We start from the raw sequence: 205,160 nt of genomic DNA on the forward strand, positions 1-205,160 counted from the left end.
TGCCTATCCTATTCAATAACTCTCCATTATTTTATCTGATTTATCCACCTGAAATGTGCTTTACGTCAATCAAATTTAGTATGTAAATACGTAATACGTAATTCACCACGAAATTGAAGGAGCAAACCATGGCCCGTGGCGGCATCAACAAGGCGTTGGTTCAGAAGGCGCGACAGGCAATCCTGGCGCGGGGCGAGAATCCCAGCATCGACGCGGTAAGAGGCGAACTTGGCAATACCGGCTCGAAGACCACCATTCACCGCTACCTGAAAGAACTCGAAAGTGTAGAGTGCGGCCGGAATGTAGCCTCGATCCCGCTCAGCGAACAGCTGGCCAATCTGGTCGGCCAACTGGCAGATCAGTTAGGGGAAGATGCGCAGGCGGCTGTGGCCCTGGAGCGCGAACAACTGGCACGCGAGCGGCTTGATTACCAGAACCAGGCTCGGCTGGCCGAAAGCCGAATCCAGCAGCTGGAAAGTCAGTGCAGCGGCCTCGCAGAACAGTTCCAGGCTGTCCAGCAAGCGCTACAGCAGGAGCAGCAGCAACGCCAACAGGCCGAGGTCGAGAATGCGCGCCTATTGCAGGCGAATCGCGATATGGGGGAGCGCCTACAGGATCGCGACGGGCAAATTCGCTCGCTGGAAGGGGAGCCCGCAGAATTCGGAAAAAATCGTACGCTAAGGTTTTTCGGGCAGGCATAGCACTCGAAACTTCAGTCCTCCAGCCTGCTTGCATGCGGCCAGAAGCCGTTGCGCAACGGTTCAGCCGAACCTCTTGGCGTAGGTAAGTAGCTGCTTGTTGAGGTCATCGGCGTATGGCGCATAATGCGCTTCGCGGTGACAGCACGGGCACAGGGCCACACAGTTGTATACACGGTCTGACTTCTCGGCCCCTAAGATGTGATGAACATCCAGGAAGCCAGGGAAGTCCCGGCGCTTGCCACAATCCTCACGTTCGCACGCAAACCCAGCCCTTTCGAGTACAGCTCGGCGTACATGCGGGTCGCGACGAACCTCCGAGCGAAGCACGGACACGCGCTCACCTTCATCCCGACCCAGAGACGAGTAGTCCGGTGCCGGGCAGTCGTCGTAGGTATCGTCAACCAGTTCCGACTCCCTCGTATGGGGAGTGAGCTTGGCTAAATCGATCACACCCGGCCACTGCCACAGTGCATCGGCCACCTCGTGTCCGTCAGGTGTCCGGTCATCCTGTAACCACAGAGTCGGGCTGGTGCCGTTCTGAGCGTGATTCTTCTTGGCTCGTCCCTTCAATTCACGGCGTTGCAGGTCATTGCTGACCTCGCGCTGGCGGTTCCAGATGGCATGAAGGCTTTCGATAGGAATGAGCGCGGCAAAGATGATGGCGCCTTCGTCACGCTGCACGAGCAAATTGTGAGTGAGCCCGCGCTTCGTGTCTCGCGATGTGATGTGCTCCAGCGTCGCATCCCATCCACCTTGGCGCAGGTGCGCCGCCAACTGAGCCGCTGCGTATTTCTTCTCGTTGGGATTTCGTCCATCGCGCCGCCAGCACAGTCGGACGCGCATGCTCAGTACCTGGCCATCAGGAGTGCGGATACTGATGAACTGCTGAGTGGCCACGCCCGTTTGAATTCGCTTGTCGGCAATGACAACGTAGCCTCGATCATTCAGGAATGGCGCTAGTGCATCCCTGGATAGTTTTTCCGCAGCATGACTTTCAGGCCCCCGGAAAAGGCGATCTCCTTTCGACATTTTGACACCCCTGCTGTTGGTCTATGACGAAGCCATGCCGAGATAAAGGGAAATTTCACTCATTTGGTTCGTAACTAGCTGTTTTTAGAGTAGTTATTACTTATAGCTTTCGCAGTGGTCGGTACTTCCCGTCTTCCAACCGGCGACTCTGCCGCCAGACGTAATCGCCAGTCAGGTTGATGTGCTCCCAGCCCAGCGGCGACAGGTACTGATACTGGTCGGTATTCACCGGCTTTCCGGCGTCAGCCAGCCCCTGGGTGGCCCGTTCCAGGTAGACCGTGTTCCACAGTACGATAGCAGCTGTAACTAGGTTGAGGCCGCTGGCCCGGTAGCGCTGCTGCTCGAAGCTCCGATCCCTGATTTCACCGAGGCGGTTGAAGAACACCGCCCTGGCCAAGGCGTTGCGCGCCTCGCCCTTGTTCAGCCCAGCATGCACACGACGGCGCAGCTCGACGCTTTGCAGCCAGTCGAGGATAAACAGCGTGCGCTCAATCCGGCCCAGCTCCCGCAGGGCCACGGCCAGACCGTTCTGGCGAGGATAGCTGCCCAGTTTGCGCAACATCAACGAGGCGGTGACGGTGCCCTGTTTGATCGACGCGGCCAGACGCAGGATCTCGTCCCAGTGAGCGCGGACGTGCTTGATGTTCAGCGTGCCGCCGATCATTGGGCGCAGTGTCGGGTAGTCCTGGACACTCTGCGGGACGTACAACTTGGTTTCGCCCAGGTCGCGGATGCGCGGCGCAAAACGAAAGCCCAGCAGGTGCATCAGGGCGAAGACGTGATCGGTGAAGCCCGCCGTGTCGGTGTAGTGCTCCTCGATCCGCAGATCTGACTCGTGATACAGCAGTCCATCGAGCACATAGGTCGAATCCCGCACACCGACATTCACCACGCGGGTGCTGAACGGCGCGTACTGGTCGGAGATGTGGGTATAGAACAGCCGCCCCGGTTCGTTTCCGTATTTCGGGTTGACGTGCCCGGTGCTCTCGCCTCGACCGCCTGCGCGGAAGCGCTGGCCGTCGGAGGATGAGGTGGTGCCGTCTCCCCAGTTGGCAGCAAAGGCATGGTTGAACTGGTTGTTGACCAGTTCAGCCAGTGCCGCCGAGTAGGTTTCGTCGCGGATGTGCCAGGCTTGCAGCCAAGACAACTTGGCGTAGGTCATGCCCGGACTCGACTCGGCCATTTTGGTCAATCCGATGTTGATGGCATCACCAAGGATTGCGGACAGCAGCAGCGTCCGATCCTTGGCCTGAGCACCATCCTTCAGGTGGGTAAAGTGACGGGTGAAGCCTGTCCACTCATCCACGTCCATCAGCAGTTCGGTGATCTTGATGCGGGGCAGTAGCCGACTGGTCTTGTCGATCAGCGCCTGAGCCGTGTCCGGTACCGCCGCATCCAGCGGCGTGATTTTCAGTCCGGACTCGGTGAGGATGGCGTCGGGCAGTTCGTTGTCCTTGGCCAGCTTGGCGACGGTCGCCAGTTGCTGCTCCAGCAGCTGCAAGCGTTCTTCCAGATACTGGTCGCTGTTGGGGTTGATCGCCAATGGCAGCGCCTGTTCCTTCTTGAGCGCGGCAAACTTCGCGGGTGGCAACAGGTAATCTTCAAAGTCACGGAACTGCCGTGAGCCCTTGACCCAGATGTCGCCGGAGCGCAGCGAGTTTTTCAGTTCAGACAAGGCGCAGATTTCGTAGAAGCGCCGATCAATACCTTCCGGCGTGATCACCAGCGGTTTCCAGCGCGGCTTGATGAACGCAGTCGGTGCGTCCGAGGGCACCTTGCGCAGGTTGTCTGCGTTCATCTCGCGCAGCTGCTGGATGGCATCCAGCACACGTTGCGCTGCCGGTGCTGCCCTCAGTTGAAGCACTTCCAGAAAGGCCGGGGTGTAGCGGCGCAGCGTATTGAAGTTCTCGCTGACCAGGTGCAGATGGTCGAATGCCTCTGGACGGGCCAGCAGCTCGGCATCGGTGACGCTCTGGGCGAATTCGTCCCAGGGGATGACCGCCTCGATGGCGGCGAAGGGATCGTCACCCGACGCTTTCGCGTCCAGCAAGGCCTGACCTATTTTCGAGTACAGGCGCACCTTGTCGTTGATCGCCTTGCCCTGTTTCTGGAACTGCTGCTGATGCTTGTTCTTGGCGCTGCTGAACAGCTTGATCAGAATCCGGTCGTGCAGATCTACCAGTTCATCGGTCACCGTCGCGGTGCTTTCCAGCACCACGGCCACCAGGGTTGCGTAGCGCCGTTCGTTCTCGAACTTGCCCAGATCCTGAGGGGTCATCTGCCCACCTTCACGGGCCAGCTTCAGCAGCCGGTTCTGGTGGATGCTCCGGTCGAGACCTTCAGGCAGGGCCACCAGCTGAAAGATCTTCAGCCGCTCGATGTGTTCCATCATGTGCCGCGAATTCGGTTTCAGCGGTGACTGCCGCAGCCAGGTCAACCAAGTGCTGTTGCTGCCTGCTTTGAGGGTCAACAGTTCGTCGAGCTTGTTGCGATGCTGCTGGCTCAGCGGCTCGATCAAGGCACGGTAGACCCTCCGATTGGCTCGTGCCACGGCTTCGGAACAAGCCCGATCGATCACCGTCAGCGTGGGCAAGATCCGTCGTTGCTGACGCAGGCTCTCCAGAGCCTGACCGGCCAGTAACAGGCCTTTGTCGGTTTGCTGGGCCAGGTCGGTCAGCTCGCGTACCAGGGCACGAAAGTCCGACAGCCCAAACGGCAACAGACCGAGGTAGGTACGCAGCTCCTGGGCGTGCTCACGGCGGGTGACATCGCGCTCACCGTACTTCGCCCAGCTTTCGGGAGCCGCCTGAACCTGTCGGGCCACCCACTCAATGACCGGATCGGGCAAGACGCTGTCGCTGGCCAGCGCGTAACCGGGGTAGCGCAGCAGACAGAGTTGCACGGCAAAGCCGAGGCGATTGGCATCACCCCGGCGCTGACGGATCAACGACAGGTCGGACTCGTTAAAGGTGTAATAGCGGATCAGATCGTCCTGGCTTTCCGGCAGCGCAAGCAGAGTGTCGCGCTCAGTGGCCGAGAGTATCGAGCGACGCGGCATGTATCAGTCATCCGTGCGAAGGTACTGGTAGAGGGTTTCCCTACTTATACCGAACTCACGGGCTAACTGGGCTTTTGGCTCGCCGGCAGCGGCCCGTTGTCGGACTGCGGCGGTCTGTTCGTCGGACAGGGCTTTCTTGCGGCCCCGGTAAGCGCCACGTTGCTTGGCCAGGGCAATGCCCTCGCGCTGTCGCTCGCGAATGAGCGCTCGCTCGAACTCGGCGAAGGCCCCCATTACCGACAACATCAGGTTGGCCATGGGCGAGTCGTCACCGGTGAATACCAGGCCTTCCTTCAGGAACTCGATACGCACGCCGCGCTTGGTCAGCTTTTGTACCAGGCGCCGCAGGTCATCCAGGTTGCGCGCCAAGCGATCCATGCTGTGAACTACAACGGTGTCACCCTCGCGGACGAAGCCGAGCATGGCCTCCAGTTGCGGACGCTGGGTATCCTTGCCAGAGGCCTTGTCGGTGAACAGTTTGTTCACCTCGGTTTGTTCCAGCTGGCGTTCCGGGTTTTGGTCGTAGCTGCTGACCCGGACATAGCCGATACGTTGTCCCTGCAAGGTGCCTCCCTAGGCTGGCCGCTGGTTACGGGTTTGGGGAGCAACGGAACAGAAAGTGCTTTTAAGCCCTTTGGCGACCCGCAAACCCTTGTGCCGTCTGCTCTGTTCGAGAGAGCGACCGTTATATGATTTAGCGGTTAGATAAGAGGTCCTTTGCTTGCGCCAAGAACTCTTTCGCCGAGCTCGTGTTCAGCTTCAATAGCATTGAATGAGCGTGGCTGACGCCTTGTTCAACGCCACATTTCGCATAGACAAGACCAAGATTTTTGATGCTATTCGTATTTGTTGGATCAGCATCGACAGCTTTCTTGAATGCTTCAAACGCACCTTTGTAATCATTATTGTTTGCATAGGCAACGCCAAGATCATTCCATATATCGGTAGCCATAGGGTCAATGCGTGCTGCTTCTTTAAAGGCCTCGATGGAAAGCTCGAATTTCCCCGACTCACTGTAAGCGTGTGCGAGCCGATACCATAAGGGCGCAGCGGATAATACTTTACCCATAAAGTCCACAGGGTGAGGTGGAGCAAATTCTATGCCTTTACATAATATTGCTATTGCCTCTGCCGGCCTCCCCAATTTTCTAAGTGCATCTCCCATCGCCTGCCATGCGAAGACATTTTCTGGCTCCTCGACTACCCATTGATTTGAGAAGTTAAGCAATTCGCGCCACTGGTTGTTCTTCTCAAATTTTGCTGCAAGTTCAAGGTTTTCAAGTTTTGCTGTCATCAGAGTCATCCTATATCGATAAAATACGTTTTGATTCTCGTTTCCTATCACTCGTTGACGATCAGCGGTTGTAAGTCCCTCTCCAACCCTTGTGCCATTTCTTCTGCTTCGACCAGAAAACAGCGCAAGCTGAATTGCGCCGCTTGGGCGAATGTCATGGCGCCACTGGTCCACTCCTCCAAACCCATCGGCTCCGTGGCGGTGCGGTTTTGAAAATCATTGAACCAGGAGCGCTGCTGAAAAGCCTTGGAACTACGACATTTTTTGCAGGTGACACGATCATTGAGGGAAGTGCTAACCAGGTCGTGGTTGTTACGACCACAAGCAATTTCCTTGGACCTGTTGGTGTAGTGCAAAACCATCATAAGCTCCTATGTTTTTCTGAGGCCCAGCAAAGTGTCAGGCTGAAATCTAAGATCTACGCTAGCACACGTCAATAAAATAAATTAACGGCTCTAATCTGACACTTTGTTCTATGGCCTCCTGACATCAGGTTAGGGTATAGCCCAACCTGACGGCACGCTTGACGGCGCATAATTATTCATTATGATTAATTATGAATCGAATTGACGCAGATCTACGCTGAACAAATCACCAAGGATAGACCGATGAACCATTTCAGCCCATTGACTCTCCAGGATGCTACCCATCGCGACTCCGCGTGGGAACGCGCCGCCAGCTATGAGAAGGAAGAGCGCCCCATCCGCCCGGTGCGCAAAATTGTGGTCAAGGGCGCGGTGGATGTAGTGTTCTTCCGCTCGCCTTCGGCGCACTTGGTCGTGGCCGGGGAAAACCAGGAGGCAATTCGTAACATCAAGACCCGCTTCGAGGGTGACAAGCTGGTCATCGAGCAGGAAGGTGTTTCCATCAGCGGGGGTGGGGGCAATATTCATGTTTCTGGCACCGGCAACATTTTTGTGGGTGGTACGATCAATGTCGGTGGGCGCCAGGGCGGTGTCACGATGCAGTTCAAAGGTCGTTGTATTGTTGGGGTCGCACTGCCTGAAGCACCAAGCATCCGTATCAAGGGCAGTGGCGACGTGACTTTGTACGACCTTCAGCAGGCCGTCCTCGATCTCGGCGTCCAGGGCTCGGGGGACATCACGGCTTTTGGCCAAGTGGATCTTCTTGACGCCGAGGTGGCCGGATCGGGTGATGTGGATGCCAGTGAGCTGGTGGCAACATCCGCCAAGCTGTCGGTGGCCGGCTCCGGCGACATCGACGCTTATGTCAGCGACTCCGTGAAGGCTCGCGTGGCAGGATCTGGCGACATTGTGATCCGTGGTAACCCACCGATCCGCGATCATTCCGTTGCCGGTTCAGGCGACATCAAGTTCAAGAAGAAGTAACGCTCCATGAAGAATGACCAAGAACGAACCGAGCTGTTGCAGCAGATCAACAAGCTGCTGATGGCAGTGAATTCGATGCAAACCTGCCTCGAAGCGCCCGAGGCCACGAGCGCCGATGGCCGCTTCGACATTGCCCGCACCAACTTGCGTATCACGGCCAACGAGGCCGCGCAGGTTGTCGAACTTCAGCGAGGCGCGCAGGAGCAGCGTCAAAAGTCTCGCCAAAAGGTGACGCTGGCCACGTCGTTGCTTGCCGGCGCTGAAGCGTCGGAATGGCAGGCCAACAAGCTCAAAACTATTGGTGATGAGGCCGGAGCACGCCAGTCCAGCGAACATGCCGTTACTCTGCGCCGGATGGCATCGGATGCGGCGGTTACTGAACGCCGGCAGAGCATCCACCTTGTACCGACCATTGATCAGGAGTAACCCCATCATGGCAACTACCGCGAAAACCCGATCCGTCACGGCTCACGTCCCTGTGCAACTGGCCGAAAAGGTCGATTTGATGGCTGAGCGCCTGGAGCGCTCCAAGAACTGGATCGTCAAGCAGGCTCTGTCCGCCTGGATAGACCAGGAAGAAGAACGTAGTCGTCTGACCCGTGAGGCCTTGGCCGATGTGGATGCTGGTCGCGTGATTGATCACCAAGCTGTCCAGGCCTGGGCTGATAGCCTCAGCACCGACACTCCATTGCCGGTACCGCGCTGATGGAGTTGAAGTGGACAAGCAAGGCGCTTTCCGACATTGCCCGGCTGTATGAGTTTCTGGCGGCAGTGAATCAGCCTGCCGCCGCACGAACAGTGCAGCAACTCACAGCCGCACCTTCCACGTTGCTGGCCAACCCGCGCATCGGCGAACGCCTGGAAGAGTTCGAACCACGGGATGTGCGCCGAATTCAGATCGGCCATTACGAGATGCGTTACGAGATAGTGGATTCCACTATCTACCTGCTGCGCCTGTGGCACACCCGTGAGGATCGGTAGCGGGATGACAGTAGTCGCGATTGGTGGTTGGGTAGTGCCGGAAAACATCAACCTAACTGGACAGTGACCGCTCGGAAAATCTTAGTGGCGATTAGCGCGCAGTAGACTGATGTTTGATCCAAGGGGGGCTTTGACGAAAAACCATTCTGAAACAACTACCTACAGCGCCAATGTCCTAAATTTCCTTTATCTCGGCATAGCCGGTAGTCCGCTCAGTCATACCCAGCACGCGCATCGGCGATGTATTGCAGTGCGTCGGCTTTGCGCTCAGCCGAGCAGTCGGCGTGCTTTACCAGCGTCTCACATAAGCCATAGTCTGCATTGACCAGGGCGCGCAGCAAACCCGTGCACAAAAGAACTTCATCGTCGTAATCGTCCTGCAACTGCTGATACTGCGCGCTCAACTCGGTAATACGTGCTTCAAGCTGTTCAGAGGGGTTCTCGATATCGGCCATGTCGGGTGGATTCCTTTCAGTACTGCACGCTGGTTGCGAACACATTGACCGATTCAGTATAGGCCACGGCCCGTGGGTCTTCGGGAGCCATGCGGGTGGAAGTGGCCAGCCGCACCTGGCACACATAAAAATATATTTAATTTCATAGCGTTACAGAACGAATGTCCTAATTTTTGCCTTATCTCGGCAACCCCACCTCATCTGGCCGGCACTAGAGCCCGACACCTTAGCGTACGATTTTTTCCGAATTCTGCGGGCGCCCCTGGAAGAAAAGCACCAGCACGCACGCGACGCCTTGGAGCACTATCGCCAGGCCCGCAAGGAACAGCGTGAGCAGGAACAACGTCGACACGAGTCGCAGGTACAGCAGATGCAACTTGAGCTAAAGCAACTGCAACAGACCTTGATAATTAAACAGGACGAGCTGACACAGCTAAACCGCGACAATGCACGCCTGCTCACCGAGGCGTGGCAGTTGCAAAAAGAGCAACATGCGCAGCAACAGCTACTGGCACAGAAAGTTCAGGCCCTTGAGGCCTTGCAGATCTCGCTGGCCGGTGCCGAGCGCTTGAATGAAACCCTTGAGCAGCGTTGTCGCACTTTGCAGGATGAGGTGTCCCGACTGGGCGAGATTTCCGCGACCCAGGCGCAGCAAGCGCAGAACCTGGAGGCACGCTTGGTCGAAGCGACTGAACGGCTGAAGCTACTAGCACCGCTTGCGAACAGCGATGGTGCATGTGGCGCATGAACCGGCACACATGCCAGAGCCATCTGACCAGCTATTACAAGGTAAGTAAAAAAGCTTCGCCTTGACTCTTCGTGGAGCCGACAGGTCATAAAAATCAATATATATCAGTCCATTATAGAACAAATGTCCTAATTTTCCCTTATCTCGGCATCACCCCATATAACCTCTCAAAGCCAATACAACTCTACAGAAGACCAGCTCTTCCCTCATGTGGATTGTTTGTAAAGACCGTCAAATGCACACTTGGCAAAGCTTCTTGTGGCGGATGCTGGTTTTCAATGATTACTATCTGGCTACCGCTACCATGGTGACGAATTAGGTATTCATAAAAATTTTCTTTTAAATTGCTTCCTCTCAAAAGCAAATCGTCGTCACCTTCCGGCGCAAAATAGGCAAGAAGCGGAGAATCTAGAACAAGGAACCCAGGGTGGGGCAGCGAATTCTCCTGCGCATACTCGAGCAATCCTAGGCTAACCGCTGCATGCGTGATGGATCGCAACCCCTTTCCGCGGCTGCCCCTAGGTTTACCGTCGATAATAAAATCGCTGGAACCCTTATCAAATACAACCTTACATTCACCAGGAAAATTCCAATCATTCAAAATGGAGGAAATTTTGTCTGATAAAGAATTTCCTATAGTGTCAGGAATGCTGACAACCGCAGTTGTCTTGCCACCAGACGAAGACCCTTCTTTCTCCAATGCCAGTTTACGTTGAGTCAGTTGCTCGATGCGCTCAAAGCCGTTAATATTCTTTGAAATATCTTGCCGCAACTCAACGAGCTTTTCAAAGTCAATTTTATCTTCATCTTTACGCGGAGAAAGCGCGTCTTTTAAAGAGACTTCGATTTCACCATATTCTTTCTGCCGACTTGAATAACCTCTTGAAAGCTCTTCAGCTTCAATCTTTAGTTCATCAATGGTTAGAACTAGATCTCTCCTGAGCTGTTCAATTTTGGCGATTTCAGCTGACGCTGCCAGCACAGCAGATCGCAGATCTGCTTCATCGTAATCTTCGAGATGCTGATTACAAGGTGCAGCACCGCACATAGGGCAATCCACTTCATCTACATAGACGAGCATGGAGCCACTCTCTTTTATGGCCTCTAAGCGCTCAAGATCCACATCATAATGGTCACGCAAGAGATCAAATCTTGTGAAAAGGTCAGCGATTTCGTCAAGTCGCTCCGACACCAACTGGCATTGAAATACATTATTTTGCCGGCGTTCCAAAAGTTCGGAAATTAATTCCTCATTAAGGGCAATTGATTTCCGATGTCGCTCCAGCGTAGCTCCGAGCTTCTCGAGCTGGATTTCAAGCTCTTCGCGCTTGCTATCACCTAAGTCAACGGACAGCTCAGCAATCAAGTCATCAAGCAATGAAATCTTGCCTGAATTATCAATAACTTTAACCACCGGGGTATTGATTGCGGAGTCATCCATTCCGGTCACGAGCAACTTAACGGTTGATAACTCAGAGGTCTTAGTAGTGAACTGACCACTCCAAAATGGCGATCCCTTAGTAGCAATCTCTTCTTCTTGGACAATTACCAGCCTCGCAATGTTTCGGAATCCGAGGCTCTGCAATGTGGATTTCGCGGCACTTTTCAGAACCTTCTTGCCGAGCAGCCCAAGCTTGTCAAGCAGGAACCCCGAAAGGTTGTCGGTAGCGCCGTGAGAGTGAGTAGCCTTTAGAACCGTAGATCCCTCCTGATCGCTCTCAATCAGCTTGAAGCCCCCACCATTCAGCGAGCGCTCTAAATCCCACTGTCTACCAGAGCCTGACTCTAACGACAAGGTGATACGATCATATCCAACCAACTCATCAATTTTTCTGAGTTCGGAGCCGCCCAACATGTAATCTATTGTCTCAGCCAGATAGGATTTACCTGTATCCGACGAACCACAAATTACGTTCACACCGTCAAAAAAATCTACATGTCGTTCATCGGTCGGGCCGGAAAACTGAACACGTCGTAATTGGAAACTGCACTCACTCATTATTCAGAGCCCCTCTGCTCAAAAGCCTGGAACTCACTCGTCCACCTGAAGATGCGATGAGTAACTTTTCGAACCTCTTCCGTGGGTGTATTCCCATACCTTTCATAGGCCCATTTGGCCCTGTCTAATAACTTTAGCGAGTAGCTAGATCTAAGTGAAGAAATGAAAGGCTGAGCGGAATCGGTAGCGATGTAGCTGAAGCCTTCATATGACGCAATCCGACTTAATAACCCACGTCTCACCATCAGCTTCAAACCTGACTCTATTAATCCTCTACGCACAAGAAGCTCACCGGCTCGCAACGGCAATGGTGCATGTAAGCTTCTTGGGCCCCTCGCATCCTCAGAGTGCACTACCAAATAGTCCATCTCTACCAAACGCTGTAGGTCCATTGCCATCGGAAAGGCAGCCGTGAGGATAGCTAGTGACCGTACCCCGGTTTCCAGAGGGCCATTGAAAGGGCTCTTTACTGTGGGCTCATTCATTTAAGGCACCCACGTTAAACGATCGTCATTTGCCAACTGATGGCATATACCCTGGCGATCCTGAGTTTTGAACGCCGAGGCAAGAGCATTTGCTGAAGCAGCAATGGTTGTAGAATGGGTGATAGTGGCCTTCATTCGTGCAAGTCCGTCTGCGTAATCGCCTTCACAAACATCCACAACCCCATAATATATCTCTTCCTGAAGGGCTGCGAAGGTACCTTCAGGGACTGTATCTCTCGCGAAATTCCTTAAAGACTCGGCGTGATAAAACCGCTCTCTCTGTCGTAAGTAATCTCTTTTGAGTACACCATGAGGCTCTAGGTCAGCCTCATCGGATATAGTCTTACTCAGATAATGTCCATAAGCATCGAATATTTGGCGAATATAGCGGCTTTCACTCCCAGCCGGTACCACTGGAGGCTTCAATGAGTCAGGCCTAAATGGAAGTCCGCCACCAAACCTCACGGCATGGAACTGGGTTCGACTATGGCCATCAATTAATTCGACAACAGATTTTGAAGAGAAAATGGAAAAATCAAATGATTGAAAGTGATCGAAAAGATCGCCCGACAGAGAAATCTCCATGGTCGAAGTTATCCCACTCTTACAATACTGCACCCAATTCTCTTCCGCCTTGAATTTCAGTTCATCTGGGTCATTCAAAAGCTGTTCTAAGGTAGTGCCAATATCTTGAGAGCCAGCAAAAAAATGCTTACGTGGAGGGATATAATATCCCTTGAACGAATAATAAATTACCTTACCGATCTCGACCCAGATATCACTCGGTCTCAGCGGGTGAGCGTACCGCTTGCACTGATAATTGTCCCACGTACCTTTAAAACCTTCGGGAGAACAAAAACCAGCAATATCCACACCCAAATCCCCCGATCCGCCGAAGCGGCGGACTTTTGGGTATTCGGTCTTCAGGCTACTCCCCCACTCTTCTACGAACTCCTCCCATTCGTCTGGGCTGAAGCTTCGAACACGAAGAGGCTTAGGTAGTGGGATACCGCTTATCACATGCGTCGCGGATGCGGAGGACGTCTGTTCCCTCGGGGTAATTTCTTGTAGATCGATTTCCGAAATCACAATGCTCGCCTGCCATGTTAGAGCAGTGGCCCTTGGGTGTCCGAGGAGCCAATGGTTTCACTCCCGGATCCAAAAACGTCCGTGCTGGGGGTGGGGCGACGCTAGCAGAATGCCACTGATTCGTCCATTGCCATGCGTCCGCAGCACACTCAAGGAGGAATACCGTTGGAGCAATTCGTGGTAGATGCCACGGTGAATGCGACTGATGGAACAATCGCCCGCTGATGAGAGGGTCACTCAGCCCATTAGGCCCGAGAGTTATAGTGTTGGAGAAGGCGTATACATGCTCAGCAGTCCGCCCGGTGAGCACTCTAACTCTCAGGCGTCGCGGTTGCCGAACCACTCGGGCTTTACCGCACCTGGATGCTCTGCCATCTGATAAGCGTCAATTGAGGACCTGGACGTAAGCCCTGACAGCAAATTTCGGCTTCGCATTGACCTGAAACTCATACATGGGACCTGTGTACGAAAAAATATTCAGCAACAGCCGATAGAACAATGTAAGCGAGGTGCTGATACGCTCACGCACTCGTCGTTCGCCTGCCTCACTGTTCTCTTTATAGGTAGGGTGGGCAGCTGAATTGCGAAGATCACTCCATGCTCGCTTTTCCTCCTTCATGACCAGCCCCATATCAACCAACATGCTAAGTGCTTTAGCTGCATGGATATTGCCCCACCGCTCAACGCTCGATATCAGCGTGTTCCTATGATCATCCCGGCCATCAAGCCTGAGAAGCTGCTCAATTAACGCGGCTTTGGCGGCCACCAGCTCCTGATCAACGCTATTATGCTTAAGCGCCGGGATGAAGACATCGTTAAGCAACCCTTCAACAGCCACGCTGAGGGTCAGGATCGCAATATTGTTCTCAGACTGAAACGCATGCCAGATTCGCTGCCACTGGCTATATGCGCTATTGAAGCGCAATGGGTTATCCCGCTTCACTACCAGCATCGACGTAAGAATTGCAAAATGAGAGGAGGGAACCCCCTCCCCATAAGCGGCCTCAGTGATCGGAGCAGGAATCGTCTTTCCGTGCAAATCTTTGCGTATAGATTTGAAGTACATGGCGCCATCACCGCCTTTATATTTTATCAAGCAATATGGCTGCGGAAGAATCCCCGAAGACAACCCGATATAAAAAAGAAGGGACTGATAAAGGTCATCTGGATCAAAATCACCTCTGGCACGAACCTCAACCCGATCCTTCTTGTTAATTATGTTGACTTTTACTCCGTCAATCTGAATCTCAGTTTCATTCCAAGAGCTTGATTCACTCCCATAACTATTTGACTCAGTATTCATCTTGTTTGCGGGCGTCCGAGCCTTGCCTTGCATCTCAAAATACATGTAGTTATTCGAGCGCTGCGTGTGCGAATCATTGTCAACGAAATAAATCTCATTGAAATGAATGTGCATCCGGTAAGGTGCTTGCCGATTGAATACGCTAATCCGAATAGAAAAACCTTGGGCGAATACTTTGTCGCCGTGAAGTGATAGCGCCTCAAGGTAAAGCTTTTGGCTGTGATCGAACGAATCATCTGGGAATACAGTGTGAAATCCAGTCGTCACCTGAGTATTTACGTTATCAGCTTCAAGGCATATGAATTCAAGGTAGATAGTTCCTACTTGGTTAACCTTGAAGAGGCCATACCCATTTAGCTTCACCCCACCTTCACGCTTCTGGCTAATGCATACATCTACACAATGCAGCTCTAATTGACCGCCATGCATACTATCGATGAGTTTTTCAGAAGCTAACATCTCTACCCTGACTCCTTTTCCAATCCGGCTTCAGCGTTCAACGCCTCAACGAGCCCCATATCTAAAGCCCCATCACCCCCTGGTCACGTCCAGCCGAAAGGGCTGGTCGTCAGCGTGAGAGCCATATCATGAAGGGCATGCACGCAGCGTGTCGACCACCTATCAGGTCAAGACGCCCAACAAGTGTGTTTGAACGGGTACCAGATCACCGATTGTTACTATCACTTTGAGGCCTTCGAGATTGTTGGGTACGATGCCTATCCGAGTATCAAAGCCTCGGTAGCCGTTTAATCCCTAGCTGGGTCAGTGATCAACTGCAGATGCATTCAGAGCGCCGTGATCGTGCGGCGCAAGCGCTACCTTCGTCCACACAAGAGGTTTCCAAGGAATGAACCGATCAGAGCGCCGCAGGTACGAGAAAGAGTTTCCAAAAGCCCTCAAAAAGGCTGGTGATAATTGCGGGATCTGCCGCAAGCCACTGCAACACAACTCCCGTACCTTTGGCGGGGTGCTGGCGGATGGGAGGGCTGCGCTGGCAGGTGAATGCTGCCAGAACCAACTCGATATCGTCATGGGGTCTGGGATTTACATTAACCAGAATACTGACGCCATCATGGATGCCCTAGGCCAGATGAAAGGTAGATCAGGTGGGGAGCGAGTCTCTGACGCACTGGACGCATCCAGACGCATCCAGGCGGGTATTGGAGGCTTGGAAGATTTTGTCGAGCGCGCAAAGCAGCGGGCGGGAGTTACAGGGCCTGTCCAACGGATTTCACTGACTGACACACCATGGAAAACCGATGACGCTCAATGGTTCGAGAGCCATCCCGGTCGGTCTCACCGGTTGCGGCCAATGCATCCTGGAGAGGAGGAGACTCTGCCAACCGAGATGAAGGAGGCTGGCATCCCTGACGGGCACCGCTGGGAGATCCTTGTGCGGCAAATCAAGCAAGGTCAGCGTGTTCGCTCAGCCTTTTGCCGCGACACCCGCACCGAGATTCCCGATGTAGAGGCGGTCATTCACGCAATCTTTGACACTGTAGCTCATGCCCAGCACGCAGGCACAATCACTGTTGAGGAGATTGCCGCAATGGCCAAGCGATATCAAATTTCCGAGGGATCAGCACCTAACTGATCAATGGCACCGCTGGCCATTTAGCATTCTGTGTGATCACACTTTACTTGGTCACCTATTTTCATTGGACTTGGCCTTCACACCAGGTGGCCCTGCTAGGCAGAAGCTGATTGCAGCCCATCACGAGAGGTAGCCAAGGGTTGGCCGGTGACAGTCGTGCGTTAGAGTGAGCGTCATGCATAAGCGTGGATTTCGCTATTGGCTTGATTATTTAACAAATTATTGAAATTTACAGGGAAGCTGTATGAGTGACTTAGCTAGCTACTCACACGAGAACAGATACAAGATATCAGGGAATATTCTTAATAGGCTGCAGGCAGTAATTTTCGAACTAAGCAGTAGAATTGTTAGCTCTAGATCCGAAAACACTCATGATGGTTCTGGTAAAAGTATTGAATTCTTAATTGAGTGTGCGGTAGATGAGGTGCCAGCAAAGCTCCTAGTGACAGTTAATATTGATACCGAATATCTCGGTCCAATTAATATTGTTTTGCAGGAGGCGCAACAAACTTTAGGAGTTATAAGCCTTAAGTATTTTTCATTGACGCTGGTAGATCGAATCATTGGTGGTGAATTTAATGGTGAACTTAAGCGTTATACGATCAGAACTTACAGTAGGTATTTTTGCTCTCACCCTATACAAGATGAAATTCTAATAAAATCTGATTTTAAGTTTTTGTTCAAACCTTTTTTCTGGACTAGTAAGGAGGAGCCACTTACAGAGCAAATATTGATGCTTGACGTAGAGGTTGATGCGGTCAATGTAGAGCATGCAAGGAGCTTGGCATACAATTACACTTCTGATGTGAATTCGTATCTTTCGATTTTGCTTGATGTAGGCTTTGAGATGGTGAATTCAGAGTTCCGGATAATAAAGATCAAGGATGGCAGCGGCGGCTTAAATTTAGGCAGATGGCGAACCGGGTTTATAGATTATGAACTAGGGCTTTTGGTGAAAGATAATCACTATGGCCTTAAGGAACTTGCGAATGTCGAGCATGTAAACTCTTTTCAATCCGGGAAGTTGGCTGTTAATTTTTCTAGCGAGCGACCGGATGGCGGTCTTGAATATGTCTCTACCGCAGTGATTGATGTGTTTTCAAACAATGATTTTCTTGAGAATTTGTATTCTAATCATACAATCAAGAGAGCGCGCGCAAGCGGAATTAGAAAAGACGATGTCCCCATAAGCAAACTTCCACACTACCCAGACTTTGAAATAAAAATGCCATCGCTTACACGCAGGTTTTTTAAGTCAATCTCTTTATTGGAGCATAAAAAAAAGGCTGCTTTTTTGGCATGCTCTCGTATGTATAACTTAGCTCATACTGCGGGTGGCCAGCAGCCGACGCTAGGTCAATCATATAAAGTTTGTGCTGTCGAAGCGCTTGCCAAGTGCGAGGGCTTATCATTCTCACAATTTATGGTTAAGTACTCGTGCGGTGATTTTGATAAAAACATTTCTGACTATTTTTACGACCTAAGATCAGGGCATTTTCATGCGGGAAAATTCTATTTCGAAGAATTTTCGGTGAATTTTCAGCGCGAAATCGCTCTGGAGTTTTCTGCTAAGGTAGAAGATCTTCAGAATTTTAATCGATATTTACGATCGGCCATTATAAGTTGGGTGGAAATAGAGTTAACTTCCGATTAGTGATAGGCTCTATACGAGATCCCGAGAAACCCAATCGCCGCCCCTCGGGAGCTGAACCATTGATATCAGCTACACCCAGCCTCTGCTGGACGAAGTTAGCATTCCTTCAAGCCAGCGTGGTCGCCCGCGCAAACGCTGTAAATGGCTGCTGGCCGACAAGGGCTACGACGCCGAAGCGCTACGCCGTTACTGCGATCAATATCGAGTGCAGCCTGTCATCCCGCTGCGATCAATGAAACGTAAACCCAAGTCAGGCTTACCCAGGCTGTCTGATCGCCCCAAGTACCGGCAGCGCAACATCATCGAGCGCATTTTTGGCTGGCTGAAAGACAATCGCAGGATCGTGACCCGCTTCGACAAGCTTGCGATAAGCTATGCCGCAATGGTCTCACTAGCTGGTTCCATGCGGTGTTTGCGACATCTCTTTTCGTACGGAGCCTGGCGCACCGAATCCTTTCTATTTCAAGCGGCCAAGGCCTTTGGCGGCTTGGAAGGTTGGGCTTATAAACAACACCTAACGGTACTTACGGAAAGAAGGGGAATTGCTCGTGTCATTCAAGTGGGCGACAGAATGGACTCGATCTGACGCGATCGCGGGGCTTGCCCTCATATTTGCGGCGGCAGCGGCCGGTATCGCATACCAGGCTGAAAATCGCGCGAACAAAGCGGAACGGCGTGAGGCTGAGGCCGTTGCGATCGCTGTTGGTGGCAAGGTACGATCGATCGCCAATAACAACGAATTCTCAGCTCAGTTCATGCATAGATTTCTGGACCACAAGGCGGCTAGCCCGAAAGACCATCTCCAAATGGATGCGTACATCATAGAGTTTGCTGCAGACCTTGATCTTCCAGAATTAGTACTCACACCCGAACAGATCACCGCGTTGGCTCATACCGACACTAACGTGGCTACATTACTCACTGCCTGCTCCGACCGACGCATGGGGGTACAGGCGAATACTAAAAAACTCGCCGATGCGCGCCCTGGCCAATTGACAAATACACAGCTAGCGGCCGCTCAGATACTGCCCTACCGCTTGCGCGAAATGGGGAAGGCCTGCAAGGCATCGCTGGAGGCGCTCATAGTCCTTGTGCCAGATCTGCCCAAAATCTTGGGCCCCATTCCTAACACTGTAGGTGAGATGATGGAGGCTGAAACGACCGCACTTGGCGCGAGGGAGTACGGCTCCTACATAAAGTTTCTCACTCAGGAAGCCAAAACCTCCGGCCAAGACTAGAACGCTGACGGTTCAAATACCGGAAATAAGGTGTTGCCGATATGGATCGCCAGGATTTACCCGAATCTGGTGTTTGAGGAGCAAAGGCTCTTGATTCATTGCTATTGCCCGCCTCATTCTCGCGTATTCATAACTGCTAGCCCGTTTTCCATACATCTACAAATCTACAATCCCCTAGCTCCATCACTAGGAGGGAGATCGCATCGTAAAGGCTTTGCACAGGTCTTGATCAGGTTAATTGATGAGCATGAGTATTGTAGACTCATTCTCGACGACTGCTTTTGGCCAATTTCTGCCGGTGCCGAGAGGTCGCAATGGGTCGCATGCGGAATGACAGTTCTTGGTACCGGCAAAAATAGTTGTGGTTTACCAACGAATTCATAGACAATTCTAGGCGTTAACGACAAGCGTTAAAAATATAATAGAGGATGCAAATCGTGGCCATACTTAGCGAGCAATCGCTGGACTTCGCACGCGAGCACATTAGCAAATATTACGACTCAGATTTTTTCCCTAAGCCAATAGAGTACGAAGCTCTCTGGTACCACTGGGAAGACGTAAAAAAAGAGCTAATGTCAAAGAATATTGCCAAGTTGTGGGTAACACAACCGCGAGCCATGACCATCGCAAAGCCTAAAGGTGGCTTTCGAATTGTCCATCAACTTGAACCTATCGACTCAGTAATTTACACCGCCTTGGCTTGCGAAGTCACCGAGGCAGTCGAAAAAGCGCGCATACCCAGCGAAGAGCATATTGCTTGCTCGTATCGTCTTCAAATTTCAGACGGGAATTTTTTTGGTGCAGGATCTGGATGGGTAGACTTTACCCAAAAGACGGAAGAACTAGCCGACCAGTATAGTACCGTGCTAATTACCGACATCACTGACTTTTACAATCAGATTTACCTACACCGCCTGAATAACGCTATTGAAATCGCTGACTCGACGCTCAAGCCGCTTGGTGACGACATAGAGACTTTTCTTTCAACGCAAAATAGCAAGTCTTCCCAAGGAATTCCGGTTGGGCCTGCTGCCAGTATAATTATGGCCGAGGCGGTATTCATAGACATTGACCGTTTTTTGAAAGACCAAGGAGTACACCACACGCGGTATGTCGATGATATTCGAATTTTTTCAAATTCTACCAGAGAATTATCCAGGGTACTTGAAAGCCTCACATTGTACTTATATGAAAATCACCGCCTAACCGTTTCCACTGAAAAAACCTTCATAATGAACTCTAAAGAGTTCATCGAAAAACATCTTCACAATCACTATGCCGAAGAGAAGATTCAGCTCCTTGAAACCCTAGAGATCTTTAACGCATACACTAATGAAATGGAAGAAGTTGAAATTGAAATAGAAGATGAAGAATTAATTTTAGAAATTAGATTGTTGGCGGCGATAGAAAAAATTGTCACCTACGATCACCTTGATCTAGGCCTTGCAAGAAGCATTATCAGATCTGCTCGCCGAAACAAACACCAAAATATTGCCGCCACCATTCTTTCGAACTTTGACTTTTTTGCCCCCGTAATAAACGACGTTGCATTATATCTTCATGAGGTCACGGACGATTATTTTTCGAAACACTTCCTGTCCGCCATTGAAGAAGTGATTGAAAAACCAGCTGTCGACAGTCAAATATGCCGCTTCTGGCTAGAATGGTACATCGCCCAAAATCCTAATCTATTGAAGTCTCCGGCACTACATTCGTTTATTTTCAATGGGCCCAATATTGAAAACCAAGCTCTAGCTGCAATTACTAACAAAAACGTGGCCTGGGTGCGAAATCACAAAGCGACCGTTTATAATCTTGGCGGAAAGGCTCGCAGAGCCGTTCTAAATTCTTCAAGAGTATTGCCAAGTGATGAGCGCACACACTGGCTTAAATTATTTATCAGCAACTCCCCGGTTTTGTTGGATCGGCTAGTGGCACAATGGGTGCAAAAAACAGCTTGAATTGAAAGGACTTAATTACCACTAATCACTGAAACCTATTTTGCTAAAGAACTTACCCAAAGGCGCCAAAGCCAAATGAACATTGTGCTAGGGCGCTTTTTGCCTACCAGTGATGCGCTCACATTAGCCATCACCATAGGCGTCGCTACTTTGGCCAAGGCAGCTTTGGGTCGTTCTCTGCCGGTCAGGGCTACGAAGCATGCTGGTCAAATCCGATGCAGATGACCGGTCCGGTCGGATGCAAATGGATGGGCAAGTCTCTGCAATTACCCACCTGACTTACGCAAGGTGGGATGGGCTAACACTTGCAGTGGAAAAGCCGGTTTCTCAGCTGTAAGCAACGTGCTTGGCGGCGTCTCCGACTATTGCTCCCCCCTTAGTACGGGGCTGAATACGGGCCCTACGAAATCTACTTCTAATCCTTCTGCACGCGCCTCAATCCTCCCTGCCCGATCTATGTCATCCTCTGTAGGAAAATGCCGTAGCAAAAATTTAGCATCCCGCCGTACCTGGTCAGGTAAAATGTCATTTTTCGCAAGTTCGATAAGAAACTCACGCGTCGCAACGACGGCGCGAGAACGTTCGCGGGGCATGGTCATATCGGCTTATTTCGAGGGTATAGGTTCATCAGTATCTTCCTTCGCACACTTTAAACCAAGATGGACGACTTGGGCTTTTAAAGGGTTTGCGATACGAGGTTCTTTGGCGCATGGCAATCCTGACCATCAGGGCGATAGTGTCCACGAACAATGATTCCCCCTTCTATTATACGGTAGGGACGGGCCTCCACTGTTTGGCACTGCCCCGAATCACACCGAAAGGTCTGCACGTCTGCTCTGACCTTTACACCCTTGGTAGTATGGACATGAATTGATTCCAGATTCAGTTTCAAACTAGGCCAACGTTGAGTGGCCACAGATCCGCCGCCCTCGAAAATTTCATCGCTGGCTCATTGAATAGGGTTGTTTTCATCTGGCTGGCTCGCTTGGTCCACCATTACCAAGCAACACGAATACCGTCAGCAATAGACACCATATTCGAGCTGTGCCAGGAAGTCCTTGACCTGCGGGTAACCTTGAGCACTCGACAAAAGGTAGCAGGGAGCTACATGGCCAAGTCCGAAAGCTCTCTGGGCGAGCCAAAGATCGGCAAGCTTTCGAGTACCAAGCACATTCTACGCCAACGTCAGAATCCGCTCACGCCTTTTCCTGAAGCAACGCTGCTCTTGGCTCCAGCAGCCGTCGGAAGATGAAGGGAAAGCCTCTACATGCATATATATCGCCACCGAAGTACTTTCCGTCATTGAAATGCTACAGCGCTCGTCAACACTGATGCTCTCATCATCGTTGACGACGTAAACGGTCCGATTTTTCAGGCTGTGATGCATTTGGCCGATGCTCTCCAAAGCGGCTGCGGATTGCGTTTTTCAAGTAGACTACGTAGCTCTCAGCATTTCTCTACAAAGCATAACGCTGATTCGTCAAGTTTTCGGGCTCAGTAAACGGAGAGAATTTCTGTTCTGAATCCCGATGACAACTCCATTCGAAACAGGCTATCCACCTCCAAAGCACCTACCACGGTTTCTTCCGCAGGAGTCGAGAACTGATCAACGTGAAGATCGAATGAAGTAACTGCCTTCTCGATAGCAGCTTCTTGTTCGGAAGCAGAGCAAAAATCATCCAAGCGCAAAAGCTGGGTGTAGTCCAGCACTGCTAGGTCATCAGGCAAGTCGTCTGCAACACGCTGCGAGAACTCAAGCAACGAAGGTTCGGCGAGCACGTAAAACCATGCCTGGCAATCTTCGCTCCCGGTGCGTCTCAGCACTCGCCCCAGCACTTGGCGGTAATGCAGCTCAGTACGTATACGGCTCAAATAGCAGCACACCTGCAAACGAGGAATATCAGTCCCCTCGCTGATCATTCCGACAGCAACGATCCATTTCCCCCGCCCTTCTCGAAAGTCATTTATCAGATGCTGAGCCCCTGGTGTCCGTGTGGTGACCACTAAACACTCTTCACCCTGCGATCTGAGCACCTCTGCGATTTGATGGGCATGACGAATATTTGTCGCAACTACTAAACCACCTGCATCAGGAATTTTGCAGCGGATTTCGTCCAAACGGCTGCGCCCCAGATCAACGACTTTCTCAACCATGTCGTGGTGAATGAGAAGGTCCTCAAAAGTCACAGGGGATTCGTTCAATAGCTGAGCGATGCTTGGATAAACGGTAACGATTGGCGCATCATCGACATGCTCAGTGAGCCTGACTGCGCTGTTGTCGATGATCACAATGCGCGGTGAACGGCATACCTTGTCAGCAATAGCCTCTTTTAGACCATAGCGAAAGTCACAGATGAGTCGCCCTTCTGGATCTGAATATCGAGCCAAAGCAATTGCTCTATCATCGGATCGCCAGGGAGTACCTGAAAGCGCTAAAGTAAAGGCAGCCTGGTCTTGCAAACGTTGAAGTATTACCTGGCCCCAAGCATTGCTCAAAAGCGGATCGTGACCGGCACAATGGTGTATTTCATCGAAAACCGCAAACACTCTGTAGTCTTCAACCAACTGCCAAAATGAAGCCTCTCGATAATCCATTGCTTGGTAAGTGGACGCGATACCAAGCGATCCAAGGCGCCCGTCGAATCGGCGGCCTAGTACTGTTGAAAAAGTCCTCTGCAAGCCGTCCACAACCTGACACGAAGGAGCAAAGCAGAGAACAAGGTCGATAAGGTCAGCCTGCAACAAACGGCTTGCAACCGCTGCAGCCATCCTGCTTTTGCCGGCCCCAGGTGTAGCCTGGCAAAAAAAATGCGAGGAAACCTGGTAATGCTCCAACGCAGCTGATACACAGGCATCTTGCCAAACTCGTAAATCCGTCATGCAGCCACCAACATCTTCAGAGTGTTCTCAATCGCCCGAAGATGCCCCAGCAATCGCGAGCTGCGATCTCGCGCCTCAATGTAATCATCTTCAACTCTAGCCCTGAGCACCGGCATTTCGGTGAACAGCTGCTTGTAACGCTCAGCCTCACCCAGGGCAGAAAGCATGTCCAAGCGAATTTCTTTCGCGAGCAATTCTAGCCGCCGCGTCGGACAAGTCTCCGAGCGCGCACGCGATTGAGCCACCCCAGCTCCATCCTCGCTCAACGCATTATGGCAAGCGTTGGAAAAACGGCGGTGGACGAGAGAAAGGCTGATGGCAGCGGGTTTGTCCAGTACGTGAAAAATCTGGCCGCGCCTACGACGTACGGGGTCTTGCTGGACCCAACCTACGCGCTTCAACCGTAGAACCTGATCATAGATGTAGCGCCACAGATCTGTGTCGTTAACCGCCCCGCCTAGCAGAAGGGCATAGGCATCCCTCAGCGAACGAATCGTGAATTGCTGAAAGTCTCCATCCTTGAGCAGCTCGAAGACACGCCTGTCTAGCTTGAATATAGCTGGTTTCATACAGGCACCCAATGCAGCCGGAAACAGACAAAATGCGGATTATAATCCGTCGCCTGGAGTTCAGTAAACGACGGATAGTTCCGCCTTGGTCAATCGAGGCGGTTATGCAGGTGCTGGCAAAGGATCTCGGGCAGAAAATCCGCGAAAGAAGGATATCGATTGGGTTGTCGCAAGACGCTCTGGCTTACGCCTGTGGGATAGATCGAAGCTATATGGGCCGGGTGGAGAGAGGTGAGGTGAACCTCACCGTAGAGAAGCTCTACCGAATTGCCTTTCAACTCAAATGCCAGCCACATACTCTTCTACCCCGTTTGCCGAAATAGACTGAGCATATGCGTCCATACACAGGCAGCAGGCTCTTACTCTCAGTGCCCCCTCAGCTGGGATGAAACAGCAGCGCTCAACGACGCAGGTTTTGCGACCAGAGCGGTTGCCGCGAAGGTTTGAATCGAAACGGCCCCAAACACGACAGCCCTGGTCGAGCTGCCACGCTAGCGGCCGTGGATAGTAACGACTTTTTAACGGTACGTCTTAGCTTCATCTCAGGACCTGACGTTTCCATTCATTGCCTTTGAGGCCCAGAGCTCATGACTTCTTCGGGGTGGTGCTCACACCACACAACACGCACTGTTTGTAAGATTTTTCACAATCAGAACTCTCAACAGACGGACAAATAAGAGCTTGCACATCAATGGAATTCGCCAGCAGAGACTCGATCATGTCAACATATCGCACACGGATAGCTTCATACATCGCCTGAGACTCCGCTAGATCACACTGCAGTTTAAAAACCTTACTCTCAAGATTATTAACCCTAGCATCCTTATCAAAGCTTCTCTTTGGGATATTGTCTGCGGCCAGAAACGCATCAATTTCTTTCTGATACTTTCTCACTGTCTCTCTTGAGACAGAAGCATATGAAGCAAACTCTTTTTGACTATAAATATAGACTTTAGACCGACTAGAGTAAGATGCCACAAGCTCATCCAGCTTACCTTCAAGGTACTCTTTTAGCCGCGCACCCCTGAGTTGCATATTACATTACCCCAACCCTAAGAATTCTTTTTCGAGACTTCTTCAAGCAAATAATTAGCGGACTTCTCTACAGAATCGAAGTGCTGATATTGATGACTAGCTCCTCCACCAGCATTCAATATGTGAACCTTTATAGCTCGAGCATTCTGACTTACCAACTCTATCTCACGCCGCTGAACTGAATCTTGAGAGTCAACGATCAGTGCTTCACATGGCTTTCCGTTGGATCCTTTAGCGAAACAAGAAAGATTATATTCACATGGTTTCAAGGCTAAATTATGTGCACACCCCCCATGAGGCATAGGATTTATTACACGAACTGCAGAATTAAGATATGCTTCAGCTGACTCACGATCTTCTATCTTCAGCTTGTTGAATGTAACTTGAATCAGGCCTACCGCTTTATTATCTCGTACACGCTGCATCATTTGCTGCAGAACACGTGACCTACTAAGCGCAGAAGTGTGATCATATACTTGCGCCTGATTTAATTCAGTGCGACCTAAAATAATATTAACTTGCACATCTGAAAGACCACCCTGCTTATAAATAGTATTTAGCCAATGACGTATATCATGCCATACGAAATTAGCCACGCGACCTGTACGCGGGTCCAGCACATTAAACTTATTAAATACCGACTGCTCATTTCTAGAAGCCTTAACCAACCAACCCTCGAACATACTTTCAGACACCATAGTAAATTCAGAAGTCCGCGTGCATTGATGCTCGGACAGCAGATTGCGTGGCACAACAAATAGTGAGTCTTCAGGTTCAAGGAGAACATCACTACCATTTCGAACAGTTGGCAAGATTTTTCGGGTGTACTCCCGCTCAAGTTCCGGATTGTAAACAAACAAAAAAGGGCTTTCCTCCAATTGGCACTCAAGCGCCTCATCCAATATTTTTCCAACAGCAACTCGTGTTTCACACGTATCTGAAAGCTCGACCTCACAAAGTTCTTCCATTAATGATATCTGGACCGCATGAGGGTGAAACCTTAGTTTTGCCTTCCAGTTCGAAACAGCGCTAGTAAGAGGCACCCATGAGTTTTTAGATTGCAAATACAGAAATACTTTCTTATGAAGCGCCTTTTGAAATCCAAGCAATTTCTTAAATGTTACATAACTCGCACCTAGAAAAGCAGATGCCTTGCAAATACTCCCAAACCTGTCAAACAACTGTATCGCGTCAACGAACTGCCCAGTAGTGCGATACCAAGCACCTTTAGGTGTGTACAAGCTGTAATTTGCCAACCACCCAGCAGCAAACTTCCGCACATAGTATTCGAGCGCAACTGCAGAATTTCGCACCCTAGGCCAGTCAACACCCGGGCTAACTCTCAATCGCCGTACAATTTCTCTGCCCTCGGACGTGTGCTCAGTTATGAAGTCCACAGCTGCCTTAACCGACGGATACATATCTTGAGGGAAGGGCCTGTAAAAGAGTCGCCCCCCCTTCTCTGGAAACAACTTTACGACCCATTTCCCCTCCCGATTTTCTAAACAGTCAAGTGGTAAGCATGCTAGCTCATTGATTCTGCAACCTACAGCGGCATTCAAGACAAGAGCATGAATAAAAAATCTGTCCCTAAATTTAAGCTCAGGATTGTTAGCCAACTTAAATAACTGATTAAGAACTTCAATGGGTAATAATTTTTTCTCTCTTCCCATTTCAGAACCATGCCTCCCGTAGTCAGCGCGCCCTTTTGGTGCGCTATACGAAAGTCTCACTCCTGTTCGCTTATGAAGCCATCTGGAAAAAGCTTGGAGATTTGTCAGTACTGCTACTTTCCCAACGACACCTTTATCTCTATAGGTCCTCTCTACAGCATCAAAATCCGAATTAGTCAGTTGGTTAGTTGTTTTCCCGCCAATAACTGCATCCAATTTTAGTAGCGAGCTGAGTATTGTGTGAGCCCCTCCACTCCCGATGTCCCCTTTAACTCGCTTTGCCGCAATGTATATTTTCGCGATTGTCCGAAGCTCATCATTTTTAAAACGCCCAAAGTCCAGGGATACGCTAGTGCGATTTCCTGGTCTAGCCATCCAACTAATAATCTGCCATGTATCGCAAAAAAAATCTATATTGGGAGACATCGCTTCAACCAACGTCTGGGCAAGCTCGATCAATTTATCAGCCACCCCCAAAGCTGCTAACCTAGTCGCCACATTCATATCATTCTCCATTTTCAATTCTATGAATAACATCCTTCACAGCTTGATAAACCCGTTCCAGGTCCTTTAATACCTTGCTCCTGTCCTTCCCACCTTCCGCAGCCCCCCATCTTGCAAACTCATTCTCTAAATACTTTAGAGACTTCTCATGATCGGCGTCTCTCCAAGCAATGAAATATCGACAGCCGTTGTAGCAATTAAAGAAAGGGTGCTGTCCACACATACCATTTTTCGAGCAAGAACCCACGGCCGCGGGGGCGTTAATTGTAGGAATCAAAACCGGATAGCCAACGCTCTTATCACCGATTCCCCCTGAAAAAAATATTCCATTTAACTCTGTAAATACGCCACCCAACTTCCTGTTAACTCGCTCCAGCAATGGACAAAACTCAGAAGCCAGACAATCGATATAAGCCTTCGCCGCAGTGATTGAGTCATGCTCTAAGATATATTGGAGTTCGTCGCTAGAGGCCCCCTGCGCCGCCATTTGAGTCGCGCCGCTATGACGTATTCTATAAGGTGTCAACACAAGCAGATCATTAGTACGAGGACTGATAATACCCTGTCTGACACACCATCTTGTCATCATCCTCCCGAGAGAAAATTTTTTTCCCTTTCTTAAGGTAACTAATAGTCTTTCAGAATTTTGTTGAGCCTCCACTATTTTGGGGACTGAGGAATAATTCTTAATTTCTTTCGCGAGACGTTCAGTAATAGGCCATAGCTCAGGTTCCTGTCCGATCTGTGCTTTCGCTTTTGGAATTCTGAGAAAGTATTCAATATTCTCTGCATTGGGATCCGGCACCCATAATGAGTCAGCCGTCATCTCAGAAATTTGACCCGGTCGCTTGAGCGTTTCGAACGAAATCCATGTAAATAATCGAGAGGTGTAGTCTGATATCGACTCGGCATCTTTTCCCACAACCATAGCTCGTCTAACTAACTCCTGCTCTGCACTCGTCATGGCACCACGTGTTTGATCCCACTCCAATATGACCCTGGAATCTTTTGATAACTGTATCTTTATTGAGCTTATTTCCAACGCATGTATTTCATCCGCGCCGGCCAAACCATTAGCAGCACAATACTTGTAAATCCTTCTAAACTCATCTACCTCCCCAACACGCCCCCCAATAATTAACTTAAATAGCATACCCAGCGATAGGTCTGAAAAATCCACCCAATCATCACACCACACACTTTCCAAGTAGCGCATATTATTTCTCACTATAAGCAGCAACCTTGGCGTGCCGACCCCCAATTTAAATACTACATACTCCTTAACAGCACTCAATAATGAAACAGGAAGTCTAAAAATCGACAAATCCACCCAATATTTCTGACGTTTCCACTCAGCCTCTATACGGAATGTACTGACATCTATAAAAAATGGATTACGCTTGTCCGCCATACATCTTACATATCTCCTACCACATTCATCTCGATAAACCCCATCCGAATCAATTTCAATAGTCATTTTTAATGGCCCCAGCATTTCGGTCAATCAAGCTACCTCTACTCATGTCCCGAATCGCCCGCCGAGCGTAATGTTTTAAGGACAGAGGACTTGACCAGCCACCTATATAAACAATGTGATCTATTTCGGTGGAGTTATTCGGAGTTAAACTAGCAGCTTCGTACCGCCTGTTAAAATAAGCGTGCCTCAGAATATGCCAGTGAAAACCACCCAGACATAATCTTCCAATTTTCTGTGCCACTTTGCTTGCTGCCGAGGAAGAAAGAGCGCTTCCCTGTGTACCTGCGCCGTGAGCGACAAATAGAAAATCATGATCTAGAAAAAAAGAAGGGCTCACGCCATGTTCAGACTTTTTGAATCGACAAGATGAAATATACTCTTCAATCAAATCAATTAAGCCCTCATCTTCTGGTGCAAAGTACAGCAAGCGACCGAACGTTTTCACCTTAGGACTATTCGGGGTTCTCGGATCTTCATAATCAACTCCACGCTCGTCAATACGTACAACTTCCAACGAGGGATCGGCACCAGTAAATTTTAGGTCCTGAAGGCGCAAAGCCAAGGCTTCGCCAATGCGTAAGCCGAACCCATTAATTAAACGCCATAAAATATAGTTCCTAAGACACACAGCATAGTTGTTATTTAAGTCATACAACTGCCTTTTTAAGAACTGCTCCACTGAATCTAACTCGGCATCAGTTAAATCTGGTGCTACAGAATTTTTCGTTTCGCCAACCATAACCCCAGACCAGCATGCTCTGTGACTATCAATCAGTGCGATATAACTAACATTACTTTCTGCGTCAGCGCTGACAAGCGGGGTATAGTTTCGGACGAACCAGAGAGAAAATGAGCTGCAGCTAGTAAGCACCTTAGTTACATACTGATTCAATATCGCCCCATCGCGAGGTGGCGCAATGACGTGGCCTAACCAATCTGCAAATTTTTTTATGGTTCTAAAGTCAACCCCCTCACCAGAAATCAGCATACGCTCAATATCTACTGCAAAAATTTCACCCCACGTAAAGAGAAATGCGACGTGATACATAATTGTTTGTATACTCGCCTTATACCTTCGGCTTCCTTTGGCGTAACTGGCTTCATAGATACTTGCAGCCACACATGGGTTATAGGTTTTTTTATTAATTAACATATACCTACCTATCCCGCCCCTCCTAAATTTCACAAGTCGAAACTCAAGCTCTACGCATCTCGTAGAAACTTTCATAAGCCCAAGTTCAGACATAGCCAAGCACACTCGACAAGACAATACTTACCCTATTAACAAAGAGCCGTGGCATATATTTAAAAAGCCAAACTATTGCAACCAAATGTGAACAGGGACGAAAGGGAGACACACTGACGCTGTACAACACCATCAGTAAGTTGGTCGTTATGAGATCATTAGATAGGTAGGGATAGTACTTTATTACACTCATAGTTCTGTACCTGACAATGACTAGGTCTTGAGGTACAGATGCGGGCCGCGGATTCTTCCGACGTCCTTCAGCTATCTATGGGCTCTGGGCGCTACGATGGCACCTTCAATGACGATAGCTGAGCTTTGCCCAGTAATAAAGAATTTCTCGCACGCGTGATTCTTCTACTTCGAGATGCTCTGCCCCCGTACAACTGGGCACCCGATGCTCAGCTAAATCATGGATAAAGCCGAAGCAGACCGTCACGACAAGATGCTCGAACTGGCTGAACTGCTGGCCGAGGTCCTGAAGAAAGCCGTGCCGTCGCTGAGCGAGCAGCAGGTCGAGGATGCCGGTATTTACATGGCGAAGAACCGCGACGTCTTCGCCAAGGCCTTCAAGAGCCAGCCTGACGCCTTGTCCGAGCTGCTTGGAGACAGCGCTGCCGAGTAAGCGCAGCTCAACGGTAGATCAGCCCTTCGGCGAGCATTTGCGCCACCCGCGCCGGCGATCGCTTCTCGGCCTGGGCATGGGCAAAGACTTCGGTCAGGCGCGAGGGGATGCGCGCCAGGTGTGCGGTGATAGTGCCCAGGTCTTCCCCACGATGCTTGAGCGCCACGTAGATCAGCCCTCCCGCGTTGATCACGTAATCCGGTGCATAGAGTATCCCGCGGCTTTCCAACTGGTCGGCGACCTGCAAGGTGGTCAACTGGTTGTTAGCCGCCCCCGCCACCGCGGCACAGCGCAGTTGCATCACGCTCTGGCCATTGAGCACCGGCCCTACCCCGCACGGGGCAAAAATGTCACAGGGCGTACTGATCAACATTTCATTGGCCACTGGCCGGGCATTGAACTGCTCGATCGCCAGTTGCACCCGGCCCGGATCATGATCACTGACCAGCAACTCGGCGCCCGCCGCATGCAGTTGCTCGGCCAGCGCATAGCCGACATTGCCCAGTCCCTGCACGGCGATGCGCAAGCCTTCGAGGTTGTCGCTACCCAGGCGCGCCATCGAGGTGGCGCGAATGCCGGCGAACACGCCCATGGCCGCATGCGGTGATGGGTCGCCTGCAGCAGTCGTGCTGGTGACGTGCTGGGTGGTCTGGGCGATGCAATCCATGTCCAGGGTCGAGGTGCCGCTGTCTACCGCAGTAATGAAGCGCCCCTGCAAGGTTTCGATAAAGCGTCCGAACGCTTCAAACAAGGCCGCGCGGTTTTCCACGTGCGGGTTGCGGATGATCACCGCCTTGCCACCGCCAAGGGGCAACCCCGCCAGCGCAGCCTTGTAGCTCATGCCCTGAGCCAAGCGAATAGCGTCGATCATCGCGCTGTCGTCGTCCGGATAGGCCAGGTAGCGGCAGCCGCCCATGGCCGGCCCCAGGTGTTCGCTATGAATCGCGACCACCGCCTTGAGGCCGGTCGGCGGGTCGATGCACAGGTGCAGCGACTGCGTACGGGTGCTTTGCATAAGTGCAAACATCGACGGGCTCCTCGATGAGGTGCTGATCCCAGTATAGGCCGCGCTTCCCCCCCCTGATGACAACACTCGGACCACTGGACGAAAGGCCCCGCCAGCGCTACAACAGAAGCTTGAGCGGAGATTGCCATGAACCCACGTAATGCCTGTCTGGCTTGCCTTGAGCGTGACCCGGTCGCCCTGCTGGAAGCAGCGCTATGGATCGCCGCCGAGCACGACAACAACGTGGTGCCTGCCCAAGTATTGGCCGAAGTTCAGGCCTTGCAACAGGAAGTCAGCGCCGGGCTGCCGATGTTGCCGCTCAGCGAGCTGGCCCAGCCGTTGTTGCGCCGCCTCAATGCCCTGGGCTTCCAGCAGGACGAGTACCATCCCCTGCGCCCCCAAGCTGCGTTACTCGACAAGGTCATGCAACGTCGTCGCGGCCAGCCCCTGGCGCTGGCGCTGCTGACCCTGGAACTGGCCCGTGGCCTGTCGATCCCTCTAGAAGGCGTAAATTTCCCCGGGCATTTCCTCTTGCGCGTTCCCGGCGCCGACCACCTGCTCGACCCCTGCGGCGGACGGCGCCTGTACCCGGCCGATTGCCGCGAACTACTGGGTCGTCAGTTCGGCCCGCAACTGGCGCTCAGTGCCGATCATCTGTTGAGCGCAAGCCCGGCACAGATGCTTCAGCGCCTGTCACGCAACCTGCGCCAACTGCACGCCAGCCATGATGATGACCTGGAAGCCCTCAAGGACGCCGAACGGGTGTTGCAACTGGGCCCTGGTACCGCCGCTGACTACGTGGCACGCGCCACCCTGTATCAACACCTGGAGTGCCCACAGGCCGAGCGCTTCGACCTGGAGCACGCCTTGCTGCTCAGTGACGATCCAATCCAGCGCTTGCGCCTGACCGAGCGCCTGAACCATCTTCCGCCTGCCTCGCCTTTGGTGCACTGACCGCCTCGTCCGGGCTGCGTACCTGGATGATCAGCAATGCAGCCAGCACCGCCGGAATCGCGCAGAAGAAAAATATCTGCTCGACCGGCAAATGCATGGCCAGCAACAGGCTGCCGAACAGCGGCCCGAGGATCGAGCCAAAACGCCCCACCCCCAACGCCCACCCCGTGCCGGTGGCACGCACCTGGGCCGGGTAGAAGTTGCTGGTAAAGGCATTGAGGGTCAACTGACCGCCAATGATGCAAAAGCCTGCGGCAAATACACAGACCACCAGCCAGCGCGGGTTGTCATGGTTCAGGCCGAGCAGCACGGTAAACACCGCTGCCGCCAGCAGCACGGCGCCGAGCAAACGCACCTTGCGCTTGAGGCGGTCGGCGATCCAGGCCATGAACACCGCGCCCAGTGTGCCGGCAAACAGGAACATCGAGGTGACCAGATTGGCCTGGTTCAGGGCCAGGCCGCTTTCCAGCAACAGGGAAGGCAGCCAGCTGATCATGAAGTACAAGAGGATCAGGCTGACAAAGAACGTCGACCAGATCAGCAGGGTCGACCTGGCATAGCCGTCGCGAAACAACGCCAGCACGGTGAGCTTGTTGTGGTTTTCTGCCTGGGCCTGCGTATTGGCCGCAGGCGGCTGCCAGCCCGGGAGCATCTTTGCCGTGACCTTGAGCAAACGCACATAGGGTGGCGCATCGCGCAGTAGTCGCGGCAACGACTCGGGCAGGTACACAAGCAGGAATGGAAACAGCAGCAACGGCGCAACACCGCCAGCGAGGAATACCGCCTGCCAGCCGAAGCTGTCGATAAACCCGGCAGCAACAAAACCTCCCGCTGCGCCACCCAACGAAAAGCCGCAAGCAGCCAGGGTGACCATCAAGGTGCGCAAGCGCGGCGGTGCATACTCGGACATTAGCGCCATGGCGCTGGGCATCGCCCCACCCATGCCGATGCCGCAGACAAACCGCGCCAGCATCAGGCTGTTGAGCGAGTTGGCAAACACCATCAGCAGGGTCAGGCTGGAGTAAAGCAGCACACAACACAGCAGCACCCGGCGCACACCAAAGCGATCTGCCAGCGGCGTCACCGCCAGCGAGCCCAGGGTCAGGCCCAGAAGATTGGCGCTGAACACCGGCCCGAACGCGGCCTTCTCCAGGCCCCAATCCTGGGCCAGGGAAGGAATGACATAACCCAGCACCTGAGCATCATAACCATCGGTAACCAACAACAAAGCGAGTAACAACAGCAATAACCACTGATAACGCGACACGGGCCGGGCATCCAGCGCCGTGCGAAAGCTGGCAATCTGATTGTGCATCGCAAGGTACCTTTTATTGTTATGGGTATCAGGTGCAGGCAGCGCGATTTATGGGGTGTCGGGCTGCCTCGAAGGGTGGGCCTTAACAAACGCCGGGTGCTGCTCGGCCAAGGCGGCGACCCGGCGAATGCGCGGGAAGCCACTGAGGTCGATAGTGAAGCGCTCGGCGGCGTACAGTTGCGGGATCAGGTAGACATCGGCCAGCCCTGGCGTATCGCCGAAGCAGAAGCCTTCGTCACCAATCAACTGCTCGACCGCAGCCAGGCCCTGGCTGATCCAGTGGCCAATCCACTGGTTGACCTGGGCGTCGTCATGGCCCAGCCCGCGCAATTGATTGAGCACGCTGACGTTGTGCAGCGGATGGATATCGCAACCAATCAGCGCTGCCACACCACGGGCCTGGGCCCGGCGAACCGGGTTCTGAGGCAGCAGCGCTGGCTGTGGATAAACCTCTTCCAGGTATTCGATGATCGCTGGCGACTGCACCAGGATCTCGCCCGAGTCGATCTTCAGCGCCGGCACCCGCCCTTGCGGGTTGCGGGACACGAAGGGCTCTTCGCGCTGTTCGCCCTTGAGCAGGTTGACCGGCAGCGACTGGTAATCCAGCCCCTTGAGCGCCAGGGCAATCCGCACCCGGTAGGATGAAGTCGAGCGGTAGTAGGTAAAGAGTTCCATGACCCCGCCTCCTCAGTGCGCCGCAAGGATCTTGCCGCGGCATTCGCCGAAACCGATCGAGGCCACGCCATCGCGCTTGCAACGGGCGCGCAGGATGATCTCGTCGCCGTCTTCGAGGAACTTGCGTACCTCGCCCGACGCAAGCTCAACCGGCTCCTTGCCGCCCTGGGTGATTTCCAGCAGGCTGCCGAACTGACCAGGCTGGGCGCCGGAGAGCGTGCCGGAGCCGAACAGGTCGCCTGGCTGCAACTGGCAACCGTTGACACTGTGGTGGGCAACCATCTGCGCCACGGTCCAGTACATGCTCAAGGTGTTGCTCAGGGTCAGGCGATGGGCTGGCAGGTTCTGCTCACACATGCGCTCGGTCAGCAGTAGCACTTCCAATTCGATATCGAAGGCGCCGCCGGCCTGGTCTCGTTTGTCGAGCAGGTACGCCAGTGGCTGCGGGTCGCCTTCCGGCCGTGCTGGCTGGGCGCAACGGAACGGCTCCAGAGCTTCGGCGGTAACCACCCAAGGGGAGATGGTGGAGATGAAACTCTTGGACAGGAACGGGCCAAGCGGCTGGTATTCCCAGGCCTGGATATCACGCGCGGACCAGTCGTTGAGCAAGCAGAAGCCTGCGATGTGTTCAGCGGCTTCGGCCACCGGGATCGAATCACCCATGTCATTGCCCTGGCCGATCCAGATACCCAACTCCAGCTCGTAGTCCAGGCGCGCGCTCGGGCCGAAGCTCGGCTCATTCTGGCCGGCAGGCAGGGTCTGGCCCTTTGGCCGGCGCACGTCGGTGCCCGAGGGACGAATGGTCGAGGCGCGGCCGTGGTAACCGATTGGCACGTATTTGTAGTTGGGCAGCAGAGGGTTGTCGGGGCGGAACAGCTTGCCGACGTTCTTGGCGTGCTCGATGCCGACATAGAAGTCGGTGTAGTCGCCGATGCGCGCCGGCAGGTGCAACTGGCACTCACTGGCCGCATGCAGCAGCGGCTTGAGCGCCGCCTGGTGTTCGCTGTGCTCGCCGAGCAGTTCCAGCAGGCGCTCGCGCAGGGCTACCCGGGCACCACGGCCCAGGGCGAAGAAGGCGTTCAACGTACCACCACGGGTGGCCTCGACTGCAGCGCGGACCTGACCGTCGAACAGGCCGGCGGCCAGCACCGCTTCCAGGTCGAGAATGGCATCACCGATGGCCACGCCACAGCGCGGTGCCTGGTCCTTGCGGCTGAAGATCCCCAGCGGCAGGTTCTGCAGCGGGAAGTCGCCGTGGCCATTGGCGTGTTCTACCCAACTGCGGGCAAGGGCGGACTGATTCATGGGTTATCTCCGATTCGGGGTGAAGGTGCTCGGCAACGAGGCCCAGCAACTATCGTAGTCGGCCTGCAATTGCGGGCATTCAAGCGCATGGCGGCTCGGACGCAGCACCTGGCTGGTCTCGAACATGAAGGCCATGGTGTTGTCGATCTTGTTCGGCGCAAGCTCCACGGCAATGGCCTTGCCGCAGGTCTCGGCATCGGGGCCATGAGCACTCATGCAACTGTGCAACGAGGCGCCACCGGGGAGAAAGCCATCGGCCTTGGCGTCGTACTCGCCCTTGATCAGGCCCATGAACTCGTTCATCAGGTTGCGGTGGAACCATGGTGGACGGAAGGTGTTCTCGGCCACCATCCAGCGCGGCGGGAAGATCACGAAGTCGAGGTTGGCCATGCCCGGCACGCTGGTCGGCGAAGTCAGCACGGTGAAGATCGACGGGTCCGGGTGGTCGAAGCTGACCGTGCCGATGGTGTTGAAGCGGCGCAGGTCATATTTGTACGGCACGTTGTTGCCGTGCCAGGCGACCACGTCCAGCGGCGAATGCTTGAGCTCGCAGCCCCACAGCTCGCCGAGGAACTTTTGCACCAACTGCACCGGGCCATCGACTTCTTCGTAATGGGCCACCGGGGCCAGGAAGTCGCGCGGGTTGGCCAGGCCATTACTGCCGATCGGCCCCAGGTCCGGGATACGCAGCGGCGCGCCGTGGTTTTCCGCCAGGTAGCCACGGGCCTGGCCGTCGAGCAATTCGACGCGAAACTTCAGGCCGCGGGGCAACACCGCGATTTCCAGCGGCTCGACCTCCAGCCCCCCCAGCTCGGTGACAATGCGCAGGCGGCCCTGCTCGGGCACCAACAACAATTCACCGTCGGCGCTGAAGAACACCCGCTCCATGGAGCGATTGGCGCAATAGGTATGAATGCTGATGCCGGCAGGTTTCTCGCCAGCCGAGTTGGCCGCCATGGCCACCCAGCCGTCAATGAAATCGGTTGGTTCACTCGGAATTGGCTGCGGGCTCCAGCGCAAGCGGTTGGGCGTTACCGAACCCAGTGGGCCGCCGGCCAGTTGACGCTCCAGGCGCTCGAAGCGCGGGTGCAGGGCCGAAGGGCGAATGCGGTACAGCCAGGTGCGCCGTTGTTCGCTGCGCGCCATGGTGAAGGCGGTGCCAGAAAACAGTTCGGCATACAGGCCGTAGGGCGCTTTTTGCGGCGAGTTCTGCCCGACCGGCAAAGCGCCGGGCAAGGCTTCGCTGGCGAATTCGTTGCCGAAGCCGCTCTGGTAATCGAGGACGGGGGTGTTATCGAGGTTCATCGAGCCTCCGGGCCCACTGCAGGCCGGTGATGGCAGTTGGCTGCAGGCCTTGAAGGGAGGCAGCGCTTCTGCGTTATTTTTATCGTAATTACATTACGCATAACGTAATTTGATTGGTGAACAGCGTCAAGTTATAAAGACGCCCACTTGCACTCCCCGGATCAACTGCACCATGGCCAAAGCCAGCTCCCCCGCCGACAGCTCCAGCAAACAGAAGGTCCGCTCGGCCGAGGTCGGTACCGACATCCTCAAGGCCCTGGCGCAGTTGTCGCCCTCCACGTCGCTGTCGCGCCTGGCCGAGCATGTGGACATGCCGGCCAGCAAGGTGCACCGCTACTTGCAGGCACTGATTGCCAGCGGTTTTGCCGAGCAGAACCCGGCCACCAACCATTACGGGCTGGGGCGCGAAGCGTTGCGTGTCGGCTTGGCGGCACTGGGCGGGATGGATGTATTGAAAGAAGCGGCACTGCCGCTGTCGCAGCTGCGCGATGAACTCAACGAAAGCTGCTTTATCGCCGTGTGGGGCAACCAGGGTGCGACCGTGGTCAACATCGAGCCAGCGGTGCGCGCGGTTACCGTGGTCACCCAGATCGGTTCGGTACTGCCCTTGCTGAGCTCATCGACTGGCCTGGTGTTTGGCGCCTACTTGCCAGAGCGCGAAACCATCGACCTGCGCGAGCAGGAACTGGCAGCCTCGAGCCAACGCTTCAGCGACTACGAAGCCTTGTTCACAACAATCCGCCAGCGCGGCCTGCACCATGTTCATGGCTTGCTGATGCCGGGAGTTGATGCTCTGTCGGCACCGGTATTCAATGCGGTGGGCAAGATTGCAGCGGTGCTGACCGTGGTTGGCCCGACATCCATCTTCCATGCCGACGAGCAGGGGCCGGCAGCGCAACGACTGTTGTCAGCGGCCAGGTTGATCAGTTGGCGCATGGGCTACGAAGAAACTCCCGCTGGTTGAACTGCCTGACAGACAATCCCGGCATTTCATCAGGCCTGCGCCTGATCTAACCAATGGCACTGTTACTAGACCTGTAACAGTAAATGTCACAAACGGCTATTTTTCCTCACTGATCAGCGGCTTATCCTGAACTCACTTACCCAGTAACGGCCGATCCCCAAAGGCCAGGTGTCTAGCCCGGACATCTTGGGCCTGAACGCAACGCGCCCGCCAACGGTATGACCGAGTTCACCGACGTTGATTTTGAAGCTCCTTGATCTGCGTCTTACTTGGCCGCTGCACTGCAGCGGCCTTTTTTATGCCTGCGGATCAATCGTCATCGCCGTCGTCAAAATGAAAACGGTGCAACAATCGGTGGGCGATGGGGGCCAGGATCAGGCCGATAGTGGCGACAAACACCAGCCCGACATACAAACCGTAGCCTGCGAAAAACAACTTGCCGCCAATCGACTCGGGGAGAATCACCGGCCCCACCCCACCCAGCAGCAGGGTGGCGTTGAACACCGCGTCGTGCCAGGGCACCTGCGGCTCGAAATACAGATGGCCGACCACCCCGAACAGGATCGAGCCGATTAACAGCAGGCAGGCGGCGATGCCGTGCCACATCAAGCGGTAGCCAAACTGTCGAGTAGAGATGACAGCGTCCGTTCTGGATTCGTACATTCACTGTGCTCCTGCAACCTGGGTGACCGTCCAGCATAGGCAACTTCAGCCGGTGGCCACAACCTTCGCCAGGCTCAGCCCTGTGGGTACTTCTGCAGGTTGGCCATCATCTGCTGCAAGGCTTGCAGGCTGTCTTGCGGATGCACGGCGTTGTCGAAATTGCCAATCTGCTCCCAGTTGGCGGCAACATCTTGTGCGGAAAAACCCTCACGCGGGTCAAAACCGACGCCCAGGCTACGTTCCCAGCGGACCTTGCCGACCCAGCCACCGCCCACTTCATACAAACCACCGCTGTCCTGGCAATCAGCGCTGCCCAGGTACACCACCAGCGGGCTGACCAACTCTGGCTTGAGCTGCTCGAACACCTGCGGCGGAATCAGCCCTTCAGTCATACGCGTGCCACCGGTGGGGGCAATGGCGTTGACCAGGATGCCGTGCTTGCGCCCTTCGATGGCCAGTGTCCGGGTCAGGCCGTAGAGGCCGAGCTTGGCCGCGCCGTAGTTGGCCTGGCCGAAATTGCCGTAGATACCCGAGGTTGAGGCAGTAAAGATCACCCGCCCCCAGTTCTGCTCGCGCAAGTAGGGCCAGGCGGCGCGGGTGACCTTGTAGGCACCCTCAAGGTGAACCTGGTAGACCTGCTCCCAGTCGCTGTCGTCCATCTTGTGAAAGGTCTTGTCGCGCAGGATCCCGGCGTTATTGATCACCACGTCGACCCTACCGAAGCTGTCCAGGGCCTGCTCGACAATGCGCTGGCCATCGCTGACCGAGTCGTGGTTGGCCACCGCCGTGCCACCTTCTTCACGGATCTGCGCCACCACCCGGTCGGCGGCCGAGGCACTGGCGCCTTCACCATGGGTCGAGCCGCCCAGGTCATTGACCAGCACGTTGGCGCCATGCCGGGCAAACAACAGGGCATGGGCGCGGCCCAGGCCGCCACCGGCTCCAGTGACAATCACCACTTTATCGTCCAGGCGAATCGACATGCGCATTTCTCCAGCAAAACCAGGCAGGGGTGGGCCGAGTGTCAGCCAGCAGGGGCCTGCACACAATCAAGCAGGCAGGCGCTGAATGGCAGACGATAAAGACAGGCGATGATGGCGCAAGCCTGGCACTTCAGAACCAGGCGACCTTTTGCGGCACATGCACCAGCGGTCGCTCGCGAAACGCCAGGTAATGGCGCAGCACCTGCACCGGTGCTTCGGTGTGAGGATAATGACCGATGCCCTGGAGCATCACGGTATCGGCGTTGGGCACCAGTTCCTGGTAGCGCTCAACCATGTGCGCGCCGGAAATCGGATCGACCGCACCATTGATCAGCCGCAACGGCACACTGTCAGTTTGTAGCGCAGCGACCCAACGCTCACGGTGTGCAACCCGCTCTGGCAGGTAGGCGATCAGCTTGTGCAGGATCCGCGTGCCACGGTTGGAGGCAATCAGGCTCCAGTAGTCGTCCAGCGCGCTTTCGCTGGGATGGGTACAAGGGCCGTAGATCTGCGTCACGCTGCGAACCAGGTCATCGCGCCCGAACGAGCAACCCACCAGCCAGCCCAGGCGGCTGAGCAGCAATTTCTGGATCAACAACGGGCGATGCCGCTCAGGGAACAGGCCGCCATTGAGGAACACGCAACAGGCAATCTGCGCTCGTCCCTCGTGATGGCGGGCGAGCAATTCCTGGGCGACGCTACCGCCGTAGTCATGTCCGAGCAAATGCACAGGCTGATCGACCTGCAAGTGCGCAAGCAGCGCCTGTTGCAAATCGGCCTGTTCCAGCAGGCTATAGTCATGGCGCAGCGGTTTGGCTGAGTCGCCGAAGCCGAGCATGTCACAGGCGATGACTCGAAAACGCTGGGTCAGGGGCGTCCAGAGGTAATGCCAATCCCAGCTGGCGGTGGGAAAACCATGAATGAGCAGCAGCGGCTCGCCCTGCCCTGCGGTCCAGTAACGGATGCTCTGGCCACGGAACGAGAAATTCAGGCCCCGGGTCCGCCAGACGCACAATGGAATCTCGGCCAAAGGCATCACAGTGGTCCCGTCAGGTGGTAGGTCGTGGTGTTGGGCAAGGCTGCGATCATTGCAATCACCTCGGCACATGCGTGTGCTCTACTGATCGACAGTCTAGTCAGACCCGCCACGGCCGAGAGTTGCATTGGCAGCCAGCTTATTGACCCTGTGAGTCAGCGGGCAAAATAGCGCAGTGCATCACAGCAGCATTGTCAGCAATGGCGCGGCAAACAGATTGAGCAGACCGGTCAGGACCATGACCAGGCCGGCCACCGAGCCCTCTTCACCGCCCACTTCATGGGCGCGGCTGACCCCCGCGCCATGGGCGCCGACGCCAAACAGCGCGCCACGGGCCAGGGGTGTGCGCAGCGGCAGGTACTTGAGCAGCACGCCACCGAACATCGCCCCGAGTACGCCGGTGAACATCACAAACACTGCCGTCAGTTCCGGCACCCCGCCCAAGTCCCTGGCCAGGGGCATGGCAAAGGGCGTGGTGATCGAGCGCGGCACCAGCGACAGGCTGACCGCGCTGTCCAGCGCCAGCACATGCGCCAGCCCCCAGGAACTGCCGATCGAGGCCGCGCTGCCGACCAGCATGCCCAGGCTCAGGGCCGGCCAATGGCGAGCCAGCAAGGCGCGCTGCTGCCAGATTGGCACGGCAAACGCCACGGTCACCGGGCCCAGCACCGACATCAGCCAATGGGTGTTGCGGGCATATTCGGCATAAGCAGTGTGCAGGGGCACGGCGATCGCCAGCAGCACTGCCGGCACCAGGATCAGCGGCGAGAACAGGTAGCGCCCGCTGCGTCGATACAACCAGCGGCTCCCCAGGTAAGCCAGCAGGGTCAGGGCCAGCCAGAACAGCGGCATCGGCTCAAGCGTCATGGCGCAGCCTCCAGCGGCAGATCCACTCCACCGTCAGTGCCGTCACGACCATCACCAGCAAGGTGCTCACAGCAATCACCAGCAAGATACGCCAGCCTTCATCACGCAGCAGGCTGCCGTAGTCGAGTAGGCTCATCAGCGCTGGAATGAAGAAAAGCAGCATCTCGGCCATCAGCACCCCGGCGCCCAACTGCAGCATGGCCGGCTTGAGCACGCCACCGGCGAACAGCAGCAGCAACAGCGCCAGGCCAATAACCCCGCCCGGAATCGGCCAGGCTAACCAGGCGGCCAGCACGCCACCCAATTTATAAAGAGCAAGCAACACCGCAAGCTCGGCGAGCAGGCGGACAAATCGGTTAAACGCAGGGGGTTTCATCGCGGGGTCCTCTGAGGCGTTCATTCTAGAAGCCCGCTCCCCACGCCAAAAGCGAATTGTTAGACTGCCAAGTATTCCATATTGGAATTCAGCTAATGGAATTCAAACAGCTACGCAGTTTTCTTGAAGTGGTGCACCGTGGCGGCTTCACTCAGGCCGCGCAGACCTTGCACATCAGCCAATCAGCCGTGAGCAAGCAGGTCGCGCAACTGGAACAGGACCTTGGCGTACCGCTGCTTGAACGCCAGGGCTCGCAGCTACACCTGACCTCCGCTGGCAAGGTCGTGCTCGAGCGCGGCGAAGCCATGTTGCGCCTGCGCCAGGAACTGCTCAGCGAGCTCGATGACCTCAGCCAGTTGTCACGCGGCGAATTGCGCCTGGGCCTGCCGTTGCTCGGCAGCGACGCACTGTTTGCCCGGCTGTTCGCCGAATACCGGCGGCGCTACCCGAACATCAGCATTCAACTGCTCGAAGGCGGCAGCCGCAGTGTCGAACAGGCGGTACTCAGTGGTGAGCTGGAACTGGGCGGCAGCCTGACTCCTAGCGACCCGGCCTTCGCCTACCAGCCCTTTTGCAACGAGCCCCTCGATGCCCTGCTGCCCAGCGATCACCCGTTGGCCGCCACCAGCCGGGTCAGCCTGGCACAACTGGCCGATACGCCATTTCTGCTCTATCAGCGCAGCTTCGTGCTCAATGACCGGTTACTCAGCGCTTGCCAACAGCTGGGCTTCACCCCCAAAGAAGGCGGGCGCAGTGGTCAGGCCGACTTTCTCGCAGCGTTAGTGGCGGCGGGCCAAGGGGTTGTGTTGCTGCCCCGGGTGGTCGCCCGTGGCCTGGAGCGGCCTGGGGTAGTGCGCCTGGCCTTGAGCGAGGCGACGGACTTGCGCTGGGACATTGCCTTTATCTGGCGCCGCGGCGCCTACCTTTCCCGCGCCGCCCAGGCCTGGCTGCAGCTGCTGCGCGAGCAACCACAGCCGCAGTGATCAGCCGCGCAGTTTGCCGGCCAGTTCAGCCAGCCAAGGTTCGGCATCGGTTTCCGGAGTGACGGTTTCGCTGGCATCCAGGCGCAGCATCGGCTGCACCTCCACCAGGCCCATCTCGGCGAACAGTTCACGCAGCTGCTCACCGCCGCCACAGAAAGTGTCGCCATAGCAGGAATCGCCCAGGCCGATCACCGCGCCAGGCAGTCCGCGCCACTCGGCGGGCAGTTGATCACGCAGGGCGCTGAACAGCGGCATGATGTTGTCCGGAAGCTCGCCCATGCCAGTGGTCGAGGTAACCGCGAGAAACGCCTGCGGGGCAAAGCCCTGGACGTCTTGCAGGGTAGCCCGGTTAGCGTGCCAGGCTTCAAAACCTGCGGCGTTGAGTAATTTTGCGGCGTGCCGAGCAACTTCGTCGGCGGTACCGTAGACCGAACCGCAAAGGATGGCGACTTTCATAGAGGTTTCCGAAACTGAGTAAAAGCGTAGGATACTAGCATCAGGCACTGGCAAAAGGCCTCAATCTGCAGCTGTACAGCGACGGCCAATCCACTAGAATCAGCCAGCATGCCCGATCTACAGCCCTTGCGGACCTAACAAGATGATCAATGCCACACTGCTGCAGCGCATGATTGATGCCTCCAACGACGGGATCGTGGTGGCCGAACAGGAAGGCGACGATGACACCATCCTGCTCTACGTGAACCCGGCCTTTGAACGTCTGACCGGCTATGACGCCAACGACATCCTCTACCGCGACTGCCGCTTCCTGCAGAACGATGATCGCGAGCAGAGTGCCCGCGCCTTGATCCGCCAGGCGATCAAGGATGGCCTGCCAAGCCGGGAAATCCTGCGCAACTACCGCAAGGACGGCAGCGCGTTCTGGAATGAACTGTCGATCACCCCGGTGCTTAATGAAGCCGACAAGCGCAAGTACTTCATTGGCATCCAGAAAGACGTCAGCCGCCAGGTCGAAGCCGAACAGCGAGTGATCGAGCTAGAACGCCAATTGGCCGAGGCGCAGGAACGCATCGCCGCACTGCAAGCCGACCAACGGTCTTAACAAACCCGCCGTTTGGATGTCCATGACGGTGAAGAAACGCATTCACGAGTGTAATTTCGAGTTCGACCATGCAAGCAGATGCCCTTCTGACCCAGGATGAGCTGGATTTCATCCGGTCCATGCAGCACGCGCCTCAGCCCATTGCGGCTGAACCGGTGTCGCGCCTGATGGTCAATGGCGGCAGCGAAATCAAGAACCTGCTGACCCGGCTGATAGCCTACGACCAGGTGACCCTGCAGGCACAGTTCGACAACCAGCAAATGACCTTCCCGCTGCAATTGGTCGAAGACGAGTTCCATGCCCTGCACCTGCAACTGGGTGCGCCGAACATCTACGAAGAAGGCGCCGTGGTTCGCCCCTGGCGCCTGACTCTGGAGCAACCGCTGGCCCTGGAAGACGAGCTCGGGCTGAGCACCGGTCTTTGGGTACGGGAGATTTCCTTCAAGGGTGTGCTGCTGGAGGTCCGCGATCAACCCGAGCCTCCCCGGCACTTCGACCTGTGGTTCAGCCCAGACGGCGATGCCCCTATTGCCCTGCACGGTACCCTGCAGCGACGTACCGGCGAACGCCTGGCCGCCTACAACCTGGGCCAGAGCCTGCCCGGTGAAATCGAGCGGCTACGCGAGTACATCCTCCAGGCCCACCGCCGCGCCCATCCTGAATTGCACCCTTAAGAATCCAGGTGACCGTCCAGGTATTGCTGCAGCCGTTGGCGCATCAAGTGCCCTTCGCTGCCCAGGCACGCCACCTGCGATCCGATCAGACTGTCCTGAGCCAGATCCGCCGCCTCACCCGCCAGCAACAATGGACACTCCAGACTTAACGCCAGGCGCGCCAGACGCTTGGGCAAGTCGCTGGCCGGGGGATGGTTGGAAAACAGCACCAGGGCCTGGGGCATCATGCGCTCACAAACCAGGCTCAGTTCTTCCAGCGGCTGGCCCAGGCCAAGCACGCTGATGGCAATCTCGCTGGTGCCGAGCAACAGCGCCGCCACCAGCAGCTCCAGCTCGTGGCACTGGCCGGGAATGGCCGCCAGCACCACGCGCAGCTCCTGTTGTTCGTGCGCCAGCTGCAGACGCTGCAACACCCGCCCGCGCAGGAAACTGTCAAGGAACAACCATTCACTGGCCTGGCCGAAGGCTTCATGGGTGCAGCGCAGGTCCTGCCAAACCGGCATGAGGATGTCCTGGAACACCACCAGCTGTGGATAACTGCTGAACACCTGGCCGTAGACCTGCTCCAGGCGCCGCTCGTCGAACCCACGCAGGGCCTGGCGCAACTGTGCCTGCCATTGCTTGAAGTCCGCGAGGGATTCGTCGCTGCGCGATGTCAGGTTCTGCTCTTTGCTGTTCAGGCTCTTGGCCAGGATACGCCCAACCTTGCTTACCGCCACGCCCCGCTCGATCCAGCCGAGGATACTGCGTACCTCGTCGATATCGGCTTGTGAGTACAAACGGTGCCCACTTTCGGTGCGCGTGGGCTGAATCAGCCCATAACGGCGCTCCCAGGCACGCAGGGTGACCGGGTTGATGCCGGTAAGACGGGACACCTCGCGGATCGGGAACAGTTCTTCGTGGTCGAGTGCACGCGTACTCATTGACGGCTGGTCTGGTTCGATCATTGCCGGGAAACCGCGAGTTTGTGGGCCTGCGCCCATTCTACTCCGGCCGTGCTCAACGCGACCATTAGCATTTCTATCAGGTCGGCAAACGCCAGCACTGACGGGTCAGCTTATTTAAGGAATAATCCGCGCCCGCTTCTTGCATCGATTCTTGCAAAGAAGCGAATGCCACCCACCACCCCGGGTGGCGTTCAAGCGGCAGGCCTATCCGCCACGCCCAGTTGCCAGGAGATATACCATGTCTACCCCACCCGTAACCTTGATGGTTACCCGCCGCGTCGCCGAGGGTCGCTACCAGGACCTGATGGCCTGGCTGCACGAAGGCGAACAGCTGGCCACCGACTTTCCCGGCTACCTGGGTTCAGGTGTACTCGCCCCGCCCCCACAAGGCGACGAATTCCAGATCATCTTTCGCTTCACCAACGAACAGACCATGCACGCCTGGGAACACTCGGCCTCGCGCAAGGCCTGGCTAGGGCGCGGCAACGGCCTGTTTGCCGAGCCATTGGAACAGCGGGTCAGTGGCCTGGAGGGCTGGTTCGGCAACAACCCGGTGCAGCGCCCGCCGCGCTGGAAGCAGGCGGTCGCCATCTGGCTGGCGTTCTTTCCCGTTTCTCTGCTGTTCAATCTGTTGTTCGGCCACTGGCTGGGCGCACTCGACCTGGTACCGCGCATCCTGCTCAGTACCCTGGGCCTGACGCCGTTGATGGTGTATCTGTTCATTCCACTGTCGACCCGCCTGCTGGCCAATTGGCTGAACGCCAGCCCTGCCCGCCCTGGGCCCCAGGGCGCGCGCAATCCCGCCTAGTTCGGGTATGCTGGGGGTTATCCAAGCGAACCGATAAAAGTTGACCGCCCCCCACCATGAACAGCCCAATTCTTGTCACCGGAGCCAGCCAGCGAGTCGGGCTGGCGCTGGCCCTGAACCTGGCGCAGGCCGGCCATACCGTGGTCAGCGCCAGCCGCAGCATCAGCCCCGAGGCTGCGCACCCGAACATCCACCAGTTCCAGGCCGACCTGTGCCAGGAAGACCAGCGACTGGCCCTGATCGAGCATCTGCAAGGCAACTACGACGGTTTGCGCGCCATCGTGCACAACGCCTCATTGTGGCTCGACGATGACCTGGCCAACCTCAACACCATGTTCAAGCTGCACGTCGAGGCGCCCTACCACCTGAACCTGGCCCTGGGCACGCAACTGGCCAAAGTGGACAAGGCCGACATCATTCACATCTGCGACGAGACCTCCTCACGTGGCAGCGGCAGCCATATCGGCTACGCCGCCACCAAGGCCGCCCTGCAGAACATGGTGCTGTCGTTCGCCGCCAAGTACGCACCGAACATCCGCGTCAACGCGATCTTGCCGGGCTTGCTGATCCTCAAGGAAAACAGCGACGAGGCCTACCGCCAGCAAACCCTGAAAAAGGCCCTGCTGGAGTTCGAACCCGGCGCCCAGCCACTGATCGATGCCGTGCTCTTTTTGCTCGACAGCCAGTACAGCACCGGCAGCAGCCTGGTCATCAACGGTGGCCGCCACTTGAAAAACCGCATCGCGGTAGACTGACCTACCGCTGTCACGAGAACGTCCATGAACGATCAACAGAAACTTGAACTCGAAGCTGCTGCCTTCCGCCGCCTGGTTGCCCATCTGGACAGCCGCAAGGACGTGCAGAACATCGACCTGATGAACCTCGCCGGCTTCTGCCGCAACTGCCTGTCCAAATGGTACAAGGCCGCCGCCGACGAAAAGCAGATCGAGCTGAGCATGGATGAGGCCCGCGAAGTGGTCTACGGCATGCCTTACGCCGAATGGAAATCCCTTTACCAGCAAGAAGCCAGCGCCGAACAGCAAGCGGCGTTCGCCAAAGGAAAGCCCAATGACTGATCTGAACATCCTGCGAGCCAGCCTGAAATCCGGCGAGCATGTCTTCGCCGACACCCTGGCCTTCATCAGCGCGAACTACAGCTACCAGCCACAAGCCTTCAACATCGGCGGCGTGGAAAACGCAGCCGGGCAGAACGAAGGTTCGTGCAAGACCCTGGGCCTGGGCCTGCTCGAAGGCCTGAGCGATGAAGAAGCACTGCTGGCGTTCGGCGAGCACTACCGCTCGGTGCTGGCCACCCCGCAGGGCAGTGACCACGGCAATATCCGCGCACTGATCGCCCGTGGCCTGGCCGGGGTCAAGTTCGCCGAGCAGCCGCTCAAGCGCCTGGGCTGATCAAACGTCCTGGCGTGCCTTCGGCCAGTTGCCCGTGCTGCAACCAGTGCAGGGCAACGGGCCAAAGCCTAGGCTCAAAGCGGCTATGGAAAAAGGCGAAGTGACCGATCCGACTCTCGTCGATATCAGCCGGGGCAATGCGCAGATGACTGCGCTCACTGGCCTGGAAATACGCCAGCAATCGTTCGATGGCAACGACCGTACCGAACGGATCGTCGGTCAGGCTGATGGCCAGGGTCTTGGCCCGAACCCGGGCGAAGGGCCGCTCCCCCAGCGCCTTGCCACTTGGACGCTGCTCGTAGCCTGAGGAGCGCGTGCTCCAGTCCCGCACCACCCCGGCCGGGGTGTCCTCCAGCCAGCCCAGGCGCTTGCCGGGAAAGTAACCAAACACCTGCGTCAACAACGGCATCAGCACATGCCACTTGCCGAACAGTTGCCAGCGACTGTCAGCGGCGTAATCGCGCCAGTAGGCGAACTGCGCACCGACCGTTACCAGCCGGCGCAACTGACCGGCCGAAGGCGCAAGCCCCGCGGCGCACCCACCAAAACTGTGGCCGACCACATCGATGGGTTGGCCGGGAAACTCGCGCCGGGCGCGTTGCAGCATGGCTTCGAAATCCAGCGCGCCCCAGTCGGTCCAGGACGCCTTGAAGTGACGCATGGAGGCCGGGCGCGACTCACCGATGCCGCGATAGTCATAGGTGATGACCTCAAAGCCATGGGCGAACAGGTACTGGGCAAAGCGTGCGTAATAGCTGCAACGCACCGAGGTGGCGGCGTTGATGATCACCAGCGGGCGCGTGGTGTCCGGCTCCTGGTGGCGCCAACAGAAACCGCCGAGGGAGTACCCGTCGGCGGTCGTCTCACGAAAGGCCTGCCCGCTGTTGCTGGCAACGGGCAAAGCCGGGAACGTTTCAAGACTGCTCATCGACCTGTGTCACGCCGAAGCCGCTACCCGCGGTGCAGGGACCTTGCGCAAGCCGCTCAGTCGCGAGCCATCGTAGCGGGTTTCGCGGAACAGGCGCCAGCGTCCGAACAACCCATACACGTGCATGACCCGGCCCTGCTCGTGATAGCCCATGCGCAGGTGCAACTTGAGTGCCGGGATATTGTGGGTTTCACAGACATCCACCACCTTGTGACAGCCCTTGGCACGCATGGCCTCCCACAGGTTGACCTGAGCATCCACCGACAAGCGGGTACCAAAGAAGGCAGGGGTCATCTCGCCGCCGAATTCAAAGAATTCACCAGGTTTGACCGGGAAATTGCAGCCGTAATAATGACGGTCGTGATAGTCGCGCATGCTGGCGAAGATAAAAGCGACAGCGTCGCCCTGCTCGTCCAGGTACATGTGACCGGTATGGCCTTCAGCAGCCAGCTCGCGCATGGTCTGCACGCGGTCGCCAAAGTAGCGGGCAAAGGCGTGGGCATTTTCTTCGGTGATTTCGACCAGACGTACCGGCGCATGGTCACGCAGGTTATGCGCAGGCACCGGGCTGATGAGGTCGCGCTCCATCCACAGCAACTCCCAGTGGAAGAAGATGTAACGCTCACAGAGGGTTTTGAGGACTTTCTGCAGTCCCTTTTGCCTGATCCGCTCTTGTAGCTTTTGTATTCCACTCATGGTGCCTCCTGTCGAAACCTTGGCGGTTTTATAGGGCATGTAGAGAGTGGTATAGAACAGCGCAGCGAGGGAGTAGCAAAGGGCCAGTTATGGACTTGTTTCAAATTGTGTTTCGAGTCTGAAACGGTTGCCGCACCTGGCTAAAAACAGGTGCGGCAACAAGCACTTAGTTAGTGCTGGTTACAGCTCGATGCAGTCGAACCGTACGTCGGTGGCGACATCGGCTTCATAGTCAACATCCTGACGCTCGAAACCGAACAGGTTGAGGAACTGGTGTTTGTAGTCCGCGTAGTCAGTCAGCTCGAACAGGTTCTCGCTGGTCACCTGAGGCCACATCGCCTTGCAGGCATCCTGTACGTCATCACGCAGTTCCCAGTCGTCCAGACGCAGGCGACCCTTTTCGTCCAGCTCTGCAGGCGCACCGTCTGCACGGTACAGACGATCACGGAACAGGCGGTCGAGTTGCTCCTGAGTACCTTCGTGCACGCCCTTCTCTTTCATGATCTTGAAGACCATCGACAGGTACAGCGGCATTACCGGGATGGCGGAGCTTGCCTGGGTTACGACCGACTTGAGCACAGCCACGTTGGCGCCGCCACCGACCTTGCTCGCCAGGCGCTGGGCAGTGTCGTCCAGGTCTTGCTTGGCCTTGCCCAACGCACCATGCCAGTAGATCGGCCAAGTGATTTCGGTGCCGATGTAGCTGAAAGCCACGGTGCGCGCTTGTGGCGCCAGAACACCGGCGGTGTTCAGTGCATCGATCCACAGTTCCCAGTCCTGGCCACCCATGACGGTGACGGTGTCGGCGATTTCCTGCTCGCTGGCAGGCTCGATCGACGCTTCGATGATGGTGTCTTTGTTGGTGTCGATGGCGGTCGACTTGTACGGCTGGCCGATCGGCTTAAGCGCCGAGCGAACCAGTTCGCCAGCGCGCTCGCCGGCAGAAGCAGGCAGCTTGCGCACCGGCGAGGCCAACGAGTAGATCACCAGATCAACCTGGCCACCCATCTCGTTCTTGATCAGCTCGATGACCTTGGCCCGCGCTTCGTCAGAGAAGGCGTCACCATTGATCGACTTGCTGTACAAGCCTTCGGCCTTGGCGAACTTGTCGAAAGCTGCAGCGTTGTGCCAGCCGGCGGTGCCTGGCTTGGACTCTGAACCCGGCTTTTCGAAGAACACACCCAGGGTATCGGCCTTGAAACCGAACGCTGCGGTGATGCGCGCTGCCAAGCCGTAGCCGCTGGATGCACCGATCACCAGGACCTTTTTCGGACCATCCTCGCGCACGCCCTGCTTGCGGGTGGCTTCGATCTGATCACGAACGTTCAGTTCGCAACCTTGCGGGTGCGTAGTGGTGCAGATAAAACCGCGAACTTTAGGTTTGATGATGGCCAATGTCTGTACCTCGTCAGAGAATGTGCTGAGGGAGCCGAATCGCGAGGACTCGAGGTTCCGTTGCTGTGAGGGTGAGACTACCCCCGCAGCGTTGCCGACACATCCGGCCCCCTGGAATCCGTCAGGGCGCTACTTTGTCACAGCGCGGAAAACTTCAGCAACCGCTGATCTCAGACCCGGAATGCACCGATCAGGCGCTTGAGCTCCAGCACCTGGGTCGACAGTTGGCGGCTGGCGTCCTCGGTCTGGTGCGCGCCCTGGGTGGTGTTCTCCGCCGCCCGGTTGATCTCGACGATGTTCTGGTCAATGTCGTGGGCCACCGCTGTCTGCTGCTCCACTGCTGCGGCGATTTGCTGGTTCTGATCGACGATGCTGCCGATGGCGCCGAGGATGTTCTCCAGCGCCTGCTGCACCTGCTGCGACTCGCCGACCGTGCCTGCGGCCATCTGATGGCTGCTGTCCATGGCCTTGACGGCCGCGCCAACCCCGCCCTGCAGACGCAAAATCATCTGCGCGATTTCTTCGGTGGACTGCTGGGTCCGCTTGGCCAGGGTCCGCACCTCGTCGGCAACCACGGCAAAGCCACGGCCCTGCTCACCCGCCCGGGCGGCCTCGATTGCCGCATTGAGGGCCAGCAGGTTGGTCTGCTCGGCGATGCTCTTGATCACCTCAAGCACCTGGCTGATGGCCTGGCTGTCATTGGCCAACTGATTGATCACCGCCACCGACTGATCGATCTCGCCAGCCAGGCGGGCGATGTTGCCTTGCTGGGTTTGCACCAGGCCGCGCCCGCTGACGGTCTCCTGATTGACGCCATGGGCGCTGCTGACCGCCGCCGCCGCGCTGCGCGCCACCTCCTGCGCGGTGGCCGACATCTGGTTCATCGCCGTGGCAACCTGCTCGATCTGCCCGCGCTGGCCGCTGACCGCCTGGTTGCTACGGGCCGACACCGCGTGTACCTGCTCGGCCTGGCGCTCGACTTCGGCGACGGTATGGCCGACTTGCTCGATCAGATCATGGATGCGCCGCACAGTACTGTTGAACACCTGGCCCAACTCGCCCAGTTCATCGCGGCTACTGGCCTGGAAGTTGACCGTCATGTCGCCGGCGGCAACCTTGTCCATCACCGCACCCAGGCTTTTCAGCGTGTTGCGGGTCGAGGCGTAGAAACCGCTGTAGAGGTAGACAATCAGCAGGAACACCGCCGCCAGCGCCGATACCAGCAGAATCATGTGCAAACGGTGTTCGGCCAGGCGCTGCTCCAACTGCTGGCCGAGGAATTCACCAATGCCGGTGTTGAGTTTATAGGTCTGTGCCATCAGATCACTGAGCTGCTTGTAGAACGCAGGCCATGGCGCGTTGAGGGTCTCGGCCACCACAACTTGCTCTTCGATCAGTTCGCTGGCCTGCTTGAGCGACGCCTGGCTGCTGCTGGCCAGGCTGCCAAGCCGCGCTTTCGCGAAAGGTTCAGTGGCCAGCGCATCCTCCAGGCGGATGGCGTAGTCGGCGCCGAGCTTTTCCAGCTTCAGCAACAAGTCGTCAAAACGCGCGCTGGAGGCCGAGTTGACGAAACCCTGGCCCAGTGAATAGGCACCGATGGCCCGCCCTTCGCCGAGAATCTGGGTCACTTGCGGGGTGATGGTGGTCATCAGTTCGCTGAGCTGGCGAATTGCCGAATCACTGTCCTGGCTGAGCCCTGCCTGGCTGGCGATGACCTTGCTCAACACCTGGGCCTGACCCAGCAATTTGTCCAGCAACGCCACTTTGTTGGACAACGACGACTCACCCTGAGCGCTCCTGAGGGTGTCGAGCATTTCGCTGCGCTTGTCGTCGAAGGCTTTGGCCTGGGCCTCATCGGCGACCATCAAGGTCAAGCCGGACAGGCGGCTCTGCACCTGTTGCTCGATGCTGGCGATCTGCACCTCGACATCTTCGGCCTTGCCCGACTGGCCGAGCACGGCGTTGATCTGCACGAGATTGCCCAGGGTTTCCACATCGCCACGCAAGGCCAGGCTGTTGTCCAGCAGCTCCAGGCTCTGCAGTTCGGTGCGGGTGGCATGGAACTGCGCATAGGAATCACGGACCAGGTAGTAGTTGGTCACCAGCATGGGCAGAAAAAACAGAATACTGATCAGGCTGAACTTCATGCCGAAGCTCAGTCGGTTCATCAGCGCGACGGCCGGATACAACAGGCTCTTCACAGGTGGTGCCCTCCGATTCTTATTGTTTTTACGCTTCCTGCCTCTGCACCCTTCCCTGTAGGAGCGGCAATGCAGCACTTCCACAGTGGCACAAGGCCACCGAATGAATTCAGCAACACTTGTATAGCGCATATCGGATCGGGGGTTTGTAACTTAAGGTTAACCGGCAGCGGAGCGACCAGTGGCCGCTCCGCCCAAGGCCTCAGCCGAGCACGGTCCAGAGGGCGAAACAGGCGTACCAGAGCACTGCCGAGCGCAGCAGCAACTCCCACAGGTTATCCAGGCTGAGCAGGCCTTCACTGCCAGCCGGCAGATCCCCGGCGACGCGCCCGACGGCTTCGATCAGGCCGGCAGCACTGATGTGCCAATTCAGCAACTCATGCAACATCACCCGGCTGACCACAACGAAGTTGCCGACCAGGGCAAAACTTGCACCCAGCACGCGCACCGGTGCCCAGTCAAAGGCATGACGCAATTGCAGGGCATGGTCACGCAGCACCGGTGTGCGTGCGTGCTCGGCCGTCAGCGCCAACAACCGATAGGCCAGAGCTGCGGCCGGACCGAGCAGGAAGTACCAGAAGATCACCGCGAAAAAGCTCTGGTAGGCCTGCCACAACAGGTTGGCCTGCACCCGCTCCAGCAAGGCCTGGGCATTGTCGGCGCTCAAGCCCAGGTCGCGTTCGGCCACGTGCACCGCCGCTTGCTCGTCGCCCCGCCGCCAGGCGTCGCGAAACGGCCCTTGCGCAGCCTTGATGTCGCCACGGCCAAGGCAGTAGATCAGCACCAGCAGGTGCACCGGCAAGGCCAGCAAGCCATAGGCCACCGGCTCCAGCACGTGCAGCAGCAAGGCCAGCAGGGCCACCGGCAACACCACCAGGATGGTCAATACCCACCACGGGTGCCGCCTGCCATCTCGCTCCAGGCGCACAAGCTCGGTGACGAAAAAGCCGTCGCGTTGCAAACGCTGGCGCAAGGCGGAAAACTTCTCGAACCACAGCACCAGCAATAACACCAGAAAACTCATGCTCGATCCTCCTTGTCCTTGAGGCCGGCACGGTAGCGCGGCCAGTCAAAAGCGCCGCCGGGGTCGGTCTTGCGCCCCGGAGCTATGTCGCTGTGGCCCTGAATCCGTTCAGTGCCAATGGCCGGCCAGGCAGCCTGGATCTGCCGGGTCAATGTTTGCAACGCCTGGTACTGGGCATCGGTGAAAGGCAGCTCATCGGTGCCTTCAAGCTCAATGCCAATGGAAAAGTCATTGCACGCCTCGCGCCCCTCGAAACTGGACACCCCGGCATGCCAGGCGCGGTCCAGGCAGGAGACAAACTGAGTGACCTTGCCGTCACGCTCGATGAAAAAGTGCGCCGACACGCGCAGGTGCTTGATGCCTACGAAATAGGGATGTTCGGTGGCATCCAGGCGGTTCTGGAAGAACTCCTGGACTTTGCCGGTGCCAAATTGCGCCGGCGGCAGGCTGATATTGTGGATGACCAGCAGGGAGATGACTTCGCCTTCGGCGCGGGCATTGCAGTTGGGCGAAGGACAATGGCGGACGCCGGCGAACCAGCCAGTAGCGCGGTCCAGTTGCATAGAAAATCCTGAGACACGGGGGCACTGGCTCAGTATGCCCCGTGGTGGTTCGGGATGCATCGTTTAAACGCGTAGGAGTTTAGCGGGCTTGAGTCTGGCGCAGTTGGCTAAGCACCGAATCCAGCGCCCGGTCGAACAACAGGGTGTCGTCCAACTGGCGCACATGCCCGCGACGCAGGGCCACGGCCAGGGCCATGCGCGACCATTCACGGACTTTAAGGCCGGTGCGGTTGACGAAGATGAAGCGGTCGCTGCTTTCAATCCGGGCGATCAGCTTGCAACGCTGCACGTCTTCTTCATCGAGCAACTCGACCCAGGCACCGATCCGCAGGCGCTCGACCTGTAGCAGCGCCGGGTCATCATCGGCCAGGCGTACCTGGGGTGCTTGCGGCCTGCAGACCTCGGGGGCGGGCAAGACGATCTCATCAACTACCAGCACCCGCTCGCTGGCATCGTTGTGCCGCGTGCGCCCGCCCACTCTCGGTGAATCGAACATTTGCACATGCAGGGTTTCAAGCTGGGCAAAGAATTCGCTGGTGGCAAACGGATCGAAGGCAGCGCTGGCCAATCCATCACGCAACGCCTTGAGCAGCCCCGGCACCAGCTCCAGCAGGCGCAGGCGTGCCTGCTCTTCAGGGTGCGGTTGCGCACTCCAGATCAGTTCGTCCATGGTTTGCAGGGCGGCGAGCCACTGGCCGGAGGTGTCGCCATGCTTGAGGCACGCCAACAACAGTACCTGGCTCCAGGCCTCTTCGAGCAGGCGCACCACCACCCGTGGCATCGAGCGTCCAAGCAGGCGCCGGTTGAGTTCCTGCTGCACCCGCTGACGAGCCAGCGCGGTGCGCGCACGGCCCTCTTCGGCATCGCGGGTACGCTGTTCGAGCAACTCATTGCGGCGCCGCTCATCAGTGCTGAAGGCGAGAAACTCGGCAAGCAGCTCAGAGAATATCGCCGGGTCATCGCCAAAGTCGCTGAGCAGGCGCTGGACGATTTTTTCAACCCGCAGGTACAGGCTGTCTCGCTGGCAATCATCGCTGGTGCCCCAGCCCATGGCTGCGGTGGCGATCTCGTTGAGCAGGCGCCGGGCCGGGTGGCTGCTGCGGCTGAAGAAGCTCTTGTCGAGTACCGCAACCTTGAGCATCGGGATCTGCATTCGGCCGATCAGCACGCGCAACGAGCGGGGCAGGTTACGGTCGGCGAGAATGAATTCGAACAGCATGGCAATGAGGTTGATGACATCCTCGTCGATCACCTCGATCTTGCGGTAGGTGCCACTTTTGACGCTGACCCGGGTGAGCAGTTGCTCCAACTGCTGATGCAGGTCGAAATCATCGATTTGGGCCGTGGAAGGCACGTAATGCTGCAGGTGCGAGAGCAGGCGCAACAGATCACGGGTGCTGATCGCCTGGGCGTGCTCGCACGCCTCCAGGCGCGGCGCAACTCGCCCGCGTACCGGCGAAAGCAGGGTCTGCAGTGAGGCAAAAACCGCCTGGCCGTTGGCATCCAGCGCGTCATGGTACGAGTCGCTGCCGGCTTCGCTGGCCGCAGCCTCGCGCTCAGCCTGCTGGCGGTCCTGGGCGCGGCGCCGGGGCACGGCCATGAGCCCAGGCAGCACGCCGGTGGCGATCAGCAACTGGTTGGCTTCGCCATACAACTGGTCGGTGTCGTGCAACACGTAGCGTTCGAACAGCTTGAGAATGATCAGCTTGACCTTGATTCCCACGCCCAGGCTGCGTCCGGCGCGCAAAAAGTAATCACACAGCATCGCCGGGCCCAACGGGTTACGCGGATCGTCCAGCGCCTGGCCAACCAGGGCGCCGAAACGCAGGGTCAGCTGATTAAGGGCGATGCCGTCACGGGCCAGCACCCGCGCGACCATGGCATCCAGCGCCACCGTTCGCTCCAGTTCATCATTGGCCATCAGCGCCAGGCGATCAGAGGCATGGCTGTGCAGGGCCGGTAGTAAATCACGCCGGCCGATTTGCACAAAGGCTTCATAGAAGTGGTCCAGATAGCCACGCTCGATATGCTTGCGCTTGAGCCGCAGGTCACGCATGGCTTCGAACAGGATGTTCTGTTCAACGTTGTTGGCGGCCTTGTCGGCCATCTCGAACAGGGTGTCGTCGGCGTTGTCGAACAACGCCTGCAGGCCTTGGCGCAGTTGCAGCGCGGCCTTGTCACGAACCTGCAGAAGCACCACCGGCAGACGAGCGAGGGGCGCATTGTGCGCCTGATCGGTGATGGCCTTGATCGGCACCACCTTCGCGTCGTTGTGCATCCTGGTCTCCTTGCAGGTTCGAATTTGAGCTTCAATAGCGGTCGTCAATGCTATGACGCCAAATACAAGGCGCATTATCGAGCAAAAACCTTTCAGTCGCCAGTGCGCACGTGCTGCTGATAGACCAGTACCTGGGCAAAAAGCTCATTCGGCCTGACCAAAGGTCAAGCTTTGGCCGGCCCTGCAGTGATTGCTGCAAGCACGGGCTGGCCTGCCCTATAATCGCCAGCACTTAGCTTGTGGAGCCCGCCATGCCGAATTTACGCCTCGCCGACCTGACCGCCGAAATCGAAGCCAACGTGCGCCGTGCGTTACTCGAAGACATCGGCAGCGGCGACATCACCGCCCAGTTGATCCCGGCCGAGCGCCTGGCCAAGGCCACCATCATTACCCGCGACGACTGCGTGGTTGCCGGTACTGCCTGGGTCGATGCGGTGTTCCGCCAGCTCGACCCGCGGGTTGCGGTGCACTGGCAGGTCAAGGATGGCGAGCGCGCCAAGGCCAATCAGGCCCTGTTCCACCTTGAAGGGCCGGCACGTTCGCTGCTCAGCGGCGAGCGCTCGGCGCTGAACTTTCTACAGATGCTCTCGGGAGTGGCAACCCACGCGCAGTTCCTCGCCGACCAGGTTGCCGACACCCGGGTCAAGCTGCTCGACACCCGTAAAACCCTGCCCGGGTTGCGCCTTGCACAGAAGTACGCGGTCACCTGCGGTGGCTGTCACAACCACCGCATCGGCCTGTACGACGCCTTCCTGATCAAGGAAAACCACATCGCCGCCAGTGGTGGCATTGCTCAAGCAATTACTGCTGCGCACCGCATCGCCCCGGGCAAGCCGGTAGAGATCGAGGTGGAAAGCCTGGATGAACTCAAAGAAGCGCTGGACGCGGGCGCCGATATCATCATGCTCGATGAACTGAGCCTGGACGATATGCGCGAAGCGGTGCGTTTGAATGCCGGCAAGGCCAAACTTGAGGCCAGCGGCGGAGTGACCCAAAGCACCCTGCGGGTGATCGCTGAAACGGGTGTGGATTACATCTCGATCGGGGCGATGACCAAGGATGTCAAAGCGGTGGACCTTTCCATGCGCCTTAGTCTCTAACAACATCGCGGGGCAAGCCCGCTCCCACGAGAACTGTGGGAGCGGCGGTGCGGCGATCCGACTTGCCCCGCGATAGGCCCTATCAGTGCGCTGCGTTCTGCAGCCCATCCAGATAACGCTCGACGTCCAGCGCCGCCATGCAACCGGCACCGGCCGAGGTGATGGCCTGGCGGTAAACGTGGTCAGCCACGTCACCGGCAGCGAACACGCCTTCAACGTTGGTAGCAGTGGCATTGCCATCGCGACCGCCATTGACCACCAGGTAACCGTCTTTCAACGTCAGTTGGCCTTCGAACAGCGAAGTGTTCGGGGTGTGGCCGATGGCGATGAACACACCATCAACCTTGATTTCGTCGAAGCTGCCATCGTTGTTCTTCAGGCGTGCACCGGTAACGCCCATGTTATCGCCCAGCACTTCGTCCAGGGTGGCGTTGAGTTTCAGTTCGATCTTGCCTTCGGCCACGCGGGCGTTGAGCTTGTCGACCAGAATCTTCTCGGCGCGGAAGGTCTCGCGGCGGTGAACCAGGGTGACCTTGCTGGCGATGTTGGCCAGGTACAGGGCTTCCTCGACGGCGGTGTTACCACCGCCGACCACAGCGACCGGCTTGTTGCGATAGAAGAAGCCGTCACAGGTCGCGCAGGCAGAAACGCCCTTGCCCATGAACGCTTCTTCCGAAGGCAGGCCCAGGTAGCGAGCGCTGGCGCCGGTGGCGATGATCAGTGCGTCGCAGGTGTAGGTGGCACTGTCGCCCTTGAGGGTGAACGGCTTGCTGGCCAGGTCAACGGCGTTGATGTGGTCGAACACCACTTCGGTCTCGAAGCGCTCGGCGTGTTCCTGCATACGTTGCATCAGCGCAGGGCCAGTCAGGCCGTGGGCGTCGCCCGGCCAGTTGTCGACTTCGGTGGTAGTGGTCAGCTGGCCGCCGGCCTGCATGCCGGTGATCAGCAGCGGCTTGAGGTTGGCGCGCGCAGCATAGACGGCGGCGCTGTAACCGGCAGGGCCGGAACCGAGGATAATCACTCGCGAATGGCGTACTTCAGACATGTCACACTCCTGTCGCCGGGATCGCCGGCTGGAATAAAAAAGAACCTGCGAAGCACTTGGGGAAGGCTTTTGGCCGCAGGTCCTGAAAAGCGTTGATGCTTGGCCTTACAGGCTGGCAGCGTTCTCAGCCAGGTAGTCGGCAACGCCCTTGGCGTCAGCCTTCATGCCTTTCTGACCTTTGCGCCAGCCGGCCGGGCAGACTTCACCGTGCTGTTCGGTGAACTGCAGGGCTTCGACCAGACGGATCATCTCGTCGACTTCACGGCCCAGCGGCAGGTTGTTGACCACCTGATGCTGGACAACGCCTTGCTGGTCGATCAGGAACGAGGCACGCAGGGCCACGCCATCTTCGTGTTCGATACCATAGGCACGGGTAATCTCGTGCTTGACGTCGGCGACCATGGTGAACTCGACGGCGCCGATGCCACCCTTCTCTACCGGGGTGCTGCGCCAGGCGTGGTGGGTGAACTGCGAATCGATGGAAACGCCAACCACTTCCACACCCAACTCGCGGAATTTGTCCATGCGGTTGTTGTGAGCGATGATTTCCGACGGGCAGACAAAGGTGAAGTCCAGCGGCCAGAAAAACAGCACGACGTATTTGCCGCGCAGGGAAGACAGGGTGAAGCTGTCGACGATCGAACCGTCGCCCAACACGGCCGCGGCGTCGAAATCCGGGGCTTGCTTGTTGACCAGAATGCTCATGGAAACTCCTTGAAAGTCAGTATTCGAAGGGGTTGAAAAGATGTGCGCACTTTAGCGAGGTGGCAGAGATTAAGGAAATATCCTTAGACAATCCACCTTATAGGCCGGCTCTATTCATACCCCGAGTGCCGGGCTGTTTCTCTATGAAGCCCTGCCAGGAGGCCTGCCGAGGTTTTGTTACAGCCCGTTTCTCGCTCTGCGCCGCGCTTTCGCCTGCCGCGCAAACTCGGTAAGGTCAGCGCGTTTGCCTTTACCCGGAGCCTTCCCTTTTATGCAAGCCCCTGTCCTTTCTGGCCCACAGTACCTGCGTGAAGGACTGAAACTGGTCCTGAGCCCCAGCCTGCGCCTGTTCGTGTTGCTGCCGCTGGTGGTCAACCTGGTGCTGTTTGTCGGCCTGATTTACTTTGCAGGGCATCAGTTCAGCCTCTGGGTCGACTCACTGATGCCCAGCCTGCCAAGCTGGTTGAGCTTTCTCAACTATGTGCTGTGGCCGCTGTTCGTGGTGCTGGTGGGGTTCATGGTGTTCTTCAGCTTCACCATGCTGGCCAACATCATCGCTGCGCCATTCAATGGCTTTCTTGCGGAGAAAGTCGAAGTGGTGGTGCGCGGCACCGATGACTTCCCCGACTTCAGCTGGGCTGAACTGGCTGCCATGGTGCCACGCACCCTGGGCCGCGAGATGCGCAAGCTGGGCTACTTCCTGCCGCGGGCCATCGGCCTGTTCATTCTCTCGTTCATTCCGGTGCTGAACATCATCGCCGCGCCGCTGTGGCTGCTGTTCGGTATCTGGATGATGGCCATCCAGTACATCGACTACCCGGCGGACAACCACAAGCTGAGCTGGCAGGACATGATTGCCTGGCTGCGGGAAAAGCGCTGGCAGAGCCTGGGCTTTGGCGGCTCGGTGTACTTGGTGCTGCTGGTGCCCTTCCTCAACATCCTGATGATGCCGGCAGCGGTGGCGGGCGCCACGCTGTTCTGGGTACGCGAACGCAACTGAGGGATCGCCGCGTAGCCGCCCGGCTACGCGGCCCGACCATCAGGTCGACAGCTGGTTGGAGAACTGCCCGACCGCGTTGACCACCTTCTGTGCGCCGTCCTGAATCTCGACGATCACCGTGCCGGTCTGCCCGGCCAGTGACAGGCCCTGTTCGGCCTGGCGCTTGCTGCTGTCGATGATGTCCACCGCAGCCTTGGCCAGTTGTTCGTTCTGCTGCACCACCCGGGCGATTTCCTCGGTAGCGGTGCTGGTACGCGAGGCCAGTTGCCGGACCTCGTCGGCAACCACGGCAAAGCCCCGCCCCTGCTCCCCGGCCCGTGCTGCCTCGATGGCGGCGTTGAGGGCCAGCAGGTTGGTCTGCCCGGCGATGTCGCTGATGGTCTTGATGATCGAGCCGATTACCTGCGACTGCTTGTCCAGCGCCTCGATGCCTTCAGCAGCTTCCTGCATGAAGGTTTCCAGGCCGCGCATGACATCCACGGTCTGGGTCACCACTTCACTGGCCTTGCGCGCGCAGGCATCGGTTTCCAGCGAGGTGTTGTAAGCGATGTCTGCGGCCTGGGCCACGGCCTCTTCTTGGTTGACCTGATCGGTGATCACCGTGGCGAACTTGACCACTTTGTAGAGCACGTCGTGGGCATCGATGATCGGGTTGTACGAAGCTTCCAGCCAGACGACGCGGCCATGGGCATCGATGCGCTTGAAGCGCTCGGCGACGAACTCACCGCGGCGCAACTTGTCCCAGAAGCCCTGGTAGGCCACCGAGTTGTATTCTTCTGGCTCACAGAACAGCCGGTGATGCTTGCCCACGACCTGATCGAGCTTGTAGCCCATGGTCTGCAGGAAGCGATCGTTGGCGGCCAGCACTTCGCCTTTGAGGTTGAACTCGATCACGGCCGTGGAACGCATCAGCGCCTTGATCAGGCTTTCATGCTCGCGGGAGGTTTCGATGGTACGGGTCAGGTCGCTGGAGTGCAGCGAGAAGTACTTGATCCGTCCTTCATTGTTTTTGACTGGCTGCAGGATCGAGCGCAGCCAGGCCTCCTCACCGTTGCCGCGCAGCAGGCGGAAGGCACCATTGAGGTGCTCACCACGGGCGATGGCATGCTTCATGCGCTGGTAAAAGTCGAGCTGCTTGACGTGCGCCGGAACGATTTCTTCGATGTTGCGGCCAATCAACTGATGGCTGCTGTAGAGCATCTCTCGTTCAAAGTTGTTGTTGACTGATTCGATTCGCCCCTGCGGGTCGAGCTGCAGTACCAGCATCTCACTGTCGAGGCTGCACTTTACTTGTTCCACGGATTGCAGTTCTTCACGCAGCCGGAGGATTTCTTGCTTGAGTTTGCTGTTGAACATGACGCTCTCCCGGAGCGAATTCAGTCATTCGAATGCTTCTGCATCGGCTGATTGCCAGACAATCTTGAGTCGCTTGCCAGGAAAATTTTGGCGACTAAAAACGCCGGTAATCAGGCGTCACCGATCTGTCATTTACCGGTCACAGAGCGGCAATCCGGGCGGTCGACACTGGCGTCATGAGCACACAGTCCTTGCACGTCACCCTGATCAGCGAAACCTTCCCACCGGAGATCAACGGCGTGGCCAATACCCTTGGCCGCCTCAGCGATGGCCTGCGTTTGCGCGGCCATCGGGTCGAGCTGGTGCGCCCCCGGCAAGGCGACGAACTGCCCACTGCCTGCGATGATAACCTGCTGCTGTGCCGCGGCTGGCCACTGCCGGGCTACCCGGGCTTGCAGTGGGGCCAGGTATCCATGCACAAGTTGATTCGCCGCTGGCGCCGGCAACGCCCGGATGTGCTGTACATCGCCACCGAAGGCCCGCTGGGCCTGAGCGCCCTGCGTGCCGCGCAGCGCCTGGGGATTGTCGTGGTCAGTGGCTTTCATACCAACTTCCAGCAGTACTCCAGCGAATATGGCCTTGGCCTGCTGGCGCGCCTGCTGACTCATTACCTACGCTGGTTCCATCGCTGCACCCATACCACCCTGGTACCCAGTGCAAGCCAGCGCCTGGAGCTGGAACGCCGCGGCTTCGATAACCTCAACCTGATGGCACGCGGCGTCGACAGCCAGCTGTTCACCCCGGCCAGGCGCAGCCAGGCGCTGCGCGAGCAATGGGGCCTGGGCGCCGACGATATCGCCTTGCTGCATGTCGGGCGTCTGGCCGCCGAGAAGAACCTCGGCTTGCTGGCCCCCTGCCTGGAAGCTCTGCAGCGGCAATACCCCCAGCGGCGCATCCAGTTGATCGTGGTCGGTGACGGGCCGCAGCGCAGCGTGCTTGAGCAGTGCCTGCCGGGTGCAGTGTTCTGCGGCGCCCAGCGCGGCGAGCGCCTGGCCGAACACTATGCCTCTGGGGATATCTTTTTGTTCCCCAGCCTGACCGAAACCTTCGGCAATGTGGTGCTCGAAGCCCTTGCCTCAGGCCTGGGTGTGGTCGCCTATGACCAGGCCGCCGCCGCCCAGCATATCCGCCATGGGCACAGCGGCGCGCTGGCGATGCCGGGGGATACAGCAGCGTTTATCGATGCCGCCAGCTGGTTGCTGGAAGGGCCGGAAACCTTGCGTCGGGTGCGTCTGAACGCCCGTCAGCACGCCAGCCGCCAAGGTTGGCCGGCCATAGTCGAGCAATTCGAAACCCATCTGCAGGCAGCCTGCCGCCAGGGTCAGGGCAGCGTTGTGCTGCCCCGCCCGGCAACACTTGCGATCAAACCAGGGTCGTCAACGCCTCACGGCTGAACGGCAGGATGTCCTGTTCACGGCCATCGCGCACCTTGGCGGCCCACTCCGGGTCCACCAGCAACGCCCGGCCGACGGCCACCAGATCGAACTCGTCGTTGTTCAGGCGTTGGAGCAGATTCTCAAGGCTCGCAGGCTGGGCCACCTTGTCGGTCGCCACCATAAACTGCAGGAACTCGCCATCCAGGCCGACACTGCCGACGGTGATGGTCGGCTTGCCAGTGAGTTGGCGGGTCCAGCCGGCCAGGTTGAGGTCCGAGCCCGGGAACTCGGGCTCCCAGAAGCGTCGGGTCGAGCAGTGGAAGATATCCACACCGGCTTCAACCAGCGGCTGCAGGAACGCACCGAGAGCTTCAGGGCTTTGAACCAGGCGCGCGTTGTAGTCCTGCTGCTTCCACTGGGAGAAACGGAAAATGATCGGAAAGTCCGGGCCGACCGCCGCGCGAACGGCCTGGACCAATTCGATGGCAAAGCGCGAACGGCCGGCCAGGTCGCCACCGTACTCGTCGCTGCGCTGGTTGCTCGCCTCCCAGAAGAACTGATCGATCAGGTAACCGTGAGCGCCGTGGATCTCGACACCATCCATGCCAATGGCCTGGGCGTCGCGAGCGGCCTGGGCAAACGCCTCGATCACTTCATGAATATCAGCCTGGGTCATGCCGTGCACCACGACCTGGCCATCCTTTAGCCTTTCGCTCGGGCCATAGCCCGGCACGCTGGCATCCGGCTCGGTGCCCAGGCGGCGCACACTGCCCACGTGCCAGAGCTGCGGAACGATGCGTCCACCCTCCGCATGCACGGCGTCGACCACCTGCTTCCAGCCGGCCAGGGCATCTTCGCCATGAAAGCGCGGTACATTCGGGTAACCGTTAGCGGCTTGGTGACCGACAGTGGTGCCTTCACTGATGATCAGCCCCACCCCTGCGGCAGCGCGGCGGCGGTAATACTCGACCACTTGCGCATGGGGCACGCCACCTGGGCAGAAGGTCCGGGTCATCGGCGCCATGACCACACGGCTGGGCAGTTCGAGGGTACCCAATTGGAAAGGCGTGAACAGTGCAGTGGCGGACATGCGGCGCTCCTGGGAAAAGGGGAATGCGCCTGAGGATAGGGTGAGCCGTTCGGGTGGCCCAGTACTATTGATTTGAGTGATTGAACAGCATCGCGGGGCAAGCCCGCTCCCACAGACCGTGTAGGAGCGGGCTTGCCCCGCGATGGGGCCGATCAGGCCAGCGCCTTCTCGATCGCCTGCACCACCGTCGGATCATCCGGAGCGGTACGTGGCGAGAAGCGCGCCAGCACCCGGCCGTCTTTACCGACCAGAAACTTCTCGAAGTTCCACGTGATATCGCCAGGGAACTCGGCACCCTCACCTGCCAGCAGCCGGTACAGCTGATGACGGTCATGGCCGTTGACTTCCAGCTTGCTGCTCAGGGGAAAACTCACCCCGTAGTTGAGGCTGCAAAACTGCTGGATCTCTTGCTCAGTGCCCGGCTCCTGCCCGGCAAACTGATTACACGGCAGGCCCAGCACACTGAAGCCTTGGCCCTTGTACTGCTGATAGAGGTTTTCCAGCGCCGCATACTGCGGGGTCAGGCCACACTTGGAGGCGACATTGACCACCAGCACCACCTGGCCCTTGAATGGCGACAGAGGCAAATCCTGGCCATCCAATGCCTGCAACTTCAGGTCGTGAAATGCACTCATGACGTACTCCCTTTTCCAGATCCCGGTTGCCACTGCGGGCTGCAAGCGTAAAACCAGCCCACTAAAAAGGCGCCCTGCCAAGCCGTCTTCCCCTGCTGGAGTGCGACGGACTTGCCCGGGCGCCTTCGCAACTCTCTGAGCTTAGCGCAGAAAATCAGTGCTGATGGCCACCTTCGCCATGGACATGGCCATGGGCTACTTCTTCTTCGCTAGCGTCACGAATATCGATGACCTTAACCTTGAAGTTCAGGCGCTGACCGGCCAGCGGGTGGTTGCCGTCGACAGTGACGTCGTCGCCGTCCAGGTCACGGATGGTGACGATCTGCATCTGGCCATCCGGCGCCGAAGCGTGGAACTGCATGCCCACTTCCAGCTCGTCGACACCTTCGAACATGCTGCGGTTCAGGGTGCTGACCAGTTCAGCCAGGTATTCGCCGTAGGCGTCTTCCGGCTCAACGGCGACTTCCAGCTCGTCACCGGTGGTTTTGCCTTCCAGGGCTTTTTCCAGGCCCGAGATGATATTGCCTGCGCCATGCAGGTAAACCAGCGGAGCGCCGCCGGCGGAGCTGTCGATGACCTCACCAGCGTCGTTGGTCAGGGTATAGTCGATGGAGACAGCCTTTTTGGCGGCGATCAGCATGGGGCGAGACCTTTTGCATAAGAATGTAGAACGAACAAGTGTAACCAAGGCATCGCCTGAAAGCGAACGCAACCCGGACAAACGGATTGCCCGATGGTTACCGCGGGTGCACTCAAGGGGTCGATAGCGATACCCTTGGCAATTGTTTCTTTTGCACAGCTCATTTCGAGAAGCTCGCATGCAGACATTTTTTATCGCGCCGACTGACTTTGGCGTCGGCCTGACTTCCATCAGCCTTGGCCTGGTGCGCACCCTGGAGCGCGCCGGGCTCAAGGTCGGCTTCTTCAAGCCGATCGCCCAGCCGCACCCAGGCGACACCGGCCCGGAGCGCTCCACCGAACTGGTCGCCCGCACCCACGGCCTGAAGCCGCCACAACCGCTGAGCCTTGCGCATGTCGAACGCATGCTTGGCGATGGCCAGCTCGATGAACTGCTCGAAGAAATCATCACCCTCTATCAGCAGGCCTGCATCGGCAAGGACGTGGTGGTGGTCGAAGGCATGGTCCCAACCCGCCACGCCAGCTACGCCGCACGAGTCAACCTGCACCTGGCCAAGAGCCTGGATGCCGAGGTGATCCTGGTATCGGCGCCGGAAAACGAAGTGCTCACCGAGCTGTCCGGGCGGGTCGAGTTGCAGGCCCAGTTGTTCGGCGGCCCGCGCGATCCGAAAGTGCTCGGGGTGATCCTCAACAAGGTGCGCACCGACGAAGACATGAGTGCCTTCGCCGCCCGCCTGGTCGAGCATTCGCCGCTGCTGCGCGGCGGTGACTTCCGCCTGCTCGGTTGCATTCCGTTCCAGGCGGGCCTGAACGACCCGCGCACTCGCGACGTGGCCGATCTGCTCGGCGCCCAGGTGCTCAACGCCGGCGACTATGAAAGCCGGCGGATGAACAAGATCATCATCTGCGCCCGCACCGTGGCCAACACCGTGCCGCTGCTCAAGCCGGGCACGCTGGTGGTGACCCCGGGCGACCGCGACGACATCATCCTCGCCGTGAGCCTGGCGGCGATCAACGGCGTGCCGCTGGCCGGCCTGCTGCTGACCAGCGACAGCAAGCCCGACCCGCGCATCCTTGAGTTGTGCCAGGGCGCCCTGCTTGCCGGTTTGCCGATCCTCTCGGTGAGCACCGGCTCTTACGACACGGCCAACCAGCTCAACGGCCTGAACAAGGAAATCCCGGTAGACGACCGCGAACGCGCGGAGATCATCACCGATTTCGTTGCCAGCCACCTGGATGCCGACTGGCTGCACCAGCGCTGCGGTACTCCGCGTGAGTTGCGCCTGTCGCCGGCGGTGTTCCGCTACCAGTTGATCCAGCGCGCCCAGCAGGCCAATAAACGCATCGTCCTGCCCGAAGGCGCAGAACCGATGACCGTGCAGGCTGCCGCCATCTGCCAGGCCCGTGGCATTGCCCGCTGCGTGTTGCTGGCCAAGCCTGACGACGTCCAGGCCGTAGCCCGCGCCCAAGGCATCACATTGCCAGAGGGCCTGGAAATTCTTGACCCGGACCTGATCCGCGAGCGCTACGTCGAAGCGATGGTCAGCCTGCGCAAGAGCAAGAGCCTCAACGCGCCGATGGCCGAACAGCAACTGGAAGACCCGGTGGTGATCGGCACCATGATGCTGGCCCTGGACGAAGTCGACGGCCTGGTCTCGGGCCTGGTGCACTCCACTGCCAACACCATCCGCCCGGCCCTGCAACTGATCAAGACCGCGCCGGGCTGCAGTTTGGTGTCTTCGGTGTTCTTCATGCTGTTCCCCGAAGAGGTGCTGGTGTACGGCGATTGCGTGATGAATCCGCATCCGACGGCCAATGAATTGGCGGAAATCGCCCTGCAGAGCGCCGACTCCGCCGAAGCCTTCGGCATTGCCCCGCGGGTTGCGATGATCAGCTACTCCAGTGGTGACTCGGCCAGCGGCGAAGAGGTCGAGAAGGTCCGCGAAGCCACCCTGCTGGCCCAGGAGTCCCAGCGCGGCCTGCTGATCGACGGCCCATTGCAGTACGACGCGGCGGCCAACCTGGACATCGCCCGGCAACTGGCGCCCAACAGCCAGGTGGCCGGCCGCGCCACGGTATTCGTGTTCCCTGACCTGAACACCGGCAACACCACCCACAAGGCGGTACAACGCAGCGCCGATTGCGTAAGCCTTGGGCCGATGCTGCAAGGCCTGCGCAAGCCGGTCAACGACCTGCCTCGCGGCGCCCAGGTCGATGACATCGTCTACACCATTGCCCTGACTGCCATTCAGGCCAACCGCTCACTGGAAAGCTGAACATGCTCGGATTGCTACCCGCGCCGCTGCGCGGGGTTATCGCCTCGCTGCTGCTGGGGCTCAACACCATCGTCTGCTGCACCCCGTTGTTCATTGTCAGCCTGTTCAAGCTGTGCCTGCCGTTCGCGGCGGCGCAGCGGGTCACCGATGAACTGATGCGCCAGATCCACGAAGCCTGGATCAGCAACAACAATGCCTGGATCAATCTGCTGGGCAAGGCCCACTGGCAAGTCGAAGGCCTGGAAGGGCTGGACTACCAGCACAGCTACCTGGTGACCAGCAACCACCAGAGCTGGGTCGATATCCTGGTGCTGCAATACGTGCTCAATCGGCGTATCCGCCCGCTGAAGTTCTTCCTCAAACAGGTGCTGATCTGGGTGCCGGTGATCGGCCTGGCCTGGTGGGCGCTGGGCTTCCCGTTCATGAAGCGCTACTCCAAGGCGTACCTGGCCAAGCACCCGGAAAAGGCCGGCAAAGACCTGGAGACCACTCGCCGCACCTGCGCCAAGTTTCGCGGCAAGCCCACGGCGATCTTCAACTTTGCCGAAGGTACGCGCTTCACCGAGGCCAAGCATCGTCAGCAACAGTCACCGTTCAAACACCTGCTCAAGCCCAAGGCCGGCGGCATTGCCTTTGTGCTGGATGCCATGGGCGAGCAACTGCAGTCGATCGTCAACGTCACCCTTCATTATCCGAACGGTGCGCCGGGCTTCTGGGACTTGTTGTGTGGGCGGGTGAAGCACATCGTCGTGCACCTGGAAGAGCTGGCAATCCCGGCTGAGTTCCTGGGCAAGAACTACGACCAGGATGAGGCTTATCGCCTGGCCTTTCAGCAGTGGATCAATCAGCTGTGGCACGACAAGGATGTTTTGCTGGAACGACTGCGACAAAACAACCCCGCCTGAGTTGGCCAAGAGCATCTATGCTCTTTGCTTCATCAGCCATCACACGGAATGTAAGCCTATGAAACTGCGCCCCCTGACCCAGGCCATCGTCCTTGCTTCGCTTATGACTGCAGCCAGTTTCTCAGCGCAAGCCGAAGATATTCTGATCAACGCTGTTGCTAGTGAAAGCATTGTCGATACCAAGGTCCTGGCCGTTGATGTTGATAAGCGTCTAGTGACCGTTGCTGACCCTAATGACGCTCAGGTGCCGATTCAGTTGAGCGAGAACGCCAAGGACCTGCACAACCTCAAGGTTGGTGACTCGGTTAACATCAAGGTCAACCGCTCGGTGGCGACGGTGTTGGATACGGCGGAGGACGGTGCGCCGGGTGTCAGCAAGGAGGCCGGAGTAATCCGCGCCACCAAGGACAATCCGAATCCGGGTGGCGAGGCGTTCCGTCAGGTCAAGGTCACGTCGAAGATCACCAAAATCGACTTGAAAGCGCACGAAGTCACCCTGCTGCCGCCTGAAGGCCCGCAGAAGGTGGTCAAGGTTGAAGATCCTGAGCTGCAGGAACGGATGAAGAACCTCAAGGTTGGTCAGACCGTCGACATGGTCTTTACCGATATGCTGAAGATCACCACCCAACACTGAAGCTCAATAGCTCTGCCGGCCTCATCGCTGGCAAGAACAGCTCCCACAGGTCTTGTGGGAGCCGGCCTTGCCGGCGATGGCATCACTGCGGTGTCAGTTGAGTAGCACTGCCCGTCCCCCGGCTCTCAAGCCCATCGAGCAACGAATCAATCAGCCCCTTGGCCATCTCTATCGAGTGCAAGGACGACTGGATAAACCCGCGCCCTGGCTCACGGCTGTATTCGACCGCCAATGGGGCCGTCAGGCTCGCGCACTTCAAATACAGCGCCGCATGCACCAAAGCATCTTCGACATTGACCCCGCCACGCACCGCAAATAATGGGGGATGACCGACATCGCAGAGACCGAATGGAGTTTCTGTGGTTTCAAGAAGGTGGAATTCAGGTGGGTCTGGAACGATTTTTTTCATGATGAAGCTCCTTTTGAAATGGAGCGGCCACCGAATCGTCGCCAAACGAATGGGTGGCAGCTGTACGCGGGTTGGCGAACCGAGACAAAAGGAAAACCCGGCAGGGCCAAAGCCCTCCCGCGCACAGCCACCATAAAAACTATGGTGAGATCTTTTGTTCACTCCGAGTCGCCAAACCCGATCGCTGATGTTTCAGCGACCTGGTGAGCCTAGTGGCGTACTTCCCCCGGAGCAATCATCTGCAGGGCGACAGAATTCGTAGGATAGGTCCTAGGACGATCCAGGCACCAGTCCAGAGCTGTTGCAGGATACTTAAAGCCTAGGGACTGTGGGAGCGGGCTTGCCCCGCGATTGCGTCTGCTCAGGCACAAAAAAGAGGAGCCAGGCTCCCCTTTTTCACATCTGCAACTTACTGATACTGCTGCCCGGGAATCGGCTTGAGATTGACCTCTACCCGACGGTTCTGTGCACGACCATTGGCGTCGGCGTTGCTGGCGATCGGCTGGTCCGGGCCCAGGCCACGGGCGCTGACACGGCTGCCATCGACACCTTGGGACGTCAGGTAGGTAACCACCGATTGCGCACGACGCTGGGACAGGTCCATGTTGTGCTGGCGGCTGCCGGTGCTGTCGGTGTAGCCGACCACTTCAATGGTGTTCTGGTTGAACTGCTTGAACGAGTTGGCCAGGTTGTTCAGCGGCGAGTAGAAGCTTGGGGCGATGTTGGCCGAGTCGGTGGCGAAGGTGATGTTGCCCGGCATGATCAGTTTGATCTGATCGCCCTGGCGCTGAACCTCGACACCGGTGTTGGCCATGCTTGCACGCAAGGCGGCTTCCTGTTTGTCGGCGTAGTAGCCGTAACCTGCGGCGGCGGCGCCCACCGCGGCAGCGCCGATCAGCGCACCCTTGCCACGGTTGTTATGGTCGATGGCGGCGCCGGCAATGGCCCCGGCCAGCGCGCCCAGGCCGCCGTACTTGGCGGTTTTACTCATCCCTGTGGAACCCTGCTGCGCCTGACCCTGGCTGTCATACGGGTTGGGGCTGGCACAACCGGACATCAGCGCGGCAGCGGTAGCGACGATAATCAAACGACGCATGGTGAACATGGACAAGCTCCTACTGTAATTCGAAAGTGCAGCGGATCTGATTCGGATCTATGCCAGCCTTGGATTGCAGCAAAGCAAAAAAATTCCCTGATCGCTCAGGCCCGCACAAACGGGTTCTGGCGCATTTCATCGCCCAGGCGCGTATCCGGTCCATGCCCGGTCACCACCGTGGCCTCTTCATCCAGGCTGTACAGGCGCTGCTTGATGGATCGAACGATAGTCGCCTGATCGCCACCCCACAAATCTGTGCGACCAATCCCACGACGAAAAAGCGTATCGCCTGCAATCAGCAGCTTGGCGTCAGCGAACCAGAAACTCATCGAACCCGGCGTATGCCCAGGGGTGTGCAAGGCCACCCCGCAGCCGCAGGCCAGTTCTTCATCGTCGGCCAGCCAGCGGTCCGGCGCCGGTACCGGCGTGTAGGGCACGCCGAACATCTGGCACTGCATTTCCAGATTGTCCCAGAGGAACTGGTCATCCTTGTGCAGGTGCAAGGTGGCGCCGGTCTTTTCCTTCAACTGCCCGGAAGCGAGGAAATGGTCCAGATGCGCGTGGGTATGGATGATGCTCACCACCTTCAAGCCATGGGCATCGAGACGGGCAAGGATCTGCTCGGGGTTGCCGCCCGGGTCGACGACGATGGCCTTTTTGCTGATCGGGTCACCGATGATGGTGCAGTTGCACTGCAACGGGCCGACGGGGAAGGTTTCGCGGATCAGGGCGGGTTTAGCCGGGTTCATCGGAGCAATCCTGTGGCGCAAATGACGGAGTGTCGCACAGGCGGTTAAAGCCTGCGACGACGCTCGTCACCTCAGTTCAAGCACCTGCCCGGTAAGCGTCACGGCAGGTAGAGCCTGAACAGCCCCCCGCCCAGAACACCGCCATTGGCGATTTCGATCCGCCCCTTCACGCCGTTGCGCTCGTGCAGGCCGGCAATTCGCGCCGCGAAGTACAAGCCAAGGCCAGTGCTGCCGCTCTGGCCATCGATACCCTGCACGTACACCTGCTGACGCTCGAGCATGCGCGCCGGGAAGCCCGGGCCGTCATCGTTGATGCTCAGCACCAGTTGTTCACCTTCGTCGCAGACGCTGATCAGCAAGGTATGCCCGGCATAGCGAATGGCGTTGTTGATGATGTTGGCTACCACCGAGCCCACCAGTTCACGATCGAAAAAGCCCAACGGGCTGGCGGTTTCGATTCGGCAACTGGCGAGGATATCGCGGTGTTGCAGCAGGTTCTGCTGGGCTGCCAGTTGCGCTTCGAGAAAGTCATCGAGCTCATGGTAATCGGGGCACATGGGCAACTGGTTGACGCCCAGTTTGTACAGCCCCAGCAACTGCACCAGCATGCCGTTGAGGTGGCTGAACTCATGCTCCATCACCCCCTGCTCACTGCCGCTGCGCAGGGCTTCGGGCAGGCGCGCCAGCCACTGGCTGTGGGCCTGGGTCAGGGCCGCCAGGGAGTTTTTCATATCGTGTACGGTGGAGGCGATCACCGTGGAGAAATCCAGCCCCTGGTTGTCCTGGTTCATGCGCCAAAAGCCCGGAGGTGCAGTTTGCGGTAGCGATCGTAGCGGTTGTCGCTTTTCGGGATGCCGGTGACACTGCCCAGGCAGGCGCGGCATTCGTCCATGATCGCTGCGGGAGGGGTCTCGCCACCGATGCGCAGCAGCGCCTGAGCGGTGTTGAGGGCGATACTGATGTTTTTCGGTTGCAGCGTCAGGGCCCGACGGAATTGCGCCAAGGCTTCGCTGAGCTGGCCGGCCTGGTAGCTGCGCACGCCCTGGCGGTTGAGGTCGACCGCTTCGGTCACCGCCCCCAGCACGTTCGGATCATCGGTCAGTTGTGCCACGCTCTGCATCACCTTGGGGTCGTCACCGTAGGTTTCCACACAGCTTTTCAGGATCGAGGTACCTGCGGATTCCTGCCCGAGCTTCTGCAATTGCGTGGCGACCACCAGCGCCGCTTCCACCGAGAAGAACTGGTCCATTTTCTCCAGCCGGGCCATGGCCTGCTCGGTCAGTTTGGCGGCGGTTTCAGCATCGCCGGCCTGCTGCAGGCTGGCGGCTTTCATCAACCGCGCACGTACCTGCAGGCCCTGGTCCTCGACGTTCTCTTTGGCCACTTCGCTGAGCACGGTGTTGATCTCGACCCGGGTTCGCGCATCCAGGCCGTTGCCAGCGTTCTTGTTCATCAAGGCCTGCACCAGCCCCAGGTTGCTCTCCGGGTCTTTGTAGCGCGAGCTCTGGCCCTGGTTGACCGCATGCCGATAGGCTTTGGACGAGGTGTCGTAGTCGTCGTTGCTCAGGGCCAGCTTGCCCAGCATCATCTGCCGCCGCACGGCCAGCGGCGAGAGGCGCACGGCCTCTTCCAGCACGCCCTGGGCACGCTTGCCTTCACCCAGGGCCACCAGTACTTCGGCGAGGCCGTCGTAAAGCCCGGGCATCATCGGGAAGGCCTTGAGCGCTTGTTCGTAAACGCCCTGGGCCTGGGCCAGTTGGTTGCGCTTGAACAACAAGCCGCCGAGGGCGGCGTAGGCCCAAGGCGTGGCGCGACTGGCGATGATGGTGGTGAGGAATTTCTCCAGCTCATCGAAACGGTTGAGGTCGCGCAGGGCATCGGCGCGGTAGCGCAGGCACAAGGGGGCGAAACGTGGGTCTTTCTTGCACAGCTCGGCGCAGGCTGCCAGCACTTCAGCCGGGCGGCTGCGGTCCAGGGCCTGGAGAATCGGCTTGAGCAAGGTCTTGCGCTGCACCAGCTTTTCCAGGCGCTGTGCCAGGCCGATGCGGTTGAACGGCTTGGTCAGGTAGGCGTCGGGTTCGTGCTCCAGGGCACTGAGGACAATGGCCTGGCTGCTTTCGGCAGTGACCATGAGGAAGACACACTCATGGCTGATCAGTTTGTCGAGGATCAGGTCTTCGAGCACTTGCTGGCCGTTCTTCTTGCCATCGCCCAGGTGAAAATCCTGGAGGACGAAGTCGTAGCGCTTCTGCGCGCACATGCGCAGGGCCTGCTCGCCACTGTCGGCGGTGTCGACATCACGGACACCCAGCTCGCGCAGCATCGAACGGGCCGAGCTGCGAAAATCAGAAAAGTCATCGACAATCAGAAAGCTTTTTTGGCTGTAGACCTGCATCCACGAAACCTGTCATGGCAAATAAAAAAAAGGACGCAGAGACACTTTCACGGACAGGCTCGGCTTCGCGGGTAAAATCGCGGCGACGATGAATCGGGCCGCACTCGCAGAGTATCGGCCGCACACGGCGATAGCTTGAGGCGCGCGCAGCGCCTATTAGCGGGACGTACGTACCAGATTACCGCAGTCTGCCTGGCGCTTAGCTCAGCAGCCCCAAGGCTTGGGCCCGGGCCACTGCCTGGGTGCGGCGCTCGACGCCAAGCTTGCTGTTGATATGGCTGGCGTGGGTTTTCACCGTGTGCAACGAGATAAACAACCGCTCGCTGATTTCCTGGTTCGAGCAACCTTGGGCAATCAGCTCCAGCACGGCCATTTCCCGGGCGCTCAAGGCCTCGCTACCGCCAGCGGGTGGTTCCGTCTCAAGCAGCGGAAGCAGGCCCAATAGGCTACTTTGTGCCGGGCCCTGGGGCTGCAGGCACAGTTGCTCACGCAGCCACTGCGGATGGTCCTGCAGCAAGCGCTGGAAAGGTTGCAGCGCGCCACCGCGGGCCGACTCCAAGGCCAGCACCAGCAAATCGCGGGCCTGGGCTTGGTGATTGCTGGCCAGTAACAGACTTATCCACTGGCACAGCGCGGTGACACAAAGCATCTGCCCACCGTTGCCCTGACCACGCTCGTACAATGCCTGCAAGCGCCTCCCAGCCTGCTCCAGACGGCCCTGGGTACGCTCCAGCAAGGCCTGCTGCAGTTCGATATGCAGAGGCAGCAGCGGATGGAACTCAGGCGCCGCGGCCGCCTGCTCGCCGCCGTAGGTCTGGCCCAGGCGCAGCAACCAGGATTCGGCCAGGTCAGTACGGCCCTGCGCCAGCCACAGTTCGCATTTGACCAGGGTGATCATCGCCAGATAGAAAATCGGCGGCACGTCCCAGATATGCATCAACCGTTCGGCTTCTGCCAGTTCCGCAAACGCTTCGGCAAAGCGCCCCTCGCGCCCCTCCAGCGAAGCGATCACGCAATGGCCGATCAGTACGCTGATATCGCGGCAGGCACGCGCCTCGATCAACCCGGCGCGCAGGCGGCTGCGCCCGGCCTCCGGTTGCAGGCGCGCCACCAGCAGGAACCCTTCGTACAAGGTCAGCCGCGCCCGCGCCGCATACAGCCGTTGCGCCGATAAACCCTGCAAGCGCTGCAGCCCCTGGCGCACTTCGTCCAGGGCGCGCAGTACCTCGCCACGGGCATGCAGCACCCGCGCCCGGTCGTAGTGGGCCAGGGCTTCGAACAACGGATTGCCTACCCGCTGAGCCAACTCCAGAGCCTCGCGGTTCCAGCCACGGGCACGCCAGAAATCGGCATCGGCAATCGCCAGGTTGGACAAGGTCGAGAGGCACACCAGGCGCTGCCCGTAGCGTTTGAACGGCAGGCTTTGAATGGCTTGGGAACAGTATTCGAACGTGCGCCGGCGATCACCGCGACCGCGGGCGATGACACCGCTCAAGGCCAGCCACTGGGCCAGCATGGATTTTTGCGCGGTCGCCGAAGGCGCTGGCAGGAAGCGGCTCAAATGGCTGGCGAGGTCTTCGGCGGCATCCAGTTGCCCAGCCAGGCCCAACGCCCAGCTGTACAGCACGATCAGCCGTGGCGTACTGATCAGCAGGCTGTCGGGCAGGTCCATCTTCCAGCGCAACAACATGCCGACGTTCTGCTCGGCCAGCAGTTGCTCTTCGGACAAGTTCTGCACCAGGTTGGCCGCCACGTCCAGGTGCCCGGCGCGCAAAGCCTGTTCGACTGCTTCATCGAGCAGGCCCTGGCCATGGAACCAGCGACAGGCGCGCAGATGCAGGCTCGACAGCGGCAGGCTGGCCTGGCGCGTGCGCAGCAGGTCGGAGAACAGATGATGGTAGCGGAACCAGCGCCCGTGTTCGTCCAGCGGCACCAGGAACACCTGGTGGGCCTGCAGGTAGCGCAGGATCTCGGCGCCGTCATGGCTTTCGCGCAAGGCATCGCAGAGCTCGGCGCAAAAACGCTCCTGGCAGGCCGTGTCGTAAAGAAAGCCCTGCACTTCGGCCGGCAGCATGTCGATCACCTCTTCAAGCAGGTAATCGCGAATCAGCCCCTCGCCGCCGTGCAAGGCCTGGGGCAAGGCGCTGTCGACGCCCGCTTCATGGGCCGCCAGCAACCAGAATCGCAAACCGGCGACCCAGCCATCACTGCGCTGGATCAGGTTGTCCAGCGCCTGGCCACGCAACACCGTGGGATGCCGGCCAAGCACGGCCAGGGATTCATCCGTGGTCAGGCGCAGATCCTGCTCACTGAGTTCGAGCAACTGGTGTGACAGGCGTAAACGCGCAAGGTGCCAGTCCGGCCGTTGACGGCTGGTGACCAGCAGCACCAGGCCCGGCGGCAGATGATTGAGGAAGAACTGCAGGCAACGATCGAGTACCGGGCCTTGGGCCAGATGGTAGTCATCGAGCACCAGCAGCAAGGGATTATGCGGTTGCAGGTGGCGAGCCAGCTCGTCGAGCAGGCCGTCGAGCCACTCTTCGAAAGCGAAGGGCTGGTGCCGTTGGCGCATTTTCAGCAGGCCCAGGGCCTGGCCGCCAAGCGCCGGGCAATACTGCTGCATGCCTTCAAGCAGGCGCTCAAGGAAACGTCCGGGATCGTTGTCGCGCCGACTCAGCCCCAGCCACAGGCTGCTCCAGTGGCTGGGTAAGCCCTGGCAGAACTCCACCGCCAACGAACTCTTGCCGAACCCCGCCGGTGCGTTGACCAGCAACAGGCGGCCACCGAGCCCCGCGTGCAAACGCTGGCACAACCGCGCCCGTGGCACATGGCCTTCGGGCAATGGCGGGCGAAAGAAGCGACCCTCCAGGATGCTCATGGCCTGGCTGGCGAACCCTTGCGTACGGGACAGATCAGTCATGGCCGGCTCGTTTTAGTTAGAGAATCGTCGGCAGTACGGATCAGGGCAGACTAGCGGGTTAACCCGCACATTTGAAGATGATTGCTTCGCTTTGCAGAAAAAAGACTACAACAAAAAAAGACAACCCTGAGCCGATCAGGGCAGGCAAACAGAAACGCCCCGGCAAGCCGGGGCGTTCTGGGAGATCACACGGAGGGTTGAAACTTAGCGCACACCTGCCTGGCGAAGCGCTGCAGGCTGGAACTCAGCCTTGGAGGCAGTGAAGCCGAAGTCGTAGGCTTTCTTTTCCTCGTTCTTCATGCCCAGGGCCAGGTAACGACCCGACTGCAGGTCATAGATGGCTTCCAGGGTGTACCACGGCACCTGGACGTTGTAGTAGTCCTGGGAGTGGGCCTCGGAAACGCGCCACAGTTGGTTGCGACCATCGTACTGGTCGATCACCGCAGCCTGCCAGGTGTCTTCGTCAATGTAGAAGTCACGCTTGGCGTAGATATGACGCTGACCAGGCTTGAGAGTCGCGACCACGTGCCAGACCCGGCGCAGTTCATAACGGCTCAGGTCCTGGTTGATGTGCCCAGCCTTGATGATGTCGCTGTACTTGAGCTTGGGGTCGTCGAGCTTGTAGCTGTTGGAGGCAATGTACATCTCTTTCTTGCCTTCCAGCTTCCAGTCGTAACGGTCCGGCGCACCGTTGAACATGTCCAGGTTGTCGGACGTGCGCAGGCCATCGGCAGCGGTACCCGGACCATCGTAGGACACCTGCGGTGCCTGGCGCACCCGGCGCTGACCGGCGTTGTAGACCCACGCCTTGCGCGGTTCCTTGACCTGGTCGAGGGTCTCGTGGACCAACAGCACGGTACCGGCCAGACGCGCCGGCGCGGTGACCTCCTGCTTGAAGTAGAACAGCACGTTGCCCGGGTTGGCCGGATCGAAGTCCTTCATTTTGTCACGAAAGACGAACTGGTCCTGGAAGTACACCAGGCTGTAGGAGCCGTTGGTTTGCGGCGTAGCCTGGGTCACCAGGCGGGTCACACTACCGCCGCGATAGCGGGTGATGTGGTTCCAGATGACTTCGACACCGCTCTTGGGAATCGGGAACGGTACTGCAGTGGTAAAGTTTTCCAGTCCGTTGCCGCCGGCAACCAGGTTGGTCTTGGTGGCGTTTTGCTTGATCGCGGCAAATACATCATCCGGCACAGTGGCCCCGCGGTGGGTCGGGTACACCGGGATCTTGAAGGTGTCCGGGTAGCGCTTGAACATGGCGACCTGACCTGGGGTCAGTTTGTCCTTGTACTGGTCGACGTTCTGCGCAGTGATGGTGAACTTGGGCTGCTCACTACCGTAAGGGTTGGAGAGGAAACCCTTGGCGTCGACAGTGCCGGCAGTCTTGCTGAGCGGCTGCCAGGCGCTGATCGAGCCATCAGCGTTGCCGGCCTTTTCCGCGCCCATGGGGGTGAGGCTTGCGCCCAGCTTGGCTGCCTCGTCGGCGGACACCGCCGCCATGACGCCGGTTGCCAACAACGACAGGCCCAACAAACCGGCTTGCAACAGAGTCTTGGTGGTTTTCATCTTTATGGTCGTCCTGAATCCGTGTTCTTAGAAGTTCACGCCGAAGCTGAGTGCGATGAAATCGCGGTCATCCACGGTGGTGTACTTGCCGTCGAAGAAGTTGGTGTACGACAGGCTGGTGGTGTAGGTGTTCTGGTACTCGGCATCCACGCCCAGGCTGATCGCCTTGCGCCCTTCTTCGAAGTTGGCGCCAGGGCCAGGCGAGTAACCGGAGACGTCATGAGACCAGGCGATGTTCGGCTTGAGGTTGACCCCGGCGAACACGTCGTTGTAGTCCCAGATCGCTCGGCCACGGTAGCCCCAGGCGGTGCTGGTGGTGTAACCGTCGTTTTCGCACTTGCGGTTGAGGTTGGCCGTCGAGGTGCCAGGCCCGGCACCGGCAATGGTCCCGGCATTGAGAATCTGCGAACAGGTGTTGGCACCACCGGTAGCCGGCAGCGGGCCAGGGCCGTAGACCGGGTCGCGGCCGTAGCGCATCTTGCTCGAGCTTTCCAGGCCGCCGACATGGGTCACGCCCACTTCACCGACCAGGGTCAGACGGCTGGCGCCCATGACCTGATCGAAGAAGTGCGTGAAGGTGGTCTGGAACTGGGTGATTTCCTTGCGGGTATAACCGTGCAGGTCCTGGCCCGGCACGCCATTGAGCAGCGAAGCGTTGGCCAGCGTCCCACCGATCGGACGCACACCGGCAAACAGGATGTCGGTGGTGTTCAACTGCACCGGCGCGTTCGGCCGGTAGCTGATTTCACCGCTCCAGGCCGTGCCGGTGGGCAAGGTGGTGGAGAAGCTCAAGCCGTACAGGCGGATGTCTTCGGGGTACTCGACGAAGTACTTCGAGTTACCGGCAACAATCAGCGGCGCCAGTGGCCGCAGGTTGGCTGGTAGCCCGGCCAGGCCGGCATACACCGACGGTGCGGCGCCCGTGGCGCTGAAGATCGGCGCACGGCTGTGGTAGTTCATGAAGTAGGCACCGAACTCGGTGTCCAGCGGCTCGAACATGTAGCGCATGGCAACACCGAACTGACCACTGTCGCGGGCATCACGGTCCGGACCGCGACGGACCATCACGCCTTCTTCGTTGATGTCCACCCCGCGGGTAGCGAGGAACTGTCGGGCAGCACCCGGTACCGTACGGCTGCTGTTGAGCACGCGCAGGTTGTCGGTACAGCCGTCGGCAATGATGTCCGGCTGGGAGAAGAAGGTGCCGCAGTTGTCGACGACGGTCTGGTCCCACTCGATCTGGTAGAAGGCTTCGGCCGAGAGGTTGTCGGTCAGGCTCTGCGAGACGTAGAACATGTTGACCGGGATCAGGCCTTCCTTGACCTCGGCGCCAGGCCGGCGGAACGCGGCCACGTCGATCGGGTTGATCGAGTTGATGCCGCCACCGATAAAGGTACTTTCACCCCAGCTGACCACCTGCTTGCCCAGGCGCACCGAACCCGGATGATCAGCGATCGAGTAGTTGTGGTAAACGAAGGCGTCGAGAATTTGCCCGCCGGACGACTTGGCACCCTCTTTGCGGTTGGTGTCGCTGATGTCCTTGAACTCGCGATGCTCATCCTTGAGTTCAAAGTCATACCAGTACTTGCCACGGACGAATACCCCGGTATCGCCGTACTTGAGCTCCAGGTCATGGATGCCCTTGAAGATCTTCGAGAAGGTCTCACCGCGCTTGAAGTTCAGGTGGCCGTCATCGGAGGTTTGCGACAGGCCCTTGCCGCCGTTGTTGACACCGATCAGGTCCCTGTTCGGCTTGGCTGTCGACCAGCTCGCCCCCACCGACAGCGACGAGTCGAACGAGCCTTCGATCTCCCCGATATTGAAACTGACGCCGAATGCAGGACCGGCGAGCGTAGAAGCGAGGCTGACGGCCAGCGGCAGTTTTGCCCGGCGCCAGAACAGATTTGCTGATGTCATCGACGCTACTCCATGTACTTTATTTTTATGGCAGTGAGTCCTTTGCAGAAACGCATCGTCAACCGGTGTGAGCGCACCTGATGGTCGAGCGAGTGGCTGGGCACATGCATGTGCGATCCCCCGTTCCTGAAAATCCCCTGAACCGACTATAGCCAGCAGGTTGAACTGCTTGATCCCTCTAAAGTGTGATTTGCATCCCAACCTCTCTGCGGTGGGCTATAACGACAGGCCACTTCGCTGGCTGGGGAAGAATGGCTGAATTTGGCAAATTGACAAGGCGGCCAAGCGTCTGGCGTGCGGGTCGCGCCCGATTGGACACGACCCGTGAGGTATTACAGGGTCGACAGGAAGGTGCTGTTACTGGCTTGCCACTGGCTGATGTCCAGGCGGATGCGCTTCTTGTCGAGCTTGCCGACACTGGTCTTGGGAATTTCAGTAACAAGGGCGATCTGGGTGGGGATCGCCCACTTGTTGATGTGCCCCAGCTCCACAAACGGCTTGAGGTGTTCCTTGAGGCCCTTGGCATCGATGCTCTGACCGTCATGGATCACCAGCAGGGCAAACGGCCGCTCGCCCCACTGTGGATCGGCGACGCCGACCACGGCCACTTCACGGATTGCCGGATGGCGGCTGATCAGGTCTTCGAGCTCCAGTGACGAAATCCATTCGCCACCGGTCTTGATCACGTCCTTGATGCGGTCGCGAATGTCGATTATGCCCATGCTGTCGAGGGTCGCCACGTCACCGGTGTGCAGCCAGCCTCCCTGCCAGAGCTCGGCGCCCTTCTCGGGCTCGCGGAAGTAGCCCATGCTCAGCCAGGGTGCGCGCAACACCAGCTCGCCCTGGGTCTCGCCATCGGCGGGAAGGAAGTTGCCATTACCGTCGACGGTTGCCGCTTCCACCAGTGGCACCGGCACACCGGCCTTGATCCGGTAGGTGATGCATTCGTCTTCGCTGCCGGCCAGCAGCTCGTCGTTGAGGTGAGCGCAGGCCACCAGCGGGCAGGTTTCGGACATACCATAGGCGGCGGTCAACTGAATGCCGCGAGCCTTGGCCGCCTCATACAAAGCACGGTTCAGCGAACTGCCACCAATGATGATCTTCCAGCCACCGAAGTCCTGCTGCTGGGCGCCTTTGGCGTTGAGCAGCATCTGCAGGATGGTCGGCACGCAGTGCGAGAAGGTCACTTTTTCCTTGCGCCACAGCTCACAGAGCATCTCCGGCTCGTAACGCCCCGGGTAGACCTGCTTGATCCCGAGCATGGTCGCCACGTAGGGGATACCCCAGGCGTGAACGTGGAACATCGGGGTGATGGGCATGTACACATCATTGCTGCCAAGCAGGCGGACGCTGTCGATACTGCCGATGACCGAGGTCGTCGCCAGGGTGTGCAGCACCAGTTGCCGATGGGTGAAATACACGCCCTTGGGGTTGCCGGTGGTACCGGTGGTGTAGAAGGTGGTGGCCACCGAGTTCTCATCGAAATCGGGGAAGTCATACACTGGGCTTGCCGCCGCCAGCAGTTGCTCGTATTCACCGACCAGGTTAGGCAGATCGGCGGTTTTCTCCTCGCCATCGGTCAGCAGCAGGGTTTTCTCCACCGTGGTCAATTGCCCGGCGATAGCCTGGTAAAGGCCGACAAAATCGCTGTTGACCAGCACGAAGCGGTCGTCAGCGTGGTTCATGGTGTAGAGGATCTGCTCCGGCGACAGGCGCACGTTGATGGTGTGCACCACCGCACCAATCATCGGGATCGCGAACATGCATTCGAGGTAGCGATGGCTGTCCCAGTCCATCACCGCCACGGTATCACCGGCCTTGACCCCTGCCGCAGTGAGCACATTGGCCAGCCGCGCGATACGCTCGTTGAGGGTCAGGTAGCTGTAGCGCAACTGGTCGCGGTAGACGATTTCGCGGGTTTTCTCGTAGCGGCTGCCCGACATCAGCAGGCGCTTGATCAACAACGGAAACTGATAGGCGCCCTCGGCGGGAGGAATGACGCGAGTCTGCAACATAGGAGTCCCTTTTCTAGAGTGCACAGGCTGGGCAAGACATGCCTTACTCTAGAACGCCACCGCAGCGGCCAAATCAGCCAAAGGAATGATTTGCCCGGCGCAGGGACAAGTGGCTTTAAAGCTTCAATGCATTTCGGTGAAAGCGATCTTCACTCCCAGGGCAATCAGCACCGCGCCCATGGTGCGGTCAAACCAGTGGCCCATGCGGGCGAAGGCTGCGCGCACCCGTTGCTGGCTGAACAGCATTGCCACCAGGCAGAACCACAGGCCGGTCGCCACGGCCAGGTACGCACCGTAACCGGCCTGGACTGCCAGAGGCGTGTGCGGGTTGATGACCACGGTGAACAACGACAGGAAGAACAACGTCGCCTTGGGGTTCAGGCCGTTGGTCATGAAGCCTGCGACGAACGCCGCCCGTGGCGTACGCTCGACCGTCGAAGCCTGCACGGCCTCACTGCCGGGCGCCGCAGGGCCGGCACGCAGGGCCTTGAAGCCGATGTACAGCAGGTAGGCGGCCGCCAGCCATTTCAGCGCATTGAACAGCATGATCGACTGCGACACGATCAGGCCGATCCCCAGCAGCGAATAACCGACATGCAGGAAAATCGCCGTACCGACGCCAAACGCGGTCCAGGTACCAGCGCGTCGGCCATGGGTAACACTTTCGCGCACCACCACGGCAAAGTCGGGGCCGGGGCTGGCCACCGCCAGCAGGTGAATCAACGCCACAGTCAGAAATTCGGCCCAGTACATGGGGGCTCCTTGCGCCAAAAGGTCAAAACGGGGGCAACACACTACGCCCTCGCAGACCTTTGAAACAATACCTGTGGGAGCTGGCTTGCCAGCGATCGAGCGCGAAGCGCTCGCAACGCCGACACCACCTTTTGTGTTGCCAATACTGGCCCCATCGCTGGCAAGCCAGCTCCCACAGGTGCTTCCGGCAGCCCAAAAAAAGCGCCTTGACTCTCCTCCTAGGGGCAAGCATTAGCCTGCGCACATTTGACCATGGACCTGCCTTCAATGAGCACGCGAATCCTGGTGGTGCTCGGCCACCCCTCCAGCAGCAGCTTCTGCGCTGCATTAAGCAACAGCTACATCGCCAGCGCCCGCGAGCAGGGGCACGACGTCTGCCTGCTGGAACTGGGCACGCTGGCTTTCGACCCGATCCTGCGCGACGGCTACCAACAGGTCCAAGCCCTGGAGCCAGACCTGCTGCACGCCCAGCAGTTGATCCATTGGGCCGAGCACCTGGTACTGGTTTTTCCGGTCTGGTGGGGCGGCATTCCGGCATTGCTCAAGGGCTTTCTCGACCGCATCCTGCTGCCCGGCTTCGCCTTCCAGTACCGCACAGGTTCGCCCTTTCCCGCGCAGTTGCTCAAGGGCCGCAGCGCCGACCTGCTGGTGAGCATGGACACGCCGCCCTGGTACTACCGCTGGGTCTATCGCATGCCGGCCCTGCAGCAGATACGCCGCACAACCCTGGGCTTCTGTGGAATCAAGGCGAAAAAGACGTTAACGTTTGGCCCCATCATCAGCTCGACCCAGCAGCAACGCGATGCCTGGCTGCAACAGGCGCGCATGCTCGCTCGGCGGTATTAACAGGACGTTCGATGTACATCGGCAAAGCCGCGCAGTTGTCCGGGGCAACCATCAAGAGCATTCGCCACTACGAGCGCATCGGCCTGTTGCCGGCGCCCAGGCGCCAGGGCAGCTATCGCCTGTATGACCAGCAGAGCATCGCCCTGCTGAGCCTGATCAAGTGCGCGCAAAAGCTCGGCTTCAGCCTCAAGGAGATGCAAACCCTGGTCGCTGAGGAGCAGGCCGGATTGCCGATAGAAAAGGTCCGCCAGGCCATTGCTGGCAAGAAAGCCCAGGTGCAGGCGCAGATCCAGGCACTGCAACTGCAACATCAAGGCCTGCTCGAACTGGAGATCAGCCTCGAGCACAGCCAGTACGACTGCTTTGCCTACAACGCTTGAGCCCTCACTGGAGCCGCCCCATGCCCACACCCCGTCGCGCCGTGTTTCTCGACCATAGTTCCCTGGACCTGGGTGACCTGGCGCTGGGCCGCCTCAAGGCCTGTTTCGATGAGCTGCAACTCTACCCGACGACCGCCCCCGGGCAGGTCGCCGAGCGCCTGCAGGGCGCAACCGTGGCGATCAGCAACAAGGTCATGATCGACGCCGCCACCTTGGCAGCCTGCCCCTCGCTGAAGCTGATTCTGGTGGCCGCCACCGGCACCAACAATGTCGACCTGCAGGCGGCCCGCGCCCAGGGCGTGCTGGTCAGCAACTGCCAGGGCTACGGCACCCCGTCAGTGGCGCAGCACACCCTGACCCTGCTGCTGGCACTGGCTACGCGCCTGAGCGATTACCAAAAGGCCGTCGCCGAGGGGCAATGGGCCAACGCCAAGCAGTTCTGCCTGTTGGACTTCCCCATCGTTGAGCTGGAGGGCAAGACCCTCGGCCTGCTCGGACACGGTGAATTGGGCGGCGCGGTTGCGCGCCTGGCTGAAGCCTTCGGCATGCGCGTGCTGCTCGGCCAGTTGCCCGGCCGGCCGCCTCGCGAAGACCGCCTGGCCCTGGACGAATTACTGCCGCAGGTCGACGCCCTGACCCTACACTGCCCGCTCAACGAACACACCCGCAACCTGCTGGGTGCCCGTGAACTGGCCCTGCTCAAGCCTGGCGCGTTCGTGGTCAACACCGCCCGCGGCGGGCTGATCGACGAGCAGGCACTGGCTGATGCCCTGCGCGCCGGTCATCTGGGAGGCGCCGCCACCGATGTGTTGAGTGTCGAACCACCGGTCAACGGCAACCCGCTGCTGGCGGCGGACATTCCGCGGCTGATCGTCACCCCGCACAGCGCCTGGGGCGCGGTCGAGTCGCGGCAGCGCATCGTCGAGCAGTTGAGCGAGAACGCCGAAGCGTTTTTCGCCGGCAGCCCGCGCCGCCAGGTCTAAGCCTGGCCCGGCTCTGGTAAACTGCGCCCCTTTTTTCAGGAGTCGCCGTCCATGGACCCGCGCAGTGAAGTGTTGCTTCGTCAGGCTGATCTTTTCCAGGGCTCGCTGTTGCTGGCCGGCTTGCCTGCCGACGACCTGCTCGGCAAGCTTGCGGCAGCCCATGGCTGGAGCTGGCACGCGGGCGACCAGGCGGCGCTCCAGGCACGTTTTGCCGGACGCAGCCACTACGGGGTAGAGGCACCGACCCAGGCCTTTGAGGGCGCCGTGCTGTTCTTGCCCAAGTCCCGTGACCTTACCAACTACCTGCTCAACGCGCTGGCCTCACGCCTGGCGGGCCGCGAGCTGTATCTGGTCGGCGAGAAGCGCGGCGGGATTGAAGGCGCCGCCAAACAGCTGCATGCCTTCGGCAAACCGCGCAAGCTCGACAGCGCCCGCCACTGCCAGCTGTGGCAAGTCACGGTAGAGCACACGCCTGAGGCCAAGCCACTGGAAAGCCTGGCCGAGCATTTCGAACTGCAACTGGCTGACGGCCCACTGCAGATCGTCAGCCTGCCGGGTGTATTCAGCCATGGCCGCCTGGACCGTGGCAGCGCGCTGCTGCTGGAAAACCTCGACCAGTTGCCGGTTGGCCATGTGCTTGATTTTGGTTGCGGTGCTGGTGTGCTCGGGGCTGCTATCAAGCGGCGTTATCCGCAAAGCCGCATCACCCTGCTCGATGTCGATGCCTTCGCCGTGGCCAGCAGCCGTCTGACCCTGGCGGCCAATGGCCTTGAGGGTGAAGTGATCAGCGGCGACGGTATCGATGCCGCGCCGCGCGAGCTGGATGTGATCCTGAGCAACCCGCCGTTTCATATCGGGGTGCACACCAACTACCAGGCGTCGGAAAATCTGCTGAGAAAATCAGCTGATCATCTGAAAAAAGGTGGCGAAATGCGCCTGGTGGCCAACAGCTTCCTGCGCTATCAGCCGCTGATCGAAGAGGCGCTGGGCAATTGCCGGATCCGCGACGAAGGGCAAGGCTTTCGCATCTACCAGGCAACACGCGGTTAAAAAAGAGCGCTTGCCGAAACGGATTTGCCTAGGCAGAATCCGCTCCGTCCTAGGGGAGTAGTCTCCCGCGAGCACCCAGCTCGCCCGGTACGCGTCAACATACTTGGTCCACAGACCATGGCGCGTGCGACCCACGGTCCGCACAGACGGACCCAGGGTTTGACAAGACCTATGACACGCACACCTTACCCGGGGCGGGAAGGTTGTACGTGTCATAGCCGTGTCGACCCGCCCCCGTAGGAATCCTGATGCTGGAATCATTGCTCGTCCCCACCGCGATCGTGGCCCTCGCCGAAATTGGCGACAAGACCCAACTGCTCGCGCTGATCCTTGCCGCCCGCTTTCGCAAACCCTGGCCGATCATTGCCGGCATCATCGCCGCGACCCTGGCCAACCATGCGGCTGCAGGCGCTGTCGGGGCCTGGGTCAGCACCTTCTTCAGCGCCGTCACCCTGCACTGGATTCTCGCCGCAAGCTTTGCCGCCACGGCGCTGTGGACGCTGATTCCGGACAAGATGGATGACGACGACGCCAGCACCGCGCGGCGCTTCGGCCCGTTCCTGACCACCCTGATTGCGTTCTTCATCGCCGAAATCGGCGACAAGACCCAGGTCGCCACGGTGATGCTGGCGGCGCAGTACCCACACCTGATCATGGTGATTATCGGCACCACCCTGGGCATGTTGATTGCCAACGTGCCGGTGGTGCTGGCGGGCAACTTCGCCGCCGAGAAACTGCCGTTGACCCTGATTCGCCGCCTGGCATCGGCGGCGTTCTTCGTCCTGGCTGCGGTGGCGGTGTACTCGGCGATGCAGGTCAGCGGCTGGATCGGCTAATGCAATCGCGGGGCAAGTCCGCTCCCACTGAGGCCTCTGTGGGAGCGGGCTTGCCCCGCGATTCTTACTTGCGAGCCTGCTCGTACAACGGCATCACCTTGGGAATCGCCGCCTGCAACGAAGCCTGGCGGCTGGCCGACGCCGGGTGAGTACTCATGAACTCCGGCTGCGAGCCGCCCGAGGCCTGGGCCATCTTGTCCCACAGGCTGATCGCGGCATTCGGGTTGTAGCCGGCGCGTGCCGCCAGTTCCAGGCCGATCAGGTCGGCTTCGTTTTCATTGGCGCGGCTGTTGGGCAGGGTCAGGCTGTACTGCACCACGGTGTCGGCAATGGCCAGGCTGTCCTGGCCCAGGCCCAGCAAGGCCCCGGCGCCCTGGCGAGCCATCTGCACGCCATAAGCCTTGGACATCGCTTCACGACCATGCTCGCGCAGGGCATGGGCGATTTCATGGCCCATCACCGCGGCGAGTTCGTCGTCAGTCAGCTTGAGCTGCTCGATCAGGCCGCTGTAGACGAAGATCTTGCCACCCGGCCCGCAGTTGGCATTGAGCTCGTCGCTCTTGATCAGGTTCACTTCCCAGTTCCACTGCGCCGAATCCGGGCGGAACTGCGGCGCCTGGGCGATCAGGCGGTTGGCAATGGCTTGCACACGCTTGGCGTTGGCGCTGGTCTTGTCGAGTACACCCTTGCTCGAAGCCTCGCCCAAGGTTTGCTGGTACGACTGGGCGTACATCTGGTTGACCTCATCGGTCGACAGCATGCTGAACATATATTGCTTACGCTCGACACCCACGGCGCCGCCGCTGGTGGTGTTCACCGCCTGGCAACCAGCGAGCAGGACGCTGGCGCTCAATGCACCGATTACAAATGACTTACGCATGAAAACACTCCCTTCGAACATGCCGCGTATCCTAGGCCGACTCGCTTGAGCCCGCCATATCCCTGACGAAGATTTCTCCAGACGGTGCTCATGCTTTCGCAGCAGCAGGCCGATAAGGCAAGGCAGACGCCTTTCCTTGCGCTTGGAGCCCCCTCATGAAGTTCCGGTCGATCCAGTTTTCCGTCGCAGCCCTTGCTGGCGCCATTGTCCTGAGCATTGTTGCCGCCCTGGTGCTCTACGCCGTGTACGCCGGCGAACGTACCCAGGAGCTGGTGCAGACCCGCACCCAGCAACAGTTCGAGGCTGTGATCGAGCAGCGCCTGAGCGCCCTGGCGCAGACCCAGGTCAGCGAGATCCAGCGCGGCCTGGAAGCACCGTTACTGATTGCCCGGGGCCTTGCCACCAACAACGCCATGCTCGGCATGCAGGACGCCAGCGGCAATGCCCTGCTCAAGATCGAACGGCAACAACTGATCGCCCTGCTCAAGCAGACCGCACTGACCAACCCGCTGATCCTCGGCGCTTACCTGGGCTGGGAAAGCAATGCCCTGGACCACGATGATGCGCGCTTCGTCGGTACCTCGGTCACCGGTATCGACAGCGCCACCGGGCGCTTTCTGCCCTGGTGGTTCCGCAACGAAGACGGCAGCCTGGGCCTGGACAAGCTGGCCGACGTCAATGACCAGACCCTTCTCGCCACTGGCGTGCGCGCCAGTGAGTACTACCTGTGCCCGCGGGAGTCGAAGAAAGCCTGCGTGATCGACCCGGCACCCTACAAGGTGGGCAACAAGGTGGTAATGCTCGCCTCGTTCGTCGAACCGATCATGATCGATGGCACGTTCCAGGGCATTGCCGGCGCCGACCTCTCGGTCAACTTCATCCAGGACATGCTCATCAACGCCGACCGCCAGCTGTATAACGGTGCCGGCGAACTGGCGCTGGTGTCCGGCAATGGCCGCCTGGTGGCCTTCACCAAAGACCCGGGCAAGTTCGGCGAGAAAGCCAGCGACGTCCTCGACGCCAATGCCGCCGGCACCCTGGCGCAACTCAAAGGTGAGAACCTGCATTACGAAGTCGATCAGGCCGCTGGCCGCATCGAACTGTACCTGCCATTCAAGATCGCCAATACCGATGCCCGCTGGACCCTGCTGCTGGAACTGCCGATCAGCGCGGTGATGGCGGATGTGGAAAAACTGCAGAACGACCTCGGCGCCCAGCGCCGCGCCGACATCACCGGCATGACTCTGGTCGGCCTGGGCATCGCCGCCCTGGGCCTGCTGGTGATCTGGTTGCTGGCCAAAGGTATCGCCCGGCCTCTGCGGCAGATGGTGGCAATGCTCGATGATATCGCCCAGGGCGAAGGCGACCTGACCCGGCGCCTGAGCAGCGACCGCGCCGACGAGCTGGGATCGATCGCCAAGGGCTTCAACACCTTCCTGAGCAAGCTGCAGGCCATGATCAGCCAGGTGGTGGCCTCGGTACAGAAGGTCAGCGACTCATCGGAGCACACCGCCGACATCGCCATCCGCACCAACCAGGGCGTGCACAAGCAGATGGCCGAAATCGACCTGGTGGCCACCGCCGTGCACGAAATGACCGCCACCGCCCAGGACGTCGCACGCAACGCCACCCATGCCGCCCAGGCTGCCAGCAACGCCGACCAGGCCGCACACAAGGGCCTGGCCATCGTGCGCGATACATCCCATTCGATCAGCGCCCTGGCCGAGGAGATCGGCCGTGCCGTTGGTGTGGTACAGAACCTGGCCCGCGACAGCGAGAACATCAACGCCATTCTGATTGCCATTCGCGCGATTGCCGAGCAGACCAACCTGCTGGCGCTCAACGCCGCCATCGAGGCGGCCCGTGCCGGTGAACAGGGCCGTGGTTTCGCCGTGGTTGCCGACGAGGTGCGCAACCTTGCGCAGAAAACCCAGCAAGCCACCGAAGAAATCCAGCAGATGATCCAGCAACTGCAGCAGGGTACTCGCGACGTGGTGCGGGTGATGGAAGACAGCCAGGGCAAGACCGACGACAGCGTGCAGCAAGCAGCGCGCGCCGCCGAGGCGCTGGAGAGCATCACCCAGGCGGTATCGGTGATCAATGACATGAACACGCAGATTGCCAGCGCCGCCGAAGAGCAGAGCGCGGTGGCCGAGGACATCAACCGTAATGTGATCAACATCGGCCAGGTGGCCAACGAAGTGGCGGGCGGCGCGGACGAGTCGAGTACCGCCAGTGCCGAGCTGACCAAGCTGGCCGAGCAGCAGCGGCGGCTGATCAATCAGTTCAGGGTGTAAGGCCTATCGCGGGTCAAGCCGGGGTCAAGCACTCCGGCCCATTGAGCTTCGGATCATTGACCATATTCGCCAGCACCCGCTCACGCAGCGGTGCCTGGCTGCTCGCCAGCAGCTCGTACAAGCGCGCCGGCGGGGTCTCGGGGTCAAGCCACGCCGCCTGCCCGGCAGCATCGAGAATCAGCGGCCTGCGCTGGTTCATCGCCGCCTGGGTCACCACGGCGGTGCTCAACCAGACCTGATCCTGCACCGGATACGCTTCCCAGATCGCTGCAAAGAACAGCGAAGAACCCTCCCCCGGCGTCAGCCAGTACGGCCGCTTGCGCTGGGTACCGCGCCATTCGTAAAAACCGTTGGCCGGCAACAGGCAGCGGCGCAGGCGAAAGGCTTCGCGAAACATCGGCTGTTCGGCCAGGGTCTCGGCCCGAGCATGGGCCGGGGTGCGTGAAAGGTCAGTGAGCCAGGCCGGGGTCAGCCCCCAGCGCGCCCGTGCCAGCTCCATCTGGCCATCGTCGAGGCGGCGCTGGATCAGCACCGAAGCGCCGGGGGAGATATTCCATTGCGCCTGCTGGTCACTGGGAAATCCCGGCAGGGCAGCAAAGGCGGGAGACCAGCGAAACAGCGCATAACGTCCACACATGAGGGCAAAAACCTAGCAAATCAGGGTTCCGGGAATGTTCTCCGGTTCGTCGCCGGCAAGGGGCTGGGCGCTATTGTACGCGGCGATCAGCTGGCGTGCGCGGCCGGCCTGCTCATCAGCCACCGCCAGGCCCAGCAGGCCGTGCATCGGCAAGTCGCCCATGGCGCCCATGAGGTCGCGGCCGACCAGGTGCACGGTGATGCCTTCACTGGCCAGCATGCCGATGAGCATTTCAGCTTCCAGCAGGCTTTCAGGCTCGTAGATTCGCTGCATCAGTCATTCTCACCATAGATGTCCAGCATCCATTCCTCGCCATGCACCTGCAGCACGAACCTGATCGGCTTGCAGCAAACCTGGCAGTCCTCGATGTACTCCTGATCACCACCGGACAGGTCCACCGTCGTCTCGACTTCTTCACCACAATAAGGACAATCGTAGATCGCTGTCTCCAGCATCGCGGCCTCCTGAGTGACTTGTGCGTATAATTGTCGGTCTATTTACAGGTCCTGAGTGTGTCTGAGCCGTTTTTCAGACCCCGGCCCTACCTATTACCCTAGACGTTTCCAACAAGAGAGCATGATGGGCGAATTCGATGCCATCCGACCGTACGACGACGCTGAAGTCCCTGCCGTTCTGGCACGGCTGCTCAGCGACCCGGCATTCCTCGATATCCTCACCCACTATCGCTTCCCGCGCATGGCCGGGGCTTTTGGCTGGCTGCTCAAGCCACTGATCGCCCGGCGCCTGCGCAAAGAGTTTGCCGGTGTCAGCTGCGTCTCGACCCTGCAGGACAAGGTCGAGTACTACGTCGACCATACCATCGAGCGGGCGACCGACGGCGTGACCTACACCGGTGTCGAGCAGCTCAAGGCCGGTACCGCCTATCTGTTCCTGGCCAACCACCGCGATATCGTCATGGACCCGGCGTTCGTCAACTATGCCGTGTACCACGCCGGCCTGCCGACGCCGCGCATCGCCATCGGTGACAACCTGCTGCAAAAGCCGTTCGTCAGCGACATGATGCGCCTGAACAAGAGCTTCATCGTGCACCGCTCGATCACCGGCCGCCGGGAAAAGCTCGCCGCTTACCAACTGTTGTCGGCTTACATCAACCATTCGATCCGCAACGACGGCCAATCGATCTGGATTGCCCAGGCCGAAGGCCGGGCCAAGGATGGTGATGACCGTACCGATTCGGCGATCCTGAAGATGTTCCACATGAGCCGCAAGGACGAACCGTTCGGCGCGGTCATCCAGTCGCTGAACCTGAGCCCGGTGTCGATCAGCTACGAATATGACCCGTGCGACCAGGCCAAGGCCCGCGAGCTGTACATCCGCGCCACCACCGGCAGCTACAGCAAAGCGCCGGGCGAAGACGACGTCAGCATCGCCCAGGGCATCACCGGCTATAAGGGCCGTGTGCACATCAACTTCGCGCCACCGGTGAGCGCGTTCGTCGAAGACGCCAAGCAGTTGGCAGCGGAAATCGACCGCCAGATTCTCGCCGGTTACCGGTTGTTCCCAGTGCATTACCTGGCGTACGCGCAGTGGGCCGATGCCGACCCGGCGCTGGATGTACCGGCAGCGGCCAAGGTCTTCCCAGCAGATGAACTGGCCCGCGCCCAGGCTGAATGGCAGCGCCGCCTGGATGCGTGCCCGGCCGAGCAGCAGCCGTACCTGGTGCAGCAGTATGCGACGCCGGTACGCAATCAGTACCGGGTCAAGGCCGGGGTGGCGTTGTAAATTTATCGCGGGGCAAGCCCGCTCCCACAGATCCTGTGGGAGCGGCGATGCGGCGACCCGACTTGCCCCGCGATCGGCTTCACACCCAGGTGCTGAACCAGGACAGCAACAGGGCCAGCGCCAAAAAGGCAAAACCGAGAATGTAGTAGAAGCGGTTGATGCGCAGGCTCATGCCCTCGACGACCGCCTCATCGGCGGCCATACCCGCCAGGGTTTGCGCCGCACGACGGCGGGCGCTGTGCAGCAGCAGACCGCCCGGGCAGGTCAGCAGCAGGGCCAGCAGGTTGATCAGCTTGGCCGGATGGGCGGCGAATAGCCCCCAGATCACTTGCAACGACATCACAAAACCTCAAAAAGAAGTACATCGATACATTCAACTCGGCCGGCATTCTACCCAAGCGTCGTGCCCCTGCCTGTGCTTTGCGACAAACGACGATTAATTCCCACCGTCATACGCTCGTCATCAAGACACGCCACTCTATCGGCCGTTATCACGCACCGGAGCTTGTCATGCTGCACGCCGAAAACCAGGACCGCCTCTATCTGATTGCCCAGAGCGACGAGCAGCAGGCGCTGATCGATGGCCTGGCGTTCAACGTCCAGGACCGCCAATGGCTGGTGTACTGCGCCCTGGGCGGGCACGCCCATGACGACCTGCCCGAGGTCGACGGCCCCACCGGCATCAGTATTCTGGATTTCTACGTAGAAGCTGCCTGAGCCCCACAAATGCAAAAGCCCGATGCCTGCCCTGCAGACATCGGGCTTTTTACTGAGCGGGTTTACTCGCCGAGGATCTGGCCGACAGCCTGATCCTTGAACAGGCGGGTCAGTGCGTCGCTGAGCACGTCGCTCACCAGCTTGGTGTTGGTTTCCTGGTTGGGCGCCATGCCGAAGCGCTGGTCAAGCGAGGCGCCATAGCGGCCGCTGTAACGACGGTTGGCATTGGCCACGTCAGCCTTGAAGGTCGCACCAATGGTGGCTTCGGTGACGTACATGCCCTCTTTGGGTGACTGGTACTTGAGTTCGGTCAGGGTCACGGTCAGCTGTGGCGCGTTGTAGGCGTTCGGTGTCGGGGTGAAACCCAGCAGACGCACGGCGGCTTCAGCCTGGGCCTGCAGTTTTGGCAGGATGTCGTTACCGGTGACGGTGATGGCGCTGGTTTCCGGGTACAGGCCGCCACGAGTGCCCAGGGTTTGCGAAGCACGGCCATCGACCACCTTGACCACCACTGGCTGGCCATGACCGACCGGCGCCAGTTGGGCGGTGAGTTTCGGTTGCGGGCTGAGTTGTTGCGGGCTGTGGGCACAACCGGCCAGGGTCAGACTGGTCACCGCGATCAAACCGAACAACAAACGTTGCAACATGCTCATCTCTCCAGAATAGGCAGCAAAGAGCGCCAGTATAACCAGCACGGGGCAGCCCAGCTATCGGCCTGCCATTATCGAATAAGACAGGCGACCCCGGCCCCAGTTCGCTGTCATGAACCTTTCATCACGGCCTGGTTATCCTTGCACCAGTTTCTTCCTACGGGATACCTGCCATGCCCTCGCTTCTGACCCTGCTGTTCAAACGCAACCCGCAACGCTGCTTCGCCCGCCTCGACTCCCTGGGCCATTGCCAGGCTTTCAAACAGTGCGCACAGGCCCCCGCGACCAGCGGCTGGGTGGAAATCAACGAAATTCGTCTGGCCTGGCTCAACCGGCCGCTGCCCGCCAGCGCCCGTGTTTCAAAGCGTGTCAGTGGAAACTGGCTGCAACGTAGCCTCGCCGCCTGAGTTTTGCCTCAATAAAAGTCGCTAATTTAGAGCTTTTCTGCCCGCGACATCGCTATAATCTCCCCCCGATTATAAGGACGTCTCCTGATCGGGCCTCGCAGTACCGCCAATGCACAACATTGCGCATCCCCCGCACCGCCCACAGAGAGCCTTCCACACAGGTCTTGCACCAGCCAGTGTGCCTGCGTCATTCGGCCCCCTGCCCTGCCTGAACCTGCCGGATTTGCCATCGCGCAGTCCATTTTGAGGTTCACGACTCCAAAAGAGCGTGAAAAAACAGGTTTTCACAACTTCACAAGAGTGTGGCGAGCAATGAACAGTCTGGCATGTGCAAAAGCACCTAAAGTGTCCCGAACAGCCCTGAACAGCTGGCAACAGCGCTCATCTCAAATGGGTGCCTGAAGCCGGTCCATAACGCACGACGGATACCTTGACCATAAGTCGAATTGCCGCACCGGCTGTAAAATGCGTTCATAGGCAACGCAAAGCCCGGTTGGTGGTGTCCGCTGAAGTTGCAAAAACTGCGAAGAATCGGACATGGCGATCCTGGCAAGCCAGGGATCCTATGCTGTCAATTTGGTGCTGAAGATTTTGGAGACGCGTTAATGGCGCAGAACGAAGCAGTCGATGTAGTACTGGTAGGGGCAGGCATCATGAGTGCCACCCTGGCCGTACTGCTCAAGGAACTCGACCCGACAATCAAGCTGGAAGTCGTCGAGTTGATGGATTCGGGTGCCGCGGAAAGTTCCAACCCGTGGAACAACGCCGGGACCGGCCATGCCGGGCTGTGTGAACTGAACTACACGCCACAGGCCGCCGACGGCAGCATCGACATCAAGAAAGCGGTGCACATCAATACCCAGTTCGAGGTGTCCCGGCAGTTCTGGGCCTACCTGAGCAAGAAAGGCGCGTTCAGCTCGCCACGGGCGTTCATCAACCCCGTGCCGCACCTGAGCTACGTCGAAGGTGAAAAGGGCATCAGCTTCCTCAAGAAGCGTTTTGAAATGCTCAAGCAGCACCACGCCTTCAGCGAGATGGAATACACCGAAGACAAGGCGGTGATGAACGAGTGGATGCCGCTGATGATGCCGGGGCGCCCTGCCGACCAGCAAATTGCCGCCACCCGCGTCATGAAAGGCACCGACGTCAACTTCGGCGCGCTGACCAACAAGCTGCTCAAGCACCTGGCCAACGCCCCCGAGGCCCATGTCAAGTACTGCAAGAAGGTCACCGGCCTGCGCCGTAACGGCAGCGGCTGGACCGTCAGCATCAAAGACGTCAACAGCGGCAGCAACCGCGAAGTAGACGCCCGTTTCGTATTCCTCGGCGCGGGTGGCGCGGCCCTGCCGCTGCTGCAATTGTCGGGTATCGAAGAGAGCAAGGGCTTCGGCGGCTTCCCGGTCAGCGGCCAGTGGCTGCGTTGCGACAACCCCGAAGTGGTCAAGCATCACCAGGCCAAGGTCTACAGCCAGGCCGCGGTAGGTTCGCCACCGATGTCGGTGCCGCACCTGGACACGCGGGTTGTCGACGGCAAGACTTCGCTGCTGTTCGGCCCCTATGCCGGCTTCACCACCAAGTTCCTCAAGCACGGCTCGTTCCTCGACCTGCCGCTGTCGGTACGCATGGGCAACATCGGCCCGATGCTGGCCGTGGCCCGCGACAACATGGACCTGACCAAGTACCTGGTCAGCGAAGTGATGCAGTCGATGGAACAGCGCCTGGACTCGCTGCGTCGCTTCTACCCCGAGGCCAAAGCCGAGGACTGGCGTCTGGAAGTGGCAGGCCAGCGTGTGCAGATCATCAAGAAAGACCCGAAAAAAGGCGGCATCCTGCAGTTCGGTACCGAACTGGTCGCGGCCAAGGACGGCTCCCTGGCCGCCCTGCTCGGTGCCTCGCCAGGTGCATCGGTGACCGTGTCGATCATGCTGGAACTGATCGAGCGCTGCTTCCCCGAGCAGGCCAAGGGCGCCTGGGCTGCCAAGCTCAAGGAAATTTTCCCGGCCCGGGAAAAGGTCCTGGCCAGCGACGCGGCCCTGTACCACAAGATCAGTGCGTACAACGACGAGGCCCTGGGCCTGGTCGAAAGCAGCCCGGCACAGAGCTACGCGTAACCTGCCGGCATAAAAAAACGCCCTTCGGGGCGTTTTTTTATGGGCGCAGGTTTAGCCGCGCGCCTTGTCGATGATCTCGATGTACTCGGCACTGTTGCGCTGGTCCGCGATGGCTTCGACAAAAGTCTTGCCGTGCTCGTCCTTGCCGTCCAGGTCATGACCTGCTTCGACGAAGAAACCGACATAACGCTCGAAGTCATCGATGCGCAGGCCACGGTAGCCCTTGATCAGCTTGTGATGCGACGGCGAAGTGAGGTTATCGGCCGGCTCGTATTGCAGGAACGACTTGATGTAGTCGTCGCTGATCTCATCACCAATCACTTGCTTCTTGTCTTTACGCATTGCCGACTCCAACTGAACCATCACGGACATTTTCACGGGCCGGCAGTTTACTCCCGGGCAGCACCGGCACTCAACGCGCGCGTACGCTGCCGGTGTGCAGATCAGCCCAGATGTGACCATTGGGGTAACTGAGGAACTGCACATAGACAGTATCGTTGCGCAGCAGGTCGAGCATCACCCGGTATTGAGCCAGCGGGTAGTTCAGCGTCAGGGTCTTGCTCTTGTCGTCGAACACCGGCTTCTTCAGGCTTTTACTTTCGGCATCGAAGCTGATCAGCACCTGATTGATGGTCGCCCCCTTGCTCAACGGCTTGCCTTTGAGGCGCAGGATCAACGGCGAAGTGACAGGAATAGGTTGCTGGTTGGACTGGCGCTGATTGCCGATCACCACCGAGTAACTGGTAACTTGCAATAGCTGCTGGGAATCAGCAGCCTCCTTGCGCACCCCGAGATCATCGGGCGGCAGGAACTGACCGTGCAGGGGCGCCGCGGCAAGCGGCATGCTCAGCAACAACAACAGGGGGAGGATCGCACGCATGTCAGGCTCCTTGGGGGCAGCCTGGCACTCTAGCATGGGATGGCATCTTCGCGGGGCAAGCCCGCTCCTACCTGGTAGGAGCGGCGATGCAGCGACCCGATTGACGCCGTCAGAGACCTTTGACGGCGTAGATACCGTTAGCATTGCGCCAGTAGCCCTTGTAGTCCATGCCATAACCGAACACATAACGGTCGATACAGCTCAGGCCACAGAAATCAGCCTTGAGGTCGGCGCTGGCCTTGCGGTCATGGTCCTTGTCGATCAGTACTGCAGTATGCACGGCACGGGCGCCAGCGTGCTTGCAGAAATCGATAATTGCGCTGAGGGTATGACCCTCATCAAGGATGTCGTCGATAATCAACACATCGCGATCAATGAACGACACTTCCGGCTTGGCCTTCCAGAACAGGTCGCCGCCGCTGGTCTGGTTGCGGTAGCGGGTAGCGTGCAGGTAGGAGGATTCCAGCGGAAACTGCAGGTGGGTGAGCAGTTTGCCAGCGAAGATCAGGCCACCGTTCATTACGCAGAACACTACCGGGTTGCTGTCGGCCAGTACCTCAGTGATTTGCGCGCCCACACGGGCAATGGCGGCCTCGACTTCAGCTTCAGTGTGCAGGCAGTCAGCCTCGCGCATGACTTGACGGATGTGCTCGAGATCGGCGGACATGGCGCTCTCCAAAGGGCGGCAATTGAGAAAAGCGGGCAAAGGTACGCACCCAATCGCATCAGATCAAGTATTTCTGGACTAACGTCCAGTAAGTCTGAGGACATGCATGGCTGAATAGATTAATCTAGCGCGGTTTTTTTGCCCGCCCCCCGGAGCTTTTCCCTATGCCTACCCGTGAGATCCGCCATCCGCTGATCCGCCACAAGCTCGGCCTGATGCGCCGCGCTGACATCAGCACGAAGAATTTTCGCGAACTCGCTCAGGAAGTCGGCACGCTCCTGACCTACGAAGCCACCAAAGACCTGCCCCTGGAAAGCTATGAAATCGATGGCTGGTGCGGCAAGGTCCAGGTCGAGAAAATCGCCGGCAAGAAGATTACTGTAGTACCAATCCTGCGGGCCGGCATCGGCATGCTCGACGGCGTGCTCAGCCTGATTCCGGGCGCCAAGGTCAGCGCCGTGGGCGTAGCCCGTAACGAGGAAACCCTCGAAGCGCACACCTACCTGGAAAAACTGGCACCGGAAATCAACGAACGCCTGGCCCTGATCATCGACCCGATGCTGGCCACCGGCGCCTCGATGGTTGCCACCATCGACCTGCTGAAAAAAGCGGGCTGCAAGGACATCCGCGCCATGGTCCTGGTTGCCGCTCCCGAAGGCATCGCGGTGGTGGAAAAAGCCCACCCGGACGTGCAGATCTACACCGCCTCGATCGACGAGCGCCTGAACGAGCACGGCTACATCATCCCTGGCCTGGGCGATGCCGGTGACAAGATCTTCGGTACCAAGCAGAAGGACGCCTGAACATGCAGGATGAGTTCAACGACCCGCTCTGGCGCCAGGTCGTTTCCGGCGCGCAAATGCTCTTCGTCGCCTTCGGCGCGCTGGTACTGATGCCGCTGATCACCGGTCTGGACCCTAACGTCGCGCTGTTCACGGCGGGTCTGGGAACTCTGCTGTTTCAGTTGGTTACCGGCCGTCAGGTGCCAGTGTTCCTGGCCTCGAGCTTCGCCTTCATTACCCCGATCATTCTCGCCAAGGGCCAGTTCGGCCTGGCCGAGACCATGGGCGGGATCATGGCCGCCGGCTTCGTCTACACCTTCCTGGGCCTTGCCGTGAAGATCAAGGGCACCGGTTTCATCGACCGTCTGCTGCCGCCGGTCGTGATTGGCCCGGTGATCATCTCCATCGGCCTGGCCATGGCCCCGATTGCCGCCAATATGGCCATGGGCAAGGCTGCCGATGGCGCTGAGCTACTGCCATACAGCACCGCCATGATGATCTCGATGCCAGCACTGCTGACCACTCTGATTGTCGCCGTGTTCGGCAAGGGCATCTTCCGCCTGGTACCAATCATCGCCGGCGTACTGGTGGGCTTTGGCCTGTCGTTCTACTTCGGTGTGGTCGACACCGCCAAGATCGCCGCCGCGCCATGGCTGGCCCTGCCGCACTTCACTGCACCCGCCTTCAACTGGCAGGCGATCCTGTTCATCGTACCGGTAGCCCTGGCGCCGGCGATCGAACACATCGGTGGGGTAATTGCGGTGGGCAGCGTGACTGGCCGTGACTACCTGAAAAAGCCTGGCCTGCACCGCACCCTGCTCGGTGACGGTATCGCCACGACCACTGCGGGCCTGTTCGGCGGGCCGCCCAATACCACCTACGCCGAAGTAACCGGCGCAGTGATGCTGACCAAGAACTACAACCCGAAGATCATGACCTGGGCGGCAGTCTTTGCCATCACCCTGGCCTTCATCGGCAAGTTCGGTGCGCTGCTGCAGAGTATTCCGGTACCGGTGATGGGCGGCATCCTCTGCCTGCTGTTCGGCTCGATTGCAGCGGTGGGCATGAACACCATGATCCGCCACAAGATCGACCTGAGCGAGGCACGCAATCTGGTGATCGTTTCAGTAACCCTGGTGTTCGGTATCGGCGGCGTGCTGATCGGCACTGGCACCGGTCCGGATGACTGGGGCCTGAAGGGCATCGCCCTGTGCGCTGTGGTCGCCATTGCCCTGAACCTGCTGCTGCCAGGCAATGATGGCTGGAAGAACAAAGCACTGGACGATCAGTTGCCTTGATCTGAAATCCATCGTGGGGCAAGTCGACTTGCCCCGCGATGAGGCCCTCAAGCCTTTTCGCACATCCCCTTCAACGCCTGCACCCACTGCGGGTGATCATTCAGGCACGGCACCAGCACCAGCTCTTCGCCACCCGCCTCGACAAACTGCTCACGCCCACGATCGCCGATCTCCTCCAGGGTTTCGATGCAATCGGCGACGAACGCCGGGCACATCACCAGCAGTTTTTTCACCCCGGACTTGCCCAACTCGTCCAGACGCGTCTCGGTGTAAGGCTCGATCCACTTCGCCCGCCCCAGGCGTGACTGGAACGACACCGACCACTTGCCGTCGGGGATACCCATCTTCTTCGCAAACGCCTGAGCGGTGCGCAAGCACTGGCCGCGGTAACAGACCGCAAGCATTTCAGGTGAGGCATCGCGACAGCAATCGGCGTCCTGAAAACGGTGATTGCCCGTCGGGTCGAGTTTTTTCAGGTGCCGCTCGGGCAGGCCATGGAAGCTCAGCAGCAGGTGATCGTAATCCTGCTGCAGATAGGGCTGGGCACTGGCCACCAAGGCCTCGATGTATTCAGGCTTGTCATAGAACGGCTGCAGTATCGCCATTTCAAGCGCCAGCTTCTGCTCGGCAATCACCTGTTTGGCTTGCTCCACCACCGTGGTGACGGTGCTGTCGGCAAACTGCGGATACAGCGGCGCAAGGGTGACTTTCTTTACCCCCTGGGCTGCCAGGCGCGCCAGCACGGTGGGCAGCGAAGGCTCGCCGTAGCGCATGGCGATCTCGACCGGGCCGTGGCTCCATTGGTCGCCCATGGCCGCCTGCAAGCGGCGGGTCAGCACCACCAAGGGTGACCCCTCGTCCCACCAGATCGAGGCATAGGCATGGGCCGATTGCTCAGGACGCTTGACCAGGATCAGCGATACCAGCAGGCGCCGCACCGGCCATGGCAGGTCGATGACGTAGGGGTCCATGAGAAACTGATTGAGGTAGCGGCGCACGTCGGCGACGGAGGTGGAGGCCGGTGAACCCAGGTTGACCAGCAGCAAAGCGTGATCGGTCATGCAACGTCCTATTTCAGAGGCGGCTGGACAGTTCATCCAGGGCCGATTGCAGATCATTGAAGCGGAAGGTGAAACCGGCAGCCAGCAAACGTACCGGCCGCGCCCGTTGCCCACCGAGCAACAGGGTCGACAGCTCGCCCAGACCGGCCTTGAGCACCAGCGCCGGCAGCGGCATGAACGCCGGGCGGTGCAAGGCCCGGCCCAGGCGCCTGGCAAATTCGCGGTTGCGCACCGGCTCCGGGGCGCAGGCATTATAAGGACCGCTGGCATCCTTGTGCTGCAAGAGAAAATCAATCAGGGCGATCTGGTCGTCTACATGTATCCACGGCATCCATTGCCGACCATCGCCGATAGGCCCGCCCAGCCCCAATTTGAACGGCAGGCGCAGGCGCGACAAAAAGCCGCCCTCGCTCGACAGCACCAGGCCCGTGCGCACCAGTACCACCCGCACTCCCAGAGGCTGGGCAGCCATGGCGGTTTCCTCCCAGGCGATGCACAGCTGGCTGGCAAAGTCCTCCTTGACCGGCTGCGTGGCTTCGGTGAGCTCACGTTCGCCGCCATCGCCATACCAACCTACCGCCGAACCCGAGATCAGTACCTCGGGACGCTGTTGACGCGCCTCCAGCCAGGCCAGCAGATGCTCGGTCAGGGTGATGCGGCTGGCCCACAACACCGCCCGTCGACTGGAGCTCCAGGGCCGATCGGCGATCGGTGCACCGGCAAGGTTGATGATCGCATCCAGGTTGTCATCATCGCTCAGTTCCTCCAGCCTGGCGATGCCGCGCACCCCAGCACCACACAGCCTGCCCACCTGTTCAGGGCGTCGACTCCAGACCGTCAACCGATGCCCCTGGGCCAGCCAGTGCTGACACAGGTGTTGGCCGATCAACCCAGTACCGCCGGTCAGCAATATATGCATGGCTGTGTCCTCACATGGCGCGCCAGTGGTCTATTTTTAACAACAAGGCACTTTTTTGACCGATCGCTCTCGGATAAACATAGGCCAACCTGTGGTAACGAGCGGAATCATCTTATACACGATTCATGCATTGTACAGGTTTGCCGCGCAGCCCAGTCTGCAACCACAAGGTTCGAAGAGGCCATCATGACTGTACCTATTGCCATCATCGGGGCCGGTATCGCCGGTCTGTCTGCCGCCCAGGCCTTGCAAAAAGTCGGGCAGACCGTTCATTTGTTCGACAAGGGCCACGGCAGCGGCGGCCGGATGGCCAGCAAGCGCAGCGATGCTGGCGCCCTCGATCTTGGCGCCCAGTACTTCACTGCCCGAGACCGACGCTTTGTCGATCAGCTCCAGCAATGGGTAGCGGCAGGTTGGGCTGCAGAGTGGAAGCCACAGTTGTACCACTACCAGAATGGCGTACTCAGCCCTTCCCCCGACGAACAGACACGCTGGGTTGGTGTACCGCGCATGAGTGCCATCACCCGCGGCCTGCTCAAGGACGTCACGGTGAACTTTAGTTGCCGCATCGCCGAGGTTTATCGCGGTCAGAAGTACTGGCACCTGCAAGACACCGACGGTTGCAGCCACGGCCCTTTCAGCCGGGTAGTGGTAGCCGTGCCCGCGCCCCAGGCAACGCCCCTGCTGGCGGCTGCGCCCAAGCTCGCCGCTGCGGCCGCAGGCGTTCAGATGGACCCGACCTGGGCGATTGCCCTGGCTTTCGACACCCCGCTCGACACGCCGATGCAAGGCTGCTTCGTGCAGGACAGTGCCCTCGACTGGCTGGCACGCAACCGTAGCAAGCCCGGCCGCGATGAACACATGGACACCTGGGTACTGCATGCCACCTCAAGCTGGAGCAAAGACCACATCGACTTGCCCAAGGAGGCCGTGATCGAGCAGCTGTGGGGCGACTTCGCCGAACTGGTCGGCTGCGTTGTGCCTGCTCCCAACTTCTCCCTCGCCCACCGCTGGCTGTATGCACGCCCGGCCAGCAACCACGAGTGGGGGGCCCTGGCCGACGCCGACCTGGGCTTGTATGCCTGTGGCGACTGGTGCTTGTCCGGCCGCGTCGAAGGTGCCTGGCTCAGTGGCCAGGAAGCCGCCCGCCGCTTGCTTGAACATCTGGAATGACCACTGCGCGGGGCTGTTTTTGAGCACCCCTACCACTTGCGAGTAACCTGAACGAAAGTTGTACAGCACATTTGACTTGCACAGCTTTATCTCTATGATGAGATTTATCTGTACAGTTTTGTTTGCTTGTACAATATTTCCAGGATCCGCCCCATGGATGCTCTTGAACTGCCGCGTAAGCCCCGTATTGCCGTCAGCGCCTGCCTGCTGGGCCAGGCGGTGCGCTTCAATGGCGGTCACAAGGCTTCGCGGTGGTGCACCCAGGTACTCGGCGAACACTTCGATTTGCTCCCAGTGTGTCCGGAAGTCGCCATCGGTCTGGGCGTGCCTCGCCCACCCATCCGCCTGGTCGGCGACCCTGCCGACCCGCAAGCAGTGTGCAGTCGCGATCCCGGCCTGGACCTGAGCGGCCCGCTGCGCGCCTACGGGCAACAGATGGCCCAGGACCTGGATGACATCTGCGGCTATATCTTCATGCACAAGTCACCGTCGTGCGGCCTAGAGCGGGTCAAGGTCTACCAGGCCAATGGTTATCCAGCACCCGAGGGTGGCCGCGGGCTGTTCGCCGACGCATTCTGCACACTGCGCCCGGACCTGCCGGTGGAGGAAGACGGTCGACTCTTTGATCCGGTGCTGCGAGAGAATTTCATCACCCGCGTGTACGCCTATGCCGATTGGCAACAGCTGCTCGCCAGGGGCCTCAGCCGCGGCGCGCTGATCGCATTTCACGCCCGTTACAAGTATCAGCTGATGGCTCACAACCCACAGCAATACAAAGTGTTGGGCAAGCTGCTCGGCAGCATGACCCGTGATGACGACCCCAAAACCCTCGCCCCGCGCTACTTCAGCCAGTTGATGCAAGCCCTGACCCGTTGCGCCAGCCGTGGCACCCACAGCAATGTGCTGCTGCACCTGAGCGGCTACCTGCGCGACGCCCTGAGCGATGCCGATAAACAGGAGATCCGCCAGCTGATCAGCCAGTACCATGCCGGCGTGGTGCCACTGGTGGTGCCGCTGACCCTGCTCAAACATCACCTGCGCAACCATCCGGATCATTACCTGGCCCAGCAGGTCTACTTGCAGCCACACCCGGAAAGCCTGAGCCTGCGCAATGCCATCTGAAGCGCTGCTGCCGATCCGCGAAGTGACGCGCCTGACCGGCATCAACCCGGTCACCCTGCGCGCCTGGGAGCGGCGCTACGGGTTGATCGTGCCGCAGCGAACCGACAAAGGGCACCGTCTGTACAGCCAGGAAGACGTCCAGCGCATTCAGCAGATTCTTGCCTGGCTCAACCGCGGCGTCGCCGTCAGCCAGGTCAAAAACCTGCTCGAGGCTGCGCCGAGCACACCTCAGACAACGGCAGGAAACACCTGGCACACCCTGCGCGAGCAATTGATCGAAGCCATCGCCAGCCTCGCAGAACGCCGCCTCGATCAGCAACTGAACCAGGTCATGGCCCTCTACCCTGCGGCGACGCTGTGCCAACAGCTGTTGTTGCCACTGCTCGAGGAACTGGAGCGGCGTTGGCAGGGACAGTTCGCCGCAAGCCTTGAGCGGGTGTTCTTCTACTCCTGGCTGCGCAGCAAGCTGGGCGCACGGATTTATCACAACAATCACCAACTTGGCGGCGCCCCGTTGCTGCTGGTCAACGGCTCCGACCTGGCCTTCGACCCGCGCTTGTGGCTGAGCGCCTGGCTGGCGAGCAACGCCGGGCACCCAGTGCAGGTCTTCGACTGGGCGCTACCCGGCAACGAGCTGCCCCTGGCCGTAGGCCGCCTGCGGCCATGGGCGCTGCTGCTGAGTATCGACAAGGCGCTCGATGTGCCGCGCCTGCAACGAAGCCTGGCCAACATCGACATTGCGAAACTCCTGTGCGGGCGCGCAGTCAGCATTCATAAGCAGGCGCTGCAAGCATGGAACGACGAAACGGTATTTGCCCTCGAAACGCCCCAAGCGGCGCTCGAGTGCCTGCACACGCTATCAGGACACACGACATGCAATTGATCTGGTTGCGCAGCGATCTGCGCGTACTCGACAACACCGCCCTGGCAGCGGCCTGCGAACGCGGCCCGACCCTGGCAGTATGGGTGCTGAGCCCAGGCCAATGGCTGGCCCATGACGATGCGCCGTGCAAGGTCGATTTCTGGTTGCGCAACCTGCAAAGCCTGAGTACGGCACTGGCGCAGTTGAACATCCCCTTGCTCATCCGGCATACCGATACCTGGCAACAGGCGCCCCAGGTACTGCTTGAACTGTGCCGGGAGCATCAGGTGCAGGCGGTGCACTTCAACGAAGAATACGGCGCCAATGAAAGCGCTCGCGACCACGCTGTCAGCGCCCGCCTGGAGCAGGCCGGCATCACCACCCACGCCTATCTGGATCAATTACTGTTGCGCCCGGGCAGCATCCTCACCCGTAGCGGCGGCTACTTTCAGGTGTTCAGCCAGTTTCGCAAGGCCTGTCATGAGCGCCTGCACCTGGGCCTGCCACGCCTTGGCCATCCGCCCAAGGCGCAGGCGCCAATGACCATTGCCAGCGACCCGCTGCCCAATGAAGTGACCGGCTTTGAGTTGCCGCCCCAGTCATTGCGAGACCTCTGGCCTGCTGGCGAACAGGAGGCGCAACGCCGACTGCAGCATTTCGTCGAAGAATGCGCCGCCGACTACCAGACACAACGCGACTTTCCCGCTGTCGCCGGTACCAGCCAGCTCTCGGCGTACCTGGCTGCCGGGGTGATTTCGCCACGCCAGTGCCTGCACGCGGCATTGAGCAACAACTATGGCGAGTTCGACAGTGGCAACCAGGGCCTGGTGACCTGGATCAACGAGCTGCTCTGGCGCGAATTCTACAAGCACATCCTGGTTGGCTACCCGCGCGTCAGCAAGCACCGTGCCTTTCGCGTGCACACCGAAGCCCTGCCCTGGCGCCATGCACCAGACGATCTCAAGGCCTGGCAGCAGGGGCAAACCGGCATCCCGATCATCGATGCGGCCATGCGCCAACTGCTCGCCACTGGCTGGATGCACAACCGCCTGCGCATGGTTGTCGCCATGTTCCTGAGCAAGAACCTGCTGATCGACTGGCGCGAAGGCGAACGTTTTTTCATGCGCCACCTGATCGACGGCGACCTCGCTGCCAACAACGGTGGCTGGCAGTGGAGCGCATCGACCGGCACCGATGCCGCGCCTTACTTCCGCATTTTCAATCCGCTCAGCCAGTCGCAACGCTTCGACGCTGACGGACGCTTCATTCGGCAATGGTTACCGGAGCTGGCTGATCTGGATGCAAAAAAAATCCACAATCCAGTGATTACTGGCGATCTTTTTGCTTCTAAACTTTATCCACAGCCCATTGTGGACCTCGGTAGCAGTCGCCAACGTGCGTTGGATGCTTTTCAGAATTTACCCACGCGGCAGGAACAGAGGGCAGCATCGTGATCAATCCCGTCTCGCGCAGAGTGTGGGTCACCGGCGCCGCCAGTGGCCTGGGCCTGGCATTGGTGCAACAGTTGCTTGAGCACGGCTGGAAGGTTGCCGCCAGCGGTCGTGCCTCCCCCGAGCTCCGGGGATTGTCGCTGCAAAATCCCGAGCAGTTGTTACTGCTCGACGGTAACTTGACGGATGCCACGCAAGCAGCGGCGGCCAGCAAGCAGCTCAGCGAAAGCTGGGGGGCGCTGGACTGCCTGCTGGTGAATGCTGGCACTTGTGATTACCTGGACGCCAGCATCGCACCCACCTTGATTTTTGAAGCCATCACCAGCACCAACCTGAGCGCTTCGGTACATTGCCTGCAGGCGGCAACCCCCTTGCTGGAGAAAGGCCAGGCACCGCAGGTCATGGCGATCCTCAGCCGCTACTCCTCACTGCAATTGTTCGAACCGAGCCAGCCAGCGACGCCGAGCAACAATGTCGCGCAGGTGTTTCGCAGCGCCCGGGAAGCCTTGAAAAACCAGGGCATCGACTTGACCCTGATCGCCCCGCAGGCGCTGAAAGTACCCGTGGTGGCGATTCAGGTCATGCCCGAGCAGTGGACACCAGAAAGTGCTGCCGATGTCATCATCAAGCGCCTGCCTGAACGCGCGCCGGAGTTACTATTCGAAGCACTTGACCTCAACAGCCTCTGGCCATTGCCCGAGCAACCGGCAAGCCCTGTGTAAAACACAGGGCGCTGCACCAGGTCAGAGCGGCATGCGGTAGTGTAATGAGTAGCTCTCGACACCATCGTTGGGTGTTTGCAACCCGGCGTTAGAGTAATGAATGGCGCGTACGCCCACTTCATGTCCACCGGCAAAGCGCAAACCGAAGCCAATGCGGTCTTCGAATTGAAAGGAAGAGCCGATTTCGTTGCTCTCGAGTTCAGTACTGGAAAACGCTGCTACACCGATACCAGCTTCGATGTAGGGTTTGACCGACTCGCCGGCGAACTCGTAAACAAACACGGGTGAAAACGACAGGCTGTGATTGCTGGCGGTCTCATCACCCTCCCAGTAGGTGTAAGCACCATCCCAGTAGCCAGTAAGGCGTCCTACGCTAGTTTGCCACCAACTGACATCCCAGTTCGACTGCAGCCCCAGCCGATAGGTCATGGTTGAGTCGCTGGTCTGCCCGACCGAGAACGATACGTCCGCTGCTTGAGTTGTAAGAGATTGCCCCAGGGTGAAGGCTGCAAGTGCAGCCAAGCAAAGCAGTTTCTTCATGAGAAACGTCCTTTTTCCTAATGCTGTTGTTGGTTTTTTGTCTCACCAGACAATAAATAGAAATCGGTAGCGTTGCGTTAGTTCAGCCAATGTTGAGTGCTTTTCACACTTTTCTTACACTGGAAAGCTTTGCACACTGTCAGATTTATTCCACAGAATTGGAAGGATGTTTCTCAAATGTTCGGGGCTGGCACTGGTCCAGAATTGCGTCTCGCGCGCCGGCCTCGCAGCCAGCAACTGACGCTCCCCCAGCAGACGCTGTAGTTGCCGGGCAACGGCGGCCCCGGTATCGATAATTGCCACCGACTCCGGGATCATTTGCGCCAGCAGGGGCTTGAGGAAGGGGTAGTGGGTGCAGCCCAGGATCAGGGTGTCGCAGCCAGCGTCGAGCAAGGGTTTTACATAGCCTTGCAGCAGTTCGCGCACCACCGGACTGCTCAGGTCACCCGCCTCGATGCACTCAACAAGCCCCGGACAAGGCTGGGTGACGACCTGCACATCACTGGCAAAACGATCGAGCAAGGCCGCGAACTTGGCACTTTGCAGGGTACCCGTAGTGGCCAGCACACCGACAACACCACTGCGGGTAGCGGCGGCGGCAGGCTTTACCGCCGGCTCCATGCCCACCAGCGGCCATTGCCGATAGTGCTCGCGCAAGTCAGCCACTGCCGCCACTGTCGCAGTATTACAAGCCAGGACCATGGCCTTGGCACCCTGCTCGCGAAAAAACTCGGCAACCACGCGACAGCGCTGGCGGATGAATTCCGGCGACTTCTCGCCATAGGGGATATGCCCGCAATCGCCGACATACAGCAGCGATTCATTGGGCAGCAGGCGCTGGATCTCGGCCAGCACCGACAGGCCGCCGACCCCGGAGTCGAAGACGCCGACCGGCGCCGCTACACCTTCAGTCATGCTGCCCGCCACAGACACTGCAACCCGGGTCACGCTTGACCCGTAGCTCACGGAAGCGGCTACCCAGGGCATCGATCAATAGCAGGCGCCCTACCAGCGGCTCACCAAAACCGGCCAGCAGCTTGAGCGCCTCCAGTGCTTGCAGGCTGCCAACCAGTCCTACCAGCGGGCCGAGTACGCCGGCTTCGCTGCAGGTCAGTTCGGCTTCGCTGCCATGGCCGTATAAGCAGTGGTAGCACGGGCTGTGGGCAAGACGTGGGTCGAACACCGACAATTGCCCTTCCAGACGAATCGCCGCGCCACTGACCAGTGGCTTGCCCTGGGCGACGCAGGCGGCATTGACCGCTTCGCGGGTGGCGAAGTTATCCGAGCAATCGAGTACCAGGTCCACGGCCTTGACTACAGTGGCCAGGGAGTCTTCATCAAGGGCCGTGCGATGAGCCCGCAGGGTGATTTCAGGGTTGATCGCCGTGAGTCGGGCAATCGCTGAATCGACCTTGCTCAGGCCGACCGAAGCGCTGTCGTGCAATACCTGGCGCTGCAGGTTGGTGACATCCACGGTGTCGAAATCGGCCAGGTGCAACTCGCCGACGCCGGCCGCCGCCAGGTACAGCGCAACCGGTGAACCGAGGCCGCCAAGGCCGACGATCAGCGCCCGGCTGTTTTTCAGACGCAACTGACCGTCGATATCTACCTGCGCCAGGAGGATCTGCCGGCTGTAGCGCAACAGCTCCTGATCGCTCAGCACGACAGCCGTCCCAGAGTGATGCGCTCGTGGCCGTTAAGATCAAGGCGGCTTTCGATCTGCTCGAAATCATGCTTGGCCAGCAGTTCACGCACGGCAGCAGCTTGGTCATAACCGTGCTCAAGCAGCAACCAGCCACCCGGCAGCAGGTGCTCCGGCGCCTGGCTGACAATGCTGCGCAAATCGTCCAGGCCGTCTGCACCGGAAACCAGCGCGCTGCTTGGCTCAAAGCGTACGTCACCGGCCACCAGGTGCGGGTCGGCGGCGGCGATGTACGGCGGGTTGCTGATGATCAGGTCGTAGCGCTCGCCAGCCAGGGCATCGAACCAGTGGCTGCTGCGTACGTTGACGTTGTTCAGTTGCAGGCGCTGGCGGTTGCGTTCGGCCAGGGCTACGGCTTCGAGCACGCGGTCGACGGCGCTGACCTGCCACTGCGGACGCTCACTGGCCAGGGCCAGGGCAATCGCCCCGGTGCCAGTGCCCAGGTCAAGCAGCCTGACCGCACCAGCCGGCAGCAACTGCAGGGCGGTTTCGACCAGCAGCTCGGTTTCCGGACGTGGGATCAAGGTATGCGGGGCTACTTCCAGGTCGAGTTTCCAGAAACCCTGCTGACCGAGAATGTAGGCCACCGGCTCGCCGGCACGCCGGCGCTGCAAGTAGTCGGCGAAAGTCAGCGCAGCTTCGCTGCTGACAATCCGCTCCGGCCAGGTGTGCAGGTAGCTGCGCGACTTGCCGATGGCCGCAGCCAACAGCAGTTCGATATCCAGACGCGCCGTCGGCGAATCCGGCAACTCCGCACCGCGGAGCAAGCTGGCAATAATCGTCATTTACTCACCCAGTGCAGCCAGTTGATCGGCCTGGTACTCGGCCAGCAACGGCTCGATTACCGCGTCGACTCCCCCGGCCAGAACGTCATCCAGGGAATACAGGGTCAGGTTGATGCGGTGATCGGTCACCCGCCCCTGTGGATAGTTGTAGGTTCGAATACGCTCGGAACGATCGCCCGAGCCGACCAGCAGCTTGCGCTCACTGGCCATGGCGTTCTGCGCGGCGCTGGTCTGGATGTCATTGAGTTTGGCCGACAGCCAGGACATCGCCCGCGCCCGGTTCTTGTGCTGGGAACGCTCTTCCTGGCACTCGACGACGATGCCGGTGGGCAAGTGCGTGATACGGATCGCCGAGTCGGTCTTGTTGATGTGCTGACCACCGGCCCCGGAGGCGCGGTAGGTGTCGACCCGCAAGTCCGCCGGGTTGATCTCGATCGCCACCTGCTCGTCCGGCTCCGGCAGCACCGCCACGGTACAGGCCGAGGTGTGGATACGGCCCTGGGATTCGGTTTCAGGTACCCGCTGGACGCGATGGGCACCGGACTCGAACTTCAGCTTGCTATAAACGCTGTCGCCTTCGACCCGGGCGATGATTTCCTTGTAGCCGCCGTGCTCGCCTTCGTTCTCCGAAAGAATCTCCAGGCGCCAGCCGCGCTTTTCAGCGTAGCGCGAGTACATGCGGAACAGATCGCCAGAGAAGATCGCCGCTTCGTCACCGCCGGTACCGGCGCGGATTTCCAGGAACACGTTGCGCCCGTCGTTGGGGTCCTTGGGCAGCAACATGCGCTGCAGCTGGTTTTCCAGCTGCGCCAATTGATCCTTGGCCTCGCGCACTTCTTCCACGGCCATTTCGCGCAGGTCCGGATCGCTGTCCTTGAGCAGCGCCTGAGCGCCGGCCAGGTCATCCTGAACCTTGCGCCACTGGGCATAGGCAACGGCTACCGGCTCGACTTCGGCATATTCACGGGAATAGGCGCGAAAGCGGGTCTGGTCGGAAATGACTTCGGCATCGCCCAGCAGGGCAGTCAATTCCTCGAAACGGTCCTGGAGAATGTCCAGTTTATTGAGCAGCGACGCTTTCATTGCGGGGTTTTATCCGTCGAACCCTCGGAGAGGGCAAAGAGTTCCTGGGCCATGGCCAGCGCATCGAGGCGGCCTTCGGCAGAGAGCTTTTTCAGTTGCACGCTGGGCGCATGCAACAGCTTGTTGGTCAGGCCACGGGCCAGTTGCACCAGCACTTCGTCGGCACTGGCGCCGTTGGCCAGCAAACGTTGGGCCTTTTGCAGCTCCTCATCACGCAGGCGTTCGCTCTGCTGACGGTAAGCCTTGAGTACATCCACTGCGGCCAGCTCGCGCAGGCGCAGCATGAAATCTTCGGCGCCTACCGAGACCAGCTCTTCGGCAGCCTGGGCAGCACCCTGGCGGCTCTTGAGGTTCTCGGCGACCACCTCGTGCAAATCATCGACGGAGTACAGGTAGACGTCATCGAGCTCGCCAACCTGTGGCTCAATATCCCGCGGCACAGCGATGTCGACCATGAAGATCGGCTTGTGCCGACGCTGCTTCAGGGCGCTCTCCACCGCACCCTTGCCCAGAATCGGCAACTGGCTGGCGGTGGAACTGATGACGATATCGCTGTTCACCAGCTCCTGAGGAATGTCAGCCAACAGCACCGCATGGGCACCGAACTGTTCGGCCAGGATACTGGCGCGTTCCAGGGTCCGGTTGGCCACGACGATGCGTCGTACGCCCTGCTCGTGCAAGTGACGGGCAACCAGGGTGATGGTTTCGCCCGCGCCGATCAACAGCGCCTGGCTACGCCCCAGGTCACTGAAGATCTGCTTGGCCAGGCTGACGGCAGCGAACGCCACCGACACCGGGTTTTCGCCGATGGCGGTATCGGTGCGCACCTGTTTGGCGGCACTGAAGGTGGCCTGGAACAGCCGCCCGAGCAACGGGCCGATGGTGCCGGCTTCGCGGGCCACGGCATAGGCCGACTTCATCTGCCCGAGGATCTGCGGCTCGCCCAGCACCAGCGAGTCGAGGCCCGAGGCCACCCGCATCATGTGCCGCACGGCGTCGTGATCTTCATGGATGTAAGCGCTGGCGCGCAGCTCATCCAGGCTCAGCTGATGATATTCGGCAAGCCAGCGCAGCACACTCTCTGCTGCCAGGTGGTCCTGCTCTATATAGAGCTCACTGCGGTTACAGGTCGAAAGGATCGCGGCTTCGCGGCTGGCGGTCAGTCGGCAGAGCTGCTGCAAGGCGTCCACCAGCTGCTCGGGGGTAAACGCCACGCGCTCGCGTACGTCTACCGAGGCAGTCTTATGGTTGATACCGAGGGCAAGAAAGGCCATGCAAGGTCGCTGATTGTGACGAGAAGCCGATAATTGTCCTACTTCGCAGAGCGCAGAACAACCACCGCTCGCTATTGTCTCTATAGTCTACCTCTACCGAGACCTTCGCTTATGGGTTTGCCCTGGCGCTTGTGTCATGATGAGCCGACCGCTGGTAAGCCGCCCAAATCCCGATTATGAATAGATCCTACGCGTTGCTCCTTGCCCTTGCCTTGCTTCAGGGCTGCCAGACCCTGGCTCCGAATTCGACGGATGCCAAGGCGCCTGCAGATGCCGTCCCGGTGCAACCGGCCAAGCCCACCGTCTACGGGTCGTTCAGCCAGGACACCATCTACAGCCTGCTCAGTGCTGAGCTTGCCGGCCAGCGCGACCGTTTCGACATTGCCCTGGACAACTATGTCAGCCAGGCGATCAAGACCCAGGACCCAGGCATCTCCGAACGTGCCTACCGCATTGCCGAATACCTGGGCGCCGACCAGGCCGCCCTCGACACCTCGCTGATCTGGGCCAAAAACGATCCGGACAACCTTGACGCCCAGCGCGCCGCCGCCATCCAGCTGGCCCGCAGCGGTCGCTATGACGAGTCGATGGTGTTCATGGAGAAAGTCCTCCAGGGCCAGGGCGACACCCACTTCGATTTCCTCGCCCTGTCGGCGCTGGAAACCGACGCCGACACCCGCGCCGGCCTGCAGAACAGTTTCGATCGCCTGCTGGTGAAATATCCCGACAACAGTCAGTTGGTGTTCGGCAAAGCCCTGTTGCTGCAACAGGACGGCAAGGCCCAGGCGGCCCTCGACCTGCTCGAACAACACCCGCCCGAAGCTGGCGAGATTGCCCCGGTGCTTTTGCGCGCCCGCCTGCTGCAAGGCCTGGACCGCGGCAAGGAAGCCCTGCCGCTGTTGCAAAAAACCATTCGCCAGTACCCGGACGACAAGCGTCTGCGCCTGACCTACGCACGCATGCTGGTCGAACAGGATCGGCTGGCCGATGCCAAGGCCGAGTTCGTCAGCCTGGTCCAGCAGTATCCGGATGACGACGAGCTGCGTTACTCGCTGGCCCTGGTCAGCCTGGAAACCAAGGACTGGGACGAAGGCGCCAGCTACCTCGAAGAGCTGATCGCCCGCGACAGCCATGTCGATGCCGCGCACCTGAACCTAGGCCGCATCCTCGAGGAGCGCAACGACCCGCAAGGCGCCCTGAACGAATACGCCCTGGTCGGCCCCGGCAACGATTACCTGCCGGCGCAACTGCGCCAGGCCGATATCCTCATCGGCAACGGCCGTAGCGCTGAAGCGTCACGGCGCCTTGCCGCAGCCCGCGAGGCCCAGCCCGACTACGCCATCCAGCTGTACCTGATCGAAGCCGAAGCGCTGGGCAACAACGACAAGGACGCCCAGGCCCTGCAAGTACTGCAGCAGGCCATCAAACAGTATCCGGACGACCTCAACCTGCTGTACACCCGGGCGATGCTTGCGGAAAAACGCAACGACCTGGCCCAGATGGAAAAGGACCTGCGCAGCATCATCAGCCGCGAGCCGGAAAACGCCATGGCCCTCAACGCCCTGGGCTACACCCTGGCTGACCGCACCAGCCGCTATGCCGAAGCCAAGACCCTGATCGACAAGGCGCACCAGATCACCCCGGATGATCCGGCGGTGCTCGACAGCCTCGGCTGGGTCAATTACCGCCTGGGCAACCTAGACGAAGCCGAGCGCCTGCTGCGCCAAGCGCTGGAGCGCTTCCCCGACCACGAAGTGGCCGCTCACCTAGGTGAAGTGCTCTGGGCCAATGGCAAACGCCGCGAAGCCCGCCAGGTCTGGACCAAGGGCTTCGAAGCCCAGCCCGACAGCCCTATCCTGCGCAAGACCGTCCTGCGCCTGACCGGATCCGAGACCCTATAAGCCTATGTTTTTGCGCCACTGCATTACCTTCTGCCTCATCGCCCTGCTTGCCGGCTGTGCTGGCTTCGGCTCCCGTGAGGCCCTGCGGGGCGAGGGTAGCCCGCAGCTGTGGCGCGAACACAAGCAACAACTGAGCACCCTTGATGGCTGGCAGATCAACGGCAAGGTCGGGATCCGCGCACCGAAAGACTCCGGCAGCGGCACCCTGTTCTGGCTGCAACGCCAGGACTACTACGATATTCGCCTGTCCGGCCCGCTGGGCCGCGGCGCCGCGCGCCTGACCGGACGCCCCGGCGGCGTTACCCTGGAAGTCGCCAACCAGGGGCGCTTCGAAGCACAAAGCCCCGAAGCCCTGCTCGAAGAACAACTGGGCTGGGAACTGCCGGTATCGCACCTGGTCTGGTGGATTCGCGGCCTGCCTGCCCCTGACAGCAAGAGCCAGCTGACTCTCGACAGCGACAGCCGCCTGGCCAGCCTCAAGCAAGATGGCTGGGACGTGCAGTACCTGAGCTACGCCGAACAGAACGGCTACTGGTTGCCCGAGCGCATCAAGCTGCACGGGCAAAACCTCGACGTGACCCTGGTGGTCAAGGACTGGCAACCTCGGCAACTGGGCCACTGATTTATGAACACTGCAACCCTGACCCTGCCAGCACCGGCCAAGCTCAACCTGATGTTGCACATTCTGGGCCGCCGTGCTGATGGCTACCATGAGCTGGAAACCCTGTTCCAGTTTCTCGACCATGCGGACGAGCTGTCCTTTGCCCTGCGTGAAGACGGTGAAGTTCGCCTGCACAGCGATATCGACAACGTTCCCCATGACAGCAACCTGATCGTCAAGGCCGCGCGCAAGCTCAAAGCCCTGACCGGCTGCGACAAGGGCGTGGATATCTGGTTGAAAAAGATCCTGCCCATGGGCGGCGGCATTGGCGGCGGCAGCTCCGACGCCGCCACTACCCTACTGGGCCTCAACCATTTATGGCAACTGGGCTTGAGCGAAGACCAGCTGGCCGAACTAGGCCTGACCCTGGGCGCGGACGTGCCGGTTTTCGTCCGTGGCCACGCGGCATTCGCCGAGGGCGTGGGCGAGAAGCTCACCAAGGATTACCCCGAGGAACCCTGGTATGTTGTGCTGGTCCCGCAAGTATCTGTTAGCACAGCAGAAATTTTTTCCGATCCGCTGTTGACACGTGATTCCTTGCCCCTTAAGATGCGCCCCGTTCCCAAGGGAAACAGTCGAAATGACTGCCAACCGGTGGTAGAGCAGCGTTACCCAGAGGTACGCAATTCATTGTATCTGTTAAACAAATACACTGAAGCCCGACTGACCGGAACTGGAAGTTGTGTGTTTGGGGCCTTCCCAAGCAAAGCTGAAGCTGATAAAGTTTTGGCCCTTCTTGCAGAGACCCAAACAGGGTTTGTAGCCAAAGGAAGCAACGTTTCGATGTTGCACCGCAAGCTACAGAGTCTGCTCTAGGAATCGAGTACCAGGTACTCGCAGCAACAGATACAGGGGCGTCGCCAAGCGGTAAGGCAGCAGGTTTTGATCCTGCCATGCGTTGGTTCGAATCCAGCCGCCCCTGCCATTTTCCTATACTCATCCAGGTATACCCTCAGCCTTCAGGTACTGCGCGTGTCCAAGATGATGGTCTTTACGGGGAACGCTAACCCCGATCTGGCTCGGCGTGTCGTACGTCAGCTGCATATCCCACTCGGTGATGTTTCTGTCGGCAAATTCTCCGACGGCGAAATCAGCACTGAGATTAATGAAAATGTTCGTGGTAAGGACGTTTTCATCATTCAGCCGACTTGCGCGCCAACCAACGATAACCTGATGGAACTGGTAGTGATGGCCGATGCCTTCCGCCGCTCCTCAGCTTCCCGAATCACTGCCGTGATTCCTTACTTCGGATATGCCCGCCAGGATCGCCGTCCGCGTTCGGCGCGTGTAGCTATCAGCGCCAAAGTCGTCGCTGACATGCTCACCGTCGTAGGTATCGACCGTGTTCTCACCGTCGACCTGCACGCTGACCAAATCCAGGGTTTCTTCGATATTCCGGTAGATAACATCTACGGCTCCCCCGTTCTGGTGGATGACATCGAAGACCAGCGTTTCGAGAATCTCATGATTGTGTCCCCGGACATCGGCGGCGTCGTGCGTGCACGTGCTGTTGCCAAGTCCCTGGGCGTTGATCTGGGTATCATCGATAAACGCCGCGAGAAGGCCAATCACTCCGAAGTGATGCATATCATCGGCGACGTCGAAGGACGTACCTGTATTCTCGTCGACGACATGGTCGACACCGCCGGCACCCTGTGCCACGCGGCCAAGGCCCTGAAAGAACACGGCGCTGCCAAGGTTTACGCCTACTGCACGCACCCTGTCCTGTCGGGTCGGGCGATCGAGAATATCGAGAACTCCGTGCTGGACGCACTGGTGGTGACCAACACCATCCCGCTGTCCGCTGCAGCACAAGCCTGTGACCGTATCCGTCAACTGGATATTGCACCGGTTGTTGCCGAGGCGGTTCGCCGCATCAGCAATGAAGAATCGATCAGCGCGATGTTCCGCTGAGGGTTTTCCCTCGCGAACCTCTCGTTGACGAAAAGCGCCCCGCCCCAACACTGGTTGTTGGGGCGGGGCTTTTTTGCCCACCCCGTTTGGCGCTGGTCGCAAACGCCTGCGGGAGATGGCTATTTTGGAGATACAAAATGACTGATTTCATCCTGAACGCCCAAGCGCGTACCGACCTGGGGAAAGGTGCGAGCCGCCGCCTGCGTCGTCTCGCCGCCCAGATCCCTGCCGTTGTTTACGGTGGTGACAAAGAAGCTCAATCCCTGACCATCGTGGCCAAGGAAATCGCCAAACTGTTCGAAAACGAAGCGGCCTACAGCCACGTTATCGAACTGAACATCGACGGCAAGAAAGAAAACGTCGTTGTCAAAGCGATGCAGCGTCACCCGTCCAAGCAGTTCATCATGCACGCTGACTTCGTCCGCGTTGTTGCTGGCCAGAAACTGACCGCCAAAGTACCTGTGCACTTCATCAACGAAGAAGCCCCGGTCAAGAAAGGCGGCGAAATCTCCCACGTAGTGGCTGATATCGAAGTTTCCTGCGAAGCCAAAGATCTGCCTGAGTTCATCGAAGTTGACCTGGCCAACGCTGAAGTCGGCGCGATCATCCACCTGTCGGACCTCAAAGCTCCGAAAGGCGTTGAGTTCGTCGCTCTGGCTCACGGCAACGACCTGGCAGTTGCCAACGTCCACGCTCCAAAAGTAGCACCAGAAGCAGCCGCAGAGTAATTCGTTACTCCGCAGGTGTTGCTCGGGCCCCTGATGCGTCAAGCACAGGGGCCTCACAACTCCAAGGAAGAGCCCCTGACGTGACCGCCATCCAACTGATCGTCGGCCTGGGAAACCCCGGCCCCGAATACGAACAGACCCGGCATAACGCAGGGGCTCTTTTCGTAGAACGCATTGCCAGCGCCCAGCGCGTCAACCTGACCGCTGACCGCAAGTATTTCGGCCTGACAGCTAAATTCAGCCATCAGGGCAACGACGTTCGTCTACTGATTCCGACCACCTACATGAACCGCAGCGGCCAGGCCGTTGCTGCACTGGCGAATTTTTTCCGCATCCCGCCAGATGCCATCCTGGTGGCCCACGACGAACTCGACCTGCCTCCGGGCGTCGCCAAGCTCAAGAAGGGCGGCGGCCACGGTGGGCACAACGGGCTGCGCGACATCATCGCCCAGCTCGGTAACCAGAACGACTTTCACCGTCTGCGGCTTGGCATCGGCCACCCCGGTGACAGCAGCAGGGTCTCCGGTTTCGTCCTCGGCAAGGCGCCCCGCGCCGAGCAGGAGAAGCTGGACGCCAGTATCGATTTTGCCCTCGGCGTGCTGCCGGACATCCTCGCCGGCGACTGGACGCGTGCGATGAGAGAGCTGCACAGCCAAAAGGCCTGACTCTTTGAAGAGGGATTCACCATGGGTTTCAATTGCGGCATCGTCGGCCTGCCCAACGTCGGCAAGTCCACTCTGTTCAACGCCTTGACCAAATCCGGCATCGCTGCTGAGAACTTCCCGTTCTGCACCATCGAGCCGAACAGCGGCATCGTACCGATGCCCGATGCACGCCTGGATGCCCTGGCGGCCATCGTCAAGCCGAACCGCGTACTGCCGACCACCATGGAATTCGTCGACATCGCCGGCCTGGTTGCTGGCGCCTCGAAAGGTGAAGGCCTGGGCAACAAGTTCCTCGCCAACATCCGCGAGACCGACGCCATCGCCCACGTGGTGCGCTGCTTCGAAGACGAGAACGTAATTCACGTCTCCAACAGCGTCGACCCCAAGCGCGACATCGAAATCATCGACCTGGAACTGATCTTCGCCGACCTCGACAGCTGCGAGAAGCAACTGCAGAAGGTTGCGCGCAACGCCAAGGGCGGTGACAAGGATGCTCTGGCGCAGAAAGCCATCCTCGAAAAACTCATCCCGCACTTCACCGAAGGCAAGCCTGCGCGCAGCCTGATGAAGAGCATGGCCGACGATGAGAAGGCTGTGATTCGTGGCTTCCACCTGCTGACCAGCAAGCCGGTGATGTACATCGCCAACGTTGCCGAAGACGGCTTCGACAACAACCCGCACCTGGACACCGTGCGCGCCATCGCTGAAGAAGAAGGCGCGGTCGTGGTGCCGGTGTGCAACAAGATCGAAGCGGAAATCGCCGAACTCGACGAAGGCGAAGAGAAGGACATGTTCCTCGAGGCCCTGGGCCTGGAAGAGCCAGGCCTGAACCGCGTGATCCGCGCAGGCTACGGCTTGCTCAACCTGCAGACCTACTTCACTGCCGGCGTGCAGGAAGTCCGTGCCTGGACCGTTCGCGTCGGTGCCACCGCACCACAGGCTGCTGGCGTGATCCACACCGACTTCGAAAAAGGCTTCATCCGCGCCGAAGTCGTCGCCTATGACGACTTCATTCAGTACAAGGGTGAAAGCGGCGCGAAAGAAGCCGGCAAATGGCGTCTGGAAGGCAAGGACTACATCGTCAAGGACGGTGACGTGATGCACTTCCGCTTCAACGTCTGATCCGCCTTCTGGGTCCTGCCGGATCCGGATGAGCCCGAAACCCCTTGAGGCTATGCTTCAAGGGGTTTTTCTTTGCCTGCGCTGCGCCCAAACGCTGGCCAATACCCAGATCTATACTCAAGGCCGCATTCACACGGCTCTCGCCCACAGATCAGGTATCGGTCCATGGCTAAAAAGAAGGAAAAGCAAAGCAGCAGCGAACGCCTCCCCCGCAAAGAGTACGAGCAAGCACTCAAGGCCCTGCACGTCGAACTGGTCAAACTGCAGCAGTGGGTGGTGGCCAAGGGTTTGAAAGTCTGCATCGTCTTCGAAGGTCGCGACGGTGCCGGCAAGGGCGGCACCATCAAGGCCATCACTGAACGCGTCAGCCCGCGGGTGTTTCGCGTGGTGGCACTGCCCGCACCGACCGAGCGGGAAAAAAGCCAGATGTACGCCCAGCGCTATGTACAACACATGCCCTCGGCAGGGGAAGTGGTGATCTTCGATCGCAGTTGGTACAACCGAGCTGGCGTGGAACGGGTGATGGGTTTCTGCACCGAGGAGCAGGCCAGCAAGTTCCTCTCGGTGGCGCCATCGTTCGAGAAGATGTTGGTCGAATCTGGCATCGTGCTCGTCAAGTACTGGCTGGAAGTCAGCCCTCAGGAGCAGGAACGGCGCCTGAAAGAACGCATCACAGACGGGCGCAAGATCTGGAAACTGACGCCGATGGACCTCAAGTCCTTCACCCGCTGGGACGACTACACCCGCGCGCGCGATGACATGTTCGCCGCCTCCGACACTTCCTGGGCGCCTTGGTATGTGGCCGTTTCCGAAGACAAGCGGCGGGTGCGCCTGAACATCATCAGCCACCTGCTCAAACAGGTGCCTTACCAGGACATCACCCACAAACAGAAGATCGAGCTACCCAAGCGCGGCAAGATCGGGCGCTACAAAAGCACCCGCTACACTTCACGTATGGTTCCCGAGCGCTTCTGAAGCGGCAACTGAGCTACGCCGCGCCTTGATCGACACCCTGCGCACGGAAGGCTCGGCGCCGGGCACTACGGGCGAACACCACGAACAGTGCAGCCATGGCCGTCAGTGCCATTGGCAGGCCATGGGGCGCCACCTCCATGGCCGCGCCGCTGATCAGCGGCCCGAGCAGGCTGCCGACGCCCCAGAGCAAACCGACACTGGCATTGGCGGTGACCAGGTCCTGGCCCTTGAACTGTTGGCCGATCAGCACCAGCGCCAGGGTATAGACCCCACCCGCGACCGCGCCGAGTACTACCAGAGCAGGCCACAGCAACCATTGCAGGCCAATCAGCCACGGCAGCGCCAGACCGATCAGCATCGCCACCACGCCGCATACCAGGTGCACGGTGGTGCGTTCGTAGCGGTCGGCCAGCCAGCCAATCGGCAACTGGAACAGCATGTCGCCAGTGAGGATCACCGTCACCATCAACGCAGCCACGCCCACCGCGTAGGCATGATTGGTGGCATACACCGGCAGCAGTGAGAGAATCACCGCATCGAAGAACGAGAAGAACAATACGCCCATGCACAAGGCCGGCGCGACGCGGAAAAAGCCTGCCAGGGAAAAGCTCTTGCCGCCCTCCTCGCCATGCTCGACATGGTCATTGGGTACCGTCAGCACGATGCACAGCAGCGCCAGGCCGTAGCAGCCGGTCACCACCGTGGTCACCCAGGTGCTCTGCGCCCCGAGCAGCGCCAGCATCGCCGGGCCGAGCATCTGGAAACCGGTGAAGGCCGTGGCGTACAGGGCCATGATCTTGCCACGGTTGTGCTCCGGGCTCAGCTCGTTGACCCACGACTCACCGAGGATGATCGCGATGCCCATGCCGATGCCCAGGCACAGGCGCAGCACGCCGAGCCAATAGATCGAAGAGAAGCCCCATTCGAGCAAGCCGATGCTCAGGGTGCACAAACCAAAGCTCAGCAGGTAGATGGTGCGCCGGGTCAGGTGCCGGCAACAGGCATCGACCATGAACGCCGAGAGCATCATCCCCGCCGCCGGAATCGCCGAGACGATGCCGATCTGCAAGGTACTGGCACCGGCGTCGAGCAAGCGCAGCGAGACCAGCGGCAAGCTCGCCCCGAGGCTGAAACCGACTACCGACACCGCAAACAACAAGCCCAGCAACAAACGCGTATTCATCACAACTCCAGACTCACCGGCGCAAGCACGACATCGCACCTGCGCAGGCGCATACATGACCGTAAAGGGATTCGGTTACTGGCATGCCAGCCACGGCAGAACGCCGGGCATGCAGCCGCCAGGTCAGGAGGCGTGACGGTGAGGCGAGAAGGTAAAGGCGAACAAGACGCTGCGCCGACGCTTGAGCACCGTGTCACACGGCCAGTCGCACACAACGGCTGGTAAAACGGCCGGCTGGATTGCGCATGGACGGGAAAAGCACTTCATGGGTCGACTACAGGTAAAAAGGAAGGTCGGCACTCTAGGGGAAGCCCGGGCCAGACGTCAATCTCGCCGTGCTACTCTCGCGCCATCATGGAAGAGGATCAGCGCATGTCCGAGCATCATCAGTTCATATTCCTGCGCTATCGCCACCTGCCCGCGCCGGACTGGAAAGCCCTGGAGCGACAACTGCTGGTGCTTGGCTGGCTTGAGCCCGCTGCGGCCAATGCCCTGGATGAAACGGGTGACTGTGATGACAGCCTCTGGTGCAGCCCGCTGTACCGGCCGAGTGCCGAGCTGTTTCGCCTTCTTGGGGTTGAGGTGGACCTTGCGCAGGTCGTGCGCCTGTTCGAGTTCGAGCCCGGCCAGCCGTTTGTCTGCGCGGGCGAGAACTTCACCCTGCCCGCGCAGTGCCAGCAAGCCCTGATGGACGAAGAAACCTTGATGCAGTTCATGGGCGACGCCATTGAAGCGCCGCACACGACCTGGTGCAGCCCGCTTGACGGTACCGCGCACTACCTGATGGACCTGGACTGGGACTTCAGCTTCGGCGCCGGCGAGCAGGTATTGCGCAGCGACCGCCTCAACCGCGCACAAACCGAACGCCTGGCCGCGCTAATCGGCGAACTGGTCGACCAGCCGATGAGCTGCGCCCATCGGCATCGCTGAGCGGTCTCAACGCTTGCCGGTAGACGGCAGCAGGATCGCCAGCAGGCCAAACAGCGGCAAGTACGAACACAGGCTGTATACGTACTCGATACCCTTGAGGTCAGCCAGGTAGCCCAGCGCCGCTGCGCCAATACCGCCAAAGCCAAACATCAGGCCAAAGAAGATCCCGGCGATCATGCCGACATTGCCCGGCACCAGTTCCTGGGCGTAGACGACAATGGCCGAGAACGCCGAGGCGAGGATAAAGCCGATGATCACACTGAGCACGCTGGTCCAGAACAGGTCGACATAGGGCAGCAACAGGGTGAACGGCGCGACACCCAGTATCGAGAACCAGATCACCGCCTTGCGCCCGATACGGTCACCGATCGGCCCGCCAAAGAAGGTCCCGGCGGCCACCGCGCCGAGAAACAGAAACAGGTGCAACTGCGAGCTAGCCACCGACAGGTCGAATTTCTCGATCAGGTAGAAGGTGAAATAGCTGGTGAAGCTGGCCATGTAGAAATACTTGGAGAACACCAGCAGGCCCAGCACCACCAGGGCACCGATCACCCGCTGGCGGGAAAGGCCGTGGGTGGCACGCTGGCCCTGCTTGGCCTTGAACAGGCTCAGGTGCTCCTTGTACCAACGGCTCAAGCCATAGGTGACCAGTACGGCGCAGACCGCGAACAGGCCGAACCACACCACGTTGCCCTGGCCGAAGGGAATGATGATCGCCGCCGCCAGCAACGGTCCGAAGGCCGAGCCGGCATTGCCACCGACCTGGAAGGTCGACTGTGCCAGGCCAAAACGCCCGCCCGAGGCCAGCCGGGCGATACGCGAGGTTTCCGGGTGGAAAGTCGACGAGCCGATGCCCACCAGCGCCGCCGCCAGCAAAATCATCGGGAAGCTACCGACATAAGCGAGCATGACGATACCCACCAGGGTGCACAGCGTGCCCAGCGGCAGCAGGTTCGGCATCGGTTTGCGGTCGGTGTAGAAGCCCACCCAGGGCTGCAGCAGCGAGGCAGTGACCTGGAAGGTCAGGGTAATCAGCCCGACCTGGGTGAAGGTCAGGCCATAGTTGGCCTTGAGCAGCGGATAGATCGACGGCAGCACCGCCTGGATCAGGTCGTTGATCAGGTGCGCCAGGGCGCAGGCAGCGATGATGCGCATCACCAGCGGGCTGCTCTGGGCAGTCGCGGTGCTGGCAGATGACGTTGACGAGGCAGTGCTCACAGCCATGACAAAAGCTTCCATCCGGTAGGCGGGATCCAATTATCCAGAAATCGTTAGCAAGCGCACTATTCTTTTCGACCAACGTACTTTTGACGTACTTGTTAATAATTCTCAATAACGCTAGCATCGCCTGCGTTTCAATGACTCCACTGCCTGCCTATTCGAGACCCGCATCCGCCATGTCCGACGATCAGGACAATCGCAGCCTGTCGCTGCTCTATCAGCATCACCGCAGTGAACTGCTGGCGTTCCTGACGCGCCGCGTACGTTGTCGGGAGACCGCCCGCGACCTGCTGCAGGATGCCTTTGTGCGGCTGATGCACAGCGAACGTGGCGAGGTTGGCAACTTGCGAGCGTTTTTGTACCGCATCGCCAACAACCTGAGCATCGACCATGCTCGGCGCAGCCAGGTACGCGGGATCAATGACCAGCAGGCATTGGAGCAACTGCTCAACGAAACCTCACCCGAGCGCAGTGCCGTGGCCGGAAATACCCTTGACCATCTTGAACGCCTGATCGACGGCCTGCCTTCGCCGACCCGCGAGGTGTTCTTGCTCGCCCGGGTCGAGCAGCTTAGCTACAAGGACATCGGCGCACGCCTTGGGCTGGACCCGCGTGCGGTCGAACGTCATCTGAACAAAGCCCTGAGCCATTGCGCCGCGGCTGCCCTGCATAACCGAAACAAGACTGACTTGCCATGAACCCATCGCCCAATACACCTCATCCAAGCGAACCTGGCGACCGGGAACAACAAGCCCTGGACTGGTTTACCCGGCTGCGTGCCAGCGACCTCAGCGCCGAAGAGCGCCAAGCCTTCGAACAGTGGCGCCTGGCCCCCGAAAATGCCCAGACCTATGCCGAGGTCGAGCTGTTCTGGCAACAGCTGGAACTGCCAGCGCGTCGCCTGCACAAAATCGAACGCCGCGCCGCGCCGCGCTCCTGGGGCGGTTGGGCAGTGGCGGCGAGCATCTTGCTGATTAGTGGCCTGGTAATGCTGCAACTGCCGTTGCTACAGCGCCTGAACAGCGACGTTGCCACCGCCGTCGGCGAACGCCGGCAGATCCAGCTGGCCGATGGCTCGCGGCTGACCCTGGACAGTGCCAGTGCGGTGGATATCGACCTACGCGGGCCGGTGCGCAAGCTGCGCCTGGTGCAAGGACAGATGTTCATTGAAGTGACCCACGACGGCCGGCCTTTTGTGGTCGACATCGATGACGCCCAGGTGCAGGTATTGGGGACGCGCTTCTCGGTCAGCCGCGGTCGCGACCACGATGAAGTCGTACTGCTCAAGGGCAAGGTCGAGGTCAGCAGCGCCGGTGACAAACGCATGCTCGCCCCAGGTGAACGTGTGACCTTGAGCGGCAGTCGCCTGGACCAGGTCGAGAAGGTCGATGCCGATCGCTTGCTGGCCTGGCGCGAAGGGCAACTGCGGGTGCGCGAAGTGCCGTTGCGCCAGGTGCTGGAGCAACTTGCCGAGTACCAGGGCAGCCGCCTGCTGTACATCGACGAACAGGTCGGCCGGCGCCGGGTCAGCGGCAGCTTCAACCTCGACCAGGCCGGCAGTGCCATTGATGCCCTGGCGCGCACTCAGAACCTGAATGTGAGCAACCTGGCCGGGCAATGGATTATCGTCCGCTAAGCCTGTGAAAATTTATTTTCCGGGCATTCGGTAATTGCCGTTTCTGCTGCGTCACACCTCCACATAAGAAGCATTATCGTTTGTATTCTCTGGGGGAGGACACATGCAGTACCCACGCGACTTCCGATTCAGCCGTCTGCCGCTGGCCCGAGCCATTCTTGCCGCCAGCTTGTTTAGCGTAACCCTGAGCCTGCCGGTACAGGCCGCCGAGTCAGCCCAGGCACAGGTGCAGAACTTCAACATCCCGGCGCAACCCTTGGCCGATGCTCTGGACCAGTTCAGCGCCCAGACCGGGCTGCAGGTGATCTACGACACCCATCAGTTGAACGGGCGGGCATCGCCAGGGGTGAAGGGCCAAATGAGCCCGACCCAGGCACTGCAAGCACTGACTGCCGGCAGCAACGCGCGCCTGAGCCAACCTAACCCCAGCAGCTTTGTCATCGAGCTGCCAATGGAGCTGGGCAGCGCCCTGCAACTGGACGCAGTGAGCATTTCCGGCAAGGCCCCGGGCTCCACCACCGAAGGCACCGGGCTGTACACCACCTACTCATCCAGTAGCTCGACGCGGCTCAACCTCACCCCGCAGGAAACCCCGCAGTCGCTGACCGTCATGACCCGTCAGCGCCTGGATGATCAACGCTTGACCAACCTGAGCGACGCCCTCGAAGCGACCCCGGGAGTAATTGTTGTGCGCGACGGCCTGGGTGCCGAGACCGACAGCTACTACTCGCGCGGCTTCGTCATCCAGAACTACGAGATCGACGGCGTGCCGACCGTCACGCGGATGGACAACTACACCCAGAGCATGGCGATGTACGACCGTATCGAGATCGTCCGCGGCGCCAGCGGCCTGATCAGCGGCATGGGTAACCCGTCGGCGACCATCAACCTGATCCGCAAGCGCCCGACCGCCGAAGGCCAGGCCAGCGTCACCGGCTCAGCGGGCACCTGGGATCGCTATGGCACAGGCTTCGACGTCGCCGGGCCGCTGACCGAAAGCGGCAACGTGCGTGGCCGCCTGGTGGCCGACTACAAGACCGAAGGCGCCTGGGTCGACCGCTATAAGCTGGAGAGCCAACTGCTGTATGGCATCACCGAGCTCGATCTGAGCGAAGACACCCTACTGACCATGGGCTTCAGCTACCAGCGCACCGATGTCGACTCGCCGCTGCGCACCGGCCTGCCGACCCGCTTCAGCACAGGCGAACGCAGCAACCTCAATCGCTCGATCAACATGGCCCCGGACTGGTCGTACAACGACCACGAACAGACCAGCTATTTCGCCTCGGTGGAGCAGCAACTGGGCAATGGCTGGAGCGGCAAGATCGAGTACAGCCACTCCGAGAACAAGTTCGATGAAGTGTTCGGCTTTCTCATGGGTAACCTGCAGCCCGACGGCAGCGGCCTGAGCCAACTGCCGGTGCGTTTTTCCGGTACACCACGCCAGGATAACCTTGACCTGTACCTGACCGGCCCATTCAACCTGTTCGGTCGCGAGCATGAACTGATTGGCGGCGTGACCCTGTCCAAGTACAACGAAAACGTACCGAGCTGGGGTGGCTGGCGCTACGACTACAATGCAACCCCTGGGGCTGCGGTTGATAACATCTTCGACTGGGACGGCAAGCAGCCCAAACCGGACTGGACCATCAGCGGCAAATCGTCGATGGAAGAAACCCAGTACGCCGCTTACCTCACCTCGCGCCTGCACCTGACCGACGATCTCAACCTGATTCTCGGCAGCCGGGTAATCGACTGGAAGCGTGACACCGAGGATCGCCCGTACGGCGGTGAAAAGACCGAGGTCAACCGTAAAGAGACCGGTGTGTTCATCCCTTATGCCGGGGTGGTCTACGACCTTGATGAAACCTGGGCGCTCTATGCCAGCTACACCAAGATCTTCAACCCGCAAGCCTCCTGGGTCACTGACGAAAGCAACAAACCGCTCGACCCGATGCAAGGCATCGGTTACGAGCTGGGGGTCAGGGCAGTCATTTCGACGGCAAGTTGAACTCAAGCCTGGCGCTGTTCAAACTCGAACAGGACAACCTGGCGATCTGGGTGCACGACAACGTCTACGAGGCCAAGCAGGACACCACCTCCAAAGGCCTGGAGATGGAGCTCAACGGCGAGCTGGCCGAGGGCTGGCAGGCGTCTGCCGGGTACACCTACACCCTGACCACTGACAATCAGGATGAGCGCATCGCCACCGTGTATCCGCGTCACAGCCTCAAGACCTTCACCAGCTACCGCCTGCCCGGGGTGCTCGACAAAGTCACCGTGGGTGGCGGCGTCAACTGGCAAAGCAAGGTTGGCACCGACCTGCACAGCTTCGACCAGGGCAGCTACGCCTTGGTCAACCTGATGGCGCGCTACAACATCAGCGAAAACCTCAGTGCCACGGTCAACCTCAACAACGTCTTCGACCGCGAGTACTACTCCATGGCCTCGTCGTACGGCAACTACGGGGCGCCACGTAACCTGATGACCACGTTCAAATACGACTTCTGAGCCCGTTTACGGCTAAGCGGTTGATCGCGCGTTAATTTTTTTGAAAAAGAGTGTTGACACAAATCCGTTTCAGGCGAATAATGCGCGCCACTTGGCTACATAGCTCAGTTGGTTAGAGCATAGCATTCATAATGCTGGGGTCCGGGGTTCAAGTCCCTGTGTAGCCACCAAGTACCGATCCATAGATGTCTACAGCAGTCTATGAATCACCTCAAGAAGCCCGCCTAGTGCGGGCTTTCTTGTATCTGGCTATCTACCTCTGTTCACCCCTATACCTTCCCACCGTGTATCCCCTTGTGTATCCTTGACGAAAAATCGAACCGAAGGGATACAAGCCAATGAAGCGCTCAGAGATCAAGCGCCGCCCCTTGTCTGACACCACCCTGGCGGGGCTGGAGCCCGACACCAAGGAGTACCGGGAACAGGATGGAAACGGCCTGTACTTCCGCGTCAAGCCTGACGGCCAAAAGTCTTGGCAATTGCGCTACAAAACCACGGCGGGCACATGGAGTTGGCTGGGGCTCGGGGGTTATCCAGAGGTAGGCGGTGCATTGGCACGACAGAAGGCAACCGAACTGCGTAACGATGCCGCCGAGGGCAAAAACCCGATGGCAACGAAACAGGCCCGTCAGGCTGCCGAACTTGAAGCGAACAACAGCACCTTCGAAGCATTGGCCCTTGAATGGCACGCGTCTCGACTCAAGGCATGGGATGCAGGCACCGCTAAGCGAGTCATGGGCGCTCTGGAGCGCCATGTGTTCCCCATCTTCGGCAAGCGCCTGTACACCGGCATACTCTCGATGGAGTGGATGGGCCTACTACGCGGAATGGAACAACAGGGCATCCTTGAGCAAATGAGCCGGGTCCGAGCCTACTGTAAGGATGTGTATGACCTGGCGCGTGTAACGGGGCGCGCAGTAAACAACCCGCTCGATGGCGTGCATAAGTTCCTTTCCACCGGGAAGGCCGAGAACTATGCCCATGTCAGCCTTGAGGAGTTACCTGCCCTGCTCCGGGCTATCCGCTCCTACCCCCACGCCAAAGATGTACAACTTGGCTTGCGCCTGCTGACCCTCATAGCCGTGCGTCCTAGTGAGCTGCGCGAAGCCCGCTGGGAAGAATTCGATCTCGATAAGAAGCTGTGGACGATCCCGGTAGAACGCAAGGGCCGCAAGAAAGGGCTTGAACACCTGGTGCCACTCTGCCGTCAGGCCGTTGAAATACTGGAAGAGCTGCGCGCTCTGACCGGCGCCTACCCGCTGCTGTTCCCTGGAAGAAGCGATCGCACCAAACCCCGTAGCGATACGGTGTTTCTAATGGCCCTGCGTCGTCTGGGCTATGAGGGCCGACAGACCGGCCACGGCTTCCGCCATATCGCCAGCACCATCTTGAACGAACACGAATTTGATGCCGACCACGTCGAAGCCCAGCTCAGCCACAAGGCCCCCGGTGTGCGCGGGATCTACAACAAGGCTCAGTACCTGACGCAACGTACAACGATGATGCAGTGGTATGCCGATTACTTGGATGGGCTGGAAAAAGGGAACGTTGTTCAGGGCCAATTTGGCAAGGCTGTTTGATGGTGTGTTTCCGTACCCCATCAAAAACCGGTGTGACAGGTGTAACCCGTGTAACGGAATCCATCAAACCATTGAAAGTATTGAATATTTTCTGCGCTACACCATGTGCGAGCTTCGCGTACACCGCGTGTAACAAGGCCAATCGGTGTAACAGCCAAACCGCCCCGCACTTCCTGCTGGCCGCTCTATCGTGCATAGCTCAACGCCTTATACGGCGCGGGTTCCAAGCCAATGCCTTGGGGCTAGGGGTGGCATGATGCAAGAGGATGCGCTGAACATCGGGGGGCTTGCGATACACCCGACACATACCAAAAGCAGCTCCATTCGAGAGTACTTAAAAGGTCTTTCGATCTTCGACGGTTACGCTTTTGAGATTGATGCAGCATTGAATATCATGGAGCACTGCCGCCATTGGCTACCTGAAGAAATCGGCGCCCAGCTAAGCAATGCTGCACTGCAACACAATGACGCGATCTATCAGGTAGTTTCCTACTATGGGGCTGAACATCTGGCTGCCCGGTTTCGCAGTGACACCGGCGTAGAGACGGCGACGGATGTGCAGGCCATTGCCGCCTTTGCCCTGGCAAATGCGATACGGGCTTTATGCGGCTTAGCCGATCACTTACAGGGCGCGGACGGTCAAGAAATACCAGCCCTTGAGTATTACCAGATGCACCTTGAATGCATCGATGAATGCGTTCCTGGCGCCAGTGCCTGGTTAGATCCCGATGAAAACGAGGCATGCTGCAAGATCGGGGACTTGGCTAGTGCGGCGTCGAAACAGGTAGACAACAAAATAGACGGAATATTGAGTGGCATTACCAGGCGCAAGGAACTCGCCAATCGCGACCTAGCCATCACCAAGAAAGCGCTAGACCTCTATTTCGCTGGTACGCCCTTCCGCAACCTGAACAGCAAGCTGCGCGCCTGGCAGCACCGAGAAACAGGAAAATCATTATCGAAGGTCCAGATGGGCGAGATTCTAAAACGCGCCGGACTCTCGCTTTAAATCTATCCAGTTCACCAGCGAAAAAAGTAAAGTGAACCTGCCCGTCTAAATTTTTTAGTCATACCGTGCCGCCCTGTCCATACCAATACAGGGAAACAGCTATGACAACTTCACCAGCGATCAAAGCCAGCGAGATTGACCTTGGTCGCTTTGATCCTGCTAAAACACTCATCCGCATAAACGATGTGACCTCCATAACGGGCATCGCTCGCGCCACTGTCTACAAGCTGATGGGCCAGTCCGAAAGCGGCTTTCCACAAGCCGTGAAACTCACTGACAGCACCGCCCGTGGTGCTCCCGTCGCCTGGGTTTTGTCTGAAGTTTTGGATTGGACTCACGCCCGCATCACCGCTCGCAACAAGGTGGCGGCATGACACCTATCTTCCTGCCGCACACCACCCTCGACGCCATCGGAGTACTTGAAGGCGCCCTGCCTACAGTTGCCCTGGGCCGTGATCGCCTGCGCGCCTTACGTGATCGTGCCATTGCCGAGGGCGCCCATGTTCTGCTCTTGGCCTGGCCGACGCTGGAATGGGTGCTGCTGGCCGTCGAAGTGCCGCCAGGTGTGGTGATCGAGGATGCACAACAGCTCATCCCCAACCTGCTGGCCAACCCCGTCGCCCTGGAGCACATGCGCTCAGAGTCCCGCAATGGTCAGCACCTGAGCTGGTTGTCTCTGAACCGCCCCGCCACTGCTCAGCACTAACGAAAACGCCCCCGGCTGCAACCGGAGGCGTTAGAGGTAGATTCGTATGCCCGATCAATTTATGACGCATTGCGCAATCGCGCAAGTGACGCTTGTTGCTCTTCTCAAATCGAGACGCTATGCTTTGGCCGTCGCTGCAAATTCAGCGACCGGGTTTGACGGCCCGATCAACAATAGGCGCACAGGCGCCCCCCATTACGATTGCAGGCGCTTTTTTTGTGCCCGCATTCCCGTTTTATGGTGGCTGTGCGTGGGAGACCTTCGGGTCTGCCGGGTTCCTATTGTCCCGGTCCGTCAACCTGCGCACAGCTGCCACCCTGATTCGTTTGACGGCGAACCGTGGCAGCTCCTCAACAATAGGAGTTTCGCCCATGCACGCCCTCAATCCGTCCAAAATTCGCGCCGCCGCCCACCGCGCAATGGCTCTCGCCGCCCTTCACGCAAACTCCAGCCTTTCCACTCGCCTCACCCGCTACAACCAACACATGAGCAAAGCCCGTGCCCTGGAAACCATCGGGGGTGTGCAATGAGCCCGGACAAAAACCCTGCAAAAACTGCGGGTGTTTCTGGCTTCGCACCGATGGATTCAGGGGGCACTCCGCTATTTAGCGTTACCCCTGGTGTCTGCGTTGAGGATGCACTGGAGCACGCTTCATGCCTCATGAGCTGCATCAATCAGTTGACCTTGAGTGCCGCCACCGATGACAACACTGGTCATGCGACCTGGTGCGCCCACTACATGGGGGAAATGGTAAAAGCGATCATTGATGATGTGGCTGCCGGTCTATTTCGCGCGAGGGACCACGCATGAGCCAGAATCAGAATCGAATCCAAAAACGACCTAGCTTTTCCGAAGTGAAACGCGCCGCCCTTCAGTCGATTGACCGGGTACTTTCCCACTGGTTGCCCAGTGGCAAACGGGTAGACGGCGGCAAGGAATACACCGCCCCCAACCCGACGCGAGCGGACAAACGCGCCGGCTCACTCAAGGTCAACTTGGCTAAAGGCACCTGGGCTGACTTCGCTACCGGCGACAAAGGCGGCGACCTAATCGACCTGGTGCGCTATCTGGACGGCTGCACCGAAATACAGGCTTGCAACAAACTCGCGGAGTTCCTCAGTGTGACCGCGAGTAGTAGCCATGAACCGGCCACCTCCAGCAAAACCAAAGCGCCCGAGTGGGTGCCGGTGCTGCCGATCCCTGACGACGCGATGCGTAAAGTTCCGGCCAAACATCGCCAGCACGGGACACCTTCAAAGGTGTGGATCTATAAAAACACCGAGTCCCTGCCCCTGATGGCGCTCTATCGCTTTGATCTGGGGCCTGACGAGAATGGCGTCCCGCGCAAAGCGTTCGCGCCACTGACCTGGTGCAAAGACGAGTCAGGCACGCACCAATGGCGGTGGCAGAATCTGCCAGAGCCGCGCCCGCTGTTGCACCTCGATCAACTGGCACAGCGGCCTACTGCGCCTGTCGTGGTTAGCGAGGGCGAGAAGTCCGCCGACGCTGCCGCGCAGTTGCTTCCGGGGCATGTTGCAACCTGCTGGCTCAACGGCACGAACTCGTGGCGCAAGGCAGACTTTGCCCCACTGATTGGACGTGATGTGCTGCTATGGCCTGACAACGATGCGCCCGGCGCTAGTTGCATGGTCGCACTGGCCGATCATCTGCGCGATCTAGGCGCGGCCTCTGTTCGTGTCCTGGCGTTGACTGTATTCAGCAAACGTCCGGGCCTTGATGGGCAAGCGCCCACTTTTGCCGAGGGTGGCGAATGGGCCGAGGGTGATGACGCCGCCGACGCACTGGCAAAAGGCTGGACCGCCGCACATCTGGCCGAATTGGAGAGCACCGGGGATCTGTTCGCCCCGGCATCTACAGTGCCCGACACCAAGCCAGTCAACGCCGAACCCATCAGCAGCCGCAAGACCACCCGCAAACCCAAAACAGCAACCTTGCCGGGTGGCTTTCGCCTCACCCCCGAGGGCGTTTTTTACGCGGGTGATGATGGTGAAGCGCGCCCGGTGTGCTCTCGTCTGGAGATCCTCGCACGCACCCGCGACGACAAGGGCAACAACTGGGGCTTACTGGTTGAACTGGACGATCCCGACGGCGATAAAAAACGCTGGAACATTCCCGCCCGAAGCATGGCCGGTGACTTCGGCAAGGAAGTATTGGGGCCGCTGGTGGACATGGGCCTACGGTTGGCGGGTAGTCGCTCTGGCCGCAACACGCGCAACGACTTACAGAGCTACCTACAGGGTTTTGATAGCGCCGAACGTGCCCGGATTGTCACTCGCCTTGGCTGGCATGGTCCCGCCTACTTGCTCCCTGACCAACAGATCGGCGTCAGCCCCGAACACCTGTATTTCTATGATGCAGGTGCTCAGCTTCCACCCATCAGCGAGGCCGGGACATTGGAGCAATGGCAACAGCAAATCGGCGATTTGTGTGTCGGCAATCACCGCCTGACATTCGTTGTCTGCACGGCCTTTGCAGGGCCATTGCTGCACATGCTAGGGCATGAATCGGGTGGTTTTCACTTGTACGGCGACAGCTCAGGCGGGAAAACCACACACTTGCAGGTTGCCGCCTCGGTGTACGGGGGCCAGCGCTTGGTGCGATCCTGGCGCTCGACCGACAATGCGCTGGAGTCCATCGCAGCATCGCACTCGGACGGGCTCTTGGTACTCGATGAAATCGGCATGTGTGACCCGCGCATCATTGGCGAAACGGTTTACATGCTGGGCAACGGCACCGGCAAAGCCCGCGCCAACGACCGAGGCCAGGCAGGCCGACAGGTTCAAGAATGGCGTTTGCTGTTCCTTTCGACCGGCGAAAAGACTTTGGCGCAGCACATGGCCGAGGCCAACAAAGACCTCAAAGCCGGTATGGAAGTGCGCATGCTCGCCGTGCCCGCCGACGCCAGCAAAGGGCTGGGCATGTTCGACACCCTAAGTGGCTTTGAGGATGCCGCCGCACTCTCGGACGCGCTCAAGGCCCGAGTTGCCAAGTATTACGGCACACCGCTAACCGCCTTCCTGTCGGCCCTGTGTGAACCTGGAAAAATGCTTGGTTGGTCAACAATCTTGCGCCACACCATCGAGCGTTTTGTCTCATCCGCGCTACCCGCTTCGGCCAGTGGTCAGGCGCAGCGCGCCGCCACTCGTTTTGGGTTGGCCGCTGCCGCTGGAGAACTAGCAACTGCCCTGGGCGTCACAGGCTGGCCCGAAGGCGCGGCCAACACTGCGGCCAAGGTTTGCCTGAACGCTTGGCTGAATGAACGGGGCGGTGCTGGAAATATGGAGAGTGACGCCATCATTTCCCGTCTGCGCCAGGTGATCGAGCGCTTCGGAGAAAGTCGTTTTACTCGCTGGGAATCGACCGCCGCCAAAATCGACGAACACGGCCCCCGGACCATTGACCGGCTGGGCTTTCGCAAGTCGCTGGAGCACGGCATGGGCGACACGTTGCACACGACGACTACTTACTACGTGCTGCCCGAGGCATGGCGCTCCGAAGTGTTCAGGGGAATGAACCTGAACGCTGTGAACAAGGAACTTTTGCAGCGAGGCGTGTTAGAGCCCGGAAAGGATGGCAAGGCTGCCCGCACTGTACGTCTGCCAGGGCTCGGTTCACAGCGCTGTTATGTCGTTGTGGCAGTCCCTGAGCAAGGTGAAAGCGAAGCTCAAGCCGCTTGAGCTGCTACCCATCCACTGAGGTAGCGTCGGCAACTTTCGGCCTCGCCAGCCACGCACACAACCAATACTCATTTTAGGAATTGACCATGAACGAATTGAAGCAAAAGCACGCGGACCTGATTGCCGAACGCGACGCCTTAGAAAACAGTATTCCACAGCTCGAAGCTGCCTGGCACAACGCGCCGAAAAACTGGAATCGCTTTGGGAGCATGATCGGAAGCCCTGAGAGTACCGCGGCTAGGGATAAGCTATCCGAAGCTGAATCCCGCCTGCGTGCAATTCCCGGCAAGCTGGAGCTTATTGAACAAAAGTTGGCCTATGTCGAGCGGTGCGCCCGAGTTGAGCAGGCCAAATCGGAATCCCTCCAGATCATGTCTGACTCAGCGGCCACCGTCGAAGCGCTGGAGCGAACACGAGCGCACTTGACTGAGCGCTTTCAGGCGATTCAAACAGAGTCAGAACAGGCCCTTGATAAGGCCCAACAGGCCGAACGGGATGCCGCCAGCTTCTACGCCCGAAGCCTTGCCAGTGGTGACACTGAAGGCGAGAAGGCCGCTAACAACGAGATTCAGAAAGCCGCCAAGCAACTTGCGACCACAGATGAGCAGGTGAGACGCCAAGAGCTGATCCTTGATGCTCTGCAGGCCGAACTCGACTCCATTGAGAACCAAATCACCACCATTCAACAGCAAAGCGATGAGGCAAGAAAAGCGGCCTTGAGCGCGATCGGCTTAGCGCTGGGTGAAGAATGGAACGCCGTGGTTAAACAGCTGGCCGTTGTGGGCTCGCAGATTCTTGCCGTGAGTTATCAGCAGGGAGGATGGGGTTACGCTTTGCCGAGTTTCGACGTGCCACGGTTCGGGCCAAGCGCATCAAGTCTCCGTCGCGAAGATCTGGAACGTGACGCCCATGGTATTTCCCTCAAGGACTTGCTCACCGCATAACTCCCCGAAACAGCCCACGCTCGTGGGCTGTTTGCTATCCCCGACTGTTACACCGATGGGCCTTGTTACACCCGGTGTACGCTTTCGTCGCGCACGGTGTAACAAAGATAAACTCCAGTATTTTCAATAGGTTAAGTTAAGTCGCTACACGAGTTACACCTGTTACACCGGTTTTGAGCCGACGCCAGATAGCACACCCCGCACCCCATCCGTTGTGATGCCATCAGCGACAGAAACCATCCCCTCTCTTCAAGCCGCACAAGCTTGGTGCACTGCCTAAAACCTGCCAGGGACCCTGACACTAATAGCCAGGTACGGGGTCGGAAACCCGCGAGAAAGAGTTAGCGGAAAAGTGCACAGCTTAGTGAACAGGTGAACTCGGTGAACTGCGGTTCACCAGTGCATTTGCCCAATGGCTTGGGATGTCGTCGGGGACCCTGAGCAATTTCGACTGGTACGGGGCAAAGAACCCGCGAGGTTTTGTTAGCGGCTGGATTTTCAAAGTCGGTTGACAGGTTGACTCGGTTGACAGTGGTTGACGTGCACTTTACCGAACGTTTTTCTTGATCCTTACCAATCGGGTAATGATCCGCCATTTCTGCTTATTTTCTTTCAATTTCAACCATTGAAATTTCAGTAAGTTGGTGGACCTGCCACTAATTCTTTCTCGCGGGTTTCCGACCCCGTACCGGATAAAAAGTGCCAGGGTCCCCGGCTGAATTGCGGCCAGGTGAAGCCCCGTCAGGTCACCTAAATTGCTCCAGCAGCGGGCGCCGTGTATCCCCTGGTGTATCCCTAACCGACACAACAACAAAACCCTTTAAATACAGCAACTTCAGCATCCAGTTCAAATGACTGTGTACCACCAAGTACTAAAAAGGGCTTACCGCAAGGTAAGCCCTTTTTTCTTGCCTGCGATTTTTATCCTCCCCGCTTAGCGCACATTGGCGAACACCACCGCCAGCCCCAGGCCAATCAACGCCACGCCAATCACCCGGTCGACCAGGCGCTGCCGCTCGAGCATGGCCCGGCGCAACCCTGCACTGGAAAAGAACACCGCCACTAGGCTGAACCACAGCCAATGGGCAACCGACATGAACGCGCCATAACCGAAGTTGATCGCCAGCGAGCTGCCCGGCTGCACCACCTGGGTATAGGCACTGACCACAAACAGCATGGTCTTGGGGTTCAGGGCATTGGTCAGAAAGCCTGAGCGCAAAGCCGCCAGCACGCCGAGCTGGCTGGCGTTAGCCCCCTCAAGGGAAATCCGCGCGGTATTGGTCAGTGACTTGTAGCCAAGATAAATCAGGTACCCCGCCCCCAGCACCTTCATGGCCAGGAACAGCGCCGGGCTCTGACTGATGATCACCGCGATGCCCAACACGGTGTAAAGCACATGCACCTGCACCCCCAGAGCGATGCCCAAAGCTGCCGCCAAGCCCGCTCGCCGGCCAAAGGCGTAACTGCTGCGGGTGACCATGGCAAAGTCGGCGCCTGGGCTGATCACCGCCAGCACGGTAAAAAGGGCAACGGCTATGAGTTCATTCACGTAAAGCTCCTCGATCTGCTAGGTAAATGCACAGATAGCTCTGCGCGCCGTCATTATCGAAAGCTTCGGGTAAGGCAAAAAGCGATTTATAGTGAAGCAAATCCGCTAGTTTTCCTCACAAATATGAAACTGCCTGCACTGTCCGCCTTTCGCTATTTCGACGTTGCCGCACAAACCCAGAGCTTCGTGCGCGCCGCCGAGTTGCTCAATGTCACCCACGGCGCGGTGAGCCGGCAGGTGCGTCTGCTGGAGGAGTCGCTGGGGGTGCAACTGTTCGAGCGACGCAACCGGGCCATCTTCCTCACCGCCGCCGGACGCGCCCTGCACGGCACCACCCTGTCGATCTTCGAGCAACTCGAAGGTGCGGTGTACCGCCTGCAGCAGCAAGCGCGGGAGAACGTGCTGGTGCTGTCGTGCGAACCGACCATCGCCATGCGCTGGTTGATACCGCGACTGCCGGCCTTTCATGCCGCACACCCGGATATTCACCTGCACCTGGTGGCGGCGGGCGGGCCGATTGACTTTGCCCGTAGCGGTGTCGACCTGGCCCTGCGCCGCGATGACTTTCACTGGGACGCCAACCTGCATGCACTGAAGATCTGCGACGAATGGGTCGGCCCGGTGTGCAGTGCCGGGCACGCCCTGCCCGAGCACGGCCTGGCCGGCCAACGCCTGCTGCACAGCGGCTCGCGCCCCCACGCCTGGAACACCTGGCTGCGCCAGGCTGGCGAATCGGCCAAGGGCAGCAGCCGCGCCGATTACGAACACTTTTACCTGTGCATCCAGGCAGCCGCGGCAGGGCTGGGCGTGGCCATGGCCTCGCGCCTGATGGTCCAGGATGAAATCGACAGCGGCCAGTTGCAGGCGCCGCGCGGTTTTATCCAGGACCAGTCGGCCTATTACCTGATCAGCCCCCAGGCGATTCTTGCCGATGACAAAAGCCGCTGTTTCGCCCAGTGGGTGATAGAACAATCACACACCTGCCTGGCTCACCTGGCCTGAGCCTTACCGGCCACCGCCGGGGCGCAAAAGGAGGAACCGGCACTGAAATCGCCACCCCAGGTGCGGTACCCCGCCGTGTCGATATGAATGCGCCCTGAAGGGTAACGCCCCAGGCCCATGCTCCAGTCCTTGCCATGTACTTGCCAGAAGCTACACAGCGGAGTCGGATCGGCCCAGTTCGCCAGCAACAGGTCGACCGCAAAGGCACGGGTATGGGCGCTGGCCTCGGCACCACCGGCGCAACGGTTGAGCACCGGGTTGCGGTAAGCCGATACCACTTCGTACTGCTTGAGCACGCCCTGCTCGCCCAGGGTCTTGAGCAACAGCAGTGTCGAGCGTACCGCCGGCCACTGCGTCGTTGGCGCTACCGCAAACGGCTCGGCCTTGCACAAGCGCCAGTCACTGGCCGAGCGTAGCAGCTGATGAATCGGCACCACGCCATACAGGCGCGCATCCACCAGCATCTGGCGAAACGGCCGGGTCTGGTGATCGCCCGCCCACTGGGCAAACAGGTACAGGTCACGCTCCTCGGCCCGGACCGGGATAGCAGCGAACACTGTCAGTAAAAGCCCTGCTCCGATACCAGCTTTGCACCACACATTCATCAGCCTGCTCCCCTTCCCAATCCCCGGGAAATTCCTCCAGTATGGCAAGCCTCCCGACTACGGGGAGGAACTGACAAGGAGTTAAGCATGCACACGACTGCTCCACTGGCCTTCGCCCTGGCCACACTGGCCTTCAGCAGTGCCATCCAGGCCGACGCCCAAATCGACCTGGGCGACCAGGCACGGGTGACCCGGCTGTTTGCCTACCCCAACAACTGCAACGTCATCTGCTTTCGTGACTGGACGCTGGAGCAGACCGTGGAGCACTACCTGACCCAGAGCGTGCGACGCGACGGTTACGCTGGCGCGACCGTGAAGGTCAATCGCGACAACGACAAACTGCATGCTGATATCCAGGGTGTCCCAAGCGACTACAGCAAGCCACTGCAGGCGCTGCTCGACACCGGCGAGCTGGCCTATCAGGGCGCTACCCAGCTCAATCGCGACGGTAAATGGGCCTACAACTGGAACCTGTTCCTGCCCCTGGGCATGGCCCTGGAAAAGCGCCGCAGCATCGAGCTTCTGCACTTCCCGCCCGACTACTCGCTGACCCAGGCCCAGGACTACCTGCGCTCCAACACCACCGATCGCTGGGCCACGCTGCTGACTTTCAACGGCGTCCCCGCCGAACACACCCCGGCCTACCAGACCATCGTCGACATCGCCCCGATCGCCGCACCTGCCAGTGCCGGCAAGGATCTGGAAGGCGTATACGGTTACTTCAAGGATTATCAGGTGCAGATGGTCAAGGAAGTGACCCGCACCGGTGATGGCGCTTCCTTACCGATGGTTGCCTTCGGCTCGCCAGTGCGCAGCTGGATCGAGCAGCAGTACGGGCCCAAGCTCTATGTGCTGGGCCTGGCGACCATCAGCCCGACGCCCGGGCAGAAGGTGCCGGTGCTGGGCGCCAACCACCCGAGTGCGATCTGGTATGCGGCGGACAAAACCAATTATGGCGGAGACCAGGACAAAGCCGATCAGGCCGGGTTGAAAATGATGGGCCAGGACTTGAGCGCTGCCTGCTGGCAAGCAGGCATGGGCCGTAACCCGGCGGCGGATGCCAAGACAACATTGGGCGCCTGTACCCAGAAGTGGCAGGTGACGGCGAAGAAGCAGACGTGTGAGCTGTACTTCCGCACGATTCGCAACATGACCCCGGAGCAGGCCAGTGCCAAGTGCAATACCGGGGCGGTGACGCGGACGTTGCGCGATTTGCAGAAAAGTTGAGGTGAATTCATCGCGGGGCAAGTCGGGTCGCCGCATCGCCGCTCCCACAGGGATTATCTAAATCCTGTGGGAGCGGGCTTGCCCCGCGATAGGCTCAATCCTGCGGACGCAACCGGTACTGCGGCGGCAACTGGTCGATGCCGCTGATGGTCGCATTCAAGCTCTTCCAGCGCCCATCCTTGATGCCGTAGATGCAACCATGCACCGACAGGCTCTGCCCACGGTGCCAGGCATTCTGGACGATGGTGGTATGACCGACGTTGGCCACCTGCTGGATCACGTTCAGTTCGCACAGGCGATCTACCCGCTCCTCCTCGGTCGCAAGCTTGGCCAGCTCCACGCGGTTGTCGTAGTACAGGTCGCGTATCGAGCGCAGCCAGCCATCGATCAGGCCCAACTGACGATCCTGCATCGACGCCCGCACCCCGCCGCAACCGTAGTGGCCGGTGACCAGGATATGCTTGACCTTGAGCACATCCACCGCGTACTGGATCACCGACAGGCAGTTGAGGTCGGTGTGCAGCACCACATTGGCGACATTGCGGTGAACGAACAGGTCGCCCGGCAACATGCCGACAATCTCGTTGGCCGGCACCCGGGCGTCCGAACAGCCAATCCAGAGGAACTCCGGGGCCTGCTGACGCGCAAGCTTGGCGAAGAAATCCGGATCTTCCTGCTTGATCGCATCGGCCCAGCGCGCGTTGTTATCAATCAGTTCTTGTAGATCGTGCATGCTCAGGCCTCATGGTTGATGCGCATCGTGTGACAGGCGGCGAGCCCGAGCGCTGTTGGCTTACTCAAACAGGGTGCAGGCCATGACCAGGGCGTCTTCGCGACCACCCGCAACCGGGTAGTAGTCACGACGACGGCCAATTTCATTGAAGCCGTAACGTTCGTAGAGGCGATAAGCCGACTGGTTGCTGGCACGCACCTCCAGGAAGCATTCGCGGCCATTGCTGGCGTAGGCGCGCGTCATCAGTTCTTCCAGCAGGCGTAGACCGAGGCCGCGACCCTGGCTTTCCGGCTTGACGGTGATGTTGAGCAGGTGCGCCTCGTCGATGATCACGTTGATCACGCCGTGGCCGACCTGCTGCTGGCCTTCGAACATCAGCCAGATTTCATAGGACTTGAGCCCGTCGAGGAAAATCCCACGGGTCCAGGGGTGGCTGAAGGCTGCGTATTCGATCTTCAGTACGGCATCCAGATCCGCCTCGGTCATCCGGCGGAAGCTGATTGTGTCACTCATCACGTGGTTTCCAGCGCGCCATCAGCCGGCGCATGGCTTGCCAGACGTCCGCTTTGCGCTGCGGCTCGTCCATCAACAGTTCAAGCCCCGGCAAGGCCCAGGCAGTACCCAGCCCTTCAACCGGCAACTCGCGGTAATAAGCTTCGGCGTCGGCCTCACCGGCAAAACGCACGGCAGGCAGGCCGATCAGCCACAGACAGACACATGGCGCCTCTTCAAGCCGGGCCTGGATAAAGCCCTGGACGAAATCAGTCGCAGCCTGTGGCCCCTGATCAAGGTTGCCACGCACCAGCAGCGGCCAGCGCACCGGCTCGCCGATGATCTGCGGGCTGTCCGGCAGGCCCGCGGCGCGCAGCATGTCCTTGAGCAGCAGATAGGAAGGGTCGCGGCTCTGGAACGCCTCACCGGTGGCAAGCTCCACCAGCAGCAAGCAATTGCCGGCACGCAGCAGTTGCAGGGCAAAGCGCGGCGGGGGCACGGGGACGGGCCTGGCCGCGACAGGTGGCTTTTCGGCCTCTTGCGCAGGTTTGGCGGCCGCTTTTGGTGTACTGCCGGGGCGCGGGATTTCGATCTTTGGACGCTCGCCGGTGCGCACCTGCGGCGCACTTGGTGCGACAGTAGCCGTCGCTGGTTCCCGCTGCTGCGGTTCGAGTGCCGGCTCCTCCAGCGGCGCCACCGGCAGCAACAGCTCCGGGCGCGACGGTGCGGCGAACGGCAATTCGGCACGCGGCAGCCAGTGCACCACTTGCATGGCGTTAAGGTAAGCGCGGCGGCGGGACTCGATTAACAAGAAGGATCGGCCATCTGTGGGTAAGTCAGGGGCGATATTCTAACGTTGTTCGCCGCTCGGCGCCGCTGTTGATCGGCAGAAAACCGCCCGACAGCAGTTTGAAGCGATCAGGGGGTGAATCGACAGGCGTCTGATGCAGTACAATCGGCGCTTTTATTTGGCAACGAGTCGACCCGCCAATGATCGAACCCAAGCGCGTCCTGCGCGCCCTAGCCGAACACTGGGCCCTGCTCGAGCCACTGTGCGAGCGCTTCGACGGGGGCACCCTGAGCCTGGCCGAGCTGCGCCAGCAACTGGCCAGCCAACAGCTGGAAAGCACGCCCCAGGACATCACCAGCCTGCTTGATGTGTGGATCCGCCTGGATATCCTGGTGCCTGTGGCAAAAAGCCCGAACCGTTTCGAGCTCAACGCCCAGATCCACGACTTTCTCGCTTACCTGCGCCGCGAGCACCGCCTGGGCCTGTGCCTGGAGATCGAAGCCTACCTGCGCCACCTCGAGCGTCTGGCCGGACACATCCAGGATGCCTTCGAGATTCGCGACGGCAACGACCTCGCGCGCCAGCTACGCCTGCTCGACATGCGTGTGCGCGATGTCCTGAAAAAGCTCGACAACGACGAGCAGGCGCTGGTCGCCGTGGCCGAACGGGCCAAAACCAGCGACCGGCAGATCCCCTTGCGCCAGCGTTATGCCGAAGTCCTGGCGACCTGGGATGAATACGTCGAGCCGATGATCCAGTTGGTCAACGCCGATGGCGCCTTCGAGCAAGGCGTGCGCAAGGTCGAGACGGTACTGCTGCGCTTGCTCGGCGAGCAGGCCCGCCTGGGCCATCTGGTCGACGACGACATGCTCCTGCGCACCCATGCGCGCATCCTGGAAATGCAGACCAGCGCCCAGCTGACCCTGCGCCATGCCCGCGAACTGCTGTTGCCGCTGCGTGAAGAAGCCCGCCGGCACAACGCCGTGACCCGCGGCGCCGCCCTGGCGCTGTCGGTGATCCGTCGCAAGGGCCTGGACGCCGTGCCACAAGCCGCCATGCCGCTGTTCACCCGCCCGCAGAGCACCTTCCTCGGCAGCGCCAGCCAGGTCGAAGCCTACGTCTATGCCCTGGCCCGTTTCGAGCCCAAGCCTGCGCAGTTTCCCAAGGCCCACAAGAGCCACAAGGGTGACGCCCCGCGCGCGCCGCGCACGGTCAAGGAGATGCTCGAGCGCTGCGAAGACGCCCTGCCGCTGCCGGACCTGATGGTCTGGCTGCTCGATCAGGAGCCCGAAGGCGCCACCGACGAGTTGCTGTACTGGTTCTCGCGCCTGTCGCGGGAAAAACGCTTTAACCGCGAGCGCCTCGAACGCTGCGAATACATCACCCGCGAACACCTGGTCAGCCTGCGCTCCTTCGCCCTGACATCGAGCCGCGAACCATCGCCTGAGCCTACTGCGAGCCCTGCCCATGCATCTTGATCTCTCCGAACTGCCTCAGCTCGCACCGATCTTTCGCGAGCTGTTCAAGGGCTTCCACATCAGCCGCCGCGACCCGGAGCTGTACGCCCAACTGTCGAACTTCCAGGACCAGTACCGTGGTCTGTTCAAGGCCCTGGGATTTGAACTGGTGTGTGACACCCGAGGTTTCTACTACTTCGTTCCAGACCTGGCTGCCGCCCAGGTCAACAAGACCGCCCAGCGCCTGTCGCTGTTCACCTTCATCCTGGTCGAACACCTGGCCGACCAGGGCCGCGACCCGATGGCGGTGCTCGACGGCGGCAGCCTGGGCCGCGACGAGCTACCTTCGCTGCTGGAAAAATACCGCGACCTGTTCATCCAGGCCGAAGTGCAAACCCCGGATGAGCTGGAAGAAAAAATCATGCGCCGCATGACCCAGCTTGGCTTTGCCCACGAAGAGAACGGCATCTACCGCTTCCTGCCGCCGATGCACCGCTTCCTCGATGTCTGCCTGTCGGTCCAGCAGGACCGCGACCTGGCCGCCAGTTTGCACAGCGCCCTGCCGCTGCCAACACCGGTGCTGGTCGAAGAAGAGAGCCCGGAACAACTGAACCGTACCGACGACCCGCTCGACCTGAGCCCGTTCGAAGAAAGCGAAGAAGACGCCTTGGCCCGGGCCATTGCGCAAGAGCAACAGGAGATTGACGCATGAGCCAGGAACGCTACGGTATTCGCCGCTTCGCACTGCTCAACACCGCCGGCTACAGCCTGGGCCTGTTCCCCCTGGAGCACCCGCTGTCGGTCTACGGTGCCAACAACCTGGGCAAGAGTGCCTCGATCAACGCCCTGCAGTTCCCGATCCTGGCGCGCATGTCCGACATGAGCTTCGGCAAGTACAGCCTGGAGCAGTCGCGGCGCTTCTACTTTGCCAGCGACACCAGCTATATCCTCTGCGAGGTCAACCTGCCCCACGGCCCGCACGTGATCGGCGTGGTCGGCCGCGGCCCGGGTGGCGGTTTCGGCCACCAGTTCTTTGCCTATGCCGGCGAACTGGACCTGGCCCACTACCAGAAGAACGATACCTGCCTGCGCCAGAAAGAGCTGTTCAGCAACCTTGAGCGCAACGGCCTGAAAGCCTACGAACTCAAGCCTGACGAACTGCGTCGCCTGCTGGTCGGTGGCCATACCTCGATCCCGCTGGACCTGACCCTGATCCCGCTGCGCTCCACCAGCGAGCAGAGCCTGAAGACCTTCCGCGCGCTGTTCATCAACCTGCTGCACATGCGCGAGATCACCGCCGCCAAGCTCAAGCAACTGTTCCTCGATGCCTTCGAGCACAGCCTGCGCTCGGGCAGCGTCGACTACATCGCTGCCTGCGAAGAAGCCTTCCGTGACGTGCGACGCATGGAGCAGGACTACAACTCGCTGGTCGCCGCCGGCCCCTTGGTCGAGGCCCTGGCCAATGGTGTGGCCCAGCGCGAGATCCTGCGCGGCAAGCTGCACCGCCTGTCGCCACTGCTCGACTCGCTGCTCGGCACCTGGCAAGACTACGCCGGCGCCCGCAAAGAAGAGCTGGTGATTCAGGCCGAGCACTACAAGAACGAACAGGACAGCCTGCAGAATGACCAGCGTGGTGGCACCCAGGAGCTGATGCGCCTGGAGCGTGAGATCACTGGCGTGCAGCGCTGGCTCGGCGAGCTGTCGGTACTCAAGCACCGCTTTGCCCTGGTCGATGACGTCAAGGTCCTGGAGCAGCAACTGCTGGCCGCCAAGGACGCCCACGACGAACTGGCTGGCGCCCTGGCGCAGTCACGCCAGTTCAGTGCCGAAGACCTCGAGGAGCGCCTGCGCGAGCTGGAGAAACGCCTCAAATCGGTCAAACAGCAACTCGACCACGCCGACAACAACAGCTATGCACGGCTGCGTGAAGAGTTCTCGCAGCAGGACGTCGAGCGCCTGATGCGCCTGTTCAACGGCGCACTGTTCAGCCTGCCGCTGGGCGAGCGCGGCATCGAACTGGACGACAGCGACGTCTGGGTCAAATCCCTGGAAGCGGTGCTCGACGGCTTCAAGGGCGAGCGCTTCGAAGCGCCGGGCCTGTCCATCGACCTGACGCACATCGAACCCCCTGCCCTGCAGGCCCTGGCCGACCGTGCGGCCCTGCGCGACCAGAAAGAGCGCCTGGACAAAGAGCTCAAGCAGCTCAAGACCCAGCAGGCCGTAGCCGCCGACCGCGCCGCGAGCAAGACCCAGACCGAAGCCCTGTACCAGCAGGTACTGGATGCCCAGAAGGCCCTGGAAGACTTCCGCCGCAGTGAGACCCTCTCCGCCGAAGAGGGCGACAAGCTCGAGCAACTGGCGCAGATGGAAGCCGCCCAGGACGAACTCAAGCGCTCCAGCGACGCCTTCACCGAACGCGTCCAGCAACTGTCAGCCAAGCTGCAACTGGTCGGCCGCCAGATCGCCGACATGGAAGCCAAGCAACGCACCCTCGACGACGCCCTGCGCCGTCGCCAACTGCTGCCTGCCGACCTGCCGTTCGGCACGCCGTTCATGGAGCCGGTCGACGACAGCATGGATAACCTGCTGCCACTGCTCAACGACTACCAGGACAGCTGGCAGGGCCTGCTGCGCGTCGATGGCCAGATCGAGGCACTGTACGCCCAGGTTCGCCTCAAAGGCGTGGCCAAGTTCGACAGCGAAGACGACATGGAGCGTCGCCTGCAACTGCTGATCAACGCCTATTCGCACCGTACCGAAGAAGCGCTGACCCTGGGCAAGGCACGCCGCGCCGCGGTCACCGACATCGCCCGGACCTTGCGCAACATCCGCAGCGACTACGACAGCCTCGAGCACCAGCTGGCGCTGTTCAACCGCGAGATCAACAAGCGCCAGGTCTCCAACCTGCAGAGCTTCCGCATCGTCCTGGCGCCGAACAAGGAAGCGCTCAAGCACATTGACCAGATCATCCACAGCGCCGGCCAGTACGAGGAAGGCGAGACCCTGTCGGTGTTCGACCTGAGCCAGAGCGCCGAGCAGGACAACAAGAACGAAGAGGCCAAGGAATACCTGGCGCGGCTGGTGGCAGCCAACCACAACCAGCTGGGCCTGAAGGACCTGTTCGAACTGGCCTTCGAGATCACCAAGGTCGGTGGTCAGCCGGTGATCCACACCGACATCGACGGCGCGGCGTCCAACGGCACCACCATGACCATCAAGGCGCTGACCAACATGTACTTGTTGCTGCACCTGATGGACCGCGACCTGGCCGGTCGCGTACGCCTGCCGTACTACCTGGACGAAGCGGCCGACATCGACGAACGCAACCAGGCAGCACTGCTGGAAACCAGCTTGCAGCTGGGCTTCGTACCGATTCTGGCAAGCGTGAAGCCGCAGGTCTCGGCGCATGTCGCCATCGACCTGGAAGGCGGCAGCGGGCCGAACGGGATCTACATCGACGAGGCGGACTGGAAGTACATCAGCCGCCGGGATGTGGAGAAGGCGGTGGTGCGGGTAGAAGAGGAAGAAGCTTCGGTTTGAGGCTTGTTTTTGGGGCCTTTCAGGCCCCATCGCCGGCAAGGCCGGCTCCCACAGGGACTGCATGCACAGGACTTTGTGGGAGCCGGCCTTGCCGGCGATGAATTCAACTCGGTGTTACTGGGCCCACGGCAAGATAGGAATCGCCGTCACCGCATTCTGCGGGCTACCTTCGATGATCCGGTCGGAGTACACCAGATAGACCAGGGTATTGCGCTTCTTGTCGAGGAAGCGCACCACCTGCATGGTCTTGAACACCAGCGAGGTGCGTTCCTTGAACACCTCGTCACCGTCCTTGAGCGGCTCCTTGAAGCGAATTGGCCCAACCTGGCGGCAGGCGATCGAGGCTTCGGCGCGGTCCTCTGCCAGGCCCAGGCCGCCTTTCAAACCGCCGGTCTTGGCTCGCGACAAGTAGCAGGTCACGCCCTCCACCTTCGGATCATCAAACGCCTCGACGACAATACGGTCATTCGGCCCGACGATCTTGAACACCGTCGAAACCTGGCCGATCTCCTCGGCCGACGCCAGTACCGGCAATGCCAGCAGCGCTGCTGCAACTATCCCTTTGAACACGCGTATATCCTCAGACCAGAATCAGGTTGTCGCGGTGCACCAGCTCCGGCTCGGCGATATAGCCCAGCAGGCCCTCGATCGCGTCGGACGGCTGGCCAATGATTTTCTGTGCTTCCAAGGCGCTGTAGTTGGCCAGGCCACGAGCGACCTCGAGGCCATCCGGGCCAACGCAGACCACCATCTCACCACGGCGAAAGCTGCCCTGCACGGTCTTGACGCCCACTGGCAACAGGCTCTTGCTGTCCTTGCGCAGCGCCTTCACCGCGCCATCGTCGAGCACCAGGGTGCCACGGGTCTGCAGGTGCCCGGCCAGCCATTGCTTGCGCGCGGCAAGCATGCCGCGCTCGGGCGACAGCAGGGTACCCAGGCGCTCACCGGTCTTGAGCCGGTCCAGCACGCGCTCCAGGCGACCACCGACGATGATCGTGTGTGCACCGGAGCGGGCTGCCAGGCGCGCGGCTCGCAGCTTGGTCTGCATGCCGCCACGGCCCAGGGCGCCACCGGTGCCACCGGCCACGGCATCGAGGCTCGGATCATCGGCGCGAGCTTCGTAGATGAGCTGCGCATCAGGGTTGTTGCGCGGGTCGGCATCGAACATGCCGTCGCGGTCGGTAAGTATCACCAACAGGTCGGCCTCCACCAGGTTGGCCACCAGCGCCGCCAGGGTGTCGTTGTCGCCGAAGCGGATCTCGTCGGTGACCACCGTGTCGTTCTCGTTGATCACCGGCACCACGCCCAGCTCCACCAAGGTGCGCAGGGTGCTGCGGGCGTTGAGGTAGCGCTTGCGGTCAGACAGGTCGTCATGGGTCAGAAGGATCTGCGCGGTGTGCCGGCCGTGCTCGGCAAAGCTCGACTCCCAGGCCTGCACCAGGCCCATCTGGCCGATGGAGGCCGCAGCCTGCAGCTCGTTCATCGCACTCGGTCGCTTGGCCCAACCCAGGCGGCTCATCCCGGCGGCAACCGCCCCGGACGACACCAGCACCAACTCGACACCCGCCTCATGCAACGCCACCATCTGCTCGACCCAGACCCCCATGGCCGCGCGATCCAGGCCCTTGCCATCCGCTGTCAGCAGGGCACTGCCGATTTTCACCACCCAGCGCTGCGCACCCGTCACCTTGCTCCGCATCTTCTTCCAACCTATTCAGATCTTTAGATACCAAAACGCCGCTCCTGAGAGCGGCGTTTAGTGTACTGCAACGAATCAGTCGCGCACGTAAATGATTTCCGGACCGTCTTCGTCTTCCTCGTCCCAATCATCGTCATCGTCGTCGCCGATGTCGTGCACGCTCTTGACGCCGCTACGGCGCAAGGCGCGGGCGTCGTCCAGGGCCTGCAACTGGGCACGGGCTTCGTCTTCGATACGCTGATCCAGGTCGGCCAGCGCTTCGGCGTAGGCCGGATCGTTGGCCAGGCGGTCGGCGCGGTCTTCGAGGTAGCGCATGATGTCGCGGCTGAGCTGCTCGGTGCCCTGCTTGGAGATGGCCGAGATCACATAGACCGGACCTTCCCACTGCAGACGCTCGACCACTTCCTTGACCCGCTCGTCACGCTCGTCGTCCATCAGCATGTCGGTCTTGTTCAGCACCAGCCAGCGGTCACGCTCGGCCAGCGACGGGCTGAACTGGGTCAGCTCGTTGACGATGACTTCGGCGGCATCAGCGCTGCTGCTTTCATCCAGCGGCGCAAGGTCGACGAGGTGCAGCAGCAGGCGGGTACGCGCCAGGTGCTTGAGGAAGCGGATACCCAGGCCGGCACCGTCGGAAGCGCCTTCGATCAGACCCGGGATGTCCGCGACAACGAAGCTCTTCCAGCGGTCGACACTGACCACACCCAGGTTCGGCACCAGGGTGGTGAACGGGTAGTCGGCAACTTTCGGCTTGGCGGCCGAGACCGAGCGGATGAAGGTACTTTTGCCGGCGTTCGGCAGACCGAGCAGGCCAACGTCAGCAAGCACTTTCATTTCCAGCTTCAGGTCACGTTGCTCACCTGGCTTGCCCGGGGTGGTCTGGCGTGGCGCACGGTTGGTGCTGGATTTGAAACGGGTGTTGCCCAGGCCGTGCCAGCCGCCCTGAACCACCATCAGTTTCTGGCCAGGCTTGACCAGGTCACCGATGACTTCCTGAGTGGCGGCGTCGATCACCGTGGTGCCGACTGGCACGCGCAGGATCAGGTCTTCACCTTTCTTGCCGGTGCAGTCGGTACTGCCACCATTGGAACCGCGCTCAGCGTCGAAATGACGGGTGTAACGGTAGTCGACCAAGGTGTTCAGGTTATCGTCGGCGACCATATAGATCGAGCCACCGTCACCACCATCACCACCGTTAGGACCACCGTTCTCAATGAATTTTTCGCGGCGGAAGCTCATGCAACCGTTACCGCCATCACCGGCCTTGACCCGGATCGATACTTCGTCAACAAACTTCATAAAAACCGCCTCTCGTCAGCTGGACGAGCTGAGTGACACAAAGACATAAGGCTCTTGCAAAAGTGAGCGCGGCGGCCCCGTCACGACAGTAACAACCCACGCCGGCAGCCCATACAAACAGCTTTGCAAGAGACTCACCCCACAAACGAAAAAGCCCCGTCGCGAGACAGGGCTTTTCCAGCGTTCGCGCGATTACTCGGCGACAACGCTCACGTAACGACGACCGAAGGCGCCTTTTACTTCAAACTTGATCTTACCCGCGATCTTGGCGAACAGGGTGTGATCTTTACCCATGCCAACGCCGTAGCCAGCGTGGAATTGGGTGCCGCGCTGACGCACGATGATGTTGCCAGGAATGATAGCCTGGCCGCCATACATCTTCACGCCAAGGCGTTTGGCTTCTGAGTCGCGACCGTTACGGGTACTACCACCAGCTTTTTTGTGTGCCATGGTTCAATTCTCCAGAAATGGATTCAGGCGATTAAGCCGAAATACCGGTGATCTTGATTTCGGTGAACCACTGGCGGTGGCCCATACGCTTCATGTGGTGCTTACGGCGGCGGAACTTGATGATGCGCACTTTGTCGTGACGACCTTGGGAGATCACTTCAGCAACAACTTTTGCACCAGCAACGACTGGAGCGCCGATGTTCACGTCGTCGCCATTGGCAACCAACAGAACGCGGTCGAAAGTCACGGATTCGCCAGTGGCGATTTCCAGTTTTTCGATTTTCAGGTATTCACCTTCGGCGACTTTGTACTGCTTGCCACCGGTAACAATTACTGCGTACATGGGTATTTCTCCGATAATCCTGCTCACCCAGCTCTTTATAGGAAGAGTATTGGCTGGCATGGCTGCATAGGGCTGGAACGGCCCAGTGCAATTGCGTAAGGCAGGTGCTGCCCAGGAAGTTCAGGGTGCGCGATTGTACGCAAGCCCCGCTTTGCTTGCAAGTCCCACCCCCGGCCCGCGGGCAGCGTGCCTTGACACGCCGGGACCCGCGACCTAGCATGCCGCGCAACCTTTATGGAGCACCTGTGGCCGATGCAACCCCAAGCTTTCTACCGTGCGGTAGCGGACGACTTCAGCGCCGTTGACGAGATTATCAAGAAACAGCTGACTTCGCGTGTACCGCTGGTATCGAAAATCGGCGACTACATTACCTCGGCCGGCGGCAAGCGCCTGCGTCCGTTGCTGGTGCTGCTGTGCGGCAAGGCCCTGGGCCGCGAAGGCGACGATTTGCGCCTGCTGGCTGCCACCATCGAATTCCTGCACACCGCGACCCTGCTGCATGACGACGTCGTCGACATGTCCGGCATGCGCCGTGGCCGCTCCACTGCCAACGCCCTGTGGGGCAACGCGCCAAGCGTACTGGTGGGTGACTTCCTGTACTCGCGCTCGTTCGAGATGATGGTCGAACTGGGCTCGATGCCGGTCATGCAGATCCTCTCCAAGGCCACCCGGGTTATCGCCGAAGGCGAAGTCCTGCAGCTGTCCAAGGTCCGCGACGCCAGCACCACCGAAGAAGTCTACATGGACGTCATCCGCGGCAAGACCGCGATGCTGTTCGAGGCCTCGACCCACAGCGCCGCAGCCCTGGCCCAGGCGACTGAAGAGCAGAGCGAAGCCCTGCGCACCTTCGGTGACCACCTGGGCGTGGCCTTCCAGTTGGTCGACGACCTGCTCGACTACAAGGGCGATGCGCAAACCCTGGGCAAGAACGTCGGTGACGACCTGGCCGAAGGCAAGCCGACCCTGCCGCTGATCTATACCATGCGCGAAGGCACCGCCGAACAGGCTGCACTGGTGCGCCAGGCGATCCAGAAAGGCGGCATCGAAGACCTCGAAAGCATCCGTGCGGCCGTAGAGGCCTCAGGCTCGCTGGACTACACCGCCAAGCTGGCCCGCGACTACGTGGCCCGCGCTATCGCCTGCCTGGATGTGCTGCCGGCCAGCGAGTACCGCGATGCACTGGTGGAACTGAGCGAATTCGCCGTCGCCCGCACGCACTGATTCGCCATCTCCCCGATCGCGGGGCAAGCCCGCTCCTACAGCAGTAGGAGCGGGCTTGCCCCGCGATTGCATTCACCCCTCAACAACAAAACCTTATACAATGTAGGTTTTGTACCTGTACGTCTTGAGGAACCTTAGTGAGCACTTTGCCACCCTGCCCCAAATGCAACTCCGAATACACCTACGAAGACGGCGCCCAGCTGATCTGCCCCGAGTGCGCCCACGAGTGGTCGGTTGCCGGTGAGACTGAAGCGAGCAGCGACGAAACGGTGAAAAAGGATGCAGTGGGCAACGTCCTGCAGGACGGCGACACCATCACCGTGATCAAGGACCTCAAGGTCAAGGGCACCTCGCTGGTGGTCAAGGTCGGCACCAAGGTCAAGAACATCCGCCTGTGCGACGGCGACCACGACATCGACTGCAAGATCGACGGCATCGGCCCGATGAAGCTGAAATCGGAATTCGTCCGCAAGGTCTGATTCTTCAGGGTTTCGGGGCCCTCCCGCGGCCTCGACAACCCACAGGCGGAAAAAAACCGCCAATAGGCACTTGCTATTTTGATAATAAGAATTATTCTCATTGAACGCTTTCAAGGAGAATAGCCATGACTTATCTGATAGACGCCTGGCTTGACCGCCCCCATCCGTACCTGCGCATCCTGCACCGGGAAACCGGCGAGGTCTGTGCCGTGCTTGAAGAAGAAGCACTGGACGAACTGCGCGACCAGGGTGACCTGGACCTCAATGGCCTGAATTCGAGTGAGCCGGGTGTGCTCAAGGAACTGGTGAGAAACCTGTTCCTGTTCTGCTATGCACGGGCGTTGCGCCCTGGCGGCGGGACCGACTGGAACTGAACAGCATCGCGGGGCAAGCCCGCTCCTACCCAAATTGTGTAGGAGCGGGCTTGCCCCGCGATAGGTCTTACAGAACGTCCAGCAGCTCGACGTCGAACACCAGCACGCTGTGCGGCGGGATGCTGCCAACGCCCTGAGCGCCGTAAGCCAGCTCGCTCGGCACGTACAGGCGCCATTTGCTGCCGGCGTTCATCAGTTGCAGGGCTTCGGTCCAGCCGGCAATCACGCCACCGACCGGGAATTCTGCCGGCTGACCGCGATCGTAGGAGCTGTCGAACACAGTGCCATCGATCAGGGTGCCGTGGTAGTGGGTGCGCACGCTGTCGTCACGGCTTGGCTTGGCGCCTTCACCTGCGGTCAGTACTTCGAATTGCAGGCCCGAAGCCAGGGTGGTGATGCCATCACGCTTGGCGTTTTCAACCAGGAAGGCCTTGCCTTCGCCAGCGGCGGCTTCGGCCTTGGCAGCCGCTTCGGCTTGCATGATTTCACGGATGACCTTGAAGCTGGCCGACAGGTCGGCTTCGCTGACGCGGCTGTCCTGGCCGTTGAAGGCATCGGTCAGGCCGGCCAGGATGGCGTCCAGGTTCACGCCCGGTGGCGGGTTGTCGCGCAGTTGGCCACCCAGCTGACGGCCAATGCCGTAGCTGACGCGCGTTTCGTCGGTAGACAGATTGAGTTCGGACATTTGCTTGCTCCGCTGCAGGGCGCACAACAGCCGCGCCCTTTATGAAAAGGGCGAGCAGCCTAGCACACTGCGGTTACGCAGATCAGCTACCAGGCAGAACGGCGTGGCATCGGTAGTTTCAGATCGCCGTAGCTGGCCTCGCTACCGCCACACATCTCGTCATCCATCGACCAGTGCACCAGGTGCACCGGCACTGCTGGCAAGCCTTCAAGCAAGCGTTGCGCATCGACTACCGAATGCACTTTAAGACGCTGCCCCCGGGTATCCGACAGCGGATGAGCATGGCCTTTTACCCGTGCTTCGAGAATGAAGTCGCCACCTTCGATGGCGATCAGGTTGAGCTCTTCGACATGACCGGCCTTGGCCTCGGTGTTCAGCTGTTGAAGGTTCATTGCGATACCTCGTGCCTGGCACTTCGAGTGACCGTTCATTTTTTGTACAGCCGCACACAAAGCACAAGGCAAAAACGCAACCGCCCGTCCGTTTTGCAACGGACGGGCGGTGCTTGTTCGGCAAAAAACCCGAATCAATGCTTGGTGAGCTTGTCCAGATAACCCATGGCGAAGGCCGAGACCACGAAGGTCATGTGGATGATCACGTACCACATCAGGTACTGGGGCTCGATGTTGCGCGCATCCATGAATACCCGCAGCAGGTGGATCGAGGAAATCGCCACGATCGAGGCGGCAACCTTCATCTTCAGCGAAGACGAGTCCATCTTGCCCAGCCAGCTGAGCTTTTCCTTGTCTTCATCGATGTCCAGTTGCGAGACGAAGTTCTCGTAGCCAGAGATCATCACCATCACCAGCAGGCCGCCGACCAGGGCCATGTCGATCAGCGACAGCAGCACCAGGATCAGGTCGGCTTCAGCCAGGGCGAAGACGTTGGGCAGGACGTGAAAGATCTCCTGGAAGAACTTCAGTGCCAGTGCCAACAGGCCCAACGACAAACCAAAATAGATCGGCGCGAGCAGCCAGCGCGAGGCATACATCGCATTTTCGATAATACGTTCCATTGAAAACTCGTCAGGTTGGCAAAAAAGCGAGCGCGAGTATAACAGCCAGCCATGACAGAAAAAGCCCGTGGCACGCTGCCACAGGCGCGACGCGGGCGCCTCAGGTTTCCGGATGGAACTGAAAGTCGCCGACGTGATGGACTCGTTCGCCGTTGATCCGGCGCAACTGGGCCTGCAGGTGGACAGACCAGATCTGCGGATCGTCGGCCAGTTGATAACCGTGCAGGGTCAGGCTATCGACGATGGCGTTCAGTACCGATTCGGCCACGAACGGGCCATGGAACGGCCCCTGGGCCTTGATCGCCGAAGGTTGCTCGCCAGCCATGCCGGCGGCGAACAGCAAAGTCCACATACCGTTGTCGCCGGCCAGTGGGCGTATGCTGCATTCAATGCGGGTCACCAGGCCCAGGCATTGACGGGTGAGGCTGAGGCTGCGCGGCATGGCGAAGGTCCTCGGTAAACCCTGGTTCAGCCCTGCAAACAAGGCTGTTTCTTTCCTGACCCTACGACTGTCCCTGAGTTGAAGGATAGGCGAAATCCGCCAAAGCGTGAAAAAACCGGCGCCGAATGGTCATGCTCCATTTAGCGCCGTTTTTTTGACTCGTACCACTTGAATCAGGACGGTTTGACTTGGGCCAGGGCTTGCTCGGCCAACTCCTTCTCCGCCTCCTTCAAGTCCTCTTCGCTGATCATTTCGGCAATCACCCGCAGGCGTTCAACCACCCGGGCGTTGACACTGCCTTCAGGAAACTGCCCTTCTGCATCCGGCTCGCCAGCAGGCTCGCCAACCAGCAGGCTCAGCGCCTCGTCAGCCTGGCTTACCGCATACACGTGGAACATGCCGGCACGCACCGCCTGCAGCACCCGCTCATCGAGCATCAGCGTGGCAACGTTGGCACGCGGGATGATCGCACCTTGTTCGCCAGTCAGGCCGCGGGCCTCGCAAAGCCGGAAGAAGCCTTCGATCTTCTCGTTGACCCCGCCCACCGCCTGTACTTCACCGAACTGGTTGATCGAGCCGGTGATGGCAAAGCACTGCTTGAGCGGCGTCCTGGACAATGCCGAGATCAGCGTGCAGGCCTCACCCAGTGACGCGCTATCGCCGTCCACATAACCGTAGGACTGCTCCAGGGCGATACTCGCCGAGATCGCCAGGGGGAATTCCTGGGCATAACGGCTGCCCAGGTAACCGGTGAGGATCATTACCCCCTTGGAGTGGATCGGCTGGCCGAGGTTGACCTCACGCTCAATGTCGACGATACCACTGCCGCCGGGGTAGACCGTGGCGGAAATCCGCGCTGGCACACCGAAGGCCGAATCGCCGACTTCCAGCACCGTCAGGCCATTACACTTGCCCACAGCTGCACCGTCGGTGTCGATCAGGATGATGCCGGCCAGCATGTCGTCGAGAATCCGCGCCGACACGCGCCCGGTACGGGTGGCCTTGGCCTTGAGCGCACGCTCGATGTGCCCGGCGTCAGTCATCTCATCGTTGGCCAGGTGGCGGATGAAGTCTGCCTCACTGACCAGCTGGAACAGGTCGCCGATACGCGCCGACAACCGTCCCTGATGTTCAGCCAGGCGCGCACTGTAGGTCGCCAGGCGCGCCACAGCATCAGCGCTCAACGGCGCCATGCCCTCCTCGCTGGTGCGGGTCTTGAGCAACTGGGCGAACTGCTCCAGGCTCTCGTCGACCATGGGGATGTCTTCGTCGAAGTCGACCAGCACCCGGAACATCTCCTGGAAGTCCGGGTCGTGGTCCTGCAGGGCGTAATACAATTGCCGCGCCCCGATAATCACCACCTTGATGTTCAGCGGCAGCATTTGCGGGTTGAGGGTCACAGTGGCCAGCCGGCCGAACTCGCCCAGGGGCGATTCCATTTTCAGCTTGCGCGACTGCAGGGCACGCTTGAGGGCGTCCCAGACAAACGGCTCGCTTAACATCTTTTCGGCTTCAAGAATCAGAAAGCCACCGTTGGCCCGGTGCAAAGCCCCCGGGCGCAACTGCCGGTAAGTGGTGTACAACGCGCCCTGGTCAGTGCTGTATTCGATACGACCAAACAGGTTGTCGTAGGTCGGGTGCGGCTCGAACACCACCGGCGCACCGCCGCTGGCGTGGTGGCCGACGACCAGGCTCGGTGCGTACTGCTCTTCGAGCAGTTTGCGCGCCTGGGCATCGGTCTTGCTGTCATCGACCAGTTGCTCGACCACAGTGCGCAGCAGGTTGACCTGCATGGCCTGCAGATAGCCGCAGACAGCAGCGTTTTCTGCATACTTTTCAGACAACGGTGCCAGCAATGGCTGCAAGGCCAGAGTGATGGTTTCTTCGTTGAGATGACGCAGCTGGTTGTTCGATTCGCGCTTCCACTGCGGCAGGCTCGCCAGTTCTTCGTTGAGGCGTTCCTCCAGAATGGCAATGTCGTCGTGAAAACGCTCCCGCTCGGCTTCCGGCAACTGGGCGAACTCGGCCTCATCCAGCGCCTTGCCGTCTGCCATCGGGGTGAAGGCGACGTTACTGCTGTCGCGGTACAGGGCTACGTCCTTTTCCAGCGAAGCACGCTCGATCACATCCAGGGCACGGTCGTATCGCTGGTTGAACGCGCGGTCGATGGCGCTTTTCTTCTGCTGGTAGGACGGGTGCTCGAAGACCGCCGGAAAGGTCGCCAGCAGGTTATCGATCAGGCCGCCGATGTCGCTGATGAACGCGCCGGCGCTGCCCGGTGGCAACTCCAGTGCGCGCGGCTCCCGCGGCTCGTCGTAATTATTGACATACACCCAGTCCGACGGCGTTTGCAGGCGCTTGCCTTCGGCCTTGAGGTAGCGTTTGACGAACGAGAAGCGGCCCGTGCCGGGCTCGCCCATGACAAATACGTTGTACCCAGGACGCGGCATGGCGACGCCGAACTGCAAGGCTTCGACAGCACGTTCCTGGCCAAGCACACCGCGAAAAGGCTCCAGATCATTGGTAGTGGAAAAGGCGAACTGTTCAGCGGAAAACGGCCGGGTCAGGGCTTCGGGCGCAAGACGCAGGCTCGCAGCGACAGGATCGGGCATCGGGCTTCCTTACTTCGGCGGGGCGATGTCAGCATTCTGGCGCCGTGCGCGTGCGCCTTGCAAGGCTCATTGCTGCTTATTGTCACAGGGGCGAAAAGTCGATCCACGTCAATAATTTCAGGCAATCTTTCGCAATAAACCACGGAACCCTTAGATCGTGCCTAAACTCCAAACTGCGCGGCTGGGTATATAACCGACCCGCCCTGGCAACTGGCTCTGCAGATATGCCAGACAACCCTGACCTTTGGTTTGCACTTCGACAAAGAGAACAATGCTATGAAACGGATTCTTCTGGGTACTCTGTTCACCGCGGTCTCCCTCAATGCCATGGCCCAGGCGCCGGGTGGTCCGGACTGCGGCTGGGGCAACATGCTGTTCGAGGGCCAACGCGGCACACCGGCCCACTTCCTTGCATCCACCACCAATGGCACCTCCGGTAACGCCACGTTCGGCATGACTTCGGGCACCAACGGCTGCTCGACCAACGCTGCACTGACCTATGGCGGTAAATCATGGATCGCCATGAACGGCATGATGAACGAACTCTCCGAAGACATGGCCAAGGGTCAAGGTGAAGCCCTGACCACCTATGCCGTGGTGCTGGGCGTCGCCCCGGAAGATCGCGCGCACTTTGCCGCGGTTACCCATCAACACTTCCAGGACATCTTCAAGACCGTCGATGCAACGGCCGAAGACGTTCACAGCAATACCCTCGCGGTACTGAAAAGCGATCCGCGCCTGGCCAAATACGCCACCCAGGCTTAAGCTCGGCCCACCCGCCCCTTCACCGGGGCGGGGTGTTGTCCGCCTCTATCGGCATCATTCAGACTTAGTTGCCCGACATGCTCAAACGCCTTGCTTACCTGGCGCTGTGTGCCTGCGCCCCGTTGCATGCTGCCCCTTCATTCGATGACCCACGCCTTGCGCAACTGGCAGCCGAGCGCTACTGGATCGCCCTCGGTCATTACGAGACGGCCAAGCTTGGCGGCTGGCGCAGCTATGTCGACGACACACGCTTTTTTCTCGCCGACGACGGCGCCCACCACCCGGAGCAGGAACTGCGCGCCACCGTCAGAGCCCTGTATGCACCGGCAAGCCTTGGCGACCGCCATGCTCAATGCGTGTTCCCGGCGCGTACCCGCTGGCTGCGCGAGCAATTGCAACTGAACGACCTACCGAGCCCGGACTGCAAGGAATACACCCAGTGGTTCAAGGACGTCTCGCCGCACAGTGCGGTGATGATCTTCCCGGCCGCCTACCTGAACAGCCCCTCGTCGATGTTCGGCCACACGCTGCTGCGCATCGACCAGGCCGACGTGCAGAGCAACAAAACCGCCCTGCTCAGCTACGCGATCAACTTCGGCGCCTACATCGAGGGTAGCGACAACAGCATCCTGTATGCCTGGAAAGGCCTGATGGGTGGCTATCCGGGACTGTTCGCCCTGGTGCCGTACCAGGAAAAACTCTCCGAATACCGCAGCCTGGAAAACCGCGACCTGTGGGAATACCGGCTGAACCTGACCCCGGAAGAAACCGGGCGCATGGTCGAACATGTCTGGGAACTCAAGCAAATCCAGTTCGACTACTTCTTCTTCGACGAGAACTGCTCCTACCGCTTGCTAGAACTGCTGCAGGTGGCACGCCCGAGCCTGGACCTGACCTCGCAGTTTCCACTGACCGCCATCCCTACCGACACGGTCAAGGCCGTCAAGCAGGCCGGCCTGGTCGAGCGTATCGACTACCGGCCATCACGCGAACGTGAACTGCTGGAGCGGGCCAAACCGCTGGATGCGGGCGAGCAACAGCAAGTGCTGGCGCTCAGTGCTGACACCGCACTGCTGCAAGGCCCCGACTTCAACGCGCTGCCCCGTGAGCGCCAAGCCCTGGTGCAAGACGCTGCCTATCGCCTGGAACGCTACCGGGCCAACGGCCAGGAGCGTGATCCGGCGCGCAGCAAACGCAGCTTCGAGTTGCTGCGGGCGATCAACCGCAACCCACCGCCGGAACTTGAAATCGAACGCCCGGGATTGCCTGAAGACGGCCATCAATCGCGTACCTGGCAGTTGGGCATGGGCAGCCGCGATGATCGCGCCTTTGCCGAATATGGCCTGCGCATGGCGTATCACGACCTCAACGACAACGCCTACGGTTTCCCCCTCGGCGCACAAATCGAGATCCTCCAGCTCAAGCTGCGCCAGTACGAGGGCAATGACTGGCAGGTACAGCGCCTGGATCTGGCTACCATCCGCTCGCTGACCCCGCGCAATGCCTTGCTGCAACCCTGGTCGTGGCAGGTGGCCGGGGGGCTTGAGCGAGTACTGGGCAAGCATGGCGACGAGGTGTTGGTCAGCCATGTCAACGGAGGCGCCGGCGGCACCTGGCAGCTGGCCGATGACCTGCTGGGCTTTGCCCTGGGCACCGTGCGGGTCGAACACAATAATGACTTCGCCGCCTTCATTGCCCCGGCGGCGGGTTTCAATACCGGGCTGTTGTGGCGCAATCCGCTGGGCAACCTGAGTGTCGAGGCCAAGGCCGACTACTTCACCAATGGCGAAGTGCGCCGCAGCCTGAGTCTGAACCAGCAGTGGGAACTGTCCCGCGACCTGGGCCTGCGCCTGAGTGCCAGCCGCGACTTCAGCAAGCTGACCTCGGCGCAGAACGAGGTGATGCTGGAACTCAAGTGGTATCAGTACTGAGGGCCTCATCGCGGGGCAAGCCCGCTCCTACAGGATCTGTGGGAGCGGGCTTGCCCCGCGATGCACCCCAACTGTTTCACACGGTTTTGACACGCCAGCAACCATTGCTCGCCTAGACTTTCCCTGGCAAGCGGAGAGTCTGAACATGCGGCGGTATTGGCTGGTAGTGGTGCTAATGGGTGTACTTGCGGGTTGCCAGACAACCCATGAGCAATTGATCAATCAGGGTTATCCACCGGCCTACGCCGATGGCTTCCAGGATGGCTGCAGCAGCGGTCGCCAGGCTGCCGGGGTGATGGCCGGGGACTTTCGCAAGGACGTGCCGCGCTACCTGCGCAACCGCCAGTACGAATCCGGCTGGGACGATGGCTTTCGCCAGTGCCACGCCATGCAGGAGAACCAGGACCTGCAGGAATATCGCGCCCGTCACTGGGACGAGCGCGATGATCAGTGGCAACAGGAAAAGGACCGCGACGCCGCGCGGGCCTATCACCGCTAGGTCAAACGACGCCCTGGGCCAGCATGGCGTCGGCAACCTTGACGAAGCCGGCGATGTTGGCGCCTTTGACGTAGTTGATCTTGCCGTTTTCCTCACCGTAGTGCACACAGGCGTGGTGAATCGACTGCATGATGTTGTGCAGCTTGCTGTCCACTTCACCGGCGGTCCATAGCAGGCGCATGGCGTTCTGCGACATCTCCAGGCCACTGACGGCAACACCACCCGCGTTGGACGCCTTGCCCGGGGCGAAGAGGATGCCAGCTTCGATGAGGACGTCCACAGCGTCGAGGGTGGTCGGCATGTTGGCACCTTCGGCCACGCAGATGCAGCCATTGCCCAGCAGGGTACGGGCGTCTTCGCCGTTCAGTTCGTTCTGGGTCGCACAGGGCAAGGCGATGTCACACGCCAGGGTCCAGGGGCGCTGGCCTTTGCGGAACTCCAGGCCAAAGCGCTCAGCCAGCTCGCTGATCCGCCCGCGCTTGACGTTTTTCAGCTCCATCAGCGCATCCCACTGTTCGTCGCTCAAGCCGGCTTCGCAGTACAGGGTGCCTTCGGAGTCGGACAGCGAAATCACCTTGCCACCCAGGTCCATGACCTTGCGCGCAGCATACTGGGCGACGTTGCCGGAGCCGGAGATGGCCACCCGGCGACCATCGATACGCAGGTCCTGACGCTTGAGCATCTCTTGCGCGAAATACACACAGCCGTAGCCGGTGGCTTCCGGGCGGATCAGGCTGCCGCCGTAGGCCATGCCCTTGCCGGTCAGCACCGAGGTGAACTGGTTGGCCAGGCGCTTGTACTGGCCGAACAGAAAGCCGATCTCGCGGGCACCGACACCGATGTCTCCGGCCGGCACGTCGAGGTCGGCGCCGATATGACGATAGAGCTCGCTCATGAATGCCTGGCAGAAGCGCATTACCTCGGCATCACTCTTGCCCTTCGGATCGAAGTCCGAGCCGCCCTTGCCACCGCCCATGGGCAACGAGGTCAGGGAGTTCTTGAACACCTGCTCGAAGGCCAGGAACTTGAGCACGCCAAGGTTGACCGACGGGTGGAAACGCAGGCCGCCCTTGTACGGGCCGATGGCACTGCTCATCTGGATACGGTAACCGCGGTTGACCTGGACCTTGCCCTGGTCATCGACCCACGACACGCGGAACAGGACCGCCCGCTCCGGCTCGACCATGCGTTCGAGAATACCGGCCTGCAGGTAATGCGGATTGGCTTCAAGGAACGGCCAGAGGCTGCGCAGCACCTCTTCGACCGCCTGGTGGAACTCAGGCTGGGCCGGGTCGCGTTGCTTGAGGCGAGCAAGGAAATCTTCGACAGATTCGATCATTAGACATTCACCAGATCAGAGAGGCTTATTGGTTTTTTCCCCGACTCTACCAAGAAGCACGCGCACCGGAACAGGGCGAAATGTCGTTTTTATGAAATTAAATGGTGCATTTGTATAAGTGTATACATGTTGTGCCGTGGTCGCGGGGCAAGCCCGCTCCTACAGGGACGAGGGAAACTTCGGGTAAAAAAAACGGGGCCCGAAGGCCCCGTTCCAGTGCAACCCCGTGCGGGTTATGCCAGTTTCTTGTGCCGTACCCGATGCGGCTGGGCAGCAGCTTCGCCCAGGCGCTTCTTGCGATCGGCTTCGTACTCGGTGTAGTTACCTTCGAAGAACACCGCCTGCGAATCGTCTTCGTAAGCCAGGATGTGGGTCGCCACGCGGTCAAGGAACCAGCGATCGTGAGAGATCACAATGGCGGCGCCCGGGAAGTCCAGCAGGGCTTCCTCCAGCGAACGCAGGGTTTCCACGTCCAGGTCGTTGGACGGTTCGTCGAGCAGCAGGACGTTGGCGCCCTCTTTCAGGGTCAGGGCCAGGTGCAGACGGCCGCGCTCACCACCGGAGAGGTCCTTGACGAACTTCTGCTGATCGCCGCCCTTGAAGTTGAAACGACCGACATAGGTGCGCGACGGAATCTCGTAGGTGCCGATGCGCAGTTGGTCGGAACCGTCGGAGATCTGCTGGAACACGGTCTTGTTGCCGTCCAGGTCCTCGCGGCTCTGGTCGACGCAGGCCAGTTGCACGGTATCACCGATCTCGATGCTGCCCGAGTCCGGTTGCTCTTTGCCCATCAACATGCGGAACAGGGTCGACTTACCGGCGCCGTTACCGCCGATAACGCCGACGATCGCGCCTTTTGGCATAGAGAACGACAGGTTGTCGATCAGTACGCGATCGCCATAGCCCTTGCTGACGTTCTTGAACTCGATCACCTTGTCACCCAGGCGCGGACCGGCCGGGATGTAGATCTCGTTGGTCTCGCTGCGCTTCTGGAATTCCTGCGACTGCATCTCTTCAAAGCGCTGCAGACGGGCCTTGGATTTGGACTGGCGAGCCTTGGCGCCTTTGCGCACCCACTCCAGTTCTTCCTTCATGGCCTTTTCGTGGGCCGACTGCTGCTTGGATTCCTGGGCCAGACGATCGGACTTGGCTTCCAGCCAACCCGAGTAGTTGCCCTCATAAGGAATACCGGCGCCGCGATCGAGTTCGAGGATCCAGCCTGCGACGTTGTCGAGGAAGTAACGGTCGTGGGTAATGGCTACCACGGTGCCCGGGAAGTCGTGGAGGAAGTGCTCAAGCCAAGCGACGGAGTCGGCGTCCAGGTGGTTGGTCGGCTCGTCGAGCAGGAGCATGTCGGGGGCCGACAGCAGCAGGCGGCACAGGGCCACACGGCGCTTCTCACCACCGGACAGGTGCTCGACCTTGGCGTCCCAGGCCGGCAGGCGCAGGGCGTCGGCGGCCACTTCCAGCTGGCGCTCGAGGTTGTGGCCGTCGCTGGCCTGGAGGATGGCTTCAAGCTTGGCCTGTTCGGCGGCCAGCTTGTCGAAGTCGGCATCAGGTTCGGCGTAAGCGGCGTAGACTTCGTCCAGGCGGGCCTGGGCGTCCTTGATCACGCTGACCGCTTCCTCGACCACTTCACGCACGGTCTTGGACGGGTCCAGCTGCGGCTCCTGGGGCAGGTAACCGATATTGAGCTCCGGCATCGGACGGGCTTCGCCGTCGAACTCGGTGTCTACACCCGCCATGATTTTCAACAGAGTGGATTTACCCGAGCCGTTGAGGCCGAGCACGCCGATTTTGGCGCCGGGGAAAAACGACAGGGAGATGTTCTTCAAGATTTCCCGCTTCGGCGGGACAACTTTGCCCAGCCGATGCATGGTATAGACGTATTGAGCCATGGAAAAACCTAGCGTCAGAGACGAAAAGATGAAAGCTAAACAGATAAAGGGCGCCGTAGCGCCCAGGAAAGGGCCAAAGCTACCGTAATGCGCCGGGTTGGGCAAACCGCCGACGAACAGGGCTGGCACTTTGCCACGTTTGCGGGCATGCTAGCCGCCCTTCGGGCGTCCAGCTTATAGTGCGCAACCGGAGCCGTCGCCAGGAACGCGGCGCTTGCCAATCAGCAGCTCTAAACCTGCCATCCAGCCATACCGCAGGATCAACGTTTGACCAATCTCACTCAGCCGTCATCCCTGCGCAAGCCGGCCAGTGCGCCAGGCTCGCCATTGCGCGGCTCATTGAAAAGCGCGCTGGCGGTGTTGGTGCTATTGCTGCTCGGCCTGCTGCTGTGGCAGTTGATCGCCCAATTCCGTCATACCCAGGCCGACCAATACCAGCACAGCCTCAACGCCAGTGCCGAGCTGGCCGATCACATGAGCCTGAACATGACGCTCAAGGCCCAGGTAGCCTTGAACCAGGTCCAGCAGTACCGCTCGTCGCCTGGCCCTGAGCAACTGCCGCAGGTCATCGCTCGGTTACAGCAGCAACAGCCGAAGCTGCTTAGTGTTGCCTGGATCGGAGCCGACGGCAGCCTGCAGGCCGACAGCTTGAACGGCACGCCCGATTATCAGGCGCTGGACGAACTGCTGCGGCTGAATCAGGGACGCGATTTCTATTACAGCAACAGCGCCGACAACCAGCAGGTCTACCTGCTGCTGCGTCAGCCGGGCGACGCGCCCAGCGGCTACTGGTTCCTGCGCCTGGCATCGAGCTACTACAACGACCTGACCAATCATCTGGACCGCCCCAACCATCCTTTGTGGTTGCTGGAAAACAGCCGCACTGGCGACATCATCAACCGCCACCAACCGACGTCCGGCAGCGATGAACCGTTGCAGAGCGTGATGCTGGCGTTCCTCGACAACAGCACCTGGCAATTGCGCGGGCTGTTCGACGCAGGCCTGGCGCGCCAGCAATTACTGCCGGCGCTGATCGGCAAATGCATGCTCGGCCTGTTCTGCGCGCTGGTCCCGCTGCTGGCGCTGATCAACATGCGCCGCCGTCACCGCCTGCTGCAGGAAAGCCGGCGGCGCTACCACGATATTTTCGAAGGCACCGGCGTTGCCCTGTGCGTGCTCGATCTCTCCGGCCTGCCTGGCCAGTTGGAGCGTTACCGCCTGCGCAGTCGCCCTGCCCTGGAGCAGCGCCTGGCCTTCGACCCGCCACTGCGCCGACTGCTGCTGCAGGAACTCAAAGTCACTGAAGTCAACCAGGTGGCTTTGCAACTGCTGGGCGTCAACTGCTGCGACAGTGCCTGGCAACGCCTGGTGGAGGGTGAGCAGAGCGGCAACGAAGGCATCGGCATCCAGTTGCTCGGGGCAATCCTCGACAACCAGCAACAGCTTGAACTGGAGATGCGCCTGCCCACCGCCGATGGCCAGGACTTGCACCTGTGGCTGATGGTGCGCTTCCCGCAACAGCGCCGCGACTACCAGGCGGTCATCCTCAGCATCAGCGACATCACCAGCCGCAAGCAGGTCGAGCTGTCATTGCTCGAGCGCGAGAGTTTCTGGTCGGATGTGGTGCGTACCGTGCCCGATCAGCTGTACGTGCAGGATGTACAGAGCCAGTTGATGATCTTCAGCAACCGCAACCTGGGCCAGACCCTGGGTTACAACCGCACCGAGCTTGCACAGATGGGCGACCACTTCTGGGAACTGTTGCTGCACCCGGACGACGCCGAACTGTACCGGCAGATGCGCCTGCAACAGCGTGCCTCGGGTTACGTCGAGCAGTTGCATTGCCAGTTGCGTTTTCGTCATCACGACCAGAACTGGCGCCGCTTCGACATCCGCGAGCAGGCCCTGACCCGCGATAACGCCGGTTGCGTGACGCGGATCATCGGCGTCGGCAAGGACGTCACCGAACAGATCGAGGCCAGCGAATCCCTGCGCGACAGCGAACAGCGCTACCGCATGCTCGCCGAAAGCATCAGCGATGTGATCTTCTCCACCGACAGCCAGATGCAACTGAACTACGTCAGCCCGTCGATCCAGGCAGTACTGGGCTTTGAAGTGCAGTGGATCTTCGAAAACGGCTGGCACTCGACCATCGCCAACCCGGCCCAACTCACCGGCATCTACAGCCTGGTCGAACGGATCAACAAGGCCCTGACAGATCCTGAACAACTGGAGCAGTTGCGTACCCAGTTGCCGCCCCAGCTGTTTCTGTTCGACTGCCTGCGCGCCGACGGCCGCAAGATTCCCATCGAACTGCGCCTGGTGCTGGTCTGGGATGACCACAACCGTTTCGAAGGCATCCTTGGCGTCGGCCGCGATATCAGCCAGCAACGCCGCGCCGAAAAAGACCTGCGCATGGCCGCCACGGTATTCGAGCATTCGACCTCGGCCATCCTCATCACCGACCCGGCAGGTTACATTGTCCAGGCCAACGAAGCCTTCAGCCGCGTCAGTGGCTACGACGTGGCCGATGTCCTCGACCAGTTGCCAAGCATGCTGACCGTCGATGAGCACCAGGAAGCGCATCTGCGCTACGTGCTCAAGCAATTGCACCAGCGCGGCACCTGGGAAGGCGAAGTGTGGCTCAAGCGCCGCAACGGCGAGCATTATCCGGCCTGGGTCGGCATTACGGCGGTGCTCGATGACGAAGGCGACCTGGCCAGCTACGTGTGCTTCTTTACCGACATCAGCGAGCGCAAGGCCAGCGAACAGCGTATCCATCGCCTGGCCTACTACGACGCCCTGACCCACCTGCCCAACCGCACCCTGTTCCAGGACCGTTTGCACACGGCGCTGCTGCAGGCCGACCGGCAGAAGGCCTGGGTGGTGTTGATGTTCCTCGACCTCGACCGCTTCAAGCCGATCAACGACTCCCTTGGCCATGCTGCGGGCGATCGCATGCTCAAGGACATGGCCGAGCGTCTGCTCGACTGCGTGGATGACGACGACACCGTGGCGCGCATGGGTGGCGACGAGTTCACCCTGCTGCTGCAACCGCGTGCTACCCGCGAAATGGCCCTGAACCGGGCCATCCACGTGGCCGAACAGATCCTGGGCAGCCTGGTGCGGCCGTTCGTACTGGAGAACCGTGAGTTCTTCGTCACCGCCAGTATCGGCATCGCCCTCAGCCCGCAGGATGGCAGCGAGCTCAGCCAGCTGATGAAGAACGCCGACACCGCCATGTACCACGCCAAGGAGCGCGGCAAGAACAACTTCCAGTTCTACCAGGCCGACATGAACGCCAGTGCCCTGGAGCGCCTGGAACTGGAAAGCGACCTGCGCCATGCGCTGGAACAGAACGAATTCATCCTCTACTACCAGCCGCAGTTCAGCGGCGACGGCAAACGCCTGACCGGTGCCGAGGCGCTGCTGCGCTGGCGCCATCCGCGGCGCGGGCTGGTGCCGCCTGGGGACTTCATCCCGGTGATCGAGGAGCTGGGCCTGGTGGTCGATGTCGGCGACTGGGTGCTCAAGGAAGCCAGCCGTCAGCTCAAGGCCTGGCACCAGGCCAAGGTGCGGGTGCCGAAGGTCTCGGTGAACATCTCGGCGCGACAGTTCTCCGACGGCCAGTTGGGCGAACGCATCGCCACCATCCTCCAGGAGACCGGCCTGCCGCCGGCTTGCCTGGAACTGGAGCTGACCGAAAGTATCCTGATGCGCGAGGTCAACGAGGCCATGGTGATCCTCGACAGCCTGAAGAACCTCGGCCTGAGCATCGCGGTCGACGACTTTGGCACTGGTTACTCCTCGCTCAACTACCTCAAGCAGTTCCCCATCGACGTGCTGAAGATCGACCGCACCTTCGTCGACGGCCTGCCCGAGGGTGAACAGGATGCGCAGATCGCCCGGGCAATCATTGCCATGGCCCACAGCCTGAACCTGGCGGTGATCGCCGAGGGTGTGGAAACCCACGAGCAACTGGAGTTCCTGCGCGAACATGGCTGCGACGAGGTCCAGGGCTACCTGTTCGGACGGCCGATGCCGGCGCATCAGTTCGAGGCGCAGTTCAGCAACGAAACCCTGTTCATGTTCGAGTAACCCCCATCGCGGGGCAAGCCCGCTCCCACTTGCCCCGCGATGAATCCGCCACCTGTCCCTGAATGAAGCCCACTTGTCTGCGACATGATGCCCTTTCATATGCCAGACAAAAGCTGATGAGGTAGAATGCCCGCCTATTTCAGCACGATCCTTGAGGACCGCCATGTTCAGCCGTGATTTGACCATTGCCAAGTACGACGCCGATCTCTTTGCCGCCATGGAGCAAGAAGCCCAGCGCCAGGAAGAACATATCGAGCTGATCGCCTCGGAAAACTACACAAGCCCCGCCGTCATGGAAGCCCAGGGCTCGGTGCTGACCAACAAGTACGCCGAAGGCTACCCGGGCAAGCGCTACTACGGCGGTTGCGAATACGTCGACGTGGTCGAGCAACTGGCCATCGACCGTGCCAAGGAACTGTTCGGCGCCGACTACGCCAACGTCCAGCCGCACGCCGGCTCCCAAGCCAACAGCGCCGTCTACCTGGCCCTGCTGTCGGCCGGTGACACCATCCTGGGCATGAGCCTGGCCCACGGTGGTCACCTGACCCACGGCGCCAACGTCAGCGCCTCGGGCAAACTGTACAACGCCGTCCAGTACGGTATCGACGCCAACGGCCTGATCGACTACGACGAAGTCGAGCGCCTGGCGGTCGAGCACAAGCCGAAGATGATCGTTGCCGGTTTCTCGGCCTACTCGCAGATCCTCGACTTCCCGCGCTTCCGCGAAATCGCCGACAAGGTCGGTGCCTACCTGTTCGTCGACATGGCCCACGTAGCCGGCCTGGTCGCTGCAGGCGTGTACCCGAACCCGGTGCCATTCGCCGACGTGGTCACCACCACTACCCACAAGACCCTGCGCGGTCCGCGTGGCGGCCTGATCCTCGCGCGTGCCAACGCCGAGATCGAGAAGAAGCTCAACTCTGCCGTCTTCCCGGGCGCCCAGGGCGGCCCGCTGGAGCACGTGATCGCCGCCAAGGCCATCTGCTTCAAGGAAGCGCTGCAGCCTGAGTTCAAGGCCTACCAGCAACAAGTGGTGAAGAACGCCCAGGCCATGGCCGGTGTGTTCATCGAGCGCGGTTTCGACGTAGTGTCCGGCGGTACTGAAAACCACCTGTTCCTGCTGTCGCTGATCAAGCAGGAAATCTCCGGTAAAGACGCCGACGCCGCCCTGGGTCGCGCTTTCATCACCGTCAACAAGAACTCGGTACCGAACGACCCACGTTCGCCGTTCGTCACCTCCGGCCTGCGCTTCGGCACCCCGGCCGTGACCACTCGTGGCTTCAAAGAGGCCGAGTGCAAAGAACTGGCCGGCTGGATCTGCGACATCCTGGCTGACCTGAACAACGAAGCGGTGATCGACGCCGTTCGTGAGAAGGTCAAGGCCATCTGCGCCAAACTGCCGGTATACGGCAAGTAAGCTCAGTTGCGTTGACAAAAAACCCGGCCATGCGCCGGGTTTTTTTCCGTCTGTGAGTCACTGCGGTACAGCGTCAGGGTTGGCCGGGAGGAATCCACCTCAGGTACTCATGGAGAACCCCCGATGGCTACACACCGACAGCAGTCGTTCATCGCCCAAGTCGATACCCCGCGCTTGCCCCTGCACTTTCTGGAAACTCTGACAGGTGGCCCGGTACGGATCACCCAGGCGCGCACCGGCGGCGGACTTTTCAGCGGCCGTCCGCAGCAACGCGACGACTCCCACCTACTGGGCCACCAGCCCAGCGAAACTGCCGCCGAACTCTTGCTGCTCTACTTTCGCAGCACCGATGACGGCTATGCCCTGTACGTCCGCACACCCGGCGCACACTTTGGCAAGTGCCTGGGCATGGACACCCATGAGGACCTGGAGCGCTACGCCGGTGGTGCCATAGGCGCCTTTGCGCCCGATAGTCACGCCCCCTTGAAGGTCAACCTCATGGGCGCCAAAGGGCCGATGCAGTTGCTCGACTTCAAGAGCGACAGCCTGATCATCCACCTGCAGGACCGTCGTTCCGGACAAACCTGGCACCGCTATCGACGCCATGACGCCCCCCACCTCTACATCGGCGCCAAAGGTGGCGAAGCACTGCCGCTGCGCTTGCGTATCACTGAGCGCAATGCCGCTTATTTGAGCAATCCTGACGAAGTCTAATGAACGGCAATCACAGGGCCTGCTACCTTGTGATTGCACCTTCGATGCGAGGCTTGGCTTAACACCTCCTGATCATATAGTAACTGCTGCCGCCCCCCTTTAGTTTAAGCCAAAGGATTTGACTTACTGACTTTCGGCCTCCTGCCGTTTTTTCTTCGAAAGTTGTGCTCTCGAAACGCAATGTTCAAACGCAAATCGGAAAGTAGGATCATTCTCTTTTTGCAAGAGAAGATTCCCCGTAAAACACAATCCATTTCCTGCAGATCCCTACCCTCACATAGAAATAAGCTGAAAGCCCAACCACAACATGGAGCTGTCCAGCCGATGAAAATCAACCGAAACCTACATACCAACTACAAAAACATGATTACACTGGCTGAGGATGACTGGAACACATCACAACACAGCAAACTTTCCGACCTGAATGTGGAGGTCACCGACACAAACCACCTGAAAGACCAATACGGCAGATACTTCCATCATTTTTGCACCACCTCATACCTGGGCCTCGACTATAGCCCCGCGCTACTTGAAGGCGCTGTACGAGAAATCAGAAATGCAAAAACCCTACGCATTGCAAACTCCAAAAACAGATGCAAGTTAAACGCCCTCGATCATTATGAATCAGCTCTCTCCGACCCTTTCAACTGTCATGCCTTGGCAACGCTTTCCTGCAGCGCTGCCAGTTCCGGTATTCTCCCTTTACTGGCAGCAGGCGTACTTACAGGCAATCAAGCACCCACCATGGTATTTGACAAACACGCTCACTACTCCATGAACCATATCAAAGCAGCGTGTGCAGATGAAACAGAAGTCATCACAACCCCTCACAATGACATGAACCAACTTGAAGCACTGTGCAAAAAACATAAACGCATCGCTTATATTGCAGATGGTTTTTTATAGCATGGGTGGGAAAGCCGACATTGAAAATCTACTGTACTTGAAAGAGCGCTATGGGCTTTTCCTTTACCTTGATGATTCGCATGCACTCTCTGCGCTTGGGGAGCATGGCAAAGGGTTTGCACGCACCCATATAGCAGAACTGGACGATATGACAATAGTCGTTGCCTCATTAGGAAAATCCTTTGCTGCCGGTGGCGGATTGGCCATGCTGGGAAACAAGGAACAGAAAACACTAATCCATCGCTACGGAGGGCCGACCAACTGGTCCCAAAGTTTGAACGTTGCGGCTATTGGAGCCGGCAATGCGTCGATAGCTATACACCGTACCCAGAGACTCGAATATCTTCAGAAAAAACTGCAAGCTAACATTACACTGTTTGACCAGCTCATTCCCTCTGAACACTCTGGATCCCCATCACCCATTCGCCTCATTCACTTGGGAGATGCTCACTTGGCCAACAGGGCATCAGACTATCTCGCACAAAACGGCTTTCTTACCTCAGCGGTCTTCTTCCCTGTAGTCCCAAGAAACAGGGCAGCCTTGCGTCTCACCCTTCGCGCGGATATGCCGCCAGAAACCATCAACAAATTCTGTGACCATCTGGCTTACTTCCTAACCCTCCATCAGGCTGCGACCACGCCGGTTGAACACTTCTGATGAGCAAACTCAGCTCACTGGCTGTTGCCTGCCTTGCAGTACTACTCACTCAGGCAGGCATTACTCTCTATCTACCGTCTCTGCCCGTGATCATTCAAGAGCTGAACACTGACGCATACTTTGCCCAATTGAGCCTGAGTCTGTTTCTACTGGGCATGGCCATGCCAATGTTGCTATGGGGCAAAGTAGCCGCACACTTGGGGTCTCATAACATGCTGATCGGTGCGCTGCTCCTGTATGGCGTCTGTGGCTTGGCGCTCACGGTGACATCCAACGACCTGCAATTTCTGGCGCTGCGCCTGGTTCAAGGTGCGACAGCCGGGGCCCTCTCGGTTGCTGGCCGAGCCTTGCTGCCTGAGCGATTTGAAGGGAAAAGGCTGACACAGGCATTTAGCTGGTTGTCACTATGTTTCGTCCTGTCCCTGGGAGCCGCGCAATTTCTGGGAGCACTGCTGGCCACCTTCGCGGGTTGGCGCTCAACCTTTGCCGTGCCCGCCATCGCCAGTGTTCTACTTGGCCTCGGATTGAGCCGACTCACACAGCCACATCAACACCCCCATCAAGCTACAGCCTTCTGGACTGATTACATTGTCCTACTGAACACCCCTTCTTTTATTCGTCCAGTGCTGGCAGGAGGCTTTGGCTATGCAATTATCGTCGTGTTCAATGCCCATGCTCCGCTCTTGTTCCAACATCAGTTCAACTGGACCAGCCTTGAATATGGGCTTCTCGGCTGGCCCATCAGCATTGCGTACCTACTAGGTACACGAATAGCTCACCGAACGGCATCCACTCAAAGTGAATCAGCCGCGCTCAGTCGTGCAATGTTGTTGCTGGTGGTCGCTGCCGGGATGATGAGCACTGCAAGTGCAATGGATGGCAGCAGCGCTATCTGGGTAGTACTACCCTACTGCTTGATACTCGTTGGCCAAGGCATCGGCTATCCACTGTGCCAATCACTTGCCAGTCGGCAGACCGTTGGCCACAGCGCTCAAGCCATGGCATTGGTGGGTTTTGTTCATCAAACGATGGCAGCCCTGGCCGCAGCCGGCTCCAGCTTAATGCACTTATCAACAGGCGCTTTGCTAGGGCTGACCTGCTTGGCCCTGGCAATCGCCGCGAAGCTCAGCGCCAGGCCGAAAAAAGAATAAAGTCAGTGATGCACTCCAAGCACATCACTGTGGTTACTCCAACGCTGCACTTACAACTTTGGGGGTGTAGCTGATCTCCCTCAGGCAGCACAAGCGATCACGCTTACTCACAACCAGTATCGAACAAGCGAGCAAAACCCGCCCGAATCTTCGCCTCTGGCAAGTCATCAGCAATAAACACCATCACGCTCTCGCGCGCCTCCCCCTTTGCCCATTCGGTATCCCAGTCAAAACCGTAAAGCATCAACACCCCTTGGAACACCAGGCGCCGATCCTCACCGGCGATGCTCAACACGCCCTTGTAACGCAACAGTTGCTTGCCGTGGTCTTCAAGCAACTGATTCATGAAGTCACTGAGGCGATCGATATCCAGTGGCGTTTCGCTACGCAGTACCAGGCTGGAGATGCGGTCCGGGGTCGCTGTCTGGCCGGCCGGACGCAGGCGCAATCCGCCGCCCAGGTCGGCATTGAGGTTGAAGCCGCGGACATCGAGCAGCTCGGCCAGATCGATCTTGCCGTTGTCCACCACACGAATCGGCGCCCGGCGGTTGATCCGCCCCAGGCGCTCGCTCAGGGCCTGGAAGCTGGCCTCATCGACCAGGTCGGTCTTGCTCACCAGCAGGCGGTCGGCAAAGCCCACCTGGGCCTGGGCGATGGCCTGGGTCAGGTGCAGGTCGGCATGCGCCGCATCCACCAGGGTGATGATGCCGTCGAGGAGGTAGCGCTCGCGCAGCTCTTCATCGATGAAGAAGGTTTGCGCCACCGGTGCCGGGTCGGCCAGGCCGGTGCACTCGATCACCAGGCGGTCGAAGGCGATTTCGCCGCTGTCCAACCGCTCCAGCAACAGGAACAGCGCCTTGGTCAGGTCGGTGTGGATACTGCAACAGACGCAGCCATTGGCCAGGGTCATGACCTGCACCGGTTCATCACCCAACAGCTGGGTATCGATGCCGGCATCACTGAATTCGTTTTCGATGACGGCAATCTTCAGGCCGTGCTCGGCCTTGAGCAGGTGGCGCAGCAAGGTGGTCTTGCCGGCACCGAGAAAGCCGCTGAGCACGGTAACGGGAATTGGAGGTAACAAACCGAATACTCCTGAACGCTGAAAATGACTGTGGGAGCCCGGCGCAAACCGGGCTCCCACAGCTTTGTCACTTGCCTTTCGTGCGGTCTTTCAACAGCACTTGGGCCCACCCTTGCCGCCGTAACGAGCCTCCTGGCGTTCGCGAAAGAACTCCTCGTAGGTCATCACCGGCTTGTCCGGGTGCTTGGTTTGCATATGCTCGACGTAGTTGTCGTAGTCGGGCATGCCGACCATCAGGCGGGCTGCCTGCCCCAGGTACTTACCCAGTCGACCGAGATCGTTGAACATCACTGCATTCCTCTTGGTTTATGCATCCGGCAGGGCCTGGAACGGGGACTCTTTGTCAGTCCGCTCTTTTTTGTTCAAGGCGGCAATACCGACCTTGAGGGCGAAGAACAGAATGCTGAAGACCACGAACAGGAACAGGCCGGTCAGGGCCGCGTTGGTGTAGGCGTTGAAGATCACGTGCTGCATCTGACCGATGTCTTTGGCCGGGGCCAGCACCTGACCGGCGTCGAGCGCCGTGCTGTACTTGTTGGCCAGGGCCAGGAAGCCGACGGCCGGGTTCGGGTCGAACAGCTTGATGAAGCCGGCGGTGGTGGTGCAGATCAGCAGCCACACTGCGGGCAGCAAGGTGACCCACATGTAGCGTTGACGCTTCATCTTGATCAGCACAACAGTACCAAGCATCAGGGCGATACCGGCGAGCATCTGGTTGGAGATGCCGAACAGCGGCCACAAGGTGTTGATGCCGCCCAGCGGGTCGATCACGCCCTGGTACAGCAGGTAGCCCCACAGTGCCACGCAGCCGGCCGTGGCGAGCAGGTTGGCGCCCCACGACTCGGTACGTTTGAGTGCTGGTACGAAGCTGCCCAGCAGGTCCTGGAGCATGAAGCGCCCGGCACGGGTACCGGCGTCCACTGCGGTGAGGATGAACAGCGCCTCGAACAGGATCGCAAAGTGGTACCAGAAGGCCATGGTGTTCTCACCCGGCAGCACCTGGTGGAGGATCTGCGCGATACCGACCGCCAGGGTCGGTGCACCACCGGCACGGGCCAGGATGGTGTGCTCGCCGATGTCCTTGGCTACTGCTTCCAGAGCATCAGGGGTAATGGCAAAGCCCCAACTGCTGACGGTCTGTGCAACCGAGACAACATCAGAGCCGACCACTGCGGCCGGGCTGTTCATGGCGAAGTACACGCCAGGCTCGATAACCGAAGCGGCAACCATGGCCATGATCGCCACGAACGACTCCATGAGCATGCCGCCGTAACCGATGTAGCGGGCGTTGACTTCGTTGTCCAGCAGCTTGGGCGTGGTCCCCGAGGAGATCAGTGCGTGGAAGCCGGACACCGCACCACAGGCGATGGTGATGAACAGGAACGGGAACAAGGTGCCCTTCCACACCGGGCCGGAACCGTCGGTGAACTGGGTCAGCGCCGGCATTTTCAGCTCTGGCGCGATGATCAGGATGCCGATGGCCAGGCCGACGATGGTGCCGATCTTGAGGAAGGTCGACAGGTAGTCACGCGGCGCCAGCACCAGCCACACCGGCAGCACGGCGGCCACAAAACCGTAGCCCACCAGCATCCAGGTGATCTGCACGCCAGTGAAGGTGAACGCCGGGCCCCACACGGGATCAGCAGCAACCTGGCCCCCCAGCCAGATCGACAGCAACAGCAGCACCACGCCAATCAGCGAAATCTCGCCGATGTGGCCCGGGCGGATGTAGCGCATGTAGATACCCATGAACATCGCGATCGGGATGGTCGCCATCACCGTGAACATGCCCCATGGGCTCTCGGCCAGGGCCTTGACTACGATCAGCGCCAGCACTGCCAGGATGATGATCATGATCAGGAAGCAGCCGAACAGGGCAATGGTGCCCGGAATCCGGCCCATCTCTTCACGGACCATGTCGCCCAGCGAGCGACCGTTGCGGCGGGTGGACAGGAACAGGATCATGAAGTCCTGCACCGCACCGGCCAGCACCACCCCGGCAATCAGCCAGAGCGTGCCCGGCAGGTAACCCATCTGCGCCGCCAGCACGGGGCCGACCAGGGGGCCGGCACCGGCGATCGCGGCGAAATGGTGACCGAATAGAATGTGTTTGTTGGTCGGTACGTAGTCCAGACCGTCGTTGTTAACCACCGCCGGGGTGGCCCGACGCGGGTCCAGCTGCATCACCTTGGTGGCGATGAACAGGCTGTAGTAGCGGTAGGCGACCAGGTAGATGGCCACCGAGGCGACGACGATCCACAAGGCGTTGATGGCCTCGCCACGACGCAGGGCGACCACACCCAGCGCACAGGCTCCTATGACTGCCAGCGCCAGCCACGGAATGTGGCGTAGCAGGCTATTATTGTTGTTCATGGTTTGCTTCCAGCTAGTGGATAAAAGACAGCCTTTCGAGTCTAGCGATACTGGCAGGAAAGGCCAGCCCCCACGTTGGTCTAGAGCCTTCAGCGTGGGCTGGACAGACCTCGTTATGCGCCCTTGCGTGGGCCTTGGCAAGTGCTGAGCTATAGTCAGGAAGAACCCCGGAGTGCCTGAACATGAGCGACCATCAAGAACGCCGACGTTTCCAGCGAGTTTCCTTCGATGCTCCCACCGAACTGCGCCAGGGGGAGCGAAAGTGGCCGGTTGAACTGCTTGATCTGTCCCTCAAGGGCTTGTTGATCAAATGCCCTGAGCCCTGGGACCCGGACCTGACCCAGGATTTCGAGGCCATTGTGCACTTGGGCGAGCAGGCCAAAGTGCAGATGCTGGTCGAGCTACGCCATGAAGAAGGCTGTCAGCTGGGCTTTGTCTGTTTGTACATTGACGTCGACTCAATGAGCCATTTGCACCGTTTGGTAGAGCTGAACGTGGCCGACAGCACCGAAATGATGCGTGAGCTGCGAGAACTGATCGAAGATTAGAATCTGTTAGGCCCCTAACCACTCCCCTCGCTTGCGACTTTCTGTCCATCTGGACAGCTTTTTCAACCCTTCCACCTTTGTCACGCAGCCTCGCGAGGGCTGCGCGCGGCTGTTGGAACGATCTCTGCATCCAGCCCTGAAGCCAAACCGTTGGCAGGACTGTTCCTACGCCAATCTAAAAATTGTATACAATTGTTCTGGCATTCCCGTGTAGGACTTGTCTACAGTAGCGCCACAACAATAAAACTGAGAACTAGCCCCATGAATACGTCCTCCCCTAGCACGTCTTCAGCCCAGCGTCCCGAAGACGAGAACCTGGGCCTTGGCGCCAACCTGGCTTATGGCCTGCAGCATGTTCTGACCATGTACGGCGGTATCGTCGCGGTACCTTTGATCCTCGGCCAGGCGGCTGGCTTGGGCCCTGCCGACATCGGCCTGTTGATCGCCGCGTCGTTGTTTGCCGGTGGCCTGGCGACCCTGCTGCAAACCCTCGGCCTGCCGTGGTTCGGTTGCCAGCTACCGTTGGTGCAGGGCGTGTCGTTCGCCGGGGTGGCGACCATGGGCGCAATCCTCAGCAGTGAAGGCGGCGGCGGGTTGCCCGGAGTACTGGGCGCGGTCATGGCGGCTTCGCTGATCGGTTTTCTGATCACTCCGGTGTTCTCGCGGATCACCAAGTTCTTCCCGCCGCTGGTGACCGGTATCGTCATCACCACCATCGGCCTGACCCTGATGCCAGTGGCTGCGCGCTGGGTCATGGGCGGCAACAGCAAGGCCCCGGATTTCGGCAGCATGGCCAACATCGGCCTGGCCGGCCTGACCTTCCTGATCGTCCTGGTGCTGAGCAAGCTGGGTAGCGCGGCCATCTCGCGGCTGTCGATCCTCCTGGCCATGGTCATCGGCACCCTGATCGCCTGGTCGCTGGGCATGGCCGATTTCAGCAAGGTCCTCGACGGCCCGCTGGTCGCGATGCCAACGCCGTTCCACTTCGGCATGCCGACCTTTCACATCGCCGCGATCCTGTCGATGTGCATCGTGATCATGGTGACCCTGGTGGAAACCTCGGCGGACATCCTCGCCGTCGGTGAAATCATCGACACCAAGGTCGACTCCAAACGCCTGGGCAACGGCCTGCGCGCCGACATGGCCTCCAGCATCCTGGCGCCGATCTTCGGCTCCTTCACCCAGAGCGCCTTCGCCCAGAACGTCGGTCTGGTGGCCGTGACCGGGGTCAAGAGCCGCTACGTGGTAGCCACCGGCGGGGTCATCCTGGTGGTGCTCGGCTTGCTACCGATCATGGGCCGGGTGATTGCCGCAGTGCCGACCTCGGTACTCGGTGGTGCGGGCATCGTGCTGTTCGGCACCGTCGCCGCCAGCGGGATCCGCACTCTGTCCAAGGTCAGCTACAAGAACAACGTCAACCTGATCATCGTCGCCGCCTCGCTGGGCTTCGGCATGATCCCGATCGCCGCGCCGAACTTCTACGCGCAGTTCCCCTCCTGGTTCGAGACCATCTTCCACTCCGGAATCAGCTCGGCGGCGATCATGGCGATCGTGCTCAACCTGGTGTTCAACCACTTCACCACCGGCAACTCCGACCAGCAATCGGTCTTCGCTGCCGCCTACGAACGCACCATCCACTACTCGGACATCTCCGCCCTGCGTGATGGCGACTACTTCGAAGACGGCAAGCTGTTCAACGCCGAAGGCAAGGAAGTGCCGGTAATGAGCGAAGGCGAACATGGAGAGCCGCCGGCGCGACGAGAGGCGGTTTCGGAACACTGAGGGAGGTTGCACAAGCATTAAAGACCGGGGCGAATGCCCCGGTCTTTGCTATTGAGCTGCTACTGTCGCGCCGAAGACAACTGCTGGGTAATGAACCCTTCGGCCGTCAGGGCACGAATCACCCCGCGCAAAAGGTAGCTGTGCGAAAACCCCAGGGTGTATTGACGGGCGTTGGGTTTGATCGGTACCAGCATGCCACGCTCAACCAGCTTCTTGATCTGATACGTACGTTGAGGGCCCTTCAGTCCTGGCATCGCAGCGGCCAGATCACTTGACCTGGCAATGGCGCTATCACTGTCGAGCAGCAGCCGGAGTACGCCGTACTCAAGTTCGGTAAGCAATGCCCGTTCACGGGCGTGGGCCAGTGCTGGAGACAGGATTGCCTGTTTCAGATAGCTGTAATCCAGTAATCGATCAAGCTTCCTGAGCTCGTCCAGAATGCCCCGCAGAACATACTCGCACCACCGCTCCAGCCCTTCGGACGTGCCCGCATCCGCTTGAGCAAGCATTTCGTAGTAGCGTTCACGGTCATTGCAGAATACTGCCGTTGGATTGAGCAAACGCCCGCCAGCAGCGACGTTGAATCCGTACTTGATCAACATCACATAGGTCAGCAGACGCACCACACGGCCGTTGCCATTACTGAATGGGTGAATCCAGCCGAATCGATGATGAGCGATTGCCACCTTCATCAGATCGTACTTTTGCGGATCCCTTCGATTAATGAAGGCAACCAGTTCCTCCATGTAACCTTGAACCTGCACCGGATCGGGCGGGAGATGGTTCGACTGGGCGATTCGTACGTGGCCAGCGCGAAAACTGCCAGGGGTTCGATCACCTTCCCTGTCCAGGTCATCAACTGTGATGGCATGCAGTTCACGCAGCAGATGCAAACCGACGTCATCCGCCTCACTGAAGTGATCCTCGACGAAAGTCATCGCCTTTTCGATATTGGATATCTCGCGAAGCTGGTCCGAGGTTGAATCGGTCCCCTCCACTTTGCTCTCGACATAGTCCGCAAGTGTGGTGTGGTTACCTTCGATGCGTGCCGAACCCAAGCTCTCCAGGAGGTGGAAAATGCTCTTGAGCTGGAAGAACAGACTGGAAGGCGTGGTGCCAGCAAGCCGGTAGCGACGTAGGTGCTCAAGCTCCGTCAAAACATCCACCAGCGGCGAGTCGAAGGAAGGGTTAAGCAGTGCCAGTTCGTGGTGTTTGAAAGTCGGCATGTCCAATCATCTCAAAAGCATTACCTCAGCAAGTCAAAACATAGCATACGAAAGCCAAGTAAATACTGGGCTTACCAAAAATTCATCTCAGCAACTATGTCAAAACCTAGCAAGCGACCAAGTCAAACGCCTGCTTGCTGTAAGTCAAAAGGCAAACTGAACTCAGCGGGCAGCCAAGCCCCCTGAGCGACTAGCAAAGTATCCATTCAATTGCTGCAAATCCTGCGGCTCCAGCACACCGGCCAGATAGCGCAACTGCAACCAAGCACGCAGGTAGTCGTAGCGGGCCTGGGCCAGGTCGCGACGGGCGCTGAACAGTTGCTGTTCGGCATCGAGCACGTCGAGGTTGACCCGCTCGCCACCGGCCACGCTCCTGCGGGTCGCTTCGATCAGGCCACTGGCCGATTTGACTGCCAGCTCGTAGGCGCGAATCTTCGCCGTGCTGCTGGCGCAGAGATTGAACTGCTTGCGCAACTGATTGAGCGTATCGGCAAGCTGCCCGTCCAGGCTGAAGCGCGCACTGTCACGCTCGGCCGCAGCCTGGCGGGTAGCCGCCGAGACCCCGCCACCGGCGAACAACGGCAGGCTGACCTGGAGGCCAATGCTGTCGGTGTCATAGCGCTGGTCGTAGCTGCTTTCGGAGCTGGAGCTGGATTTACCGGTGCTGGCGTAGGCGCTCAGGGTCGGCAAGTGGCCGGCACGCTGACGCTCGACGGCATAGTCGGCGGCAACCAGGGCGTGGCGCTGGGAAGCCAGTTCGGCGTTGTGGGCCACGGCCAGATCCCGCCAGCTTTCGAAGCGCAATGGCTGCAAGGGCTGAACACGGAAATCGCCACTCAAGGGCGCAAGGTCAGCGACCTCCAGCGGCTCGCCGATGATCGCCTGCAGCACGCGCAGAGCGGCATCAAGGTTGTCGCTGGCTTCGATTTCCTGCGCCTGGGCCAGTTCGTAACGCGCCTGGGTTTCCAGCACGTCGGTACGGGTGCCCTCACCGCCCTTGAGCAGGCGCCGGTTCAATTGCAACTGTTCGGCATAGGCCCGGCGCTGAGCCTGGGCCAGGGCGATCTGCTCGTCGGCGAACAATGCCTCGCTATAAGCGGCGAACACCCGTACCGCCAACTCCTGGCTGCGGCTGCGAAAGCGCTCATCGGCCAACAGCGCCTTGGCCACGCCCTGGCGGTACTCAGCCCAGGCGCCGTAGTCGAACAGCGGCTGTTGCAAAGTCAGGGTCGAAGAATAGCTGCGGTAGTCCCGCTGGCTGGTGACATTGCCGCGGACGTTGGTCTGGGTCACTTCGGAATCGTTGCGGGCATTGTTGTAGCGGTACGACAGGTTCGGCAACAGCGCCGCCCGGCCGATGGCGCGGCTCTCAAGGCCGGCATCGCGTTCGGCGATGGCGGCGTGGAAGGTCGGATCGTTGCGCAGGGCCAGGGCATAGGCATCGCCCAGGTCGACGGCGGCGGCCGACAGGCTGGTGCCCAACAACAGCAGGCAACACATCACACGCATCGACATCATTCCTCCGCCAGGGCGACATGCACCCGGTCGGTCAACGGCTTGAACAGATAATTGAGCATCGAGCGCTCGCCGGTACGCACGAAGGCTTGCACCGGCATGCCGGGGCGGATGTCCTGGCCGGCCAGTTGCTGCAAGCCGGCATCACTGACCTTGGCGCGTACCTGGTAATAAGGCTGCTGGGTTTTCTCATCGAGCAGGCGGTCGGCCGAGACCAGGGTCAGCTCGCCGTCGACCCGTGGCGTCTTGCTTTGGTTGAAGGCGACAAACATGATTTCCACCGGCAGGCCCGGACGCAGGCGGTCAACCAGTTCCACCGGTGCGCGGGCATCAATCAGCAAGGGTGCATCGCTGGGGACGATCTCCATCAGTTGCTGGCCGCGGGCGATCACCCCGCCATTGGTGAACACGCTAAGGCCCACCACCGTGCCGCTGGCCGGTGCACGCATCTGGGTGTTGGCCAGTTCGAAGGCTGCGCTGCGCAGGCGGTTGCCGAGGTCTTCGGCATTGGATTGCATGTCGCTCAGCTGCTGGCCGACTTCGCGCTGGTATTCCTGCTGGCGCTGGGCCATGCGCAGTTTCAGCTCCAGCACCTGGCGGCGAGTGCGGCCGATATTGCCCAGGTCTTCCGAGATCGCGCCGTTGATCTGCGCGTACAGACGCTCGCTGTCGAGCAGGCGGTTGCGGGGGATGTAGCCGTCACGGGCCAGTTCGCGCAGGCCTTGAAGTTGTTCGTCGAGCGCGGCGCGTTGCTCCTGCTTGTGGCTCATCGAACCCTGCACGCCGGCAAGCATGGCCTCTGCGCCAGCGATGTTCTCGCGCAGGCCGGCCAGTTCCATGTCCAGCGACTGACGCCGGCTGTTGCGCAACTGGCGCTGCAATTCAAGGGCGGTGGCGACCCAGGGTTCGCTGGCCAGGGCCTGCACATCGGCCGGGAAGCTGATGCTTGCCAGCCCGTCACGCTCGGCTTGCAGGCGCGCTTCACTGGCCCGGGCGTTGACGTACTGCACCCTTAACGAATCATGCTGGGCCTGGGCCTGGGTGGCGTCCATCTGCACCAGCACCTGCCCGGCACTGACGCTGTCACCATCACGCACCAGCAGGCGTTCGATGGTGCCACCCGTAGGATGCTGCACCGCCTGACGGCTGCCGGCGACCACCACGTTGCCCGACACCGGCACGCCCTTGTCCAGCGGCGCCAGGGCCGCCCAGAGGATGAAACCGCCAAAGCCGCCGATCACCAGCCAACGGCCCAGGCGGCTATGGCGCCGGTCATCGAGGGTCAGCAGGTTGTCGGGAACAGCTTGCGCGTGATGCGACTGAGGAGCGGTCATGGTCAGGTTCTCGGGGTGCCGTAGCTCATGCTGACGCTGGCGGCGCTACGCAGTGCTGGAGTGGGGGTGGGAACACCGGCCGGCTTGTGGCTGCGCTGCAGGTCCTGCAACACCCGCGCGGTCGGGCCAAAGGCCTGCATCTGGCCGTTCTGCAGCACCAGCAACTTGTCCACTACGGCCAGCAAGCTGGATTTGTGGGTGATCAGGATCAGCGTGCGTTGCTGCGCCTTGACCTGCTTGATCGCCTCCAGCAAGGCGCGCTCACCGAAGTCATCGAGGTTGGAGTTGGGCTCATCGAGCACGATCAGTGCCGGCAGACCATACAAGGCCCGGGCCAGGCCGATGCGCTGGCGCTGGCCGCCGGACAGCCCTGCCCCACCTTCGCCCAGCTGGGTGTCATAACCGTTGGGCAGTTTCAGGATCATCTCGTGCACACCGGCCAGTTGCGCGGCGACTACCACCTGCGGCGAATCAACCGCGCCCAGGCGAGCGATGTTGTCGGCGATCGTACCGGCGAACAGTTGTACGTCCTGGGGCAGGTAACCGATGTGGGCACCGAGCAGGCCCTTGTCCCATTGCTGCAATTCGGCGCCATCCAGACGCACCTTGCCCGCTGTCGGGGTGGCGGCGCCGACCAGCAAACGCGCCAGGGTCGACTTGCCCGAACCGGATGCGCCAATGATGCCGAGGCTGTCGCCAGCCGCCAGCTCGAAACCCAGGTTGACCAGGCACGGCTTGCGTGTGCCCGGCTGCACAGCGCTGAGCTGCTCGACCAGCAGGCGCCCGGTCGGCGCCGGCAGCGGCATGCCAGGCGCTCGCGCAGGCTGTTCGCTGAGCAAGGTGTGCAGGCGCTCATAGGCCTGGCGCGCCGAACCCCATTGGCGCCATACGGCGATCAACTGGTCGATCGGCGCCAGCACCCGGGCCATGAGAATGGAACCGGCGATCATCATCCCCGGGGTGATCAGTTGCTCGATCGCCAGCCATGCGCCCAAGCCCAGCACCAGCGATTGCAAGGCCAGGCGCAGGCTCTTGGACACGGCCGTTACCGCCGCCGTGCGCTCGCTGCCCAGGTTCTGGCGCAGCAGAAAACCGTGGTGCAACGTGGCCCAGCGCTGACGGACTGCCGCCAGCATGCCCATGGCCTCCATCACTTCGGCGTTACGCAGGTTGGCTCCGGCCTGTTGCCCGGCCTGCTGCGACAACTGCCCGGCTTCGGCAAACGGCGCCTGGGTCAGGCGCTCGTTAACCCAGGCCAGGATCGTCAACAGCACCGCACCCACCAGCGCCATCAGCCCCAGCCATGGGCTGAACAGGAACATCACCAACAGGTACACCGGGAACCAAGGCGCATCGAAAAAGGCGAACAGCGCCTGGCCCGTGGCGAACTGGCGCAAGGTGGTCAGATCGCTCAGCACCTGGTTCGCCGCGCCCTTGTGACCCGCCAGGCTGGCCTGGTAGGCGGCCTCGAACACCCGCGGGTTGAGGCGCATGTCCATCTGCGTGCCGAGGCGGATCACCACCAGACTGCGCACCCACTCCAGCAGGCCCATGAAGGCGAACAGGCCCAGCACCATCAGGCTGAGCATCACCAAGGTCATCTCGTTGCCAGAGGACAGCACCCGGTCGTAGACCTGCAACATATACAGCGCTGGCGCCAGCATCAGCAGGTTGATCACCGCAGTGAACAGGCCGATGTTGGCAAAGCCGGCACGGCAGGCCTTAAGCGCCTGCAACACCTCGTTGCCAGGGCGGGAGCGGGTGGCTTTCATGATGGTCCTCAACAGAGCAAGCCTGCGGACGATTGACCTCGCCGGCGCAGGCTCGCAGAATTCGCACCACCGCCGCCTGGGCCCGGCAAAGACGCAGACGGTGGGGTAAGCAAGCAGCGAATGGAGGAGCGATCTTCCATTCGCTTTTTTTTGCCTGGGGTCAGGCGGCCAGGGCGAAGTCCTCGGCCAGGGCCTGGACACCCACCACATCGGCCGACGCCACGCTCAGCGGGCCGCCAGCCAGCGCAGCGCTGACCACGTCGAAGCTGTCGTCGGTGGACACGCCATAACCGGCCAGCAGGTTGTCCAGCACGCCTTCCAGCGCCGAGGTGTTGCCCTGCATCAGGCCGTAGATCACGCTCTGCACTTCGTTGCCGGCACGGCCAGCGCCCAGTACCGAGTCCAGGTCCAGGCCGTTGAAGTTGACCACGTAATTGTTCAGGGTGAAGTCGCTACCGCCACCGCCACCCAGCACTTGGCCCAGGGAAACGTTGTCCAGCTCACCCCACAGGTAGTGGTTGAGGTTGTCACCGGCTGGCAGGCCACGGTCGAACACGTAGTGCAGACCATTGCTGGTGTTGCTGTCGGCAATGAACGCGTAGTCGGAGCCCTGGCCACCGTGGGTAGCGTACTGGTCGCCGCTCAGGCGGCCGTTGCTGAAGCCGCCGGTATTGCTTTCGCCATGACCTGCAGTGGCGAAACCCGCGGTCCAGAACGCCAGGTAGTCATCGATCGACGAGCTGGAGAAGGCGGCATCGTAAGTAACGGAAAGAGTCATAACGGTTCCTCGTTGCATTGCGTGATTGCGAAGGCGTGTTCCCTGCCTTCGTGTCGCCCGAGATGGGCAAACCCGGTGTGGATCAGAATTTGTATTCGAGCATCCCGCTCAAGGTCCGGCCGCGGGCCAGCGACAGGTTGTCGGTGTCGCCCATGGCCACGAAGTAGGCTTCGTCGGTGGCGTTCTCCAGCGACAGCGCCAGGTTCAGGCTCGGCGTCATCCAGTAGCTGGCGTACAGGTCGTAGACCTTGTATTTAGGCCACTGCGCCTGGTCGATCAGGCGATAGCCGTGGTCATTTAGGTTCTCGCCATTGCCTTTGCTGTAACGCAGACGGGCGCCAACATCGAGGGTGCGGTCAAGAAAGCGCATACCGACCGTCAGCGAGCCACGGTCTGCCGGCATGTAGCTGGCGTTGCCCATGATGTGGCCGCAGCTGACGGTCTGGTCGAGGTCGGCGGCGTCTTCGGCACGCGAAACCTGCACTGGCAACATAATGATGCGGTTGCCAACCTGGACCGGGCGCATCACTCTTCCAGCGTTAACCAGGCGCTGCCCGCCGCCCATGTAGAGTTGCTTCGAACAGAAGTCATTGCTGCCAATCATGTGGGTGTAGGCAAGTTGGCCGTAATAGCGACCCGCGTCATAGTCGAGGCTGTACTCGACGCCTCGAAAGCGCGTCTGCTCAAGGTTGTTCTGATAAGCCGAGCGGCCCAGGGACGTGCCAAGTACAGAGCTTCCCGGAAGGTCAGCATTGACGTCCATGAATGAAAAGTTATCGATCCGGGTATCGAAATAGGCGACCTTGGCGCCGAAGCGATCACCTTCCTGCAGCAGCGACTCCTTGAACAGGTTCACCCCCAGTTCCCAGTTGTGCGACTCTTCCGCTTTGAGGAACGGGTTGGGATAGAGCATCTCGCTGCCTCCGCCATGGGGGCGGCCGCTCATGAACACTTCGGTCACTGACGGCGGACGCCAGCCACGCCCCCAGCGGGTATAGACCTGCATCCAGTCGACTCCCGGCTTCACCGCGATGCCGAAGGTGGGCGAGAAGCGGCCCTGCTCCTGATCCTCGTCGAAGATCAAATGCGTCTGGACCCTGCGCAAGTTGGGCTCGGTGACACCGCGTGGATACATCCAGGTAGTGATACCTGTCTCACCCGTCAGGCGGTAGCGGTCGTAGCGCAGCCCGGCATCAACTTCCAGCCAGTCGCCATGCTCATATTTGGCGTCAGCAAAGAGGCTGGCCATGATGCGCTTACCTTCTGGCGTGGCGCCCTGGACATAGGGCAGGTTGGTTTCGAAAGCCGCCGGAACACGGTTTGTGCTGGGCTTGAAGCGGTCCTGAAACAGTTCGGTACCGTAGTTGAGGGTGACCTTGTCCGAATCGTTGAAGTAGAAACGCGAGCTGTTCTGCAATTGCAGGCCCCAGGTATCGGTCTGGAAGCGGTCGTCATACGCTGCAACCCGGTTGCCAGCCACCGAACTGTCATCGTTACCCACATTCCAGCGATCCTGCCGGGTCGAGACGAAGTACAGCTTGGCCTTCAGATCGACCAGGTCGTTGTCCGGGCTGAAGCTGTAATCGAGCGAGGCATTGCGAGCGTTGAAATCACTGCTGCCGGTGCGTTTGTAATAGAACTGGCGGGTCTGATTGTCGTAGTAGGTCCAGGCATCCTTGCTGTCGGTGTCGGTTTCCATGTAGTTGAGCTGCAGGCGCTGGTCATTGGGCAGATTCAGGCCAAGCTTGAGCAGTTGCGAGCGGGTGACACTGCCAGTCTCGCCGACTTCGGAGTGCAGCCAGTCTTTCCAGGCTTCGGGATAACTGGTCTTGCCGCGAATCTGGGTGCCGAGGTTGTCGGCATTGTTGGTCCCGGCCCGGTAGTCACCGAAGTGCCGCTCACTGACGCCCAGCAATACGTCGCCCAACTCGTTGCCGAAAGCAAACAGAGCACTGCCATTGAAGTTTGTACCGTTGCCCAGCTCACCGATGCCATTGCCTGCGCGCAACCGGCCGCCGTACTCCTTGTCGGGGCCGAGAAAATCACTGGCCTGCACCGTGTTGAAGCTGGCGATACCGCCAATAACGCCAGCACCGCCCATGCCCGACTGAGTACCTTTTTCGATCTCGATGGAGCTGATGAACTCCGGGTCGACGAACATCACCCCGTTGCGCTGCTGGTGGCCGTTGACGTTGAAGTTCTGGCGCATACCGTCGATGTTCATGTTGACCCGACCGTAGTCCTGCACGCCGCGAATGTTCACCGACAGGCCGGGGTCTCGCTGGTTGACGGCGGTGTAGACGCCAGCGGTCTCTTCGAGCATGTCGGCGGCATGACGTGGTGGGCGCTTGTCGATCTGCTCGCGGGTGATGACGCTGACCGAGCGGGGCGTCTGGTAGACCCAGTCGGCATCGCTGCTGGAATCGACATGGGTGGTGCCCAGCTCCATCGTCTGGCCATCGTCGCTGACGCGTTCAAGGCCGACCCGGTCAGTGCCACTGAAGCGATAGCGCACGGGCGAGCCGCGCAACAACAAGCCAAGCCCTTGCTCTGCCGAGTGCTCACCGCGCAAGCCTTCGCTGCGCAGGCCAGCCAGCTTGCGGCTGTCGAAAAACACCTGGACCCCGGCCTGTTCGGCAAAAGCCAGTACAGCGCTGTCCAGGGCCTGGGCGGGAATGTCGAAGTGAATCAGTGCGACGCGCTGGCTTTTGGTCGCGGACTCGGCCGCCTGCACGCTGGCGATCCCCATCGGCAACATCCAGGGGCCCAACATCAGGCTGCTGGCAAGGGCGACCCGAGCCAATGGCCGGGTGCTTCGTTGTTGTTGATTGCTCACGTCTGGTGCTCGCTGTGTTGGCATTTTCTAGTAATGAAAATCAATCTCAACAAACAGACGTGCAACCCAGGAAAAGTCAGTAAAGAAAATTCAAAAGAATTTGCAGCGGCGAATTTCAGATGCCGCAGGTGAGCGCCGACAGCCCTTGTTCGCGCGCTTTTTCGCTGGTTTCGATGATCGAGGCCGTCACCGCGACCTCATCACCGCTGGCTGACATGTCACCGTCTTCGGCCACGCGGTAGCCCAGTTGGCGAAACAGCGAGCGCACCTGATCGGGCGCAGCATCGAAGTAGATCCCGTGCCATTCGTAACCGATGAATACCGCCGTGACCTTGATGCCATGGAAGGGCAGATCGACCGGGTAGCTCACCTCTTCTTCCAGCGCCTGGACAGATAGCGCATGACGTTTGGCAATGGCCTTGGCGTAGTACGGCTCAAGCTGTGCACCGAACTCGCAAGTGGCAGGGTTGAATTGCACCAGGTTGTCATCGACCGCCAGCACCGGCGTGCTGCACAGTCCGAGCAGCAAGGCGCCGCAGATGGATGAAGCAATACCCGAGAGAAAACCATTGGCCATATCCGGCGCCTTCAAATCGTTGTGAAAACACCAGTTTCGGGGAAAACACCGCTACCGACAATCCAGCGCTCGCGCAGCGATCAATAGATCAGGGTCAGCCCCGGTAGATCGAGGCGACTGGCCTTGAGTTCATCAGTCAGCATGGCCAGCGCGGCGTCCAGGTTATCCAGGCGAAACATGCCACTGACTTCACGCCGGGCCAGGGCCTGGTCGGTGATCAGCACGTGGCCGGCACGGTAGCGATTGAGTCGCGTGGCCACCTGCGCCAGTGGTTCGCGCTCGAACACCAGCACGCCGCGCTGCCAGGCGCTGGCGCGACGCACGTCCTGTTCGGGCCACAGGCGAATGCCGTGGCGTGTGTCGTAGCGCAGGCTCTGACCTTCCTTGAGCACTTGCTCGGCGCTGCCGGTTGGCGGGGCGGCCTGCAAGGTGACGGCAACACTGTGTTCGAGCATGCCGACCCAAGTGCCGCCACCAGGCTCGAGGCCCACCACGAAACGCGTGCCCAGGGCACGGCTGCTGCCCCCTGCCCGCTCGACCACGAACGGCCGTTGTTCATTACCAGAGAGCGGCGCGACGGTAAACACCGCTTCACCGGCCAGCAAACGCACGCGGCGTTCGTTGTCGCTGTAGGCCAGTTCGATGCCACTCTGACTGTCCAGGTCAACCTGACTGCCATCGGGCAGGGACACCTGGCGCACCTCGCCTTTGGCCGTGGCGTAGTCGGCACGCAGTGCCAGCGAAAGGCTGGGCGCCTGCTCCACCCCGACCACCGCCAGCACCAGCGTTGCCGCCGCACTCAAGGTCCAGCGCAGGCGTGAGTGGCGTCGGCGCCCAGCCAGTGGACGGGCTGCGGGCAGTGACGCAACAGGCGCCAGCGGGTCCATGGCGCCAAGGCGGCCAAGATCGGCCCAGGTCTTCTGGGCGAACGTCAGTGCTTGGGCGTGGCGCGGATCACTGGCCAGCCATCGCGCCAGCGCCTGTTCCTGCTCGGGGGTCAAGGGGCCGGCACTGCGCAGCACCGCCCACTCGGCGGCCTGCTCGCGAATGGCTTGCTCAGGCGAGTTCTGGCTGGTCACACGGTTCTCTCGAATTCTGGTTATGTGAGTGCTGACGTCTGAAGGCGCATTTCCCAGTAAACCGTTCGTCATCCTGGTTCCTGCAGACACTGCATCACATAGGCCAAGGCCTTGGCCAGATGCTTCTGTACTGAGCTGTCAGAAATGTCCAGCGCCCGTGCCACTTCGGCGTGGGTCATGCCCTCAAGCCGATTGAGACGGAATACTTGCTGGGTACGCGGCGGCAAGTCGGCCAACGCTCGGCGCAGGCGACGCATGTGCTGTTCGGTGGCAGCACTTTCATCCAGGCCTGGGCTGTCTTCGACAATGGTTTCCAGTGCTTCGTGCGGCACCGAGTCGGTTTTGCGCCGCCGTTGCTGGCGGACATGGTCGATCATCAGGTTGTGCGCAGTGCGGTAAAGGTAGGCCGGGGTGTTGTCGATGCGTTCACGGCCCTGTTGCTCGGCCAGGCGCAGGAAGCTTTCCTGCACCAGATCAGCGGCCAGTTGCGGATCACGGACCTTGCGTGTCAGCAATCCCTGCAAGGTTTTGGCGTGCTTGAGGAACAGCCGCTTGAGGTCGGACTCCGCCACGCGAACTCCATGTGGATGGTCGGAAAGAAGGCGGTATGCTACTCGCTAGTGAGAATCAGTTGCAAACCCACCCCGGCAAGCCTTGTCCTTACCGAGGTACTTCAGTCATTCGAACAGGGCATCCAATGCCTGTTCCAGGCGTGTCACGGCAATCACCTGCAAGCCGGGCGGGGCCTCCTTGGGCGCATTGCCCTTGGGCACGATGGCGCGTTTGAAGCCGTGCTTGGCCGCTTCCTTCAAGCGTTCCTGACCACTGGGTACCGGTCGCACTTCGCCCGACAAACCCACCTCGCCAAACACCAGCAGGCCGTTATCCAGCGGGCGGTTGCGCAGGCTGGACATGATCGCGGCCATCAACGCCAGATCCGAGGCGGTCTCCAGGACCTTGACCCCGCCGACCACGTTGAGGAACACATCCTGATCATGGGTAGGAATACCACCATGGCGATGCAGCACCGCCAGGAGCATGGCCAGGCGGTTCTGGTCCAGGCCCAGGGTGACCCGCCGCGGATTGGACAGGTGGCTGTCGTCGACCAGCGCCTGGACCTCGACCAGCATCGGCCGGGTACCTTCCCAGGTGGCCATGACCACACTGCCCGGAACCTCTTCCTGGGCACGCGTAAGAAAGATCGCAGAGGGGTTGGAGACTTCCTTCAAGCCTCGGTCAGTCATGCCGAACACGCCCAACTCGTTGACCGCGCCAAAGCGGTTTTTCACCGCGCGCAGCAAACGCAGGCGCCCATCGGACTCCCCTTCGAAATACAGCACGGTATCGACCATGTGCTCGAGCACGCGCGGCCCGGCCAAGGCACCTTCCTTGGTCACGTGACCAACCAGGAAGATCGCCGTGCCGCTCTGCTTGGCATAACGCACCAGCAAGGCCGCGCTTTCACGCACCTGGGAAACCCCACCGGGCGCTGACTGCAACTGCTCGGTGAAGATGGTCTGGATCGAGTCGATGACCATGACCTTGGGCTTTTCGACCCGGGCAGTGGCGATGATGGTCTCGATACAGGTTTCGGTCATGACCCGCAGCTTGTCCTGGGGCAGGCCCAGGCGCCGGGCACGCATGGCCACCTGCTGCTGGGATTCTTCGCCGGTGACGTACAACGCCGGCATACGCGTGGCGATATTGCACAAGGTCTGCAAGAGGATGGTCGACTTGCCGATGCCCGGATCGCCACCGATCAGTACCACCGAACCGTCGACAAGGCCGCCGCCCAGAACCCGGTCGAGCTCGGCACTGGCGGTGGTGAAGCGCGGGATCTCTTCGACGCTGACTTCGGCCAGAGTCTTGATCTGCGCCTGTTGCCCGGCCCAGCCGGTACGCCCACTGGGAGCTGCTGCCGCACCGCTTTCCAGCACGGTCTCGACCAGGGTGTTCCAGGCGCCGCATTCACCGCATTGCCCGGCCCATTTCGGGAAGGTCGCGCCGCACTCGGTGCAGCCGTACATGCGCTTGGCCTTGGCCATGGGACGGTCCTCTGGAAAAAGGCACCATCATAGCCGACCTCAGGCACCTGGGCGGCCACAGAAAACGACAAAACTATTCGGTATAACCGCAGTCTGCTGCAGCAGCGCGGAGCATGAAGCGCATAGCTGATTTACACTGCATTTACCAAACTCATCTGTTACAAGGAATAAACCATGGGCGTGCTCAGTGAATTCAAGGCCTTCGCGGTCAAAGGGAATGTCGTCGATATGGCTGTCGGTATCATTATCGGCGCCGCCTTTGGCAAAATCGTTTCATCGTTCGTCGGTGACGTGATCATGCCGCCGATCGGTTTGCTGATTGGCGGTGTCGATTTCAGCGATCTGGCGGTAACCCTCAAGGCCGCTGAAGGCGACGTCCCGGCCGTGGTCATGGCTTATGGCAAGTTCATCCAGACCATCCTCGACTTCATCATCGTCGCCTTTGCGATCTTCATGGGCGTCAAGGCCATCAACCGCCTGAAACGCGAAGAGGCCGAGGCGCCAACCCTGCCGCCGGTGCCAACCAAGGAAGAAGAGCTGCTGAGTGAAATCCGCGACCTGCTCAAGGCGCAGAATCGCCAACCCTGAACACCGGGATAAAAAACGGCGCCTGCGGGCGCCGTTTGCATTGTGCCTTACCAGTATGTCTCCACCGCCACCTGGCCTGGCCTGCGGCTCAGGCTAAGGTTCATCTCGCGCTGCTTGAGCACCTTGCGGGTGTCATCGACCATCTGCGGGTTGCCGCAGAGCATGACCCGCGAATGCTCAGGCGTCAGCGCCAGGCCTGCCGCGCGCTCCAGTTCGCCATTCTCGATCAGGGTGGTAATGCGCAGGTTTAGGGCACCGGGGTGCTGCTCGCGGGTAACAACCGGAATGAACTGTAATTTACCGGCATGTTCGGCCAGATAATCACGTTGTTCCAGCCCGGCGATCAGGTCCAGGTACGCCAGCTCCCGGGCTTCGCGCACGGAGTAGACCAGCTTGATCGACTCGAACCGCTCCCACACCTCAAAGTCCTGCAGGATCGACAAAAACGGCGCGATCCCCGTACCGGTCGCCAGCAACCACAGGTCGCGGCCGTCGACAAAGCGGTCCAGGGTCAGGTAGCCGAAGGCCTGGCGATCGATCAGCAGGCTGTCACCTTCTTTCAGGCGGCTCAGTTCACTGGTGAACTCTCCCCCCGGCACCACGATGGAAAAGAATTCCAGGTGTTCGTCGAATGGCGATGACACCATCGAATAGGCACGCCAGACCACACTACCGTCGGCTTTGCTCACCCCCAGCCGAGCAAACTGCCCGGCGCGGAAACGAAAGCCCTGGTCGCGGCTGGTACGCAGGCTGAACAGGCTGGGGGTCAGCGGCTGGACGTCAAGCAGCGTCTGGCGGGTGAACTTTTCAGCACTGGCAGTCATGATTTACTCCAAAGAACAGATGCCCCAGTGTGGCGCAAACGCCGCAGGAGAAACACCGCTGGTTTGTAGTGGCATCGGTCGCAGGCGAAATTGAAACAGAAGTGCGCTAGCGACCAAACCAATGATTTCAAACCGATATCACATCGCCACGATCACGGTTTTTAAAGAACAGCCTTGCAGAAATGTTTACATTTCTATAGCCAAAAAACCCAACAAAAACGTCGGACATTTCCTACACTACGGTGCACCCATTGGGTCTTGGATCCACCCTCTTGAGATTGCTCCCATGCCGCACTGGAAAGAACAGCAACTCGAACAGTTGCTTGCCGAAACCGACGAACAGCGGATGTTCAACATCGCGGTTTCGCTGGCCGAGCAATTGGAGATGGAATTTCTGGCGTTCGGCATGCGCGTGCAGATCGCGACCCAGGCGCCTCAAGTGAGGTTTTTCAACAATTATCCCGCTGCCTGGAATGAACGCTATCAAGCGTGCAACTACCTGGATATCGACCCCACCGTGGCGCACTGCCAACGCTCCTTGATGCCGCTGCTGTGGAGCGACGCGGTATTCCACGAAACCCCTCATTTGCGCGAGGAGGCCAAGTCTTATGGCGTGTGCCATGGCTGGAGCCAATCGGCACACGATATGCGCCATAACCTGAGCATACTCAGTGTCGCCCGCAGCCAGACGCCAATCAGCCTCGAAGAACATTACGACAAGGCCGGCCAGACCATCTGGCTGTGTAATCTGCTACATACGATGATGCTCGACCGGCGCCCCGGGCAAGGCACACCGTCCTACAAACTGTCCGACCGCGAAAGCGAAGTGCTCAAGTGGTCCGCCGCCGGCAAGACCGCCGCCGACATCGCCTGCATCCTGTCGCTGTCGCAGAGCACGGTGAACTTCCATATCCGCAGCATCATCATCAGTAAAACCAACGCGAGCAACAAAGCCGGCGCAATTGCCATTGCGGTGATGAACGGCCTGATCTGAGCCGCCCCCCGCAGCCCCTCAAAGCACGGTAGAATCACGGCCCTGTAAAACGCGCCACGCGCGCACGTCAATGCCTCAGAGCCATAAACAATGCCCCTGCTGACCAGCCCCTTCACCGAACTTGATCTGCTTCGCCAGCCCGAACAAGCCAACGATCCTCTGCAAGCCTTCGATGCTGCCGACGAGTATTTGCTGGAACACCTTGCCGAGCAGGCACCCTCGGCAACGACTCGGGTGCTGGTGCTCAATGACAGTTTCGGTGCCCTGGCCATCAGCCTGGCCCGCCACGTTTGGGTGCTGAGCAGCGGCGACTCGCACCTGGCTCAGCTGGCCCTGGAAAAAAACCTGGTACGCAACGGCCTGGCCTTTGACTCGGTACCGTTCGTTGCGGCCAGCGCTCCATGGCAGGGCCCGTTCGACCGCGTGCTGGTACGCGTGCCCAAAACCCTGGCCTTGCTCGAAGAACAACTGATTCGCCTGCAGGGCCAGTTGGCACCCGGCGCGCAAGTGGTTGCCGGCGCCATGATCAAGCACCTGCCCCGCGCGGCGGGTGACCTGCTGGAGAAGTACATCGGCCCGGTCCAGGCGTCGCTGGCACAGAAAAAAGCCCGCCTGCTGATTGCCACCTTCCAGGAAAAGCCGGCATTCGTCTCCCCCTACCCGACCCGCTATCAACTCGACGCACCACGCCTTGAGCTACTCAACCACGCCAATGTGTTCTGCCGAGAAGGCCTGGATATCGGCACCCGGGCGTTCCTCCCGCACCTGCCCAAAGACCTCGGCAGCGCCCGGGTCGCGGACCTGGGCTGCGGCAACGGCGTGCTGGCCATCGCCAGTGCCCTGGCCAACCCGCAAGCGCATTACACCCTGGTGGATGAGTCGTACATGGCGGTGCAGTCTGCCCGGGAGAACTGGCAAGCAGCGCTGGGTGAGCGGGAAGTGACCGTGCGCGCCGACGACGGCCTGGCCGGGCAAGCGCCGCAGTCGCTGGATGTGGTGCTGTGCAACCCACCGTTCCACCAGCAGCAGGTGGTCGGTGACTTCCTCGCCTGGCGCATGTTCCAGCAAGCCCGCGAGGCCCTGGTGGTTGGCGGCGCGCTGTACATCGTCGGCAATCGTCACCTGGGTTATCACAGCAAGCTGGCACGCCTGTTCCGTGGGGTTGAACAGGTGGCAGCGACACCTAAGTTCGTGGTGCTCAAGGCGCGTAAATAGCCCACTTCCACAGAGCAAAAAAAACCCTCCGCAACTGACGCTGCGAAGGGCTGTAAACCGCCGCAAGGCGGGATGGGAAATAACGTTTAGTGCGTGCTCAATCCGGCCGCACTCATGAACAGGCGCATCAGCCAGGCGACCAGTGCCAGGCTCGCCACGCTAGCGGCCCAGATCAGTGCCAACCAGCCCAGACGCTGCCAGAGCGGTTTCTTCTCTTCGTCAATCGAGCCTTTACCAGTCATTGCCATGCTCCCCTAGTGGTAGCCATCTTCGTGGGTCACCTTGCCGCGGAACACGTAGTAGCTCCAGAAGGTGTAACCGAGGATGAACGGGATGATGAACAAGGTCCCGACCAGCATGAAGCCCTGGCTCTGTGGTGGCGCCGCAGCCTCCCAGATCGAAATCGACGGTGGGATGATGTTCGGCCACAGGCTGATACCCAGGCCGCTGTAGCCGAGGAAGATCAACACCAGGGTCAGCAAGAACGGGGTGTAGTGGGCATTGCGCGCAACGGCCCGCAGCAAGCCGTACAGAGTCACCAGCACCAGGATCGGTACCGGCAGGAACCAGAACAGGTTCGGCAGGCTGAACCAGCGGGTGGCGATATCCGGATGGGCCAGCGGCGTCCAGATACTGACGATACCCGTCACCGCCAACAGCACCAGGGCCAGGGGACGCGCCAGGTCGTGCATCTGCAATTGCAGCTTGCCTTCGGTTTTCATGATCAGCCAGGTGCAGCCCAACAAGGCGTAGGCGACAACCAGACCGAGGCCGCAGAACAGGCTGAACGGGGTCAGCCAATCGAGGCTGCCGCCAACGTAGTTGCGATTGACCACCTCGAAACCTTCGATGAAGGCACCCAGGGCCACACCCTGGAAGTAGGTTGCCACCAGCGAGCCGCCGATGAACGCCTTGTCCCACAAGTGGCGCTTGGCAGCAGTCGCCTTGAAGCGGAACTCGAAGGCCACGCCGCGGAAGATCAAGCCGACCAGCATCAGCATCAACGGCAGGTACAGCGCCGACAGCACCACGGCATAGGCCATCGGAAAGGCGCCGAACAGTGCGGCGCCGCCCAGTACCAGCCAGGTTTCGTTACCATCCCAGACCGGTGCGACGGTGTTCATCATCACGTCGCGGTCCTGCTCGGCCTTGACGAACGGGAAGAGGATGCCAATGCCCAGGTCAAAGCCGTCCATGACCACGTACATCATGATGCCGAAGATGATGATCACGGCCCAGATCAGCGGAAGATCAATACCCATGATTCAGTTCCCCTTGTTCAGGCTGGCGTGATCGCCATGCTCATGCGCGTCATCGGCGGCCGACAGCGGACGGGCCGGCGTGCGTTGCTGGCCCGGGCCACCTGGAGTGGTCTCGTCCCCTTCACCGGTCTTCGGACCTTTGCGCACCAGGCGCATCATGTAACCCAGGCCGGTACCGAACAGCGCGAAGTAGACCACCACGAACATCACCAGCGTCAGGCCGAGCTGGCCGTAACTGTGGTTGGAGACACCATCGGCGGTGCGCATCAGTCCGTAGACCACCCAGGGTTGGCGACCGATTTCAGTGGTAAACCAGCCGGCGAGGATGGCGATCAGGCCGGACGGGCCCATCCACAGGGTCAGGTACAGGAACGGGCGCGAGCTGTAGAGCTTGTCGCTCTTGCGCAGCCACAGGCTCCAGAGGCCGACAAAGATCATCAGCATGCCTAAGCCAACCATGACCCGGAACGACCAGAACACGATGGTCGAGTTTGGCCGGTCTTCTTTCGGGAACTCCTTCATCGCCGGCACTTGCTTGTCCAGGCTGTGGGTCAGAATCAGGCTGCCCAGCGCCGGGATCTCCACCTTGAAGCGGGTGATTTCGGCCTCCATGTCGGGAATACCGAAGAGGATCAGCGGGGTCGGCTCGCCCGGCTTGTTTTCCCAGTGGCCCTCGATTGCAGCGATTTTCGCCGGCTGGTGCTTGAGGGTATTGAGGCCATGGAAGTCGCCAATCACGGCCTGCACCGGCGCCACGATCAGGGCCATCCACATGGCCATCGAGAGCATCTTGCGAATCGCCGGGTTATCACGGCCGCGCAACAGGTGCCAGGCTGCCGAAGCGCCGACGAAGAACGCGGTCGCGACAAAGGCTGCGGTGGCCATGTGGGCCAGGCGGTAGGGGAAGGACGGGTTGAAGATCACTGCGAACCAGTCGACCGGGATCACCACACCGTTGACGATTTCGTAGCCCTGAGGAGTCTGCATCCAGCTGTTGGAGGCGAGGATCCAGAAGGTCGAGATCAGTGTGCCGATGGCGACCATCACCGTGGCGAAGAAGTGCAGGCCACGGCCGACACGGTTCCAGCCAAAGAGCATGACACCGAGGAATCCGGCCTCGAGGAAGAAGGCAGTCAGCACTTCATACGTCAGCAGCGGCCCGGTGACGGAGCCGGCGAAGTCGGAGAACTTGCTCCAGTTGGTGCCGAACTGGTAGGCCATGACCAGGCCCGAGACCACCCCCATGCCGAAGTTGACGGCAAAGATCTTTGACCAGAAATGGTAAAGGTCACGGTAGACGCTGTTGTTGGTTTTCAGCCACAGCCCTTCGAGAACAGCCAGGTAACTCGCCAGGCCAATGGTGATGGCCGGGAACAGGATGTGAAAGGACACGGTAAACGCGAACTGAATTCGGGCGAGATCTAGAGCCTCTAATCCGAACATAGTGCTTCCTCTGTCAGGTAATCCGGCGTCAGGCGGTGGCCTTGGCGCCAACTGCCCCCACGGTAGTTGAGTGCGGCAAGTTGGAATTGTTCTGTAAACATCACATCGCAGGGAATTCGGCCGTCTGGCCATACCGTTGCAAATGAAACTATTGATCCAGATCAACGGTTGCATGAAAGGATAGTCCTGAACGGTCCTGGCGCTTGTGTGGTTGATTGCCGCGTGACCAGTTGTCTCACCCCCTTGCCACGCCCCAAAACAGTGCGCCCGCCCCGCTACAGCGGAATGCTTCGCAACCTAGTGTTACAAAGTGGTGATAATCTGCACCGCTTCCCCTCGCCGAGGCTCTGTTTCGCCGATGTCAGACCCAACTGCGCTGTTGCGCCATCACCGCCCTTTCCTGGCCTTCTGGCTGGCCCGGGTGTTTACCGCCAGCGGCTTCCAGATGCTCACCGTGGCGATCGGCTGGCACCTCTACCAGTTGACCGGCAGTGTCCTCGACCTGGGCCTGGTGGGGCTGGTGGAATTCGCCCCGCGGGTGCTGTTCATGCTGCACACCGGGCACGTCGCCGACCGTTATGACCGGCGTCGGGTCGCCGCCCTGTGCCAGAGCGCCCAGGCCATGATCGCCCTGGTACTGGTGGTTGCCAGCAGCTCTCACAGCGTCAGCCGCGAACTGATCTTCCTGCTGGCGTTTTTGCTTGGCAGTGCACGCTCTTTCGAGATGCCGGCGACACAGGCACTGCTGCCGAACGTGGTGCCTGCTGCGCTGTTTCCCCGCGCGGTGGCGGCATCGGCTTCAGCCATGCAGGCAGCGACCATCGTCGCACCGGCGGTGGGTGGTTTTCTCTATGCCATTGACAGCGTCTGGGTGTATGGCCCAACGGTTGCGCTGTACTTGATTGCCTGCGCCCTTACCCTGGGCCTGGTGTCGCGTCAGCAACCGGCCATACAGGGCCGCGCCAGCCTCGAGTCGCTGCTGGCTGGCATTCGTTTTATCCGCAGCCGCCCGGACATCCTTGGTGCGGTCTCCCTGGACCTGTTCGCCGTGCTGCTGGGTGGCGCTACCGCACTGTTGCCGGTGTTTGCCAAGGACATCCTGCTGACCGGACCCTGGGGCCTTGGCCTGTTACGCTCGGCACCGGCGGTGGGCGCCTTGTTGATGTCACTGTGGCTGGCGCACTTTCCGGTAGAGCGCAAGGTCGGCCGGGTGATGTTCACTGCGGTGGGGGTATTTGGTGTGGCGACCATCGCTTTTGGCCTGTCTACCTCGTTCTGGTTCTCCCTGGCGGTGCTGGCAGTGCTAGGCGCGGCCGATATGATCAGCATGGTGATTCGCGGCGCCTTCGTGCAACTGGAGACACCGGATGAGATGCGCGGCCGTGTGAGTGCGGTGAACGGGCTGTTCATCGGAGCGTCGAACCAGCTTGGCGAGTTCGAATCAGGGGTAACCGCGCACTGGTTCGGCACGGTGCCGGCGGTGGTGCTGGGCGGGGTCGGGACATTGGTGGTGACCGGGGTGTGGATCAAGCTGTTCCCGACCTTGGCTGGGCGCGATCATATGCATAAGCAGTGAGCGCATCATCGCGGGGCAAGCCCGCTCCCACTCTGGGAGCGGGCTTGCCCCGCGATAGTCACACCCCCAGCTCAACCGCCACCCGCTTGCGCACCACCTTGCCTGCCACCTGCTCAACCAGTACCAAGGCGAACTCCAACGCCGCCGCCGAACCCTGCGCGGTGATGCAATTACCATCCACCACCACTGGCTGATCGACAAAAGTGCACCCGGACAACTGGTGGCTGGCATCCGCATCACAGGTCATGCGCCGCTGGCGCAACACGCCATAGTCCTGCAGGGCCAACGGCCCCTCGCCAATCGCAGCAAAAAACTTACCGGCCCTGGCCTGGTCCTTCACTTGCTGCGCCAAGGGTTGGTGTACAGCCATGTGCTGCACACCCTTCTCGCCCCCGGGCAAGACCATCAGGTCAAACGGCTGGGCCAACAGATCAACCAGCATGCCGTCGGCAGTCAAGCGCGTGCCTCGGGCGCAGGTGAGCATGCGCCGGCCTTCGATACTGGCCACCACCACCTCTATCTCGGCACGGCGCAGTATGTCGATCAGGGTCACGCTTTGCAGGTCGTCCACGCCTTCGGCAACTACGATCAGGGCTCTGTGGGTCATCAATAGCTCTCCGCCAGGGTCTTCAGAAAGTCTAGTCGCTCACAGCGCCAGGGTCAGTTGACACTCGTAGCCCTTGCGCGCCCGGAAGCCATCACCGCTGTCGACCCAGCCAGTGCCGCGGTAAAGCGCCAGGGCGGCGTGATTGTCAGGGTCTACCGACAACTGCAGGCAGCGCACCTCGGGCCACAAACTGCGAACCAGGTCTGGCAACGCTTGCATGCAAAATCGTCCCAGACCATGGCCCTGTCGCCGCCGATCCACCTGCAGGGCATTGATGATCGCGGCATCAATCCTGGCCCAACACGGCAGGAACGCCCCACGCTGGAGCAGCAGGAAGGCTTGCGGCACGTTCTCCACCAGCAGCGCCACACCACGTATGTCGGGGCTGTCACTACTGAACAGGGTGTACAGCGCGCAGGTCATGTCGCCGGCATATCGCTGCTGCCCCGGCAGCAGCTGGATCTCGAGCAGTTGCTCGCGCTGGGCCGGGGTAAGGTCGCGGTGGTCGGTCAGTTGCACGGCATGGTTATCTCGAGATGGCGGGATCGGCGCAGAACCTGCAGATATCTGCAGTGTATCGCGACATTAATTACCGCAGCCCGAGCATGCTGGTATGATGCGCGGCTTTTTTCCGGCCCAGGGAAAAACCACAGTCTCCCGGTACAGTCTGTGCTTTGCTAACTGGGTCGATACATTCACGGCGCCGGGAGCGCCACGGGGAGCAGGCATGCTGGAAAGGCTGTTTCAACTAAAAGCACACGACACTAATGTCCGCACTGAGATTCTCGCGGGCGTGACCACCTTCCTGGCCATGGCCTACATCCTGTTCGTCAACCCGAGCATCCTCGGCGAGACCGGCATGGACAAGGGTGCGCTGTTCGTCGCCACCTGCCTGGCAGCGGCCATCGGTTCGACCACCATGGGCCTGATCGCCAACTACCCGATTGCCCTGGCACCGGGCATGGGCCTGAACGCCTTCTTCACCTACACAGTGGTCCTGCACATGGGCCACACCTGGCAGGTGGCCCTGGGCGCGGTGTTCATCTCCGCAGTGTGCTTCTTCCTGCTGTCGATCTTTCGCATCCGTGAATGGATCGTCAACAGCATCCCGCTGCCGCTGCGCTCGGCGATTGCTGCCGGTATCGGCCTGTTCCTGGCGCTGATCGCCCTGCACAACGCGGGCATCGTCGTCGACAACAAAGCTACTTTGGTCGGCCTCGGCGACCTGAAGAAACCGGCGCCGATCCTCGCCACCCTGGGCTTTTTCCTGATCGTTGCGCTGGAGGCCATGAAGGTCCGTGGCGCGGTACTGATCGGGATCCTGGTGGTGACCGTGGCCTCGATCGCCCTGGGCGTCACCCCGTTCAATGGCGTGGTGTCGATGCCGCCGTCGCTGGCACCGACCTTCCTGCAACTGGACATCAAGGGCGCCCTGGACGTTGGCCTGATCAGCGTGATCTTCGCCTTCCTGTTCGTTGACCTGTTCGACAACTCCGGTACCCTGATCGGTGTCGCCAAGCGTGCCGGGCTGATGCGCAAGGACGGCCACATGCCAAAAATGGGCCGCGCGCTGATCGCTGACAGCACCGCCGCCATGGCCGGCTCCCTGCTGGGCACCTCGACCACCACCAGCTACATCGAGTCGGCTGCCGGTGTCAGCGCCGGTGGCCGCACCGGCCTGACCGCCATCGTCGTGGCCATCCTGTTCCTGTTGGCGCTGTTCTTCGCCCCGCTGGCCGGTAGCGTGCCAGCGTTCGCCACGGCCCCTGCGCTGTTGTTCGTCGCCGTGTTGATGGCTTCGGGCCTGGCTGAAATAAACTGGGACGACATTACCGAAGCCGCACCGGTGGTTGTCACCGCTCTGGCCATGCCGCTGACCTACTCGATCGCCAACGGCATCGCCTTCGGTTTCATTGCCTGGACTGCGATCAAGCTGCTCTCCGGCCGTGCCCGTGACCTCAACGCGGCGCTGGTGATCCTCTCGATCCTGTTCGTCATCAAGCTGGGCTGGTTCAACGCATGAGTGCTGTCTTAGACCCTTCGACCTACACCCAACAGCTCGACGCCAAGGTCGCCCGCCTGCGCGAGCTGCTGGCACCGTTTGCGGCACCCGAGCCTGCGGTATTCGACTCGCCGCGCGAGCACTATCGCCTGCGCGCCGAGTTCCGCCTGTGGCGCGAGAACGAGCAGCGCTTCTATGCGATGTTCGCCCCGGGCGAGAAGTACACGCCGATCCTGATTGAAGACTTCCCGATTGCCAGCCTGCAGATCAACGACCTGATGCCGCGGCTCAAGGCCGCCTGGCAGGCCAGTTCGGCACTGAGCTTCAAGCTGTTCCAGGTGGAGTTCCTCACCACCCTGGCGGGTGATGCGATGATTACCCTGTGCTATCACCGCCCACTGGACGAGCACTGGCAAGCCGCCGCGCAGCAACTGGCCAGCGACCTGGGCGTGAGTATCATCGGCCGCTCCAAGGGCAAACGCGTGGTCATCGGTCGCGATTACGCGGTCGAAGAACTGCAGGTTGCCGGGCGCACCTTCCGCTATCGCCAGCCCGAAGGCGCCTTCACCCAGCCCAACGGCGCGGTCAACCAGAAGATGCTCAACTGGGCCTATGAGGCCCTCGGCGAGCGCCAGGACGACCTGCTCGAGTTGTACTGCGGCAACGGCAACTTCACCCTGCCCCTGGCCACCCGGGTACGCAAGGTGCTGGCCACCGAGATCAGCAAGACCTCGGTGAATGCTGCCCTGCACAACCTCGACGACAACGCTGTGGATAATGTGCGCCTGGTGCGCCTGTCGGCTGAAGAGCTGACCGAGGCCCTCAACGAGGTCCGCCCGTTCCGCCGCCTGGAAGGCATTGACCTGAAGAGCTACCAGTTCGGCAGCGTGTTCGTCGACCCGCCACGCGCCGGCATGGACCCGGACACCTGCGAACTGACCCGGCGCTTCGACAATATCCTGTACATCTCCTGCAACCCGGAAACCCTGGCGGCCAACATCGCCCAGCTGAGCGACACACATCGCATCGAACGGTGTGCGTTGTTCGACCAGTTTCCGTATACCCATCACATGGAGAGTGGGGTGTTGCTGGTTCGGCGGTGAAGCTATCGCGGGGCAAG

The 205,160-nt window shown here is 59.8% G+C and carries 192 protein-coding genes, 2 tRNA genes, 9 pseudogenes and 1 riboswitch; of the genes and pseudogenes, 94 read left to right on the plus strand and 109 right to left on the minus strand.

Going from position 1 to position 205,160, the window contains the following annotated elements; translation table 11 throughout:
- Positions 1-128: 128 nt before the first annotated feature.
- Positions 129-644, plus strand: a pseudogene (locus M5G17_RS11545) (DNA-binding protein); the annotation flags it as partial.
- Positions 645-761: 117 nt separating this feature from the next.
- On the opposite strand, the gene M5G17_RS11550 reads toward M5G17_RS11545, so the two are convergent.
- The 5 genes from M5G17_RS11550 to M5G17_RS11570 all read right to left on the minus strand — a co-directional run bounded on the left by M5G17_RS11550 (position 762) and on the right by M5G17_RS11570 (position 6,444).
- On the minus strand, positions 762-1,730 hold the full coding sequence (locus M5G17_RS11550) for an HNH endonuclease signature motif containing protein (protein WP_273893046.1): 969 nt from the start codon (positions 1,728-1,730) through the stop codon (positions 762-764).
- A 100-nt stretch (positions 1,731-1,830) separates the two neighbouring features.
- On the minus strand, positions 1,831-4,788 hold the full coding sequence (locus M5G17_RS11555; protein WP_273893047.1) for a Tn3 family transposase: 2,958 nt from the start codon (positions 4,786-4,788) through the stop codon (positions 1,831-1,833).
- 3 nt (positions 4,789-4,791) lie between these two features.
- Entirely contained in the window at positions 4,792-5,352 is a 561-nt protein-coding gene (locus M5G17_RS11560) for a recombinase family protein (RefSeq protein WP_273893048.1), read from the minus strand.
- A 130-nt stretch (positions 5,353-5,482) separates the two neighbouring features.
- Positions 5,483-6,082 (minus strand): tetratricopeptide repeat protein, encoded by a 600-nt coding sequence (locus M5G17_RS11565; protein WP_273893050.1) that lies wholly within the window; start codon positions 6,080-6,082, stop codon positions 5,483-5,485.
- A gap of 47 nt (positions 6,083-6,129) precedes the next feature.
- Positions 6,130-6,444: a hypothetical protein gene (locus M5G17_RS11570; protein WP_273893051.1), complete on the minus strand. Its 315-nt coding sequence runs from the start codon at positions 6,442-6,444 to the stop codon at positions 6,130-6,132.
- Between the two features lie 246 nt (positions 6,445-6,690).
- Here M5G17_RS11570 and M5G17_RS11575 point away from each other — a divergent pair, with 246 nt between their 5' ends.
- From M5G17_RS11575 to M5G17_RS11590, 4 genes are read left to right on the plus strand one after another with little or no spacing between them, the layout of a single operon-like run.
- Positions 6,691-7,431: a head GIN domain-containing protein gene (locus M5G17_RS11575; RefSeq protein ID WP_273893052.1), complete on the plus strand. Its 741-nt coding sequence runs from the start codon at positions 6,691-6,693 to the stop codon at positions 7,429-7,431.
- Positions 7,432-7,437: 6 nt separating this feature from the next.
- A complete protein-coding gene (locus M5G17_RS11580; RefSeq protein WP_273893053.1) occupies positions 7,438-7,857 on the plus strand; it encodes a hypothetical protein in 420 nt (139 codons plus the stop codon).
- A 7-nt stretch (positions 7,858-7,864) separates the two neighbouring features.
- Complete coding sequence (locus M5G17_RS11585; protein WP_015060662.1) at positions 7,865-8,137, plus strand: CopG family ribbon-helix-helix protein; 273 nt, start codon at positions 7,865-7,867, stop codon at positions 8,135-8,137.
- A complete protein-coding gene (locus M5G17_RS11590; RefSeq protein WP_273893055.1) occupies positions 8,137-8,412 on the plus strand; it encodes a type II toxin-antitoxin system RelE/ParE family toxin in 276 nt (91 codons plus the stop codon). The genes M5G17_RS11585 and M5G17_RS11590 overlap by 1 nt, the downstream gene beginning before the upstream one ends.
- Before the next feature lie 212 nt (positions 8,413-8,624).
- On the opposite strand, the gene M5G17_RS11595 is transcribed toward M5G17_RS11590, so the two are convergent.
- Complete coding sequence (locus M5G17_RS11595; RefSeq protein ID WP_273893056.1) at positions 8,625-8,867, minus strand: hypothetical protein; 243 nt, start codon at positions 8,865-8,867, stop codon at positions 8,625-8,627.
- A gap of 262 nt (positions 8,868-9,129) precedes the next feature.
- On the opposite strand from M5G17_RS11595, the pseudogene M5G17_RS11600 reads away from it, so the two are divergent.
- Positions 9,130-9,615, plus strand: a pseudogene (locus M5G17_RS11600) (cointegrate resolution protein T); the annotation flags it as partial.
- Positions 9,616-9,799: 184 nt separating this feature from the next.
- On the opposite strand, the gene M5G17_RS11605 reads toward M5G17_RS11600, so the two are convergent.
- The 4 genes from M5G17_RS11605 to M5G17_RS11615 all read right to left on the minus strand — a co-directional run bounded on the left by M5G17_RS11605 (position 9,800) and on the right by M5G17_RS11615 (position 14,950).
- A complete protein-coding gene (locus tag M5G17_RS11605; protein ID WP_273893057.1) occupies positions 9,800-11,614 on the minus strand; it encodes a coiled-coil domain-containing protein in 1,815 nt (604 codons plus the stop codon).
- Complete coding sequence (locus tag M5G17_RS27625) at positions 11,614-12,099, minus strand: ABC-three component system middle component 2 (protein ID WP_420793354.1); 486 nt, start codon at positions 12,097-12,099, stop codon at positions 11,614-11,616. Before M5G17_RS27625 ends, M5G17_RS11605 begins: the two co-directional genes overlap by 1 nt.
- Positions 12,100-13,188, minus strand: a complete 1,089-nt coding sequence (locus M5G17_RS11610) for an ABC-three component system protein (protein ID WP_273893058.1) — start codon at positions 13,186-13,188, stop codon at positions 12,100-12,102. It abuts the gene before it with no gap.
- A 385-nt stretch (positions 13,189-13,573) separates the two neighbouring features.
- Entirely contained in the window at positions 13,574-14,950 is a 1,377-nt protein-coding gene (locus M5G17_RS11615; protein ID WP_273893059.1) for a hypothetical protein, read from the minus strand.
- Between the two features lie 388 nt (positions 14,951-15,338).
- Here M5G17_RS11615 and M5G17_RS11620 point away from each other — a divergent pair, with 388 nt between their 5' ends.
- From M5G17_RS11620 to M5G17_RS11640, 5 genes and pseudogenes are all read left to right on the plus strand, one after another.
- Positions 15,339-16,085, plus strand: a complete 747-nt coding sequence (locus M5G17_RS11620; RefSeq protein ID WP_273893060.1) for a hypothetical protein — start codon at positions 15,339-15,341, stop codon at positions 16,083-16,085.
- A gap of 244 nt (positions 16,086-16,329) precedes the next feature.
- Positions 16,330-17,739 carry a hypothetical protein gene (locus tag M5G17_RS11625; RefSeq protein ID WP_273893061.1) on the plus strand — a complete coding sequence of 470 codons (1,410 nt, stop codon included), beginning with the start codon at positions 16,330-16,332 and terminating at the stop codon, positions 17,737-17,739.
- Positions 17,740-17,800: 61 nt separating this feature from the next.
- Positions 17,801-18,172: pseudogene (locus tag M5G17_RS11630) on the plus strand (transposase); the annotation flags it as partial.
- A gap of 115 nt (positions 18,173-18,287) precedes the next feature.
- Complete coding sequence (locus tag M5G17_RS11635; RefSeq protein WP_273893062.1) at positions 18,288-18,977, plus strand: hypothetical protein; 690 nt, start codon at positions 18,288-18,290, stop codon at positions 18,975-18,977.
- 437 nt (positions 18,978-19,414) lie between these two features.
- Positions 19,415-20,938: an RNA-directed DNA polymerase gene (locus M5G17_RS11640; protein WP_273893063.1), complete on the plus strand. Its 1,524-nt coding sequence runs from the start codon at positions 19,415-19,417 to the stop codon at positions 20,936-20,938.
- 362 nt (positions 20,939-21,300) lie between these two features.
- Here M5G17_RS11640 and M5G17_RS27425 read toward each other — a convergent pair whose 3' ends face one another.
- Positions 21,301-21,537 (minus strand): BPSL0761 family protein, encoded by a 237-nt coding sequence (locus M5G17_RS27425; protein WP_337993707.1) that lies wholly within the window; start codon positions 21,535-21,537, stop codon positions 21,301-21,303.
- 509 nt (positions 21,538-22,046) lie between these two features.
- Here M5G17_RS27425 and M5G17_RS11645 point away from each other — a divergent pair.
- The gene (locus M5G17_RS11645; RefSeq protein WP_273893064.1) at positions 22,047-22,190 is read left to right on the plus strand and encodes a hypothetical protein; all 144 of its coding nucleotides are present in this window, start codon (positions 22,047-22,049) and stop codon (positions 22,188-22,190) included.
- Between the two features lie 242 nt (positions 22,191-22,432).
- Here the strand turns inward: M5G17_RS11645 and M5G17_RS11650 are convergent, their stop codons facing one another.
- Both M5G17_RS11650 and M5G17_RS11655 read right to left on the minus strand, forming a co-directional pair.
- Entirely contained in the window at positions 22,433-23,818 is a 1,386-nt protein-coding gene (locus M5G17_RS11650) for a DEAD/DEAH box helicase (RefSeq protein WP_273893065.1), read from the minus strand.
- On the minus strand, positions 23,815-24,387 hold the full coding sequence (locus M5G17_RS11655) for a hypothetical protein (RefSeq protein WP_273893066.1): 573 nt from the start codon (positions 24,385-24,387) through the stop codon (positions 23,815-23,817). Before M5G17_RS11655 ends, M5G17_RS11650 begins: the two co-directional genes overlap by 4 nt.
- A 104-nt stretch (positions 24,388-24,491) precedes the next feature.
- Here M5G17_RS11655 and M5G17_RS11660 point away from each other — a divergent pair, with 104 nt between their 5' ends.
- Complete coding sequence (locus M5G17_RS11660) at positions 24,492-24,710, plus strand: helix-turn-helix domain-containing protein (RefSeq protein WP_273893067.1); 219 nt, start codon at positions 24,492-24,494, stop codon at positions 24,708-24,710.
- A gap of 262 nt (positions 24,711-24,972) precedes the next feature.
- Here the strand turns inward: M5G17_RS11660 and M5G17_RS11665 are convergent, their stop codons facing one another.
- Genes M5G17_RS11665 through M5G17_RS11680 form a run of 4 tightly spaced genes read right to left on the minus strand, consistent with a single transcriptional unit; the run spans position 24,973 to position 30,229 of the window.
- The gene (locus M5G17_RS11665; protein ID WP_273893068.1) at positions 24,973-25,422 is read right to left on the minus strand and encodes a hypothetical protein; all 450 of its coding nucleotides are present in this window, start codon (positions 25,420-25,422) and stop codon (positions 24,973-24,975) included.
- A 17-nt stretch (positions 25,423-25,439) separates the two neighbouring features.
- On the minus strand, positions 25,440-27,599 hold the full coding sequence (locus M5G17_RS11670; RefSeq protein WP_273893069.1) for a hypothetical protein: 2,160 nt from the start codon (positions 27,597-27,599) through the stop codon (positions 25,440-25,442).
- Between the two features lies 1 nt (position 27,600).
- Entirely contained in the window at positions 27,601-29,094 is a 1,494-nt protein-coding gene (locus M5G17_RS11675; protein WP_273893223.1) for a site-specific integrase, read from the minus strand.
- Positions 29,066-30,229 (minus strand): site-specific integrase, encoded by a 1,164-nt coding sequence (locus M5G17_RS11680; RefSeq protein ID WP_273893070.1) that lies wholly within the window; start codon positions 30,227-30,229, stop codon positions 29,066-29,068. The genes M5G17_RS11675 and M5G17_RS11680 overlap by 29 nt, the downstream gene beginning before the upstream one ends.
- 505 nt (positions 30,230-30,734) lie before the next feature.
- On the opposite strand from M5G17_RS11680, the gene M5G17_RS11685 reads away from it, so the two are divergent.
- Entirely contained in the window at positions 30,735-30,947 is a 213-nt protein-coding gene (locus M5G17_RS11685) for a YebG family protein (protein ID WP_273893071.1), read from the plus strand.
- Positions 30,948-30,954: 7 nt separating this feature from the next.
- On the opposite strand, the gene M5G17_RS11690 is transcribed toward M5G17_RS11685, so the two are convergent.
- Positions 30,955-31,974 (minus strand): Leu/Phe/Val dehydrogenase, encoded by a 1,020-nt coding sequence (locus M5G17_RS11690; RefSeq protein ID WP_273893072.1) that lies wholly within the window; start codon positions 31,972-31,974, stop codon positions 30,955-30,957.
- 126 nt (positions 31,975-32,100) lie between these two features.
- On the opposite strand from M5G17_RS11690, the gene M5G17_RS11695 reads away from it, so the two are divergent.
- A complete protein-coding gene (locus M5G17_RS11695) occupies positions 32,101-32,907 on the plus strand; it encodes a SirB1 family protein (protein ID WP_273893073.1) in 807 nt (268 codons plus the stop codon).
- Here the strand turns inward: M5G17_RS11695 and M5G17_RS11700 are convergent.
- Genes M5G17_RS11700 through hmgA form a run of 4 tightly spaced genes read right to left on the minus strand, consistent with a single transcriptional unit; the run spans position 32,828 to position 37,507 of the window.
- Positions 32,828-34,222 (minus strand): MFS transporter, encoded by a 1,395-nt coding sequence (locus tag M5G17_RS11700; protein WP_273893074.1) that lies wholly within the window; start codon positions 34,220-34,222, stop codon positions 32,828-32,830. The genes M5G17_RS11695 and M5G17_RS11700 overlap by 80 nt on opposite strands.
- 48 nt (positions 34,223-34,270) lie before the next feature.
- Positions 34,271-34,897, minus strand: a complete 627-nt coding sequence (maiA, locus tag M5G17_RS11705; RefSeq protein ID WP_273893076.1) for a maleylacetoacetate isomerase — start codon at positions 34,895-34,897, stop codon at positions 34,271-34,273.
- 12 nt (positions 34,898-34,909) lie between these two features.
- Positions 34,910-36,202, minus strand: a complete 1,293-nt coding sequence (gene fahA / locus M5G17_RS11710; protein ID WP_273893077.1) for a fumarylacetoacetase — start codon at positions 36,200-36,202, stop codon at positions 34,910-34,912.
- A 3-nt stretch (positions 36,203-36,205) separates the two neighbouring features.
- On the minus strand, positions 36,206-37,507 hold the full coding sequence (gene hmgA / locus M5G17_RS11715; protein ID WP_273893078.1) for a homogentisate 1,2-dioxygenase: 1,302 nt from the start codon (positions 37,505-37,507) through the stop codon (positions 36,206-36,208).
- 172 nt (positions 37,508-37,679) lie between these two features.
- Here hmgA and M5G17_RS11720 point away from each other — a divergent pair, with 172 nt between their 5' ends.
- Positions 37,680-38,471 (plus strand): IclR family transcriptional regulator, encoded by a 792-nt coding sequence (locus M5G17_RS11720; RefSeq protein WP_273893079.1) that lies wholly within the window; start codon positions 37,680-37,682, stop codon positions 38,469-38,471.
- Between the two features lie 309 nt (positions 38,472-38,780).
- Here M5G17_RS11720 and M5G17_RS11725 read toward each other — a convergent pair whose 3' ends face one another.
- The 5 genes from M5G17_RS11725 to M5G17_RS11745 all read right to left on the minus strand — a co-directional run bounded on the left by M5G17_RS11725 (position 38,781) and on the right by M5G17_RS11745 (position 42,396).
- On the minus strand, positions 38,781-39,134 hold the full coding sequence (locus tag M5G17_RS11725; protein ID WP_273893080.1) for a hypothetical protein: 354 nt from the start codon (positions 39,132-39,134) through the stop codon (positions 38,781-38,783).
- Positions 39,135-39,208: 74 nt separating this feature from the next.
- The gene (locus M5G17_RS11730) at positions 39,209-40,123 is read right to left on the minus strand and encodes an SDR family oxidoreductase (RefSeq protein ID WP_273893081.1); all 915 of its coding nucleotides are present in this window, start codon (positions 40,121-40,123) and stop codon (positions 39,209-39,211) included.
- Positions 40,124-40,247: 124 nt separating this feature from the next.
- On the minus strand, positions 40,248-41,153 hold the full coding sequence (locus tag M5G17_RS11735; protein ID WP_273893082.1) for an alpha/beta fold hydrolase: 906 nt from the start codon (positions 41,151-41,153) through the stop codon (positions 40,248-40,250).
- A gap of 180 nt (positions 41,154-41,333) precedes the next feature.
- Positions 41,334-42,020, minus strand: coding sequence for an LrgB family protein (locus M5G17_RS11740; RefSeq protein ID WP_273893083.1), 687 nt, complete (start codon positions 42,018-42,020; stop codon positions 41,334-41,336).
- Positions 42,010-42,396: a CidA/LrgA family protein gene (locus tag M5G17_RS11745; RefSeq protein WP_273893084.1), complete on the minus strand. Its 387-nt coding sequence runs from the start codon at positions 42,394-42,396 to the stop codon at positions 42,010-42,012. The genes M5G17_RS11740 and M5G17_RS11745 overlap by 11 nt, the downstream gene beginning before the upstream one ends.
- Positions 42,397-42,491: 95 nt before the next feature.
- Here M5G17_RS11745 and M5G17_RS11750 point away from each other — a divergent pair, with 95 nt between their 5' ends.
- On the plus strand, positions 42,492-43,379 hold the full coding sequence (locus tag M5G17_RS11750) for a LysR family transcriptional regulator (RefSeq protein ID WP_273893085.1): 888 nt from the start codon (positions 42,492-42,494) through the stop codon (positions 43,377-43,379).
- Here the strand turns inward: M5G17_RS11750 and M5G17_RS11755 are convergent, their stop codons facing one another.
- On the minus strand, positions 43,380-43,835 hold the full coding sequence (locus M5G17_RS11755) for a flavodoxin (protein WP_273893086.1): 456 nt from the start codon (positions 43,833-43,835) through the stop codon (positions 43,380-43,382).
- A 142-nt stretch (positions 43,836-43,977) separates the two neighbouring features.
- On the opposite strand from M5G17_RS11755, the gene M5G17_RS11760 reads away from it, so the two are divergent.
- Positions 43,978-44,439 (plus strand): PAS domain S-box protein, encoded by a 462-nt coding sequence (locus tag M5G17_RS11760; protein ID WP_273893087.1) that lies wholly within the window; start codon positions 43,978-43,980, stop codon positions 44,437-44,439.
- Between the two features lie 68 nt (positions 44,440-44,507).
- Positions 44,508-45,113 (plus strand): hypothetical protein, encoded by a 606-nt coding sequence (locus tag M5G17_RS11765; protein WP_273893088.1) that lies wholly within the window; start codon positions 44,508-44,510, stop codon positions 45,111-45,113.
- Here M5G17_RS11765 and M5G17_RS11770 read toward each other — a convergent pair.
- Positions 45,110-46,060 carry a MerR family transcriptional regulator gene (locus M5G17_RS11770; protein ID WP_420793353.1) on the minus strand — a complete coding sequence of 317 codons (951 nt, stop codon included), beginning with the start codon at positions 46,058-46,060 and terminating at the stop codon, positions 45,110-45,112. The genes M5G17_RS11765 and M5G17_RS11770 overlap by 4 nt on opposite strands.
- A gap of 238 nt (positions 46,061-46,298) precedes the next feature.
- Between M5G17_RS11770 and M5G17_RS11775 the strand changes: the two genes are divergently transcribed.
- Genes M5G17_RS11775 through M5G17_RS11790 form a run of 4 tightly spaced genes read left to right on the plus strand, consistent with a single transcriptional unit; the run spans position 46,299 to position 48,278 of the window.
- Positions 46,299-46,868: an antibiotic biosynthesis monooxygenase gene (locus tag M5G17_RS11775; protein ID WP_273893090.1), complete on the plus strand. Its 570-nt coding sequence runs from the start codon at positions 46,299-46,301 to the stop codon at positions 46,866-46,868.
- A gap of 56 nt (positions 46,869-46,924) precedes the next feature.
- Positions 46,925-47,623 (plus strand): dihydromonapterin reductase, encoded by a 699-nt coding sequence (folM, locus tag M5G17_RS11780; RefSeq protein ID WP_273893091.1) that lies wholly within the window; start codon positions 46,925-46,927, stop codon positions 47,621-47,623.
- A gap of 24 nt (positions 47,624-47,647) precedes the next feature.
- Positions 47,648-47,944, plus strand: a complete 297-nt coding sequence (locus M5G17_RS11785) for a DUF1244 domain-containing protein (protein ID WP_045196092.1) — start codon at positions 47,648-47,650, stop codon at positions 47,942-47,944.
- A complete protein-coding gene (locus M5G17_RS11790; RefSeq protein WP_273893092.1) occupies positions 47,937-48,278 on the plus strand; it encodes a HopJ type III effector protein in 342 nt (113 codons plus the stop codon). Before M5G17_RS11785 ends, M5G17_RS11790 begins: the two co-directional genes overlap by 8 nt.
- Here the strand turns inward: M5G17_RS11790 and M5G17_RS11795 are convergent.
- The 8 genes and pseudogenes from M5G17_RS11795 to M5G17_RS11825 form a co-directional block, all read right to left on the minus strand.
- The gene (locus tag M5G17_RS11795; protein ID WP_273893093.1) at positions 48,262-49,206 is read right to left on the minus strand and encodes an alpha/beta hydrolase family protein; all 945 of its coding nucleotides are present in this window, start codon (positions 49,204-49,206) and stop codon (positions 48,262-48,264) included. The two genes, M5G17_RS11790 and M5G17_RS11795, sit on opposite strands and share 17 nt — an antisense overlap.
- Before the next feature lie 9 nt (positions 49,207-49,215).
- A complete protein-coding gene (locus M5G17_RS11800; RefSeq protein ID WP_273893094.1) occupies positions 49,216-49,902 on the minus strand; it encodes a GNAT family N-acetyltransferase in 687 nt (228 codons plus the stop codon).
- A gap of 180 nt (positions 49,903-50,082) precedes the next feature.
- Positions 50,083-51,297, minus strand: coding sequence for an enoyl-ACP reductase FabV (gene fabV / locus M5G17_RS11805; RefSeq protein WP_273893095.1), 1,215 nt, complete (start codon positions 51,295-51,297; stop codon positions 50,083-50,085).
- 170 nt (positions 51,298-51,467) lie between these two features.
- On the minus strand, positions 51,468-52,181 hold the full coding sequence (locus tag M5G17_RS27630; RefSeq protein ID WP_420793610.1) for a methyl-accepting chemotaxis protein: 714 nt from the start codon (positions 52,179-52,181) through the stop codon (positions 51,468-51,470).
- 141 nt (positions 52,182-52,322) lie between these two features.
- Positions 52,323-53,630 (minus strand): annotated as a pseudogene (locus M5G17_RS27635) (HAMP domain-containing protein); the annotation flags it as partial.
- 70 nt (positions 53,631-53,700) lie between these two features.
- Positions 53,701-54,522: a regulatory signaling modulator protein AmpE gene (gene ampE, locus M5G17_RS11815; protein ID WP_273893097.1), complete on the minus strand. Its 822-nt coding sequence runs from the start codon at positions 54,520-54,522 to the stop codon at positions 53,701-53,703.
- Complete coding sequence (ampD, locus tag M5G17_RS11820; RefSeq protein WP_273893098.1) at positions 54,519-55,085, minus strand: 1,6-anhydro-N-acetylmuramyl-L-alanine amidase AmpD; 567 nt, start codon at positions 55,083-55,085, stop codon at positions 54,519-54,521. The genes ampE and ampD overlap by 4 nt, the downstream gene beginning before the upstream one ends.
- A 79-nt stretch (positions 55,086-55,164) precedes the next feature.
- Positions 55,165-57,363: a DUF1631 domain-containing protein gene (locus M5G17_RS11825; protein WP_273893099.1), complete on the minus strand. Its 2,199-nt coding sequence runs from the start codon at positions 57,361-57,363 to the stop codon at positions 55,165-55,167.
- Positions 57,364-57,614: 251 nt separating this feature from the next.
- Between M5G17_RS11825 and nadC the strand changes: the two genes are divergently transcribed.
- A complete protein-coding gene (nadC, locus tag M5G17_RS11830) occupies positions 57,615-58,463 on the plus strand; it encodes a carboxylating nicotinate-nucleotide diphosphorylase (RefSeq protein WP_273893100.1) in 849 nt (282 codons plus the stop codon).
- A gap of 82 nt (positions 58,464-58,545) precedes the next feature.
- Here nadC and trxB read toward each other — a convergent pair whose 3' ends face one another.
- On the minus strand, positions 58,546-59,508 hold the full coding sequence (trxB, locus tag M5G17_RS11835) for a thioredoxin-disulfide reductase (RefSeq protein ID WP_273893101.1): 963 nt from the start codon (positions 59,506-59,508) through the stop codon (positions 58,546-58,548).
- A 105-nt stretch (positions 59,509-59,613) separates the two neighbouring features.
- The gene (locus tag M5G17_RS11840) at positions 59,614-60,213 is read right to left on the minus strand and encodes a peroxiredoxin (RefSeq protein ID WP_130263141.1); all 600 of its coding nucleotides are present in this window, start codon (positions 60,211-60,213) and stop codon (positions 59,614-59,616) included.
- Positions 60,214-60,484: 271 nt separating this feature from the next.
- Here M5G17_RS11840 and cysZ point away from each other — a divergent pair, with 271 nt between their 5' ends.
- Positions 60,485-61,213, plus strand: coding sequence for a sulfate transporter CysZ (cysZ, locus tag M5G17_RS11845; RefSeq protein ID WP_273893102.1), 729 nt, complete (start codon positions 60,485-60,487; stop codon positions 61,211-61,213).
- Between the two features lie 39 nt (positions 61,214-61,252).
- On the opposite strand, the gene M5G17_RS27640 is transcribed toward cysZ, so the two are convergent.
- Together M5G17_RS27640 and M5G17_RS27645 are read right to left on the minus strand one after the other, a co-directional pair.
- Positions 61,253-61,684: a methyl-accepting chemotaxis protein gene (locus M5G17_RS27640; RefSeq protein ID WP_420793611.1), complete on the minus strand. Its 432-nt coding sequence runs from the start codon at positions 61,682-61,684 to the stop codon at positions 61,253-61,255.
- Positions 61,685-61,792: 108 nt separating this feature from the next.
- Positions 61,793-62,569, minus strand: a pseudogene (locus tag M5G17_RS27645) (PAS domain-containing protein); the annotation flags it as partial.
- A 176-nt stretch (positions 62,570-62,745) separates the two neighbouring features.
- On the opposite strand from M5G17_RS27645, the gene M5G17_RS11855 reads away from it, so the two are divergent.
- Positions 62,746-63,963 (plus strand): glycosyltransferase family 4 protein, encoded by a 1,218-nt coding sequence (locus M5G17_RS11855; protein WP_273893104.1) that lies wholly within the window; start codon positions 62,746-62,748, stop codon positions 63,961-63,963.
- Here M5G17_RS11855 and M5G17_RS11860 read toward each other — a convergent pair.
- The 3 genes from M5G17_RS11860 to M5G17_RS11870 form a co-directional block, all read right to left on the minus strand.
- The gene (locus M5G17_RS11860) at positions 63,932-65,035 is read right to left on the minus strand and encodes an NADH:flavin oxidoreductase (protein ID WP_273893105.1); all 1,104 of its coding nucleotides are present in this window, start codon (positions 65,033-65,035) and stop codon (positions 63,932-63,934) included. The two genes, M5G17_RS11855 and M5G17_RS11860, sit on opposite strands and share 32 nt — an antisense overlap.
- A 152-nt stretch (positions 65,036-65,187) precedes the next feature.
- On the minus strand, positions 65,188-65,670 hold the full coding sequence (locus M5G17_RS11865) for a glutathione peroxidase (protein WP_273893106.1): 483 nt from the start codon (positions 65,668-65,670) through the stop codon (positions 65,188-65,190).
- Positions 65,671-65,824: 154 nt separating this feature from the next.
- The gene (locus M5G17_RS11870) at positions 65,825-66,310 is read right to left on the minus strand and encodes an FKBP-type peptidyl-prolyl cis-trans isomerase (protein WP_273893107.1); all 486 of its coding nucleotides are present in this window, start codon (positions 66,308-66,310) and stop codon (positions 65,825-65,827) included.
- Here M5G17_RS11870 and M5G17_RS11875 point away from each other — a divergent pair.
- The 4 genes and pseudogenes from M5G17_RS11875 to M5G17_RS11890 all read left to right on the plus strand — a co-directional run.
- A pseudogene (locus tag M5G17_RS11875) lies at positions 66,279-66,395 on the plus strand (DUF3565 domain-containing protein); the annotation flags it as partial. The gene M5G17_RS11870 and the pseudogene M5G17_RS11875 overlap by 32 nt on opposite strands.
- 93 nt (positions 66,396-66,488) lie before the next feature.
- Complete coding sequence (pta, locus tag M5G17_RS11880; protein WP_273893108.1) at positions 66,489-68,585, plus strand: phosphate acetyltransferase; 2,097 nt, start codon at positions 66,489-66,491, stop codon at positions 68,583-68,585.
- A 2-nt stretch (positions 68,586-68,587) separates the two neighbouring features.
- On the plus strand, positions 68,588-69,490 hold the full coding sequence (locus tag M5G17_RS11885; RefSeq protein ID WP_273893109.1) for an acyltransferase: 903 nt from the start codon (positions 68,588-68,590) through the stop codon (positions 69,488-69,490).
- A 58-nt stretch (positions 69,491-69,548) separates the two neighbouring features.
- Positions 69,549-70,124: a hypothetical protein gene (locus tag M5G17_RS11890; protein WP_273893110.1), complete on the plus strand. Its 576-nt coding sequence runs from the start codon at positions 69,549-69,551 to the stop codon at positions 70,122-70,124.
- Between the two features lie 82 nt (positions 70,125-70,206).
- Here the strand turns inward: M5G17_RS11890 and M5G17_RS11895 are convergent, their stop codons facing one another.
- From M5G17_RS11895 to M5G17_RS11940, 10 genes are all read right to left on the minus strand, one after another.
- A complete protein-coding gene (locus M5G17_RS11895) occupies positions 70,207-70,533 on the minus strand; it encodes a DUF3077 domain-containing protein (protein WP_273893111.1) in 327 nt (108 codons plus the stop codon).
- Positions 70,534-70,942: 409 nt separating this feature from the next.
- Positions 70,943-71,638, minus strand: coding sequence for a YiaD family glycine zipper/OmpA-like lipoprotein (locus M5G17_RS11900; protein ID WP_273893112.1), 696 nt, complete (start codon positions 71,636-71,638; stop codon positions 70,943-70,945).
- 95 nt (positions 71,639-71,733) lie between these two features.
- Positions 71,734-72,378, minus strand: a complete 645-nt coding sequence (locus M5G17_RS11905; RefSeq protein WP_273893113.1) for an MBL fold metallo-hydrolase — start codon at positions 72,376-72,378, stop codon at positions 71,734-71,736.
- 98 nt (positions 72,379-72,476) lie between these two features.
- Complete coding sequence (locus tag M5G17_RS11910; RefSeq protein WP_273893114.1) at positions 72,477-73,169, minus strand: sensor histidine kinase; 693 nt, start codon at positions 73,167-73,169, stop codon at positions 72,477-72,479.
- Positions 73,166-74,773 (minus strand): tetratricopeptide repeat-containing response regulator, encoded by a 1,608-nt coding sequence (locus M5G17_RS11915; protein WP_273893115.1) that lies wholly within the window; start codon positions 74,771-74,773, stop codon positions 73,166-73,168. The genes M5G17_RS11910 and M5G17_RS11915 overlap by 4 nt, the downstream gene beginning before the upstream one ends.
- A 199-nt stretch (positions 74,774-74,972) precedes the next feature.
- Positions 74,973-77,693, minus strand: coding sequence for a winged helix-turn-helix domain-containing protein (locus tag M5G17_RS11920; RefSeq protein WP_273893116.1), 2,721 nt, complete (start codon positions 77,691-77,693; stop codon positions 74,973-74,975).
- 204 nt (positions 77,694-77,897) lie between these two features.
- Positions 77,898-79,262: a DUF1329 domain-containing protein gene (locus tag M5G17_RS11925; protein ID WP_273893117.1), complete on the minus strand. Its 1,365-nt coding sequence runs from the start codon at positions 79,260-79,262 to the stop codon at positions 77,898-77,900.
- 27 nt (positions 79,263-79,289) lie between these two features.
- Positions 79,290-81,179 (minus strand): DUF1302 domain-containing protein, encoded by a 1,890-nt coding sequence (locus tag M5G17_RS11930; RefSeq protein WP_273893118.1) that lies wholly within the window; start codon positions 81,177-81,179, stop codon positions 79,290-79,292.
- Positions 81,180-81,511: 332 nt separating this feature from the next.
- The gene (locus tag M5G17_RS11935; protein WP_273893119.1) at positions 81,512-83,194 is read right to left on the minus strand and encodes a fatty acid--CoA ligase; all 1,683 of its coding nucleotides are present in this window, start codon (positions 83,192-83,194) and stop codon (positions 81,512-81,514) included.
- 123 nt (positions 83,195-83,317) lie between these two features.
- On the minus strand, positions 83,318-83,947 hold the full coding sequence (locus M5G17_RS11940) for a LysE family transporter (protein WP_273893120.1): 630 nt from the start codon (positions 83,945-83,947) through the stop codon (positions 83,318-83,320).
- Positions 83,948-84,214: 267 nt separating this feature from the next.
- Here M5G17_RS11940 and M5G17_RS11945 point away from each other — a divergent pair, with 267 nt between their 5' ends.
- The 5 genes from M5G17_RS11945 (at position 84,215) to M5G17_RS11965 (ending at position 88,042) form a co-directional block, all read left to right on the plus strand.
- A complete protein-coding gene (locus tag M5G17_RS11945) occupies positions 84,215-84,793 on the plus strand; it encodes an NAD(P)H-dependent oxidoreductase (RefSeq protein WP_273893121.1) in 579 nt (192 codons plus the stop codon).
- Between the two features lie 11 nt (positions 84,794-84,804).
- The gene (locus M5G17_RS11950; RefSeq protein WP_273893122.1) at positions 84,805-85,173 is read left to right on the plus strand and encodes a MerR family transcriptional regulator; all 369 of its coding nucleotides are present in this window, start codon (positions 84,805-84,807) and stop codon (positions 85,171-85,173) included.
- A 20-nt stretch (positions 85,174-85,193) separates the two neighbouring features.
- Positions 85,194-86,156, plus strand: a complete 963-nt coding sequence (locus M5G17_RS11955; protein WP_273893123.1) for a 2-hydroxyacid dehydrogenase — start codon at positions 85,194-85,196, stop codon at positions 86,154-86,156.
- 51 nt (positions 86,157-86,207) lie between these two features.
- Positions 86,208-87,206, plus strand: a complete 999-nt coding sequence (locus M5G17_RS11960; protein ID WP_273893124.1) for a class I SAM-dependent methyltransferase — start codon at positions 86,208-86,210, stop codon at positions 87,204-87,206.
- Between the two features lie 39 nt (positions 87,207-87,245).
- Positions 87,246-87,367: riboswitch (yybP-ykoY riboswitch) on the plus strand.
- 87 nt (positions 87,368-87,454) lie between these two features.
- The gene (locus M5G17_RS11965) at positions 87,455-88,042 is read left to right on the plus strand and encodes a TMEM165/GDT1 family protein (protein ID WP_273893125.1); all 588 of its coding nucleotides are present in this window, start codon (positions 87,455-87,457) and stop codon (positions 88,040-88,042) included.
- Between the two features lie 64 nt (positions 88,043-88,106).
- On the opposite strand, the gene M5G17_RS11970 is transcribed toward M5G17_RS11965, so the two are convergent.
- The gene (locus M5G17_RS11970; RefSeq protein WP_273893126.1) at positions 88,107-88,922 is read right to left on the minus strand and encodes a M48 family metallopeptidase; all 816 of its coding nucleotides are present in this window, start codon (positions 88,920-88,922) and stop codon (positions 88,107-88,109) included.
- 1,238 nt (positions 88,923-90,160) lie between these two features.
- Here M5G17_RS11970 and M5G17_RS27650 point away from each other — a divergent pair.
- Both M5G17_RS27650 and M5G17_RS27655 read left to right on the plus strand, forming a co-directional pair.
- Positions 90,161-90,364, plus strand: a pseudogene (locus M5G17_RS27650) (HAMP domain-containing protein); the annotation flags it as partial.
- A 111-nt stretch (positions 90,365-90,475) separates the two neighbouring features.
- Positions 90,476-91,219, plus strand: a complete 744-nt coding sequence (locus M5G17_RS27655) for a methyl-accepting chemotaxis protein (protein ID WP_420793612.1) — start codon at positions 90,476-90,478, stop codon at positions 91,217-91,219.
- Positions 91,220-91,232: 13 nt separating this feature from the next.
- On the opposite strand, the gene M5G17_RS11980 is transcribed toward M5G17_RS27655, so the two are convergent.
- The 3 genes from M5G17_RS11980 to M5G17_RS11990 are packed head-to-tail and all read right to left on the minus strand — an operon-like array spanning position 91,233 to position 92,311.
- The gene (locus M5G17_RS11980) at positions 91,233-91,856 is read right to left on the minus strand and encodes an SOS response-associated peptidase (RefSeq protein ID WP_273893129.1); all 624 of its coding nucleotides are present in this window, start codon (positions 91,854-91,856) and stop codon (positions 91,233-91,235) included.
- A gap of 12 nt (positions 91,857-91,868) precedes the next feature.
- A complete protein-coding gene (locus M5G17_RS11985) occupies positions 91,869-92,129 on the minus strand; it encodes a putative signal transducing protein (RefSeq protein WP_273893130.1) in 261 nt (86 codons plus the stop codon).
- The gene (locus tag M5G17_RS11990) at positions 92,129-92,311 is read right to left on the minus strand and encodes a CPXCG motif-containing cysteine-rich protein (protein WP_130263110.1); all 183 of its coding nucleotides are present in this window, start codon (positions 92,309-92,311) and stop codon (positions 92,129-92,131) included. The genes M5G17_RS11985 and M5G17_RS11990 overlap by 1 nt, the downstream gene beginning before the upstream one ends.
- 121 nt (positions 92,312-92,432) lie before the next feature.
- Here M5G17_RS11990 and M5G17_RS11995 point away from each other — a divergent pair, with 121 nt between their 5' ends.
- Complete coding sequence (locus M5G17_RS11995) at positions 92,433-93,599, plus strand: 1-acyl-sn-glycerol-3-phosphate acyltransferase (protein WP_273893131.1); 1,167 nt, start codon at positions 92,433-92,435, stop codon at positions 93,597-93,599.
- A gap of 79 nt (positions 93,600-93,678) precedes the next feature.
- On the opposite strand, the gene M5G17_RS12000 is transcribed toward M5G17_RS11995, so the two are convergent.
- Positions 93,679-93,939, minus strand: a complete 261-nt coding sequence (locus M5G17_RS12000) for a hypothetical protein (RefSeq protein ID WP_273893132.1) — start codon at positions 93,937-93,939, stop codon at positions 93,679-93,681.
- 170 nt (positions 93,940-94,109) lie between these two features.
- Here M5G17_RS12000 and M5G17_RS12005 point away from each other — a divergent pair, with 170 nt between their 5' ends.
- The gene (locus M5G17_RS12005; RefSeq protein WP_273893134.1) at positions 94,110-94,316 is read left to right on the plus strand and encodes a hypothetical protein; all 207 of its coding nucleotides are present in this window, start codon (positions 94,110-94,112) and stop codon (positions 94,314-94,316) included.
- Positions 94,317-94,378: 62 nt separating this feature from the next.
- Here the strand turns inward: M5G17_RS12005 and M5G17_RS12010 are convergent, their stop codons facing one another.
- The gene (locus tag M5G17_RS12010) at positions 94,379-94,963 is read right to left on the minus strand and encodes a YajG family lipoprotein (protein ID WP_130263108.1); all 585 of its coding nucleotides are present in this window, start codon (positions 94,961-94,963) and stop codon (positions 94,379-94,381) included.
- A gap of 176 nt (positions 94,964-95,139) precedes the next feature.
- Here M5G17_RS12010 and M5G17_RS12015 point away from each other — a divergent pair, with 176 nt between their 5' ends.
- Together M5G17_RS12015 and mqo are read left to right on the plus strand one after the other, a co-directional pair.
- Positions 95,140-95,373, plus strand: coding sequence for a hypothetical protein (locus M5G17_RS12015; protein WP_273893135.1), 234 nt, complete (start codon positions 95,140-95,142; stop codon positions 95,371-95,373).
- A gap of 605 nt (positions 95,374-95,978) precedes the next feature.
- Positions 95,979-97,484 (plus strand): malate dehydrogenase (quinone), encoded by a 1,506-nt coding sequence (gene mqo / locus M5G17_RS12020; protein ID WP_273893136.1) that lies wholly within the window; start codon positions 95,979-95,981, stop codon positions 97,482-97,484.
- A gap of 51 nt (positions 97,485-97,535) precedes the next feature.
- On the opposite strand, the gene M5G17_RS12025 is transcribed toward mqo, so the two are convergent.
- The 3 genes from M5G17_RS12025 to M5G17_RS12035 all read right to left on the minus strand — a co-directional run bounded on the left by M5G17_RS12025 (position 97,536) and on the right by M5G17_RS12035 (position 99,031).
- Complete coding sequence (locus tag M5G17_RS12025; RefSeq protein WP_273893137.1) at positions 97,536-97,826, minus strand: PA4642 family protein; 291 nt, start codon at positions 97,824-97,826, stop codon at positions 97,536-97,538.
- Between the two features lie 70 nt (positions 97,827-97,896).
- Positions 97,897-98,364: a hypothetical protein gene (locus M5G17_RS12030; RefSeq protein ID WP_273893138.1), complete on the minus strand. Its 468-nt coding sequence runs from the start codon at positions 98,362-98,364 to the stop codon at positions 97,897-97,899.
- Positions 98,365-98,473: 109 nt separating this feature from the next.
- On the minus strand, positions 98,474-99,031 hold the full coding sequence (locus M5G17_RS12035; RefSeq protein ID WP_273893139.1) for a hypoxanthine-guanine phosphoribosyltransferase: 558 nt from the start codon (positions 99,029-99,031) through the stop codon (positions 98,474-98,476).
- A 164-nt stretch (positions 99,032-99,195) separates the two neighbouring features.
- On the opposite strand from M5G17_RS12035, the gene upp reads away from it, so the two are divergent.
- Both upp and M5G17_RS12045 read left to right on the plus strand, forming a co-directional pair.
- Entirely contained in the window at positions 99,196-99,834 is a 639-nt protein-coding gene (gene upp / locus M5G17_RS12040; protein ID WP_130263101.1) for a uracil phosphoribosyltransferase, read from the plus strand.
- A gap of 2 nt (positions 99,835-99,836) precedes the next feature.
- Entirely contained in the window at positions 99,837-101,111 is a 1,275-nt protein-coding gene (locus M5G17_RS12045) for a uracil-xanthine permease family protein (protein WP_273893140.1), read from the plus strand.
- 47 nt (positions 101,112-101,158) lie between these two features.
- Here M5G17_RS12045 and hemH read toward each other — a convergent pair whose 3' ends face one another.
- A complete protein-coding gene (hemH, locus tag M5G17_RS12050; RefSeq protein ID WP_273893141.1) occupies positions 101,159-102,172 on the minus strand; it encodes a ferrochelatase in 1,014 nt (337 codons plus the stop codon).
- Positions 102,173-102,185: 13 nt separating this feature from the next.
- Positions 102,186-103,091, minus strand: coding sequence for a TIGR01777 family oxidoreductase (locus M5G17_RS12055; RefSeq protein ID WP_273893142.1), 906 nt, complete (start codon positions 103,089-103,091; stop codon positions 102,186-102,188).
- A 186-nt stretch (positions 103,092-103,277) separates the two neighbouring features.
- On the opposite strand from M5G17_RS12055, the gene M5G17_RS12060 reads away from it, so the two are divergent.
- The 5 genes from M5G17_RS12060 (at position 103,278) to M5G17_RS12080 (ending at position 108,421) form a co-directional block, all read left to right on the plus strand.
- Positions 103,278-104,264 (plus strand): NAD(P)/FAD-dependent oxidoreductase, encoded by a 987-nt coding sequence (locus tag M5G17_RS12060; protein WP_273893143.1) that lies wholly within the window; start codon positions 103,278-103,280, stop codon positions 104,262-104,264.
- Positions 104,265-104,417: 153 nt separating this feature from the next.
- Positions 104,418-105,386, plus strand: a complete 969-nt coding sequence (locus tag M5G17_RS12065; RefSeq protein ID WP_273893144.1) for a YbgA family protein — start codon at positions 104,418-104,420, stop codon at positions 105,384-105,386.
- Entirely contained in the window at positions 105,376-106,269 is an 894-nt protein-coding gene (locus M5G17_RS12070) for a MerR family transcriptional regulator (RefSeq protein ID WP_273893145.1), read from the plus strand. Before M5G17_RS12065 ends, M5G17_RS12070 begins: the two co-directional genes overlap by 11 nt.
- Positions 106,260-107,702 carry a deoxyribodipyrimidine photo-lyase gene (gene phrB / locus M5G17_RS12075; protein WP_273893146.1) on the plus strand — a complete coding sequence of 481 codons (1,443 nt, stop codon included), beginning with the start codon at positions 106,260-106,262 and terminating at the stop codon, positions 107,700-107,702. Before M5G17_RS12070 ends, phrB begins: the two co-directional genes overlap by 10 nt.
- Entirely contained in the window at positions 107,699-108,421 is a 723-nt protein-coding gene (locus tag M5G17_RS12080) for an SDR family NAD(P)-dependent oxidoreductase (protein WP_337993345.1), read from the plus strand. The genes phrB and M5G17_RS12080 overlap by 4 nt, the downstream gene beginning before the upstream one ends.
- 21 nt (positions 108,422-108,442) lie before the next feature.
- Here the strand turns inward: M5G17_RS12080 and M5G17_RS12085 are convergent, their stop codons facing one another.
- The 6 genes from M5G17_RS12085 to hemA all read right to left on the minus strand — a co-directional run bounded on the left by M5G17_RS12085 (position 108,443) and on the right by hemA (position 113,805).
- A complete protein-coding gene (locus tag M5G17_RS12085) occupies positions 108,443-108,961 on the minus strand; it encodes an acyloxyacyl hydrolase (RefSeq protein WP_273893147.1) in 519 nt (172 codons plus the stop codon).
- Between the two features lie 114 nt (positions 108,962-109,075).
- A complete protein-coding gene (gene murI, locus M5G17_RS12090; RefSeq protein WP_273893148.1) occupies positions 109,076-109,876 on the minus strand; it encodes a glutamate racemase in 801 nt (266 codons plus the stop codon).
- Entirely contained in the window at positions 109,869-110,624 is a 756-nt protein-coding gene (locus M5G17_RS12095) for a molybdopterin-synthase adenylyltransferase MoeB (protein ID WP_273893149.1), read from the minus strand. Before M5G17_RS12095 ends, murI begins: the two co-directional genes overlap by 8 nt.
- Positions 110,618-111,448, minus strand: a complete 831-nt coding sequence (prmC, locus tag M5G17_RS12100; protein WP_273893150.1) for a peptide chain release factor N(5)-glutamine methyltransferase — start codon at positions 111,446-111,448, stop codon at positions 110,618-110,620. The genes M5G17_RS12095 and prmC overlap by 7 nt, the downstream gene beginning before the upstream one ends.
- Positions 111,449-112,531 (minus strand): peptide chain release factor 1, encoded by a 1,083-nt coding sequence (gene prfA / locus M5G17_RS12105; RefSeq protein WP_273893151.1) that lies wholly within the window; start codon positions 112,529-112,531, stop codon positions 111,449-111,451.
- The gene (gene hemA, locus M5G17_RS12110; protein ID WP_273893152.1) at positions 112,528-113,805 is read right to left on the minus strand and encodes a glutamyl-tRNA reductase; all 1,278 of its coding nucleotides are present in this window, start codon (positions 113,803-113,805) and stop codon (positions 112,528-112,530) included. The genes prfA and hemA overlap by 4 nt, the downstream gene beginning before the upstream one ends.
- A gap of 176 nt (positions 113,806-113,981) precedes the next feature.
- On the opposite strand from hemA, the gene M5G17_RS12115 reads away from it, so the two are divergent.
- The 9 genes from M5G17_RS12115 (at position 113,982) to ppk2 (ending at position 121,771) form a co-directional block, all read left to right on the plus strand.
- Complete coding sequence (locus M5G17_RS12115) at positions 113,982-115,706, plus strand: tetratricopeptide repeat protein (protein WP_273893153.1); 1,725 nt, start codon at positions 113,982-113,984, stop codon at positions 115,704-115,706.
- A 4-nt stretch (positions 115,707-115,710) separates the two neighbouring features.
- Entirely contained in the window at positions 115,711-116,328 is a 618-nt protein-coding gene (lolB, locus tag M5G17_RS12120) for a lipoprotein insertase outer membrane protein LolB (RefSeq protein ID WP_130263086.1), read from the plus strand.
- Between the two features lie 3 nt (positions 116,329-116,331).
- Complete coding sequence (ispE, locus tag M5G17_RS12125) at positions 116,332-117,183, plus strand: 4-(cytidine 5'-diphospho)-2-C-methyl-D-erythritol kinase (protein WP_273893154.1); 852 nt, start codon at positions 116,332-116,334, stop codon at positions 117,181-117,183.
- Positions 117,184-117,217: 34 nt separating this feature from the next.
- A tRNA-Gln gene (locus M5G17_RS12130) sits at positions 117,218-117,292 on the plus strand.
- A gap of 47 nt (positions 117,293-117,339) precedes the next feature.
- Entirely contained in the window at positions 117,340-118,281 is a 942-nt protein-coding gene (locus tag M5G17_RS12135) for a ribose-phosphate pyrophosphokinase (protein WP_010225730.1), read from the plus strand.
- Between the two features lie 137 nt (positions 118,282-118,418).
- The gene (locus M5G17_RS12140) at positions 118,419-119,009 is read left to right on the plus strand and encodes a 50S ribosomal protein L25/general stress protein Ctc (RefSeq protein WP_130263084.1); all 591 of its coding nucleotides are present in this window, start codon (positions 118,419-118,421) and stop codon (positions 119,007-119,009) included.
- Positions 119,010-119,089: 80 nt separating this feature from the next.
- Positions 119,090-119,674: an aminoacyl-tRNA hydrolase gene (pth, locus tag M5G17_RS12145; RefSeq protein ID WP_038997179.1), complete on the plus strand. Its 585-nt coding sequence runs from the start codon at positions 119,090-119,092 to the stop codon at positions 119,672-119,674.
- A 21-nt stretch (positions 119,675-119,695) separates the two neighbouring features.
- A complete protein-coding gene (gene ychF, locus M5G17_RS12150; protein ID WP_273893155.1) occupies positions 119,696-120,796 on the plus strand; it encodes a redox-regulated ATPase YchF in 1,101 nt (366 codons plus the stop codon).
- Positions 120,797-120,961: 165 nt separating this feature from the next.
- Positions 120,962-121,771 (plus strand): polyphosphate kinase 2, encoded by an 810-nt coding sequence (gene ppk2, locus M5G17_RS12155; protein WP_273893156.1) that lies wholly within the window; start codon positions 120,962-120,964, stop codon positions 121,769-121,771.
- A gap of 13 nt (positions 121,772-121,784) precedes the next feature.
- On the opposite strand, the gene M5G17_RS12160 is transcribed toward ppk2, so the two are convergent.
- The gene (locus M5G17_RS12160) at positions 121,785-122,954 is read right to left on the minus strand and encodes an MFS transporter (protein WP_273893157.1); all 1,170 of its coding nucleotides are present in this window, start codon (positions 122,952-122,954) and stop codon (positions 121,785-121,787) included.
- Between the two features lie 372 nt (positions 122,955-123,326).
- Between M5G17_RS12160 and M5G17_RS12165 the strand changes: the two genes are divergently transcribed.
- Positions 123,327-123,884 (plus strand): hypothetical protein, encoded by a 558-nt coding sequence (locus M5G17_RS12165; protein ID WP_273893158.1) that lies wholly within the window; start codon positions 123,327-123,329, stop codon positions 123,882-123,884.
- A 6-nt stretch (positions 123,885-123,890) separates the two neighbouring features.
- On the opposite strand, the gene M5G17_RS12170 is transcribed toward M5G17_RS12165, so the two are convergent.
- Entirely contained in the window at positions 123,891-125,108 is a 1,218-nt protein-coding gene (locus M5G17_RS12170) for an MFS transporter (protein WP_130263078.1), read from the minus strand.
- 173 nt (positions 125,109-125,281) lie between these two features.
- On the opposite strand from M5G17_RS12170, the gene M5G17_RS12175 reads away from it, so the two are divergent.
- The 12 genes and pseudogenes from M5G17_RS12175 (at position 125,282) to M5G17_RS12230 (ending at position 137,190) form a co-directional block, all read left to right on the plus strand.
- The gene (locus M5G17_RS12175; protein ID WP_273893159.1) at positions 125,282-125,803 is read left to right on the plus strand and encodes an RNA polymerase sigma factor; all 522 of its coding nucleotides are present in this window, start codon (positions 125,282-125,284) and stop codon (positions 125,801-125,803) included.
- The gene (locus tag M5G17_RS12180; RefSeq protein ID WP_273893161.1) at positions 125,800-126,741 is read left to right on the plus strand and encodes a FecR family protein; all 942 of its coding nucleotides are present in this window, start codon (positions 125,800-125,802) and stop codon (positions 126,739-126,741) included. The genes M5G17_RS12175 and M5G17_RS12180 overlap by 4 nt, the downstream gene beginning before the upstream one ends.
- 103 nt (positions 126,742-126,844) lie before the next feature.
- Positions 126,845-129,252: pseudogene (locus tag M5G17_RS12185) on the plus strand (TonB-dependent siderophore receptor).
- Between the two features lie 93 nt (positions 129,253-129,345).
- Positions 129,346-129,422, plus strand: a tRNA-Met gene (locus M5G17_RS12190).
- Positions 129,423-129,590: 168 nt separating this feature from the next.
- Entirely contained in the window at positions 129,591-130,832 is a 1,242-nt protein-coding gene (locus tag M5G17_RS12195; protein WP_273893163.1) for a tyrosine-type recombinase/integrase, read from the plus strand.
- 253 nt (positions 130,833-131,085) lie between these two features.
- Positions 131,086-131,841, plus strand: a complete 756-nt coding sequence (locus M5G17_RS12200) for a hypothetical protein (protein ID WP_273893164.1) — start codon at positions 131,086-131,088, stop codon at positions 131,839-131,841.
- 101 nt (positions 131,842-131,942) lie between these two features.
- Entirely contained in the window at positions 131,943-132,215 is a 273-nt protein-coding gene (locus M5G17_RS12205) for a helix-turn-helix transcriptional regulator (protein WP_273893165.1), read from the plus strand.
- Complete coding sequence (locus tag M5G17_RS12210; RefSeq protein WP_273893166.1) at positions 132,212-132,547, plus strand: hypothetical protein; 336 nt, start codon at positions 132,212-132,214, stop codon at positions 132,545-132,547. The genes M5G17_RS12205 and M5G17_RS12210 overlap by 4 nt, the downstream gene beginning before the upstream one ends.
- Positions 132,548-132,918: 371 nt before the next feature.
- Entirely contained in the window at positions 132,919-133,077 is a 159-nt protein-coding gene (locus tag M5G17_RS12215; protein WP_273893167.1) for a hypothetical protein, read from the plus strand.
- Positions 133,074-133,358, plus strand: coding sequence for a DUF3077 domain-containing protein (locus tag M5G17_RS12220; protein WP_273893168.1), 285 nt, complete (start codon positions 133,074-133,076; stop codon positions 133,356-133,358). Before M5G17_RS12215 ends, M5G17_RS12220 begins: the two co-directional genes overlap by 4 nt.
- Entirely contained in the window at positions 133,355-136,246 is a 2,892-nt protein-coding gene (locus M5G17_RS12225; protein WP_273893169.1) for a DUF927 domain-containing protein, read from the plus strand. The genes M5G17_RS12220 and M5G17_RS12225 overlap by 4 nt, the downstream gene beginning before the upstream one ends.
- An 86-nt stretch (positions 136,247-136,332) precedes the next feature.
- On the plus strand, positions 136,333-137,190 hold the full coding sequence (locus tag M5G17_RS12230) for a hypothetical protein (protein WP_273893170.1): 858 nt from the start codon (positions 136,333-136,335) through the stop codon (positions 137,188-137,190).
- Between the two features lie 934 nt (positions 137,191-138,124).
- Here M5G17_RS12230 and M5G17_RS12235 read toward each other — a convergent pair.
- On the minus strand, positions 138,125-138,739 hold the full coding sequence (locus M5G17_RS12235) for a LysE family translocator (RefSeq protein ID WP_273893171.1): 615 nt from the start codon (positions 138,737-138,739) through the stop codon (positions 138,125-138,127).
- 123 nt (positions 138,740-138,862) lie between these two features.
- Between M5G17_RS12235 and M5G17_RS12240 the strand changes: the two genes are divergently transcribed.
- Positions 138,863-139,741, plus strand: coding sequence for a LysR substrate-binding domain-containing protein (locus M5G17_RS12240; RefSeq protein WP_273893172.1), 879 nt, complete (start codon positions 138,863-138,865; stop codon positions 139,739-139,741).
- On the opposite strand, the gene M5G17_RS12245 is transcribed toward M5G17_RS12240, so the two are convergent.
- A complete protein-coding gene (locus tag M5G17_RS12245) occupies positions 139,729-140,346 on the minus strand; it encodes a D-Ala-D-Ala carboxypeptidase family metallohydrolase (RefSeq protein WP_273893173.1) in 618 nt (205 codons plus the stop codon). The two genes, M5G17_RS12240 and M5G17_RS12245, sit on opposite strands and share 13 nt — an antisense overlap.
- Positions 140,347-140,433: 87 nt before the next feature.
- On the opposite strand from M5G17_RS12245, the gene M5G17_RS12250 reads away from it, so the two are divergent.
- Positions 140,434-141,573, plus strand: coding sequence for a hypothetical protein (locus M5G17_RS12250; RefSeq protein WP_273893174.1), 1,140 nt, complete (start codon positions 140,434-140,436; stop codon positions 141,571-141,573).
- 94 nt (positions 141,574-141,667) lie between these two features.
- On the opposite strand, the gene can is transcribed toward M5G17_RS12250, so the two are convergent.
- The 3 genes from can to M5G17_RS12265 are packed head-to-tail and all read right to left on the minus strand — an operon-like array spanning position 141,668 to position 143,609.
- Entirely contained in the window at positions 141,668-142,306 is a 639-nt protein-coding gene (gene can, locus M5G17_RS12255; protein ID WP_273893175.1) for a carbonate dehydratase, read from the minus strand.
- 60 nt (positions 142,307-142,366) lie between these two features.
- Positions 142,367-142,819 (minus strand): ribosomal protein S18-alanine N-acetyltransferase, encoded by a 453-nt coding sequence (gene rimI, locus M5G17_RS12260; protein WP_273893176.1) that lies wholly within the window; start codon positions 142,817-142,819, stop codon positions 142,367-142,369.
- Positions 142,812-143,609 (minus strand): energy transducer TonB, encoded by a 798-nt coding sequence (locus M5G17_RS12265; RefSeq protein WP_273893177.1) that lies wholly within the window; start codon positions 143,607-143,609, stop codon positions 142,812-142,814. Before M5G17_RS12265 ends, rimI begins: the two co-directional genes overlap by 8 nt.
- A gap of 179 nt (positions 143,610-143,788) precedes the next feature.
- Between M5G17_RS12265 and mksB the strand changes: the two genes are divergently transcribed.
- Genes mksB through mksF form a run of 3 tightly spaced genes read left to right on the plus strand, consistent with a single transcriptional unit; the run spans position 143,789 to position 148,585 of the window.
- On the plus strand, positions 143,789-145,066 hold the full coding sequence (mksB, locus tag M5G17_RS12270; protein WP_273893178.1) for an Mks condensin complex protein MksB: 1,278 nt from the start codon (positions 143,789-143,791) through the stop codon (positions 145,064-145,066).
- Positions 145,056-145,757, plus strand: a complete 702-nt coding sequence (gene mksE, locus M5G17_RS12275) for an Mks condensin complex protein MksE (RefSeq protein WP_273893179.1) — start codon at positions 145,056-145,058, stop codon at positions 145,755-145,757. The genes mksB and mksE overlap by 11 nt, the downstream gene beginning before the upstream one ends.
- A complete protein-coding gene (gene mksF / locus M5G17_RS12280) occupies positions 145,754-148,585 on the plus strand; it encodes an Mks condensin complex protein MksF (protein WP_273893180.1) in 2,832 nt (943 codons plus the stop codon). Before mksE ends, mksF begins: the two co-directional genes overlap by 4 nt.
- Positions 148,586-148,699: 114 nt before the next feature.
- Here mksF and M5G17_RS12285 read toward each other — a convergent pair whose 3' ends face one another.
- The 5 genes from M5G17_RS12285 to rplU all read right to left on the minus strand — a co-directional run bounded on the left by M5G17_RS12285 (position 148,700) and on the right by rplU (position 152,376).
- Positions 148,700-149,155 (minus strand): CreA family protein, encoded by a 456-nt coding sequence (locus M5G17_RS12285; RefSeq protein ID WP_273893181.1) that lies wholly within the window; start codon positions 149,153-149,155, stop codon positions 148,700-148,702.
- A 10-nt stretch (positions 149,156-149,165) separates the two neighbouring features.
- Positions 149,166-150,284 carry a glutamate 5-kinase gene (proB, locus tag M5G17_RS12290; protein ID WP_273893182.1) on the minus strand — a complete coding sequence of 373 codons (1,119 nt, stop codon included), beginning with the start codon at positions 150,282-150,284 and terminating at the stop codon, positions 149,166-149,168.
- A gap of 75 nt (positions 150,285-150,359) precedes the next feature.
- Positions 150,360-151,583, minus strand: coding sequence for an Obg family GTPase CgtA (gene cgtA, locus M5G17_RS12295; RefSeq protein ID WP_273893183.1), 1,224 nt, complete (start codon positions 151,581-151,583; stop codon positions 150,360-150,362).
- A 192-nt stretch (positions 151,584-151,775) separates the two neighbouring features.
- On the minus strand, positions 151,776-152,033 hold the full coding sequence (gene rpmA / locus M5G17_RS12300; protein WP_010225698.1) for a 50S ribosomal protein L27: 258 nt from the start codon (positions 152,031-152,033) through the stop codon (positions 151,776-151,778).
- A 31-nt stretch (positions 152,034-152,064) separates the two neighbouring features.
- Positions 152,065-152,376: a 50S ribosomal protein L21 gene (rplU, locus tag M5G17_RS12305; RefSeq protein WP_010225695.1), complete on the minus strand. Its 312-nt coding sequence runs from the start codon at positions 152,374-152,376 to the stop codon at positions 152,065-152,067.
- 252 nt (positions 152,377-152,628) lie between these two features.
- On the opposite strand from rplU, the gene M5G17_RS12310 reads away from it, so the two are divergent.
- The 3 genes from M5G17_RS12310 to M5G17_RS12320 all read left to right on the plus strand — a co-directional run bounded on the left by M5G17_RS12310 (position 152,629) and on the right by M5G17_RS12320 (position 154,450).
- Complete coding sequence (locus tag M5G17_RS12310; RefSeq protein ID WP_038997216.1) at positions 152,629-153,597, plus strand: polyprenyl synthetase family protein; 969 nt, start codon at positions 152,629-152,631, stop codon at positions 153,595-153,597.
- A gap of 137 nt (positions 153,598-153,734) precedes the next feature.
- Entirely contained in the window at positions 153,735-154,076 is a 342-nt protein-coding gene (locus M5G17_RS12315) for a zinc ribbon domain-containing protein YjdM (RefSeq protein ID WP_273893185.1), read from the plus strand.
- A 125-nt stretch (positions 154,077-154,201) separates the two neighbouring features.
- Complete coding sequence (locus M5G17_RS12320) at positions 154,202-154,450, plus strand: PA4570 family protein (protein ID WP_010226372.1); 249 nt, start codon at positions 154,202-154,204, stop codon at positions 154,448-154,450.
- A gap of 67 nt (positions 154,451-154,517) precedes the next feature.
- Here M5G17_RS12320 and M5G17_RS12325 read toward each other — a convergent pair whose 3' ends face one another.
- From M5G17_RS12325 to M5G17_RS12345, 5 genes are all read right to left on the minus strand, one after another.
- Complete coding sequence (locus tag M5G17_RS12325) at positions 154,518-155,135, minus strand: BamJ family beta-barrel-assembly machinery protein (RefSeq protein WP_273893186.1); 618 nt, start codon at positions 155,133-155,135, stop codon at positions 154,518-154,520.
- A gap of 86 nt (positions 155,136-155,221) precedes the next feature.
- Positions 155,222-155,527 (minus strand): DUF6482 family protein, encoded by a 306-nt coding sequence (locus tag M5G17_RS12330; protein ID WP_273893187.1) that lies wholly within the window; start codon positions 155,525-155,527, stop codon positions 155,222-155,224.
- A 134-nt stretch (positions 155,528-155,661) separates the two neighbouring features.
- Positions 155,662-156,150: a TIGR00645 family protein gene (locus M5G17_RS12335; protein WP_273893188.1), complete on the minus strand. Its 489-nt coding sequence runs from the start codon at positions 156,148-156,150 to the stop codon at positions 155,662-155,664.
- 100 nt (positions 156,151-156,250) lie between these two features.
- Positions 156,251-156,592 carry a PA4575 family protein gene (locus tag M5G17_RS12340; protein ID WP_130263058.1) on the minus strand — a complete coding sequence of 114 codons (342 nt, stop codon included), beginning with the start codon at positions 156,590-156,592 and terminating at the stop codon, positions 156,251-156,253.
- A gap of 173 nt (positions 156,593-156,765) precedes the next feature.
- Positions 156,766-159,204 carry a Lon protease family protein gene (locus M5G17_RS12345; RefSeq protein ID WP_273893189.1) on the minus strand — a complete coding sequence of 813 codons (2,439 nt, stop codon included), beginning with the start codon at positions 159,202-159,204 and terminating at the stop codon, positions 156,766-156,768.
- A gap of 276 nt (positions 159,205-159,480) precedes the next feature.
- Between M5G17_RS12345 and M5G17_RS12350 the strand changes: the two genes are divergently transcribed.
- The 3 genes from M5G17_RS12350 to M5G17_RS12360 all read left to right on the plus strand — a co-directional run bounded on the left by M5G17_RS12350 (position 159,481) and on the right by M5G17_RS12360 (position 162,399).
- Positions 159,481-159,969 carry a DUF3015 domain-containing protein gene (locus M5G17_RS12350; protein WP_273893190.1) on the plus strand — a complete coding sequence of 163 codons (489 nt, stop codon included), beginning with the start codon at positions 159,481-159,483 and terminating at the stop codon, positions 159,967-159,969.
- Between the two features lie 77 nt (positions 159,970-160,046).
- Positions 160,047-161,900 (plus strand): Lnb N-terminal periplasmic domain-containing protein, encoded by a 1,854-nt coding sequence (locus M5G17_RS12355; RefSeq protein WP_273893191.1) that lies wholly within the window; start codon positions 160,047-160,049, stop codon positions 161,898-161,900.
- Positions 161,901-162,045: 145 nt separating this feature from the next.
- Positions 162,046-162,399: a hypothetical protein gene (locus M5G17_RS12360; protein WP_273893192.1), complete on the plus strand. Its 354-nt coding sequence runs from the start codon at positions 162,046-162,048 to the stop codon at positions 162,397-162,399.
- A 1-nt stretch (position 162,400) separates the two neighbouring features.
- Here M5G17_RS12360 and gdhA read toward each other — a convergent pair whose 3' ends face one another.
- Together gdhA and ettA are read right to left on the minus strand one after the other, a co-directional pair.
- Positions 162,401-163,738 carry an NADP-specific glutamate dehydrogenase gene (gene gdhA, locus M5G17_RS12365; RefSeq protein WP_273893193.1) on the minus strand — a complete coding sequence of 446 codons (1,338 nt, stop codon included), beginning with the start codon at positions 163,736-163,738 and terminating at the stop codon, positions 162,401-162,403.
- A 233-nt stretch (positions 163,739-163,971) separates the two neighbouring features.
- Positions 163,972-165,636 carry an energy-dependent translational throttle protein EttA gene (gene ettA / locus M5G17_RS12370; RefSeq protein WP_273893194.1) on the minus strand — a complete coding sequence of 555 codons (1,665 nt, stop codon included), beginning with the start codon at positions 165,634-165,636 and terminating at the stop codon, positions 163,972-163,974.
- Between the two features lie 267 nt (positions 165,637-165,903).
- On the opposite strand from ettA, the gene M5G17_RS12375 reads away from it, so the two are divergent.
- The 5 genes and pseudogenes from M5G17_RS12375 (at position 165,904) to M5G17_RS12395 (ending at position 174,580) form a co-directional block, all read left to right on the plus strand.
- Entirely contained in the window at positions 165,904-169,734 is a 3,831-nt protein-coding gene (locus tag M5G17_RS12375) for a sensor domain-containing protein (protein WP_273893195.1), read from the plus strand.
- A gap of 163 nt (positions 169,735-169,897) precedes the next feature.
- The gene (gene glyA / locus M5G17_RS12380; protein WP_273893196.1) at positions 169,898-171,151 is read left to right on the plus strand and encodes a serine hydroxymethyltransferase; all 1,254 of its coding nucleotides are present in this window, start codon (positions 169,898-169,900) and stop codon (positions 171,149-171,151) included.
- 123 nt (positions 171,152-171,274) lie between these two features.
- The gene (locus tag M5G17_RS12385; RefSeq protein ID WP_273893197.1) at positions 171,275-171,865 is read left to right on the plus strand and encodes a hypothetical protein; all 591 of its coding nucleotides are present in this window, start codon (positions 171,275-171,277) and stop codon (positions 171,863-171,865) included.
- Positions 171,866-172,189: 324 nt separating this feature from the next.
- Positions 172,190-173,429 (plus strand): annotated as a pseudogene (locus M5G17_RS12390) (aminotransferase class I/II-fold pyridoxal phosphate-dependent enzyme).
- The gene (locus M5G17_RS12395; RefSeq protein ID WP_273893198.1) at positions 173,429-174,580 is read left to right on the plus strand and encodes an MFS transporter; all 1,152 of its coding nucleotides are present in this window, start codon (positions 173,429-173,431) and stop codon (positions 174,578-174,580) included. The pseudogene M5G17_RS12390 and the gene M5G17_RS12395 overlap by 1 nt, the downstream one beginning before the upstream one ends.
- A 103-nt stretch (positions 174,581-174,683) precedes the next feature.
- Here the strand turns inward: M5G17_RS12395 and yjiA are convergent, their stop codons facing one another.
- The 3 genes from yjiA to M5G17_RS12410 form a co-directional block, all read right to left on the minus strand.
- Complete coding sequence (gene yjiA / locus M5G17_RS12400; RefSeq protein ID WP_273893199.1) at positions 174,684-175,664, minus strand: GTPase; 981 nt, start codon at positions 175,662-175,664, stop codon at positions 174,684-174,686.
- 90 nt (positions 175,665-175,754) lie between these two features.
- Positions 175,755-175,952 (minus strand): YbdD/YjiX family protein, encoded by a 198-nt coding sequence (locus tag M5G17_RS12405; protein WP_010226397.1) that lies wholly within the window; start codon positions 175,950-175,952, stop codon positions 175,755-175,757.
- 18 nt (positions 175,953-175,970) lie between these two features.
- A complete protein-coding gene (locus M5G17_RS12410; RefSeq protein ID WP_273893200.1) occupies positions 175,971-178,037 on the minus strand; it encodes a carbon starvation CstA family protein in 2,067 nt (688 codons plus the stop codon).
- Positions 178,038-178,219: 182 nt separating this feature from the next.
- Here M5G17_RS12410 and M5G17_RS12415 point away from each other — a divergent pair, with 182 nt between their 5' ends.
- Positions 178,220-178,585: a PilZ domain-containing protein gene (locus M5G17_RS12415; protein ID WP_273893201.1), complete on the plus strand. Its 366-nt coding sequence runs from the start codon at positions 178,220-178,222 to the stop codon at positions 178,583-178,585.
- A 261-nt stretch (positions 178,586-178,846) separates the two neighbouring features.
- Positions 178,847-180,367: a nucleobase:cation symporter-2 family protein gene (locus M5G17_RS12420; protein ID WP_130263044.1), complete on the plus strand. Its 1,521-nt coding sequence runs from the start codon at positions 178,847-178,849 to the stop codon at positions 180,365-180,367.
- Between the two features lie 59 nt (positions 180,368-180,426).
- On the opposite strand, the gene M5G17_RS12425 is transcribed toward M5G17_RS12420, so the two are convergent.
- The 10 genes from M5G17_RS12425 to radA form a co-directional block, all read right to left on the minus strand.
- Positions 180,427-181,593, minus strand: a complete 1,167-nt coding sequence (locus M5G17_RS12425) for a Fic family protein (protein ID WP_273893202.1) — start codon at positions 181,591-181,593, stop codon at positions 180,427-180,429.
- Positions 181,594-181,755: 162 nt separating this feature from the next.
- A complete protein-coding gene (locus M5G17_RS12430; RefSeq protein ID WP_273893203.1) occupies positions 181,756-183,102 on the minus strand; it encodes a TolC family outer membrane protein in 1,347 nt (448 codons plus the stop codon).
- 5 nt (positions 183,103-183,107) lie between these two features.
- Positions 183,108-184,442 carry an HlyD family type I secretion periplasmic adaptor subunit gene (locus M5G17_RS12435; protein ID WP_273893204.1) on the minus strand — a complete coding sequence of 445 codons (1,335 nt, stop codon included), beginning with the start codon at positions 184,440-184,442 and terminating at the stop codon, positions 183,108-183,110.
- Between the two features lie 2 nt (positions 184,443-184,444).
- Complete coding sequence (locus M5G17_RS12440) at positions 184,445-186,214, minus strand: type I secretion system permease/ATPase (RefSeq protein ID WP_273893205.1); 1,770 nt, start codon at positions 186,212-186,214, stop codon at positions 184,445-184,447.
- Between the two features lie 160 nt (positions 186,215-186,374).
- A complete protein-coding gene (locus M5G17_RS12445) occupies positions 186,375-186,992 on the minus strand; it encodes a heme acquisition protein HasA (protein ID WP_273893206.1) in 618 nt (205 codons plus the stop codon).
- A gap of 82 nt (positions 186,993-187,074) precedes the next feature.
- The gene (locus M5G17_RS12450) at positions 187,075-189,765 is read right to left on the minus strand and encodes a TonB-dependent receptor (RefSeq protein WP_273893227.1); all 2,691 of its coding nucleotides are present in this window, start codon (positions 189,763-189,765) and stop codon (positions 187,075-187,077) included.
- 178 nt (positions 189,766-189,943) lie between these two features.
- Positions 189,944-190,405: a hypothetical protein gene (locus M5G17_RS12455; protein WP_273893207.1), complete on the minus strand. Its 462-nt coding sequence runs from the start codon at positions 190,403-190,405 to the stop codon at positions 189,944-189,946.
- Positions 190,406-190,485: 80 nt separating this feature from the next.
- On the minus strand, positions 190,486-191,484 hold the full coding sequence (locus M5G17_RS12460) for a FecR family protein (RefSeq protein WP_273893208.1): 999 nt from the start codon (positions 191,482-191,484) through the stop codon (positions 190,486-190,488).
- 68 nt (positions 191,485-191,552) lie between these two features.
- Positions 191,553-192,056, minus strand: a complete 504-nt coding sequence (locus tag M5G17_RS12465) for an RNA polymerase sigma factor (RefSeq protein WP_130263037.1) — start codon at positions 192,054-192,056, stop codon at positions 191,553-191,555.
- A gap of 105 nt (positions 192,057-192,161) precedes the next feature.
- Positions 192,162-193,529 (minus strand): DNA repair protein RadA, encoded by a 1,368-nt coding sequence (gene radA, locus M5G17_RS12470; protein WP_038997250.1) that lies wholly within the window; start codon positions 193,527-193,529, stop codon positions 192,162-192,164.
- A 174-nt stretch (positions 193,530-193,703) separates the two neighbouring features.
- Here radA and mscL point away from each other — a divergent pair, with 174 nt between their 5' ends.
- A complete protein-coding gene (gene mscL, locus M5G17_RS12475) occupies positions 193,704-194,117 on the plus strand; it encodes a large-conductance mechanosensitive channel protein MscL (RefSeq protein WP_273893210.1) in 414 nt (137 codons plus the stop codon).
- Positions 194,118-194,164: 47 nt separating this feature from the next.
- Here the strand turns inward: mscL and M5G17_RS12480 are convergent, their stop codons facing one another.
- Positions 194,165-194,941: a ferredoxin--NADP reductase gene (locus M5G17_RS12480; protein ID WP_273893211.1), complete on the minus strand. Its 777-nt coding sequence runs from the start codon at positions 194,939-194,941 to the stop codon at positions 194,165-194,167.
- 286 nt (positions 194,942-195,227) lie between these two features.
- On the opposite strand from M5G17_RS12480, the gene M5G17_RS12485 reads away from it, so the two are divergent.
- Positions 195,228-195,935 (plus strand): autoinducer binding domain-containing protein, encoded by a 708-nt coding sequence (locus M5G17_RS12485; protein WP_273893212.1) that lies wholly within the window; start codon positions 195,228-195,230, stop codon positions 195,933-195,935.
- A gap of 90 nt (positions 195,936-196,025) precedes the next feature.
- The gene (locus tag M5G17_RS12490; RefSeq protein ID WP_273893213.1) at positions 196,026-197,150 is read left to right on the plus strand and encodes a methyltransferase; all 1,125 of its coding nucleotides are present in this window, start codon (positions 196,026-196,028) and stop codon (positions 197,148-197,150) included.
- A gap of 86 nt (positions 197,151-197,236) precedes the next feature.
- Here M5G17_RS12490 and M5G17_RS12495 read toward each other — a convergent pair whose 3' ends face one another.
- Genes M5G17_RS12495 through M5G17_RS12505 form a run of 3 tightly spaced genes read right to left on the minus strand, consistent with a single transcriptional unit; the run spans position 197,237 to position 199,855 of the window.
- A complete protein-coding gene (locus M5G17_RS12495; protein WP_273893214.1) occupies positions 197,237-197,392 on the minus strand; it encodes a DUF2474 domain-containing protein in 156 nt (51 codons plus the stop codon).
- 12 nt (positions 197,393-197,404) lie between these two features.
- Complete coding sequence (cydB, locus tag M5G17_RS12500) at positions 197,405-198,412, minus strand: cytochrome d ubiquinol oxidase subunit II (RefSeq protein ID WP_273893215.1); 1,008 nt, start codon at positions 198,410-198,412, stop codon at positions 197,405-197,407.
- Between the two features lie 3 nt (positions 198,413-198,415).
- The gene (locus M5G17_RS12505; protein ID WP_273893216.1) at positions 198,416-199,855 is read right to left on the minus strand and encodes a cytochrome ubiquinol oxidase subunit I; all 1,440 of its coding nucleotides are present in this window, start codon (positions 199,853-199,855) and stop codon (positions 198,416-198,418) included.
- A gap of 358 nt (positions 199,856-200,213) precedes the next feature.
- On the opposite strand from M5G17_RS12505, the gene M5G17_RS12510 reads away from it, so the two are divergent.
- Positions 200,214-201,431: an MFS transporter gene (locus M5G17_RS12510; protein ID WP_273893217.1), complete on the plus strand. Its 1,218-nt coding sequence runs from the start codon at positions 200,214-200,216 to the stop codon at positions 201,429-201,431.
- A 58-nt stretch (positions 201,432-201,489) separates the two neighbouring features.
- On the opposite strand, the gene M5G17_RS12515 is transcribed toward M5G17_RS12510, so the two are convergent.
- Entirely contained in the window at positions 201,490-202,038 is a 549-nt protein-coding gene (locus M5G17_RS12515; RefSeq protein ID WP_273893218.1) for a DJ-1 family glyoxalase III, read from the minus strand.
- A gap of 39 nt (positions 202,039-202,077) precedes the next feature.
- Positions 202,078-202,557 carry a GNAT family N-acetyltransferase gene (locus M5G17_RS12520; RefSeq protein WP_273893220.1) on the minus strand — a complete coding sequence of 160 codons (480 nt, stop codon included), beginning with the start codon at positions 202,555-202,557 and terminating at the stop codon, positions 202,078-202,080.
- 208 nt (positions 202,558-202,765) lie between these two features.
- Between M5G17_RS12520 and M5G17_RS12525 the strand changes: the two genes are divergently transcribed.
- Positions 202,766-204,061 (plus strand): NCS2 family permease, encoded by a 1,296-nt coding sequence (locus tag M5G17_RS12525; RefSeq protein WP_273893221.1) that lies wholly within the window; start codon positions 202,766-202,768, stop codon positions 204,059-204,061.
- Entirely contained in the window at positions 204,058-205,143 is a 1,086-nt protein-coding gene (trmA, locus tag M5G17_RS12530) for a tRNA (uridine(54)-C5)-methyltransferase TrmA (RefSeq protein ID WP_273893222.1), read from the plus strand. Before M5G17_RS12525 ends, trmA begins: the two co-directional genes overlap by 4 nt.
- Positions 205,144-205,160: the final 17 nt, after the last annotated feature.

The sequence above is a fragment of the Pseudomonas rubra genome (assembly GCF_028656935.1).
Lineage (GTDB): Bacteria > Pseudomonadota > Gammaproteobacteria > Pseudomonadales > Pseudomonadaceae > Aquipseudomonas > Aquipseudomonas rubra.

Bases quoted from the DNA above. Each gene is read 5' to 3' on its own strand.
- M5G17_RS11550 (WP_273893046.1), bottom strand. From the start codon at position 1,730: ATGTCGAAAGGAGATCGCCTTTTCCGGGGGCCTGAAAGTCATGCTGCG.
- M5G17_RS11555 (WP_273893047.1), bottom strand. From the start codon at position 4,788: ATGCCGCGTCGCTCGATACTCTCGGCCACTGAGCGCGACACTCTGCTT.
- M5G17_RS11565 (WP_273893050.1), bottom strand. From the start codon at position 6,082: ATGACAGCAAAACTTGAAAACCTTGAACTTGCAGCAAAATTTGAGAAG.
- M5G17_RS11570 (WP_273893051.1), bottom strand. From the start codon at position 6,444: ATGGTTTTGCACTACACCAACAGGTCCAAGGAAATTGCTTGTGGTCGT.
- M5G17_RS11575 (WP_273893052.1), top strand. From the start codon at position 6,691: ATGAACCATTTCAGCCCATTGACTCTCCAGGATGCTACCCATCGCGAC.
- M5G17_RS11580 (WP_273893053.1), top strand. From the start codon at position 7,438: ATGAAGAATGACCAAGAACGAACCGAGCTGTTGCAGCAGATCAACAAG.
- M5G17_RS11585 (WP_015060662.1), top strand. From the start codon at position 7,865: ATGGCAACTACCGCGAAAACCCGATCCGTCACGGCTCACGTCCCTGTG.
- M5G17_RS11590 (WP_273893055.1), top strand. From the start codon at position 8,137: ATGGAGTTGAAGTGGACAAGCAAGGCGCTTTCCGACATTGCCCGGCTG.
- M5G17_RS11595 (WP_273893056.1), bottom strand. From the start codon at position 8,867: ATGGCCGATATCGAGAACCCCTCTGAACAGCTTGAAGCACGTATTACC.
- M5G17_RS11605 (WP_273893057.1), bottom strand. From the start codon at position 11,614: ATGAGTGAGTGCAGTTTCCAATTACGACGTGTTCAGTTTTCCGGCCCG.
- M5G17_RS27625 (WP_420793354.1), bottom strand. From the start codon at position 12,099: ATGAATGAGCCCACAGTAAAGAGCCCTTTCAATGGCCCTCTGGAAACC.
- M5G17_RS11615 (WP_273893059.1), bottom strand. From the start codon at position 14,950: ATGTTAGCTTCTGAAAAACTCATCGATAGTATGCATGGCGGTCAATTA.
- M5G17_RS11620 (WP_273893060.1), top strand. From the start codon at position 15,339: ATGAACCGATCAGAGCGCCGCAGGTACGAGAAAGAGTTTCCAAAAGCC.
- M5G17_RS11625 (WP_273893061.1), top strand. From the start codon at position 16,330: ATGAGTGACTTAGCTAGCTACTCACACGAGAACAGATACAAGATATCA.
- M5G17_RS27425 (WP_337993707.1), bottom strand. From the start codon at position 21,537: ATGACCATGCCCCGCGAACGTTCTCGCGCCGTCGTTGCGACGCGTGAG.
- M5G17_RS11645 (WP_273893064.1), top strand. From the start codon at position 22,047: ATGGCCAAGTCCGAAAGCTCTCTGGGCGAGCCAAAGATCGGCAAGCTT.
- M5G17_RS11650 (WP_273893065.1), bottom strand. From the start codon at position 23,818: ATGACGGATTTACGAGTTTGGCAAGATGCCTGTGTATCAGCTGCGTTG.
- M5G17_RS11655 (WP_273893066.1), bottom strand. From the start codon at position 24,387: ATGAAACCAGCTATATTCAAGCTAGACAGGCGTGTCTTCGAGCTGCTC.
- M5G17_RS11660 (WP_273893067.1), top strand. From the start codon at position 24,492: ATGCAGGTGCTGGCAAAGGATCTCGGGCAGAAAATCCGCGAAAGAAGG.
- M5G17_RS11665 (WP_273893068.1), bottom strand. From the start codon at position 25,422: ATGCAACTCAGGGGTGCGCGGCTAAAAGAGTACCTTGAAGGTAAGCTG.
- M5G17_RS11670 (WP_273893069.1), bottom strand. From the start codon at position 27,599: ATGAATGTGGCGACTAGGTTAGCAGCTTTGGGGGTGGCTGATAAATTG.
- M5G17_RS11675 (WP_273893223.1), bottom strand. From the start codon at position 29,094: ATGCTGGGGCCATTAAAAATGACTATTGAAATTGATTCGGATGGGGTT.
- M5G17_RS11680 (WP_273893070.1), bottom strand. From the start codon at position 30,229: ATGTTAATTAATAAAAAAACCTATAACCCATGTGTGGCTGCAAGTATC.
- M5G17_RS11685 (WP_273893071.1), top strand. From the start codon at position 30,735: ATGGATAAAGCCGAAGCAGACCGTCACGACAAGATGCTCGAACTGGCT.
- M5G17_RS11690 (WP_273893072.1), bottom strand. From the start codon at position 31,974: ATGTTTGCACTTATGCAAAGCACCCGTACGCAGTCGCTGCACCTGTGC.
- M5G17_RS11695 (WP_273893073.1), top strand. From the start codon at position 32,101: ATGAACCCACGTAATGCCTGTCTGGCTTGCCTTGAGCGTGACCCGGTC.
- M5G17_RS11700 (WP_273893074.1), bottom strand. From the start codon at position 34,222: ATGCACAATCAGATTGCCAGCTTTCGCACGGCGCTGGATGCCCGGCCC.
- maiA (WP_273893076.1), bottom strand. From the start codon at position 34,897: ATGGAACTCTTTACCTACTACCGCTCGACTTCATCCTACCGGGTGCGG.
- fahA (WP_273893077.1), bottom strand. From the start codon at position 36,202: ATGAATCAGTCCGCCCTTGCCCGCAGTTGGGTAGAACACGCCAATGGC.
- hmgA (WP_273893078.1), bottom strand. From the start codon at position 37,507: ATGAACCTCGATAACACCCCCGTCCTCGATTACCAGAGCGGCTTCGGC.
- M5G17_RS11720 (WP_273893079.1), top strand. From the start codon at position 37,680: ATGGCCAAAGCCAGCTCCCCCGCCGACAGCTCCAGCAAACAGAAGGTC.
- M5G17_RS11725 (WP_273893080.1), bottom strand. From the start codon at position 39,134: ATGTACGAATCCAGAACGGACGCTGTCATCTCTACTCGACAGTTTGGC.
- M5G17_RS11730 (WP_273893081.1), bottom strand. From the start codon at position 40,123: ATGCGCATGTCGATTCGCCTGGACGATAAAGTGGTGATTGTCACTGGA.
- M5G17_RS11735 (WP_273893082.1), bottom strand. From the start codon at position 41,153: ATGCCTTTGGCCGAGATTCCATTGTGCGTCTGGCGGACCCGGGGCCTG.
- M5G17_RS11740 (WP_273893083.1), bottom strand. From the start codon at position 42,020: ATGACGCTTGAGCCGATGCCGCTGTTCTGGCTGGCCCTGACCCTGCTG.
- M5G17_RS11745 (WP_273893084.1), bottom strand. From the start codon at position 42,396: ATGAAACCCCCTGCGTTTAACCGATTTGTCCGCCTGCTCGCCGAGCTT.
- M5G17_RS11750 (WP_273893085.1), top strand. From the start codon at position 42,492: ATGGAATTCAAACAGCTACGCAGTTTTCTTGAAGTGGTGCACCGTGGC.
- M5G17_RS11755 (WP_273893086.1), bottom strand. From the start codon at position 43,835: ATGAAAGTCGCCATCCTTTGCGGTTCGGTCTACGGTACCGCCGACGAA.
- M5G17_RS11760 (WP_273893087.1), top strand. From the start codon at position 43,978: ATGATCAATGCCACACTGCTGCAGCGCATGATTGATGCCTCCAACGAC.
- M5G17_RS11765 (WP_273893088.1), top strand. From the start codon at position 44,508: ATGCAAGCAGATGCCCTTCTGACCCAGGATGAGCTGGATTTCATCCGG.
- M5G17_RS11770 (WP_420793353.1), bottom strand. From the start codon at position 46,060: ATGATCGAACCAGACCAGCCGTCAATGAGTACGCGTGCACTCGACCAC.
- M5G17_RS11775 (WP_273893090.1), top strand. From the start codon at position 46,299: ATGTCTACCCCACCCGTAACCTTGATGGTTACCCGCCGCGTCGCCGAG.
- folM (WP_273893091.1), top strand. From the start codon at position 46,925: ATGAACAGCCCAATTCTTGTCACCGGAGCCAGCCAGCGAGTCGGGCTG.
- M5G17_RS11785 (WP_045196092.1), top strand. From the start codon at position 47,648: ATGAACGATCAACAGAAACTTGAACTCGAAGCTGCTGCCTTCCGCCGC.
- M5G17_RS11790 (WP_273893092.1), top strand. From the start codon at position 47,937: ATGACTGATCTGAACATCCTGCGAGCCAGCCTGAAATCCGGCGAGCAT.
- M5G17_RS11795 (WP_273893093.1), bottom strand. From the start codon at position 49,206: ATGAGCAGTCTTGAAACGTTCCCGGCTTTGCCCGTTGCCAGCAACAGC.
- M5G17_RS11800 (WP_273893094.1), bottom strand. From the start codon at position 49,902: ATGAGTGGAATACAAAAGCTACAAGAGCGGATCAGGCAAAAGGGACTG.
- M5G17_RS27630 (WP_420793610.1), bottom strand. From the start codon at position 52,181: ATGAACCAGATGTCGGCCACCGCGCAGGAGGTGGCGCGCAGCGCGGCG.
- ampE (WP_273893097.1), bottom strand. From the start codon at position 54,522: ATGAGTTTTCTGGTGTTATTGCTGGTGCTGTGGTTCGAGAAGTTTTCC.
- ampD (WP_273893098.1), bottom strand. From the start codon at position 55,085: ATGCAACTGGACCGCGCTACTGGCTGGTTCGCCGGCGTCCGCCATTGT.
- M5G17_RS11825 (WP_273893099.1), bottom strand. From the start codon at position 57,363: ATGCACAACGACGCGAAGGTGGTGCCGATCAAGGCCATCACCGATCAG.
- nadC (WP_273893100.1), top strand. From the start codon at position 57,615: ATGCCGAATTTACGCCTCGCCGACCTGACCGCCGAAATCGAAGCCAAC.
- trxB (WP_273893101.1), bottom strand. From the start codon at position 59,508: ATGTCTGAAGTACGCCATTCGCGAGTGATTATCCTCGGTTCCGGCCCT.
- M5G17_RS11840 (WP_130263141.1), bottom strand. From the start codon at position 60,213: ATGAGCATTCTGGTCAACAAGCAAGCCCCGGATTTCGACGCCGCGGCC.
- cysZ (WP_273893102.1), top strand. From the start codon at position 60,485: ATGCAAGCCCCTGTCCTTTCTGGCCCACAGTACCTGCGTGAAGGACTG.
- M5G17_RS27640 (WP_420793611.1), bottom strand. From the start codon at position 61,684: ATGCGCGGCCTGGAAACCTTCATGCAGGAAGCTGCTGAAGGCATCGAG.
- M5G17_RS11855 (WP_273893104.1), top strand. From the start codon at position 62,746: ATGAGCACACAGTCCTTGCACGTCACCCTGATCAGCGAAACCTTCCCA.
- M5G17_RS11860 (WP_273893105.1), bottom strand. From the start codon at position 65,035: ATGTCCGCCACTGCACTGTTCACGCCTTTCCAATTGGGTACCCTCGAA.
- M5G17_RS11865 (WP_273893106.1), bottom strand. From the start codon at position 65,670: ATGAGTGCATTTCACGACCTGAAGTTGCAGGCATTGGATGGCCAGGAT.
- M5G17_RS11870 (WP_273893107.1), bottom strand. From the start codon at position 66,310: ATGCTGATCGCCGCCAAAAAGGCTGTCTCCATCGACTATACCCTGACC.
- pta (WP_273893108.1), top strand. From the start codon at position 66,489: ATGCAGACATTTTTTATCGCGCCGACTGACTTTGGCGTCGGCCTGACT.
- M5G17_RS11885 (WP_273893109.1), top strand. From the start codon at position 68,588: ATGCTCGGATTGCTACCCGCGCCGCTGCGCGGGGTTATCGCCTCGCTG.
- M5G17_RS11890 (WP_273893110.1), top strand. From the start codon at position 69,549: ATGAAACTGCGCCCCCTGACCCAGGCCATCGTCCTTGCTTCGCTTATG.
- M5G17_RS11895 (WP_273893111.1), bottom strand. From the start codon at position 70,533: ATGAAAAAAATCGTTCCAGACCCACCTGAATTCCACCTTCTTGAAACC.
- M5G17_RS11900 (WP_273893112.1), bottom strand. From the start codon at position 71,638: ATGTTCACCATGCGTCGTTTGATTATCGTCGCTACCGCTGCCGCGCTG.
- M5G17_RS11905 (WP_273893113.1), bottom strand. From the start codon at position 72,378: ATGAACCCGGCTAAACCCGCCCTGATCCGCGAAACCTTCCCCGTCGGC.
- M5G17_RS11910 (WP_273893114.1), bottom strand. From the start codon at position 73,169: ATGAACCAGGACAACCAGGGGCTGGATTTCTCCACGGTGATCGCCTCC.
- M5G17_RS11915 (WP_273893115.1), bottom strand. From the start codon at position 74,773: ATGCAGGTCTACAGCCAAAAAAGCTTTCTGATTGTCGATGACTTTTCT.
- M5G17_RS11920 (WP_273893116.1), bottom strand. From the start codon at position 77,693: ATGACTGATCTGTCCCGTACGCAAGGGTTCGCCAGCCAGGCCATGAGC.
- M5G17_RS11925 (WP_273893117.1), bottom strand. From the start codon at position 79,262: ATGAAAACCACCAAGACTCTGTTGCAAGCCGGTTTGTTGGGCCTGTCG.
- M5G17_RS11930 (WP_273893118.1), bottom strand. From the start codon at position 81,179: ATGACATCAGCAAATCTGTTCTGGCGCCGGGCAAAACTGCCGCTGGCC.
- M5G17_RS11935 (WP_273893119.1), bottom strand. From the start codon at position 83,194: ATGTTGCAGACTCGCGTCATTCCTCCCGCCGAGGGCGCCTATCAGTTT.
- M5G17_RS11940 (WP_273893120.1), bottom strand. From the start codon at position 83,947: ATGTACTGGGCCGAATTTCTGACTGTGGCGTTGATTCACCTGCTGGCG.
- M5G17_RS11945 (WP_273893121.1), top strand. From the start codon at position 84,215: ATGAGCACGCGAATCCTGGTGGTGCTCGGCCACCCCTCCAGCAGCAGC.
- M5G17_RS11950 (WP_273893122.1), top strand. From the start codon at position 84,805: ATGTACATCGGCAAAGCCGCGCAGTTGTCCGGGGCAACCATCAAGAGC.
- M5G17_RS11955 (WP_273893123.1), top strand. From the start codon at position 85,194: ATGCCCACACCCCGTCGCGCCGTGTTTCTCGACCATAGTTCCCTGGAC.
- M5G17_RS11960 (WP_273893124.1), top strand. From the start codon at position 86,208: ATGGACCCGCGCAGTGAAGTGTTGCTTCGTCAGGCTGATCTTTTCCAG.
- M5G17_RS11965 (WP_273893125.1), top strand. From the start codon at position 87,455: ATGCTGGAATCATTGCTCGTCCCCACCGCGATCGTGGCCCTCGCCGAA.
- M5G17_RS11970 (WP_273893126.1), bottom strand. From the start codon at position 88,922: ATGCGTAAGTCATTTGTAATCGGTGCATTGAGCGCCAGCGTCCTGCTC.
- M5G17_RS27655 (WP_420793612.1), top strand. From the start codon at position 90,476: ATGGCCGAAATCGACCTGGTGGCCACCGCCGTGCACGAAATGACCGCC.
- M5G17_RS11980 (WP_273893129.1), bottom strand. From the start codon at position 91,856: ATGTGTGGACGTTATGCGCTGTTTCGCTGGTCTCCCGCCTTTGCTGCC.
- M5G17_RS11985 (WP_273893130.1), bottom strand. From the start codon at position 92,129: ATGCAGCGAATCTACGAGCCTGAAAGCCTGCTGGAAGCTGAAATGCTC.
- M5G17_RS11990 (WP_130263110.1), bottom strand. From the start codon at position 92,311: ATGCTGGAGACAGCGATCTACGATTGTCCTTATTGTGGTGAAGAAGTC.
- M5G17_RS11995 (WP_273893131.1), top strand. From the start codon at position 92,433: ATGATGGGCGAATTCGATGCCATCCGACCGTACGACGACGCTGAAGTC.
- M5G17_RS12000 (WP_273893132.1), bottom strand. From the start codon at position 93,939: ATGTCGTTGCAAGTGATCTGGGGGCTATTCGCCGCCCATCCGGCCAAG.
- M5G17_RS12005 (WP_273893134.1), top strand. From the start codon at position 94,110: ATGCTGCACGCCGAAAACCAGGACCGCCTCTATCTGATTGCCCAGAGC.
- M5G17_RS12010 (WP_130263108.1), bottom strand. From the start codon at position 94,963: ATGTTGCAACGTTTGTTGTTCGGTTTGATCGCGGTGACCAGTCTGACC.
- M5G17_RS12015 (WP_273893135.1), top strand. From the start codon at position 95,140: ATGCCCTCGCTTCTGACCCTGCTGTTCAAACGCAACCCGCAACGCTGC.
- mqo (WP_273893136.1), top strand. From the start codon at position 95,979: ATGGCGCAGAACGAAGCAGTCGATGTAGTACTGGTAGGGGCAGGCATC.
- M5G17_RS12025 (WP_273893137.1), bottom strand. From the start codon at position 97,826: ATGCGTAAAGACAAGAAGCAAGTGATTGGTGATGAGATCAGCGACGAC.
- M5G17_RS12030 (WP_273893138.1), bottom strand. From the start codon at position 98,364: ATGCGTGCGATCCTCCCCCTGTTGTTGTTGCTGAGCATGCCGCTTGCC.
- M5G17_RS12035 (WP_273893139.1), bottom strand. From the start codon at position 99,031: ATGTCCGCCGATCTCGAGCACATCCGTCAAGTCATGCGCGAGGCTGAC.
- upp (WP_130263101.1), top strand. From the start codon at position 99,196: ATGCCTACCCGTGAGATCCGCCATCCGCTGATCCGCCACAAGCTCGGC.
- M5G17_RS12045 (WP_273893140.1), top strand. From the start codon at position 99,837: ATGCAGGATGAGTTCAACGACCCGCTCTGGCGCCAGGTCGTTTCCGGC.
- hemH (WP_273893141.1), bottom strand. From the start codon at position 102,172: ATGACCGATCACGCTTTGCTGCTGGTCAACCTGGGTTCACCGGCCTCC.
- M5G17_RS12055 (WP_273893142.1), bottom strand. From the start codon at position 103,091: ATGCATATATTGCTGACCGGCGGTACTGGGTTGATCGGCCAACACCTG.
- M5G17_RS12060 (WP_273893143.1), top strand. From the start codon at position 103,278: ATGACTGTACCTATTGCCATCATCGGGGCCGGTATCGCCGGTCTGTCT.
- M5G17_RS12065 (WP_273893144.1), top strand. From the start codon at position 104,418: ATGGATGCTCTTGAACTGCCGCGTAAGCCCCGTATTGCCGTCAGCGCC.
- M5G17_RS12070 (WP_273893145.1), top strand. From the start codon at position 105,376: ATGCCATCTGAAGCGCTGCTGCCGATCCGCGAAGTGACGCGCCTGACC.
- phrB (WP_273893146.1), top strand. From the start codon at position 106,260: ATGCAATTGATCTGGTTGCGCAGCGATCTGCGCGTACTCGACAACACC.
- M5G17_RS12085 (WP_273893147.1), bottom strand. From the start codon at position 108,961: ATGAAGAAACTGCTTTGCTTGGCTGCACTTGCAGCCTTCACCCTGGGG.
- murI (WP_273893148.1), bottom strand. From the start codon at position 109,876: ATGACTGAAGGTGTAGCGGCGCCGGTCGGCGTCTTCGACTCCGGGGTC.
- prmC (WP_273893150.1), bottom strand. From the start codon at position 111,448: ATGACGATTATTGCCAGCTTGCTCCGCGGTGCGGAGTTGCCGGATTCG.
- prfA (WP_273893151.1), bottom strand. From the start codon at position 112,531: ATGAAAGCGTCGCTGCTCAATAAACTGGACATTCTCCAGGACCGTTTC.
- hemA (WP_273893152.1), bottom strand. From the start codon at position 113,805: ATGGCCTTTCTTGCCCTCGGTATCAACCATAAGACTGCCTCGGTAGAC.
- M5G17_RS12115 (WP_273893153.1), top strand. From the start codon at position 113,982: ATGAATAGATCCTACGCGTTGCTCCTTGCCCTTGCCTTGCTTCAGGGC.
- lolB (WP_130263086.1), top strand. From the start codon at position 115,711: ATGTTTTTGCGCCACTGCATTACCTTCTGCCTCATCGCCCTGCTTGCC.
- ispE (WP_273893154.1), top strand. From the start codon at position 116,332: ATGAACACTGCAACCCTGACCCTGCCAGCACCGGCCAAGCTCAACCTG.
- M5G17_RS12140 (WP_130263084.1), top strand. From the start codon at position 118,419: ATGACTGATTTCATCCTGAACGCCCAAGCGCGTACCGACCTGGGGAAA.
- ychF (WP_273893155.1), top strand. From the start codon at position 119,696: ATGGGTTTCAATTGCGGCATCGTCGGCCTGCCCAACGTCGGCAAGTCC.
- ppk2 (WP_273893156.1), top strand. From the start codon at position 120,962: ATGGCTAAAAAGAAGGAAAAGCAAAGCAGCAGCGAACGCCTCCCCCGC.
- M5G17_RS12160 (WP_273893157.1), bottom strand. From the start codon at position 122,954: ATGAATACGCGTTTGTTGCTGGGCTTGTTGTTTGCGGTGTCGGTAGTC.
- M5G17_RS12165 (WP_273893158.1), top strand. From the start codon at position 123,327: ATGTCCGAGCATCATCAGTTCATATTCCTGCGCTATCGCCACCTGCCC.
- M5G17_RS12170 (WP_130263078.1), bottom strand. From the start codon at position 125,108: ATGGCTGTGAGCACTGCCTCGTCAACGTCATCTGCCAGCACCGCGACT.
- M5G17_RS12175 (WP_273893159.1), top strand. From the start codon at position 125,282: ATGTCCGACGATCAGGACAATCGCAGCCTGTCGCTGCTCTATCAGCAT.
- M5G17_RS12180 (WP_273893161.1), top strand. From the start codon at position 125,800: ATGAACCCATCGCCCAATACACCTCATCCAAGCGAACCTGGCGACCGG.
- M5G17_RS12195 (WP_273893163.1), top strand. From the start codon at position 129,591: ATGAAGCGCTCAGAGATCAAGCGCCGCCCCTTGTCTGACACCACCCTG.
- M5G17_RS12200 (WP_273893164.1), top strand. From the start codon at position 131,086: ATGATGCAAGAGGATGCGCTGAACATCGGGGGGCTTGCGATACACCCG.
- M5G17_RS12205 (WP_273893165.1), top strand. From the start codon at position 131,943: ATGACAACTTCACCAGCGATCAAAGCCAGCGAGATTGACCTTGGTCGC.
- M5G17_RS12210 (WP_273893166.1), top strand. From the start codon at position 132,212: ATGACACCTATCTTCCTGCCGCACACCACCCTCGACGCCATCGGAGTA.
- M5G17_RS12215 (WP_273893167.1), top strand. From the start codon at position 132,919: ATGCACGCCCTCAATCCGTCCAAAATTCGCGCCGCCGCCCACCGCGCA.
- M5G17_RS12220 (WP_273893168.1), top strand. From the start codon at position 133,074: ATGAGCCCGGACAAAAACCCTGCAAAAACTGCGGGTGTTTCTGGCTTC.
- M5G17_RS12225 (WP_273893169.1), top strand. From the start codon at position 133,355: ATGAGCCAGAATCAGAATCGAATCCAAAAACGACCTAGCTTTTCCGAA.
- M5G17_RS12230 (WP_273893170.1), top strand. From the start codon at position 136,333: ATGAACGAATTGAAGCAAAAGCACGCGGACCTGATTGCCGAACGCGAC.
- M5G17_RS12240 (WP_273893172.1), top strand. From the start codon at position 138,863: ATGAAACTGCCTGCACTGTCCGCCTTTCGCTATTTCGACGTTGCCGCA.
- M5G17_RS12245 (WP_273893173.1), bottom strand. From the start codon at position 140,346: ATGAATGTGTGGTGCAAAGCTGGTATCGGAGCAGGGCTTTTACTGACA.
- M5G17_RS12250 (WP_273893174.1), top strand. From the start codon at position 140,434: ATGCACACGACTGCTCCACTGGCCTTCGCCCTGGCCACACTGGCCTTC.
- can (WP_273893175.1), bottom strand. From the start codon at position 142,306: ATGCACGATCTACAAGAACTGATTGATAACAACGCGCGCTGGGCCGAT.
- rimI (WP_273893176.1), bottom strand. From the start codon at position 142,819: ATGAGTGACACAATCAGCTTCCGCCGGATGACCGAGGCGGATCTGGAT.
- mksB (WP_273893178.1), top strand. From the start codon at position 143,789: ATGATCGAACCCAAGCGCGTCCTGCGCGCCCTAGCCGAACACTGGGCC.
- mksE (WP_273893179.1), top strand. From the start codon at position 145,056: ATGCATCTTGATCTCTCCGAACTGCCTCAGCTCGCACCGATCTTTCGC.
- mksF (WP_273893180.1), top strand. From the start codon at position 145,754: ATGAGCCAGGAACGCTACGGTATTCGCCGCTTCGCACTGCTCAACACC.
- proB (WP_273893182.1), bottom strand. From the start codon at position 150,284: ATGCGGAGCAAGGTGACGGGTGCGCAGCGCTGGGTGGTGAAAATCGGC.
- cgtA (WP_273893183.1), bottom strand. From the start codon at position 151,583: ATGAAGTTTGTTGACGAAGTATCGATCCGGGTCAAGGCCGGTGATGGC.
- rpmA (WP_010225698.1), bottom strand. From the start codon at position 152,033: ATGGCACACAAAAAAGCTGGTGGTAGTACCCGTAACGGTCGCGACTCA.
- rplU (WP_010225695.1), bottom strand. From the start codon at position 152,376: ATGTACGCAGTAATTGTTACCGGTGGCAAGCAGTACAAAGTCGCCGAA.
- M5G17_RS12310 (WP_038997216.1), top strand. From the start codon at position 152,629: ATGCAACCCCAAGCTTTCTACCGTGCGGTAGCGGACGACTTCAGCGCC.
- M5G17_RS12320 (WP_010226372.1), top strand. From the start codon at position 154,202: ATGACTTATCTGATAGACGCCTGGCTTGACCGCCCCCATCCGTACCTG.
- M5G17_RS12325 (WP_273893186.1), bottom strand. From the start codon at position 155,135: ATGTCCGAACTCAATCTGTCTACCGACGAAACGCGCGTCAGCTACGGC.
- M5G17_RS12330 (WP_273893187.1), bottom strand. From the start codon at position 155,527: ATGAACCTTCAACAGCTGAACACCGAGGCCAAGGCCGGTCATGTCGAA.
- M5G17_RS12335 (WP_273893188.1), bottom strand. From the start codon at position 156,150: ATGGAACGTATTATCGAAAATGCGATGTATGCCTCGCGCTGGCTGCTC.
- M5G17_RS12340 (WP_130263058.1), bottom strand. From the start codon at position 156,592: ATGCCGCGCAGCCTCAGCCTCACCCGTCAATGCCTGGGCCTGGTGACC.
- M5G17_RS12345 (WP_273893189.1), bottom strand. From the start codon at position 159,204: ATGCCCGATCCTGTCGCTGCGAGCCTGCGTCTTGCGCCCGAAGCCCTG.
- M5G17_RS12350 (WP_273893190.1), top strand. From the start codon at position 159,481: ATGAAACGGATTCTTCTGGGTACTCTGTTCACCGCGGTCTCCCTCAAT.
- M5G17_RS12355 (WP_273893191.1), top strand. From the start codon at position 160,047: ATGCTCAAACGCCTTGCTTACCTGGCGCTGTGTGCCTGCGCCCCGTTG.
- M5G17_RS12360 (WP_273893192.1), top strand. From the start codon at position 162,046: ATGCGGCGGTATTGGCTGGTAGTGGTGCTAATGGGTGTACTTGCGGGT.
- gdhA (WP_273893193.1), bottom strand. From the start codon at position 163,738: ATGATCGAATCTGTCGAAGATTTCCTTGCTCGCCTCAAGCAACGCGAC.
- ettA (WP_273893194.1), bottom strand. From the start codon at position 165,636: ATGGCTCAATACGTCTATACCATGCATCGGCTGGGCAAAGTTGTCCCG.
- glyA (WP_273893196.1), top strand. From the start codon at position 169,898: ATGTTCAGCCGTGATTTGACCATTGCCAAGTACGACGCCGATCTCTTT.
- M5G17_RS12385 (WP_273893197.1), top strand. From the start codon at position 171,275: ATGGCTACACACCGACAGCAGTCGTTCATCGCCCAAGTCGATACCCCG.
- M5G17_RS12395 (WP_273893198.1), top strand. From the start codon at position 173,429: ATGAGCAAACTCAGCTCACTGGCTGTTGCCTGCCTTGCAGTACTACTC.
- M5G17_RS12405 (WP_010226397.1), bottom strand. From the start codon at position 175,952: ATGTTCAACGATCTCGGTCGACTGGGTAAGTACCTGGGGCAGGCAGCC.
- M5G17_RS12410 (WP_273893200.1), bottom strand. From the start codon at position 178,037: ATGAACAACAATAATAGCCTGCTACGCCACATTCCGTGGCTGGCGCTG.
- M5G17_RS12415 (WP_273893201.1), top strand. From the start codon at position 178,220: ATGAGCGACCATCAAGAACGCCGACGTTTCCAGCGAGTTTCCTTCGAT.
- M5G17_RS12420 (WP_130263044.1), top strand. From the start codon at position 178,847: ATGAATACGTCCTCCCCTAGCACGTCTTCAGCCCAGCGTCCCGAAGAC.
- M5G17_RS12425 (WP_273893202.1), bottom strand. From the start codon at position 181,593: ATGCCGACTTTCAAACACCACGAACTGGCACTGCTTAACCCTTCCTTC.
- M5G17_RS12430 (WP_273893203.1), bottom strand. From the start codon at position 183,102: ATGCGTGTGATGTGTTGCCTGCTGTTGTTGGGCACCAGCCTGTCGGCC.
- M5G17_RS12435 (WP_273893204.1), bottom strand. From the start codon at position 184,442: ATGACCGCTCCTCAGTCGCATCACGCGCAAGCTGTTCCCGACAACCTG.
- M5G17_RS12440 (WP_273893205.1), bottom strand. From the start codon at position 186,214: ATGAAAGCCACCCGCTCCCGCCCTGGCAACGAGGTGTTGCAGGCGCTT.
- M5G17_RS12445 (WP_273893206.1), bottom strand. From the start codon at position 186,992: ATGACTCTTTCCGTTACTTACGATGCCGCCTTCTCCAGCTCGTCGATC.
- M5G17_RS12450 (WP_273893227.1), bottom strand. From the start codon at position 189,765: ATGTTGGGCCCCTGGATGTTGCCGATGGGGATCGCCAGCGTGCAGGCG.
- M5G17_RS12455 (WP_273893207.1), bottom strand. From the start codon at position 190,405: ATGGCCAATGGTTTTCTCTCGGGTATTGCTTCATCCATCTGCGGCGCC.
- radA (WP_038997250.1), bottom strand. From the start codon at position 193,529: ATGGCCAAGGCCAAGCGCATGTACGGCTGCACCGAGTGCGGCGCGACC.
- mscL (WP_273893210.1), top strand. From the start codon at position 193,704: ATGGGCGTGCTCAGTGAATTCAAGGCCTTCGCGGTCAAAGGGAATGTC.
- M5G17_RS12480 (WP_273893211.1), bottom strand. From the start codon at position 194,941: ATGACTGCCAGTGCTGAAAAGTTCACCCGCCAGACGCTGCTTGACGTC.
- M5G17_RS12485 (WP_273893212.1), top strand. From the start codon at position 195,228: ATGCCGCACTGGAAAGAACAGCAACTCGAACAGTTGCTTGCCGAAACC.
- M5G17_RS12490 (WP_273893213.1), top strand. From the start codon at position 196,026: ATGCCCCTGCTGACCAGCCCCTTCACCGAACTTGATCTGCTTCGCCAG.
- M5G17_RS12495 (WP_273893214.1), bottom strand. From the start codon at position 197,392: ATGACTGGTAAAGGCTCGATTGACGAAGAGAAGAAACCGCTCTGGCAG.
- cydB (WP_273893215.1), bottom strand. From the start codon at position 198,412: ATGGGTATTGATCTTCCGCTGATCTGGGCCGTGATCATCATCTTCGGC.
- M5G17_RS12505 (WP_273893216.1), bottom strand. From the start codon at position 199,855: ATGTTCGGATTAGAGGCTCTAGATCTCGCCCGAATTCAGTTCGCGTTT.
- M5G17_RS12510 (WP_273893217.1), top strand. From the start codon at position 200,214: ATGTCAGACCCAACTGCGCTGTTGCGCCATCACCGCCCTTTCCTGGCC.
- M5G17_RS12515 (WP_273893218.1), bottom strand. From the start codon at position 202,038: ATGACCCACAGAGCCCTGATCGTAGTTGCCGAAGGCGTGGACGACCTG.
- M5G17_RS12525 (WP_273893221.1), top strand. From the start codon at position 202,766: ATGCTGGAAAGGCTGTTTCAACTAAAAGCACACGACACTAATGTCCGC.
- trmA (WP_273893222.1), top strand. From the start codon at position 204,058: ATGAGTGCTGTCTTAGACCCTTCGACCTACACCCAACAGCTCGACGCC.